Source organism: Neobacillus sp. BP17 (assembly GCF_059579525.1).
Genome location: NZ_CM184198.1, coordinates 407,672 through 638,357, shown reverse-complemented (window position 1 = coordinate 638,357; position 230,686 = coordinate 407,672). Strand labels below are relative to the sequence as shown.

Below are 230,686 nucleotides of genomic sequence, written 5' to 3'. Positions count from 1 at the left end.
TCCATGACCAGCTAGGGAATTGCCATACTTGTTAAAAAGTACAGGCGTTTTAGGCGGTTCCATATTTGATTCTTCTGCATGCTTCCGATAATTTAGGCCCACACAAATGATTTTTGCACTTTTCGGTACACATGGTCCATATTGAACCTGATTCTCTGCCAGGGTGAAAGCGCTGAAATCCTTGTTTGAGTGAACGAAATCTTGAAAAAGTTTTTTAGAGTTCTTATCCGCTTGCAACCACTCCTCTAAAGTAAGAGGAATTGAATAGGATTCATTAGCAGCTTTCCAAGCCTTGGCAATGTCGACAATGCCGGAATCTGTCTTCACACCAAATTTAGATGGATCATTCGAATTCACTTTATAATTTACTAGTTTCATATTGATTTAGTTTCCTTTCCATATTTCCCCTTTTACATTAGAATTATAAGGGTAAACTCCGTATTTCCATACATTTACTATATCATGGAGATTTTTGGCGAGCAAGGCTAGTGTTTTGAATTTTCAGACATATAAAATTTCACCCTTAGACAAAATGTGACAAAGTTCACACTATAAAATCTAGTAGAATAGTATTAAAATTTAAGTATAATATAATATATTGAAGTTTGGATGCAGAACCAAAGGCTTAAAAGTCGAAGGACGTCGAAAGCTGGGTTGTTAGGTAATTTGGGGGGAATATTTGTGGAAAATGTGGCAAAAGAATCAGTAGGAGAAATAGGTCAACGCCAGTCGAAATCAACGAAATGGTATAAGAACTGGAAGTTTATCACAACCGGTATAATCGTTATCATCGCAATCATATTTTCGGCAATCAGCTATTATCAGGCAAATTACTTTAATTCACATATTGAAATTAATGGCACGAATGTCGGAGGATTAACTCCTGATGAAGCACTCAACAAATTAAAATCGTCTGTCTTAACAAATAAGGTCTACGTTGGACAACAACAAATTTTAGATGGAAAAGATACGAAGATGGAATTTACAGAGGAAGATCTGCCAGGTGTTAAAAAGTTATTAAAAAGCCAGTGGTCAATTTTTCCCTCTTCAAAGGCGAAAGAATATTCCTTATTGCCGAGTAACATCGATCAGTATCGAAGCCAAGAAATGAAGAAACAAGTTGAAGAGAAGCTCGTAAAAATGAATAAGAGCTTAACTCCGCCTAAAGATGCAAAGGCCATTTTGAAAGAAGGTACAGTCATCATCTCAAAAAGTAAGAATGGTGAGCAGTATGATGTTGCCAGTCTTTTAAAAGACTTTGATAAGCATGGATATACTAGTGAAATCCATTTGAGCCCTGTATACATCCAGCCAATTAAAGAAGACAGTCAGATTGTCAAAAATGAAGAGAAAAAGCTGCAGGAACTTCTTCAACAAACCGTTGAGTACAAAGTCCAGGACAAGGTTTATTCTTTAAAAGGCAGCGAATTAATTAAAAACGCGACGGTTTCAAAAGACATGAAGGTTAAGATTGACAAAGGGGATCTTAAAAAGAAAATCGAAGAAATTAATGAGTCTCAATCCACATTAAATAAAAATTTTAAATTTAAAACCCATTCAGGTTCAGTCATTTCAGTTAAAGGACAAGGTTATGGCTGGGCATTAGACGTGGCTAAAGAAACCAAACAGGTAAAGTCCGCTTTTGAAAAAGGAACGACCTCCGTTTCTGCATCTAATACGGTCGGACATGGCTGGAGTGGTGAAGGCTACGGATACGATACCACAACAAACAATGGCATCGGTGATACATATGCGGAAGTTTCGATTGCCGAACAGCGTATTTGGATTTACAAAAAGGGTAAATTAGTCATCACAACGAATGTCGTGACTGGTAAACACAGCACTGGTAATGATACATCAAAAGGAGTGTGGTATATCCTCTATAAACGAACACCTGCCACACTAACAGGCAGAGAGCTCGGAGGAAAACCGAGTTATGAAGTACAAGTTGATTATTGGGCACCTTTTACGAATGATGGACAAGGATTTCATGATGCCGGCTTTCGATCAAACTGGGCAAGTAATGCCTACTTAAATGCAGGATCGCATGGCTGCGTTAATACACCGCCAAGTGCTATGAGTACCGTATATAATAACCTCAGTACTTACGAGCCGGTGGTCATCTATTAATAACCAACCAACTTAGAATCAGGAAATCACAAATGATTTCCTGATTTTTTTATTCAATCTTTTTCGTATGTTTATTCGTTGAAGGTTGATAGTTTAAAAATGAGGCTTTCCATGTTAGGAATGTGCTTGAAATTTTTTTCGTAAACTCCCTACCAGCCATAGTAAAAGAGGGATTCCTACCATATTGATCGGAAGAGCAAAATTGATCCAATACTTATTCAAATAAATGAGGCTATACGTTGGGTTGGGAAAGATGACCGATATCCCAAAAAAGGCAGGCACGGTAAACCAGAGCATTTTTCGCCAGTTTTTGATATGGAATAATTGTGCCGTTCCATAATTGGCTAAAAAAAAGTAAAGCGATAATTTAATAAAAATACTAAGGATCCAAACTAGAACAGCCAGGATTTCTAAGTTTTGAATAAAATCCATCACTGTAACATAGCTGACCGTATCAAATGCAGGGTGACGTAGCTTTGATGCAATTTCTGGTCCCAATATCAGCAATACTCCAATTACGACTGAACTAACAAGCCCTGAAGCTACAGCAATTCCCAAAACTGCGCTTTTTAAGCCCTTTTGTGGATGGTCCACAAATGAAAGGAGCATTAACATCATGACAGACTCTCCAAGAAAAGAGAGCGGAGTTAAGGTTCCTTTCATAATTGGAAGGAGTCCCGTCTCTGAAAAGATGGGCAGAAAATTGTGGTAATTAAAAATGGATACGGATAAAAACAACATAATGAGAACGGATAGGAATACGATGGGACCAAACACTTCGCTGCACCGTCCAATCCCTTCAATCCCTCCACTGTAAGTTACATAGATTAGTGTCAAAAGCATGGTTAACACTATTATCCACAATGGTGTAGTTGGAAGTAGTATGGTAATGGTAAAGTCTGCAAATTCCCTTAAGATATCACCAATTACAGAAAACCATTGAATAAGATAAACAGATACAATAAGCAATCCGAACCACTTGCCAAAAATAAGCTGACTATATTCAACAAGTGTTTTTCCTGGATAGAGAAGGGCAGCCTTTGAGGACACGTATACAATCATAATACCTAACATTCCGGCCAGGCAATAGCATATCCAGGCATCTTGCTTAGCAACCTGAAAACTTGGGGAAATGGTAATCAGTATCATATTTCCCGTTTCGAAAGTGAACATCAGCCAAAAAATTTGCAGTGCTGAGAGTTTCATTTTTTGACCTCACTTTCTTTATACATCAATGAGGACCCATTCATTCCAATGTCCGTAATCTTAACGTCGGCTTTTACTATAATCTTAGCCTCTGAAAATTTCTTATCCCATTCATTTTTCAAAGATTTCCACATTTTTGGTTTCTTTCGATGGATCACTTCGCCAAATCCAAAGATATCTAAGCCGTACTCATTTTGTACTTTTTTTATCGTTTGTTGAACTTGTTTTTGGGCATAAGTTTCGAATTCCTTTTCGCGCTGTTTAAGATTATAGTGATACTGAACATCCAAATTTGAATTATTTTCCGTTAGGGTCCCCTCGCCCTTCAATGTGACTATGAACTTAATTTGATTATGATGACTAATATGCGGTTTAATTTTACTGCTAATTCGGTTTAATTGGAGACTTGCATTACTATCCTTATTTGCAATACTGATCGTAAACTTTTTCAGAATTCCCATTACCCACAGCATATGTTTGTTTTCTTCCATATTTAAAAGTCCCCGCATTTTTAGGTTTTGATCGAATATTGCCACTCCGGCAACCCGTAGTAGAGGTGGATTAGCTGATCCCACTTTCCCTGCTTTATTTCCATTCTGAGAACTGCTGAACTCAAGAACAGGCATTGTGGAGCGTAAACCGTCACTATTAGATGCCGTCATAAAATTTAAGTAAGTGGTGTTCCCTCTTCCTCCCGATTTTTCATGTATACTTAAAGCCGCAGTAGCCGGTGGCTTTTCTAAAGGATTGGTTAGAGAAAGTGCTTCTTTAGCCGTCGCACCCTTGATGACAAATATATCCGTTCTTAAACTAACCTCGGGACTCCTTTGATTTGCATCCAGCATTTTCTTTAGTCCACGACGTGCAAATTGCTCGCCAAGAATAATGACACGTCGCTGACCGGCAAACAACTCCCTTGGAAGTTTTAACTGTATGTTATCCAAACAGTCGCTTGGATTTTTTCCCTTCGCAGAAATAGTAAAAAAACCCTTTTCTCCTCCTGTACCGCCTTGGGTTTGCATATTAGATGGAATGACAATTTGACCGCTTATTTCTACTCCATTATTTTTTGCACTATCATAGCCTGAAGCCAGCCATATCGCTCGTTCATTTAACTCTTTGCTATCCCAGCATCCAGAAATGAAAAAGAGGGAGAAACATAATACTAAATGAAGAATGTACTCTTTCTTCAATCATCTCTTCCCCCTTTTTTCGGACTTGGCTTTTGTCCAGGAGGAATTCGTGATTTATTGCTGCCGAAGGTAAAAATCGGACCAAACTGCATAGCCCATCGGGGTGACCTGAAAAATGCGCTCTTTAAATCCCGGGGAATCTGTGGGGCCACAGGTGTAAAATACGGAACCCCAAAAGAGCGGAGATTGACAAGATGAATGGTCAGCATAATAAAGCCCAGTGTGATACCGTATAAACCAAAGATTCCAGCTAAAATCAGCATGGCAAATCGAACGAGCCTCAGCGCAGTTCCAAGATTGTAACGTGGAATTGAAAACGAGGCAATTCCGGTTGTAGCTACGACAATGACCATGGGGGCAGAGACGATACCTGCTTGTACAGCTGCCTGTCCGACGACAAGAGCTCCAACAATACTGACCGCTGAACCGACCGCTCTTGGCAAGCGTATCCCAGCCTCCCGTAACCCTTCAAACACAAATTCCATAATCAAGGCTTCAATGATCGCTGGGAATGGGACACCCTCTCGAGCTGACGCTATACTAATAAGGAGTTTAGTGGGTATTAGTTTTGGATGATAGGTTGAAAGCGCGACATATAAAGATGGTAAAAAGAGAGTCATATTAAACAAAACATAACGAACAAACCGGATGAAATTGGTATAGAAAAAACGTTCATAGTAATCCTCAACCGACTGAAGTCCATCCCAAAATGTCATTGGAGCAATGAGGGCAAACGGAGTATTATCGACGAGAATCGCGACTTTTCCTTCCAGTAAGTTGGCCACAACAATATCTGGCCTTTCTGTATTTTGAATTTGCGGGAATGGTGAAAATGGCATGTCCTCAATAAATTCCTCTATGTACTCAGATTCCAGTATCGCGTCAATTTTAATACGACCCAACCTTTTACGTACCTCTTCCAATAGTGAATCCTGAGTAATTCCCTCAATGTAAGCAATAACAACATCGGTTTGAGAAAGTTCGCCAATCGAGAGGGACTCCAATTTCAGTCTAGTGCTTCGGATTCTTCTGCGAAGAAGAGTAGTATTTGTCCGGATTAATTCTGTAAATCCATCTCTCGGGCCTCTAATGGTGATTTCTGTTGCCGGTTCTTCCACATTCCGCATTTCAAATTCTGTTAAATTGACAAGTAAAGCTTGTGATTCACCTTCTAATAATATTCCGACATTCGCCTTCAAGACCCCATTAACCAGTTCATTCATCTGTGAAACAGTTTTAACAGGAGTGACAGATAATAGCTGTTTCTCCATGATTTGTACTATCGATCGAATTTCAACGCTATCATTGGGAAGCCCCTCAAATACCATCGGTTTGAACAGCATACTCTCCAGAGTTTTTGTGTCAGTTAATCCATCTAAATAAGCTAGAAGAATTTTAGGTTTGTCTGTTATATATATAGGACGAATGATAAAGTCAGCGCAATTTTGAAACATTTCTTTTAAAATTTGCTCGTTTTCCGAAAGATTCGTACTGAATGGTTCGATAGTTTCTTCTCCACGGGATAGTGAAATGATTTTCTTCAATTTATCTACCTTTTCTCGTTTACGGAACCGAACCATTCTTGTGCCCCCCCCTTTAATTCACTGTGTATTATTTTTCCAATGAGAGAGGTTTCTATACACTTTTGCTAAGGATAAGATGCAATATTTTACAATCATAAAAAAGTTGCTCACTACTCAAATTTGCCCTTAAATCTCACTACTTTGTGAAAGCATGTTTTTGCTAAGAACGGAATAAAATCAAAAAAAGGACAATTCACTGGAAAGGTGATCATAGTGGAAGAAATTACCTTTAAAGCATTTGCCGTGACTCATGAAATTGACTTGAACAAAATTGCGATCCATTGCGGAATTCCTAAAAAATTCACCTGGGAACAACCGTTAATCCTCAGAGGCGCTATTCTAGAATCAATTCTCCATAACCATGTTGACGATTCGCAAATGGTCCTGATCTTTTCCTTTGGAAGTATTGTCTTCATTAATCATTTATGTGTTGATGAGATCGAGAGTTTATTGCATTACATCCATTCCTTCGAACTAGATTTTGACATTAAACAAGCGGACAGATATAGCGACGATTACTGCCTTCATATTACAGAAACCGAGAACCTGGAGTTGACTGATGAATATGTAGTCGTCCCTGAATATGAGGAATTTTACCCTGAATTGATTTCTACAGTAATAGCAAAGTCCGTGGCGCTTGAAAAGACAGAGGAACAACTTGGGCAAATCCATGACAAACTCGAAACCATGATCGACAGACTAGAGAAAGGCAACCTGCGAATTGGCAACAAGGAGCTGGCCCGGACTACGGCAAAAATCGTCCGTCACGAGTACAATACCCTTGCGTATATCATGATTTTGGATAAGCCTGATATTACCTGGACGAGCAGCGCGGCCAGCGGTTTTTACGACAGAATGGTGGAGTTTTTTGAATTGAACGATCGCTATAAAATATTGAAGAGCAAAACGGAGATTTTATATAACATCATGGACGGTTTTTCCACCATCAGCCATTCAATTCGAGGATTATTCGTGGAATGGATCATCGTCACTCTTATTGTCATTGAGATTGTCCTGACGGTTTTGGAAATTGGCGGCTGGCTATAAATAAAAGGTGACACCCGGTGACTTCGGACCGGGTGCCTCTTTCCTTTGATTTAGTATTAGTATAAACCTCTAATTTAAGCTCGCTTTCATTTCTTCTACGGATTCTACCTCAAATCCTAAATCAAGTAACATTTTGTGATCTTCGGATTCTTCTTGTCCAGTGGTCGTTAAGTAATCACCGACAAAGATGGAATTGGCTGCGTAAAGACCCAATGCTTGTAACGAACGTAGGTTGACTTCTCTTCCACCTGAGATCCGAATTTCCTTTGTTGGATTGATAAAACGAAATAAAGCCAATACCCTTAAACAATATAGCGGGCTCAATTCTTTTACTCCTTCTAATGGAGTGCCATTAATCGCATGTAAGAAATTAACTGGAATGGAATCCGCATCAAGAGCTTTTAAGCTTTTAGCCATATCAACTACATCTTGCTTTGTCTCCCTCATCCCAACAATGACACCTGAACATGGAGACATTCCGGATTCCTTTACTGTTTCCACCGTATTAACTCGATCATCGTATGTATGGGAAGTTGTGATGTTTGCATGGTTGCTCGCTGATGTATTGATATTATGATTGTAACGATCTACTCCGGCTTCTTTCAGCTGCTTCGCTTGTTCTGGTTTTAACAGTCCAAGACAGGCACAAACTTTCAATCCATATGTTTCCTTTATTTCTTTAACTGCCTCCACTACGTGTGCAACATCTTTATTAGTTGGCCCTCTGCCACTAGCCACAATACAGTACGTCCCTATATTTAAATCATGTGCACGTTTTGCGCCTTCAAGTATCGTATCCTTATCTACCATTCTGTAAGAATTAATCGGTGCTGTCGAAATAGATGATTGAGAGCAATAGCCACAATTCTCGGGACAGAGTCCAGATTTCGCATTCAAGATCATATTAAGTTTTACCTTTTTTCCATAATATCGCTTTCTGATTTGAAAAGCAGCGTGCATTAGCAGAAGAACGTCATCATCTGGACATTCTAATATGGAAAGTGCCTCCTGATTGGTTATATCCATCCCATCTAACACTCGATCTGCAAGATTCATCCATTTATTCATCTTTATCCCTCCATTTTAAAATAAATACTATATATTCTTTTATTGTAAACTATAATAATAAATAGGTTAACAATAAAACGAAATAATCGTAAATAAAATTAGATTCACTCATTGAAACACTAGATTCGCTCGATGCAGTCTAAAATTCGCCCATTGGAACCCCATATTCGCCCATTAACCTGAAAAATCCGCCCGTTGATTGGACAAATCGGTGACAAGGCGCAAAAAAAAGCGGGAATATCTCCGCTTTTTTCGAGATTTATTGATACTATAGTCTGGTTTAACCTTACCCATAATGGTTATGCCTAACTGCTCTAACGGTTTCACTTCGTATGAAATGTCCGGCGATATAGCAATAATTCCTGAAATGCTGTCACTATAATCCAAGGCATAATCAAGAGTAATCAAGCCCCCAAGGCTATGCCCCACAATATACAAAGGCCTTTCAGGCTGATCTAGCGCAACAAGGTTTCGAAACTCATGTAAATCTCCTCTAAATTCATCCCATGATTGGATAAATCCCCTTTTACCAGAGCTTTTTCCATGACCGCATAAATCAAACGTATAAACTATATACCCACTTTTAACCAGTCTTTTGAATAGATTTTGCATTCCGCCGCTATGGTCGCCATGTCCATGAACTAAAATAACTGCTGCTTTTGGAGCTGTTAATGGTTCGATTACTCGAAAGAATAGTTCTGTTCCACCGACACCATTAAATGTCCCTGCTGTAATCATCTTTGATAATCCTCCTGTTGCAAACACGATTAAAAAATGGATTTGACCATAGAAAACTTATTAAATCCATTTTAGTATAAAACAAGGCAAAAGCAATTATATTCAGGTGCATTATAATACCTTTTATAAAAAGAAAAAAATAGACACCCCATCACTTCGGTAAGGGTGTCTGTTAAAGCTTTCATGGAATCATGCTTTTACATTCAAATTCCTAATCCTATTGCCAAGGTGGAATACTATCTCAATACTAGCCAGTTCTTAATTAAGAAAGCATTTCTTCTTTTTCTTTTCCGTATTTATTATTCCCCTTTTTCTCCTTTTCCTTTAAAACATAGCTGAGTAAGTCTAGTACAATACGGGCTGCTACTTGTCCGGTCATGCCTGTTGGATCATATGGCGGGGCAACTTCTACTAAATCAAAACCGATGACTTCTCCTCTTTTGGAAATTCCTTCAAGCAATTCATTAACCTCATCATAAAGGAGGCCCCCTGGAGAAGGTGTACCTGTTCCAGGAGCAATTGACGGATCGATTCCGTCAATATCAATTGTTACATAATATTTTTCTCCTGCAGGAATTAGCTCCAGCACTTCCTTAAGTCCCTTCTTTCTCATCTGACGAGGTGATAGGATCACACTGCCATACGCTCTTGCTGCTTCGACGTCTTCTTTTTTGCTGCTGCTAATCCCGCGAATGCCAAACTGAAATATCTTCTGAACGTAATCCAGCTCAGATAAGCGGCGAATGCAGTTTCCGTGACCATATCGCATTCCCGAGCGATGATCCGCCCAGTCTAAATGGGCATCAATTTGAATCACATGAAACGGACCTATGTCTTCTAGTCCTTTTCCGACTGCTGCTGTGATGGAATGATCGCCGCCTAGTACAACCGGCATAGCACCTTTGGAAATAATTTTTCGGATTGCTTCTTCTGTATTCTCATGGCACTGCATAATATCTCCGTGTACCATGTCTACATCACCGCAGTCGACTACTTTCCATTCAGGTCCTAGGTACATAATATCGTTTTCAATATCATAAGCACCCTCCAAACCGAAACTATATAATGTAGAGCCTTCGCGGATTCCTCTAGGGCCCATTCTTGCTCCTGATTTCCATTGTGTACCCATGTCATTAGGCACCCCAATGACCGCCACATCAGCGTCAAGCTGGTTCAGGTCCGCACATATTGGGTATTTCCCAAAAGTACAAATTCCTGTAAAAGGTAAATTTAAAAACTGTTTTTCATTACGATTAGACATTCATACTGCCTCCTTCTAGATTTTCATCCTCGCTTTTTGCTAATGCAAGGTTTTCTGCCAGCGGGCCAGTCTTAATAAAGGATTTTAAATTTTGCTCTATACTTTTTATACAATTAATTTTCAATTAAAGTAGTGGTTTTCACCTCATAAGTCTTTTGAAATAAGTTTAGATAGTCCTCTTTTGTCAGATCTCTTGAATTCGCCTGAGTACATAAATGTTTAAAGGCTCCTTCCACTAGAAAAGGGAAGTCTTCGGGATTTACATTGCCTAAATCTCGGAAGCTAGGAATCCCGATGTTATTTGCCAGCTTTTTTAACAGCACAACACCTTCGTACGCCGTTTCCTCAACTGTTTTTCCTTCAGGATTTGCCCCAAGCTTGATTGCTACCTGGGCGTGCTTTTCTGGATTTGAAGGAATATTAAATTCAAATACATGTGGAAGAAAAATTGAATTCGCCACTCCATGTGGAGTATCATAGAGTCCTCCAAGTGGTTCGGCCATCGCATGTACAGCCCCAAGATCCGTGTTATCAAAGGCGATGCCTGCAACTAAACTGCCCAAAAGCAAATTTTTCCTAGCCTCTAAATCATGACCATTTTCTACTGCTAATGGAAGGTATTTGGCTATTAATTCAATAGCATATAGCCCCAAAGCATCTGAAAGTGGTTGAGCAACTTTGCAGGTATAAGCTTCAATTGCATGTGTAAGTGCATCCATTCCTGTAGCTGCTGTAATCGATTTAGGCAAGGTTAACGTCAATTCAGGATCAACAAGTGCCAGTTTAGGAGCGATTTTCAAATCTAGTATCGCCTCCTTCTGTTTCGTCACGGTATCCGTAATGACAGACCCTCTTGTCACTTCACTACCGGTACCTGAAGTTGTCGGAATACAAATTAGTGGCGGGATTTCCCGTTCCAGTAAATTTACCCCGTAACGTTCTCTTAGCTCTCCTCCATGTGTAAGAAGTGTCCCAATTGCTTTAGCTGTATCCATTGAGCTTCCGCCGCCAAGACCAATTAAGAGATCGATATTCTGATTTTTAAACTGTTGATAAGCACTCTCGCAATCTACATCTTTTGGATTAGGTGATATTTCATCATAAACAATATAATTGACACCTTCTTGATCTAATGACTGTGTGATTTTTTCCAAAATTCCTGTTTGCGCAAGTCCTTTATCTGTAATAATAAGCGCTTTATTTCCACCTAATTCTTTAGCCCTTTTCCCAATATTCTTTACTTTCCCATTCCCAAACTCTATAGAAGTAGGCAGATTAAAATGAAAATCCCATAACATAATAAATTCCTCCTCTGTTTTTTGAATATTCCGAATTTAAATTTTATATTTTTAATTAATTGCTAAACCATTCAGTTGGCTTAACATCTAAATTAATATTGATTTGCTTTACCTCAGTAAACGTATCCAAGCCAAAGGTTCCTAACCCGCGGCCAATCCCGCTCTGCTTGTAACCTCCCCACGGTGCTTCATTATAGGCGAGGTTATAAGCATTAACATAAGTAATTCCGGCTCTTACTTTTTTAATAACCCTCAAAGCTTTGGCGCCATCTTGTGAAAAAACACCAGCTGCAAGCCCGTATGAAGTATCATTTGCCAGCTGGATTGCTTCCGCCTCATCTTTAAACTTTTGAACGACAAGAACTGGACCAAAGATTTCTTCCTGAACAATTCTCATGTCAGGTTTGGTGTCAACAAATATTGTTGGTTCAATGAAATAACCATTTTCAAGCCCGTTGCTTGTGATACGGTTGCCACCGCAAGCTAATGCAGCCCCTTCGTCTAAGCCAATTTGAATATATTCAAGGATCTTCTTCATATGGTCTTCACTTACAAGCGGGCCCATCTCGGTAGAGGAATCATCCCCAGGGCCAACCTGAATCTTTTTCGCTCTTTCTACCAATCTAGCAATGAACTTATCATGAATGCTCTCTTCTAACAGTAAACGGGATCCCGCATTACATACTTGGCCGGCATTGGTAAAAATTCCGTTCAAAGCATAATCGATGGCTGTCTCAAAATCTGCATCAGCGAAAACAATATTTGGCGACTTGCCGCCTAGTTCGAGTGAAATGTTTTTAATATTTCCTGTTGCTGAATTCATAATTTTTCTACCCGTTGCTGTACTACCTGTAAAAGAAATCAGATCCACCTTTTGGCTTTCTGCTATTTCATTTCCTACTGTTGAACCACCTCCCAAAACTAAGTTTGCAACACCAGCTGGTACCCCCACTTCTTCCATGATCTCAAATAATTTGTAAGTGGTGACTGGAGTGATTTCAGCTGGTTTAAATACAAGCGTATTTCCCGCAGCAAGCGCAGGGGCTATTTTCCAAGCTCCCGTCAACAATGGAAAATTCCATGCAGCGATAAGTCCGCATACACCGACAGGTTCCCGAATAACCATGGCTTGCACAGGATCGGCAACAGAATACGTTTGACCATTTGGCTTTGTCACTAACCCAGCATAGTATCGAAAGCAATTCACGGTATCAGCAATATCAAACTCGGATTCTTTAAGAGGTTTTCCCGTATTCTCTGTTTCAAGTTGGCTAAGCTCGTCTGCCTTTTCTTCAATCTTATCCGCTATTTTAAATAAGTAGGTTGCACGTTCAGATGCCGGTAAGTCTGACCAAATTCCAGAATCAAAAGCTGTTCGTGCTGCATTAATCGCCATTTGGGCTTCTTCTCTACTTCCCTGCGGGGCCTCAGCCATGATATTACCGTTTGCAGGATTCACAACATTACTCTTAGCTCCTCTTAATGAATCCATCCATTCACCATTAATAAACATTTTCAACTTCAGCATTTTTACAAACCTCCAGTATATTATTTTCACCTTACCTGTTGAGGGATAACCTCTCGATCAATGTCATGGACATTTTGTGGAATCAATTCTTTATCAAAATGAAACTCAGGAAGTGGTTGGCGGAACCATTTCGTCAAATAAATAAGATAAATCAAGCCGCATGCCATCCAGATGCCCCCGAGAATCAACGCATCCCTTTCTAAATGCGACCACAACCATACCGTAAACCCTGCGCCAACGAGTGGTAATAATAGGTACCGAATGCAATCCTTAAAAGAACGCTTATGATTTCTGATAAAATAATGGGCGATAACAGACAGATTTACAGATGTAAAGGCAATTAACGCTCCAAAATTGATAAACTTAATAACTTGTTCTAGGGTTAATGGAATTGCGAGTAAAGAAACTACGCCAATCACAATGATGCCAAGTGACGGTGTTTTAAATTTAGGATGAATGTATCCAAATATATTTTGGGGTAATACGGAATCTCGTCCCATCGCATATAACACTCGCGATGCACTTGTGATTGAAGCGATTCCTGAAGAAAAATTTCCAATAATCACTGCTGTAATAAAAATGGACTTAAATAAATTTCCTCCGATCAGCACTGCAATTTCAAGGGCTGCAGAATCAGCATGTTTGAATGAAATGCCAGGATGCACCAATTGTGCTAAGTAAGAAGAGCCAATATACAAAACTCCGATAAACAATAGCATGATGATAATGGCTCTTGGGATTGTTTTTTCGGGATTGATTGTTTCCTCTGATAAAGTAGTGAGTGAGTCAAAACCAAGAAAACTAAAGCAAAGAATGGTAGCTCCTGCCAAAATAACGGACATGGAAACATCTGCATCAAACAATGGCTTAATGGAGAAAAGACTACCCGCCCCTACTCCTTCTGATAAACTTTTGAAGGATAATATCCAAAAAAGGCAAACAAAAATGACTTGAGCAATAACAAAAATTTTACTCGTTATTGCTGAGATCTCCACACCCAGTATGCTAGGAAATACGATGCTTGCAGTCAACACAATTACCCACACATAATGCGGGATTCCAGGAAATACAGCACTTAAAAAGACAGTGGACATCAAGCAGGTGACCATAGGCGTTAATATATAATCAAGCATAATCGTCCAACCTACAATGAACCCAACCTCAGAATTAATAGATTTTTGCGTAAAGGAATAGGCTGACCCTGAGATCGGGTAGGCTTTCGCCATCTTGCCATAGCTGAGAGCTGTAAAAAGTATTGCTAGAAAAGCAATACTGTATGCAGTCGTAATAACACCTCTTGAGGTAACGGCAGCAATTCCATAGGTATTAAAAAACACCATGGGGTTATTCCATGCAATCCCTAAAAAAACAACCTGTGACAAAGTAAGTGTTCTCGCAAGCGCTTTCTGTTTCATAACTCAACTCCCTCCGTATTAGTAAATTTAATTCTTAGATGATTTAGAAGATTTCGTATTTTTATTGTAAACCTTGTTGTTACACAAAGGTCAATAGATGTATTATATTTTTTAGGGGGGTGAATTCCTTGAAAATAAAGGAAAAATTAACCATTGGTGAAATGGCGAGATTAAGAGGGGTAACAACGGAGACTTTACGCCACTATGATCGAATTGACCTATTCAAACCTCAATATGTAGATCCCGATTCGGGGTATCGCTACTATTCTATTTTTCAATATGAAGTTTTAGGGACCATTAAAGAGTTGCGGCAACTTGGGATGAGTACGGACGAAATAAAGGATTATTTTAATGAACGCAATTTTAATAAGTCCTTGGACATTCTGAAAACCAAGCATACGGAACTTGTGTCAAAGCTGAACGAGCTACATGACTTGGAGGAAAATATTCGGGGTAAAATTGGATACTTAGAGCATGTAGCGAAAGAAAAAGAACTTCAATCGGTGTTCTTCCGCGAAATAGGAAGAAGGAAGTTAATTACCTTAAATGAAAAAATAAATAATAATTTGGAACTCAGTTATGGTGTTATAAGGTTAGAAAATATGCTCACCGAGAAGACACCCATTCTAGCTAGTAATAGACTAGGCATTATCATCCAGGAAGCGGATCTTCGAGCGAAACGATTTGAAGAACCATCCATTATTTTTGTAGTGGCAAAAAATAAGGAAAAAATACCTAAACAGTGTCAGATGACGGTTCCTGCTGGGTTATTTGCGTGTATTCGTTATAACGGAGAATTATTATGGAATCGCAGCGAAAGCTTGAGTAAGATATTGGAATATCTTGATGAAACCGGATATCATATAACCGGCGATGCGCTGCAAATTATGCACGTCGATATTACAATCACCGATAAACCAAATGAGATTACATTCGAAATTCAAGTTCCCGTTCAAATAAAAAATTTTTCCCAATAAAAACACAGGGGTCAACTAACCCCTGTGTTGAATTACTTTTGATTGTCTAACGATAAATTCAATCCTTTTTGATAATATTGCTTCATCATTTCTTCAGGAACCATATTTCCACCAGTCCCCCAGATAATATGTGTAGCTTTACTCATTTTTTCCGTTAAATTATGCTTCAGTAAATAATTCGTTCCATCTTTAGATAATTTAATTGGTCCTATCATGCCTGCTAGTGCTGAAGGTTCTAAACGAATCCCCTCTGTATCAACTAGTTCCTTTAATAGCTTATACAACTGTTCATCGCTAACCGTATAATTACCACTTAGAAACGGTTCTATAGTTTTACCTACAAATCCAGATGGTCTTCCTACAGCAAGTCCATCAGCGTCTGTTACATTATCAAGACCAATATCTTGCACAGAAATTTTATCATGAAGTCCAGTCATTAAACCAAGTAACATACATGGAGAGTGGCTAGGTTCTGCAAAGAAACAGTGAACATGGTCTTGATATACTAACTTCAAACCAAAAGCTATTCCGCCAGGACCACCGCCTACTCCACATGGAAGGTAAACAAACAAAGGATGATTTTCATCAATTGTTATCTCTAACTCTTCTAATTGTTTTTGTAATCGAGATGCTGCTACTGCGTATCCTAAAAATAGGTCATAAGAATTTTCATCATCTACAAAATAACATGTAGGATCCCCATCTGCTTGGAGTCGACCTTCCTCTACTGCTTTACTATAATCCGATTCATATTCTATTACATTAACATTTTTGCTTCGAAGTAAGTCTTTTTTCCATTGTTTTGCATCAGCCGACATATGAACGGTCACATTAAAACCTAACTTTGCACTTATGATGCCTATACTAAGTCCTAAATTTCCAGTCGAGCCTACTGCGATTGAATATTGGGAGAAGAAGGCTCGAAACCTATCACTATCTAAAATGGAATAGTTATCTTCAATTGTCAACAATTGATGTTGAAGAGCTAATTCTTCGGCATGTTTGAGAACTTCATAAATCCCGCCTCTTGCTTTTATAGACCCTGATATAGGAAGGTGACTATCACACTTAAGCAATAATTCACCCAATATAGGTTGTTGATAATTCTGCTCTAAGGATTGTTTCATGGAAGGAATTCTCACCAATGGAGATTCTATTATCCCATTCTTCTTTTTTGTTTCTGGGAAAACTTTGGAAATATATGGAGCAAAACGTTTCAATCTTTCCTCTGCATCCTTTACATCGTCTTGAGTAAGGGGGGATTTTTTAATTCCTGTTTTAAACTTTTCAATTTTAGGATTTAACCACAATATTTCATTCAACGAAATGAGTTTGTTTAGTAAAGGATAGTTTTCTTTCCATGTTTGTAGATCACCGAATTCAATCTCTTTCACTTTGATAGTCCTCCTCATTAACTTGATTATAGTCATCAAAACATTGTAAAATATAATTTAACAAATGTTAAATGCAGTTTAACATAGATATTTTTGGTTGTTAAGTATTATTTAAAAACGTTAAATTTAAGTTAACGATTAATCAAGGAGTGCATAGTAATGGAAGATATAGATATTGGTAAGAAGGTTGAAAAATATAGAAAAGCTAAAGACTTAAGCATTAGAGAATTAGCAAAGTTAGCTGAAATAACGCCTTCAATGTTGAGTCAAATCGAACGCGGCTTAGCAAACCCTTCTATTCAGACTCTTAAAGTTTTAGCGAAATCCCTAGACGTTCCTACATTTAGTTTTTTCATTGAAGAAACAAACACGGCTGATTTAGTTGTTAGGTCTAGTCATCGAAAGAAAATGATCATTGAAAACTTATCCTATGAGCTAGTTTCACCTGATTTTACTGGAAACCTTGCAACAGCCATTATGAATTTTCCACCGAACACTGCTTCATCTAAGAAACAGTTGGAGCATAAAGGAGAAGAAGTTGCTTTTGTATTAGAAGGGAAAATTAAAGTGTTTTTAGATGATGAAGAATACATATTGGAATCTGGTGATAGTGTAAAAATACCAGCACAAATGAAGCATAAATGGGAAAATAATTTTAATGAACATGCTGCCATACTTTTTTCGGTGACTCCACCAATTTTTTAATTTTCTTATTAACAAACGGTCACAGAATACTTTTCCATTTAGGATTTGGAGCTCTTTTAAAAAGCATCTTTTTCAATTAGAAACGGGGCAGCATTCCAGTAAGAAATAAAGGCGAAAAAAAGGATTTGAAGAAATACACTTTAACAAGGGGATGCAGTGCAAACTGTGTCCCCTAATCATTTGCTGCACGCAGTATAGTCCGTTGTAGGTTTAGCTACAAAATAATCCGGGATTGAGTGGTTAAAGATTTATCGATTTAAATCTAAACGTCTTTAGTTATATCATACTTTAACAATTGTTGATGCATATAAAACTTCTCGAAAATAATACCCATTAAATAGAAAAATAACAAACCAAAAAAAATGTGAATGAGTGTAAATTTAACTCCAAATGAAGCAAATTCATATACAATAACCGGTAATTTTGCAGTTGTCCAAACTCCTAAAAAAAATACAATATAGCGTATGCTTGCTCCTTTTTTTAATAATAGTGCCGCAATTGGAAAAGCTACGTAGAGGGGACCAGCTGCAATTACTCCTAATAATAGAGAAAACAAAATTCCATAGATGCCGGATTTTTCTCCCATATATCTTATAAGTGTTTCTTTCTGCACCCATTTGTCAATCAAACCTACGAATATTAAGACAGGAGGGAGTAGAAACAGCATATCTAGAATGCTTTTTCCTGTTAATTGAAATGCGTTCCACCCCACCGATCGGTTTATAAAGGTAAGGATAATGAGCCCAATTAATAAAATGAAAAAGAAACAATACCTTTTTAATTCATTCATCCCATCACCACCCAAATAATATATGAAAATATTAGAGACATTACCACTGCAGATACGTTGCGAGAATAGGCAAAACTTCTCCCAAATATCTTTTGTTCCATAGGTAAAGTTGTGATTCCTACGGACATTAATGTAGACATTAATACTGCTACTTGAGGAAGTCCTGCACCATTTTGAACTAATGTGTGTCCAAGAGGAAATACAACAAAGCTTGGAACTAGTGCAATAGAACCAATTAATGCTGAATAAACAATACCTGTCAATCCAGATTTTTCTCCAATGATTGAAGAAATTAAGGAAGGAGTTAATATAGATAGGGATAGCCCAACGAAAAGCATAATTGATAAAATGTCAGGAATAATATTACGAAAGCTTTTCCATGACTTTAATAGAGCATCTGTTGTTTTATTTCGATCTTTTATAAAAGAAATACTGAGAAGAATGATAGCCATAGCGTAAAGTATAGCACCATTAATCATGATTAGACTCCTTCCATTCTTTGTATTTATTTAAGAAAAATGATAAGTTCTTCATTTTTTCTTCTATATCTATTTGAAAATCTTCTAATTTACTTTTTCCAACTGTAGTAATTTTGTACATTTTTATCAGCTTATCTTGATTAGATGTGTCCAAATAAGACTCAACAGCACCTTCTTTCTCTAATGTTTTTAATGTGCGATAAAGAATGGCACTATCAATTGGGTTGATGGGAAGCTCTTCTTCACATTTCTGCAGGAGTTTCCCTCCATAGCTATCTCCCTCTGTTAAAAACAGCAGAAGAAATGCACCTGTATGTCTCCCTGTATGTTTCATGAAATATATAACCTCCTAATTTAAATGTAAAATTTGTTTGGCAATAAATTACTGTTAATAACAGTATACTGTTATTAACAGTAATATGTCACTGACAGTATGTCCTTTTTAAAAAATTTTTTGTTCAATTTTTCTGTCAGCTTTCGCAGGGTTAGTTGGATGGTAGCTTAAGAATGGAATTACAGTTTCATCTCGTGTGATGGCAGAACAAGCGGGGATATTGTTTAAGAGAAATCCATAGTTATCACCTATGACTCCCTTATAACTTAGGAACCCTTAAAATATGAAAAGACGTGATTCTGATAAATCACGTCTGTAGCCGAGTAAAATTTGCACAATCTATTTAGCAATAAAAATTCCTATTTGTCTTTGTATTCCCAAATACCCAAGTGGCCCTTCGCCGGAATGTATTCCTCAAGTTTCTTCATATCCTCAACTTCCCAAGCGAAGCCTCCCACACGATAGTCACCTAAGAAATAGTCATTGCCTGAAACGATTCGTCCATCTTCAAGGACTGCCCATGTTTGGTTGTTCTCTATGACTTTCAAACAATTCACAAGTTGGCAGACGGCGATAATCATCCCAGTCGGAAGGTCCTCTTTTATGTATCCATGCTTACCAAGCAGCTTTTGGATGGCGATATGATTGCAGACCGCCTTATCTATTTTTTTGCTCGTGTGAATTGCCAACGGTCCTCGATATTTTGTTCTCCATGTTCTTGTTTCAAACTTGGCCTCTCTCAGGACAAAAAGGCTTGCCCATGGCTGAATCATTGATAGAACTTTCATACATACAGCCTCCAACTTTTATAAAGTTAATTTAACAACCAATTATAGGTATTTTTTTATTATGTGTATTTTCTTGGTATAATAGATAATGTTTTTAAAATTACATGTATGGTGATTAGCTGATTTAGAGTCAATTCACTATTTATATAGTAGGTAAAGATAAATTTTAGTAAGTTTTATCGTTACGAAAAGAGGAGGAACATATGAATAAACAGAGTATATACGGATTAACGATCGATCAATTAGCCGCCTGGCTTGAGGCCCACGGCGAGAAGAAGTCGAGAGCACAGAAAGTTTGGGAGTACCTTTATCGAAAGCGTGTCACAGCATTCTCGGAGATGACGGAAGTTAATCCAGAGTGTGTTCAACTATTAGCAGACAACTTCGTGATCCAAACCTTACAGGAACACATTAAACAAGAATCCGCTGATGGCACGATTAAGTTTTTGTTTAAATTGCAGGATGGCAATTTAATCGAAACGGTTTTAATGAGGCAGAAATACGGCCTTTCAGTTTGCGTGACAACACAAGTTGGCTGTAACATCGGCTGCAGCTTTTGTGCAAGTGGGTTATTAGCGAAAAGCCGCGATTTATCCAGTGGGGAAATTGTTGAGCAAATTATGAATGTGCAGCTGCATCTGGACAAAAAAGGCCTGGGAGAAACCGTCAGCCATGTGGTTGTGATGGGCATTGGGGAACCTTTTGATAATTTTGAAAACCTATTAGATTTTATCAAGGTAATAAAAGATGATAAAGGACTAGCCATCGCGGCTAGACGTATCACCGTCTCCACAAGCGGTCTTGCGGACAAGCTGATTGAGTTCACGGATAAAGGGCTGCAGGTAAACCTGGCAGTGTCATTACATGCGCCAAATAATGAACTTCGTACGCGTATTATGAAAATAAACCGGGCCATTCCGATTGAAAAATTAATGAAGGCTATGGAGTATTATGTAGACAAAACAAATCGACGGATTACGATTGAATATATTCTGCTGCGAGATGTAAATGACCATAAACAAGAAGCTGAGGAGCTTGTCGACCTGCTTCGTCCACTCGGGCAGAAAGTCTATGTAAACTTAATTCCATATAACCCGGTTGATGAACACAGTCAATATCAACGAAGTGAACAGGAATCGGTATTGTCCTTTTATGATACGTTGAAAAAGGGCGGGGTTAATTGTAAGATCCGCCAAGAGCATGGCACAGACATTGATGCCGCGTGCGGTCAATTACGGAGCAAACAAATAAGAAATGCTTAAGCATAGTTTTTTAATAAGAAAAGCGCAAGCGCCCTGGTCAGCGGCGTATGGCCTCCTCGAAAGAGCTAACGCTCTTTCTTCGTGCGATGCTTATGCTGCCGAAGCCTTCCTTGTGGAGCACTCCAACTGAGATAAAGGAAACACGAAGAGCCGGAGGCGCATTCGTGCTTGACTTATCGTAGGGCGGAGAGCGAAGGACACTAGCCGCTAGGGTGCTGGAGCTAGACAGTAATCTTATAAGACCGGGTAGCGATACCCGGTCTTTTTTTGTCGATGCGGATTTCGACACTTTCCCCTCCATTTCCCGGGAAAAAATTCAGTTGATACAAGTGTTTATACTAAAACTAATCAAACGTTTGGTTAGTTTTATTTTTGTCGGAAATAGTCCAAACCCATAGAAAAAAGGTATCTAAATAATCTTTAGACACCTTCTTTTTTTGCTATTCGCTATCGTTACTCGGTAAACTTTTTAAAAATTAATGTAGCATTATGTCCGCCGAATCCTAATGAGTTGGATAAAACAACTTGAACATCTTTCTTCTTTGCCTCATTTGGGACATAATCTAAATCCAGTTCTTCATCCGGCGTTTCATAGTTGATGGTTGGCGGAATGATTCCCTCATTGATGGCTAAAACAGAGAATATCGCTTCAATTGCGCCAGTGGCACCCAATAAGTGACCAGTCATTGATTTCGTGGAACTAACCGATAAATGGTAGGCATGTTCTTTGAAAACTTCTTTAATGGCTAACGTTTCATACAAATCATTATAATTAGTGGATGTCCCATGTGCATTAATATAGTCAACTTGTTCAGGGGAAATATCCGCATCGTCTAATGCCAATTTCATTGCCCTGCCAGCCCCTTCTCCGTCTGGTGCAGGCGTGGTAATATGATGGGCATCACCGGTTGCGCCATAGCCGATTAATTCTCCATAAATCTTAGCACCACGGGCAATTGCGTGTTCTAGTTCTTCTAGGACCACAACTCCTGCGCCTTCCCCAATTACAAAACCATCGCGATTCTTATCAAAAGGCCGACTTGCTGTGTTCGGATCAGGATTTTTAGAAAGAGCGGTCATATTCGAAAATCCAGCTACGGTCATTTCAGTAATCGTCGCTTCTGTTCCACCCGCAATCATCATCTCCACATCCCCTTTTTGAATGACGCGGAATGCATCACCGATGGAATTGGCCCCGGATGCACATGCAGTCACCGAACAATTGTTGATTCCTTTAGCACCCAGCGCAATGGAAACTTGTCCAGCTGCCATGTCTGGGATAAACATCGGAATGGTAAACGGGTTGACTCTTCTTTGTCCTTTTTCAATAAACTTCCTATGTTGTTCCTCGAATTCACCTAGTCCGCCAATTCCTGAACCAATCCAGACACCGACCCGTTCTGCTGGAATGTCTTCTCCGATCTGAATCCCCGAATCCTTTACGGCCATTTGACTTGCTGCTACCGCAAACTGGCTATAACGCCCCATCCTTCTTGCTTCCCTTTTATCCATAAACTCTTCTGGTGCAAAGCCTTTTACTTCCGCAGCAATTTTAATATCGACCTTTTCTACATCAAAGATAGTGGCTGGGCCAATACCCGATACACCATTTTTAATATTTTCCCATGTTGTTTGAGCATCATTCCCCAAAGGAGTGACTGCTCCAATACCTGTAATCACTACTCTTTTACTCATAATAATGCTCTCTCCCACCCAGTTATAAGTTACCTACACTCTATAGTGTATCGAATTCAGAGAGGATGGACAAATTGATTGCAAACGATTTTAGGATTTAGTTTATTCAGATGTAACCAACTGTTTTAGCAATATAAGAACTATTTCGGACAGAAGGTTGTTTTCAGTTTCATGAACATATACATTAATCGTGCATTTCTACCTTTTTGCGTATGAGGATTCATTTTTGTGCTGAGGCATTTTATGAATAGTTTGTCACAATAACATGAGGAATTCCCTTGGCTTAAACAGCGATCATGATGGTAACAGCAGTTATCTACATCATTAATGGGTCTTCCCGGCCCGCTGCATCCTGGACCGCACCAGCGATAATTTGGAAAAATACAGAGGGGCAGGCTGTTTTTTCTCCGTGTCAATATCTCCACCTCCTAGAAATTGATTACTATATTAATATGAAAAAATAAAAAACCTGATTAGACTCGTTTTATAAAAAGATGTTAATCACAGCTGCAGCCCACATTCCAATAGAAATTTATTTTTGCTTGCAGGTACATGGTTCTCTAACAAGCTATGTTGGAATATAAATAAACATATATATAAACTTCACTTGAAAGGGGAATCAATTCTTATGGATTTTTGTATTTCTTGTGGGAGTGAATTATCCAAGTATGAAAGGAATCGAAGTGAATGCTGGGAGTGCATGGATACCACCACGGAAGCTTATACAGAAGAGGAATAACAATTAAAGCATAAACGGCCCCTAGTCCAATAAGGATAGGGGCCATTGTATTTTTTCTAAAGTGATCATGTACTCAATTAAGGGTATTCTAACGCTCTCGCTTTGTTACCGATAATTCTTTTATTTTCTCAACCCAATCCTTGAACGTTCCAAATTCACTTGCATCGAATCCAAAGTGCCTCTTAATAATATGGACAAATTCGCTTTCATGATCGTGAAAAACTCCATCAGAATAAATAAGCTGAAAGATTTCGGTTAAGACGATATATTTAGAGCGTTCACTTTTAAATTCGGTTAAAATTTCTTCTATAGAGAGCCCCTCGAGCTCATAATCGTCCAGCTCCATTTCCCTTTGATACTTTTTTAGCAAGGAATTTTCATATATGGATAATTTGCCATCAATTCTGGCAATCATTGCAGCCAATTCAAGAAATGCGATTTTTTCCCTTTTCTCTAGTTCTTCTAAAAACATTACACGTACCTCTCCTTTTAACCTTTGTTATATTTATACGAACAAATCCCCATAAGGTTTCATCGCACTTTTGTATATGATTCCCTAATTAATTATTAATATAGAAAGATCCTTCTACCTATTTCAAAAAAACCCAAGAAGACAAGAGCAGTTCTGCCCTTGTCTTAACTTTAACATTTGATTATTATGCCTTATTCTGCAAGTTCCAGTTCAATTCCATTGGAAGTGAAAAAATAACTTATTTCTTCAGAAACAGGTTCATCCGTAATAAAAATGTCGATTTCATTAGGACGCGCAAACGTTGCAATGGAACTTTTGTCAACTTTACTATGATCCAGCAATCCAATGACTTTATTCGCAACGGAAACCATGACCTTTTTTAATTCTACTTCATATAAGCTAAAATCAGAGAGGCCATCGCGAATATTAAAAGCGTGGGCAGATGTGAATAAAATATCAATATTAATTTTCCGTAATAGCTCCTCCCCTAATAACCCTTCGATGGAATTAGAATTGTTCCTAACAATTCCGCCAATGATAATGACGGTTAAATATGGATTCTCTTTTAACATCGCCGCTGTTGCAATTCCACTTGTAACAACTGTTAATCTCTTTTTTGTGTCACACAAAAATTTGGCTAGTTCGAAACAGGTTGTACTCGCATCTAAAAGAATACATTGCCCCTCTTGTATATACTTAAGCGCACTCTTACCGATCCTTTGTTTTTCCGCGCGGAATTTCTTTTCGCGAATTTCATAGTTTTTTTCAAGTTGATCCGATTCTTTATTAGTTTCTTCCGCTTTCAGCATCGCCCCGCCATGTGTACGTAAAAGCAAGCCTTGTTTCTCCATTTGGTTTAAATCCGATCGTATGGTGGCTGCAGAAATATTAAGCAAACCGGTCAAATCATTTACAGTTACGACTCCCTTTTCTGTCAGTAATTCAATTATTAAATTTCTGCGTTGATCTGCGAACATAGTTCCACCCTTTCATTTATTTTCGAAAGTTTACTAAACATTCTACCGAAATAATATATTTACTCATATTATATAGCTAAATGGCTAAAAAGTCCTGTTTAATCACCGAATATGCTAAAATATTTATTTTTTTCATTTAAATCTACTTTCACTTTATTTTGTTTTATTTTGCTTTACCGCGGTAATTAAATATATTTGAAAATAAAGGAAAACAAAATTTCATACTTCTTAGTAAAATAACCAATAAAATCGGAAAAAAAAGTCCCCTCCGAAGTAGAGAGAAGACTTCGCTTCTCTTCCTACTAAAGAGGAGATTCAATCATAGGACTTGACTTGCTTCACTGTCTAGATGTAATTCAAGTTGCTTTAGAATGACTTGGAAACTGTCGATGTTCCAAGCAGCTCTGCCAATAAAGAGTCCATTCACATTTTCTAAATCGATATATTCAAGAAAATTATCATGATTCACACTGCCACCATACAAAATCGGTATTTCACGGCCAACTTCTTCAAAAAGCCCTTCTAATGTATGTCGAAGAAAGTCATGGATTTCAGAAACATACCCGGCATCTGCAGGAACGCCTTGCTCGCCAATCGCCCAGACAGGTTCATAAGCGACCAGAACCTCCTTTGCCTGTTCCCTGGATACTCCCTGCAGGCAAACCTTGAGCTGTGCTGCCAATGTTTCTTTCGAAATCTGCTGTTTCTTCTGCTCTATGTTTTCTCCAATGCAAATCAGAGGCTTCATTGAATAGCGTAAGGCAGCATGAACTTTTTTATTAATCGCTGCATCCGTTTCATTAAAATATTGTCTGCGTTCCGAATGGCCAAGCTCAATCATATCAATGCCAATTTCAGTTAGCATTCGCGGAGAAATCTCTCCTGTAAATGCACCACTATCTTCCCAATGCATGTTTTGGGCCCCCAAATAAATATCGGAACCAGCGGTTATCTCTTTAATAGGAAGAAGGGATGTATGAGAAGGAATAATAAATAATTGGAGATTCGAAGTGATCGCTTTTGAAATCTGTCTAAGTCCTTTCGTAAAGTCGATTCCTTCTGCGATGGTCTTTGTCATCTTCCAATTAGTCCCGATCCAAATCTTATTCATCTAGAAACCTACCTCCCTCGTCCAATCTTTTCTTGTTGATTCTATCATTATCTACTGGCTACTAAATTTAATGCTTTTTCTAAAATTGACCGGATGATTGTTTCATTCTCTTGGTAATTGTCCTTATCTTTCCCTCTTACTTCCACAGCGACACGGAGCCCATGTTCGGATTGGAGACTTAGTTCGTCAGCTTTTCTTAAAATATCACTGATTTTCTCAATAGTTAAGAAGCCTGGTTCTCCAATAGGCATATGGAAATCCCCATATAATTCACTGTTCGGATCGACCACCGCATTGGAAAAATGAATCTGATGAATCTGTGCTTTTGCTAGTTCTAATGCCTCCGAAATGTCTTCCTTATTTAAGGCAGCATGCGCGGTATCAAAAGCTAAACCAATATTGCTGTGCTTTTTAGCCACACTTGAAAGCAATTCAACTGTATCACTCATTGGACCAATCAGACGTTTTTTATGGGCAAAGCGATCCAAATGTTCGACCAACACATTCATTCGATATTTGCTGGCTTCCTCGCAAATATCACATAAAGCTTCATAAAAGCCTTCCATCGCTTCAAGTCGACGCTCTGGGCCTGGATCTGGACCTGGAACAAAGGCAATATTGCTTGCCCCGCACTCTGCAGCCAAATAGATATTCTCTTTAATCTGACGAACGGATTCAGAGCGCAATTGTGAATCCAACGAGGAAACATCCAGCTTGTTTTTATCTATTAAAAAGGTTAACCATTGTGTTAGTTGAAAGTTGTATTGTTCCTTTAAGGCCAGAATACGTTTTCTCTCTTGGTGGTTTTGCCCGTCTGCTATTTCATACGAACGATAAAAACCATCAACAGCCATTTTTTCTAGCAAATTGACAGTGAAATCCTTTTCTTGCTGCATTGGAAAATAAATCTCAGGGACAAGCAGGGATGGAATAAACCGGGTACTCATTTTACATTTCTCCTTTATCGATAGGTTATCAAATGCTTCACTTGTTATTCCTAGCAATCAGTTAAATGACTTAGCCATCCTATGTTTTAGGCTTGCAGCAGAGCAAAGCTAGATTGATAGCTTTGGTAAGCATCTGCGGGCGTTCCATTTTGATGAATAATTTTATTTAACCCCGCCACGACACCAATTGGATTTTCATCCAGGGTAATATTCCGACCAACAGCCACACCTTTTGCGCCAACATCCATACAATGTTTTACATAATTGAAGTAATCAAGGATATTCTCCGTTTTTGGTCCCCCTAACACAAGAATGGGACGTTTGGCGGCTTCGATGATTTTCACATCAGCAGGGTCTCCAGTTAATCTAGTCTTAATAATATCTGCCCCCAGCTCTGTCCCGATCCGTGCTGCTGCGGCAATCGTCTCGATTTGATTGGATTCAGGGCTTGTCACATGATAGCTATACGGCAGCGTCTCACACATATATGGAACATTCCAATTATCTGCCGCTTTGGCAAGTTCCCAGGCCATTTTGTGTGAGGCCGTTTCACCATCCGCACCGGGGAAAGTCATCGAAATAACACTGTCTGCCCCAAGCTTTAGTGCATCTTCAACCGAAAGAATGTCTGTAGTCTGGGGAATCCGAGCATCAAATACGCTGGTAGATAAGTCAGCACGGACAACCAACCCAACGTCCTTAAAGGACTCAGCGTATAATTTTGCCATTCCATATGTAACAATGACAGCATCAAGCCCGTTCTCAATCAGCTGTGGCAAAAGGGCAATCGTTTGATCAATTCCTGCTGTCTTGGTGGAGAAATAGTATCCATCCAATGCCAGCGTAATTGATTTACCATCATTTGAAAAAATGCGTGACATCCTTCTTGTTTTGGACATAACCGGCTCCCTTTCTTTGTTCACATCTCTAAACCTTGTAAAAAAGATCCCACGGTGGAGATCTTTTCTTCTAAATTATTTAACTGGTGCACTTTCTAATAGGTCAGCTTGAACGAGAATCTTTTTAAGCTCCTCAATCTTTTCAGCACTTAATGACCTTGCTGGTGCTAGAACGTTCGTGGAAATATCCAATCCCCTCAATTTCATGGCTTCCTTTACCACACTTACAAACGGTGAATCAAGTTTGTACATAGTTGGCAATACGGCCATTCGTTGGTGGAATGATACTGCTTCATCAATACGGTTCTCTTTGAACCCCTTGTAAACACCAAGCGCTAATTCCGGAGCGAAATTAACAGAAGCACTAATCGCACCATCACCGCCAAGAGTCAAGGTTTGTAGGAAATGATCGTCAAAACCAGAGAACACCACAAAATCCGGATGTTTCCCTTTCACGGTTAAAATCATGTCGCGAATATGTGAAACACTTTCAACTGTTTCCTTGATTCCAACGATATTCTCATGTGCATCAACCAATTTAAGGACAAATTCCGGAGTTAAATCCTGTCCTGTCATGGTTGGGAAATTGTAAAGTAAAATCGGTAAGTTAACAGAATTGGCAATTTCACTATAATGAGCAAATAAGTTTTCTTCAGTTAAATTCCAAAAGTAAGGGTTGATGACCACTACCGCATCTGCTCCTACTGATTCGGCATGTTGACTGAGCAGCACGACTTCACGTGTATTCGTGCTTCCTGTACCAATTAAAACTGGCACCCTGCCGTTTACATATTCGGTTGTGAACGAAGCTACTTCTTTGCGTTCTTCCACAGACATTTGTGAAAATTCGCCGCCTGTTCCTAAAAAGAACAGACCATCCACACCAGCTTTAATTAAGAAATCAATAACAGTTGCCATTCCTTTTTTATCAAGTCTGCCTTGTTCATCAACAATAATTGATACTGGTGGAATAACTCCCTGGAATTTTTTCGTTGTCATGACAACTCCTCCTGTTTATTCAACTCTGTTATACATGCCTGTTGATTTCCGTTCCAGGCACTTCGCTTTCCGCGGGCGGTCCGGGGAGCCTGTCCAGCTACAGCGCCTAGCCCCTCGAGGTCGCTTCGGTCCTGCCGCTGAAGTCAAAGAACGACTTCAACGTCAGGCCCTCCAGCGCTTGTCGGGGCTTAACAAGGCGCTTCCGCATTTCTTTCTCCTCGTCGCTGCGCTCCTGCGGGGTCTCCCCTGCCCCGTCCTCCCGCAGGAGTCTTCGTGCCTGGAACGAAGGTCACCAGGGTGCCAAAATTAACAATAAGCTTTAACACAGGCTTTTTATTAATACCAACTTTATTGTTGAACGGCGGCTTTCTCGACCCATTCTCTCATTGATTTGAACATGATCCAGACGGTTGTTGCTCCGGCATCTTGGTGACCGATTGCTCGTTCGCCAAGTGATTTTGCCCTGCCAAACTTCGCGACATATTGCTTCGACTTTTCTACACCGCCTGCTGCATGTTTTTCAGCAAGGGCAAGTCCTTCTAGTAAACTATGATTTGCTTCCACACTTAGTTTAAGTCCGTCCACGGCAGGCTCTAGTGCGTCAATCATCGTTTTATCTCCTAATTCAGCCTTCCCGCGTTCTTTAATAGATTTCACGGATCCTTCAAGAATTTGCGCTAATAGCGGCAGGGACAGTTCCTCTTGTGGTTCAAGACCTTTCACACCGCCAGTAAACAATGTTCCAAAAATAACACCAGAAGCCCCGCCCATATTCGCAATCATCGACATACCTATTGTTTTAAAGACGTCATTGATAGTTGTAAACTCTTTTTTGGTCAAATTTTCTTCTGCCTTTGTAAATCCAACTGCCATGCCAATTCCATGATCTCCATCACCAATAGCGCTATCAATTTTGGTTAAAAACGGTTTGTTCTCAATTACTTGCTCACCAACATACAAGAACATATTCTTAACTTGTTCAGCATTCAACTTAACCTCTTGGACACTATTTGGCATAAACGTTCCCTCCGATTTTTGCAGGTATTAATCCTTTTTTGTAATACGGTGAATCTGCAGGTGCATTATATAAATCTTTTAATTCATCATCCAACTTCAGTAAAGTGATTGAGAATCCAGCCATTTCTTGTGTTGTACAATAGCTATTTACATCCATGTCATACGCTTTAATCTCTTTTTCTTCTAAAATTTGTGCCACTCTGCGGTTTATGATTAATAGTTCCATTAGTGTTGTGGACCCGAGGCCATTCACTAATACAGCCACTTCATCGCCAGCCTCAATATTGCTTTCCTCAAGAAGCTTTGCCAATAACTTATCTGTTAACTCATCAGCAGGCATCATTTTCGTGCGTTCCATTCCCGGCTCCCCGTGGATGCCCATGCCAATCTCAATTTCATCGTCACCTAGTGTGTATGGCAGCTCTACCGCACCGGGAATCGATCCTGGAGCTAAGGCAACACCAATGGAGAACGTATGGTCATTCGCTTTCTGGGTTACTTGTGTAACTTCTTCTAATGACAATCCTTTTTCTGCCGCAGCCCCAGCAATCTTAACGACGAAAATATCTCCGGCAATCCCCCGGCGATCTCCTTTTCGTTCAACAGGAGCGGATGCTACGTCATCGGTTACGAGGACTGTCTTTGTCTGAATATCTTCCATTTCTAGTAATTCTTCTGCCATGCCGAAGTTTAATACATCGCCAGAATAGTTTCCGTAGATAAATAGAACTCCCTTGCCAGAATCCACTGCCTTCGCTACTTCAAATACATTCGTTGGCGGCGGAGCTGCAAAAACATTCCCCAATGTGACCCCATCAGCTAGTCCTTCTCCCATCAGCCCCAAAAACAATGGTTCGTGGCCGCTGCCGCCACCAGTAACGATCGCCACTTTATCCTTGAGATTCCGGCGAATGATTCCGTTTACATTTTCAACTTTTTGATAAGTACTTTTATAAGCTGCTAAAAATCCCTCAATTGTTTCTTCAACTACGCGTTCGGGTTGGTTAATAATCTTCTTCAAACTAAACTCCCCTTTCTATTAAAAACAAAACTTATTATATTTTCGTTTATTTTTATTTGTTTTCATTTATAATCATAACTCTCTATTTTTATTGTGTCAATTTTCATTTTATTAAAAATAGGTTAAATTTTCTATCTTATTTCGACAAAAATCCACATTTCTTCAAAGAATAAGAGGGCCACGGATTAGCAGCCCTCTTATTTTTCATCTATTATGCAGCCTTGGCTGGTTTAATTGGCTCTTTTACAACAAACCAATAGAAGAAGGCTGCAAATCCAGCTATAACCCCACCGGAAATAAAGGCTATGGAATAAGAACCTGTTGCATCTAAAATGATACCTGTTACTAATGGCGCAAATGCTCCACCGAAGTATCCACCGAAGTTCTGGATCGCACCGACAGATCCAACCATGGCAGGAGGTGCTACGTCACCAGACAATGCCCATGCACTGCCAGTAATCGCTGAAACCACACAAAGTGCTAAAGTCATCAAAGTAATCGTGATCCCTAACCCATGTACAAATGGAAGTGCAATAACAAACGCAGCAGCTAAAAGTGCACTGATCGCAATCAGACCACGTTTCGCGTTAATTGGAGAACAAATTCCTTTATCCGCTAACACCTTTGTGATGTAACCGCCGCCTAAGTTTCCGACAATCCCTCCGAAATATGGAATAGCCGCATAAATACCGAGTTCTTTAAAGGTAATATCTTGTGTTTTTAATAGATATAAAGGTAAGAACGTAAGGAAAATATTCCAAATCCAAATCGTACAGAAGAAGCCGCCGATCATTCCCCAGACACTTCTATACTTAAATAACTCTCTCCATTTGATATTGGTTGATTCAACGGTATCATTGCTTGCGCCGCCTTCAGCCTTAATATAATCATATTCCTCTTTAGAAAGAAGCTTACTCTTATCAGGTGTTTTGTAGAATTTCATAAATAAAAGGACAAAGACAATACCAACTGCACCAGTAATGAAGAATAATGCACGCCAGCCAAATGCAACCTGAATAGCCACTAAAATAGGTGGTGCAATAGCAGGACCAACCTTTGATGAGGCATCCCAAAACCCAGTTGCTAATCCCCGTTCACTCTTAGGGAACCATTGGGCAGTAATCTTAGCATTAGAAGGCATACATGGCGCTTCCCCGACTCCAAGTAAGAACCTTGCTCCAACTAAGGTAAGCAGCTTGTTACATGCTCCTGTTAAAGCAGTTGCAATACTCCACCATAGAACAGCAATCGAGTAAATTCGCTTTGCTCCGAATTTATCAATTAACCAGCCAGAAGGAAGCTGCATACAAGCATATGTCCAAGAAAAGATCGTTCCTAATAGACCGATATGCGTCATATTTAGGTTTAAATCTTCAACCATCGCCGGTGCTGCAATGGAAAGATTGGTTCGGTCTAAATAGTTAATAATTCCACCGATTAATAGCCAAATAACAACGGTCCAACGGAAATTCTTTTTTGGTTTCGCTGCCTTGACCGGGAAATCCGTCTGAAGCGCTTGTTCTGTTTTCATGTTATTCCTCCTATACCTATTTTTATTAGTGTTTATAAATAACTATAGATAGCGCTTACATAGATGGCTAAAAAATCTACCCCGTTCTTATCAGGAAGAAAGGGTAGTGATGCTAAAATAATACTTGCGGAGGGTCTTCATAAAAGTTTATTTACTTCCGACTAAGTTAATCGCACTCTCCAATGCGGCCCGGATCGTTCTCTCATTCGCAAAATAATCAATCTTATCTCTGCCTTGCACTTCTATTGCTACAGGTAAACCTTTTTCTGCCTGGATACCTAGTTCATCGGCTTTTTGCAAGATGCGCGACATCTTTTCAATCGTAAGAAAACCTGGTTCACCGATTGGCATATGGTTATCTCCATATAAAGGGCTTTCTGGGTCTAGGACGACATTCGCAAAATGCAGACGATCCATGGTTGTTTTTGCCAATTCTAATGAGGTAAAAATATCTTCACGATTAAGCGCCACATGGGCTGTATCAAAGACGAGACCCACATTCGAGTATTTTTCCCTCACCTTTGAAATGATAGGAACAGCTTCACTGGTAAGACCTAATACTCGCTTTTTATGTACTTCGCGATCCATCGCTTCTATCGAAACATGCATATTAAACGTGGCCGCTTCCTCGCAGATTTCACATAGACTTTCATAAAAAGCCTCTAGTCCCTGCTTGCGGAACTGAACACCTGGATCTGGACCAGGGACAAATGCAACCGTAGAAACACCGCACTCCGCTGCCAAATATAGGCTTTCTTTTATCTTTTTAACGGTTTTTTCTCTTAAGCTAGTATCTAGGGAGGACACATTGAGATCTGTCTGATATGTCAAGAATGTTAACCACTGCAAGATTGATAAGTTATTTTGTTCCTTAGCCCGCAAAATTCTTTTTCGATCCTCTTGGTCATAGCCATAACCAATTTCAAACGAACGATAGAAGCCTTGAGAACCTAGGTTTTCAACTACATTTGCAGCGAAACCTTTTTCATCTTTTACCGGGAAAAACACTTCCGTGACGAGCAGCGATGGGATAATTCGGTTACTCATTAAATTCTTACTCCGTTAACAATAGGCTTTAATTTTTCATCTACATATTTACTAATATCATAGATGCATTGATCAGCATTTGTTTTCGTTTCTTCTGTTTCTTCCTCAACCATAATCCAGCCGTCATATCCATAATCAACTAATGATTGAACAATGGCAGGAAAGTCGATATCACCGGTGCCCATCTTTTTCCACTCAAAGCTTTTTGAACAATCTTTAAAATGAACATGTTTGATAATTGGTAAATACTTTTTAACCACTTCGACTGGGTCCATTCCTCCAGCTGCAATGTGGCCAACATCTGGTGTGTACGCTACATATCTTGTATCTAATTCCTCAAAAAGAAGGTTGTAATCGCTTTCTGTTCTGAAATAAGAAGTTGCCGGAGAATGTGGATGAAACACCGCAACGATGCCATTTTCTACCGCACGTTTACTTACTGCATTCACACAGCTTATAATATCTCGTTGACGTTTTAATAGATTGTCGCGATTTGGCCCCACTCGTGCAGGTAAATTTAATTTTGCATTCGGGAAGTGTTTTAGATAGTTAATATAATAATCGGCCCGCTGCTTTTCTTCTTCCGATTCTGTGTCACTTTCCCAGCTGAACGGCAAGGTAATTGCTACTAATTCAAGATCCAAGCTATCTAGTTTTTCTTTTAGTTTTTCAGGTGCTTCATTATATTTCCCCAATAAAGCATATTGAACGTCAATCCCCTTGAATCCAGCTTTCTTCACTGTATCAATCATATGATCCAAGCAATCTACTTTTTCATCATAATCTAGTACCCATGTTGATCCGTGACATCCAAACTTAATCGTCATTTTCGATTTCCCCCTTAATTAAAATTAAACTACTTCATACTGCGAAATTTTTCATAACTCAGCAAATGTTTGCAAAAGGTAATAAGCAAACAAGTTGTTTGTCTATTTAGAATATTATCATTTGTTTTTGTTTTGTCAATTGTTTTTATAAAAATATTTTTTATTTGAAAACAAACGAAAGAAAAAATCTAAAAAAGTAGTAAAAATCCAACTAACTCCTGTTTATTTCATTTCTTTCATATAATACACCGATTTAGTAATCTGTCATGAAAGTAATTAACACAATCATTTGTTTTCATTATTTTTCGATTACCAAGAAAAACATTGACACAAACGAAAATAAATGAAAGAATATGACTAATAAATTAAATTGGAGTGATAATTATGAAAATTGGAATTGGTTCAGATCACAATGCTTTTCAAATGAAAGAAGAAATAAAGTCATATATTAGTAGTTTAGGGCATGAGGTTGTCGATTATGGATGCTATTCAGAAGATGAAGTCGATTATCCTGGCGTAGCCTTTAAGGTAGCAACTGATATCAAAGCCAACCAACTAGAACGAGGCATTCTCTTCTGTGGAACCGGGATTGGAATGTCCATTGCAGCTAATAAAGTTCCGGGAATTCGCTCTGCCCAATGCCATGATGTTTACTCAGCAGAACGCGCACAGCTTAGCAACAACGCACAAATCATGACCATCGGAGCAAAGGTTATCGGTGTAGAACTTGCTAAAAAAGTGGTCTCAGCTTACCTAAGTGTTTCCTTTCAAGGTGGTAATTCCGCAAGAAAAATTGATCAAATCATGGACCAAGAAAAGGAATACCTACTTAACGGTTCATGCAGCTAAGCTAGCTTCTCTTAGACTTGTGGACTCACTTATTACTAAGAGGAGGAAAACACGATGCAGACAAAAAGTCAGCCCTGTACGATTGGGCTAGTGATGGATTTCCTTGCAGTCTCACAACAAGCAGCGATTGCTGCATACCCTTGGATCGGTAAAAGGAATAAAATCATTGCGGATGGAGCTGGGACAACTGCAATGCGAGACCGCATGAACCTAATTGATATGCAAGGAACCATTGTTATCGGTGAAGGTGAAATGGATGAAGCCCCTATGTTATACATTGATGAAAAACTCGGAACTGGAACGGGGCCATTTGTTGATATCGCTGTCGATCCTATCGAGGGAACAACATTCCTGGCAAAGGGGCAAGAAAATTCACTTGCAGTCATTGCTGTTGCTAAGCGAGGAAGTCTGCTGCATGCCCCGGATATGTACATGAAAAAGATCGCTGTTGGTCCGAAAGCAAAAGGCTGCATTGATATCGAGTTACCGCTAACAGAAAATATCAAAGCTGTGGCGAACGCACTTGGAAAGGATGTAAAGGAATTAACTGTCATGATTCAGGACCGGCCGCGGCATGAAGAACTAATGAATGAAGTCATATCAGCTGGTGCCCGATTGAAGTTATTTTCAGATGTGGATATTACAGGGGCCATTGGAACCGCTTTAGATGAAGTTGATGTTGACCTATTAGTAGGAACGGGCGGTGCGCCAGAGGGAGTCATTGCTGCCACTGCCTTAAAATGCCTTGGAGGTGACTTCCAAGCGAAACTTCTTCCCCAAGATAAGGCTGAATGGAATCGATGTATGAATATGGGAATTTTACATCCCGAAAAGCCCTTAACCATAGATGAGATTGTCAAAACGGATGACTGTTTCTTCGTCGCCACAGGAATCACCAATGGGGTTCTGCTGAACGGGGTAAAGAAAAAGGATAACGGGACAATGCTCACCCACTCACTAGTTACCATTGGCGGTGAAACGAGAAACTCCCAATATATCAATGCGGCTTTTTATTAATGTGCACTAATTATCTTCAATAGAATTATGAAGATACATTCTCCAGCAGCTTATACATGAAAAATTATAGCTTTATTTTTTGATGGAATTTTTTAATGGATAAGTTAATAAGTATATTACGACAGTAGTATATTTATTAGGAGGGTCGTAATGCATAGTGGTGAAGGCTTACATCCTGATACAGGTGTTACATCCAGATTATTTGTTGAGCGATCATTAAATGAAATACGTTTTTGGGCCAGGATTATGAAAGAGCACTCTTTATTTCTTCGATTAGGTTTTAGAGCAGACGACACACAACTAATCCAGGAGGCCAATCAATTCTACCGAATATTTGAAAACATCGAACAAAGAGCACATTCCTTTAACAATCAAACCGATCCTGAACAAATAAGACGATTTAATACAGAAGTCCAGCAAGCGGCAGGCAATATTTTTGTATTTAAACGAAAGATCCTAGGATTAATTCTCACATGTAAAATGCCAGGAGCAAATAATTTCCCTCTATTAGTTGATCATACCAGTCGGGAAGCAAATTATTTTAGAAAGCGCTTAATTGAATTAAATGAAGGGAAATTACAATCGCTTCCAGATGCAATTATTAAAGAAAATGTTTTCTTCTTAAGGATTATGGCAGACCATGCCAAATTTATTGGTCATCTCCTTGATCCGTCAGAAAGGAAACTAGTTGATGTAGCGCGTGATTTCAGTAATGATTTTGATCAATTGCTGTATCAAGCAAGAGACTTAGATTCTATGAAGCCACAATCTCAAACCGTTCCTATGTTAGATCAATTCCTTGATCAAAATCGTGTGTCGGTTTCCTCTCTAAGGGACTTCAAGAAAACCGCTCGTGATTTAATTGAACAATGTAAAATAAAGAGTATCATTCATCCGCTATTAGCAGATCATGTTTACCGTGAAGCTGATAGATTCTTAGAAATAATTGATATGTTTGATGCTCATCTAACAAGCGTCAGAGGATAGAATAGAAGTGAATCATTTGGCCATTTTATTAGCCATTAATATTAATTAATATTTTATAAAAAAACAGTGCTAATTCATTGCGAATTTGCACTGTTTTTTCGCTTCAAAACTATTAAGTTCTAAAACACAATGTTTACAGATTTCCAAATACAACTTTTCCATTAAAAATAACTGCTTCGCGCTCGGGTGTTCTTGCAACGGCTTCAGCTGAACATGAGGCATTTACAAGAACAAGATTTGCTTTATCACCTGCCAGCGGCCAAGCTACTTCACCGTCTTTCGTTAATGGAGTAGGTCCCCCAGTAGCATACTTTAGTGTCTGAGCTAATGAACGTTCATCACTTTTCCGGTACAACTCACTATATCGAGTTACCTTTTCTAAAACATCCCCTGTACCATATGGCCCCCAGGAGTCATAAAAACCATCACATCCTAAATAAACATTAACTCCATTTTGATCGAGTAACTCAATTGGCGGCAAAGTACTTGTAATTGGAATCGTAGACATAAGCGACATTCCTAACTTGCTCATTTTTGCTGCGATTTCTTCTTGTTGTGGGACTGTCACTTCTCCTAGACTAAATGCATGGCTTACAGCCACGCGGTTGTGCCATTTCGCTGCATCTACCATTTCTGCCAATTTGTCTACTGTATAAAAGCCCACATTCCCTCTGTCATGTAAATGGATATCAATATCTGCATCAAATTCTGTCGCTAGATTCATTACCTCATAGAGTGATTTTTCGATATTACGATCAATTCCAGCTGGGTCTAACCCACCAACTAATTGAGCACCTGTTCTCATTGCCTCTTTCATGAGTGGAATAACATTTTCTGTTAATAAGCCATGCTGCGGGAAGGCAACAATTTCGTAGGTTAGCTTATCCGAGTAATCCTCCAACGCTGATTTTACACCCTCTAAGTTTTTCAAACCAATATAAGGGTCAATATTTACATGTGTCCGAATGTGTGTAGATCCACGTGAAAGCAGTAAGTCAATCATGGCACTAGCACGCTGTTTGGTTGTTGGCGCTAATTCCTCCAGCTCCATAGCCTCCATACGTAATCGGTCCTTCAAGTTTTTTGCAGGGATCGGAGACTTCCAATCAAGTGTAAGATAGGTTTTATCCAAATGATTGTGCATTTCTTTAAAAGCAGGTATTGCCAAACTACATTTACCGTCAACAGTATTCTCACCAGATGGAATGCTGAAACTCTGCGGTTGTTTTTCAATAATTTCCCCACCCTGAATTTTCAAATGGAAAAGTTCTGTCTTTGTTTCATAAACTCCTTTTTCATCCTGAATATAGCCAGTCTCTAACCGAATATTCGTCAACCAATATGAGGTAGTCATTCTTTCTCCTCCTTTATAAGTTTAAACACGCACTAGGTCTGTATCTTCTAGTTTACTCTCAACCTTTTTCCCTTTGAAAAACAATGCTTCTACCGTTGCCCTTCTTGCGACTGCTTCTGCTGAACAAGTTGCCTTTACCAGCATCATCGTTGCATCATCACCAACCTTTGGCCAGACACGCTCACCTTTTTCATTCAGTGGTGTTACACCGCCTGTTCCGTACTTAAGTGCAGTAGTTAAAGAATATTCGTCACTCAAGCGGAACCTTTCAGCAAGAACCCCAAGCTTTTGAATCGTGTTTCCAGTTCCAAAGGGAGACCAATGGTCTGTAATACTGTCATGTCCAACAGATACTCGAATTCCTTGTTTATCAAGAGTTGGTATCGGAATTGTCGCCCGATTTATAGGAACAGTAGTGGTAACATCCATTTCTTGCTCTTTTAGAATTGCAGTAATTTCATTAAGCTCCACACCATCCAGGTCACCTAATGCAATCCCATGGCTAATCGTTGCTCTACCCTTAAGTCCAGATTCCTTTGTATAATAAGCCATGCGTTCAAATGTAAATGCCCCTAATGTATTCGGATCGTGTAAATGAATATCTACACCCTTATTGTTTTCAACCGCAATATCAAAAATAGTGTTTAAGGATTTTTCAATGTTCCGATCCACCGTCGCAGGGTCGACACCTCCAACTAATGTCGCGCCATTCTTCATCGCATCACGAATGAGCTGAACTGAGTCACTTTTCAATAAACCATGCTGTGGAAAAGCAACAATCTCATAGGTAAGAACATCCTCATATTTCTTCAAGGCATTGACGGTTACCTCAAGATTTTTAAGTCCTATCACAGGGTCAACATTACAATGAGTGCGAATATGTGTGTGGCCGTTTTTAATCAATAATTCAATCATTTTCTCTGCGCGCTCCTGGGCAGTCGGCAGGAGCTTGGGCAACAATTCTTTTTCTTCTTCTAATCTAGTAAAAATACCTTTTGTGAGAGGAGTACATGCTTTCCATGGTCCGCCATAATAGGTTTTATCGATATGAATATGCATATCTCTTAAGGATGGCAGGAGTAGCTGACCATGAGCATCGTACTGATTAGCAATTGTATTTGGAATTTCATTTGTAATTTCAGTAATTTTATCTCCTTCAATTTTCAAGTGGCAAATTTCTGTCTCGGTTGCGACAATTCGATCCTTTTCATAAATGAAACCTTTTTCTAAACGGACATTTGTTAACCAATAAATTGTCATTCCTATTCCCTCCTAAGTTGAACTAGGAAAAGTACTTTTTATCAAAAGTACTTTTCCCCCATGAACTTTATTCATAAAGTTCCTTATTCAATTACCACATCATCAATCATTAGATAGTTGGCAGCATTTAACCAAAAACCACTTACATTTTTACTATAGGCAGCCAAATGTTCATAATTTCGAATGGGAACATATACGGCATCGTCAATCTCTTTTTGCATTACTTCTTCATATAGTTTTAATCGTTTTTGCTCATCTGTTTCTTTTCGTGCCGATTCAATCATTTTATCTACATCTGGATTACTATAGTAGAAATGGTTCCCTGCAGCTCCCTGTGATGCTGAATGGAATAAGTTATACTGGTTGTAATCCCCGTCGCCTGTTGCATTTCCCCATCCACCAATAGCCATATCGTGCTCACCTTTTTCAATCATGTCAATGTACGCACCATATTCCATTACCTGGATTTTTACATTTATTCCAATCCCTTTTAATTGTGATTGCATCACTTCAGCCATGTTAATCCGTTCTTTTCGGTCACTGGTTAATAAAGTGATATTTAATCCTTTTTCATAGCCAGCTTCTTTTAACAATTTCTTTGCTTCATTTAAATCATAATCATAGGCTTTAACCTTATCACTGTATCCAAGCACCTTTGGACTCATCGCCACATTAGCAAGAGTTCCAACGTTATTATAAACACCTTTAATAATGGCTTCTCTTTCAATGCCGTGGCTGATTGCCTTACGGACTCTTACATCATCAAACGGTTTTTTCTTTGTGTTAAATCCAAGATATTCAACGGCTAGTCCTTCTGTACGATAGAGTCCCATTTTGTCGGATGCTTCAATACGCTCAATCTCAGTTACAGGAACTTGATCATTAATATGTGCCTCACCTGTTTCAATCATCGCTAGGCGGGTTGCATCTTCAGGAACAACTTTGAATACTACCCTATCAATATTAGGTTTCTTCCCCCAGTAGTTTTCATTTCTCTTCAATGAAATTTCTTGTCCAGTCTTCCATGATTCAAATACGAATGGACCTGTACCAACTGGATGTTGTGATAAAGATTCCGGGTTTTCTTTAAGTGCTTTTGGACTAATAATACTACCTTCTTGGCTGGCCAAAATAGAAAGCAGTGGAGCATAAGGATACTCAAGTAATAATTGAACGGTATAATCATCGACAACTTTTATTTCCTTAATCATTGAGAACTTCTCGCGTTGCGGTGATTCCGTTTTCGGATCTAATATACGATCAAATGTGGTTTTAACAGCTTCAGCATTGAATGGTGCTCCATCATGGAATTTAATGCCTTCTTCTAATTTAAATTCCCATGTTGTGTCATTTAAGATATTCCATTCTTTCGCTAGCTGTGGCTGAATTTTGAAGTCCTTATCTGGCGCAATGAGTGTCTGATAAACTTTTTGATAAACGATATTCGCTGAAGGAATATCCGTAATAAAAGCTGGATCCAGTTTTGTAGCATCAGAAAGCCTTACAACGGTTAATTTACCGCCTCGTTTGGCTGCTTCCTTTTTGCTTGCTGAATCATTTGAAGAAGTTGATTTTGTTGAACAAGCTTGAGCAAATATTATCATTAAGCCGATTAGAATAAAAAGTAGACTCTTATTAATACTGCGTGCTTTTCTCTCCATTTTTACATGCTCCCCCATTATGTTATTTTGTAAATTCTGACCTTTCAATCGATTATCCACCATCCTTCCGCTGGTACATATCTGCATTATAAAAGACAATTCACAATAATATTTACAGAATATTTACTTAAATTTTAATTATATTGACACATTATTTAAAAAATATTTACTTTTTACTAAATTTTGATAATTTGTACATAATCTATAAAAAGTTTGAAAGTTTAGAAGGGGGTCCACATCTACCAGAAATGACAGCTTATCTTTCAAAAAAATTAAAATAAGGAGGGTTTTACATGTCAGTTGAAGTGAACACTGAAAATCCAATCGTAATTACACAAACAATTAATCTGCCGAAACAATCTAAATTGAAAGATTTCCTTTCTATTTTAATGGGTAATAAAGCTGCGATGGTCGGTGCAATTATTATTCTTTTTTACATTTTTATCGGATTAGTTGCACCGCTCCTAGCTCCATACGATCCCTATAAAATTATATTAGAAGATAAATTACTGCCGCCTAGTAGTGAACACTGGATGGGAACCGATGATAAAGGTAGAGATATTTTAAGCCGCATCCTATTTGGCTCAAGACTCTCGATGGGAGTGGGTTTTGCTGCTGTAGCTTTTGGCGCATTTTTCGGAATTATTTTCGGATTAGTTGCCGGATATTATGGGAAATGGGTTGATTCGTTCATTATGCGATTGATGGACGTCTTGCTCGCCTTCCCTGGAATCTTACTAGCTTTAGCCATCATCAGTGCACTAGGACCTGGCCTGATTAATGTTACGATTGCGGTTGGAGCATTTTCAGTTCCTCTATTTGCCAGAATTGTCCGCGGTTCTACGTTAGAAGTGAAACGTCTCGAATATATTGACGCCATTCGGTCGCTTGGCGCAAATGATTTTACCATTATTTTTAGACATATTTTACCAAATATTCTTTCTCCAATTATTGTCCAAGGAACTTTACGACTTGCGACGGCGATTTTATCAGCTGCCGGATTATCGTTCCTAGGTCTTGGTGCACAGCCCCCTTCTCCGGAGTGGGGAACGATGCTAAGTAATGGAAGGGATTTCTTATTCTCTGCACCATACATTGCGATTTTCCCAGGTTTAGCGATTTCTATCCTCGTTTTAGGTTTTAATATCTTTGGTGATGGATTACGCGATGCTTTTGACCCAAGAATGAAAAAGTAACCTTTAAAGGAGGTAAGTAGACAATGTTGATGTTTGTTTTGCGCCGTTTAATCCAAACGATCCCAGTCGTAATTGGGGTAACTTTTGTCGTATTTTTTATCATGCAATTAGTTCCTGGTGATCCTGCTGTTTTGCTTGCAGGGGAAGGAGCATCAAAAGAAACAGTTAATGCCATTCGCGAGCAATTAGGATTAAACCGACCATTAATGGTGCAATATTTTGACTACCTTTTGAATGTTTTTCAAGGAGACTTGGGAAGTTCACTTAAGAATAGCCAGCCCGTACTTGATGAAATAATGGTTAGACTGCCCATTACAATGGAGTTAGCGTTTTTTAGTATCCTTATCACCATCGTTTTAGGAATGGCAGCGGGAATAATTTCAGCGATTAAACCTTATTCACTTACAGATACAAGTGTTATGTTAGTTGCCCTACTTGGAATTTCCTTGCCGAGCTTTTGGTTTGGTTTAATGATGATGTATTTCTTCTCCGTAAAACTACAAATTCTTCCGGTTGCAGGCTGGGATAGTATCCTTCACGTCATCCTCCCTGCTCTAACATTAGGAGCAGGTGGTGCAGCAATAGTTGCTCGGATGACTCGTTCTAGTATGCTTGAAGTCATTAGGCAGGATTATATCCGTACTGCACGAGCAAAAGGACTCCGTGAACATGTCATTATATATAAGCACGCATTACGAAATGCCTTAATTCCAGTCATTACGGTTGTTGGACTACAGTTTGGTGCTCTTCTTGGCGGAACCGTATTAGTTGAATCCATCTTTGCGATTAATGGACTTGGCAGAATGATTGTTGATGCGATCCGCATGCGGGATTTACCAGTGGTTCAAGGGGGAGTTTTAGCCGCCTCACTTATCTTTGTGATTGTGAACTTATTCGTGGACGTATTCTACCGATTCTTTAATAAACGAATTGAACTAAATTAACGGGGGTGAATAATGATGAGCGAGAAAAATAGTCCAATTTTAGAGGTTAAGGGATTAAAAACACATTTCTCTACAAAACATGGTATTAGTAAAGCCGTTGACGGGATTGACTTTACCCTTCAAAAGGGAGAGACGTTAGGAATCGTCGGAGAATCGGGCTGTGGAAAAAGCATGACATCGCTTTCCATATTACGACTAATCCCCTCTCCTCCGGGGAAAATTGCCGGTGGGCAGGTTCTTTATAAAGGGAAAGATTTAGTCACACTTCCAGAGGATGAAATGCGGAAAATCCGCGGAAACGAAATCTCGATGATTTTTCAAGAGCCGATGACATCATTAAATCCTGTCATTCCTGTTGGAGAACAAATTGCTGAAGCATTAAGATTGCATCAAACAATGAGAAAAAAGGAAGCGTGGAATAAGGCAGTTGAAATGCTTAAACTTGTGGGAATACCTTCTCCTGAAAAAAGGGCAAAACAAGAACCTTTTCAATTAAGCGGCGGTATGCGCCAGCGTGTAATGATTGCGATGGCACTTGCCTGTACTCCGGAAGTGTTAATTGCCGATGAACCAACAACAGCCTTAGATGTAACCATTCAAGCTCAAATATTAGAGCTAATTAAAAATTTACAAAAAAAGATAGGTATGGGCGTTATTATGATTACACATGATTTAGGGGTTGTTTCTGAAACATGTGATAAGGTTGCCGTTATGTATGCCGGCAATATCATTGAACATGCGCCAACTGAAAAGATTTTTACAGATCCAAAGCATCCTTATACACAAGGATTGTTAAATTCTTTACCGAAGATCCATGAGGACCAAGAACAATTGCAAACGATCGAAGGGAGTGTACCAAGTCCGTATAATTTACCGGCAGGCTGCCGTTTTGCTTCAAGGTGCCCCTATCAAAAACCTTTGTGTCACTTGCAGAAGCCTGATTTAATAGAACAAAATGATGGGGTTAAAGTTCGTTGTTGGATGTACACTGACGAATGGACCAACCATGTGGAAAAAGAGGGGGTTGTTAACTAATGGTTATTGGTACTGAAAAAAAAGTATTGTTAAAAGTGGACCATTTGAAACAATACTTCCCTGTTAAATCAGACTCCATTTTTAAACCTAAAGCATTTGTAAAAGCAGTTGATGACGTTTCTTTTTACCTTTACGAAGGAGAAACACTAAGTATTGTTGGGGAATCAGGCTGCGGTAAATCAACTACAGGACGAGCGATTTTACGGCTCGATGAACCAACAGACGGGAATGTATATTACTCCGGCAAAGACATTCTAAGCCTCAATAATAAAGAGTTGCGAAAGCTAAGAGGAGACTTGCAAGTGATTTTCCAAGATCCCTTTGCCTCCCTTAACCCCCGGCAAACGGTAAAGCAGCTTCTAAATGAAGCAATGGCCATTCAAAATGTTGTCGAAACACCGAAAAGGATGGAAAGAATGCTGGAATTATTGGGATATGTCGGTTTACCGCAAGAAGCACTTGATCGCTATCCCCATGAATTTAGCGGAGGGCAGCGTCAGCGAATTGGGATTGCCCGTGCGCTTGCAGTCAATCCAAAATTAATTATTTGTGACGAAGCAGTTTCTGCATTGGATGTTTCCATCCAAGCCCAAATTCTTAATCTATTAAAAAAATTACAAAATCAGTTTGAGCTTACCTTTCTATTCATCTCACATGATTTGAGTGTAGTAAGGCATATCTCCGACCGAGTAATGGTTATGTATTTAGGAAAGATCGTTGAGATTGCTGACAAAAAGGAGCTATTCGATTCACCGCTTCATCCATATACAAAGGCATTGTTATCATCAATTCCGGTACCTAATCCAGTCCTAAAAAGGGAACGTATCATTTTAAAAGGAGATGTGCCTTCCCCTATTGACCCTCCCAGCGGATGTCGTTTCCATACCCGCTGTCCGTTTGCGACGGAGAAGTGTAAATTAGAGGAACCTGCCTTAAGAGAATTAGCAGTGAATCATTTTGTCAGCTGCCATTTTGCAGAGCAACTTTCGCAATAAAGTTATAATAGAAATAAAAAACTTTATAGAATATCATATTAATAAAGGGAGTATTTCTAGACTCCCTTTTTCCACATCTAAAGGAGAATCTCGTCTAATGCTTACTATTGAAGCTTTCTCCATCTACATTATGTTATGTGTCTTAGCTCCATTACTAGGTGCATTTACTTTGCTGTTTTTGTTTATATTTGAAAAACGAATTGATCTTTTAGAAAAGCAAACACGAGAAATTGCTCTTGAGAAAGAACTGCAAACAGCCCTTTATAATCAATTAAATCAGGAAATCCAACCGCATTTCCTCTTTAATACATTAAATTCCATTTTAAGCCTAGCAAGATTAGAAAGAAAAACAGAATTAATTCACTCGATTGAGACCCTTTCACGATTGCTTAAGTTTAAATATAAGACAAATACACCTTTAATAACTATTAATGATGAATTATCCTATGTTAATTATTATTTGGAAATACAAAAAATAAGGTTTCGAGACAGACTTCATTACGAAATATCCATGGATCCAACAGTAGGACAGGCTGTAATCATCCCTTTTTTAATTCAAACGCTTGTCGAGAACGCCTTTAAGCATGCATTTGACAGACATATTGGTGATGCTCTTTTAAAAATAATCATTGAAAAGAACGAGAAGGAAGTGTATGTAACTGTCTGGAACAATGCCTTAGAAGGACAGATGGTCCAATCTCATAAAGATGGACTTGGTTTGGATAATATCGCCAAAAGACTTGATCTTCTCTTTCCAGGAGATCAGACTTCAGTAAACTTAATACCTTCAGAAGACGGCACCAGTGTTTTAGCTGTTTTCCCATTTGTACTAGGATAGGAGGTCCCTCCAAATGAATATTCTTTTAGTTGATGATGAACCACTTGAATTAGAACTGCTCGAATACTTAATTCAAAAAAAGTTTCCAAACTGGAAGTTTTTTAAGGCTCTAGATGCTTCGCAAGCCATTCAAATCGTCAAACAACATGATATCTTTCTAGCATTTCTTGATATCCAACTTCCAGGTAAATCAGGTTTGGAATTAGCGATGGAACTCACTCGCTCTTATTCAATGGATATTATCATGGTTACTGCTTTTCAGAACTTTGAATATGCTCAAAGCTCGATAAGAATTGGGGTAGTTGATTATATTACGAAGCCTGTCATTGAAGAAGAGCTTTTGAACGTATTAAGCAGGTATGAGCGGTTGGGACGATATACGGAGCAAATCGTAAACGCCTTACAAATTATACATCAGGAATATAGTGAAAAATTAACATTAAATTATTTAGCTTCAAAGATTCACATTAACCCTGCCTATTTAAGCAGAAAATTTCACGAAGAAGTAGGGATGGGCTTCTCTGAATATTTAAATGATTATCGTTTAAAGGAAGCTCAAAAAATGTTAATTAATCATCCTGATTTAAGCATTAGCACGATTTCAGAAAGATGTGGATTCAATAGCCAGCATTACTTTAGTCAAATCTTTCGGAAATTGACTGGACAATCACCGAGTGACTATCGATTAAAGGAGACATACCGTTGAATAGAAGTTCTTATCAGTTATATATAAGCGGTGCGATTAAATTGGGGGTAAGCTTTGGGGTTGTTAGTCTATTAGCGAGGTGGATAACTGGCAATACGATCCTCTCTTCTCCAGAAACATTAATCAAATACGGATTAACTGGTGGAATTGGCTATTCTTTAATGGGGGCTTTGGCGCTCATCTTGTTTGGGTTTTTAGCCAAATTCATTAGAGAAAAATATCCTGATGAGCAAACGATTGGAGATGTACTGAGAAAAAAATTATCACCAAGCGGCTACTGGTATGTCATTACAATTCTTCTCATTACCAGCCTGCATTCCTTATTTATCCAAGCAATGGGAGCGGGAATCCTCATTCATATTCTGTTCCCTTTGCCTGTGTTTATAGGAATGCTATTGTTTTTAGGCTTTTGTTTTTTTGTAGGCGGTGTTGGCGGCATGCAGCGGCTGCACCAGTTATCAGGTGTGAATGTCTCATTGATCTTCGGCGCTGTTTTAGTCATTCCTGTCTATTTTTATATTCAGGAAGGTGTCCATCCTGTATATGAAGGGCTTAAACTGTTTCATCCTTATATTTTATTCTATAAAAATACAGATTCGATTTGGTTTATTTCCACAGCGATTTTGATTGGCTTTGGACAGGTCATAATTGATCGAGCAACATGGCAGAGATTATTTATCATCAAAAAGGAAAAAGTTCAAATGACCTTTACTCTAGCAGGAGTAATATGGGCTACAATCCCACTAGCTCTAACCTCCCTGCTAATGATTATTATGTTTGGCAGAAGCTATAAAGATATTTATTCGTTACTGTTTGAACTTGTTGATAAAATACAATCTACCATGCTAATTGTTTTATTTGTTTTATTTTGCTTTAGTGCGATTTCGTCGGCAATTAGTGCAGAACTTCATGCGACGACTACCTTGGTTGTAAAAAATATTATCGAATTATTTCGTCCTTTATCTGACCATGAAAGATGGAAATTCACTTATATTTTTTCAGGAAGTATTTGTATAGGTTTACTAATAATCGTGAGTATTTTTAAACCTGCTCCGCTACAATTATTGTTTTTCTCTGGGAATATTTATGCTGCCATCATTGTACCGATGTTATTTACGGTTCTAAGTAACAAATCGATTCCATCAATCATCCCCTTTTCCTCTTTGATTGGTGCCTTGGGGGGCTATATATTTATTCCGATGAATAATAACTTAACGATCATCTGGTTAAGCTTCATTATTTCTAGTGTTGTTTGTCTATTGGTTTTTATTTTCCAAACAGTATCCACTAGGATCATGCATTAATAGAAGATTGGAGGAAAACAGCATTGGGAGAAAAGCAAGTCATCCTTGATGATTCATTCTCGGATAACACAGATTTATTACCAACAAAGCTGGAAGCTAGAACATGGAAGTTTAGCCATTACTTCTCCATTTGGATAGGTTCGGTTCATAATGTTCCATCCTATGTTACCATTGGCGGTTTCTTTGCATTAGGATTATCCATATGGCAGGTATTTTGTATCATTATGATTTCATCGATAATACTCGCCGGAATGATGGCATTGAATGGTCATGCAGGGGGGAAATATGGAATCCCTTTCTCCATCTTGCTCCGAACCAGTTTTGGTCGCAAAGGAGCAATTATACCAGGGGTATTAAGGGGGATCATCGCAGCCATTATGTGGTTCGGTCTGCAAACCTATGCTGGAAGCCTTGCCGTAACTATTTTAATTGCAGAATTTTGGGAGCCCTATCCAACGTTAGGAGCAGATTGGAGTTTTTTAGGATTATCTTTAGCCAACCTTATATCCCTTCTCCTCTTTTGGATGATTCATGTCTTTTTTATTTTTGCAGGGGTAGATGCATTAGGAAAGTTAACAAAGCTACTCTCTCCATTGGTATTTGTTGTTTTTGGCGGAATGTCCATTTGGGCAATTAATTTAGCAGGCGGAATTATCCCAATCTTAAACTATAGCGGGAAAGGTGTAGAAGGAAATAGTATTTTGATCATCCTAAGCTGTATTTCAGCGATATTAGCAACATGGGTGGCACAAATACTAAGCGTTTCTGATGTTACCAGGTATTCGTGCACCAATAGAGGCCAGTCATGTGGTCAAGTTGTTGGACTTCTACTTACCTATTTATTGTTTGCTGTTGCAAGTATTACCATCATCGTTGGGTCTGAAATTGCTTTCGGAGTTCCAATCTGGAATGTTCTTGAAGTGATTAATCGATTTGATAGCAAATTTGCCATTGTCCTTTCCCTGCTTACTATTTGTTTAACGACATTATCTGTAAACATTGTAGGTAACATTATTCCTGCAGGGTATCAACTGGCCTCCTTATCCCCGAAAAGATTAAACTTTAAATCTGGTGCCTTCATTGGTACCATTATTGGATTACTCATTATGCCTTGGAAGCTGATGGAGAGTCCTACAAGCATTTTTACTTTTTTAAATATGGTCGGTGGAATGTTAAGCCCTGTAATTGGTGTGATGCTTGCGGATTATTTTATTATTAAGAAAAGAGAAATCAATTTACAAGAATTATACTTTCCAAATGGTAAGGGCTGTTTCTCAAACGGAGTAAACTGGCCTGCGCTGCTTACCACTCTATTCGCTGGGGGTATTAGCCTGATTGGTAGATTTATTGATATCCTTGAACCGATTTATAATATTTCGTGGTTTACGGGGATCATCGTTTCAGTCGTCCTATATTTACTATTTATTTATTTGAATAAACTGATACTCGCCAGTAGAACAAATAAGGATTTGGCAAGTATAGCAAAAGGGAGATGATGTTTTCATCCCCCTTTTCTATTAATATCTAGCTAATGGAACCTGAAACCAAGGTACCTTGATAAAAGACTGCCTTTCGGTTTGAACGTCTGGCAACGACTTCGGCAGAACAACTTGCTTCTACTAAAATCATATTGGCAGCATCCCCTTCTTTTGGCCATTGCTTTCTGCCATCTCTGTCTAAAGGCGTCAAACCACCAGAAATATATTTTAATGCTTGCGAGAGAGAAACTTCATCTGTCCATCGACTCCGTTCAATTAGTCGGCCTAGCCTTTCAAGAACGTCTCCATTTCCAGTCGGCCACCATGAATCAAAAATATTATCATTTCCAATGGCCACATTAACACCACATTCTGAGAGCAGGCTTACTGGAGGAATGTTTCTGCCAATTGGGAGGCTCGTCACAATCGAAATACCTGCCTCCCTTAATAATTCAGCCATATCTACGGCTTCTTCCCTCGATACATCTCCAAGTCCAAAGGCATGACTGATTGCTACTCTTCCTTCCCAGCCAGCTTGTTTCGTTAAATATGCAAGACGTTTCATCGTGAAAGTACCTAAGTGACCAGGATCATGTAAATGCAAATCAATATCGGCATCACCTTCAACTGCTAAATCCATTAACTGTACCAATGATGCTTCAATATTATTGTCGACCGTTGCTGGATCAACAGCTCCGACTATCCCTGCCCCCTTTCTCAAAGCTTCTCTTACAAGCTCTACTGTTCCTGGACGGAGCAAGCCATGCTGGGCAAACGCAACAATTTCAGAGCTTATTTTATTGGAATAAGCTTCTAGAGCTTGTTGAACACCTTCTAAGTTTTGCAATCTCACCTCAGGATATATATCAACATGTGTTCTGACATGGGTGGATCCGTATGATAGTAATACTTCAAGCAAGGATTCAGCACGTTTTTGTGTGCTAGATGCGATAGAAGCCAGGATATTCTTTTCAATATCACAGCGTTCAATTACACCTGAAGCAGGGATACAAGCACGCCATTGATCACCCATATAGGTTTTATCAAGGTGTACATGCTTTTCGATGAAAGAAGGAAGCAAAAGCATTCCTTTTGCATCAATTACAGGTAACCCAAATTCAAATGGCTCCGAAGGTTTTATTATTTTTGAAATTTTCCCATCCTCTATTAATAAATGACACCTCTCAGTCATAGTTCCTACAACTCTACCATTTTCTTCATTATACCCTGTTTCTATATGTGCATTCTTTAACCAATACTTGCTATTCATTTCCATTCATCCTTTCATTGTTAACTACCACGATAAAAGAGGTTACCTAAAATGGATATCCCTCTTTCAAGATGCATCTTAGTGAATTGACACATCATTTATTTCTAAATAGCCCGATGGACTAATAGAAAAACCTTTTACGCCTTTTCCAACAGCCGCTAAATTTTCAATCACTCGAACAGGAATATAAACAGCCTCTTTCATTTCTATTTCTTGTGACTTCGCGTATAGTTCTTTTCGTTTTTCTTGGTCTTTTTCACTGCGTGCAGCCTCTATTAAACGATCGACCTGTTTATTACTGTAAAAGAAGGTATTCCCCGCTCCACCCTGCGAGCTTGTATGGAAAAGGTTATACTGATTATAATCCGCATCACCTGTAGCATTTCTCCAGCTAAGGATAAACATTTCAGAGTCCCCCTTATTTACTTGGTCAACAAACGTACCGTATTCCAACACCTGAATTTTTAAATTGACACCAATACCTTTTAACTGTGATTGCAGAACTTCAGCCATGTTCACTCTTTCTTTGCTATCCATCGTTTTAAGTGTAACTTCAAAACCATTTGGATAACCTGCTTCAGCTAGTAATCTCTTTGCTTCATTTAAGTTATATTTATACGATTCCATATTAGGATGGTAACCGAAAACCTTTGAGCCTAATAAGGAATTAGCCCTTTTTCCCACATTATTATAGACACCTTTAATAATGGAATCCATTTCAACCGCATGGGCGATGGCCATTCGAACCTTTTCATTATTAAATGGTTTCTTTTGAACATTAAAGCCAATATACTCTGTTCCATATCCTTCACTACGGTAAACATCGATTGCTTGTGAAGCCTTTACGGTGTCCATCATTGGTACAGAAAGGGGTTCAGCTATTTGAGCTTCACCTGTTTCTAGCATGGAGATTCTAGTTGTTTCCTCGGGTACAACCTTAAATACGACTTTATCGATCTTCGCCTTATCTCCCCAATATCTATTGTTTTTTGTTAATTCAATTTCTTGTCCAGGTGTCCATGATTTGAATACAAATGGACCTGTCCCATTTGGTTCTTTAATAATGTTTTTCCCGTATTTCTCGATAGTTTTTGGACTAATAATCCCGCCTTCATGACTGGCCAAAATAGAGAGTAATGGAGCAAACGGCTCTGTTAATATAAATTGAACGGTGTAGTCATCAATTACCTTTACTTCTTTTACCATTTTAAAAACAATAGCTCTAGGTGATGCCACCTTTGGATCTAAAAGTCGATCAAAGGTAGCTTTTACAGCATTGGCATTAAAAGCGGACCCGTCATGAAATTGAACACCTTCTCGTAATTTAAACTCCCATCTCGTATCATCTAGTTGCTCCCATTTTTCCGCCAGCAATGGCTGGATTTCACCATTATGATCACGGCCAACTAACCCCTCATAGATTTTGCGATGGGTAACACTTGCAGCATTGATTGTTGACATAAACTGTTGATCTAGATTTTCAGCGTCTGACAATCGGGCAATAACTAATGTACCGCCATCCTTAGATTCTGTGCTTTTACCATTGTTTTTTGTGCTAGCATCTTTACTTGTCGAACAGCCGGTAATGACAAACACCGTCAATATTACTAAAAATAATCTTCCAAGCCCCTGCCTAGCTTTCATAATCACTACCCCCTGAATATTTTTATAAATTTTACATCCGTTTGTCTAATTATAAAAAATATTCAGATAATTTTATTTTGAAAATCTTTACTTTATTTATCAATTTCTTTACTTCTTTTTTTAAAATCAGATGGAATCCACTATTTTGAAGGAGGGGGGAAACAATTCTCTTTCAGTCAATTGCTGATAATCTCTTTCGAAATATCCTTTTCTCATTTTGTTAAAATATTGTTGTCCCTTGGTTTTCATTTCTTCTAAATCAAGATTAGGTATTTTTTGGTCCTTCATTACAATCCTTCCGTTTATTATGGACAGTTTCACATCTCTTCCTGTTCCGCTTACAATCATCGTTCGGATTGGGTCATCGAGAACTCCTAAATGATATCCATTTAAGTCAATGGCAATAATATCTGCTTTCGCCCCAACAGCTAAACGGCCAAGGTCATTTCTTCCAAGGAACGCAGCTGCTCCAAGTGTGGCCGCCCGAAAGAAATCGGCGTACGTGGAACCCTCGACTTCCTTTTCTATGAATCGGGAAAACATGCTGCCTGTTCGAATGTTTTGAAACATATCTGGCGGAAATGTATCTGTTCCTAGTGCTAAATTGATACCTGCCCGTTTATATCTAGCAAATGATTCTAATGCCGAAGTATGCCTGCCAATGATTAAAGGACAATGAATAACCGTTGTATTCGTTTCTTTCAGAAGGGCTAAATCATTACCCTCACCAAATTTCGCTTCACTATAACCAGCAATAAAGTGGGCATGCGGGATTCCTGTTTTTGGTCCTAAAAAACCAAGGTCATATAAATAACGAATAGGGGTTACACCGTGTTTTTCAACGATGGTATGATATTCAAAGTCTCCTTGTGCTGCATGAAGTTTAATTGGAACTCCTAATTTATCACTATAGTATTTTGTTTGTGTCAAACTTTCTGAGGTCTGACACTCAATTCGTTCGGGTGCCAGCATCCCTCTAACTAATCCATCATAAGCTCCGTCAAATTCTTCTACAAACCTTACAGCATCATATAATCCAGCCTTTCCTGCTTCTTCATCCCAGTACAGTTGGATCGTACCATCAGGTTTTACCATCCTGATTCCAGATTGGTAGCTTGGCCCAAGATAGATTCTTAATCCCAAACTTCCAGCATGGTCTGCTGCGGCAGTAAGCTCCTCGTACGTTTCTGCCCATTTTTTATAAAGTACCGATGTAATTGGCATCGCAGTAGTAACCCCATGGAGAATCAGTTGTGAGTAGGCATAAAGGGATTTGAAATCTTCTTCCTCAGCTGTCATAACTTCATGGTTTCCATTTTTTATATACTGCTCCGACCAAAGCAGGTTATTCTGTCTGTTTGTTCTTGCCTCTAAATGTAAAATATCATGGTCAATATCACCCAATGCATTTAAATCGATAAACCCCGGACTAATGATGGCTTTCCCCATATCGATTACCTTGTCCACTTTGCCAAGATAATTTTTGCCGACAAAGATGATCTTATCATTTTCAAAAACAACTTCTGCATTTTCAATTAAGACGTGGTCTACTCCATCGTAACCAATAACGTACCTTCCCATTAGTTTGGTTTTCAATACAATTAGCTCCTTTCATTAAGCAGAAGAAGGCTTATTTAGACTTCCATTAGTATCATTATAAAAAAATCTACTATTTTATTTTTTCGAAATCATTACCCTTTTTTATAATATTTCTACCTATTTCTAATCAGTTTCCTACAAAGAAGAAAAAGTAAATCAAAAAGGCAGACAGTGGGACTGTCCGCCTTTTTTGTTTACTTTTAGTGAAACTATGTTTTACCTATTTTTCACTGTACTCTTACGGTGCAGTACATGCTTTACAGCACCCACATACTCAGCAACGGCACGCTGACTAATAGAAGCGTTCGGATTTAGTCCTTCAAATCCATGATAACATCCAGGATAAAGGTGGAATTCCACATCAACGCCAGCCTGGCTGAGCTTTGTTACATAAGTAAGTGTCTCGTCACGGAATGGATCTAATTGCCCTACGCACGTATAGGTATATGGGAGCCCCGTCAGGTCGGTTGCTCGCGCCGGCGCCGCATATTCCGAAACATTTTCTGTACGATTTTCCCCATTGAGGTACATGGACCAGCCTTTTTCATTGAGGTCATGGTTCCAAATCATATTTCCAGTTATCTCCAAACTAGATGGAGAATTATTGTGATCATCAATCATCGGATATAGCGGCATTTGGAAACATAATTTAGGACCTTTTCGATCGCGGGCCAATAGTGCGAGTGCTGCCGTTAAGCCTCCGCCTGCACTAGCCCCCGCTGCTCCAATGCGGGACGAATCAATACTTAAGTCATCAGCATTTTCAGAAACCCATTTTAGGGCAGCATAGCAATCTTCCAAGCCTGCTGGAAATGGATCCTCAGGAGCTAATCGATAATCGACAGAAATGACCACACAATTCGCATCAATGACAAATTGTTGGCATAAAACATCATTTTCCTCAGGTGTTCCAAGGACATATCCGCCGCCGTGAATCCACAAAAGAGCAGGCAATCTCTCATCTTTTTCTTTTGGTTCATAAATTCGTACCCTAACTTCAAGGTTAGCCTCTGGACCAGGAATCCTCCGGTCATAAATAGCAACATGCTCGTCTATTGGTATTTCGATAGAATCTGCCGCCTCCGCCATAAACTGTCTAAATTCTTTTAGGTTGTCCAAATCAAGCGGTGGAAATAATTCGAGCGTCTCTCTCAATTCAGGGTCAATTCTATTCTTCATCGATAATCCCCTTTACTAGCAATCTTATTTTAGAAACTTCAACAATAATTTATACGCTTACAAAATAGTGGGTATGACTTTTTTTGAATAACTTTCAGTTATTCAGATATTAAAACTTACGGATACTCCCCCTTGTTTCACAACAATATAGAAAAATTCAGGGTTTAGGTTCTAGAATTCTATAAAACACTTGAAATTTTCCAATTATTTCGTTACCTTTTGAAAATAAGGGGGAGTTGCCGTGATTAGAAAACTTACGGACCAAGACCATCAACGGGTTTTTGCTTTTTTAAGTGAGGAACCATCTATAAATCTATTTATCATCGGGGATATTGAGGCATTCGGTTATTCTTCGGAGTCCCAAGAACTCTGGGCCGAATTTAATGAAGAGAATATAATAATAGCCGTACTTCTAAGGTTCCATCAATCTTTTATAGCTTATGCAAAAGAAGATTTCGATACAAGCGGCTTTGTATCGATTATGAAAAACTACAGCCAGCCCATTCTCTTATCTGGAAAATCGGATATTGTAGCAAAATTTGAAGCATATGATGAGCTTCAGCTTGGTAAAAAACAAGTGACTTATTTTGCCGAGTGTCGTACCAATAAATTCCTGTCTCCTGACGATATCGTATATAAAAAGGCTAGCATCGAAGACGTTGATCAAATTTTAGAACTCCGCAAATCTATTGAAGAATTTTATGTTAGAGATGATGCCCGGGATGTTTTGGTACAATCCATTGAGGCGAATACATCAAGAACCTATTTTACAGAGGAAAATGGGGTTATGACCGCTTGTGTTTCAACCGCAGCGGAAAATTCAATGTCTGCAATGATTGTAGGTGTCTGCACCAGAAAAGAGTATCGCCGAAAAGGCTTAGCCACTTCTATTATGAAAAAAGTGGTTCAGGATGTCCTAAATGAAGGCAAAACCCTTTGCCTATTTTATGATAATCCTGAAGCAGGCCGGATTTATAAGCGGCTGGGCTTTAAGGATATTGGAATGTGGACCATGCACCGCTGATCGTTCTGTTCAATGGCTCGAACACCAAAAGAGACTGATCATCGCTCATTGGGAAATTACTTCGAAGAGATTGGTTTCATTTTCACCTTAACTACTAACTGTTTAACATTTTCAATTTACCGATGAATTTAAACAAGACAGAGAGCATTTTGCCCACTGTCCTCTTTTCTGCTAACTATATGGACGTAACCATCCCGCCATCTACAAGTACAGAACTACCGGTTATATATGTACTTGCATCTGATACAAGAAAGGTTACAACTCTGGCGAATTCTTCGGGTGTGCCATACCTTCCTAAAGGTATGGCTCTTTTAGACTGAATCTCTGCTTCTTCTAAGGAAATCCCCTGCTTTTCAGCATTCAGTTGATCAAGATGAGTAGTCCTGTCTGTTTGGATTCTGCCTGGAGCAACTGTATTAACTAAGATATTATAAGGTGCAAGTTCTTCAGCAAGTGTTTTAGTCAGCCCTACAATTCCTAGACGGAATGTATTAGAAAGAATGAGGCCTGGAATTGGCTGTTTAATTGATGTGGAAGCAATATTAATAATTCTTCCTCCACCCTGCTTCATGTCAGGCAGCACTTCACGAATAATTCTAATGTAGCTAAAGAGATTCAATTCGAATGCTTTTTGCCAATCTTCATTAGAAATCTGTTCAAACGTCCCTCCAGGAGGACCCCCCGCATTGTTAATCAAAATATCGATTTTTCCAAACGTTTCGCGGGTGAACTGTACCAATGAATGGATATCATCTAGATTCGTAATATCGGCACGATGATAGGCGACCCTGCCTTTCCCGAGCTGATGTAATTCCTCCTGTACTTTTTGCAGCTTTCTCTCATCACGACTCGAAATCACCACGTTTACTCCTTCTTCTACTAATTGTGCGGCGATGGCTTTTCCAAGGCCCTGACTCGAGGCGATTACAATAGCGTTTTTCCCTTGTAAATTTAAATTCATATGTAAGCTCTCCTTATTTTTCATTTTTCAATTATCATTTTCAGCCCAGACTTTATGCAACGATTTATGGCGTCACCAAAGCTCATCCGGATACTTGATAAATAGAAGTCCCTCGTAAAAAAACGAGGGACTTCCTATTAACTTATGATTATGCTTTTACAAACACCGTTTTAATAGAAGTAAAGAACTCGATCGCAGCCTGCCCTTGTTCCCGCGAATGAGAACTGGACTGCTTCATTCCGCCAAATGGAGCTTGGAGTTCAACACCTGCTGTTTCCGCATTTACTCTTACAAGTCCCGCTTCCATTTCGTTAATGAAAGAGAACATGTTACTGATGTTTTTCGTATAAATAGATGCGCTCAAGCCAAACTCTGTATCATTTGATTGTTCTAATGCTTCCTCTAGGGTATCGACTTTAATTAATGCAAGAACCGGACCAAAAATCTCTTCACGTGCGATAATCATGTCATTTGTGACATTTTCGAACACCGTAGGCTGTACGAAGAAACCGTTTTCCGTTCCGTTTTCTGCTGGTCTTTCGCCGCCATAAAGGAGGGTCGCTCCTTCTTCCTTCCCTTTTTGAATGTATGATAGGACCGTATTTAATTGATTCTCACTAGCGCACGGTCCCATCCACGTTTCCCCTTGCATTCCGCATCCAACTTTTAGTGCACTAACCTTTTCCAAGAGCTTTTCCTTAAACTCATCATACACGTCAGTCTGTACGAAAACGCGGCTTGTTGCCGTACATTTCTGTCCGGTCGACCTTAGGCCCCCGCTAATCGTGCCTTCCACAGCAAGATCAAGATCCGCATCATTTGCAATAATAACAGGATTCTTACCACCCATTTCAAGCTGGTATTTTGCTCCGCGCGCAAGAGCTCCTTGTCCCACCATTTTACCTACAGTGTTGGAGCCTGTAAAAGTGATGCCATTTATATCAGGATGTTCAATAATCCTCTGACCAATAACGCTTCCCTGACCTGTGACCAAATTTACAACCCCTGCTGGGATACCTGCTTCGGCAAAACACTCGATTACTTTAGCAGCGGTAACAGCAGTCTCCTGAGCTGGTTTCAGCACAACCGTGTTTCCATAGATTAGAGCCGGGGCCATCTTCCAAATCGGAATAGCTACAGGAAAGTTCCAAGGTGAAATAACACCGACCACACCGAGAGGTACACGTGTGGTAAACATGAGCGCTTCACTATCCGTAGATGGAATAACGTCACCGATTTTTCTCATCCCCTCGCCAGCATAATAGCGAAGAATAGCTATCCCGCGTGCCGTTTCCCCTTTTGCCTCTGCGAATGTTTTTCCCATTTCTTTTGTCATTGTTTCTGCAATATCACTAAGACGTTCTTCCATTATATTGGCTGCTTTATATAAATAGTCGGCTCTTGCAGCTCCAGAAAGTTTTCGCCATGCTTTTTTCGCCTGCTTAGCCGCTGCTACTGCTGCATCCACATCCTCTTGAGAGGAAGACTGCACGTAGCCAACGATTTCATTTTTGTTTGCCGGGTTGATGCTGCCAGTCACTTTGTTTGCTGATGACTCAGTCCAATCTCCATTAATAAAGTTTTTATAGGTTAATACACTGTTTTCAACAATACTCACCATTATTAATCTCCTTCTCCTCGTTAATCGATTTGTACATCAGTTTGCCAAAAGTTAAATGTATCGACGGATTTTATAATCCTTATGCCAAAATTAATGTTTCTTCCTTATTATATATATCTTTTTGAAACTCTTCTAAATTACCATAGTAAGCATTTTCAATGATCTGTTTAATATCAGCAGGCCTTGTCAGTCTAGGGTTAATAAGAACGTTTCCGCTCCTCATTGAATCTTCTACTAATTTAGACAAATATTCCAATGAGACTCCCAACTCCTTAATATTTAAAGGAATTTTCATGGCTTGATTCATTTCAATAACAGATTCTATTGCTTTTCCAGCAGCCTCCTGTATGGATAATCCGCGAACATCCTTTCCTAAAGCGATCGCGATATCTTTATATTTATCGGCACATGCTGGTAAGTTAAATTTCATAACAAAAGGCAATAGCGCTGCATTTGCGATACCGTGCGGAATGTTAAAGACTCCGCCAAAGGTATGAGAGATAGCGTGAACATTCCCTAAGCGTGACTGGGAAAACGCAACGCCAGCCATCATAGAGGCTACCAGCATTTTTTCCCTGCTTTCGATATCAGTTCCTACGAAGTATGATTTGGTTAAATTTTCGCCAATCATTTTAATCGCCTGCATCGCGAATCCCTGGCTCACTGGGCTCGCTGCTTTGGATGTATAGGATTCTATTGCATGGGTTAAAGCATCCATACCCGTCGCGGCTGTGATTTCTTGTGGAAGATTCAAAGTAAGAGTCGGATCCAGTATGGCCAGAGTTGGAAACAACATCGGGCTAAGGACTGCTAATTTAAAGTGAGTTTCTCTGTTGGTTACAATAGTGGAATTCGTAGTTTCGCTCCCTGTTCCTGCCGTAGTCGGTATTGCGATAATTGGAAGTGGCGGCCTTTTAATTTTGCCCACCCCTTCATACTCCAAGATATGGCCGGGGTTGGTAGCCATCGCTGCTATTCCCTTTGCAGTGTCTATGCTGCTTCCACCACCTATAGCTAACACAGCACCATGATTAAGTTGCTTGAGATAATCAGTTCCTCTATGTATTGTTTCAGCTGATGGGTTTGGTTCTACTTCATCGTAAATGTCATAGCGCAAGTTCGCAGCCAGGAGCGATTTCTCAATTCCTTCTAAAAGATTCGCTGCCCTAACCCCTTTATCTGTAACGATTAGAACGCTAGTAACACCTAATTCCTTTACCATTTCTCCTGTTTTTTCTGATATCCCTTTACCGCACTCCACTCGGGTTGGCATAAAATACTTATAACTCATTGACATGTCCAGTTAACTTCCTCTCTACTTTTAGATTTAAGCCCATTTTGACAGTAATCAAGTGAATCATCCCATTTGGGAATAGAACTAACTTTGTACTAGCTTACTCATTGTTCGACGTGATGCAGCAAGGAAAGGACCTCACAAAAGTAAAAATGTTAAAAAATATTAATAATTCTTGCAATTTAGTGTTTACGCTTACAAATAGCATACAAGAAATGATATAATCGGTCTACACGAATATTCTGATTATTATCATCATTAAAACCGATTTAGGAGGTAGCCATGGAACTAAAACAGTTAATGATTTTTCAAACTGCAGCCCAAGAACTGAATTTTACACGTACCGCGGAAATTCTTTGTTTTGCCCAATCAAGCATCACTGCACAAATTAAGTCACTGGAAGACGAGCTTGGTGTTCCACTGTTCGAACGATTAGGAAAAAGGGTAATCTTAAGTCAAGCAGGTCACCGTTTTAAGTTATATGCGGATAAGATTCTTGGGGTTGCTGAAGAGGCAAAGATGATTATCGGGGAAAATGTTGAGCCAAGCGGGACACTGACCATATGTGCTTCGGAAACACAGTGCACATATCGTTTACCCTCATTGTTGAGACAATTTCAAAATAGTTTCCCTAAAGTACAACTTGTTTTTCGTCCTGGAATATCTGAAGCGGACTTCGGTGGCCTTCTTGCTAAGGGTGCTTTAGATGCAGTGTTAATATCTATGACTCCTATTGTTGCGGATAACCTAATTGTTGAACCGCTAGTTGCAGAGCCTATTGTGATTGTAAGTCATCCAGATCACTTTTTAGCCCAGAAGCAGAAAGTAACTGCTTTAGACTTAAATGGTCAGCCACTACTTGTGACAGAGGAATGCGATTACCGTCGTTTATTTGAAGATTCACTGACGGAGGCTGGTGTACAACCATTAAGCAAACTTGAACTTGGTGATGTAGAAGCCATTAAAAAATGTGTTATGGCAGGTATCGGAATAGCAGCTCTGCCGAAGATTGCAGTGGAGACAGAAGTGGCTCAGGGGCGACTTGCGGAACTCAAATGGGTTGGATCTGACTTTCCGATCGTCACTCAATTAGTTTGGCACAAAGACAAATGGATGTCACCCGCTTTAAGCGCATTTTTGGAAGTGACACGAGAGAACATACGAAAAGAGAATATCACCTTCCAATAAAAAAATTAAATATTGGCTGAAAACGACCATGTTGTAGGACAATTTCCCTTTTGGAAGTTGTCCTTTTTTCATAATTTGTATAGGTCATAACCCCTGCTACAATGGCATTTGTACAGTCTTTACTTTGAAAACTCCCATCGGGTAGTTATGCAAATAATCACAAATCTCAGAAAATACACTTGATTTTTTATTTTTTTTAATTTACGATTTACCCAGTGGAAAATGGGTAACGCCATTCACTAAAATAATTGTCGAGGAGGTGATATATGTGACGGAAAACAAGCGTGCATCCTATGGAAATGTTTCCCACGCATTAGATATCTTAATGTTTTTTATAAGACACGAGGATTGTAGTTTGGGAGAAATGGCTGAGAGACTTGACCTCAAAAAAAGTTATTTATCCAAATTGTTAGATGCTTTAAAAGACAAAGGGTTTATTGCTCAGGATAGCGATACAGGAAAGTATAAGCTAGGGTTATCCTGTTTAGAGTTGGCCACTGCATTTGAAAACAGACTGGATATTCGGAAAATAGCCCATCCACATCTTGTTGAATTATCATCTACCACTAAAGAACTGGTTCACTTAGGGGTAATGGATTCAAATGTTGTTGTTCTATTGGAACGAATCATGAATCAAGAGTCTGGCTTGAGATTGCAATTCCATTTATCTTTAACCTCACCTCCTCATTCGACAGGATTAGGTAAAGTGTTATTAGCTTACAGTGACCAAACAATGGTTGAAAACTATCTATCAACCGCAAAATTGGAACCTTCTTCTCCTCATACAACGGTTGATCCAAACAAAATTCGTGAGGAATTGGAACAGGTAAGGCTTAAAGGTTATTATTTGTCGTATGAAACATTTGAAAGTGGTGTATCGTGTGTAGCTGCTCCTGTTTTTTCGCGTCAGGGCAAAATTATTGCTGCCATTAGTATATGTGGACCAACAGTTAGGATTTTGTCTAAACAGAAAGAGTTGGTAAAACATCTACTTGCCACTACCTCTAGAGTAAATAGTGCATTAGGATACGACCTTCAACTTTCCCAATAGGCTATACATAATAGAATGTTGCTGGGTCAAAAAAGGCAGGAATGCCTTTGATTAGAATGTGAACGCTTACTTTTGTCTGATAAAACCTTTTAATCATGCGATTCTATTAAATTATTATTTAATAATAGGGAACACGACCATCATGACATTCCTCCAAGAGATTATTAATTACTACTTTTTTTCAGAGGGGAAGTTCTTTTCCTTTCAACACGAAAAAATATACGAAATATTTGTAGCTATCATGTCCTTTAACTATTTAACACTATTTTCATTGTAAAAATGTTAACAACATTTATAGAGGAGGAATGTACATGTCACAAGCTCGTGCGACCGAGGTTGTTCAGAGAGAAATTTCTAAAAAAGAAGTTTCTAAAAAGGGAACAAACAGAGCTTTATTAGCCAGTATGGTGGGAAGTTCAATTGAGTGGTTTGACTTTTTTCTTTATGGTTCAATGGCTTCTCTGGTATTTAATAAACTATTTTTTCCGAGTCACGATCCGGTAGTTGGGTTAATGCTTTCCTATCTATCGTTTGGCCTTTCATTTTTCATTCGCCCATTAGGTGGAGTTATTTTTAGCCATATTGGCGATAAAATTGGGAGAAAGAAAACGCTGATACTAACTTTATCCTTGATGGGTGGAGCTACCTTTTTGATTGGTTTATTACCAAATTACAATACTATTGGGATTTGGGCCCCAATTTTACTTATTACTCTGCGCTTGTGCCAAGGGCTTGGAATTGGCGGGGAGTGGGGCGGTTCTGTACTATTGGCGGTTGAATATTCAAAAAAAGGAAACCGCGGGTTTTATGGCAGTATCCCACAACTCGGAGTACCAGTCGGAATGCTGCTTGGAGTAATGTCCATCTCATTGCTAAATAAGCTGCCAGAAGAACAATTTCTAGCATGGGGATGGCGCCTGCCGTTTCTCCTAAGTACTATATTGATTTTCATTGGCCTTTGGATTCGTAACGGTATAGATGAAACGCCGAGTTTTAAAAAGGCAAAAGAAAGCGGTAACATTGCTAAACTCCCAATCGTGGATACTTTCCGTTATCATTGGAAGGCTGTGTTAATTACTGTAGGGGCTAAATTTGTAGAAACAGGACCATATTACATCTTCGCAACATTTATTATCGCTTACGCAACTGGATATCTTGGTTATGAAACGTCGACAGTGCTGAATGCAGTTGCAATTGCTAATTTAGTAACGATTTTCATGGTCCCTTTGATGGGGAAATTGTCAGACAAAGTGGGAAGAAAAGCTGTATATATGGGTGGAACAATTGGGTTGATTGTATTTGCCTTCCCGTACTATTATCTGTTAACTCTTAAGTCTGCCCTATGGTTAACGGTTGCCACCGTTATTGCGATCGGAATTATATGGGCTCCGATTGAGGCCGTAATGGGAACAATGTTCTCGGAAGTCTTTAGTACAAATGTACGTATGACTGGTATTTCTGTCGGAAATCAGATTGGTGCAGCTGTGTTTGGAGGTACCGCTCCTATGGTTGCACTTGCATTGTTAAATGTTTTTAACGATTCTTGGGTTCCTATAGCGTTTTATCTAGTGATTGCGGGTGTTATTTCTCTCATTTCTCTTTTCGCAATGCGCGATGGCAGAAATATAGAGTTGTAACAAGGATTATCGATAACCAATGAACGTTTTGGTAACAACTATCCTTCAATTAAATCTCTTATAATTATTGGTACAGGATTAGTCATTTTTGATTTGCACCGAATGCACGGGGGCATATCAGGTCGATTGGTCCAGAAATGAGACCGATCGAGCCATTATGATCCTGTGTAATTTGCTTGAATTTTTTCTTCATTCGGATATGAAATTTCGATAGTTGATGATCCCAAAAACAACTTATGGGGAAAGCAATTTCACGGTAACACCTTAACTTGCCGGAAGTCTATAAAATAAATGGAGGTAATGAAAGTATGGAGACAACTATGAAAAAGAGGTCATCCAAACCGGGCGTTGATTACGGAATTATTGATTGTGATGTCCATCAAACATTACACAGCTATGAGGATTTAAAGCCTTATATGCCTAGAGTATGGTGGGATCGACTAAAGGAGCCAGGCGGTACATTTCCATCACTTGTTTGGAGACCAATCCCTTTGGGACGCAGAGATGCATCACCTGGAAATGGAATGACTCCAGGGTCAGACCCAGAATATGCAAAAAAGGACTTCCTTGATCGATATAACATTACAAAAGGTATATTAACTGGTAGTCTTCTAACCATTTCCACACATAATAACCCGGATTATGCTGCTGCGATAGCTACAGCTTTTAATGATTGGACCATGGATAATTGGATCGCTAATGATGATCGCTGGTTAGCATCTATTGTTATCGCAACACAAGACCCGTTATTGGCAGCAAAAGAAATCGATCGCCTCGGATCGCACCCAAAAGTTTGTCAAGTAGTGATTAGTCCAGCATCAAGCCAGCCTTATGGTCAAAGATGGTTCTACCCTATATTCGAGGCAGCTGTACGAAATAATTTGGTAATCGCTCTCCATAGTGGAGGAGAGGGCGAAGGGATTAATACTCCGCCTATCTCAGCGGTAGGACAGCCGACAACAAATTTAGAGCGACACAACATATTGCCGATTCATCAAATGTCACAATTAAACAGTATTGTTTGTGAAGGTGTTTTTGAAAGATTCCCGACGTTGAAAGTGGTTGCAGTAGAAGGTGGATTAGGATGGTTACCTCATCTAATGTGGCGGATGGATAAGAACTATATTGCCATGCGAAAAGAGGTTCCTTGGTTGAAGCGTAAACCAAGTGAATATATCATGGATCATTACCGTTTTACGACACAGCCTATTGAAGAGCCGGAAAACTTTCAAGAAATGATCCAGATGCTTCAGTTAATGCGAGCTGAAAAAACAGTCATGTTTGCAACAGATTATCCGCATTGGGACAATGATGATCCAAAATTTGTACTTAATAAACTACCAGAAGAGATGCGTAGACGAGTAGCATACGAAAACGCAGCTGAATTGTATCATATTAATGCCAAATAAAGTGAACAGGGAGGTCAATCGACATGACGGAAGCTCTTCAAAAAGTAAAGCCTAAATATGTAGTAGCAGAAGTTGGGGATATTGAAGTTGGCAGTTGTAAAATTGTGACGGTTAATGGACGCAGTATTGGAATTTATTATGATGGCAGCGACTATCACGCCATTCGTAATGTATGTCCCCATGAACAAGCTGAATTATGCAAAGGTACATTTTCAGGAACGACATTGCCTTCAAAACCACATGAATACCTTTACGGCATGGAAGGTGAGGTATTACTCTGCCCTTGGCATGGATGGGAGTTTAACATCCATAATGGTGAATGTCTTGGGGATCCAAGGTACAAGGTAAAAATCTACCAAGTATCCGTTGAAAATGATAAAATTATGGTACAAATGTAGGCTGAGGAAGGTAATTTTCTCGGGTATGGTTCAATGTCTGGACATCCATTAATTCTTTTAAGCTGTTGGGTTGTTTTTCCTTAACAGCTTGTTTTTATGTTTGGAAAAATAATGAAATGGAGTAGTAGAAGAGAAAATCAGTAGAATCTAATAAAATATTCATACAATCTTGCCTGTATATAACCAGGAAAGGTAAAGGAGAATTCCATGACTTCAAAAGGCAACATCACTAAAAAACGCGCTTCCCTTCCCCTGGGAATTTGGGTACTCATCTTAGGAATCATATTTGCAGGTGCTAACCTTAGGGCTCCTCTTACAAGTGTAGGACCTATCATTGAAACGATTCGCCAAGATACAGGAATGTCTCATACATTAGCAGGTATGTTGACTACTTTACCATTGCTTGCGTTTGCTCTTTTTTCACCCCTTGCTCCAAAAATTTCTCGTCGTGTTGGATTAGAATATACACTATTTGGAGCCTTGCTTTTGCTAGTAGCAGGGATAATCATACGCTCTATACCTTACATAACTGCATTGTTTATCGGTACTGCAGTGCTTGGTATAGCAATCGCATTATGCAATGTGCTTTTACCCAGTTTGATTAAACGAGAGTTTCCCAATAAAGTCGGTATCATGACAGGTATATACGCCGTGTCTATGAATTTGTGGGCAGCTGTTGCCTCAGGAATTACTATACCCATCACCGAAGGGGTAGAATTTGGATGGCGAGGTGCTCTTGCTTGTTGGGTCCTTCTTTCTGTCGTTTCAATTGTTTTCTGGATTCCTCAAATACGTGTTCACCACCAGACAACAAGTTCTCTTGATACAGGAGGATCTTTATGGCATTCTCGTCTTGCATGGAACGTCACTTTGTTCATGGGTTTACAATCTACAGCCTTTTATGTTGTGGTAACTTGGCTCCCTTCGATTCTTCAACAACAAGGGATTAGCCCATCTGGAGCAGGATGGCTCCTATCATTAACACAATTTGCAAGCCTTCCAGCCACATTAATTGTGTCAATTCTTGCTGGTCGCTTTTCTAATCAACGATGGCTGGTGGGGCTCTCAGTAATCTTTTTACTCTTAGGTTACGCCGGACTTTTTAGTGGGATTACTTCTTTAGCACCGTTGTCCGTCATTTTAATTGGCGTTGGAATAGGGTCAGCGTTTGGTCTGGCTACTCTATTTTTTGTACTACGTACACATAACGCACATCAAGCTGCCGAATTATCAGGTATGGCTCAATCAGTTGGTTATTTATTAGCAGCAATAGGTCCGACTCTTTTTGGATTTATACACGATGTAACTCACAATTGGACTATCCTTCTTCTAATTTTGGGTTTTGGAGCCTGTCTTCTCTTTATTGTTGGTATGGAAGCCGGAAGTAGTAATTTTGTAACCACACATCAGGGCAATTACAGAGCCAGTACGATAAAAAAGAAGGCATAGCGAGTAAAAAAAATGGTATTGAAATGCCCTCGAGCTCAAATCAACTGGCAAGTTGGGACAGAGATTAAGTTTCAATTAATATTTACACGAGCAAGAGCTTTTTAGCTCACTCTCTCTATATTAGATAACAAGTCGATAAACAACAGATTCCGCTTTGAATAATTAAATTAATGCTACATATACTACTCTTTAGATTTAGGGGGGTGAGTATATGCCAAATCAACAAAACAACCAGCAAAAAGGGAAAACCAATCCTAATCAACAAGGGGCCGGGTCTCAGTATCACGAGGAGCATGCGAGTAATGTTCCGGATTATGGAGCAAACACGGTCGACCCCAATGCTTTTACAAATGCCGCTGAAAACAATGAACAATCTTGATTTTTTTAGACGCCCATTTGTGGCGTTTTTTTGCGGCAACTGTTAGGACTCAAGAATCTGTTTAATATTTTTTAAATCTTTCATGTTTGCTCGTTTCATCATCGGAGCCATAAACGGTGCAAATACTTTTGAAAAACCGGCTGGATTCCCTTTATTCCTTAACGTCATCCGTGTGCGATTTCCCTCGATAGATTCCCAAGTATAGATGGTCTCCATTGGAAACGGCCCCTGGGTTGTTTTCATCACTAGCTTTTTTTCTGGTATAAATTCAGTGATTTCATAGATATAGGCAAGTTCCCTTCCAAGAAAATGGGCTTTAAACGCCACTCTTGTACCCAACCTCAATGGTTTTTCCGTTTGCCATTCGGCAGATTGAATATTTACATACCATTTCGGGGCGTTGTCAGGATTAGCTGCATAGTTTGATACTTCTCCCACCAGTCGCTCGATTATTATCTCTGTAAAAACATCTACCATTGTTTATCCTCCACAGCCATAACTTTTATGAGTTATTTTTTTCTAGATAATTTTTCAATAACGTGCCAAGCAAGTACCCTTAAGTATGGGATGATTCCCAGTCATCCTGAAGGATACCTGACGCCGTATGAGAAAGTTGCAGCAAAGTGGCCCCATCTTTGTCAATTAATCGGTAGGTATACGCGCTGTTTACGGCTCCTTTCATCCCTAAGTGACCGTGGAGGCGAATAATTGTAGCTTAAAGCTAAGGACCTCAACTACTAATGAAATGAATGACCATGACCATGATACTATGTACCAAAATACCCTGACCCCTTTTACTCTCCATTTATCATAAAAATAAACAAAGGCATAGCCAAAGAGCAGGTAAAGAAACCAAGTAATAAAATCGAACCATTCATATTTTTCTATATCATTGATATCGTATAAAATCAAATTTTGTTCCGGCTAATATATAATCAATGACTTGGGCATATACCATGCTAAATAGAAGATTAAAATTGTTACGGAGAGTGGGAATCGCTTAGGAAGAATAAAAATAAATGTATATGTAACTACTATGGAGATGGTAAGAACCACTCATTGGTATCAAATTTCTCCGGTAAGACAAACATTATGACTAACATTATTGGTTCAACTCTTTCAAAACTAATTGCTATCAAGAAAAACGATAAGGAGCGTAATTAAAGCTATTTCAAGCGCATTTAAATTTTTAGGCATTACGGCAAAATAAATGACCACAAGGGAACATATCGTTGAAAAAATCACCAATGACATCTGTGTATCTTCCTTATTTGTTGTTTCCTATCTAGATATTAAATTCTAGTTTCTTCACATATCTGGGTAATTATGTTTGTATCCTAAAAATATATTTTTGGAATTATTCGATTTTTTAATCAAGAGAATGGCAGGAGGTGCTGTTTAAGTGTTATAGTTAGATAATTAAGTTCATTTCAATTTTAAATTTCTATAGTGCAAAAGCCTACTAATCAACAAGATAAAGTAGAGAATCGACAAGAGGTGTTAACCATGAAACAAGAAATTGGATTTATTCAAAGAGAAGTGTTAAAAGAAAAGCCTGATTTTGCATCACTTGGTTTTGGAAAGTATTTTAGTGATTATATGTTTGTCATGGATTATCAACATGAAGTCGGCTGGTATGATCCGAGAATTACTCCTTATGAACCCTTAACGCTAGAGCCGTCTGCCATGGTTTTTCACTATGGACAAGCCATCTTCGAGGGAATGAAAGCCTATAAGACGGCTGATGGCGCCATCCAGCTTTTCCGTCCAGAGAAAAACATGAAACGTTTGAATGAATCATGCGAAAGACTATGCATTCCGCAAATTGATGAGGAATTTCTATTAAAAGCCATTAAACAATTAGTTTTAACCGAAAAAGATTGGGTTCCTGATGGTGAAGGTACTTCTCTTTACATTCGTCCTTTTATATTCTCAACGGAACCATATCTTGGCGTCCGTCCTGCGAAACAATATAAATTGCTTGTGATTCTTTCTCCATCTGGAGCTTATTATGGAGACCAATTAAGCCCTGTTAGAATTTATGTAGAAGAACATTATGTTCGCGCGGTAATTGGCGGAGTGGGTCATGTGAAAACTGCTGGAAACTATGCAGCCAGTCTGAAAGCGCAAGAAAAAGCAGATGAAAATGGATTTGCTCAAATTCTCTGGCTTGATGCGAAAGAGAATAAGTATGTCGAAGAAGTTGGCAGCATGAATATCTTCTTCAAAATTAATGGCGAAGTGGTCACACCACGATTAAACGGAAGTATTTTACCAGGAGTAACACGTGATTCTGTGATTGAATTACTAAAATATTGGAATATTCCTGTACGGGAAGAGAAAATTTCCATTGAAGAGGTATTTGCAGCACATGCACGCGGAGAGCTTGAAGAAGTGTTTGGTGCAGGAACAGCTGCTGTTATTTCCCCTGTTGGCGAATTAACTTGGAATGACCAGGCGATTACCATAAATGACCGTCAAATCGGAGAACTCTCTCAGAGGATTTATGATGAAGTGACCGGCATTCAACTTGGTAAAAAAGAAGATCCGTTCAACTGGACAGTGAAGGTTGAACAGGTGGAAGTGTAAAAGGAATAACGAACCGGCAAATTGCTAACGGTTTCCTTTTCCTATCGCAAAATGTGAATTTACAGCTTAATTTTTAAGCTAAAAAAGCAAAACAAAAAGCACCGTATTTGCGGTGTTTTTTGTTTATGGCTGTGTTAAACTTTTTCTAATATTCCCTCACTGAAAAGTAACTTCCACTTTCCCTAACTCACTGAACTCAGCAGTAAACACATCCCCTTTTTGTGCAATTACTGCAGCGGATAAAGCACCAGATAAAATCACTTCTCCAGCTTTTAAATGGACATTATATTCAGATAATTTGTTCGCTAACCAGGCTACACATGTGGCCGGATGCCCTAATACATCTGCCCCTGTCCCTTTGTTCATAAGCTCGCCATTTTTATAAAGATTCATTTTGATTTTAGTCAGATCTAAACCATTGACAGTGAATTTTTCGTCTCCTAATACATAAAGCCCGCAGGAAGCATTATCGGCAATAGTGTCTTGGAGCTTGATTTTCCAATTCACAATTCGACTGTCCACAATCTCTAATGAAGGAATGATGAACTCTGTTGCAGCTAAAACATCTTCCGCTGTCACATTTGGACCTTTAAGATCCTTATTGAGAACAAATCCGATCTCCCCTTCAACCTTTGGTTCGAAAAGGGAGTCAACAGCAATGCTTCCTTTATTTGTAACACTCATGCTGTCCAATAAGTGACCGTAATCCGGCTGGTCGACTCCTAAAAGCTCTTGCATAGCAAAGGAAGTTAACCCAATCTTTTTCCCAACGATTTTCTGTCCAGCCTTGACCTTCTGATCAATCGCCTTTAACTGGACTTGATACGCTTCGTGAACAGTCAGGCTTGGGTACAGATCTGTTAAGGGAGTAACGGATTTTTTCGTCTGTTCTGCATGGAGCAAATGCTCGTATGCATCTTTTATTACAGATGTTTCTTGTATGCTCAAAGAAAAAACCTCTTTCTTTTATATAATAAAAAAACTTTGATAGGACAGGTTTCTACACTCGCACTATCAAAGTTGGGTGGAAATATCAAAACTTATTTCACGGGAATTTTACAAAAGAAGTCAATAATGACCTTGTTAAATTCTTCTGCCTTTTCCCATTGCGGCCAATGTCCAGCATCGTTAATGACGGTTAATTCACTGCCAGGAATCATCTCTTGGATAGGTTTTGCTTCTTCGACTGTAGAGGTTGGGTCATGATCCGTCCATGCTAATAAGGTTGGAACATCAATCTTTCCACACCAAGAAGGATCCCAGCTATAATGTTGTCGATATTCAATGTCTTGAAGGGCAACAATGTGCTGAACAGCTTCTTGGTAGGATGGCTGTGTATAAATTTTGTAACGGGCTTCAATAAGCTCATCTGTAACTTGACTCTTATCGTACATTAACCATTCAAGTCTGGTTTTTACATTTTCATAGTTTGCTTCCAGAACGGCTTTAACAGTGGACTCCTTCAGCTTTTTCATAACTTCAGCTTTGTTGTTAACATTTCCAGGAGTATTTAAAACTAATGCTTTAGCAATCCCAGGATGATGGGCAGCGAACCATGCTGCGACCCAACCGCCTAGGGATTCACCAGATAGATAGACCTCTTTCAAGTCTAAAGCTTGGATGACCCATAATAGATGATCACTATAGGAATCGATTCCGTAAGGCCGATCCGGTTTTTCTGTGTAACCATGCCCAAGCATATCAATGCAGATTACACGGAAATACTCACTCAATCCTCTAATGTTCCGGGCGTAAGCCTCAATATGACCGCCAGTACCATGAAGCAAAATAAGCGGTTCCCCAGTTCCTGCTTCTAGTACTCTCGTTTTGATTCCATTTGCATCCACATAATAATTCCTAAACTCTAAATCTGCTAAATCTGTCCAAACTGTCATCTCGTTCTCCTCCTCCGTTTTTTGAAAGTCTTATACTTTATGAAACTTGACAACGCCCATCCCCGTCACCCATTCTGGGATTGGCTCATAATAAGCCACCTCTGGTTCAAGCCCCTGAAGAATTCCTAGCAACACAAGCCAGTTATGAATTTCCTGACCGCCATTGCCGCCATTTTCCTCGATAAAATCAGGGCTCCATTGTCTTAGTGCCTGATAGTCTTTTTCTGTAATCAATCGTAAAAATTCGCGATCCCATTCTTCATTGACCGGTCCGGATTTCAAACTTGTCACACGTGTTTTGCGCGTGTTCAAATATTCGTCAAGCTGCCCAATTTCTTGACGGCCATTTGTAAGAACTTTAATTAGCTCCTGATCTTCAGGCTTTTCACTATCGATCTTTGGAATCGGAACCCAGTGAGAGATTCCTCCTGAAGCAACAATCGCTACTTTTTTATCGCTTTCCCATGATTCAATTGCTTTGCGGACGACCTCTCCAACTTGGAAACAGCGATCCATTGTAGGCAGCGGTGGTGCTGCTGTGTTCACAGCAATCGGCACTACTGGTAATTTTAAATCAGGGTTTAAAAAGTGGACGGCTTGAGTGTGGCCATGATCCACTTTCATTCTCATTGAAAAGGCAAAATCCACATTGTTCGCTAACCCTGTATCAAGAACATGCTTCGCTAATTCCTGCTCAACAGGAATTTTATATTCAGGAATATGCCAATCTCCCCATCCTTCACATCGATCAATCCCAATCGTGAACGAAGGCATATGATCATAAAAATAACTATTGAAATGATCATCCGAAATTAAGATGATTACATCTGCTCCAATATCCTCCAGCCATTTTTTCATGCCGGCCACTGTCTTTAGAAAGCGCTGCCCTTTTTCTCCACCGCCAGCTTGATTGGTCATGATCATTGGACTATGTGACATTGCTATTCCTGCTGCAATTTCAGCCATATCTTCCACCCCTCTATTTTGAATATATTTTTACAATTTTGGCGGGGATTACCCCGTTCTAATCTATTTATCAAAAATTCAAAGCCAAATGGTGTATTATTCACTACATTTTCAGGTCGCCCAGAATAATACCCGCTTGCAGTGCCAAGAAAAGCTGACTACTTGTCTGCAGATCATTGATATCAGCATCTAAAATTTCAGATATTTTTTGCAATCGATATCGTAATCCACCAATCGATAAATTCATTATTCTTGCCGCTTTACAGATATTCTGGCCACTTTTAATGTAATAATATAGAGTTTTGGTTAACTCTGATTCTTTCCCTCGATCGTATTCAAGTAATCTCGAAAGCATTTTGTTGCAGAAATGCCGGATATCTTCCATTTTTCCTGCTCGAAATAAAATCCCCACTGCTCCTAAATCATCAAAGTACATTATTTCTTTTTGCTGAGAGTTCATGTTCAATAAAATGAGAGCTTCATTGTATAGAATTGGTATATCTTCAAGTGACGTTGATCTTGAACTCATCCCGATTTTAAAAGGTATATTAGGGTATTTTTCTTTCAGAAAACAAAGTAATTTTCTGATAAATTCATCGACATTTATAAAGTATTTCGTAAGCAAATCAACAGGCAGCAACGCAGCTATAGTTTGAGAGTCTTCTGAGATTAAGATATTCAAATTTCGCTCCATAAAATATCTTGAAAAAACTTCAATCAAAGTCATACCGCCGATTGGATCTTTTTCATTTTGATTAAATTTTGGATCCCCTTTTAAAACTAAAAATTGATACTCTTTGCCCAAATCCACTCCAATATGTCTGGCCCTTTTGAATAATACGACTGGGTTTAAACGATTATGGATCATATCTTCTAACAATCCGCCTTTGAGGTTTAACTTCAGTTCTGTATCAAGGATTGTTTCGTTGTTATAATTACTCACAGATCCGATGAGACACATTTGTTTCATTTTCAACCAATCAACTGCAGAAAAAGAAGTGTTAATAAAGGAACAGTAACCTACAATCTTGCCTCGGGATACCATCGGAGCAATTAATCTCTTATGTTCATCTGATTGGTCCAGTTCGACAATTTGCTGCTTCTCAATAAGTTCAGTCAGTTTGACGTGATTATCTCCATCGAGATTATTTTTAGCAATTTCCTTTAAGTTACTGCTATATTGCCTAGCCAGTTCCGGATTTAAACCTATTGAATAAAGGTAGTTAAAGCCTAGATCCTCAAGTATGATGGGAATGTTTGTAAGCTGATAGCATACGTCAGCCAGTCTTGTTTCCCCAATGCCATTTAGAAACTGCCCAATGGCTTGGTTATTTAAATCCATAGCAGCCTGCAAGTTATTTTTTTCAGTTAAAACCGTATCAAGGCAGTTCAGAAGCATTTGTGGCAGTCCCGATTCGAACTCCTTCTCCGTGAAGTTATAGTTTCCAAAATGCGACGACATTTGAACAAACATTTCCATTGCCTTAGGATATTTGATCTTATTTTGCAATATATTCACCCACTTAAGAAAGGTACAAGCTTACTAGCTCCCCCTGAAAATTTGCATTTTAAGATTATTCTACTTCTCCTAAGTGTGCTTGTCGACTCGGTGCGGACATATCCTTCATGTTTCCAATTGCCATGATAGTTCATCTTTACCGAAACTACTCTAATTGGTGAAATGGAATTAATAGTAATTTTTCAATCTCTAATTCCTAATTTATCCAGCAATCCCTGACTTCCCGTTTTTCTGCGAAGACCCCGAATACCCCAGCCTCCATCGAAATTCAATACCGTACCTGTAGCTGGAATATTGTCATTTCGTGACGCAAAGAATACGTAAGATCCAGCATAATCTTCTCCGTACAATATCCGTCCGATCGGAGAGGCTGACTCTACATTCTCCTTACCAGGTTCCAAGTCGTCGTCCTTGTACCATTCTTGATACATGCTCGTTATAGACCGATTGTCCATTTCCAGTGCGGCCGGTCCCCTTAAATCCGTCATTGCCCCGCCAATGGCAATGCCGTTCACTCGGATATAAGGTGCTAATTCAAATGCCAATTGGCGAACCAAACCAACAACGGCGTGCTTGGTGGATGTGTAAAGCGGTCCGCCCCCGTTTGGGTAAAAGCCTGCATTAGAAACTGTAAAGATCATATTCCCCCGAGTTTCCGCCAATTGCGGCAGACACGCCTTGGCCGCAAGCAAGTAACCCTTGACATTGATTTGGAACAACTCATCAAATGCTTGGTCAATCTTGTCATCCGGAAGATCTACCAGCGACATGTTGTAATCCCAAATACCGACATTTGCAATCAACGTGTCAATTTTTCCAAAATGTTCGGTACACCGGCTAACCGCCGACTTGAGGTCACTGTACCGACGTACGTCTCCAACTATTCCAATGGCATTTTCACCATACTCTTGTACAAGCTGATGCAGACGATCTGCTGACTTGTCAAAAACTGCAACTTTGGCACCTTCAGCCACAAACCGTTCTACAATGGAACGGCCGACGCCGGATGCACCGCCTGTAATAAAAACCACTTCATTGGTCAATTTCATCATTGTACCTCCCCACTCGTATGATTTGTTACATGTAATATGATCATGGGAATGGGGTGGCTACTCTTTTTTTTCAAAGAATCCGTCTTCAAAAGCCACATATACATCGTCTCCATCAACCTGTACCGGATACTTTTTCAAAGGTTTAAAAGGGGGGGCCATCTTAACCGCTCCCGTATGTGCACAAAACTTTCCCATATGCAATGAGCACACGATGACATCTCCGTCTAGATAACCGCCTTCAGATAACGACCATTTGGCGTGAGAACATCGGTCTTGTGTTGCCAATACTTCTCCATTAACGTTAAACACCGCTACTGCCGTATCTCCTTCTACTACCTTTAACCCCTCATCAGTTGGTAGATCAGACAACGTGCAAACCTTTGTAAACTTCATAAGGCACTTCCTTTCAGCTGTAGTAATGATTAGAAAAAGACAGACAAGTTATTTGACAATATCGTACTTTGATCAATCAAAATGGTTCTGCGGGCAATTTTAAAGCCCAATCCTCCCTCTGAACGCCGTAATATATCCCGACGCTCGCCAGGAAAAATATCAGACTGACGCTCCGAACGGTTGCGATACACGATAAATGACGATGCCACCTCATACGTGTTCGGTTCCTCCAATTCCCGAATCATGACGTTGGAAATCAGGTGCCGTGTACGTGACACCGGATTCTCCGCCCAGTTCACTCCGGATACTCTCGCTCGAATACGTCCTCGCATCGTTTCATAGGTATCGTCGTAGTGCGATCCTTTTCCTTGAGCCGCATACTCTTGTGATACTTCTCTACCTACTCGGTTCATGCGAATCGGCATCCAATAATGAATATCCTTGTCCATCAGCTCGAACCACGCTTCAAACTCCGAGTGGTCTAACAGCTGCGCTTCCTTGTAGTAAAATTGCTCAATTTCATGTTGCAGCTCCAGACTTGAGCTACTTTCTTCCCATTTAAACGGTTTGATTAACTCCATTACTTCCATACCCTTTATCACCCCTTGTTTTAATCCTAAATCGTATGACATCCGATCCTTCATAAGTGTAGGCAACGTCCCCAAGCTTTAAGATTGGGGTTTCAATGTATCCCAACTTGGTTCGGACATCATGCGGGCCCAGTGGGAATAAAACCCTCTAGCTGCTTCTTCCGAAAATACATAGGAGGTTTTTCCTGGAAAATCCGGATTGTTTTTCCCCTGAACATTCAGCCCCATTTGCATGGCAAGGGGTGCCGTTCTGGATTTGTACCCACGAAGAGCGCTCTGAATTTCAACCCAGTTTTCCCCGTCATCCTGCTCGAACACCCCACTGGCACTGAACGTACGGACATTCTGTCGAGCCAGCTCATCCTTGATTTCCTGCGGTGCATCCTTATCAACGACGACGAAGGCCCACACCTCAATCTGATTCGGTCCCTTTGGATGCCACGTCCTTACTGTGTTCATCCCATACGGTAAGAATGAGCAATTAGGGAAGATTGTCATGTGGCTTGTCGCCATTCTGTCGTACGGTAAAAGAGGAGTCAAACGTTCTTTTGCCTTTTCATAAGCCGGGCCTTCACTATAATATTTGTCGACTATTGGTCCTACACGTACCGAACCTCTTGCTGTATCAATATAAAAGCCGCATCCATGACCGCCCCATTCAGATCGGAACTGATGTCCTTTCATATGCGGCTCATAATTGGACAAATCTTGCTCGGGCGGCAACCCTGCAACTACAGCAGCCAAATGAGATGACAAGGCATGGTACATGTCACTGGCAAATTGCTCCGCAGCAAACTTCCAGTTACAGTCAATCACCCACTTTTGCATGGCCCCGATGGCTTCTGTCCCTGCCTCGGAACGATCCAACATGGTGTCCATGTAAGGGGTTGCATCACTCAAATAAGTCAACAAATCCGGCGCTTCCGGATCCCAGTTGGCAAATACTAACCCCTTGTATATTTCCACCCTAGCCTGAATCGGTCCCCAATCTTCTTTCTTGAATCCGGAGAATGCTTCTTCTTCAAACGGTACATTGACTAGATCGCCTGCTGTGTTATACGCCCATCCATGGTAGGTACACGTGAACGCCTTGGCATTCCCGCAATCCGCCCGGCAAATCTTCATCCCGCGATGCCGGCATTGGTTATGGAACACCTTAATGCTCCCATTTCTCTGCCGTACCATCACAACAGGATCTTCTCCCATATAGGTGGTCAAATAATCTCCCGGTTTAGGAACGTGGCTCTCATGGCCAAGAAGCAGCCATGAACGACCAAAAACCCTCTCCAATTCCAACTCATAAAGTTCCTGATCCGTATAAATACGTGGATCTAACGCTCCATTTTCCGCATCTATAAGTGCACGAATTGTTTCCGGTGTCCATTTTTCTGAATTAAGGCTCATAGATTAAAACCTTCCTTTCTATTTAAACGTCGATTGAAATCGCTTTCTTGTTTAAATTTTAAATTTTTTTACAATTAAAAAATACAACAAAAAGTGCTTTTTATTTCAGTATTTTCTAAACATTCAATATAAATAATGTGTCAAAAATTACCATTTTATCAAACTCAGATTCCTGAAAATTCTCCTCTCTAATGAGTGAAAAAAATCTCGTTACACAAAATACTTAAGAGAGGAGACCTGCAATGGAATTTTTTCTGCTTATCCTTTTATTACTTGCTGTCATTGGATTATCTAGTTTCATCCATCACTTTTTTCCATACATACCAGTGCCGCTGGTTCAAATTGCATTTGGGGTGTTACTCGCTTCGCTGCCGTTAGGCATTCATATCCCCATGGAGCCGGAGTTGTTTTTCGTATTGTTTATCGCTCCCCTGCTTTTTCATGATGGAAAAAATGTTTCACGGCACGCACTATGGAAATTACGAAAACCGATCCTCCTACTTGCCCTCGGTCTAGTATTTGTTACCGTATTTACGATTGGATATTTAATTTATTGGCTGATTCCGTCCATTCCACTGCCAGCTGCTTTTGCTTTGGCTGCGATTCTCTCTCCGACCGATGTCGTTGCTGTGAGTGCCATTTCGAGCCGGGTGAAGATACCGGAAACAATTATGCATATCCTTGAAGGGGAGGGACTAATGAACGATGCCTCTGGATTGGTTGCATTTAAATTTGCGGTTGCTGCAACGGTTACAGGTGTTTTCTCATTAGCTCAGGCAAGCGGGAGTTTTATCGTAATTGCAATTGGCGGTCTAGCAGGCGGTGCACTTCTTGCCATTCTAATCATTCAACTGAAAATCTTTATTCGCCGGATGGGGATGGAGGATGTGACCATCCACATGTTGATTCAACTGCTTACCCCTTTCGTGATTTTCTATCTTGTGGAGCATGTTCATCTCTCGGGTATTTTATCTGTGGTTGCGGCAGGGATTGTACATACCATCTACCGCGAACGTGATCAATCTCCTGCGATGAAATTACAATTGGTTTCACAAAACACGTGGATGGTGCTTATCTATATCTTGAACGGATTGGTGTTCCTTCTATTAGGTCTGCAAGTTCCAAGTGTTATCAGTGAAATTTTCAAAGACCCGTTGTTTAATAATTGGGAAGTGAGTAAGTATATTTTCGTCCTATCCGCCGCCCTTCTCTTCTTGCGCTTTTTATGGATTGGTGCGGCATGGAAGTGGGAGTGGCTCAAAAAGGAAATCGAAATGCCTTCAATGAGAGCGATTGGCATTATCACTATTTCCGGTGTCAGAGGGGCGGTCACTCTAGCCGGAGCATTCACCATTCCCTATGTCCTAGCCGATGGAGCCCCCTTTCCTCAACGTTCTTTAATTATTTTTATAGCTGCTGGTGTTATTCTGGTCACACTCCTAACGGCCAGTATCTTCTTGCCAATTCTTGCTAGGACAGAAAAAGGAAACGCTAATGAACAGCGGGAAGTAATGGCACGAGAGGCGAAGCTGCGGACAATTGATTCCGCTATTCGGTCGATTCGTGAATTGATGAACGATGAGAATCGCGGGGCTGCGGTTTCGATTATTGCCTCATACAATCAAATTAGAAATCAGCTGAACATGGAGAATAATAAAAACCCCGAGCACTTAAAACTACTGGAAACTGAAGTTCGGATGATGGCCTTGGAAGCTGAAGCCCTTTATATTGAAACATTAAAATTAGAGGGGAAAATCGACCGAGAAACGTATTATTTGTCTGATGAACATATTCAGAGGATGAGGCTTGCTGTGACCAATCGGATGCGCTTTAGAAGATTATTTATTGGAACACTTGCTAAAAGAAGTGTCTTCAAACTAATTCAGTTAATCATTCCGAAAAGCCAGCAACAGCTTGAAACCCGCAAGGCACAATTGAAGAAAATGATTCAGTTAAAAGTGAATATGGCGAAAGCTGCCATTAAGTATTTAAATAACCAGATGACACCTGAAAATGAGCATGTGTATTTAGTGATTATCGGAGAATATAGCGAAATGCTCACGAAATTTAAATTGGCGAAAAAGAGGGCCGACTCTGCTCATTACAGGCATTTACAAAGAGAATTGCTCGTAAAGGCATTCCAGGCCGAACGAGATGAAATTCAGAAATTGTACGAAGAAGGAGAAATCACTGCCGATATCATCCGGAAAATTCGCAAGCAGATCAATATTCGGGAGGCCTATTGGATGGAAGAAAGCAGTCTCCATACTCATTAGTATTCCACCGCACAATCGTACAGAGAAGTGACAGCCGGGACAGACCATATGCGTCTTTTTCTTCTTTTCATGACATAGTTTATTTGCTCCAGTACATCCTAAAAAGAAGAACTCTGTGACGGAGGAGAAAATACATTGAACATTGATGATATCATCGTAGCGCGTGAGAAAATGAAGGGAATTGTTCATACCACTCCCCTCGATTATTCGAAGACTTTTAGTCAGCTCGCTCATAATGAAATTTTTTTAAAGCTGGAAAATCTCCAAAAAACAGGCTCCTTTAAAGTAAGGGGCTCTTACAATAAGCTAAATTCGCTCTCACAGGAAGAACTTTCAAAAGGTGTTGTCGCAGCATCTGCTGGAAACCATGCGCAAGGAGTAGCGTATTCGAGTCAAATGCTTGGCGTACCGTGCAAAATTGTAATGCCTAAAGGAGCTCCACTTAGTAAAATTCTAGCCACAAAACAATATGGTGCAGAAGTAATTTTAGAGGGTGCCACATTCGATGATGCTCTCTCCTATGCATTAAAACTTAAAGAGCAACTCGATGCCACCTTTATTCATGCTTTTGACGATGAGGCAATCATGACAGGGCAAGGTACGGTCGGGTTAGAAATCTTTGACCAGCTTCCTGATGTGGAGGCGGTTGTTTGTCCAATTGGCGGCGGCGGGTTGATTGCTGGTGTGGCCATGGCAATTAAGGAAAAAAATCCCGATATATCGGTTTACGGTATTCAAGCACTAGCTTGCCCAAGTATGAAGCAGTCCTTGTTTGAAAGTAAACCTGTGATGGTTGACTCCACTCCTACAATGGCGGATGGAATTGCCGTTAAAAAACCTGGGTTGAAGCCCTTTGAAATTGTTCAAAAATACGTGGATGATGTTTTTTGCGTCGATGAAATGGAAATTGCCAGGACCATGCTCATGTTGATGGAAAGAAATAAACTATTAGTGGAAGGATCAGGTGCCGTATCACTTGCTTCCCTACTTTATGAAAAGTTGAATATTAGGGATAAAAAAGTGGTGGCTGTTTTAAGCGGCGGCAACGTGGATATGAATTTTATTTCAAGAATTATAGAACGCGGTTTGGTTGAATCTGGAAGGTATGCGATTTTTACCATTACCTTAAAAGACAAACCAGGTGAACTGCAACGAGTCTTAAGCTCGATTACAGATTTGGATGCGAACGTTCAATCTGTTAATCTCCATCGAATTGGCAAAGATATTTATCCCGGCTATGCCCAAATTGAGATTTCAGTCGAGACAAAAAACCACGATCATATTGACCAGCTGCATAAAGTTCTTATCGAGAAAAACTATCGCGTGGAAATGGGTCATTGTTAGAGTTATTTAGAGCTTGGGCGTCCAAGCTCTTTAACATATTTATACTAGGTGCCCAATAATCTCCTCGTTTGTACATTGTAGAAAATCTGGGAGATCCTCACGATTGGAAGTAAGTTGAAAATAATATGTAACATCTTTGTCCTGATAAGATTGATAGCGTAATATGTTCTTTTCACAAGCAAGTTTACTTATGACCTGTTCATAAAATTGCCCCTGCGTCATACAATCCTTCGTGCCTAAATGAATGACCCCCTTTAGTTGATTTTCAATGATGAAGCGTAGTTGCTTTGCTAATTGAACATCCAAAAGATTGTTACACACCAAATTGTTATAGACATCGATTGTTTTATTATCTTTTATGCTTTCTTTTATTAAATGCAATCTAGGGGAATTCTTCCCCCAGATTGCAGGGATTCGGCTAACAATCACTCGCTCAGCCAAAATTTCTTTAAGTATATTTTCACATGCGATTTTGAACTTCCCATAATCTGATTCAGCATTAGGTATATCTGTTTCTGTGTGGGGCTTTGAAAAGTCGCCATCAAATACATTTGTGGTAGAAAAGTAATACACCTGGCTACTAGTATTTTGTAATGTCAGCGCCAATTCTTTATGAAACTTGAGCTGTTGGTCAAAATCTCCTCTTAGGCAAGAAATCACAATGTCAGGTTTAATGGATTGGATAATTTCCTTCAACTTGTCGATTTGATGAACTTCTAATTGAAACTGCTTCTCCTCAGGAAGACTCGTAACCGATGTGGAATAGGTTCCGTATAGATCAAATCCATCTTTTAATTCATCGAGTATCGCTCTTCCTACAAGTCCGCTTGCACCAAGAATAAGTACTTTTCCCATCACAATTCCCCACCCCTGCAACATTAGAATTTTTTTCTATGTAAAAAGCTAGGCATGCTACCTAGCTCTTTGATTCTACAACTTCTTTACAAATTCAGATTTTAAACTCATTGCTCCAAAACCATCAATTTTGCAATCAATATTGTGGTCTCCATCCACCAAACGGATGTTTTTAACCTTCGTACCTGCTTTTAAGACTGATGAGCTTCCTTTAACTTTCAGGTCTTTAATAACGGTGATCGAGTCCCCATCATTTAAGACATTTCCATTGGAATCCTTCACTACTTTTAGATCTTCTTGTTCTGCTTCTGATTCTAAATTCCATTCATGAGCGCATTCAGGACAAACAAAAAGACTTCCATCCTCGTACGTATATTCAGAATTACATTTTGGGCAGTTCGGTAAATTAGACATTTGTACAATACCTCCATTCATCCCTGTTATTCTAATACATCCGATGGGTTCTAGTCTATATCTGTTTAAGAGTGCAAAATATATTCAAAAATGGCCACACCCTCCACTTGCTTAAAACCTTCCTTAATGTATAAAGCTTGTGCCCGCTGACAGTGGCCTTATTAAATGGGTTTCAATGATGTTACCGGAACATGTAAAATTACTAAGGGAATACAATGAAAATTTAGATCAAGCTGAAAAACCGGTTTTGGATGAACAAAAATATGAAGAATTGAATGAAGTTATCCCTGGGGCTATGGAAGAGAACATAAAAAACACGCTACTTTCCAAATTTAGAACTTGTTGAAAAACTTCTTTTAGGAATAAACCAGATTGTAAGAAAGGGAATCCATTTAATTGGTTTCCCTCTTTCATTTTAAAAGAAGTTGATTGAAATGAATATGCGTTATATTTGTCCAAGCATATTAAATTTTTTTTCATATTTTAAAGGACAACTAGCGTAAAGGGGAAAAAAATGTAAGGAACAGAACAAGTGGCATTTTCATGCAAATACGATTGCCCCGGTAAGGGTTTAATCGGTAACAACATTTCTGGCACCAACAGACAAATGTCTTTATGACTAAATAGAGGTGATATTTTACAAGATGTTAGAAGAAAATTTAAAAAAGTTAAGTTTACCAATTCAACCGGAAGATGAAGCAAATCCAGCCATAATTGTTGAGCAAGCAATCAATTCTACAGATATACAATTATCAACAAATCCAAGACCTGATAACGAACCTACTGTGGCAGCCAACCCGAATAACCCCATGTCCATCGTAGCAGCTTCACACGCATACGGGTTGCCTAATGGATTTGCCCAATTTGGTGTATATCGTTCAACTAATGGAGGAAACACATTCACTTCGTCTTTACTTCCAGTACCGGCAGGATTTGACTTTACTTCAGATCCTGTAATAGACGCCGATTTACACAATCGATATTTATTAGCTGGTATAGCTGTTAAACAGGTAAACCCAGAAGAGGCGTCCATCATTGTGTATCGATCTGTGGACGATGGCCAAACTTTTTCGAATGCCATTATTGTTTCTGACTTAGTTGGGAATGGCATCTTTGATGACAAGGAATTTCTTGCTTTCGACAATACCCCGACAAGCCCATTTGAGGGGAATGCCTATATTAGCTATACCAGGTTTACCAATAATGAAAATAATTCACAGATATTGCTTCAAAGATCCACAGACGGAGGACTAACATGGTCAAACCCAGCAGTTCCTATTACACCGGTACTAGCAGGGCTTCCTTTTGTGCAGGGGTCAAATGTTCAGGTAGGTCCGAATGGAGAAGTGTATGTTGCTTGGGTTGAGGGGGATTTCAATAATGCTTTATTCCGAATTCGCCGGTCAGTTGATGGAGGTGTGACATTTGGGCCTACTGTTACTGTCAGTCCGATAGTTCGAGTTCCATTTTTTCTAACACCAAAAGTCCCGCAATGGGCCTTCCGTATTCCTACCTTTGCATTTCTTGCGGTAGATACTTCAGGATGTTTTGGTTCTGCAAATTTTGCAAGAGTATATGCTGTATGGCAGGATTTTCGTACTTCGAATGCTCATATCCTTATGTCTTTTTCCGATGATGGCGGAGTGACTTGGTCGAATCCTAGTCGTGTTGACGACAGTCCGGAGAATACCCAAAATTTTTTCCCATTTGTTACGGTTTCCGCGTGTAGTGGCACCTGCAGCGTGATTTACTATACAAACCGGGTATCAAGTCCGCTTTTGGATGTTTTTGCTGCAGTATCAAATGATGGAGGAACCACCTTTACAAATTCGCGAATAACAGACGTTTCATCCAATCCTAATGGTACTTTTGGTAATCCTGCCACTTTTATTGGTGACTATATCTTTGCAGCCATGATTCCACCGAGTTTGCCGACACCTGAAAAGCTAGTCTCTGTTTGGACCGACTTTCGAACTGGAAATCAGGATATATTTGCGAACATCAGTGATCTCACCCGCACTTCTCCTACCATTATCTGTACTGGAGATATTACAGTTGGCAATACTCCGGGACAATGTGGGGCTGTCGTTAACTATCCTCCCCCCCAAGTAGTGGACAGCTGTCCGGGTGCTATTGTTTCATGCTCACCACCATCTGGTTCTTTCTTTCCGGTAGGAGCTACAACGGTCACTTGCACGGCTACAGACCCGTGTGGAGGGGGATCGGCAATATGCTCGTTTACTGTAACTGTAAACGATATAGAACCACCGACAATCAGCTGTCCTACTAACATTACCGCTGCAAATGATCCAGGGCAATGCGGGGCTGTCGTGAATTATCCGCCACTCACTGTCAGTGACAACTGTCCCGGCGTTACGTCTTCTTGTTTACCAGCATCTGGTTCCTTTTTCCCTGTTGGAAGTACAACCGTTACATGCACTGCGACCGATGCTGCCGGAAATACTAGTACGTGTTCGTTTACTGTAACAGTAAACGATACTGAGGCACCAGTGATTCATTGTCCCGCCGATATCATAGTTGGTAATGATCCAGGTACAGATGGGGCAATCGTTCACTTTACTCCTACCGTAAGTGATAACTGTCCAAATCCTACATTTTTCTGTACCCCTTCATCCGGTTCCTTTTTTCCACTTGGGACAACACCCGTCACGTGTACTGCAACAGATGCTTCTGGAAATACTAGCACTTGTTCGTTCAAAGTCACAGTCATCACCGGACATCACGGAAGCAGCGGCAGTCATGGTAGCAGTGGCAGTCACGGAAGCAGTGGAAAGCCTAAACGTCCTGGAAAGGGAAAAAAAGGGAAAGGGAAACCTGGGAAGGGCGGTCGTTTTTAAAGACCATTCTTCTTAAGTAAAATCTGCTCCTTGCAGCAACAAGGAATTGAAACCAGGATTTTTTGGATTAAATCCATTACCTGTAGAAATCGAACCTTTTAAACTAAAAAAATAAATGACTCTATTCGGAGTTTTTTTGCTCAGTAGTATAATTTTTTATCAGATTGTCCAATCCCTTTCAAAATCAGCATAGTATGAAATAACATTAAAACTAAGAAGTGACCTTTATGATCCTGTTTTCATTGTGACAGATCAATTAGATGTTTTCGAGAAAATCATCTCCAATATTTCGGAAAAATAAAGCTGCCTATAAAAATGGGCAACTGTACTGACTGTCTTTTACGATAGTCACCGATCGTAACCTCAATATCTTCTGAAGCTCTTGCTCCTGTTTCAAATAATAATCGTGCTATAAGCTGGTCTCTTAACTTCCAATTGATTTTTTTCCACCATTCATAACCTGAGCTGGTAAGGAAATATCATCAATTATTTCAGGGACCCAATTATGCCTGCAATTTTGTAATAAGAATCAGTCGTTTTCCTGTACTTTCTAGGTTCTTCAGTACCTGCAATATCTGGCATCCTAGTACGTTTATTGAGTTGTAATTCAACTGATGATTCTAACTCTGTGTTTAACCTAATACTTGGGTCAATAAGTGGGTTCGGGAAACCATACATTTCTTTTAATATCATAGAATTATAAAACGATTTTAGTGCCGATAAAAAATGCCGTACTGTACTAGGGCTTTTATGAGTTAACTGAACCAACATTGAAACCACCTCCTTATTGGAATTTCTGTAACGAACAATCATATCGACCTAAACTGGAAACAGTTATGAAGATAAAAAAAGCTCTAAAACAACTTGGTAAAAATGTCCTCGATGATTATTTTGGAATGTGAGGCTTTTTGTAAATGAAATACTTGAGGCGAAATTAACAATTGGTAGAATTAAGGTCAAATGATTGACTTTGGGGGGAAATTGATTGCAGATGACTGATCCGAAAAGGAATATTCAATAAAAAGGTTCCTCACAATTGTGAAATATATATCGAAGAAAATGAAGTAAGGGTAAAGGAGATAACCGTTACCATACAAAATAACCTAATTTAGTTTTTTATGATAAAAATGGTGACTAGATTTTGGTGTTTACAACACCTGCGACCAATTTCAGGATTGGTTACTTTTTTTTGCATATAAAAAGCGCCTGACAGTAGCCACGACTACTCCTGTTACCTGGGCTTGATAATCATTTACCTAAGAAACTAACCCGTAACAAAAAAAATACATTTTTCGATTAGATTTTCCTAAATAGCTCGTTAATCAAACGTATGATTAGTTTCCCTGCGAATTCATTTAAATTTCTTCTATGGCATGTTGCCAACTTGGGTAGTAATACAGCACTCCGCATTAAATCAGGATAAAGTTGTTTTACCTCTTTTTTACGTAGAGAATTACCTTGGTTGTGTAACTTCTGGATCTGAGTAATGACTTCCATTGATGTGAATGGAACATCCATTTTTCATTTCTCCCTTTCCAAGTTATCTTTACTATTTTTCCCTTTGGCCAACAAAAGAATCATCTACCTCATTCCGATGTTTCTTACAATACTCAATAAAGCCAATCACCTTATCTGGTTTCAAAATCTCTACCCTCATTTAGACATAACCCCCGATTAAAAATACATTTTCAACTTATATATTCTTGAAAACCGCCTCGATTCCTTGTTTTCACTCTCTTACAAAAAAAGAGTGCCTGACACCAATTCGGTGAATACCGAATTGGTGTCAGGCACCATACATTTTTCCTATTCTAAATTGCTATGTCGGCCAAAAGCTAGTGTGTGGTCTACTTCATTGAGTTTGCTGTAAAGCAAACATAGGGTATCAAATAAAATGTGTGCACATTGGTCGAATAATGAACCTAGCGGCTGGATTGTTTTCAATTCGTTCTCACGTCGATACTTTGTTGCTGCTGGTACATGGAGAATTTCCGATGCCGCGGCTGCTAATGGGGACTCAGGATTGGTCGTCACAGCCATTACCGGACAGCCAAGTGAGTTCGTTTTTTCAGCAGTCCAAACCACATTTTTCGTTGTACCCGAACCTGAAATGGCCACTAAAAGGTCACCTTCTGCAATCGATGGTGTAATCGTTTCCCCTACAACATACACTGTTGCTCCCAGGTGCATTAAGCGCATCGCAAATGATTTTGCCATTAATCCGGAACGACCTTCACCGATGACAAAAATCCGTTTTGCCTTTTGCAATTGAACCGCTAACTCCTGAAGCTGAGCCTCTTCCACTTGGCTAAGAACCGTTTCTACTTCTTTTAAAATAGTAGGAATTACTAACATGTCGTTTTTTCCTCCGTTTGTGAAATAACTTGTTTAAATTGTGCCGCTGCCACGGATGGGTTTTCCGCTTTTGTAATCGCTGAACCGATAATGACCACCGCTGGATGTATTGATTTGATGAGATCCTCTATCGAATCCAGCTTAATCCCGCCTGCTGCTGCCACCTGAAACCCTGAGAAATCACTAGGCTTAGTTCCTTGATTTTGACTGCCTAATTCCTCTTGTTGATCCTTACTCACATGCTCGCAAAAAATGGCATCATTGTATTTCCGTAATGCTTGTTTTTGTTCATCCGATGTATTTAATAAATCAATCATGACTTTTTTTTGATAACGATTGGCCACTTCCATACATGTATCAATGGTCACTAGCGGAGAAACTCCCATGACTGTTGCCACATCTGCTCCCGCTTCAAAACAAAGTTCAAATTCATAACGGGCATTATCAATCGTTTTAATATCTGCAACAATTTGTTTATTTGGAAAGGCTTGTTTTATCTCTTTAATACTCTTTACGCCGAATTCCTTAATGAGCGAAGTCCCAACCTCAATCCAATCAATGGAATCCTCCACTTTTTTCGTTAATTCGATTGCTTCAGCTATATCCATTCGATCCAAAGCCAGTTGTATATTCATAATCAAACTCCTTTATATGGGTTTGTTGATAAACCGATTTACTAAATCGGTTTATGAAAAGATTATACTTCATTTGTAAGCGTTTTTCAATATGTGCCTGAACCTTTGTCATGGTGTCAGGCACCACTAAATCTTTTTACATCATTCTACTTTGAAAGACAAACACTTCGGGGTGTATGTTGCTTTTGTTAATCTGTTCAAATAATAGTTCAGCGGCCTTTTTTCCCATTTCCTTTGCTGGCTGTACGATGAAGGAAATCGGCGCCTCTAGCAAATGTGCAAATGGAATATTATCAAATACGACCAATTCAAGTTCTTTTCCAAGCTTAATACCCTTTTCCTTTAGAAATTCTAAGACCGCCAGTAAGACTCGATCATTTGCTGCAAAGATGGCCGTTGGCTTAACATCTAAAGAAAAAAGTTGTTCAATTTTGCTTTTCAATTCAGGGATACTCGCTTTAATAATGTAATCGGGATTTACCTCCATACCGGCATCGGCGACAGCCTTTGTATATCCTGCCAACCGATCGATACGGGTACTAACTGTCAGCGGCTGGACCACAAATGCAATATTCTGGTGACCCTTCTCAATCAAATGCTGCACAGCCTTATACGTAGAATCCGTATTATCGGTAATGATGGAAAACACATCAAGATTCTCTACTTTTCTATCAACAAAAACAACGGGATAGCCCTGTTTGACCATCCGTTTGTATAAATCATTATTTTTCCCTGTCGGAAAAATGATCAAACCATCTACCTGCTTAGCCCGTAACATTTCAATATATTTCTTTTCCTTTTCAGGATCATCATCGGCATTACAGACGATGGCGTGCAAATCATGTTTATGACAAAAATCCTCAATAGCACGGCTGATTTCCGTTGAAAAATAATGCGTAATATTAGCGACAATGATTCCCACCATCGAGGTTCGTTTTTGTTTCAAGCTTCTAGCAATAAAATTCGGCTGATAGCCAAGTTCTTCAATTGCTTCTTTAATTTTTAGTTTCGTTTTTTCCCCCATATATTCAAACCGATTATTTAAGTATTGAGAAACGGTACTTTTTGATACACCGGCTGCTTTTGCGACGTCGGCCATTGTTACTTTTTCCATGCCTATCTTCCTCTTTCCTCTTGGTCACTGACTTCATTTTAGCGGCAAATCTACTAACTTTCCAGTTATGACGAACGGATTGTTCTTAAAGATGAGAACCTCTATAAATAAGAAACAGCCTTGGAAAGATTCCAAAGCTGCTTCCACTTTTTTAAGCACTCATTTTAACACCTTTTGGCTTGCTTTTATCCTTTTTTGCCGATTTTACCGCTAAGATGGTTAAAATTGCAGAAAGGAATAGAGAACCTGCCATAAAGATATATGAAGTACCGAATCCACCAGTAGCATCATTTAAATATCCTACGATATAAGCACCAACAAATGAGCCTAACGCACCCATACTGTTAATAAGGGCCATCGCACCGCCAGCAACATTACGCGGAAGGATTTCAGGAATGATGGCAAAGAATGGACCGTATGGAGCATACATGGCACCGCCAGCAATCACGAGTAAGACAAATGAAATCCAGAAATGTTCTGTTCCAATCGCATAAGAAGCATAGAAAGCGATTGCACCAATCAATAGGAATGGCCAAACAAATGCGTTTCGATTCAATGTTTTATCAGAGAAATAAGAAGCCACAAACATAAGGATAATAGCTAAAATATAAGGAACTGAAGATAACCAGCCTGTTTCTACAATATCCATATTTGGTGCGGCTTTAATAATCGATGGAAGCCACATAACAAAACCATATACCCCGATGCTCCATAAGAAGTATTGTGCACTTAACAAAATAACTGGTTTTGATTTAAAGGCTTCGCTGTAATTTTTTACAGGCTTAATTCCTTCTTGCTCTTTTGCTAATTGTTGTTCAAAATCATGCTTTTCTTGTTCAGTTAACCATTTCGCATCTCTCGGTTTGTCATTGACAACTCTCCACCAAATAAATGCCCAAATCACAGCCGGAAGACCCTCAGCGATGAACATCCATCTCCAGCCCACAGAGTTAACTAAATAACCAGAAACAATTGACATCCATAATACCGTTGCAGGATTTCCTAAAATAAGGAATGTATTTGCACGAGAACGTTCTGCTTTCGTAAACCAGTTACTTAAGAGTACCAGCATGGACGGCATAACCGCACTTTCCACAACTCCAAGTAAAAAACGAATCACAAATAACAATTTAATATTCGAGATCATACCTGTAAAGGAAGCTAATAAACCCCATGCAATCAATGACCAGAAAATGAGAACCTTCGCACTCTTTTTCTCGGCAAATGCCGCACCAGGTACTTGGAAAAAGAAATACCCTAAGAAGAATAGAGAACCAAGTAAAGAAGAAGTACCAGCAGTAATGTGAAGATCCTCCGCTAATCCTGAAGCCGCACCGAATCCATAGTTGGCACGGTCAAGATAAGCTAAACTGTACGTGATAAAGGCAATTGGAATAAGACGTAACCATCGTTGTTTTGCAATCGTTTGTTTCATGTTATTTCACTCCCTCTAATTGATTTTCTATATATTTTTCTAACACTGCTTTGGTTGGATAGCCATCATTATCACCAGGTGATTGAACCGCTAACGCACCAATCGCATTGCCTCTTAAAACCGCATCCTGAACGTTTAAACCTTCGAGTAATCCACTGATCACCCCAACCGCAAAACCATCGCCGGCCCCAACGGTATCAACCACTTTTTCCACATTAAAGCCGCGAACGGTGCCTTCTTCTGTAGCTGTTTTATAAAAAGCTCCCTCAGCCCCAAGCTTAATGACTACCAGCTCTACGCCCTTTTCTAAATAGAAGGAAGCGATTTCACGGGGTTCCTTAAAGCCTGTTAAGATTTCACCTTCAGTAATACCAGGTAACACATAATCTGCTTGGAACGCCACCTCATTGATTTCCCTTACCATTTCTTCTTGTGATGCCCAGAGTGTTGGTCTTAAATTCGGGTCAAAGGAAACCTTTTTACCGTTCTTTTTCATAAAGGTTAGAGCGTGTTTTGCAAAGGCTCTTGTACTTTCCGAGAGGGCTAATGGAATCCCCGTCATATGCATGTGCTTTGCATGCTGAAAGTACTCTTCATTGAAATCATTGCAGTTTAAATGGCTTGCCGCAGATCCTTTGCGAAAATATTGAACCTCTGGGTCGCCCTCTAAAACCATCGATTTCAACTGGAACCCAGTCGGATAGTGTGGGTCAATCAAAACATGCCCAGTGTCAACGTTTTCATTTTTGATCCGTTCGATGACAAACTTTCCAAACGCATCGTTTCCGACTTTACTCGCCCAACCTGAGCGCAAGCCCAATCTAGCAAGTCCAATGGCCACATTTGTTTCTGCTCCAGCAAGTTCACGGGTAAATTGGCTGACTTCGTGTAAGGAACCTGGATGATTGGCCATAAACATTGCCATTGCTTCACCAAAAGTAATTGTATCTAAATGTTGCATGATATAACCTCACTTTCCATAATCATCTGAACAAACTCTCGTGTTCTCTCCTTCGGTTCAATGGGAAACTCAAGCGCCTTCACCATTTCAGCGGGAAAATGATTCATGACCTTCTCCCAACTGTGACTTTCATCTTTTTGCAGCGGCACCGTGATAAACTCTCCATTATCATCTTCTACCTGTTTTAAATGCAAATACATGACATATGGTGCAAGCTTGCTGACGGCTTCGTCTACTTCTTGACCAGAATAATACCAGTTTCCGGCATCAAAAGTCATTTTAACTGGTGTACTCTGTTCGGAGGCGCTTTCAAAAAAGGATGATAAATGATGGATATTCCCTCCATGAAGCGTTTGATCATTTTCAACCAACAATTGAACTTCCTGATGCTGATCCAAAAAGGTATTCAGTTCGATAAGATCAGATTGGCCTTTTTGAAAATAGCCAAGTGACACTTTAATCCATTTAGCACCGAGATCTTTTCCTTCTTCAAAAATCTCAATTAATTCCTTCTTGTTCAATTGGTGGTCCACTTTCCATAACTCAATCGGAGCCGAATATACTGTGAATAATTGATATTGTTCAATTTCTTGTTTAATTTGATGTAGTGGTGGATCTTCGACCGACAATAATTCGCGTCGAATCTCAATTCCAAAAGCACCTGAATCTGCAATGAGACTAATAAATGAAGTTTGCCCTTTCTTCAAGACTTCAAATCTATCAAATGCGTTTATCGGGACAATTACATTATTCATAACAAAATCCCCTTTTAAATAAATACTTGTGATTATAGGATAAACCGTTTTAGTAAATCGGTTTAGTAAATCGATTTATACATATTATAAACCTATTGAAAGCGCTTTTGCAATAAAAAATTAAATTTTTTTCTTTATCATGTATTTGGTGCCTTTTTTGGTGCCTGACACCAAGGATGACTCCAAAAGAAGAACCCCCAAAATTATGGAGGCTCCGTAAGTTTATATGAATGCTATGGTATTAATAATATTTTCCCTGTGCTTTGCCGGCTTTCTAAATAATGGTGTGCCTCTTGTCCATCGCTTAGTGCAAAGATAGTTGGTTCAGATACTTTAACCCTTCCTTCCGACATCCACCCGAACAGTTCGGTTGAACGAGCTATTCGTTCCTCTCGGTTGGTAAGGACATTCCATAAGTCTCCACCCGTCAATGTTTTGGACGTATCCATTAACATTCTTGGATCCACCAAAGCTGGGTCCCCTCCTGCCATTCCGTAAAATACTACCGTCCCGCCGATGCGAGTGACATCAAAACTGTCTTGAAGCGTTGAACCTACTGATTCATAAACCACATTGACACCTTTCCCATTTGTAGCTTCAAGTATTTGCCTTTTCCAATCATCCTTATACAAGAACACTTTATCCGCTCCTGCTTCCTCTGCCGCCTTCGCTTTTTCCAGGGACGAAGTTAAACCTATTACCGTTCCGCCCAGTAGTTTGACAATTTGAACCAGAAGCTGCCCGACCCCTCCCGCTGCCGCATGAACTAGTACGATATCATTCTTTTTTACGGAATAACTATCCTTTGTTAAATAATGAGCCGTTAATCCTTGTAATAGGACAGAAGCGCCTTCCGCAAACGAAATTGTTTCAGGCAGAGGGATCGCCTTTTCTACAGGGACTGCCACGAACTCTGCATTAGCATGTGGTACATCGGCAAAGGCAATAGGATCGCCAATGCGGATGCCTTGAACATTTGCTCCGACCTTTGCGACCATTCCTGCCCCTTCATATCCTAAAATAAATGGAGGCTCCCCCTCGAGATGGTAGTTACCTTTTCTTCTATATATATCAGCAAAATTTAGGCCAATTGCTTTCATATTAAGGAGTATTTCATCCGGACCAATAGCAGGTTCGTTGATTTCTGAATACTTCAGTACCTCTGGCCCGCCAAACGTATTAAACACTAATGCTCTCATATCGATAACCTCATTCAAACTAATTTTTGCACTACACTTTTATTAAATAGAATTATGCTGGGGATTGCAACTCGCTTAACTGGCAGGCCTCCCCCATGAAGAAGAACCTATCTCTCCTGCTCAGAATTACTTTTGATAAATTTCAATCCCTTACATTTTAACTTGCTTCACATCGCCGGGTAAGATACGCTTCATAAAGACCACATGAACAAGGAGATATAAATATATGGATAGAAATAAATTTTCAGCAATTGCCCACCGCGACCATGCCTTTAGTAATCCAATCAGTGAAGACAAGATCATGAAGATGCTTGGTATTATCTCTCCCAATGCAAAAGATAAAGTAATTGATATAGGAGCAGGAAAGTGCGAACTGTTAATCCGCTTGGTGGAAAATTACCAAGCAGACGCTACAGCTATCGAATTGTATGAAGGGTCCATCGAGGAAGCAAAGCAAAAGGCACACGGCAGAATTCCTGAAGGCAGCATCGAGTTTATTGTGGAAGATGCCGCCTCAGCAGTCGAAGGATGCGAGGAAGATGGGTATGATTTGGGGATTTGTATTGGTTCAACCCACGCATTAGGTGGATTGGAACCCACCTTACAGACATTAAAACGTCTAGTTAAGCACAATGGTTACATTCTGATTGGCGAGGGATATTGGAAACAGACTCCAAGTCCTGCGTATTTAGAAGCGCTCGGAGGCGCTGATGAGTCGGAATGTAAAACCCATGTGGATACTGTTAAGGCTGGCGACGAATTAGGATTAATCCCGCTTTGGTCTTATGTTGCCAACGATGATGATTGGGATGATTACGAGTGGCTGTATTCGATGTCCGTCGAGAACTATTGTCTTGAGAATCCAGATGATCCAGATTGTGATGCGATGTTGGAGCGGATTCGAACTTGGCGCCGGACCTATTTGACCTGGGGCAGGGATACGTTGGGATTCGGCCTGTATTTGTATCGGAATAACAAAAACAAATAATACCTTACAAGCCTTATATACCAAGGCTTCACCCCTATTTAATCAAACGTTTGATTAGTTTTTCAGCGGTATTTTCCGACCTTTTTTAATCAAACGTTTGATTAGTTTTTCCTCAAAAAAATTTCTCACACCAGAAAAACCCTTCAATACTAAGGCCTCGCCCCCATTTAATCAATCGTTTGATTAGTTTTTTCAAAAATACACAATACCCTCATAAATCTATATTTCTCAAGGCTTCAGCCCTTTTTAATCAAACGTTTGATTAGTAACCACAATTAGACTTATAAAACCACATCTGTTACACTAATATAGTTACCCAAGGTAATTATTACTCTAGCTAACTATTCGACTTATTCGAGGTGATTTAAATAAAGACTTCACAAAAATTCTTTCATCAATTATTGATGCTTTACCGTCCGTTTGAAAATAAATTGAATTTCCATTTGGCTGAGCATCAACTTCACAGAGCTCAATGGTCTATTTTTCACTGCTTATCCAATAATGGACCTGCTACACTTGTGGATCTTTCTCATTATTTATATGTAGAAAAACCCACAGTTACTAGGACTATTAATCGTTTAGAGGAACTGGGCTATGTCGAACAGGTTCCTAGCCATGATAAACGTGAAAAGCGGATACAGCTGACCGAACTAGGAAAAAAAGTATATATGGAAGTTCGTGTCACAATTGATCAGTTTGAAAATGACATCTTAAAAGGTATCTCAGAACACGAACAGCTTGAAACCATCCAGATTATGGGGATCATTCGAGATAATATTATTAAGTAAGGGGTTAAATAACGTGAATCAACCAAGAGCTAAACTTTGGACTAAAGATTTTACGATTGTTTCCGGGGTCAATTTTTTCGTCACTTTAGTCTTTTATTTATTAATTGTCATCATTGGTGTTTATGCAGTAGACGAATTTCATGCTTCCACAAGTCAAGCTGGTCTTGCCACAGGAATCTTTATTGTTGGTTCATTAATTGGCAGGTTTTTAATCGGTAGATTTATTGAGTCTATTGGAAGGAAGAGAACATTAATCATTGGTGCCATCCTTTTTATTTTCACCCTTCTTTTATATTTTCTGAATTTCGGGATTACCTTCCTGCTTATAACACGACTACTCCATGGGATTGCAGCCGGAATGGTTGGTACAGCAACAGGAACGATCGTGGCCCAGATTATCCCTGCTTCACGGAAAGCTGAAGGAATTGGCTATTTCAGCATGAGCGCAACATTGGCTACCGCAATTGGCCCATTCATTGGCCTATACATGACCCAGCATACGGACTTTCAAATGATATTTATTTTCTCCCTTGTAATAGGGATCATTAGTTTAGTCACAGCGTTCTTTGTAAATGTGCCTCAATTAGAAGGAACACCCCAACCAACTGAAACAAAAGGATTTAAACTTTCTAATTATATTGAGCCCAATGCATTGCCAATTGCAGTTATTACATTAGTAGTAGCTTTTTGTTATTCCAGCGTTCTTTCATTTATTAACTTCTATGCAATAGAAATTGACCTAGTAAGCGCGGCAAGTTTCTTTTTCTTAGTTTATTCTATTGCCGTATTGTTATCACGCCCCCTTACCGGCCGTATAATGGATTTAAAAGGGGCAAACTATATTATGTATCCATGTATTATTGCCTTTGCCGTTGGTTTGTTTCTGCTTAGCACCGCAAGCATCAGCATTATTTTATTAGCAGCAGGAGTATTAATCGGCCTTGGTTTCGGTAACTTGCAATCAAGTACCCAAGCCATAGCAGTAAAACTAACTCCTCCCCATCGGATGGGATTGGCCACTTCCACTTTCTTTATCTTTCTTGATGCGGGTCTGGGGTTCGGTCCATACATCCTCGGGTTTATTATACCGTTAACAGGCTATCGTACTTTGTATGTCATTTTAGGTGCAGTCGTTCTCGCATCAATGGTTCTTTACCACTTCCTGCACGGTAAGAAAGAACTTCCAAGAAGAACCAGGGTGAATGAACCAACACCTGGCACTCATTGATTTCTAGCACCACCCTTTAGGCGGCAGACATAAAACCCGTCTTAAGCAAATATGATTAACATAAGAATCCTAAATAAAGGGGTCGGTAAATTTGATGATTTTTAATAAAATTGCATTATCCTTCGTAGTTTTCTTTTCCATCAGTATGATCATAAATACTTATTTAGGAGAAAAGGAACAGATTCAATCGGATGTTATTTATTTTGTGATGAACGGGTTTGCATATATTGTATCTGCATTAGAAGTAGAAAAAGAAGAACAGGGGTTAGAAACTGCATAAACTTTACAAATATAGTTCCTTTTCCCCCTTGAAACAAAAGGAATATTCTGATATATTTACTATTAATTATATATTTTTCTTACTTCAATACTTTTGAAGTGAGGATAGAGGTGCAAAGACCATTAGTACACAACTGGAGGATAATGAGGTCCAACGATGGTTGTAGAAAGGGGAATTTGCCGAAGTTTCATTGATTCTCATTATCATGAAGCTGGTTCTGCTATTGAATAAATACAGAACTGTCATATAGGAGACTATATGGAGGGCTATCTTACGCACGGGAACTTAGTTTTATTTATGTTTCTACTGCAACAGTGAACCCTCACTGTTGCTTTTTTGCGTTGAATTTTGAATGGCCTTGCCCACCTCTAAATTTTATAAAAATTTATTAAAAGGGTGAGAAAAAATGAATTTTGGCCAAGTTTTAACCGCAATGGTTACACCATTTGATCAAAATGGCGAGGTTGATTTTAACGCAGTAAGAAGATTAGTAGATTATTTAATTGAAAATGGGACGGACGGTCTCGTCGTTGCTGGTACAACCGGTGAATCTCCAACTTTAACGACGGATGAAAAAATCGCTTTATTTAAAGCTGTTGTCGTCGCAGCGAGAGGAAGAGTCCCAGTTATCGCTGGCACTGGCTCGAATAATACACGGGCATCTATCAGTTTAACAAAGCAAGCCGAAGAAACAGGTGTAGACGGGATCATGCTCGTTGCTCCATACTATAACAAACCTTCCCAAGAAGGTATGTATCAACATTTCAAAGCAATCGCTGAATCTACATCATTACCGGTTATGCTTTATAATATCCCTGGTCGAAGTGTGGTCAATCTATCCGCAGAGACCATTGTTCGCCTATCCCAAATCGAGAATATTGTTGCTGTTAAGGAAGCAAGCGGCAACCTGGATGACATGGCTTCTATTATTAGCCAAGCCCCTAGTGATTTTACCCTTTATAGTGGGGATGACAGCTTAACATTGCCGGTTTTAGCGATTGGCGGTGCTGGAGTTGTATCTGTTGCTTCCCATGTAATTGGCAATGAAATGCAAGAAATGATAAATCATTTTAAAAATGGACGCGTCCAAGAAGCGGCTCACTCTCATCGCCAACTGCTTCCTCTTATGAAGGCATTATTTACGGCTCCTAATCCGGCCCCAGTAAAAGCAGCCCTGAACATGAGCGGGGTGCAGGTTGGTGGACTTCGATTACCATTGCTGCCTTTGAGTCACGATGAAGAAATGGCATTGCAAGTGGTTTTACCTGGACACCAAGTCAAAACATTAATTTAAATGCTGGTAGGCTGTCAACACATAGGGAATTTTGAATTCCGTACTGTTGACAGCCTTTTATTTTTCGGACCCTGACTGAAATTTTTCACTTTCCCTTTCCAATAAAGTCCAGTCAAAAGGGCATACTATTCATATTTACATGGAATAGGGAGGATATTTACTTGCAAACCAATAATCAGCAATTATCCATTTTTGCTTTAGGCGGTATCAATGAAATCGGAAAAAACATGTATGTGGTTCAATATGCAGACGATATTTTTATTATTGACTGCGGCGGGAAGTTTCCAGATGAGAGTTTATTAGGAATTGATTTAATTATCCCTGATATTACCTATTTGGTAGAAAATCAGGAGAAAATCCGTGCTTTGATTGTCACTCATGGACATGAGGACCATATTGGCGGGATTCCGTATATATTAAGAAAATTGAACGTTCCTATTTACGCTACCCGCTTTACTTTGGGCCTGATTGAATTAAAAATTGACGAACACAGGTTGAATGGCAACACGAAACTAGTGACGATTGATTCAGATTCCAAGCTTGAGTTTGGAGAAACAACCGTTTCCTTCTTCAGAGTAAGTCACAGTATCCCAGATTGTCTCGGCATTGTTTTTCATACTCCTGAGGGGAATGTCGTTCATACTGGGGACTTCAAATTTGATTTAACACCGGTGAATAATCAACATTCTGATATTCATAAGATGGCTGATATTGGTGAGCAAGGTGTCTTAGTTTTAATATCAGAAAGTACCAATGCCGAGCGTAAAGGGCTAACGCCATCCGAGCAAATGATTGGTGGCACTTTAGATGAAGCCTTCATGAAAGCAGAAGGAAAAATCTTTATATCTACGTTTGCCTCGAATGTAAATCGTGTCCAGCAGGTCGTCGCCTCTGCCATAAAATCTAATCGAAAGATCGCCCTGCTTGGCCGTAGTATGGTAAATGTCGTTTCTGTTGCGATAGAGCGCGGGTATTTAAACATGCCAGAGGGAATGCTTATCGAAGCACGGGATGTTGACCAACTGGCGCCGGAAAAGGTTGCCATCCTATGTACTGGAAGTCAGGGGGAACCTATGGCCGCCCTTGCGCGACTGGCAAGCGGAAACTACCGGGATGTTTCCATTTATCCTGGGGATACAGTTATCTTAGCTGCCTCCCCCATACCGGGCAATGAAAAATATGTGTCGAGAATCATCGACAACTTATTTCAACTAGGCGCTAAAGTGATCTATGGCTCGGGTAGTTCAACGGGCATGCACGTTTCAGGGCACGGTTATCAGGAAGATTTAAAGCTCATGCTTACCTTAATGAAACCAACCTATTTTATTCCGATTCATGGTGAATATCGAATGCTGCATCATCACCAGATGTTAGCAGAGTCTGTGGGCGTAGAAAAGGGAAATACATTTATTATTAAAAATGGTGATGTGGTTGATATCGAAAATTCAGTTGCACGTCAGACCCGGTCCATTCCAGCTGGGGATACGTATGTTGACGGGATGGGCGTTGGCGATGTTGGGGACATTGTGCTCAGGGACCGGAGGCAGCTTTCTGAAGATGGAATGCTCGTAATTGTGATTACCATTAGTAAAGGAGACCGGAAGATCATTTCTGGGCCTGACACGATTACCCGCGGGTTCGTCTATGCCCGTGACTCAGACCAGCTCCTCAAAGAGATTAACCGCCTTACTAAGAAAACCATTAATGACCTCCAAACTGAAAATATCCGCCAATGGAATGTCATGAAACAAAACATCAAGAAAAGCGTCGGACAATACGTATTCGCCCAAACAAAAAGAAAACCGATGATTCTCCCTATTATAATTGAAATATGAAAAAGGGTGTCAGGCACCATGTGAAAAAATTTCACATGGTGCCTGACACCCAATGTTTTAATTGTTTTAATTACCTTCATTTTTAACCTGTTGGTAATTTTATTTTATCTAGTATAGTGGTGAGATAGTTTTTGACTGTGTTGATTTTTGTATGTTCTTTGAGGTGGTGTTGGCGGATTACTTCCATATCTTGTTTTTGGTCAATGGAGTCTTCATCAATTAGTTCGGCGTTATAAATTTTATCCCCGTTATAAATGCTGCGAATGGAATTGGCTAGTTCATCACTAGGGCTATCCTTCAATAAAAACCCACTTACCTCCGCCCGTAATGCACGACGATAATATCCACTTCGCGCAAAGGTAGTTAGGATAATCACCTTGCAGCCAAATGACTTTAATGCTTCTGCTGCCTCTAGCCCACTCATTTCAGGCATCTCTATATCCATAATACAAACATCAGGCTGAAGTTGATGCACTAGTGAAAGCGCCTCTTCCCCATTGCTCGCCTGACCGACCACTTCCATATCTTCTTCCAAATTCAAGAGAGAACCCATTGCTCCAAGCAGCAGTTCCTGATCCTCTGCAATAACGATTCGAATCATGTAAGCTCTCTCCTTATCCGGCAGTTGTTATGTAAATAACAACTCCCCTTAATGAAAGGGAGCTAGCCTGTTATAATGGGACCCTTAGTTGTTAAATTTCCGGTTTCACTTGTTGGACAGTGAACTTTTTCTTTGCTAAAACTCTAACTTCTTTAAAGGTTACAAAGTTTTTTTGTTCTTCATCCCATAAACGGAAGCGAAGAGACTTTAAGCTTGTAGCAAGGGTAATTGTTGGAACCTTTTGTAATGGAGGCGTGTTTTTATGTGCCTCTTCCAATTTATAGTTAGGTACTCTTGGGCTTAAATGGTGCACATGATGAAAGCCAATATTTCCAGTTAACCATTGCAATACTTTTGGAAGTTTATAGAATGAACTTCCTTCTACTGCCGCTTTCACATATTCCCACTCTTTATCTTCTTCAAAGTAAGAATCCTCAAACGTATGCTGTACGTAGAACAGCCATACACCTAATGCGCCTGAAATCATGAAAATTGAGCCTTCAACTAAGAGAAATGACTGCCATCCGATAGCCAAACAAAGCAAACTGATTAAGGCTACAATGAGAATATTGATTAAATATGTGTTATTACGTTCTTTTCTTTTTGCACCTTTACGATTAAAACGATTCTTAAGAAGGAACACATAAATCGGACCCAACCCAAGCATTACCAAGGGATTGCGATAAAAGCGATAAGCCAAACGAAGTTTTAGTGGTGCTGCTAAATATTCATCTACTGTTAATGTCCAAATATCTCCTGTACCTCGTTTATCCAAGTTCCCACTTGTAGCGTGGTGAACGGCATGTTCATATCCCCATTTATCGAACGGGAAGATCGTTAGTACCCCCATCATCGTGCCAACGATTCGATTCGTGCGCCGGCTTTTAAAAAAGGAATAATGGGTGCAATCATGAAAGATGATAAATATCCTTGTGAGAAATCCTGCAGCAAGGATGATTGGTACGAGTGCTAACCAATAGGAAACGGATAGGCTCAAATAGCCAAGGTACCATAAGGCAATAAATGGTACGACCGTATTAATAATCTGCCATACGCTTTCTTTTGTCGTTGATTTTTCAAAGGGAGCCACTTGTTTTTTTAGAGTCTTCGTATTTTGTAAGGTCATTTTTTGAATTCCCTTCCTTCTTCGTGTCGTTATATCAAAGTATAGAGAAACAAGTTTGTCCTTGTTAGTAGCAGGTGTCATGTGCAGGATATGACAAATGTCACATTACAATAATATTTTTCAGCAAATTGGTGCCTGACACCAGATATACCAACACTTCTGGTGTCAGGCACTTTTTTTGAAATAATTTTAAAAATTATTTTGGTTGAATGGTGTATATCCAGTATAATGGAGCGTATTCAGTTTATGCATATGATATTTCTTCGCGAGAAATCCTAAAGGTAAGCCGGATAATACTAATAAATGAGGTTAATACATGAGTAAAGTAAGTTTTGCGGATTATCATTTAAGTGACGAAATCACAAGAGCACTGACCATTTTAAAATATGACACACCTACCGAGGTCCAAACCGAGGTCATTCCCTTGGCATTGAAGAATCAAGATCTGGTTGTAAAATCGCAAACGGGCAGCGGTAAGACGGCTTCCTTCGCGATCCCTGTTTGCAACATGATTAACTGGGAAGAAAGAAAGCCACAAGCATTAATTCTTACCCCAACGAGAGAACTTGCGGTTCAAGTACGCGAGGATATCACGAATATTGGCAGGTTTAAACGGATTAAGGCCATGGCCGTTTATGGGAAAGAACCATTTTCAAAGCAAAAAGAAGAACTGCAGCAGAAAACGCATGTCGTCGTCGGAACACCCGGACGTGTCATGGATCATATTGACAGAGAAACACTCATTTTAGACGATATTAAGTATCTAATTATCGATGAAGCAGATGAAATGCTTAATATGGGCTTTATTGACGAAGTCGAAGCGATCATAAAAGAACTTCCTTCCAACCGAGTCACCATGGTCTTCTCGGCTACCTTACCGGAGGATATTGAAAACCTCTGCCATAAATATATGAAAAATCCATTTAATATCGAAATTGCATCAACCGGGGTCACGACAGATACGATTGAACATCTGTTAATCGAGGTTAAAGAAGAAGACAAACTTTCTCTGCTAAAAGATGTAACAGTTGTCGAAAATCCAGATAGCTGTCTTATCTTTTGCAGGACAAAGGAACATGTCGATACCGTTTATTCCGAATTGGAAGAATCGAATTATTCTTGCGAACGACTTCATGGCGGATTAGAACAACAAGATCGATTTGCGGTAATGGATGGCTTCAAGATGGGAAATTTCCGCTACCTCATCGCCACAGATGTGGCCGCACGCGGAATTGATATTGATAATGTCACCCTCGTCATCAACTATGACGTCCCAATGGAAAAAGAAAGCTATGTCCACCGCACTGGAAGAACCGGTCGAGCCGGCAATAAAGGAAAAGCGATTACTTTTGCCACACCATTTGAAGGGAAATTTGTTCGGGCGATTGAGCGCTATATTGGCTTTGAGATTCCGAAAGTTGAGGCTCCAAAACCAACTGAAGTTGCAAAAGGAAGAGACGCATTTGTAGAAAAAAGCGGCGGCCGCCGTGTCGTCAGAAATAATAAAACGGCTCGGATTAACCAAGGTATCATGAAGCTTCATTTCAACGGTGGAAAAAAGAAGAAGATGCGCGCAGTCGATTTTGTTGGGACGATCGCAAAAATCCCTGGTGTCACAGCCGAGGATATTGGCATTATCACCATCCAGGATCAAATGACCTATGTTGATATTTTGAATGGCAAAGGCGCACTCGTCTTACAAGCAATGGAGAATGCCACCATTAAGGGTAAGAAAATTAAAGTTAGCAAAGCCCTAAAATAACATTTTACTTAGAGCGATTATCCATGATAATCGTTCTTTTCATTTGTACCCTAACATAAAATGCCCTCTGTTCTGGTATGCAGTAGTTGCTCCTAATTTAGTTGTTACTGGCTCTGTTGCGAGACAATATGATCGTATTTCTAGTAATTTGGATACCGCTATCGGACGGTATTCTTTTTCTCATCTTACATAAAAGGATAATTTTTGAAGAAAATAACGGTATTACTGTTCTTAGGAGGCAATATTTTGCTAGAAAAAGCTTTCATTAAGACACGGCTGATTTTTATTGTACTTTTTGTTGTATTCATCACCACTAGTGAACAAAGTAATGACGTATTAGCATTTACAAGTCAAGTGCTCCAAAGGGGTTCATCAGGAGAAGATGTTATTGAGTTGCAGTCACGACTCAAATATAACGGCTTTTATACAAGTAATATTGATGGTGTATTTGGCTGGAATACCTATTGGGCCGTACGGAATTTTCAAGACCAATTTGGTCTTCCAGTAGATGGAGTTGTAGGAGCTAAAACAAAGGCAGCAATTGTGAAAGCAACAAAGTATGAAAAAACTAATTCATCAGGTAACAATTCTGCTAATGTCACAGGTAATTTCTCACAAAATGATATTCAATTGATGTCAAATGCTGTTTACGGGGAATCACGTGGCGAGGAATACACAGGGCAAGTCGCTGTTGCAGCAGTTATCCTAAATCGGGTCAGCCACTCATCGTTTCCAGATACAGTTGCAGGTGTCATCTATCAACCAGGAGCGTTTACTGCCGTGGCAGATGGACAAATTAATTTAACACCCAATGAGACTGCGAAAAAAGCAGTTATGGATGCCATCAACGGCTGGGATCCTAGTGGCGGAGCCATATATTATTTTAATCCTGATACCGCGACAAGTGGTTGGATATGGAGTCGGCCACAAATCAAAAGGATTGGTAAACATATTTTTTGTAAATAGTGAATGTAAAAAAAACGACTTAGAAGTTGTAAGAAACTTCTAAGTCGTTTTTTTTGATGGGCCTAAATGGACTCGAACCATCGACCTCACGCTTATCAGGCGTGCGCTCTAACCAGCTGAGCTATAGGCCCATATTGGAGCGGGTGATGAGAATCGAACTCACAACATCAGCTTGGAAGGCTGAGGTTTTACCACTAAACTACACCCGCATTATCAAAAATAAGAAAAATGGCTGGGCTAGCTGGATTTGAACCAACGCATGTCGCAGTCAAAGTGCGATGCCTTACCGCTTGGCTATAGCCCAATATTATAAAATCAATGGGGCGACTGATGGGAATCGAACCCACGAATGTCGGAACCACAATCCGATGCGTTAACCACTTCGCCACAATCGCCAAAATAATCTATATATTAATAGTAGGAAACCTACTAGAAAAAAATGGCGGTCTGGACGGGACTCGAACCCGCGACCTCCTGCGTGACAGGCAGGCATTCTAACCAACTGAACTACCAGACCAGAGTTTTTTCAAGCAATGCTTGAAAATAACTTAATTGCGGGGACAGGATTTGAACCTGCGACCTTCGGGTTATGAGCCCGACGAGCTACCGGACTGCTCCACCCCGCGACGATAATATATTAAAAATAATGGAGGAGGAAGAGGGATTCGAACCCCCGCGCGGTATGACCCGCCTGTCGGTTTTCAAGACCGATCCCTTCAGCCAAACTTGGGTATTCCTCCAGATATTAATAAATAATTGATTGGTAGCGGCGGAGGGGATCGAACCCCCGACCTTACGGGTATGAACCGTACGCTCTAGCCAGCTGAGCTACACCGCCAAAGAACAAACATAATCATGGTGGAGGATGACGGGATCGAACCGCCGACCCTCTGCTTGTAAGGCAGATGCTCTCCCAGCTGAGCTAATCCTCTAAAATAATGAAAGTTATTTTCACTAGCATGAAAAACTTTGGTGACCCCTACGGGATTCGAACCCGTGTTACCTCCGTGAAAGGGAGGTGTCTTAACCACTTGACCAAGGGGCCATATTAAATATTGACGAAAAAAATAACCCAAAAGGGCTAGCCTGGCAACGTCCTACTCTCACAGGGACGCGTGTCCCAACTACCATCGGCGCTGAGAAGCTTAACTTCCGTGTTCGGTATGGGAACGGGTGTGACCTTCTCGCCATTACTGCCAGACTATATGAGGTTTTATTCCCTCAAAACTAGATAATTGACAATCATCATATATACTTTGTATTGTCCAGCTACGGCTCCTAACTTCTCGGCCGTTTCGATCTGTCCCTACAAATCCAAAACCGAGATTTGCAGTGCCAGTTCTCCAACGTCTGTCGAAGTTGAACAGTCGCCTTCGCTTTTCGTATTGGTTAAGTCCTCGAACGATTAGTATCAGTCAGCTCCACATGTTACCACGCTTCCACCTCTGACCTATCAACCTGATCATCTTTCAGGGTTCTTACTAGCTTGCGCTATGGGAAATCTCATCTTGAGGGGGGCTTCATGCTTAGATGCTTTCAGCACTTATCCCGTCCGCACATAGCTACCCAGCGATGCTCTTGGCAGAACAACTGGTACACCAGCGGTACGTCCATCCCGGTCCTCTCGTACTAAGGACAGCTCCTCTCAAATTTCCTGCGCCCACGACGGATAGGGACCGAACTGTCTCACGACGTTCTGAACCCAGCTCGCGTACCGCTTTAATGGGCGAACAGCCCAACCCTTGGGACCGACTACAGCCCCAGGATGCGATGAGCCGACATCGAGGTGCCAAACCTCCCCGTCGATGTGGACTCTTGGGGGAGATAAGCCTGTTATCCCCGGGGTAGCTTTTATCCGTTGAGCGATGGCCCTTCCATGCGGAACCACCGGATCACTAAGCCCGACTTTCGTCCCTGCTCGACTTGTAGGTCTCGCAGTCAAGCTCCCTTGTGCCTTTACACTCTGCGAATGATTTCCAACCATTCTGAGGGAACCTTTGGGCGCCTCCGTTACTTTTTAGGAGGCGACCGCCCCAGTCAAACTGCCCACCTGACACTGTCTCCCACCCCGATGAGGGGTGCGGGTTAGAATTTCAATACAGCCAGGGTAGTATCCCACCGACGCCTCCACCGAAGCTAGCGCTCCGGCTTCTCAGGCTCCTACCTATCCTGTACAAGCTGTACCAAAATTCAATATCAGGCTACAGTAAAGCTCCACGGGGTCTTTCCGTCCTGTCGCGGGTAACCTGCATCTTCACAGGTACTATAATTTCACCGAGTCTCTCGTTGAGACAGTGCCCAGATCGTTACGCCTTTCGTGCGGGTCGGAACTTACCCGACAAGGAATTTCGCTACCTTAGGACCGTTATAGTTACGGCCGCCGTTTACTGGGGCTTCGATTCAGAGCTTCGCGTGAGCTAACCCCTCCTCTTAACCTTCCAGCACCGGGCAGGCGTCAGCCCCTATACTTCGCCTTGCGGCTTCGCAGAGACCTGTGTTTTTGCTAAACAGTCGCCTGGGCCTATTCACTGCGGCTCTTCGAGGCTATTCACCTCAAAAAGCACCCCTTCTCCCGAAGTTACGGGGTCATTTTGCCGAGTTCCTTAACGAGAGTTCTCTCGCTCACCTTAGGATTCTCTCCTCGCCTACCTGTGTCGGTTTGCGGTACGGGCACCTTTTATCTCGCTAGAGGCTTTTCTTGGCAGTGTGGAATCAGGAACTTCGGTACTAAATTTCCCTCGCTGTCACAGCTCAGCCTTATATGAGAGGCGGATTTGCCTGCCTCTCAGCCTAACTGCTTAGACGCGCATATCCAACAGCGCGCTTACCCTATCCTCCTGCGTCCCCCCATTGCTCAAACGATAAAGAGGTGGTACAGGAATATCAACCTGTTATCCATCGCCTACGCCTTTCGGCCTCGGCTTAGGTCCCGACTAACCCTGAGCGGACGAGCCTTCCTCAGGAAACCTTAGGCATTCGGTGGATGAGATTCTCACTCATCTTTCGCTACTCATACCGGCATTCTCACTTCTAAGCGCTCCACCAGTCCTTACGGTCTAGCTTCAACGCCCTTAGAACGCTCTCCTACCACTGACATCATAGATGTCAATCCACAGCTTCGGTGATACGTTTAGCCCCGGTACATTTTCGGCGCAGAGTCACTCGACCAGTGAGCTATTACGCACTCTTTAAATGGTGGCTGCTTCTAAGCCAACATCCTGGTTGTCTAAGCAACTCCACATCCTTTTCCACTTAACGTATACTTTGGGACCTTAGCTGGTGGTCTGGGCTGTTTCCCTTTTGACTACGGATCTTATCACTCGCAGTCTGACTCCCACGGATAAGTCTTTGGCATTCGGAGTTTGTCTGAATTCGGTAACCCGATGAGGGCCCCTAGTCCAAACAGTGCTCTACCTCCAAGACTCTTACTACGTGAGGCTAGCCCTAAAGCTATTTCGGAGAGAACCAGCTATCTCCAAGTTCGATTGGAATTTCTCCGCTACCCACACCTCATCCCCGCACTTTTCAACGTGCGTGGGTTCGGGCCTCCATCCAGTGTTACCTGGACTTCACCCTGGACATGGGTAGATCACCTGGTTTCGGGTCTACGACCACATACTCATACGCCCTATTCAGACTCGCTTTCGCTGCGGCTCCGTCTCTTCAACTTAACCTTGCATGGGATCGTAACTCGCCGGTTCATTCTACAAAAGGCACGCCATCACCCATGAACGGGCTCTGACTACTTGTAGGCACACGGTTTCAGGAACTATTTCACTCCCCTTCCGGGGTGCTTTTCACCTTTCCCTCACGGTACTGGTTCACTATCGGTCACTAGGGAGTATTTAGCCTTGGGAGATGGTCCTCCCTGCTTCCGACCGGATTTCACGTGTCCGGCCGTACTCAGGATCCACTCAGGAGGGAACGAAGTTTCGACTACAGGGTTTTTACCTTCTCTGACGGACCTTTCCAGGTCGCTTCATCTACCCCGTTCCTTTGTAACTCCATGTTGAGTGTCCTACAACCCCAAGAGGCAAGCCTCTTGGTTTGGGCTATGTCCCGTTTCGCTCGCCGCTACTCAGGGAATCGCGTTTGCTTTCTCTTCCTCCGGGTACTTAGATGTTTCAGTTCCCCGGGTATGCCTTCCATACCCTATGTATTCAGGTAAAGATACTGTTCCATTACGAACAGTGGGTTTCCCCATTCGGAAATCTCCGGATCAAAGCTTACTTACAGCTCCCCGAAGCATATCGGTGTTAGTCCCGTCCTTCATCGGCTCCTAGTGCCAAGGCATTCACCGTGCGCCCTTTCTAACTTAACCTAAGTTAATATCAGAAGAACTTACTTGTTTATATGATGTCTTGTCAATTATTATCTAGTTTTCAAGGAACAAGTTTCGAGAGATAATTCTCTCAAAACTAAACAAATGCAGAAACGTCCTTTAATGAAGTATTTAGTACTTCATATTATCCTTAGAAAGGAGGTGATCCAGCCGCACCTTCCGATACGGCTACCTTGTTACGACTTCACCCCAATCATCTGTCCCACCTTAGGCGGCTGGCTCCTTACGGTTACCCCACCGACTTCGGGTGTTACAAACTCTCGTGGTGTGACGGGCGGTGTGTACAAGGCCCGGGAACGTATTCACCGCGGCATGCTGATCCGCGATTACTAGCGATTCCGGCTTCATGCAGGCGAGTTGCAGCCTGCAATCCGAACTGAGAATGGTTTTATGGGATTGGCTAAACCTCGCGGTCTTGCAGCCCTTTGTACCATCCATTGTAGCACGTGTGTAGCCCAGGTCATAAGGGGCATGATGATTTGACGTCATCCCCACCTTCCTCCGGTTTGTCACCGGCAGTCACCTTAGAGTGCCCAACTGAATGCTGGCAACTAAGATCAAGGGTTGCGCTCGTTGCGGGACTTAACCCAACATCTCACGACACGAGCTGACGACAACCATGCACCACCTGTCACTCTGTCCCCCGAAGGGGAAAGTCCTATCTCTAGGAGTGTCAGAGGATGTCAAGACCTGGTAAGGTTCTTCGCGTTGCTTCGAATTAAACCACATGCTCCACCGCTTGTGCGGGCCCCCGTCAATTCCTTTGAGTTTCAGCCTTGCGGCCGTACTCCCCAGGCGGAGTGCTTAATGCGTTAGCTGCAGCACTAAAGGGCGGAAACCCTCTAACACTTAGCACTCATCGTTTACGGCGTGGACTACCAGGGTATCTAATCCTGTTTGCTCCCCACGCTTTCGCGCCTCAGCGTCAGTTACAGACCAGAAAGCCGCCTTCGCCACTGGTGTTCCTCCACATCTCTACGCATTTCACCGCTACACGTGGAATTCCGCTTTCCTCTTCTGCACTCAAGTCCCCCAGTTTCCAATGACCCTCCACGGTTGAGCCGTGGGCTTTCACATCAGACTTAAAGGACCGCCTGCGCGCGCTTTACGCCCAATAATTCCGGACAACGCTTGCCACCTACGTATTACCGCGGCTGCTGGCACGTAGTTAGCCGTGGCTTTCTGGTTAGGTACCGTCAAGGTACCGGCAGTTACTCCGGTACTTGTTCTTCCCTAACAACAGAGCTTTACGACCCGAAGGCCTTCATCGCTCACGCGGCGTTGCTCCATCAGACTTTCGTCCATTGTGGAAGATTCCCTACTGCTGCCTCCCGTAGGAGTCTGGGCCGTGTCTCAGTCCCAGTGTGGCCGATCACCCTCTCAGGTCGGCTACGCATCGTCGCCTTGGTGAGCCGTTACCTCACCAACTAGCTAATGCGCCGCGGGCCCATCTGTAAGTGTCAGCCGAAACCGACTTTCAGCTTTTCCTCATGAGAGGAAAAGGATTATCCGGTATTAGCACCGGTTTCCCGGTGTTATCCCAGTCTTACAGGCAGGTTGCCCACGTGTTACTCACCCGTCCGCCGCTAGACTCCGAAGAGTCTCGCTCGACTTGCATGTATTAGGCACGCCGCCAGCGTTCGTCCTGAGCCAGGATCAAACTCTCCAAGAAAGTTGATTAGCTCAATTGTTACGTTGGCTTAGCTTCACTTTTTTTGAAAGATTCACTAATAAAATTTTGTTGACGTTTCTGCTTTGTTTAGTTTTCAAAGAACTATTTTGTGACAGGTTTATAGTTTATCATCTCATCACCAGAAAGTCAAACATTATTTTTAAATAATATTTTTTCTGAATCAGCGAGATCTATCATATCAACCACATTAACTTTTGTCAACTGGTGAAGGATTATATTTCTAAGAAACATCTAAGTTTCATATACTGTTCCCTCATCAGATTTACTATATTACTATCATGTATCTTTAAAGTCAACTATTATTCTACAAAATATATTATTTTCTTTTATAAGATAACTATTCCATCATTAAAACATTGACTCAGCTCTAGTGCACCGCTGATTCTTTAATACACTTCGGTTATAATATAACATTATAAATTGAACAGAAAACGCGGGATCGCCATGCAGTTTACATGGTGTCAGGCACCGCTTAGGAAGGTAATGGAATGACAAATATTAAAGATTTGGCAAAGATGGCAGGCGTTTCTGTAACCACTGTTTCTCGAGTGTTGAATAATCATCCTTATGTAAGTGACGAAAAAAGGAATGCCGTTTTAGAGGCGATTAGGCGTAGTAATTACCAACAAAATATTAATGCCGTCCATTTAAGTACGGGCAAGACTTTTCTTGTAGGTGTGGTAGTTCCTTTTATCGATCACCTTTACTTTGCCCTATTAATGAAAGGAATCGCAAACGAAGCGTTAAAGCACAATTACAATTTGGTTATATTTCAGACTAACTACGTGGAAAGCCGAGAATTAGATGCATTACAAACGTTAAAACAAAAGCAGATTGATGCGTTAATTATTTGCTCGAGAATATCCACATGGAGCCAAATTGAAACGTATTTGCCTTTTGGACCAATCATTTTATGCGAGGATACCAGAGGAAAAAAAGTATCCTCCACATTTGTGGATCACTATAAAAGTTTCCTATTTGCATTAGATTACCTCTATCAAAAAGGTCACGAAAAAATTGGTTATTGCATTGGGCGTAAATCAGGTACTAATAGTAAAAACAGAGAATTAGCGTATAAGGATTTTTTAGAAACCAATCGTTTATCCTATAATCCTTCCTATATTTTTGAGGATTGTCTCCAATTCGAGGATGGAGAAAAGGTAGTGGAGCAGATTAGAAAGATGCCCCATCCACCAACAGCCTTATTGGTGACAAGCGATGATGTTGCAGCTGGGATTGTTACCTGTGCACAAAATCTAGGTGTTACTATACCAGATAATCTTGCACTTATCGGGTTCAACAATCAACCTATCGCAAAAACGATGAGTATCACAACGATTGAAATTCCACTTGAGGAGATGGGCAGGAAACTATTTTTACAAGGAATCCACAAATATGAGGAGATTTCCCAAGACGAAATCCCCGTAACATTAATTGAACGGAATACCGTTTGATTCTCGCGAATTGATTGTTTCTATCTTCTTCACTCTCCGTACCTAATTAAAAAAAATAGAAATTATTTTTTCAATCCCCTTGACCTGAAACGCGTTTCATAAACTATTCTGTTTTTGCAAGAACTCACAACATTAGGTCGGCGTTATCAGTATTTTCTGAGCGTAACGACCTGTTGTGATTAAATGGAGGGATAGAAAATGAAACAACCTATGGTGTTTTTTGATATTGACGGTACATTACTTAACGAGGATAAAGTGATTCCTGATTCCACAAAAAAAGCCGTTCGTTTACTTCAGGAAAAAGGAGTGCACACGGTAATTGCCACTGGTCGTGTTCCGAAGATGTTTTCTTGGATTCAAAAAGAATTGAATATTAGTTCTTTCATTTCCATGAACGGACAATATGTTGTATATGAAGGACAAGAAATTTATGCCAATCCAATTAATCCTGAGCTGCTTCAGTCGATTTCCACTTTGACAGCAAACAAAGGCCATGCCCTTGCCTACTGCAGCCACGATGATTTTAAAGTCAGCAAAGAAAACCATCCCTTTATTGAATCGAGTTTCGATTCATTAATGATGCCTTATCCTATAGTTGACGATTCATTTTATATAAATCGGCCAATATTTCAGGGACATCTTTACTGCAACCACGAGGACAAATATCAATACGACGACCATTTTCCTGATTTAGACTTCGTCAAGTGGCATGATTATGCTTATGATTTCCTGCCAAAGGGGGCCTCAAAAGCGGTTGGTATTCGCAAACTGCTTGAATTCGTAGATATTAATCACGAGAACTGTTTTGCATTCGGCGACGGTTTAAATGATTCGGAGATGTTATCCATGATTGGTACGGGGATCGCTATGGGCAATGGGGTTCCTGAAGCAAAGGCCGCAGCCGATCTAATTACCACAACATCTTCTAAACATGGGATTCTCAATGGTCTCATCCAGGTCGGCCTTTTAGAAAAAGACGCAGCCGCGGAATATGTAAACGAAGCAATATAACCATTGAAGAAGGATGGTTCTTAAAATGTTAGACCTTCATTTAATCAACGTCTGTCAGACGCAAATCGTCCTCTACTAATAAAATTTTCATTCTATTATCTCCTTCACGATTGATTTTATAAGAATTAAAATCATCTCTAGGAACCCAATCTAGCATCACAATCTTAAAGTTTACTTAAAAAAGACAAAAAGGGTGTCAGGCACCATGTGAACATGGTGCCTGACACCCTTCATTCTACTTTTCATCCAGTTATATACTTCTTCAGCATTTCTTTTGTTTCGTAGTCGGCAAAGCTTGCTTCCACACTAGTTAGGTAAATTTGCTTATAGTCATTTTCGCTTATATTAAATTCTTTAAATATTATGTCAGATTCATTTGCCATGGTAGTATCTGAAACGGTTCGGTTGTCTGTATTAACAGTTACCTTGACTCCATCTTTATGAAATTGATAGATGGGATGATCGCTAAACTGGTTTACCGCTTTTGTTTGCACATTACTTGTTGGACACATTTCGAGCACAACTTGCTTTTCTTTCACGATGTTATACGCCTCATCACAGTCCTTTATAAATACACCATGGCCAATTCTCTCTGCTCCCAAAAGTTCAACTGCTTCTAATACGTTTTTCCCTACGCCCGTTTCACCTGCATGGATGGTTACTCGATAACCATATTCTCTAGCTAAGGCAATCGGTTCTACGAATTTCCCACAAAACCCTTCCTCTTCCGATGCACATAAATCAATGGCAACTACACCTTCGCCAAGGAATCTCCTTCCCTTCTCTACAACCTCAAAAGCACTGGAAGCAGACATTGTCCTCATGCAGGAAAGAATCAAGTTCCCCTTTATCTCATATTGCTTTTCAGCCTCCTTTATTCCAGTTAAGACCGCTTGGATGATCTCTTCAACGTCTAATCCCCCTGCTGTATGAAGTAATGGAGCAAATCTTACCTCCATGTATTTCACATTTTCGCGGGCCGCATCCTCAAAAAGTTCAAAGGTGATTCTTCTAAGATTTTCCACTGACTGCATAACTAAATTAGGTATAGAAAATTTCTCTAAATATTCATCAAGGGATTCGCATTCTAATGGAGCGATGAGTTCTTTTAGAATATCGTCCCTATTCATCGAAGGCAGACTGATTCCATCTCTCTTTGCAATATCAAGGATGGTTTCCGGTCTAAGACTGCCATCCAAATGGCAGTGAAGTTCTATTTTAGGTAAAGTTGCAAAATTCATTGATAATTACCTCCTAATTGTTATGAAAATAAAAAAAATTCCTGATTACGAAGAAAATACAAATTCATGTATCTTCTTCGTAATCAGGAATTTATAGGTTCCTGGTAGAGACCTCCAAACCATATCATTGGAGTTATACGAAAGTATTTATTAAATTACTATTGCTAAAGAATAATAAATTCTATTTTTATTGTCAACCCTTTATACCTTTGATTGAACTGGATATATTTTCCTTTCTATTCGGACGTACCTTATTTATTTTTATAAAAACGATCTCGTACTTTTTTCAACCGGGCGTGGTAATTTAAAATGTCCAGTCTAGCTTTTTCTGCTTCTGGTGCAATCGGTCTTAATTTTTCCAACTCCCAATAATCAACAATCACATCTAGAACTTGATCAAAATATTCCAATGGGCCGTAGTTTGCCTCTTTTGCAATAATCGCCATGCGATCTTCGAAATCAGGCATTACTGTACCAGGCATTTGAAAGTTCTTAATAACATGTCCTAAATGATAACAGTAATTAGGTTCCAATTGGAGATGAAATTTAATCACATCTCGATAAAAGGCATAATGCAACGTTTCATCCTTTGCAAGCCGGCGGAGCAGACTAGCTAAATCTTTATCATGTGAACCAGCTACTTTCGCAACGTTATAATAAAAAACCATCGTTGCCAGTTCTTGTAACGAGGTATATACCATGGTTTCAAAAGGCGTGTGATAATCGGGGTTCCAGCCATTCTCAACGGTTTGTTTGTGTAAGTGGTGGAGCCGCTTCGGGTCTACATTACGAGTAATTAATAAATACGTTTCAATCAGGTTTGAATGCTGGTCTTCCTCTGCTGTCCAAGTATGGACAAAATCTTTTATAACCGATAATGAACCCTTAAATGTTTGATCTAGATGCGAAGTAAACCACGGCAAGTTTACTTCGGTTAAAAGGGCGGTTTCAACCGCAGTTATAATCGACGCGGGCAGTGTGACCTGACTTTCATCCCAGGGAACACGCCTGAAATCCATTGCCTTATCCCACGGTAAGTAGTCATGATAACCCCAATCTATTTTTTCAGATCGCTTTTTATGTTCTTCATATAAATCTATAAGTTTAGGCTCCAATCGAAAGTCTAAATCATTTGTTAACATCATAATCCTCCGTAATTGTAAATTTCGTTAGTTTCCCATACAAACATTCTTAAAAGGCGAAAATGGTCCATTTATGCCCTTTTTAAAATTCACGAATTATTTGGCCGTCTATTAATGAATACCTGATATTAGCACCTGATGCTAAGTCAATTGTATCACAACTATTCTGAATCTAACCAATAAATAAAAAAAGTGAAACAGAAGGGATCGTCCTTCCATTTCACTTTTTGGTCTTACGGATTTACTTTTGTGTTAAATACTTGTTTACCATCTTTATATTCTAAGACAGTTGCTGATTTAACTGGATTGTGGTCTTTATCAATCGTAATCGTACCAGTAATCCTAGATAAATCTTTTGTTTTCTCTAATGCTTCTTTAATCTTAGTTGTATCTGTACCACCCGCACGCTCGATCGCATCAGCTAATAGATAGACAGTATCATAGCCAAGTGCATTAAATGCATTAGGAGATTCTCCATTGAACTTTTCTTTATATGTCGTTACAAACTTTTGGATTGTTTCATCTGGATCTCCAGATGTGTAATGGTTTGTGATAAATGTATTATTTAACGCGTCAGCTCCAGCTAACTCAACTAACTTCGGTGAATCCCAGCCATCTGCACCCATTAACGGAACAGTGATTCCTAATTCACGAGCTTGTTTTACAATTAATCCAACTTCTTCATAGTATCCAGGAATAAAGATGAATTGTGGATTTTTAGCCTTAATACGAGTTAATGTAGCACGGAAGTCTGTATCTTTTGCAACATAAGCTTCCTCAGCAACAACCTTGCCGCCTGCCTTTTCGTAAGTTTCTTTAAATGACGCTGCTAAACCTTTAGCATAATCGCTGGCACTATCTGCAAATATTGCCGCATTATTTAATTTCAATTCCTTTGAAGCAAAATTAGCAGCTACAATTCCTTGGAATGGATCAATAAATGATGTACGGAAAACGTATTCGTTTAATTTTCCATTATCCGCTACAGTTACGTTCGGGCTTGTCCCTGATGGAGTTAATAGAATTGTTTTCGTATCATTTGCGATTTGTGCCTGTGCTACGGTGTTACCGCTTGTTGCTGCACCAATAATCGCTGTTACTTTGTCTTGGCTCGTTAACTTAATCGCGCCGTTTGTAGCTTCAGCAGCCTCTGACTTGTTATCTACTTTAACAAGCTCAATCTTCTTGCCCTTTACTCCGCCCTTTTTGTTGATTTCATCAACTGCAATATCAATTCCGTTTTCAAGTGACTCCCCGTAAGAAGCAACCCCACCGGATAACTCTAGGTTTACACCAACTTTAATGGTTTTACTATCGCCGCCTGAATTTGAACTTTCTTTTGCTCCAGAACACCCTGCAAGCACTCCCGCCAATAAAGTGGAGGCCATAAACATTTTTGCCCAATTCTTTTTCATCATAAGGACCCCTTTTTTCTATTTTTTCTGACAAATCACATCGTAGATTGATAGATTATCTAACATGAACAACGATTGGATTGTCTAGGTGATTTATTAAATATTATTTTAGTACAATTAATCTCTTTCGTCTAGTATATTATTCTATTTATTTAAATATTTCTGAAACTTACGACTTATCAGATTATATGGTAACGCTTACAATACTGATTCTATGATATATCTATTTAAAAGAGCCATCTAATTATTGAAAGAATTATATTAAAAAAGAAAAGAGAATACCTCCCTAATTTCATTACAAAAACATTTTTTTCCTGGAAAATTATTTAAATCAGAGGATTTTCTAATCATTACAAATCCTTTACACTCATTTAACATTAAATTAAGAAAAAATCTTATCATTCCCATATACAATTAAGTAAAGCAAATGATTGGTTGATAATGAATACTTTATAAAGGGGAATGGGCATTGATGAGAATATTACAATTGTTTTATGGCTTCAAATGCCGATTATTTCAGCAGGTGAATCGTCATTTTGATAAAAGTGTATTAAATCTTTTTTTCCGCATGGTGACGCACCTTGGTGGGGCAAGATTTACGATTGCTGCAACTTTACTTCTCATCATGTTTTCGCCGCGGGAGGCTAGGTTGATTGCCATAGCCAGTGCACTTGCTTTATCCGCAAGTCACATACCTGTACACTTTGTAAAACTGCTGTTTCCCCGAAAAAGACCCTATTTAATCATAGAAAAAACAAAGGTCCCTGAAAATCCATTACAAGATCATTCTTTTCCATCGGGACATACCACTGCCATTTTTTCCGTTATCATTCCATATGTCTTATTCATACCTCACCTTTCCTTTACCTTGATCCCTTTAGGGCTTTTTGGGGCATATCCAGAATTTACTTAGGCCTTCACTATCCTTCTGATGTAATTGCTGGGGGGATACTCGGTTCACTTACGGGGAGCCTTTGCTTCTGTTTATTGTGGTTATGAGGATTACGATAAGGAGGGATTTTATGAAAATTGCCATTTTCACAGATACCTTTCATCCTGATATCAACGGGGTTGCCAGGACACTTAAACGGTTAACTAATTATTTAGAGGCCCAAGGCATTGCCTTTAAGATTTTTGCACCTCGCTCATATTCCAATGAATATCATTCTACTAATATCCATCTTTTTAAAAGCCTATCTTTTTTCTTATACCCAGAATGCCGCTTGGCTTTTCCAAACCTTCTTCATATTCAATCGGAATTAAAAGCTTTCTCTCCAGATCTAATTCATGTTGCCACTCCTTTTAATATCGGCCTTTGTGGTGTTTATTTTGCAAAGAAATTAAACATACCGCTTGTCGGTTCCTATCACACCAATTTTGAAGATTATTTACACCATTATCACCTTCATTTTCTTTCAAAGATTCATTGGAATTACATGCACTGGTTTCATCAAACCTGTAAAAAACTCTTCGTTCCCTCACTTGAAACCCACCTACAATTAAAGCACCATGGATTTTCAAATTTAGAAATTTGGCCAAGAGGCGTAGATTGTCAGCTTTTTCACCCTCATTATGATAAAAATGCAGTTCGTAACCTTTACTCTATAGAAGAAAGATATCTGCTTACATATGTAGGCAGATTAGCCCCTGAAAAGGATATAAGGACACTATTAACTATCGCTAAATCACTCCCAGCTGAAATAAAAGAGAAAATACATTGGTTAATTGTTGGGGACGGTCCATTACGAAAGGAATTGGAAGCACAAGCTGCAGGAAATATGACCTTTACTGGATTCTTAACTGGGAGATGCTTGGCAGAAGTCTATTCAGCATCTGATTTATTCGTTTTCCCTTCACCCACAGAGACATTTGGAAATGTTGTTTTAGAGTCCCTTGCTAGTGGAACACCTGTTATAGGTGCGAAAGCTGGGGGTGTTAAGAATATCATTAAAGCCGGAGTTACGGGGTATTTATGTAGACCTGGTAATGCACTGGAATTTAGCGATGCGATTATTAAGCTTTTGAGGAATGACGGACTACGTGAACAAATGGGAAGCGCAGGAAGGGATTATGCATTGACACAGAGATGGGATCAGATTTTTGAAGATCTTATTTGGCATTACACAAATGTTATCGATGAACAAAATCGACAGGAATTTATCTCATGAGAAAATCTCATACCAAGTTCTTATTACCAACGTAAAAAAATAAAATGGATTAAGATGTGCTAATTTTGAGTTTTGGAGGTGTTTCTGCTGAAAATATCACGGCTTGGGCATGCCATGTATGTTTTAAAAAGTAAAACAGAAAAAAAGTATCTCATTGATCCTTTTTTTGATTTAAATCCCGGCTTTCCACCGCATTTAGATACGGCTGATTTCTACCAATCCATTGATTGTGTATTTCTAACCCACGGCCATTTCGATCATACTAGCGGACTTACGAAGTTGGTTGAGCACAAACCCGATGTTATGATTGTGGCCCAATATGAGTTAGCACTTATCCTTCTGAAGCAAGGAATGAAGAATGTGCTTCCTATTAATCTGGGAGGTTCCGTTTCCTTTGAAGATGTATCTGTCACGATGGTCCAGGCGAAACATACCTCTTCCTATGGAGAAACCCAAGGTCCTCCCGTCTATGCCGGTGAGGCGGCAGGTTATATTTTTGATTTTAAGGATGATTATACGGTTTACCATTCAGGCGATACGGCATTGATGTACGATATGAAATTAATTCAAGATGTGTATGAGCCTGACATTGCAATCCTCTCCTCATCTGGCCATTTTACAATGGGGCCGAGAGAAGCATCATACGCTGTTAAAAAACTATTGAATGTTAAATATGTGATTCCTAGTCATACCTTTCCAACAAATGAAACAGCAGCCTCTCCTGAATCATTAACTCAATTGTTAAAGGCTTTTCCAGTTGTAGACTTTATGATTGATAAAGATAAGGAATTAAAAGAACTATTAAAGGATTATTCAAAAACAACCGTGATTACACTGGCATATGGAGAGGAAAAAGTTTTCGATCAGAGTCTTTGGTCTGAAGTCTTAGTGGATAAGGAATTCTCATGAGAAAGGCACCGTTTAAAACGGTGCCTTTCTACGGTGCCTGACACCCAATTTTACAATTTCACCATAAATTTCTGTTCACTTATACCCTCCATAGAGAAGACTCGCTCCACGTAGTGAATTTCTTTGTCCGACATCAACATGACGGTTGAACTCCTGGTCCCGTAGTTCTCACTTTTTATAAACAATGGCGAAAGCCTTCTTTCCCATTCTAATGAAACTCCAGTGTGTGGAAGAAGTTCGTCCGGTGCCTGGTCTGAATTTTGAAGCATATTCAAAAGTTCCGCTACTAGTCCATCCTCTTCTCCATTGATAATTTTGGCCAATCCTTCCTTTCCTTTTTGAACCTTTGGCCAGTCAGTATTTAGTAAGTGATTGCTGACACCATAAATCCCAGGAACAATCTTTTTCAGTTCATGCCCTTTATTTGAAAAATAAAATAGTTCATTTCCATCACCAGCCAATAAGTTATAGCCTGGATACAGGTCCTTTCGTCCTCCAAGGTCTTCCATATAAGCCTCTAGATTTCCCTTGTGTTTCAAGGCTTCAGTAACCAATTCACCCCGTGAGCGCTTTCCATCCGTTGCTTCCTTTGGGTCACGATAATTGGTCAACGCCGCAAACCGCCCACCTGTTGTAACCCCCATCCAGGTACCCATTTTTTCTAAATCCCTTCCAGCCAGGATGTCAGGCGGGTCTTCCCATAAATGTACCGGGGAAGTAGGTCTCCCAAGGAATTCATCTCGGTTTGCTGCCACAATGAGCTTGTAGATTGGATGGACTTGATAAGCAAAAAGTATTAAACACATTAGAAATCACAGCCTTCTATTCAATTATCCACGGCTTTTTTCAGCGATTACGTTTATTGAGCATTTTTCTGATCAGACGAATCTGGCCTCTATGACTCAGTTCATCTTCAAACACATGGAACCATTTAAAGAAATTATTCGCATGGCGATCATGCCAAAACGGCGTTTGTTCATATAACCATTCATCAGGAAGCGTTTTAAACATTTCGATGGTTGCATTCCGTGCTTCGCCCATTTGCTCCAAGTAATGATCAATGCTATTGCCTTTAATCATTTCTCTCCCAAGACTTCCTAAGTCTAGCGCGGGAAGTAAAATGCTTAGCTCTTTCTCATTTAGATCACGATTTTCAAACGTTTCAACTTGATAAGCCTTTTCGACCGCAGCCAAATGAGCCAACAGCATTCCGATTGAATTTGCCTCCTCATCAAAAAGGAAGTCTAACTCTTCCACAGTAAGTCCCTTTACCGTTTCAATCGTAGTGTACCTTGTATAATTCATCATCGACACCAATTTACTGAACTCCAACCCTAAACTATCTTTTTGATCGATTATATATAATGTATCCAAATCCATGTTATTACCTCCGTATAGGAAAATAAACCACTCATTCTAATTCGCCATCTTCTTAGTAATTCCTTTTAGCATAGAGGCAATCCTTTAATAGGCTGAAATTGCTAAAAAGAAAATGATCCTACTCACGAAGGTTATTCACAACTCTGGAAATAATAATAGCTAGAACCAAATACATTTGGAGGTATTGTTCTCATGTCTGAATTAGAACCATTCGAATACGAAACAGGGACAGCGATTCGCGAATATGACATTATTGAAATAACTCAAAACGCCTTAGGATATGAAGTACTCCTGGATATCGAACTAGACAGCGGCTATTCCTTAGTAAGAACAAAGTTAGAAGTAACCCATGAAGACTTAGCGGGATATGAAACAAGCAATATTGAAGAAGGAATTAAATACGCCTTAGGATTTTTCACTCATTAACAAACGAATATTTCAAGGGGAAATCTCGGGTGAACTGTGTTAAACTTGTTAATCTAACCAACACGGTTGGATGTACGTACATGAGTAATGGAGTGGTTAAATGGGTAGTGCAAAAGGGAAAGGCGGGACCGGTCGAGGAACCGGCAAAAAGGGCTGGACTCGTTGGCAGGCTGGAGTCAAAAAAGCCAAAAGCGCCAAACCATATGTCAGCAAGGGCGTAAAAAGAGCCAAAGAAGCAGACGAAAAACAGTAACAATAAATGGGTGTCAGGCACCACTCGTGGACAAATGTCCACGGGTGGTGCCTGACACCCATTACTGTTTTATAATATTAAACGGATTTGGTTTCCTGCAGGATCTTCGGTTACATAGTATTCGGCTTCTTTCGTAATTGGAGCACCTATTTGTTTTAGTTGGTTCAAGGCTTTCTCTCTTGCTGTCGTATCAGGGAAAACGAGCGTGTACCAATTTAACCCTACACTGTTTTTCGGGGAAGTGGCAGCACCTTCTCCTTGCCAAGTATTGATGGCAATATGATGATGGTATCTACCCGTTGATAGGAATGCCGCTTGTGGATAGTAACTAACTATCTCAAAACCCAGCCCTTTTGTATAAAACTCCTCGGCTTTTTGCAAATTGCTGACATGCAGGTGAATGTGACCCATGAGTGTACCTGCTGGTAAACCGCTCCATTCAGCCTCACTTTCTGCAATAATTCCATTGCCATCAAGCTCTTCGGTGGCCATTTCGACTAAACCGTTGTTCCATTTCCATTCTGAAGAAGGGCGGTCCCGGTACACTTCAATCCCATTGCCGTCAGGGTCATTAAGGTATAACGCCTCACTTACATAATGGTCTGCGGCACCGAGCGGATATCCAGTTTGGACCATGTGTCGTAAAAAGACTGCTAAATCTGCTCGTGATGGCAGTAAAATGGCAAAGTGATACAGGCCTGACGTACGACCTGTTTTCGCCACAACCTCCTTTGGCTGCTCTAGCGTTAGTAATGGCTTTTTTCCATCGGTCGTTAAGACCGCTTTCCGCTCTGATTTTTCCAACACTTGAAACCCCATAATATTTTGATAAAAAATAAGTGAGTAATCGAGATTTTTCACCTTAATATTGACCTCTCCGACATATATATTTGGAGCTTGATGAAATTGATCCATTTTCTCCTCATCCTTTCGTCAATCAGTTGTATAAGAAATTTCCTTTTATTTAAGTATGGTTATCATACATACCATTCATTCGAATCCAATCACCTATGATTACAGTGTACTTTGAATTTATCTTGAATTCAAGTATTTTAAATTAAAAATAAAGTGAAAACCAGTCCATTTCTATGCTACAAAAAAAGGACTCTTCCGCTATGCGAAAAAGCCCTAAAACCCGTTTTTTATGCTTCTACAATGTCCGGCTGTTTATAGACTTCGTTTTCAAATTCACCTGTTGCTTTACTCGTTAATATACCAGATGTCATTGCTCCGCTAACGTTTAATGCTGTCCTTCCCATGTCAATAAGCGGTTCCACTGAGATGAGCAAACCAACAATCGCAATTGGAAGGTTCATGACAGATAAAACGATTAATGCGGCGAAGGTGGCACCGCCGCCTACACCAGCAACACCAAAGGAACTAATCGCGACCACAAGTATGAGAGTTAAGATAAAGGATATACTCGTTGGATCCACTCCAGCGGCCGGTGCAACCATCACAGCTAACATTGCTGGATAAACACCTGCACATCCGTTTTGACCAATGGTCAGTCCAAACGAGCCAGCAAAGTTTGCAATCCCTTCTGACACACCAAAGTCTTTCGTTTGCGTTTTAATGGTCATTGGCAAAGTTCCTGCACTAGTCCGTGACGTAAAGGCAAAGGTCAAGGTCGGCAGTCCTTTTTTCACATAATTTACAGGACTTAGTTTTGCAAAGGATAATAGTAGTAAATGAACAATGAACACCAAAATGAGCGCCACATAGGAGGCAATCACAAACTTACCTAATTTCGCAATCGCCGCATAGTCACTTGTTGCTGTTACCCTTGTGATGATGGCAAGAATTCCATATGGCGTTAGACGTAAGATTAGTGTGACTACCCTCATGACAACGGAATAGATCGTATCAATGATTTTAGCAAAAAATTCTCCTGTTTCTGGGTCTTTGCGTTTAACTCCAAGATAAGCGATACCAATAAACACAGCAAAAATAACAACCGCAATCGTCGATGTCGCGCGCGCTCCCGTTAAATCCTGGAATGGATTGCTTGGGATTAACTCAATGATTTGTTGTGGGAGAGTCATATTTTCTATTCCAGTAACTCGTTCCTCTAACTGGGCATTACGAGCTGCTTCCGCTTCTCCTTCAGTTAACTGCACACCATCAAGACCAAATCCCAATGCAGAGCCAATTCCAATCGCCGCTGAAACGGCAGTCGTTGCAAGCAGGATGCCGATGACAAGGAAGCTAATTTTTCCAATATTTTTCGTTAACTTTAACTTTGTAAAGGCTCCGACAATGGAGACAAAGATTAGTGGCATAACTACCATTTGTAGAAGTTTCACATAGCCATTCCCGACAATGTTAAACCAATCGATGGAACCTGTCGTTACTTCATGTGTCGTGCCATAAATAAGATGAATGAGAAAACCAAAGATAATACCTAAACCTAACGCACTAAAAACACGCTTGGAAAAAGAAACATGCTTCTTTTGCATCGTAAATAATCCAAACATGAGTAATAACAGAACAGCTACATTGACGAGGATCAGCAAGAAATTCATACTATCCATCCTCCTTCAAATTCGGAAAAATTGTAATCCTAATATTCCAATGAATTAAGTCGGAATTATGGTCGTCACCATATACCTGCCACGAAATATAACAATCAAACGTTTGATATGGTAAATAATATGATAGGACTTTTCCTTATATTCCAAGCCCGTCACTTATTTAATCAAACGTTTGATTAGTTTTTCAATCCTCCAAAAATTAGGTTAACATCGGGAATGCACTGCGAGAATAACTCACATCATTCATTCGGAATCGGATGGATCGCATCCTTTAAGGCTGTTTCTAATTCTTCCTTGAATCGGGTCTTCTCCTCCACCGTCCATCCAAGCGCATCTTCCATATAGTCCAGAATGGCATCTTTCCATTCTACTACCCAGTGAATATCAAAAAATAAAGCTCCTGTTCGACGGATAAAAAAGTCGACTGGTTTTACTGTCATTTCATCCTCTAACGAATAAACAATTTGAACAAACACCTCAAGCGGCAAACCAAACTTGTTATTGGGGTCATACCTTTTCGCAATGTCAAAAATCCGATCAATATTGGAACCATAGCGATGAACTAATTTGCGATATTGTTCCTTTGTAAATCCTCTTAACTCCCCATCTTTTTCCTTTTTTTCAACAAAGGAAGCAAAGTTACTAGCCCCATCAACATGACCGCCGGATATAGGTAAATGTTTCGTTTGGCAAGCTTGAAAATGGCCGCTCTGTTTTGCGATCAAGTCCACCACTGTTTCCGCCATTTTTCTGTATCCCGTCAGCTTCCCGCCTGCGATGGTAATCAGCCCGGAATTCGAAACCCATATTTCATCTTTTCGCGAAATTTCAGAGGGATCCTTGCCTTCTTCATAAATAAGCGGTCTTACCCCTGCCCAGCTAGATTCAATATCCTCTGCCTTAATGGAAACGGTTGGAAACATATAATGAATGGCATTAAGAATGTAATCTCTGTCAGCTTCCGTCATTTTTGGATAAATCGGATCGTTGCCATAATAGGTGTCTGTTGTCCCCACATACGTTTTCCCATCCCTTGGAATGGCAAAAACCATGCGGCCATCAGCTGTATCAAAATACACAGCTTGTTTTAGGGGAAATCTCGACTGATCAATTACCAAATGGACCCCTTTGGTCAGCCGCAGTTTTTTTCCAGCTAACGACTTATCTTTGTCGCGGAGGGAATCAACCCAAGGGCCAGTGGCATTTATGATGCGTTTTGCGTAAATATCATGAACGGTACCAGTTAATAGATCCTCAACTTTAGCACCAATCACCTTACCATTTTGATAAATAAACTCGATTACTTTTGAATAATTTACTGCTTTGGCACCATGCTCCACCGCTTCTTTTATAACTTCGATGGTTAACCGGGCGTCATCAGTACGATATTCCACATAATAACCGCCGCCTTTTAAGCCCTCTCTTTTAATCAGCGGCTCTTTCTGAATGGTATCATCCGGAGATAGCATTTTTCTTCGTTCACTTTTTTTTACGTCTGCTAAAAAGTCATAGACTCGTAGTCCAATTGATGTACTGAATTTCCCAAACGTTCCACCTTTATGCATTGGCAGGAGCATCCATTCTGGTGTCGTTACATGCGGGCCATTTTCATAAACAATCGCCCGTTCCTTCCCCACTTCCGCGACCATCTTCACTTCGAATTGTTTTAAATACCTGAGACCACCGTGAACAAGTTTCGTTGATCGGCTAGATGTCCCAGCAGCAAAATCTTGCATTTCTACTAATGCCGTTTTCATACCCCTTGTTACGGCATCTAATGCGATTCCAGCGCCTGTTATTCCACCACCGATGACAAGTACATCAAATTCTTCTGCGGCCATTTCCTTTAGAATTGTGTTTCTATTTGAACTTGAAAATTTTAACATTTGCACAATGATTACCTCCAATGGGGATAAAAAAAAGAGGCCACAACAATCACAATGGTATTAAATCCATTGCTTTGTTGTGGCCTCTCGAGTTTCTCCCGCCAAAATATTAACTTAAGTATAGCTTACCATACATTACGATTATTTAAAAGCCCTAGCTGCGTTTACAGCCTTTTTCCAACCTGTATATAAATTGTTTCGATCCTCTTCAGCCATATCTGGTGTAAATGCTTTATCCATATTCCATTGAGCAGCGATTTCTTCTTGGCTTTCCCAATAACCCACCGCTAATCCTGCTAAATAAGCAGCTCCTAATGCTGTAGTTTCTCTTACTTCTGGACGCTCCACTGGTACATCTAATACATCGCTTTGGAATTGCATTAAGAAGTTATTGGCAACAGCGCCGCCGTCTACACGCAAAGTTTTAAGCGAAATACCTGAATCCGCCTCCATTGAAGTTAAGACATCCTTTGTTTGATAAGCAAGGGATTCTATCGTTGCGCGAACAAAGTGTTCTTTGGTGGTACCACGAGTTAAGCCAAAAACCGAACCACGTACATCACTATCCCAATAAGGTGTTCCCAACCCAACAAAGGCTGGAACTACATATACACCATCTGTTGATTTTACGCTCGCAGCAAATTTTTCGCTCTCTTCAGCATTTCTAAACATACGGAGCCCATCACGAAGCCATTGGATGGCGGACCCAGCAACAAAGATACTTCCTTCAAGTGCATATTCTACTTTTCCGTTAATACCCCATGCAATTGTTGTTAACAGACCGTTCTCTGATTTTACTGCTTGTTCTCCGGTATTCATTAACATAAAGCAGCCAGTTCCATAAGTATTTTTCGCCATTCCTTTATCATAGCATGCTTGACCGAATAACGCTGCTTGCTGGTCACCCGCAACTCCGGCAATTGGCACATTACAGCCAAAGAAATGGTAATCAACTGTTTCAGCGTATACTTCTGAAGATGGGCGTACTTCCGGAAGCATTGAAGCAGGAACTGACAAAATTTCTAATAACTCTTCATCCCATTTAAGGTCATGAATATTGTACATCAATGTTCTCGATGCATTGGAGTAATCTGTTACATGGGCTTTTCCACCAGATAGTTTCCAAATAAGCCATGTATCAATCGTTCCAAATAGCAGTTCTCCACGCTCTGCTTTTTCTCTTGCACCTTCTACATTTTCAAGAATCCATTTCACTTTTGTTCCAGAGAAATAAGCATCAATTAAAAGGCCTGTTTTATCCCTGAATAATTGATCATATCCTTTTGCTTTCAATTCTTCACAAATCGCTGCTGTTTGGCGGGATTGCCAAACAATGGCATGATATATCGGCTGGCCAGTTTTTTTATCCCAGACAACTGCTGTTTCCCGTTGGTTTGTAATACCGATTCCAGCCACTTGTTCTGGTTTTACATTAGCCCCGGCCAAACAAGAAGCCATTACCGCTAGAATCGAACCCCAAATTTCAATTGCATTATGTTCTACCCAGCCTGGTTGAGGGAAGAATTGTTGAAATTCCTGCTGAGCGACTTGGACAATCTTTCCTTCTTTATTAAAAAGAATAGCACGTGAACTTGTTGTACCTTGATCTAAGGATAAAATGTATTTTTCCATATATAAACTCTCCCTTTAATTAAAATTATGCACTGACTTTTTCTACTCGGACCGTTTCCTGAGGTTTCTTTCCCATTACAGAAGCGATTGCAAGAACAACTACAATTGCCCCTATTATAAACCAAAGACTCATTTCTGTTTTACCGAGAAAGGCAGCTTTATAAAATAATCCTCCCAAACTTCCTCCAAGGATTGGGCCTACAATGGGTATCCATGAATATCCCCAATTAGAACTTCCTTTTCCCGGAATTGGAAGAAGGGCATGTGCTAACCTTGGACCAAAGTCACGGGCGGGATTGATCGCATATCCTGTTGTTCCCCCAAGACTCAAACCGATACTAACAATAAGGAAGCCTACCACGAGTGGATTTAGTCCATCTGCAAATTTATTTGCACCGATTGCTAAGATTCCTAAAACAAGAATAAATGTACCAATAATTTCACTAATTAAGTTTGCAAAAGTATGAGGAATAGCAGGACCTGTTGCAAATGTTCCTAATTTTGCCCCTTGATCTTCTGTCACTTTCCAATGTGGAAGATATTGAAAATAAATAATTGTTGCTCCAATTATTGCTCCAATCACTTGACCGAAAATATAAGTTGGTACCTCTTTCCACGGAAGATCCCCGGTAAATGCTAACGCAACTGTTAATGCAGGATTTAGATTTGCACCACTAAATTTACCCACTGAGTAGGCAGCAACTGCTACCGCAAACCCCCATCCAAAGGTAATAACAATCCAACCACTGCCATTAGAGAGCGTTTTCTTCAGATTCACTCCTGCGCACACGCCAGCGCCTAATGTAATTAAAATTGCCGTGCCAATTAATTCACCCCAAAAAGCTGTCATAATTAACCTCCTCTTTTTAAAAAAACATCTTTACCTTGGAACTTGTTGTGAATAAAACGAAAAAAGACGCACAGAAAATCCCCCGTAAAAATGGGGTATTTCCGTGAGTCTCTAAAATCTTCTTCACATATTATCAACTTAGTTAATATTATAAAGGTAGATTGAAAGCGTTGTCAACTAGATTCATAAACAATACACATCTTTCTAGCATCCAGTATTTTTTTCATTCTTACCTTGATGACAATCAACAATCAAACTACTTAAAAAAACGTAAAGGCATACAAATAATGTCTTTACGCTTTTAAGCTTTATTTCTATGAATATACTAGGGCCAGTGAAACTGTTAGTTTCATCCTAATTTTTCGGTTCGAAATATTTCCATAATTCTTTATTGGATGTTGTTATCGTAATTGCTCCCGCTTCATAGGCTTGTTCTACTTCTTCAATGGTATCTATTAATCCTCCAGCAAAAACTTCTTTATTCGTACGATTCCGGATATCTTTAATTATTTTTGGCATAATTCCCGGTAAAACTTCTATATAATCCGGATTTGTCCGTTCGATTAACGCAAAACTCTTTTCGATCGAGCTAGTATCTAGTAGAAACATACGCTGAATCGATTTTACACCTTTTTGTCTCGCTTTAAGAATCACGCTTCCTTTAGTAGAAATCAGGCCAAATGGTTTAAATTCCTGACAGATATATTCTGTTGAGTATTCATCACTCTTCAATCCATGAACTAAATCCATGTGAATGATTAACTTTTTATGGTTGGCCTGAGCCATTTGAAAAATGGGTTTCAGTCTGGAAACATGTATGTCTAAAATTACAATATATTCATAGTTCCTTGACATCATTTTTTCGAAATCTTCTATTTTTCGAATTGCCGGTAACACCTTTTGTCCAAAAAAACTCATCCCATTGTTCACCTCTCACCTTCAGTCTCTTCTCACCATTTTATAATACTTTTTTACTTCTATACTAGTCTTTACAGAAAATACTAATCTAGACCCTCCCAGACTTCATTCTCAAGGGTTTAGTCATGCAAACAAAAAAGCCATAAAAACGCATAGGAATAGTAATGTATCATTCCCATTTGTTTTTATGGCTTTCTCCAAGTCTCTAAGCCTGGCTATGATATTTTCTATATTAAGCATACCAAATATATTCTTTTCCACAGGTATATAGATTGTCAAACTTGTTAATTTTAATTGAAATATGGACCTAAAAAGCTCGTATTTTTTATTTGATTACTTTTCAAACGCTTCAATGTGGTAAACACTCGAATAAAAATCTCTATTTATCAGTGGCAGCTGTAAGCCAATTTTCATTAACTCATCGCCCGCATATTCCTGTTCTCCCCTATTTACTCTATAAATCTCACACGGACGTAGCCCGCGCAACTTCAGCCGGAAAAATGGCGGATTTGGTGTTGCCAAAGTTTTATAGTAAAAAACTACAGCCCTTTCCTGGTTCGGTGACACATACATCCAAGCTGTATCCATTCCATCAAACGGACTTAACAGCCTGTATAAGTCCCCAAAACAGACAATATCCTTGATTTGATGATATCGTTTGATTTGCTCCATTACAACCTTCTTATCATCATTACTTAGTTTGTCGATATTTAATTCGAAGCCCAAATTTGCCGCCATTGCCACATGGCATCTCATTAAAAGCGGTGTAATTCTTCCCACTTGATGATTCGGCACATCTGATACATGTGCCCCCATGGTAATCGCAGGATAAATGAGGCTTGTTCCGTATTGAATCTTAAGCCGTTCAACAGCATCTGTATCATCACTCGTCCAGGTTTGCGGCATGAAACCATCCATCATCTAACACAAACAATTCGATACCCAACTCTTTTGCTGCATCCGCAAGGTCGAAAAGTTTTTTTTCATTAAAGTTGAAATAAGTGGCTTCCCAGTTATTAATGAGAACTGGACGTGTTTTGTCACGGTATACGCCACGGCAAACTCTTTCCCTCAGTATTTTATGAAAAGTCCTGGACATTCCTCCAAGCCCTTCCGAGGAATACACCATTAGAGCTTCAGGAGTCTGAAACGTTTCCCCCGGCTCCAGCACCCATGTAAAATCAAAAGGGTTTATGCCGATGCTGAGTCTAGAAGTTTGAAATGGATCGACTTCGATGGAAGCTTGAAAATTCCCGCTATAGACCAAACTGATCCCATACACATCTCCTTGCTCTTCGTTGGTGTCTTTTGAAAGGAGCGCAACAAACGGATTATGCTGATGGCTGCTTGCACCTCGAGCTGATGAAATCATTTGAATCCCGTGGTTAAGCGGCCGCCTTTCGATGTGACACTCACGCCCCCATGTTCCATAAAGGTGCAGCCAATCCCAATCTGACTGATGAATGTCCACTGACATACTCATACATTTATGTATTTCCACATCATGGGTCCCAAGGTGCTCAAAGGAGACCGACCTCGTTATCACATCAAAATCACTGTAAATTGTATAATGAAGATTCATCCCGACCCCAAGCATGGCATCTACCATTGTCAGCACTAATGTTTCAGCTTCAGATTTATCCTCGACATACGCAGCAGGCAATCCCTTAAGTGGATGTTTTCCTTGAAAAATTTCATGAGAATCATAGACAAATTCCGTTACTGTAGTCCCGTCAGCTGAGCGGATTTGATAAGCCGGAGAACGAAAATCCCCGTTCCCAAAAGCAGGGTATTCCTGTGGCAGCGTATCAAGTGAAAATTGCGGAAAATCAGGTTCCGTCGTCGGCGAAAAAGGCCTGCGTTTAAATGCTAGAATGGAAGACGGCTGGAGCGCATGAACCCTCTTGCCCCAATACAAATGGGCAGGATATTTACCGTGAACAATTTGAATCAAATAACTAATCTTGTTATTGTACAAATGAAAAATTTCAGCCTTTTCATCCCAATCAATTGGCACCCGCGCTCACTCCTCCATATTCGCTGAATAGCCAAAATTACTTATCTTACAATAAATATGATTTGCCATATGCCTAACAGAACAATTTATGAAAAAGAGATAGAAAAAAAGGTGTCAGGCACCGTTCGTGGACATTTGTCCACGAGCGGTGCCTGACACCCATTACTAACACTCATTACTAACACCCATTACTAACACCCATTATTAACACCCATTATTAACACTCATTATAATGTAATTGTAAAGGTGGTTCCCTTCCCCTCTTCGCTTTCAACAAAGATGGTTCCTTCGTGCATTTCGATGATTTTTTTGACGATGGAGAGCCCTAATCCACTGCCTCCTTTTGACCGGTCTCTTGCCTTATCGGCTTTGTAGAATCGTTCAAATACATGAATCTGGTCTTTTTTCGAGATGCCAATCCCCGTATCTGATATTTTCACGATCGTTTTGTCATCCACTTTTTCGAGATGAACACGAATCATCCCCTGGCTCGGTGTAAATTTAATACTATTGTGAAAGAGATTCGTCCAAACCTGGCTCATCAAATCTTCATCTGCAATGATGGCGGCCTTCTCCATTGAAACATCCAATTCCAGACCCTTTTCCAGCCAAAGCGGTTCACAGGCTAAAATAATCGTCCGTATTTGCTGATCTAATCGATAGCTATGACGATCAAAGGGATGATGCTTGGATTCTAACGAAGTTAATTTCATGAGATTATCGCTTAATTTCGAGAGCCTTCTACTTTCCGTTTCAATGATACTGAGATAATGGTTTCTCTCTTCTTTTGTTAGCTGATCGTATTGGAGGACTTGGGCAAAGCCCATTATTGACGTCAACGGTGACTGAATTTCATGAGAGACATTGGAAATAAACTCCTGCCGCATCACTTCCAACTGTTTTAATTGCTTAGCCATATGATTGATATGGTCAATCAGTTTGGTAAATTGATTTTCTCTTCCAACCTTTAAATCAAGGTATACATTAAAATCACCTTTGGCAATCCTGCTTAAGGCATCAAGTATTTCATGAAAGAGATTGTGACGCCTGGAGTTCGTGAATAAACCAATAAGAAGCCCCACAAACGCCATCGTTAATAAACTACTGACAACCTCCGCCATATGACGAAGATAATCGGATGTATGCAGATGGAATAAGCGATAGATTCCGGAGACTATGAAATAACCTGCGGAAAAGCCCAACGAAACAAATACAATGAAGAAACAGACCCCGAATAAATGCTGGAAAAACCGTTTGACCTTCATGGTTTTACCTCAAACCGGTAACCTAATCCCCGAATCGTCTGAATTCGAAACGGGAATTCTTCTTCTGAGAACCTCTCCCTTATCCTTTTAATATGCACATCGACCGTTCGCTCGTCTCCCTCATAGTCGTAACCCCAAATATCTTCAATTAATACCTCTCTTGAAAAGGTCTTTCCAGGATAGCTCGCTAATTTAAACAACAGTTCAAATTCTTTCAACGGAATGGTAATTTCTTTATTCTTAAAAGAAATTTCATGTGTTTTGCGATTCAGCATAAAGTCATTAATAGTTATCGTTTGTGAGACCGTTATTTTATACCGCTTCAATACAGCTTTGACTCGGGCCGTTAATTCGGCTGGATCAAAAGGTTTCACTAGATAATCATCGGCCCCAAGTTCAAATCCCTTTACCTTTTGTGAGGTTTCACCTTTGGCGGTTAACATTAAGATTGGAATATCACTAAACTCCCGAATCTCTCGGCACAATTCCCAGCCATCCATATTCGGCATCATAATATCAATGATCGCTAAATCAATTTTTAATTTTCCCATCAACTCTAACGCCTTCATCCCATCTGATGCTTCGTACAGTTCGAATCCCTCTTTTTTCAAAAAAAGAAGCACAAGTTCGCGAATATTAGCGTCATCGTCGACAATTAATAATTTTGTCATCGCTCCTCATCCTTTCCATCTATTGAGCAGGTTCGCTGATTCGTAATTGCTGTTCGGCAAATTCACGATATAAGGAGTGAGTTTGGACTAGTTGTTCATGCGTGCCGCTGCCGGTTATTTTCCCTTTATCCAAAAAGATAATTTGATCAGAGTCAATAACGGTCGACAAACGATGAGCAATCACGAGTGTAGTTCGTCCCTTCATTAAATTCTGTAATGCTTGTTGTACTACTTGTTCAGATTTGCTATCAAGACTAGAGGTCGCTTCATCTAACATCAATAGTTTCGGGTCCCTTAGAAAGGCTCGTGCAATCGCAATTCTCTGCCGTTGTCCTCCCGATAATTTGATCCCTCTTTCTCCTACTTCGGTGTCATATCCATTTGGCAGCTCGGCAATAAATTGATCGGCATAGGCCATTTTTGCAACCCTTATTAAATCATCCTCTTCCACTTGTTTATCCATTCCGTAACAAATATTATCACGAATGGTTCCTGCAACAATCGGGCTTTCCTGTGATACATAACCAATTTGGCTTCTCCAAGAAAACAGTGAGAATTCATTTATTGGCTCCTCCCCAAGTCGAATTGTTCCTTGCTGTGGTTGATAATACCGCTCCAATAATGAAAACAGTGTCGTTTTCCCGCTGCCACTTGGACCAACTATTGCGGTTACCTTGCCTGCCTCTACGGAAAAACTGATATTATTTAGTACGGATTCCCCATTATTATATGAATAATGCAGCCGCTCCACCGTTATGGGTTGATTCATATTTTGGACATCCCGCTTGGAATCATCTTGTTCCTCATTCATATCAATAATCGCGATAATTCGCTCGGTCGCACCGGTTGCCTTTTGAAATTGGGTAAAGAAGGCGGCTAATTGCCCCATCGGCATGACGATTTGAAAAAGATACATGATAAAAGCAACTAAATCACCCGCCATTAATGCACCTGAAGATACTCTCATTCCACCAAATCCTAGAATGACGACTAGTAATACCATGATTACTAAACCAATCAACGGAGAAATCAGTGCTTGAATTCTTGCTTCTTTCAACCCATATTGAAACAACTTCGTAATACCATTTTTACCATGCTGATATTCGACTTCCTCCGCATTCGAAGCTTTGACTAGGCGTATTTCAGATAATACTTGCTGAATGACGGAGGTAAACTGTGCTGTTTCGGTTTGCATCCCTTTGGACACCTGATGCATTCTTCTGCCAAGTGTCATTAAAATAACCGCCGCAAGCGGCAGGGCAATAAACATTAACAAAGCCATTTTCCAATCCAAGAGCAGTAAGACAATAATCGAACCAATGATGGAAATGGTCCCTGATAGAAAATTGGCGAGATGGTCGGTAATTAATCCTTTTACCACTGCTGTATCATTCGTCATTCGGCTGACCGTGTCTCCTGTTTGATTTTCATCATAAAATGGTATTGGTAAGAGGAGCAGTTTCTTCCATAAGCGGTCTCGAATCCCTGCCACAACCGATTGTCCGATTTGATTTAATATATAGATGGATATCCCGCTCGCAACGGCTTGAATGACGAGAGCGCAAACGAGAAGAATGATTCTTCCAGTGCTTAATGAGCTAAGAGAAAAATCATTGATAAGATTTTTAGTGAACAATGGGACAAACAGCCCCACCAAGGTGGTTCCTACACTTAATATAAGTGCGATACCCAAGAGCAATTTAGATGGCTTGGTATGTTGAACCAATCGAATAAACTGACGCCATCCCCTCTCGTTCTTCACATCTGACATATTTCTTTACATCCCCTCTATCGATCACATACTTCCTCTTTCATTCACTATTACAAACTAAATTATACAAAAATTATATGAATTGAATATGAACATTAAAAAGGTGTCAGGCACCACTCGTGGACATTTGTCCACAGGTGGTGCCTGACACCCCATTAACACCCCATGACACCCCATTCTTAACACCCAATTGTCTCAACTGGCCGACGGAAATTTTATTTCAACGTTGGTTCCTGCTTTTTCTTTACTGCTAAATGTAATGCTGCCATGGTGTTGTTTAATGATTTTATGGCTAATCATTAGGCCAAGGCCAGTTCCTTTTTCTTTTAATGTATAAAATGGTTCTCCTAATCGAGGAAGTAATTCTTCAGGGATCCCGCATCCCTGATCCTGAATAGAAATAATACATTCATCATCTGGCCCCTTGCGAAGGCGGACGAGAATTTCTCCCCCTTCCTTCATTGCTTCCATAGCATTCTTTAAGATATTTAGGAAGACCTGCTTTAATTGATTTTTCTCACAGGTAATATAGTAGGATGGTTCTTCAAAATCCAGCTTTATCTGGATATTACTCATCAATGCCTCAGGGGCTAGAAGTTCAAGCGTCTCTTTAATTAATTCAAGAATATTCGTCCGGTCTAATTGAACTGCTTGCGGTTTTCCTAAAGTTAGCAGTTGGCTGGTAATGGTTTCAATCCGATTTAATTCACTAAGAAGCAAATCATCAATCGAACTGCCCCCTCTTTTATAAAGTTGCATGAAGCCTTTTATGGTAGTAAGCGGATTTCTTATTTCATGGGCGACCCCTGCCGCTAACTCCCCGACAATCGATAGTTTCTCCGAGCGCAGTAGTATTTCTTCTGCCTGTTTACGTTCCGAAATATCTCTGCTTATAATGACGATATTTTCAACTGCTCCATCTTCTCCCAAGACGGGCACACAGCGTGACTCAACTTCAATCCATCTTCCATCCTTGTGCCTCATTCGAAATTCAATGGATTGGATCTCTTTATTATCCAACATCCATTTTATTGTATTTTTAAATAATTCAACTTCGTCCCTATGGATTAAATGGTACTTTTCCAATCTTTCTATCTCCCAGCCCTGATATCCTAAAACACTTTCATGTGAAGGAGACAAGTAAATCACTGACTGTTCATCATTCAAAACTAGGATAAGGTCTGATGTATTCTCAGCAATAAGACGGTACTTTGATTCACTTGCCTCTACTAGTTTATACATATCTGTTAACCTATTATTTAATCTATGCAGCTTTTCATAAGACTCAATGAGTAAAGCGCCAATGATCACCCCTAACATCACAAATAACAGATATTGTAAATGAAAGATAGGGTTATCAATAAATATCTTAAAAGTAAAGACCGTAATCCCATAAATCACACAATAGCCAGCAAAAAATATGATGATTTTTTTGATAACCGTGAAGTATTTAGTATAGAAGTATATAATTGAGAAACCCAACATCAACAATCCCCAGCCAGTTAGAACTGGATCCCATTGTCCGCCTGTCCACAGCCTTGCAAGTAATGAAAACAGTCCAGTTAATAATCCTGCGAGTGGCCCGAGATACACAAACATGAGTATAACAGGGGCATATCTGATATCGTATGAATAGCCTTGCTGCTGGAATGACAGTATAACGAGAAGTACGGAAACCACCCCCGCATATACAGACGTCCAGAAGCGAGCAAGTTTAAATGATTTATGCTTAAAGAATGAGGAAATGACTAAAGGTGTACTAACCAGAAGTGAAAAAATTGCAAGATTAAAAATATAGTCTAACAGGATCATTAAGCTTCCACCCAATCTAACTATTTTCGAATAATCCCTTTTATCTTAAACTAATATTATGACTATTACCATAGTAATAATACGCTTTCAAAAAAAGGGAATAATATCCTGTTTTTAACAGAGGATTTGATACTATTTAATAGCATACAATTTGCACTTTTCATAAAAACTAGTTTTTCCAATTTCAAGTAGTTTAGCAGCTTCTTGTTTATTGCCATTCGTTACGTTTAATGCATTGATCATTGCAGCCTTTTCCGCAACCGCAAGGGTTTCTCTTAATGAGGAAATCGGTAATGCTGATTTCCTAGCTGGCTGATTATTCTCGTCTGTAATATCATGATGTGTCTCCAACTCCATGTCACGCAAGTATAAAGGCAGATGGGCCACTTCAATTGTTTTTCCATCTAAGACATTGATCGACCGTTCCAATACATTCTCAAGTTCCCGGATGTTTCCTGGCCACGAATGCTGCATTAGTCTATCCTTTACGGAAGCAGACAACTCGATCCCTTTACGATAAAATTTTCCTTCTAATTTTTTCAATAAACTTTGGGAAATAAGCGGAATATCCTCTTTTCGTTCTCTTAGAGGTGGAATGTCTATTTTGATGACATTTAATCGATAGTATAAATCCTGACGAAAGGTTCCTTCCTCCACCAACTTCTCTAAATCACGGTGTGTAGCTGCGATAATACGAACATCTACAACTATCGACTTTTGACCACCCACCCGCTGCACCTCTTTTTCCTGCAAGACTCTTAAAAGCTTACTTTGCATCGAGAGTGGCATGTCTCCAATTTCATCTAGAAACAGTGTCCCATTATTAGCAATTTCAAACTTACCCTTCTTGCCGCCTTTCTTTGCCCCTGTAAATGCACCATCTTCATATCCAAACAGCTCCGATTCTAGTAAATTTTCTGGTATTGACGCACAATTAATTGCAATAAAAGGCAGGGAGACACGCATGCTGCTATTATGAATGGCATGTGCAAATAATTCCTTTCCAGTACCTGACTCTCCAATCAATAAAACGGATGAGTTGCTTTCAGAAATTCTTTCTGCTAGTTTTTTAGTTGCTGTAAAAGCAGCACTATTTCCAATTAAATGGTTGAAACGGTATTTACTTGTTAGCTCTTTTTCAGCTTTTGTTTTATAATATTTTAATTCTTCAACAAGTCCCTGTATTTTCGTTTTATACATTCGCCATTCTTCCGGGGTGCGAAACATGACCGTTCCGACCGCGCCGACTACTTTTCCAGCCTCAATTATAGGAAGACGATTAGCAATCATTTCACTGCCATTGATGGGATGAAGTGCAGCAAGTTCTTTTTGCCCTGTCTTGGCGACGATGTGCATTCGCGAGTTTTGAATGACATCCTGTACAGGCCGGTGGACGGCTTCTTTCACGGTTGTTCCTAAAAACTCGCAATATGCCTCATTTATATAAAGAATAATCCCTTCGTGATCTACCACGACAATTCGTTCCGCTATTAGATTAATAATTTGCTCGTACCAATTATTAGGAATCCCCTCAAAACCAGGATACATTCTTTCCCCACCTTTACCGTTTTGATAAAACCATTATACCAAACGGATTCTTCACTTTAGAGACTAGATTTTTTTCCCATATAATATGAAAATCCTATTCGAATATCCGAATAGGATTCTTCCATACCTTATTGAGCCGTGTAGCCTCCATCGAGAATGACCGCTTGGCCAGTAACACCTCTTCCTTTATCGCTTGCTAGAAAGACAGCATAGTCAGCAATTTCTGATACTGATAATAATCTCCTTTGTGGAACTAGCGGGAAGAGTACTTCCTCAATGACACGATCTAAGCTGACATTTCTAGTTTTAGCCAAATCCCCTAGTTGGTTTCTGACTAGCGGTGTATCGACATAACCAGGGCATAAAGCATTTACTGTGATTCCATTGGCTGCGCCTTCCAATGCAGCAACCTTTGTTAAACCAATGACACCGTGCTTGGCACTATTGTAGGCCGCCTTACCAGCAAACCCAATGACACCATTAATAGAAGCCATATTGATGACTCTTCCAAAGCCCTGTTTCTTCATGATTGGGAACACATGTTTAATCCCGATGAAGGGGGCCGTTAACATGATTTTGACCAGTAATTCAAATTTTTCTGTAGGAAACTCTTCAATGGGTGAAACATATTGCATCCCTGCATTATTGACTAAAATATCAATGCTTCCGAAAGTTTGATAAGCAGACTCAAGACTATTTTTAAATGCCTCTTCATCGGTTACATCACATGGGGCTGCTAGTGCTTCAAATCCTTGCTTCCTTAGTTCGGAAGCCACTTCTTCACTTTTACTAGCATTTAAATCAGAGATGACTACTTTTGCTCCTTCCACTGCAAAGGTTTTTGCAATCTCTAATCCAATCCCACTAGCGGACCCGGTAATAAATGCTGTTTTTCCTTTTAATGCCTTGCTCATTCGAGCATCCTCCTTAATAACAGAAAACTATGCTTCTAAATTTGATTCCTCATTAAATAATCCCAAATAAAGTGTAGAGACCAATAACAAAGAATACAGCCACGGTTTTTATGATCGTAACAGCGAAAATGTCGCGATATGATTGCTTGTGTGTTAATCCAGTAACAGCCAGTAATGTAATAACAGCACCGTTGTGTGGAAGTGTATCCATCCCGCCTGATGCCATGGCAACAACACGGTGCATTACTTCTGGCGGAATATTTGCCGCTGCAATTGCCTGATTGTATTTATCAGCCATCGCACCTAATGCTATTCCCATACCACCAGAGGCAGAACCAGTAATCCCTGCAAGGGAACTAGTTGTTACCGCACCGTTAACAAGCGGATTTGTAAAGGTACTGGAAATTCCATCACTGATTTTTGTAAATCCAGGAAGAGCAGCAATAACCCCTCCAAAACCGTATTCAGCACCTGTGTTCATGGTTGCAAGCAATGCACCAGCAATACTTAGGTTTAATCCTTCTTTAAAGTTTACCTTTACTCGCTTCCAATCAAAAGCAAGTGATGTAATAATCCCAACGACTAGAGCCATTTCAATTGCCCAAATCGCGGCAACAGTAGGAACATCTACTACATACGCTTTTAGACCAATGGCGGAAAAATCAAAACCGTTCGGATACCATTTTGGAATGTATGTGATGAACAATTTATTGGTAACCCCTACTAATATAAGCGGTACAAACGCCATTATTTGTTTTAAAACAGATTGCTGAGAAGTTAAATCTGGAACCGCGGTTTCCTTCTGATTGGCTTCAGCCAATGCTGCCGCATTCTCTGTTCCGAACCCAAAGTAACCTTCTCCTGCTTTTGCAGCCTTCTTCCTGCGTGTTTCAAGATATAAGAGCCCTAGACCTAAGACAAAAATAGCACCAATAATTCCAAGAGTTGGAGCGGCATAAATATTTGTTTTAAAGAATTGAATAGGGATTACGTTTTGAATTTGCGGTGTTCCCGGCAGAGCATCCATGGTAAATGTGAAAGCACCAAGCGCGATTGTCCCTGGGATTAAGCGCTTAGGGATATTCGCTTCCCTGAACATTTGAGCAGCAAACGGGTAAATAGCGAAAACAGCTACAAATAAACTGACACCGCTATATGTTAAAATGGCACCTAATAATACGATGGTTAGCATCGCACGTTTTGCACCAAGCCAGCGGACAATTGTCTTAGCGATGGATTCAGCAATCCCTGACATTTCAACCACTTTACCAAAAATCGCTCCTAATAAGAAGACCGGGAAGTAAGATTTAATAAATCCGACCATTTTTTCCATGAAGACGCCGGAAAAGAACGGTAATACATGGCTGGGGTCCACAAGTAAAACAGCTAAAAGTGCACAGATGGGAGCAAATAAGATAACAGAAAAACCCCGATAGGCAACAAACATTAATAGTCCAAGCGATAAAAGAATAATCAATAATTGCATTTAAATCCCCCTTTTTAAGTTTGAATTGAGCTTCAGCCCCTTTTAGTAAGCGCTTGCAAACTGAAGTTCACTTTAATATTTGCAAGTTCCATGCCAATTCTATTTGTTAATTTTTAAAAATATAAATTTTCAGTATTATCACACTATGATTATATTAAATTTAAACCGTGCTCTCAATAATCCACCATTGTACCAATTTCATATTCCGTAATTCCGGAAATTATTTACGCTTTCGATTCCGGAAAAGCGGATTTTTTCCGCATTTCTGGAATTTATTTTAAAACTCAATAACTGTGCAGCCAAAAACGTTTAAAGAAAACTGGAAATGGTAGTTACTAAAAAAGTACATTTATTCTCCCTTTTTACACTAAACTCCTACATAAAAAGACCCTTCCGCATTGCAAAAGGGTCTTCCTTAAAATCTATGATTTGTCATTTCTTATTTCGACAGCATGGTCAAAACTGTATCCAATAAAACATTAATCCCCTTTTCACAGTCTTCCCACGTCGTTAATTCCTCTTCACAATGGCTCTTGCCATTAATGCTTGGAACAAAGAGCATCGCAGTAGGCACGAAGCTGGCAATGAACTGGGCATCATGTCCTGCACCTGAAACCATTTTTCGGTTAGAATATCCGAGTGATTGTGCGGACTCTTCAAATAGTTGACAGATCTCTGGTTGGAACCAGACTGTGTCACGCTCCCATAATTTTGTTGTTTTTACCTCACAGCCTTCATGAAGTGAAGTTAAACTCGGAAGTGATTCGATAAAGTTTTTAACCGTACGGACAATTTCCATATCTTTATGGCGCGCTTCTAGAGTAAAGACAACCTTGTTCGGAATGACCGTATGAATGCTTGGGTACACACTCACCCTGCCAATCGTGAAGACTAAATCTTCATCCAATCCCCCTAACCGCCTGCGGATTTCATTGATTAAGTTATTGGCAGCAAACAGGGCATCCTTTCTCATATTCATTGGTGTAGTACCGGCATGGTCGGATTCTCCCGTTACTTCAATCTCATAGCAGGCCATTCCCACCACACATTCTACAACACCAATCGAGAGATCCTCTTTTTCAAGAATCGGGCCTTGTTCTATATGGAGCTCCAAAAGGGCCGTTGCCTCTTTCAACCGATTCCCTACTTCGCCTTCGTACCCGCTTGCCTTTAAAGCCTCACCAAAGGTAACTCCCTCTGAATCTACCTTTTTCAGCATTACTTCCTTATCAAATTTACCAGAGAGCACCCCTGATGCCATCATCGATGGTTCGAACCTTGCCCCTTCTTCGTTTGTAAAATTAACAATGGTAATTGGGATTTGTGGTTTTATTTGATTCTCGACCAACGTTCTGACTACTTCTAACCCAGCGACAACCCCCAGCACACCATCAAATCGGCCGCCTTTTTTTACCGAATCCAAGTGGGAGCCAATCAGAATGGGCGGCTTATCTTCAGTCCCAGCTAATGTCGCATACATACAGCCCATATCATCTACCGTGACTGTCAGCCCTAACTCCTCGCAGCAAGAACGAAAATAATCTCTTACCCGAATATCTTCTTTTGATAACGAAAGCCTTGTGACTCCATTGTTTTCTGTCCGGCCAAAGTTTGCAAATTGTTCTAATGTCGTTTTTAGTCTTTCTCCATTAATCAATAACTTTTGTCGTTGCATGATTAAACACTCCCTTTTTTTTTGAGTGAGATTACGAGAATGATTCATTGGTTAATAAATCTCATGGAGGATTAAAACGGAATTTTGCGGAATATGAACATTATGCAGCTCTTGGACCTAAATTTTGCTCATCTGAAGGCTGTGTTAAACTTGTCTGTTGATTTCCGTTCCAGGCACTTCTCTTTCCGCGGGCGTGCCGGGGAGCCTCCTCGTCGCTTTGCTCCTGCGGGGTCTCCCCTGCCCCGTACTCCCGCAGGAGTCTTCGTGCCTTCCACTCCAATCAACAGAGTGCTAAAATCAACATTAACCTTTAACACAGCCTAACTCTAAAATTTATGTAAATATTCAGTCAATACCTTTATTATACACCACGGCCAAGTCCTGTCATTAGACAAAACATCAAATACCACCTACAAAATATTTGATAGTTTGTATAAAAAAAGGTGTCAGGCACCGCTCGTGGACAACTGTCCACGAACGGTGCCTGACACCAAAACTGACGCCAAAACATTAAATTTATTTTTTCTTTGCGTGTTTGCGCATGTCGAAGGCTACTGCTACGACGATGATTAGTCCTTTTACGATGAATTGGATGTATGGACTTACGCCAAGGAAGGCTAGACCGTAGTTGATGATTTGGAATATTAATACCCCGGTTACTACGCCTGGTACCGATCCGATACCACCTGATAGTGAAACCCCACCGACTACGCAGGCTGCGATGGCATCTAATTCGTACATGTTTCCAGTATTGTTTGTCGCACTGCCCACACGCCCAGCTTCAAGTGTACCTGAGAAGCCATATAATAGGCCGGCAATCATATAGATAATAATCAGGTTTTTTGCAACATTAACACCTGAAACCTTTGCTGCTTCAGGGTTACCCCCGATTGCATACATGTTTTTACCTAATTGTGTCTTATTCCAAATTACCCAGATAACTGCAGTGGTTATAATTGCATAAATAACTAGATAAGGAAGTTCATAGGATCCAATTGGAATCCCGCGTTGGGCAAAGGTTGTAAATTTTTCACTTAATCCACCGATTGGCTGTGCACCATAAGGCGGGCGGTCAAAGTAAATCGAAGTGATCCCGTAAACACCGATCATCATACCTAATGTTGCGATAAACGGCGGTACATGTAACTTGGCAACAATCACACCATTTAGTGTAGAAATTAAACCCGTTGCAATCATAGCAATTAAGATTGGTACGATTAACGGTAATTCTGGAAGGTTCGGATACATTTTATAAGCATAATCACCAGCTTGCAGCATAGATGCAGACACAACAGCAGCGAGTCCGACCATCCGTCCTGCGGATAAGTCTGTTCCAGCGGTAATCAGAATTCCGGCCATCCCTAGGGCAATAATAATCCGGGAAGAAGACTGACTAAGGATATTGATAAGATTTGTTACTGATAGAAAGTCAGGAGAAGCGATTACGATTCCAATGACTAGCAGGATTAAAAATACATATATCACATTATCAAAGAGCAACTTGGTTATACTGCCTTTTTGTGCGGCTGATTTATTCATTTGCATCTCCTCCTAATACAAAGCTGCTAAGCTCATGATTTCTTCTTGGGATGTTGTTGCCGTTTCGACAATCCCAGCTGCTTTACCATTACTCATAACCAAAATTCGGTCAGAAACGCCCAGAAGCTCTGGCATTTCTGAAGAAATCATGATAATTCCTTTTCCTTCAGCAGCTAACTCATTAATTAACTGGTAAATTTCGAACTTCGCCCCAACGTCAATTCCACGTGTCGGTTCATCGAGCAATAAAATTTCCGGTTTGGTTAACAGCCAGCGTCCAATAATGACCTTTTGCTGGTTACCACCTGAAAGACTGCCGATAGATGTCTTTTGTGATGGGGTTTTTACTTTCATCGAATCAATCACCCATTGCGTATCGTCAGCAACTTTGCGGTCGGATAGGAACCCGCTTTTAGTTTTATATTGCTTCATGTTTGAAATGATCGAGTTAAAACTGATACTCAAATCAGGGAAGATCCCTGTTGATCTTCTTTCTTCCGTCACAAGGGCAAAGCCGTTTTTGATAGCATGCTGCGGCGAATGATTTTTGACCACCTTGCCATTTAATTCAATCGATCCTGATGTGATCGCCCTTATCCCAAACAGTGCTTCAACAACCTCTGTCCGCTTGGATCCAACTAAGCCGGCAATCCCTAATATTTCGCCTTTTCTTAGCTCAAAACTTACATTAGAAAAAGAAGGTTGTGTTTCTGCCGTCAGATCTGAGACTTTCAATATGACCTCCCCAGGCTTGTTAGCCTTAGCAGGGAAGCGCTGTGATAAGTCACGGCCAACCATTAGTTTGATGATTTCGTCTGTGGTGAGGTCTTTGGCACTTTTGGTTGCAATATACTGACCGTCACGCATGATGGTTACTTCATCAGAAATCTTCAAGATTTCCTCCATTTTGTGAGAAATATAGATAATCGCTACATTCTCACTTTGCAGTCTTTTAATGATTCTAAAAAGATGATTTACTTCGGTTTCTGTTAAGGATGAGGTAGGTTCGTCCATTACAATAATCTTTGAATGATAAGAAACCGCCTTTGCAATCTCTACCATCTGCATTTCGGAAACGGATAGCGTACTCACCTTACTGCGCGGATCAATATTGATGTCTAAACTTTTAAATATCGCTGCTGTATCTTCATACATTTTCTTTTCATCTATGAAAATACCTTTTTTCGGATACCGGCCGAGCCAGATATTATCCATAACATTCTGTTGACGGACCTGATTTAGTTCTTGGTGCACCATCGATACGCCATTTTCAAGTGCCTGCTTTGAATTGGCAAAGGAAACCTCTTTTCCATCAAAAAGGATTTTCCCTTCATCCATCGAATAAATCCCAAATAGGCATTTCATTAGTGTTGATTTTCCAGCACCATTTTCGCCCATTAAAGCATGGACCGATCCGGGCTTTACTTTAAGGGACACATTATTTAAAGCTAGCACCCCAGGGAATCGTTTCGTTATGTTTAGCATTTCAAGTAGATTGGTAGTTCTGGATTCTGACATGAGCGAACCTCCTTGTTAAACCATTTGAAGATATAAGACACTCATTAGGTGCCTTATATGAATTTTTTATTTAAATACGGTGTCCAGTTCCAATTTCGAAGGAGTCTTACTCCGAACGAAAGAAAAGCGTACCCTTTTCCTTCGTTCGAAGAGCGCCTTGGGGCTGTTTCAGCCCCTGGGGAAAAATGAACCCTTTTTTCCTGGACAAGGCGCTTCGACTGGATTTAGTTCTTATTTGTATGCGTCTTTACCCACTTGGATATTATCTTTTGTAATTTCAATGTAAGGAACACGTACGGCTTTATTATCATCAAGCTTCCATTCTGTTCCGTCTAATACGTCTTTACCGTTTGCTGCATTAGTTGCAAGCTCAATTGTTGCTTTACCTTGGTTTTTAGCATCGTTTAAAACAGTACCCACCATTTTGCCCTTTTCAATCATTTCAAGTGCTTCTGGAATCGCGTCAACACCTACTACTGGCATGAATTTATCGCCAGAGAAATAGCCTGCTTTTTCAAGAGAAGCAACTGCACCTAACGCCATGCCATCGTTGTTAGCAATAACAAACTCAATCTTGTCACTATACTTAGCTAACCAAGCATCCATTTTTTCAGTAGCTTTTGTTGCATCCCACATCGCAGTATCCATTGCTAATTCTTCTACTTGGATACCTTTTTCTTTTACAGTATCTACTGCAAATTTTGTACGTGCTTCTGCATCTGGGTGCCCTGGCTCACCTTTTAATAGCACGTATTGAAGTTTTCCATCTTTGTTTTTATCATATTTATCTTTGTTAGCTTCCCAAGCTTTAGCAATCAGTTGACCTTGAAGAACACCTGATTCTGAAGAGGTCGTTCCAACATAGTAAGCTTTATCATAGCCCTTTAGTACGCTTGCATCTGGCTCTTTGTTGAAGAAGATAACTGGAATATTTTTTGGCTTCGCTTTATCGATAATCGTTTGAGCCGCTTTTGGATCAACTAAGTTGATTGCTAGAGACTTAGCTCCTTTGGCAATAAGTGTATCCACTTGCTCAATTTGTTTTGCTTGGTCGTTTTGAGAGTCATTCAACATCAGCATTGCTTTGCCATCTGCGGAAGTCTCCATTGCTCGACGAACGTAGGACATAAAGTTGTCATCAAATTTGTAAATGGTTGCACCAACAGCTGGAAGACTGTTGTCCTTGCCTGATCCAGAATCCTTACCACTTGTCGAATCACTGCAGCCTGTTGCTAATAGAATACTAGATGCAACTGTTAAAGATAGAATTAACCCCTTTTTCTTTTTAAACATGTTGTCATTCTCCTTTTACTATTTAGTAAGACCCTGGTAAGCAGCACATCGCTTCGCTAACCTTAGTGTAAGCCCTTACACATATGTTAGCATGGAGGGATTCCCCTCAATAGGTCAAAAGTCTAGCACTAATTTGCGATTATCTAGACTTTTTTGCAAACGCTTTATTATAAAAAATTTCTTCTTTCCACTAAAAATTGACCAATCCACGAATGCAGATTGGTCTCATAAGCAAGAAATATTAGCCTACTGTTACTTTGCGAAATTCAGTTGGCGATAAGCCAGTGTGTTTCTTAAACACTCGGCTAAAATAGTTTGGGTCCTTATAGCCGATGGAGTAGCATATTTCCTTCAAGCTTTTTCCCGGATCAACCATTTCAGCCTTAGCATGTTTAATTCTTATTTCCGTTAAATAATCAATAAAGGTCATTCCGAACCGATCCTTAAATAATTTACTAAAATAGAAAGGACTAAGTTCCACATATTCCGCTACCTGTTCCAATGTAAGAGAATCAGCATAGTGAATTTCGATATATTCCTTTGCTTTATGCAGCATTCCCTTGGCATGATCATTTCTCCAAATCTGAACCTGATGAACCACCGCCAATAAATGGGCTTTCCCTTTTTCGAAAATCGCCATAATATCTTCAGACTCTTCTATTGCAGGTGTTCGTTCATAGCTAATCCCTAAATCATGAAGCATTCGTGAAACGAGAATAAACATCTCGTCAAAGGCTTTTTTTACTGAGGATCCTTTTATATTCTTATCCTCAGCCAGCATCTCTGCGAACGATTCAAAAATGAACAATACTTGATTGACGTCTCCCTGTCTGACAGCCTCTAATAGCTTTTTCTCAATCTCTAATACTTCTGAAGAGGAGGACAGTTCAGCCGAGCCTTGTTTCACTGCAAATAAATACTTACGCTCGGGGGTCTTTGCCATCTGCTGCAAAGCCATAAGTGCTTCAAGATAGGACTTATTTAGCTCATGGGCATGATTATATGGAAGTCCGACTCCAATCCTTAGCTCAGCATGATAACTCTTTTTTTCAAAAAGTCGGTTCAGGTTATCGATGACAGCCAGTGCATTAGTTTTAAAATGGACCTTTTCCGTTGCTTTTTTACAAAGGAATAAAACAGGTACTTGTGAATTTGTTAGCGGGCCAACCATCACTTCCTGTTTCATCATGACAGAATTCAGGGTATCCTTAAGCCATAAATACCAGTTCTGCTTTTGATCTGCGGATAATTCAGTCATTCCTTTCGGCCGCAGCGAGAAAAGCATAATATACCCTGAAGTAATTTCTACCCCCAAGAGCTGGCCCCATTCATCAAAAGTGATATCCTGAACTTGATTTACTAAAACCGTCGATACCCATTCTTTTTGCGCGATGGATACTGCACGATCCAGGTTATCTCGTAAACTTTGTTGTTCTTCTCGCTGTTTGCTTTCTTCAAGGATTTCAGCACAAACTCGCTCTAATGCCGCAAGTATATCTTGCTTTCTGCTTGGTTTTAAGATGTATTCCTTAACCCCCTGTTGCATTACTTCTTTCGCATATTCAAATGTATTAAAGGCGGAAACCATAATAAATCGAATCGAGGGATTGATTTTTTTTATAGCTTTGACCGCCTGTACACCATCAATCCCTGGCATTTTTATATCCATAAAAATAATATCTGGTCGGTGTTCCGTGGCCATTTCAATTGCGATTCTTCCATTGGGGGCTTCTCCAATGACCATTACGTCCTCCGAAGATCGGTTAATGATTTTCGTTAATGCCGTTCGCTCCAAAATTTCATCATCCACTATAAGTATTTTTAACAAGTACACTTCCCCCTTTGGCGACGCCCGGAATTGTTAGTCTAAAATTTGTTCCGTACAGAGGCTTGGATTCAATTTCTACTATGTCATTTCGCTTATAAAAGAGTTGCAGCCTTCTGATCACATTTTTTACACCAATACCATTTGATTGACCTTTTGATTTATCCGGCTCGAACCCCTCTTCCAGTTCAGTACCTTCTACGTAAGTAAGCAATCTTTTTTTAGTGCTCTCATCCATCCCTGCCCCATTATCAATGACCTCCACATGGATCCGATCATTATGTTGGTAAATACGGAGCCTGATTACCCCATTCTCTTCGTAGGATTCTACTCCATGCATGAAGGCGTTTTCTACTAATGGCTGCAGAATTAAACTAGGGATTTCAATATCCAGACAATCATCCTCGATCTCCGTTATAAATGAAATCCGTTCCCCGAACCGGGTTTGTTGGATATAAAAATACTCTTGGACAATTCTTACTTCTTCTCTTAATGTTGATGCTTTATCGAAATCAGTTAAGTTATACCGGAGTATCGCAGCCACGGCTTCTATTAATCTCGAAGTCTGTTCTGCTTCTTCCAAATACGCCATCTTTGAAACCGTATTCAACGTATTGAACAAAAAATGAGGATTAATTTGGTTTTGGAGGCTCCGTAACTCCAATTCTTTAAGAAGCTTATCCAATTCAGACTTTTGTTTAATTTCAGTGACTAGCTGACGTAAATTGGTTCTCATTTGATTGAAGGTTTCTGTTAAAGGCTTTAATTCATCTTTTGTCGTAACCTTAATATCCTCACCTGATAAATTCCCCTTTGAAATTTGCTTTGCAGCCGCAGATAACAGACTAATTGGTTTTGTAATCCCGCCAGAAATCCAGAGGGCAAGCAAGGTACTAAGGAAAAAAGCTGCTGCAAATAGTGAGATGGACAATAGTTTATAGTAATGGTTCTGCTTCTCCATTTGAGCATAAAATTTTTGATAGTCAGTCAGTTTATTATTTAATAGTGCCAGCGTTCTCTCTTGGAGAAAGGAGGCGATTTTCAAAACTCCATTAAAATGATTGGAATAACTGTTTATATCATCCTTCTCGAAAGCACCTACTGTTGCATCGCATTCATCTAAAAAGCTATCAATCATGTTTTTATAATTAATATATGTAATATCATGATTGTCCATTTCTTCATTAAGCCGCTTTTGGTCAGTAATTAACTTGAGCTTTTCCTTCTTATAATCACTTAGATAAGAAGTTTCCTTATCTAAAAGATAGCCACGCAGATTTTCGGTAATCAAATTTGTTCTCTTTGAGATATCATTGAGAAGCAGAAATCGTTCAAAACTATCGTCATATTCCATAACTAACTTCTCACTGCTTTTATAGAAAAAGAAGCCGACAGATGTTAACAACACTACTAGGACAATGAAGTATAGGAGTAATTTCGAGCGAATTTTAAATAATCTCATTTTCTCTCTCCCCTTCGGTCCAGATGACTTAAGGGCAAATCCCCAACTCTCAGAATCTTCGTATTCGTATGGACGATAGGGTTAACGGATTTTCCTTCAATATGATCGATCATCATTTTTACAGCCCGATACCCCATTTCATAGGGCTCCTGCACTACAGTTGCGTTTATGGTTCCTCTGCGGATGTATTCCAATGTTTCTGGCAAGGTATCGAATCCAACAATATACATTTTTCCAGGTTTAACGAATTTATCGACTACTTGGGCAATCCCAATACCGTCTAATGCACTTGTCCCGAAAAAGGCATTGACCTCTGGATGGTCCTTAATAATCTGATATGCCTTTTCTGCCGCTTGGACTCTGCTAATTTCGGATTCTACTACATCGATAATATGAATGCCTTTTTCCCCTTTAACCGCATCTTGAAAGCCTTTTACCCGCTGTTTCTGATGGTTCGCATAAAATCTTCCAGTAATAATTGCGACATTAGCCTTTCCTTTTGTATCTTGAATCAATGCCTTTCCAGCGAGAAATCCTGAATAATAATTATCCGTGCCAATATATGCAAGTCGTTTACTATTCGCAGCATCTGTATCGACAGTGATGACTGGAATCCCGCTAGAAACTACTCGGTTAATTAGTGGAGTAAATTGTTCATCACTTAATCCTTGTGTTAAGATTCCATCCACCTTAGAGGCCGCTGACATTTCAATCGTCTTTAAATGGTCTTCAATATTCCCTTGCTTAGGCCCTGCATATTCCAACAGGACACCATATTTATCTGCAGCCGCTTTTGCACCTTGCTCTACAAGTCTCCAATATTCATTATCTAGCTCTTCAGGGACTAGAACAAAATGATAGTTATACTCTTTAGATTGCTTTTTCTCTGCAGGCAAATCATGCGTAAGGACCTTCGACCCATAAAAAACCGCAAATGAGCAGCTTACCACGAAGAATACAGCTCCAAAAATATATGCCAGCACCGATAACCTGCTCATGAATCCGCTCCCATTCCTGTACCTATCTAGTTACAAACATTATACGGAACATCCTATATTTCGACAATGGCAAAAAAACTCATCAAATTTTTTGATGAGTTCTCTTCTTTAAAAACTGCTATTCCTAATAATCAACTCTGTGGCAATAATTATTTTCTTGACTGTTTTTCTGCCTGCTATTCTCTCCAAAAGGGTGTCAACAGCGGTTTCACCCATAATTTCAGTATATACCTTCACTGTGCTTAAGGATGGGAAGACATATTTAGAGATGCTGATATCATTGACACCTATGATGTTCACACGATCCGGAACGGAAATCCCTTCCTCCAACAGTGCCCTTAATGCGCCAACCGCTAGTGAGTCATTACCCGCAAAAAATGCGGTGGGTAATTGATCCCCTGGATGTTCATGTATCGCCTTCTTCATCAACGCATGACCATCATCAGCAGTGAAGTTACCTACAAACATATAATCTTCATTGGGCATTCCTTTTTCTGAAAAAAAGCGCTTGAAGGTCAATTCTCTAGGGTCCTCAATAAAAGAGGTTTTATCCTTAAAGACTTCTCTGCCGCCGATATACCCGATTCTCTCATGACCCTTTTGAATAAAATAATCAAGCACTTTTTTAGTGGCTCGTTCAAAATCAATAACAATGGAATCAAACATATCTTCATCTGGTGAGGTATCCACAAAGACAATATTTTTGGTAATCTTAACGAGATCATTCACTTGCTTCCTGCTAAATTTTCCAATCGCAATCAGCCCTTGAATATCATCTTCCTTCAAATCCCCATAGTTGTCTTGAAAATACTTATCCACTTGAATCCCATGCTGCCGGCATTGGTTTTCAACACCCAGCCGGATGGACATGTAATATAAATCGTCAAGTTCTTCCTTTTCGGTATACCATTGCAAAAGAGCAATTTTACCCGCCTCTTGCTTGCGCGCAGTCTTCTTTTTATAAGATAGCTCCTCTGCCACTTCGAATATCCTTTTCTTCGTTTCATCACTGACAGAAAGAGTGGTGTCATAATTTAAAACACGGGATACCGTTGCAATCGATACCCCTGCAATATGTGCAATATCTTTGATGGTAGCCATAAATCAGTCTCCTAATGTATTAGCAAAAAAACGATACACTGTTCTGGATTGGTATACTTCCTCTGGATTTAAAATGACAGAAGGAAACTCTGGATGATGGATGGCATCAGGAAATCCTTGCGTTTCCAGGCAAACACCCAAATAATTCTCCGCTCTGACACCTGAAATAGAATAAGGACCTTCTAGAAAATTCCCTGTATAAAGGACGACACATGGCTGATCGGTCGTAATAAGGAGCGAGCGGCCGCTTTCTTCGTCGCTTAGAATCATCCTATTTTCTCCCTCTTGTCTAAAAACAAGTGGGTGGTCGTAACCTTTTCCGACAAGTACGTTTTGCGGATAAGATGAATTCAGCCCAGAACTCAACCTTCTGCCATACTTAAAATCAAAGGGGGTATTTTTAGAATCAATCAACTTACCAGTAGGGATAAGATCGTCTCTCAACTCTAAAAATCGATCACTATCTACCTTAAGAATGTGTTCCGAACAATCTCTTTTTATATTCCCACTTAAATTAAAATACGAGTGATTCGTTAAGTTGACTAACGTTTTTTGATCAGTTTTACTTTCGTAAGAAATATCGAGTTCATTTTTATTATTTAGAATGTACGTAACAGTGGTGTCTAGATTGCCAGGATAGCCTTCTTCTCCATCTGGACTGTGATAGAAAAACTTCAGCCCGACAGCATTTTCTTTCTCAATAATTTCAGTTTTCCAAATCACAGAGTTAAAACCCTTCTTGCCTCCGTGCAGATGATTGGGGTAGTTATTGTCTGCAAGCTGATATTCTTTCCCGTCCAATTCGAAACTTGCACCGCCAATTCTGCCGGCAACCCGTCCGCAAACTGCACCGAAATAAGGTGACCATTCTGTGTAATCTTCGAAGTTATCAAAACCAAGTACTACATTTTCAAAGTTTCCATGGCGGTCAGGGACGATGATTTTCGTAATGACACAACCAAAATTCAGACAAGAGACCTCCATGCCATAATCGTTGACTAAAGTATATTCTGTAACGGACTCTCCCTCGTAACTGCCGAATATTCTATCTAATATTTTCATCGATATCACTCCATATTTTTCAGAAAGTAGTTAATTACAGTTTCCCCTACACTAAAATCCCCAAATTCGATTCATTCTTTTATAAAGAAGTGATAAAACGCTGGAATCCTGCGGTCCCTGCCTCATCCCGCTTAAACACACCTGCGTCTTCCAAGACTCTTAAGAATTTCTTTCCTACTTCTTCTCTTACAAGGCGTTCGATATTCGCTTTATTAGCAATAACTTGATAGCGTGCTTTTAGCGCTTCTGCCCAGGCTAAATGGTAATCTGCTACATCTGATGCTTTACTTAGGATATAATTTTCTACTTCTCCGAGTTCAGCCTTTAATCGTGCAGGTAAAACAGCCAGCCCCATTACTTCAATTAGGCCGATATTTTCCTTTTTAATATGATGGACATCGGCATGAGGGTGGAAAATACCCAGCGGATGCTCCTCACTTGTTCGATTATTACGAAGCACCAAGTCCAGTTCAAAAACACCTCCATTTTTCCGGGCAATCGGTGTCACTGTATTATGCGGCGTCTCTCCGGTCCTCGCCAAAATTTCAAGCGTCGCATCACTGTAATTTTTCCATTGCTCAAAAATATGTGAACCCGCTTCAACAAGCGCGCTTATTTCAGGAGAACGAAGGCGAATAACTGACATCGGCCATTTAACCACGGAACAATCTACGTCTGGATAACCAGCCATATTAAATGTCCAGTCATCATCGGCTTTCGCCATCGCAAATTGATAATTCCCACCTTGATAATGATCATGGGTTAAAATCGAACCGCCGACAATTGGCAGGTCCGCATTTGAGCCCACAAAGTAATGCGGAAATTGTTCAACAAAGCTCAATAACCGTAAAAAAGACGAGGCACTAACGACCATATCGGTATGTTTTTCTGATAGGACAATACAATGCTCATTGTAATACACATAGGGTGAATATTGGAAGTACCACGGCTGATCTAATAGATTGATGCGAATCATTCGGTGGTTGGAGCGGGCCGGGTGACCAACTCTGCCTGCGTATCCCTCATTTTCAACACAGAGCAGACATTTCGGATAATCCGTTTTTTGCACTGACAGCTCGAGTGCAATACTTCTAGGATCCTTTTCAGGCTTTGATAAATTAATCGTAATATCAAGTTCACCATATTCTGTGGCGGTTTTATACTCGATATTGTTACGAATACGCTTCATTTGAATGTAATTGTTATTTTTACTTAACTCATAAAAATACTCGGTTGCTTCCTTTGGATCTTGCGTATATTTTTCATAAAACACTTGATTGATAGTGGATGGGCGTGCAGTAAAACAGTTCATTATTTTACTTGAAAAAATCTCTTTTTCATCAAATAAATCTTCAATGACCCCTTGATTGCAGGCATAGTCCACGATTAATTCAAGTAAATCCGGGATTTCAAAGTGATTGCTCTCCGCTAGTTCCTCTTCCTTAAACTCGGTTAGCTTAAGCAATGCCAAAATTTGATTGCGCGCATAGATTTCATCTTCCCGCTCGATTAATTGAGTGGTAATAGCTTGATTAATTAATTGTTGTAAAAGTTGATAAATCATTATGATCCCCTCTATTTCTGATATCCATTAGGGTGATGCTGGTGCCAGTTCCAGGCATTACTGATAATTTGTTGAATCGATGTTCTTGAAGGATTCCACCCCAACACCTTTTGTGCTTTTTCCGAAGAGGCAATTAACGTACTCGGGTCACCCGATCGACGCTCACCGATTCTCACAGGAATATCAATACCCGTCACTTCTTTAGCTGTCTCAACAATTTCTTTTACCGAGAATCCTTTGCTTGAGCCAAGATTGAAAACATTACTCTGACCGCCATTTTGTAAATAACGGAGGGCTAATATGTGGGCATCAATTAAGTCCTCGACATGAATATAATCTCGGACACAAGTGCCATCTGCCGTATCATAATCCTCACCGAATATCGTCACTGCTGGTCTTTTCCCAAGTGCTGCCTCCAGAATAACTGGAATCAGGTGAGTTTCCGGGTTATGGTCCTCCCCAATTTGTCCGTCACTTCTTGCTGATGCCACGTTAAAATAGCGAAGCGAAACATAGTTAAGGTCAAAAGCCTTTTCACACCAAGCCATCATTTTCTCCATAGCTAGTTTGGTTTCGCCATACGTATTCGTTGGAACGGTTGCAGCCTCCTCTGTAATCGGGACAACTTTTTGCTCTCCATAAACCGCGGCTGTTGATGAAAAAACGATATGCTTAATGCCAAACTCTTTCATCATTTCAAGCACGATTTGTGTTCCGTAGACATTGTTATCAAAGTATTTTAACGGTTCAACCATCGACTCTCCGACAAGGGAATTCGCGGCGAAGTGCAAAATTGCTTCAATACTTTCTTTTTCAAAAACAGAACGCATAGACTCGCGGCTGCGGATATCTCCTCTATAAAAATTAGCCTTTGGATGAACTGCCTCCTCATGGCCCGTTTGCAAATTATCGATGACAACGACTGAATACCCTTGATCAATTAACTGGTATACAGCGTGTGAACCGACATAGCCTGCACCGCCTAACACAAGAATACTCATTTAAATTGTCTCCTCCAGTCGAATTTCCTTCGCCCCATCACCAATGCTTGCTGCATAAAATTCTGCCTCGTAGCCAATCTTGTCCAGATAAGCAGCTCCTACGTTCTCAATAAAGTTATTAACTTCCCCATTTCTAACAATCGCAATTGCACAGCCGCCGAATCCTGCACCGGTCATTCGCGCACCAAGCACACCTGTCTGTTTCCATGCCGCTTCAACTAAAGTGTCCAATTCCACTCCTGTCACTTCATAGTCATCTCTTAGTGATACATGTGATTGGTTAACTAATTGTCCAAATGCTTCTAGATTTCCTAATTTAAGCTCTTCAAGTGCCTTAATTGTTCTCATGTTTTCGTAAACAGCATGCTTGGCCCGTTTGCGAACTGTTTCATTGGTAATCAGATATTGATTTTCATCAAACTCCGCTTCCGATAATTGACCAAGTGCCTCAATTGGCAGCTTTTGCTGTAGCTGCGCAAGTGCCTCTTCACATTCTCCTCTTCTTTCATTGTATTTCGAATCAGCTAATTCCCTGCGTTTGTTCGTATTCATGATTAATATTTTGTAATCTTCAAGGTGAATCGGTGCATACTCATATTTCAACGTTTGGCAATCTAGTAAGATACCTGCATCTTTCTTTCCCATGCCAATCGCAAACTGATCCATGATTCCGCTGTTCACGCCAATAAATTCATTTTCTACCCTCTTGCCTATCTTGATGAGATCAAGGCGCGGAATTTCTAAATTAAATAGTCCATTTACGAGCACTCCGGTTAAAAGTTCAATGGATGCTGACGAAGAAAGTCCTGCACCATTGGGTATATTACCTTGAATTACGCAATCAAATCCGGCTGGAATTTCATATCCTGCCTCGAGAATATAACGGACCATGCCTTTTGGATAATTAGCCCAATTATGTTCCTTCTCATAGTCTAGTTCGCTTAAAGTAAATTCAATGATTCCTTTTTCAGGAAAATTGGTAGAGTGGAGGCGAATCACTTTGTCTTCCCGCTTCCTTGCTACAGCGTAGGTACCGTAGGTGATGGCACATGGAAACACATGACCTCCATTGTAATCTGTATGTTCGCCTATTAAATTAATCCTTCCAGGTGCAAAAAAGGCTTGCTTTGGCAATACTTGAAACATATCTAAAAATACTTTATTAAGTGTGATTACATTCATTTTAAATTCCTCCAGCAGTCTTGGTCTTGTTAGTTACCTTTTTATTATTAACATAATTTTACTACCCCTAGTAAAATCCTTCAAGTATTTTACTAAAATTTTTACTTAAATTTTATAAACAAACCATGAATAGAATCTTGCAGGAGGTATTTTTAACTTGGTATTTGTGTTAAAATTAGTAGGAATAAATAATACCTTTTTAAACAAATCCTTAAGGGTACTAATGATAATAAAGGCGTGATGTCATTTGAGTTTCGACCCCAAAACTGGAAGCTTCGAAAAAATGAAGTTACTTAATCAATCAACGGTTTTAAACATGATTCGATTAAAAGAGCCGATTTCAAGAGCGGAAATTGCCAAGTTAACAAAATTAACCCCGCCCACCATAAGTTCATTGGTTGCTGAGTTAATTGAGAAAAATCTTTTAATAGAGGAGCAATCAACAAGCGCAACGTCAGGCGGTAGAAAGCCAATTCTCCTCCGTATTAATTACTCCGCTTATTATATTATCGGAGTCTATGCCGCAGCGGAGGTTATACGCGTTATTCTTACCACAATGGACGGAAAGATTGTAACCGATTTCAGTAAAGATATTATTAAATTGCCAACTAAAACCGAATTTATGAATATGATGATCGAGTGCATTCATAATGTCCTTCAATCTAAACATTTCGAAAGAGAGTTAATCCTTGGAATCGGTATTGCCATGCATGGACTTGTTGATTCTGAACAAGGCTTGGCCATTTTTTCTCCACACTTACATTTGGAAAATATCCCTCTGAAGGAACGAATAGAAGAAGAATTTAATATCCCTGTTATTGTCGAGAATGATGTACGAGCATTAGCGATTGCTGAAAGCTGGTTTGGGCAAGGGAAAGGGGTCTCCGATTTTATCTGTCTTAGTGTGGGACGGGGGATTGGTTCTGGAATCTTTATAAATAGTGAAATTTATAAAAGCACGTTCTATACAGCAGGAGAAGTCGGACATACAATTTTAGATGTGAATGGTCCCCTATGCGAATGCGGTAATAATGGATGTTTAGAGGCCTATGCCTCAGAAATTGCTATCTTAAAAAAAGCGAAGGAAGAGATTAAACATCATCAGGATACCATTCTCACAGAGTGGTTGAAAGAAGGCAGTACTGAACTTTCCTTAAATATGGTCTATACAGCTGCTAAGCAAGGGGACCCATTTGCTATAACACTCTTAGAAAAGGCTGGTCAATCCCTTGGACTAGCCGCAGCAAATATGATTAACATTCTAAAGCCTTCGAAAATAATCCTAGAAGGGAGTATTTTCAAGGTAGGAGATTTTGTTTTGTCTCAACTAAAAAAAAGAATAGAGAAATATACTTTTAAAAGTTCACATGAAGAAATTAAAGTGGTTTGTTCGGAATTAGGAAAAACTGGTATGGTATTGGGAGCTGTAACATTAGTTTTAAAGAAATTATTTAAAACATAAGGAACATAAAAAGAGTTGGATCATAAGATTCAACTCTTTTTTTGTTCAATTTGTAAATATGTATTTAGTAACGGAATAGTATCCCTGATCCTTTTCTAAAATGGCTGATGGGAAATGCGGATGATTGAGCGAGTCTGGAAGACCCTGTGTTTCTAAACATAAACCAAGGTATTTTCTGGAGTTGATACCTCGAATAGAAAAATCATCAGCTAGTTGGTTACCCGTATAAAGAACCACGGCAGGCTGATTTGTTTCAATGATTAATCCTCTTCCGCTCTCATCATCAAACAGATAGATTTCCTTATTGTGATTATCCGTTAATAGTAAAGGATGATCATATCCATTTCCTGCAATTATATTTTGTCTGTCATTTGTGTCTGTTCCTTCAATAATCTTCCGGCCGGACCGAAAGTCAAATGATGTATTCTCTACAGGAAGAATCTCCCCTGTCGGTATTAATTCTTCATCCAACTCAAGGAATCGATTAGTTTTTAGGGTCAACTTATGATTAAGAACGTCTCTTTTTAAATTGCCGCTTAAATTAAAATAAGAATGATTGGTAACATTAACCACCGTTTTTTGATCAGACACACCTTCATAGGATATTTGAAGCTCATTATCGTTATTTAAGGTATAGGATATTTTCATCTTTAAATTTCCAGGATACCCTTCTTCTCCATCCTTACTTAAATAAGTGAATACAAGGGTCAAAGAATCTTTTTCTTCTACTACCTCTGTATTCCAGATCACCTTATCGAGGCCTTTTATCCCGCCATGGAGGTGATTGCCATTGTTATTTTTTGCGAGATGGTACGTGGTACCTTCTAAGGTAAATTCCGCATTAGCAATTCTACCCGCATGCCTGCCGACTACAGCACCGAAATAGGGGGAATGCTGCTGATATTCTTCGATTGTATCAAAGCCTAAAACTACATTTTCAAGGGTTCCGTTGCGGTCAGGAACGACAATCCTGGTAATCGTGCATCCATAATCGATGGTACTTACTTCCATGCCCTGATCATTAACCATTGTAAAAGTAGTTATTGTCTGCCCATCAAGTTCTGCAAATTTTTCTTGTAACAACTTCATTATATGACTCCCTCCGGTCTACAGTTATATAAGAAAACTCGCCGACTGGCGAGCCCTCTTGTAATAATATGGTTGTGTTAAACTTGTCTGTTGACTTCCGTTCCAGGCACTTCGCTTCACAGCCAATTTTATAAAAGCAAGCAGAATAACCTAACTTAAGATTTTACAATATTGGAATGCCACATGTCATTTATTTCCTTTATTTTTGCTAATTCACATTTTGGTTTTCTGTTATAAGATACTAATCCGTTGATTTCCTGCTCTACGTCTGTTAACTGTGTGTAACAATATCCATGTAGACCCTTTGAAGCATAGACCGCTTCCATTACTCTGCGGTAATCTGCAATAAATTCGTGCTCATCCTTCACAGATGTATAGCCCCAGCCACTGTCTTCACCGACTTTGAAACCAATTCCTCCAAATTCTGTCAACAAGATAGGTTCACCTTTATGTTCAAATCCATCTGCATAAATTCCTCGGCCAGCTGGTTTTGAGCTTAAGAGATTTTCTTTTGTGAGTAAGGATTCTTTAAAGTTTTCATATTTTGCCTTTTCATCGCTGGATCCATGATTATAATTGTGAATCGCACAGATATCGGTTTCTGTAAGTTCCCAGCCATCATTTGAGATGACTAATCGTGTTGTATCTAATGAATGAATAAGGTGGTACATCGCTAAAGAATGGTGCTGCTGTTGTTTGTTCGCTTTAATAAAAGGCACTCCCCAGCTTTCATTGACAGGCACCCAGGCGACGATGGACGGATGATTATAATCCCGTTCAATGATTTCAATCCACTCTTTGGTTAATCGAGATGCAGCGTCCTCACTATAGGACGGGAAGGCTGCACATTCTCCCCATACCAAGAATCCTAATTTGTCTGCCCAGTAAAGGAAGCGAGGATCCTCCACTTTTTGATGCTTTCTGCAGCCATTAAAGCCCATTTCTAAGGCTATTTCAATATCCCTTTTTAAAGCCTCATCTGTAGGAGCGGTTAACAACCCTTCCGGCCAGTAGCCCTGATCGAGAACTAATTTTTGATAATAAGGCTTGTTATTTAAATAAACCATGCCATTTTCAATATGGACCTTTCTCATACCAAAATAGGATTCTATCTCATCTAAAATCGCCTGATTATCCCCATCTTTTAATGTGAATTTGATATCAAATAAATTAGGGTTTTCTGGTGACCAATTCCATCCAGTATGGTGGAAGGCAGTTCTGAAGATTTGGCGATTATATAAATTAACCGAACGCTTATTATACGGTTCAAATACCTCAATCGTATCCTTTGCTACCTTTTCACCCTGAAAACTAATTTCGATGTCTGCTTGTTTGTTAATACATTCACCAGAGACCTCAAATTCTACAATTATATCTCCACGGTCAACGTCGGGTGTTAATCTTAATTTAGAAACATGGACAGGATGAACCGGTTCCAGCCAAACGGTTTGCCATATCCCAGTCGTTCTTGTGTACCAGATGGAATCCGATTGTTCAATCCAGAATTGCTTTCCTCTGGGAATCGTTTCATCTGTGGATGGATCTTCGACTCTGACAACCACCTTTTCATTGCCCCAAGTTAAATGATCAGTAATATCGAACGAAAAGGAAACATTGCCGCCTTCATGGAAACCAACATACTCCCCATTTACATAAATCCATGCACGGTAATCTACTGCCCCAAAATGCAGGATGATCCGCTGATTATTCCAATCCTTAGATACAGTGAATTCTCGTGAATACCATACAAAATCATGGAATGAAGGTTCATTAATACCACTTAGTTGGGTCTGATAAGCAAAGGGAACATTAATTTTCCGATCAAGGGCGTCCCCATTTTGAAACCACTTTTCCTTTAAACCAACATTATTATCATCAAAAGCGAAGTCCCATTCGCCATTTAAATTAACCCATTCTTTTCTGACCAATTGCGGTCTTGGATACTCATTACGAGGTATTGACATGTTGTTCTCCATCCTTCCTGAAAAAATAATCCTATTTAATACCCGATTGATTCACGCCTTTAATAAAGGAACGTTGACCAATGATAAACAATAATACAGCAGGTATGGTTGCAATCGATGTTAAAGCCATTAACCTGCCCGGTGATGAAACAAAGCTTCCCTGCTGCATGATGGCAATACCTGTTGTAATAGTTCTCATTTCTGGAGAATTTGTCGTTACAAGCGGCCATAAGAAATCATTATATATACCCATAAATGTAAAAATAGCTAATGTCCAAATAACAGGTCGTGCTGATGGCAGAACGATTTTTACAAAAACTTGCCATTTATTTGCACCATCTAGAAATGCTGCTTCTTCCAGTTCTTTTGGAAAGCTGCGAAAATATTGATATAGAAGAAAGACACCAAATGCATTTGAAGAATATGGAAGAATCAATACTGCATAAGTATCTAATAGACCAAACTTATTAAACTCCATATATAGTGGTAAAAACGTAATTACCCAAGGAATCGTCATCGACCCAATAAAGATGCTAATTAACAATTTTTTAAATGGGACATCCAAACGGGCTAGACCATATGCTGCAAGTGTGTCAACAACTAGAACAATTAATGTCCCAATAATCCCAACAAAAAGGGAGTTGCCCATCCATTGTAGGACTGGAGTATCTGAATTTCCTGCTAGGCTATACTGATAATTTTCAAGAGTAAAGACTTTCGGAATCCACTTTAGCCCTGCTGTGAAGGCTTCCTGATCCGTTTTAAAAGAAGTAGCCAGCATCCATAAAATTGGAACGATAAAAATCAGGCCAACAATAATCGCAAGAATAACTATGAAAACTTTAAACGGTGTTTTTTGCACGCTGACCTACTCCTTTCGATTTGTGATTCGGAATTGCAAGATTGAGATAACGATCATAATCAAAGCCATAAGTAATGACATGGCAGCTGCATTCCCTAATTGACGCTGCTTAAAGGCTTCATCAACAATATTCATTAATAAAACCTTTGTTGAAGTCCCTGGACCTCCACGTGTCATTAAATAAGGCTGCCCGTAAATATTAAATGAGGCAATCGTTGATGTAATAACAACAAAAAGCATTGTAGGTTTAATACTAGGGATCGTGATATGAATAAACTGCTGCCAGCGGTTGGCGCCATCAAGAGAACCGGCTTCATATAGTTCTTCAGAAACATCATTTAGTGCGTTGATAAAAATAACCATGTTAAAACCAATTGTCCACCATAAAGTCGCGATAGAAAGTGAAATCCAGGCCCAAGGCATGTCTGTTAACCATGGAATTAATGGCAGATTCATCTTTTGTAAATATTGATTAATTAACCCGCTGTTTGTATCTAGGATCCATAACCAAATAATTGCAACCACTGAAACAGAAACAGAATAGGGAATAAAGTAAACTGTACGAAAAAAACCTTTGAATTTACCAGGTAGAGCATTTACTAACAATGCTAAACATAATCCAACCACAACCAATAAAGGAACACTATATACAACGAATTGGAAGGTGTTTTTAAGACCCTCGAAAAACAGTTCATTAAGGTAAGAATCAGTGTCAAAGATCTTTGTATAGTTCTTAAATCCTACAAATTCATGGACAGGGTTTAATAGATCCCAGTTATGCAAGCTTATCCATGCCCCATATCCAATTGGAATTAAAAGAAAAATAACAAATAAAATCAAGTAAGGGAGTACAAAAAGACTTGAAGTCAATTGTGATTTCCAGCTTGTACTTCTCATTTACCTTCCTCCTTTCGGTTTCCTACTAGTGGAAAAACAAGAGACGAACGGGTTTCAACCTCCGTCCGCCTCCTTTAATGATTACTTATTCAAAACTTGTTCCGCCTTTTTATTGGCATCATCTAATGCTTTTTGCGGATCCTTCTTGCCTAAAAGAGCAAGGTTCACTTCAGCCCATAGCGGGTCAGACAATTGACCCCAGTTGGCAACGGCAGGAGCAAACTTAGCATATTTAAATTCTGAAGCTACGATTGGCTGTTGCTTCATCTTTTTAAATTCTTCACTTTGTTCATAAATTGCCTTTGAAGCTGGTGCTTGTCCTGATTTAGCCCACTCCATTGTGTTTCCAGCAACATATTTTAAGAAATCAGTAATACCATTTAATTTTTTTGAATCTGTAACAGTAGCAGGTACCACGAAATTGTGCCCATTTGCATAAACTGCTTGTTGTTTTGTTCCTAATTGCGGCACTGGAGCAACTCCATAGTTAATTCCGGCTTTATCCCATTGTTCCATCATCCATGGACCATTTAGATGCATCGCGTTTTTACCTTGTAAGAATAATGTTACTTCACCATCTTGTTGAACATTTTCAGGTGACACCTTTTCTTTATGAATCAAATCACGATAGAACGTTAACGCTTCAACCGCTTCTGGGCTATTGTAGTTTGGCTTACCATCCTTCATTAATTCGCCGCCATTTTGGAATAAAATAGTTGGGAAAATGAATTGGTTTGGCCAAAGAGTTGGTACTACAAAACCATATTGATTCTTACTAGAGTCTGTTAGTTTTTTAGCAGCGGCTAGGAACTCCTCACGATTTGTCGGTGCCTTTTCTGGATCTAAACCGGCCGCTTTAAATAAATCTTTATTATAGTACATAATTAATGGATGAATATCTAAAGGAATGGTATAGTGCTTACCGCCAATATCGCCGGCCTTCCAAGCAGTTTCAGCATAATCTTCTGCTTTAACGCCTGCTTTTTCGACAGTGTCAGTTAAATCCTTTAATAAATTCTTATCTGCATAATTTTTCAGCTGATCAGTATGCATAATTAATAAATCTGGAGCATTTTTTTGACCAGAAAAAGCAAGGTCAACCGTCTTATAATAGTCAGACTGGGGAACAACTTGGAAATCTACTTGATACTTAGATTGTGACTTATTGTAGTTTTCAACAATCGTCTTCATACGCGGACCATCTGCGCCAGAGAATGGCGCCCAATAAGTAATTTTCTCCCCATTTCCGCCTTCTGAAGTATCTTTGTCCTTCGCACTTGAGCATCCCGCTAAAGATCCGAGAGCTAGCGCAGCAGTTAAAGCTATACCAAGCCATTTCTTTTTCTTAGCCATTTTTATCCCCCTTATTTAGGTAAAAATTTTGTCTTCTTCTAGCATGAGGAAATATTTATAAACTATTCGTTCCTCATTAGTTAATTAAATTAATTTACTTTCTGGTATTATCATAATCTTGGAAGCGCTTTTTGTCAAAACATATTTATTATTTTGTGAATAAAATTAAAATGGCCTCGGTACAGTCCGAGGCCATCTAGCAATTCACCCTGTTAAATTTATTTATCGTCTGTACTTTTTAAATAAAAGACTTGTGATTGGAAGTCTCCCCCGCGTTCAAAATTGCCGCCATTGACACCATTAAACTCTGTGGGAAGCTGCAATCCCACAGACATTAGCTCATCACCATAATAAGTTCTCTCGATCCCGGCAATCCTGTAGTCTTTTGACACGTCTAATCCACTAAGTCGCAGCATTTGCTGTTTCTTAGGATTCGGAGTCGCTAATACTTTATACCAGCCAACTAATGCCTCCGACTGATCTTGGCTTACCACCATCCATGCCGTTTCGTTATTTGAAAATGGATTCAACAAGCGATAAAATTGACCATCACGAATCAACTGTCGATGCGCTTTATAGAAGGCAACCTGTTGTTTAATTTCCTCACGTTCTTCTTCGGTCAATTTGAGTGGGTCCAATTCATATCCAAATGTTCCAAAGTAGGCCGTGTTTGCCCTTGTTTGTAATGGTGTGGACCGTAATGTCTGATGATTCGGAACATCCGAAACATGAGATCCCATACTATAAACTGGATAGGCAAAGGATGTACCATACTGGATTTTAAGCCTTTCAATCGCATCTGTATCATCACTCGTCCAAGCCTGCGGTGCATAATACAACATCCCAGGGTCAAACCGTCCGCCCCCGCCCGCACACGATTCAAACAACACTTGTGGGAACTCGCTTGTTAATCGCTCATAGAGATTATAAACTCCTAAAATATAACGGTGGAAAAATTCACCCTGCTGATGAACGGGTAGGTTATTCGAAAAAGCTTCGGTGATGTTTCGATTCATGTCCCATTTAATATAGGCCAGCTTTGTTTGTTTAATAATCGTGGACATTTTATCATATAAATAATCCACGATTTCCTGTCTTGAAAAATCTAGGACCAGCTGATTACGTCCCAATGTATAGTGCTGACCTGGGATACCTACGGCCCAATCTGGATGCTCGTTAAATAATTCACTATTCGGACTGATCATTTCTGGTTCAAACCAAAGTCCAAACTTCATTCCGGTCTCATTAATTTTCTTTGAAAGGCTCTCCAGTCCATTGGGAAGCTTATTTAAGTCAACATGCCAATCACCAAGGGAGGAGGTATCATCGTTCCGTTTTCCAAACCAGCCGTCATCAAGGACAAGCAATTCTATTCCTAGTTCACTTGCAGATTTAGCAATATTCACTAGTTTTTCCTCATCGAAATCAAAGTAAGTGGCTTCCCAGTTATTAATTAGAATGGGACGTACGGCCTTCTTCCATTGACCTTGAATCAAATGCTCACGGTAAAGAGAATGGAAAGCCTGACTCATCCCGTTTAATCCGTGATCAGAATAAACCATGATGACTTCTGGGGTTTGAAATGAAGCTTGCGGTCTTAAATTCCACTTGAAGCCAAACGGATGAATCCCAACCGTAAGTCTTGCCATATCGTAATGGTCGACTTCTACTTGCATCAAGAAATTACTGCTATAGATAAAATTAAAGCCATATACTTCGCCTGTATGCTCCGTTGCCTCAGGACGCTTTAGTGCCAAGAACGGATTATGGTGATGAGAACTGGCCCCACGCAGACTGGAAATAGACTGAATGCCTGTTTCGAGTCTTCTTTCCTTTACATGCCGTTCACGTGACCATGTCCCTGCTAAATGAGTTAATACAAAATCTTTATCCGGAAGGTCGAGCGATGCCCCCATGAATCGATCAATAACCAGCTCTTCGGAACCCGCATTTCTTATCGAAGCACTTCTCGTGATGACAGGTTTGTCACGGAAAATAGTATAATTTAACTGCAATTCCGCTTGCAGGAACTCATCTTTTAAGAAAATTTGAAGTGTACTTGCATCTTGGTTGTCCTCTGTATAAGTTGCTGGGAGACCGGCAAGACGAGGTTTTCCTTCAAGGATCTGATACGATTCATATGTGAAATTTGGAATATGATTAGCCGTAGTTTTACTAACGCCGATTGCTGGTTCACGAAAATCTGAATTTCCGTAGGCAGGGAATTCCTGACGCAGCGTCTCTAATCCAAATGCTGAGTCGTCAGCATATACATGCGTGGTTGCTCCTGTTGGAATATCATACACTTGCAGATGGGAAAAATCGTCTCTGTGGCGTAACGCCTTACCGTAGTAAAGATGGCCTAATTGCCCATTTTTCATGACGTGAAAAATATAACTTACTTGGCCATTTGTTAAATGAAACTGCTTGTCCTCTTGATTCACATGAATAAGCATAACCTTCTCCTTCTGTTAAACATAGTAGTTGATTTCCGCTCCAGGCACTTCGCTTTCCGCGGGCGGTCCGGGGAGCCTCCTCGGTGCTTTCAGCGCTTGCGGGGTCTCCCCTGCCCCGTCCTCCCGCAGGAGTCTACGTGCCTTCCGCTACAATCAACTTGGCTATAAAATTTTCAATACTTACTTATAAGGAAAGAGCCTGTCAATATCAGGCTCTTTTCTTATTTGATTTATTCATAATTAAATTCTATTGATCACAAACTCAAATTCTATGTCTTTGTCAGCATGGATCAGATGTTCATCATGTACTGGTGCACCCCAGCTGTCGTCTCCGCCGACGCCCATCTGTTTGCCGGCGACCGTCACAACGGTGTAATGAACATTTGGCAACTCATAATGATGTTGAGCATTCTCAAGTTCAAAGGCTGTATATGGCGAAAAATTGCACTCTAATGGTTCAGCCGCTGCTGATATTCTGATCCCCTGTCCCTGCTTATTCGTTACATTAACCCGGCGGACCCCTGTTCGGTTGCCCGACTCTTGCGGCATCACGTATCCGGATAAATTATCTGATACTTTGTTCTTAAAAATACCCAGTCTTGCCCCCATAGCACGGTCCGAATAATTTTCTTCCGGTCCCATCGCATACCATTCTAATTGGTCATAATCGGCAGGAACCTTAAAGGAAAGGGCAAAAATCGGCAGTTGCGGAAGATTTTCTGCCCCATGATAAACTGACTTCACTCGGACACTGCCATCGGCAAGAACGGTATAACTTACTTTCACATCTACTTCTGCACTTATTGCTAGTTTATAAGTAAACGCGATCGATACCTGACCTTTGCCTTCTTCGACCTCTATCCCCGCACATTTGCGTGTTAGACTAGCCGCATACCAAAGACCCGAATGAAACCCTTGTGAATAACCGCGGTCATTATCTGTGGTCGCGCGCCAGAATAACGGGGCCGGTGGAAGAGCAATCATTTCTTTCCACGCATAGTTAAGCGAGACAAGACTGCCCACTTGCTTAGAGAAGATGATGGTAAAGTCACGGCCGTGAACACCGATATTAACGTCGCCAGTGACAACCCTTAATTCCCCGTTTACCTGAACCGGTTCCTCAGAAGATTCCACCTGATACACAAATTGTCCAAACGCGACCTCATAGCCTGCGTCCGCCCAAAGCTTATTTTCCTTCAGCCTAAAAGCAGTTTGAATACAATACTCGCCAGCAGCGCTTTTGTTTTCGGCCGGTAAGTTAAATTCAACGCGCCCTTCACTCTGAGGTGCCACCATCACTTCAAGTTGATTTCGATACACTTCCTTACCTTCATGGTAGAGAACATATTCCAAATGATAATCGGACGTATCTTCGAAAAGACCTTCATTGTGAATGGTCACTCCGGATTGATCCGGTACCAATTTGATGTTTTGATATATATACTTTACTTCCTGCATCTTCGGTGAAAGTTCCCGATTGGCGTACACAATCCCATTGGTACAGAAACCGTAATCAGTAGGACGGTCATCAAAATCGCCGCCGTAGGCTAAGAATTCTTTTCCATAACGGTCCTTTTTGATAATGGATTGATCAATATAATCCCAGATAAAACCGCCTTGATACATTGGATACTTCTTCTCTAAATCTGTATATTTGTACATTCCGCCAAGTGAATTTCCCATAGCATGCATATACTCACAGCTAATGTATGGCTTCTCGGGATTTGCATTCAAATACTCCTCAATATCAGCCGGCTTGGCATACATGCGGCTCTCCATATCACTAGTATCATTATATTCGCGGGCATGAAATACACCTTCGTAATGAACCAAGCGGCTTGGGTCCACTTTTTTGAAATATTTAGACACGTTAAGAATGACTTCACCTGCATAGGATTCATTCCCACACGACCATATCAGGATGGACGGATGATTTTTATCCCGTTCAACCATAGAAACAGCCCGATCCATTACAATATTCTCCCATTCCGGCTTATTCCCGGGAATGTTCCAGGACGGCTCGACTGCCCCCATCTTTTGCCATGATCCGTGCGTTTCCAGGTTCATTTCATCGATAACATAGACACCGTATTCATCACATAAATCGTACCAAAAACTCTGATTCGGATAATGAGACGTACGGACTGCGTTAATGTTATTTTGTTTCAGTGTTTTAATGTCCCAGAGCATGTCTTCCTTGGTAATCGCACGGCCGGTCCGGCAATTAAATTCATGGCGATTTACACCCTTGAATACAATCCGTTCACCGTTAAGGTGCATAATTTTATCGATAAGTTCAAATCTACGGAAGCCCACTTTCTGTGGAATTACTTCTACTAAATTGCCTTTTTCGTTATAAACCTGTATATAAAGCTTGTATAAATTCGGTCTTTCTGCGCTCCATAATTTTGGACCCTCAACATCCATTGCTGTTGACCATTTTCCGTCACCAGATTCAATCGTACAAGTAGATACTAGGCTGCCTTCTCGATCGTACAACTCTGTTACAATTTTTGAAGGTGAAGAGCTGCCAGACAATAGCTTGAGGTCTACTTTAAGCGTCCCTTTCGTAAAAGCTGCATTCAATTCTGCACGAACATCTGCATCAAAAACATGAATCTCTGGTACGGTATAAAGATAGACATCACGGAATATTCCTGAAAAACGCCAGAAATCTTGATCTTCCAGCCAGCTTCCTGTGCTTCGCTGGTAAACTTCGACCGCTAATTTATTTTCACCTTTAGTTACAAATGGGGTAAGGTCAAACTCAGCTGGCGTGAAGGAGTCCTCGCTATAGCCGACGAACTTTCCGTTTAGCCACACATAAAACGCTGATTCTACTCCCTGAAAAGAAATATACACCGGCTTATTGTTCATGTTTTCTGGTACAGTAAACATCTTCACATAACTGCCCACCGGATTATGGTCTTGTGGAATTTCTGGCGGACGAATCTCGTTTAGGCCGTCCCATGGGTACATGGTATTCACATATTGAGGTTTTCCATACCCCTGAAGCTGGATATGCCCAGGAACGGTGATGTCCCCCCAGCCAGAGCAATTAAAGTTCTCCTGGTAAAAATTCGCCGGACGATTGTTCGGATTAACGCTATAGCTAAATTTCCAATTTCCGTTTAGGTCATAGCGCAAAGCCATTGGACCTTCAAGTTTTGCTTGTTCCAGCGTTTCGTAATATATGTGATCGGAATGTGCAGGCAGTCGATTCACAGCAAACACATTCACATCCGTAAGCCAATCTAGTTTTGGAATTGTTGACATCATGATCACTCTTTTCTATTTCTATTTTTCCAAGTACCTACTATTTAACAGATCCCATCATACCGGCAACGAAATGCTTTTGCATGATAAAGAAGATTAGTGCTGCTGGTAAGGTTGCTATTACAATTGCTGTCATAATCATTCCAAAGTCAGGTGAGTAGCTTGAACCTAAGTTTGAAATTAATAGTGGGATCGTCTGGTTTTCAGGTGACTGCAATACAACCAGCGGCCATAAATAACTGTTCCAGCTTGCCATAAAGGTTATGATCGCCGCAGCAGCGTAAGTGGTTTTCATGGTAGGAACATAAATCTTAAAGAAACATCCTAATTCCGAGAGGCCATCAATTCTTCCAGCTTCAAGAATTTCTTTTGGAAACATTTTCGTGCTTTGTCTAAAGAAAAAGATCAGGTAGGCGGTTGTAACGGTCGGCAAAATGACAGCTGCGATTGTATCAATCCCAATGATCGAGAAGGATTGTGAGATGGAAGCAAACATTCTAAAGAGCGGTACCATCAAAGCCGCAAAAGGAATCATCATTGAAACTAGTAATATATTAAACACAAAATCCTTTGATTTACTTTTATAAATTTCAAATCCATATCCCGCCAAAGATGCAATCAGCATCGCAAGGATGGTTGTTAATACCGAGATTTTAGTTGAATTGATTAATGCAGGCACAAGATCAACAGTGTCCAGAAGATTGCGAAGGTTCTCCATAAAGTGACTGCCGGGAAGCATCCTTCCTTGCGTTACATCAACAGACTTGTTTGTCGAGCTTACAATCATCCATAAAAATGGAAACACAGAGACAATCGCTGCGATGGCTAGAACGGTATAACTGAATGTATTTTTTAGCTTACTCATTTTTATCACCTGCCGCTTTAAACTGAATGATCGAGAAGATAACAATCATAATTACGATTGCATAAGAGACGGTGGCTGCATACCCAAAGTCCGGAGTATATTTAAACGATAAGTTATAGATATACTGAGAAATAGTCATTGTTGCATTACCCGGACCACCCTTAGTAATATTCATGACCTCGTCAAATAACTGCAGTGTACCAATCGTTGAAGTGATTGATGTAAATAGAATAATCGGCTTCAACATTGGAATGGTTATTTTGAAAAACTGTTGAACTGGCGAAGCGCCATCGATTCTAGCTGCTTCATAGATGGACTCATCAACGTTTTGAAGAGCAGATAAATAGAAAATCATGTTGTAACCGGTCCAACGCCAAGTAATCGCCACAATAATCGCGATTTTCGCCCAAAAAGGATCGGTAAGCCATTGGATAGGTTCTGAAATGATTGCAACTTTCATTAACATCATATTAATAATTCCATCTTGTCCAAACAAATATTTAAAGATGACCGAATAGGCAACAAGTGAGGTTACACATGGTAAGAAGATGGCTGTACGAAAAAAGCCCTTAAACTTTAACGCTTTATTATTTAGTAGAACCGAAAGAAATAAAGCTAGTAAAATCATAACCGGTACTTGAATGATTAGATAAATGACTGTATTTTTTACCGTGGTTAGGAATGTTGGGTCTTTAAATAACCGCGTATAATTATCGATACCTGTAAAGGTTAGATTTGCACCAACACCTGTTTGAAAGGATAAAATAAGAGCCTGAATCATTGGGTAGAAGTAAAATAAAAGAATCATTACGGCAGCGATAATAACAAATGACCAGCCAATGATATTATTTTTCAGCCGAGTTTTGCGGCCGCCGGAATTTGATTTTAGAAGGGCTTGAGTGTGGTTTTCTTTCGCTGTTATCAATTCTAGTCAACTCCTTACATTGTGAGTTCAAGAAAAGAAAACGCCTCAGAAAGTCGCCTGATGGATCAGTTAGCTCCAATACATGAAAGGCAGAGCCGGCGAAATTCTAAGGCATAATCTCTTTAAAAGTAGATTGTTACTTTCTAGCTTGTGTGTTATTTAATTTGTTCTTCTGCTTGCTTTTGAGCATCCTCTAATACTTTATCTAGATCTTTACCTTTAAGGTAATCTTGCATTCCAACAGCTAAAATGTCTTCAATGGCATATGTGTGCATACCATAGTTAACTTGAGGAATTTTCTCTGTCCAAGCAGCAAAGTCAGAAACTACTTTTTGTCCTCCGAAGAAATCATCCGCAGCTTTATAAGCTTCGCCTTCAGCAGCTGGCTTGTAAGTACCAATAGCGCCCATTTCTTTATTTAATGTCTGATAAAAATCAGCATTAGATCCAAATGTTTTTCCTAAGAAGCCCGCAGCCTTTTCTTTACCATCGATGTTTAACACGTACCAAGAGCTTCCGCCTAAGTTAGAAGCATTCACGGAAGTTGCAATTCCAGATTGCTTTGGCATCGGAAGAACTGCCCATTTGCCGGCTTGTGATGCTTCAGCCTTGATGGATGGAGTAATCCAGTTACCAGTTGGAACAGTTGCCACGTCACCGCTGTTAAATCCTGCAACAAATTGACCCCAATCAGAAACCGGTTTTACTAAATCTGCGTCTAAGATCGCTTTATATGTTTGGAATGCTTCCTTTAAAGCTGCGTTTCCTGCTAAGTCAGGTGTAACGCCGTCGTTCTTTAAGTACCAAGAACCGCTTGTTTGAATCATCATACGAATAAGACCAAGGTCTTTTGGATCCTGTGTAAGCATTGCTTTCCCAGTTGATTCTTTAACCTTCTTACCTACTTCAATGTATTTATTCCAGTCCATGTTTTGTAAATCTGCGACTTTGTATCCCGCTTTTTCCAAATAGTCAGTTCTTACATATAGTCCCGTTACACCTGTATCAAATGGAAGGCCATAATTTTTGCCATCCAAGCTGGTAGGGGCAATTTTATACTGTGCGAAATCATCCGCTTTAAAAGAACCCGTTAACTCATGGAACATATCTGGATACGCTTTAAGGAAGCTTTGCGCCCGATAATCTTCAATTAATACAATATTCGGTAATCCCTTTGTAGTCCCAGAACTTAAGCTGGTATTCAACTTTTGAATAATGTCATCTTGCGCATGTTCAATTACTTTAATGTTTACATCTGGATTCTCAGACTTATAAGCTTCTTTTGCTATATTCATTGCTTTAATGTTGAAATTTGGATCCCATGCCCAAACCGTTACTTCATTTGTATCTTTGCCTTTGTCGGAAGTCTCTTTATTTGATCCCGAAGAACAAGCAGTTAGCATCAGTATACTAACTAAAAAGAGTGCTAGTACTTTTTTCATTGATATTCCCCCAACATCCTATTTTATGTAAGCGTTATCTCACTTACAAATATAATGTTATCACCTAAAAGGACTAAATCGTTAGGACGATATTTTTATTGGATGGTAATATTTTTGTAACATGAACACGCTTCCATTTAATTTATTTGGATTATTTTTAGATTTTATGACTATTTTTACTTTATGGAAATCGGAAGCTCCAGTCGTACCTTTGTCCCTTCACCTAATTCGCTGGATATCGTGACCCCATACTGTTCCCCGTAAATAAGTTGGATCCGCTCATGAACATTCCGGACGCCAATTCCGGAAAACATTTGTTGTTTGCGCTTCGTATTAGGGAGTTTATTTTCAGAAGAAACCTCCATACCATCTCCATTATCAACAACTTCACAGATTAATACTTTTCCCTCCTGCCAGACAAGAACATTGATGTACCCGCCAGGCTTATGATTGAAGCCGTGGAAGAATGAATTTTCCATAAAAGGCTGCAAAATCAGCTTGGGTACATGATACTCTATACAATCTGGCGCGATAAAATAGTTCACTTTAATCCGATTACCGTACCGTTTTTGATTAATTAGGACATAATTTTTTAAATTATCAACTTCTTGTCCAATCGTATTTGTCTCACTGACATTGCCAATTGTATTTTGAAGCAAAGAGATCAATGCATTAATGGTCGCTTCGGTTTCTTCTTTACTACCCTGCTGCACCATAAATTTTATGGAAGTCAGCGTATTGTACAAAAAATGTGGATTGATTTGCTGTTGCAGTGCTGCTAATTCCGCATTACGCTTCTGCTTTTGAGATTCTACCAGCTGGTCGACATACTGATGAAGCTCATCCAGCATGGAATTAAAGGCATTGCCAATTTTCATGGTTTCATAGGTGCCGCTTGCAGAGACATATTGATGGAAATTATGTTTTGAGGCATCTTCAATCTGCTTCACCAGACTCGATAATGAATTGGTCAATCTCCTTGTGGCGAGCAGGACAATGATTAATGCCACAAAGACAATTCCCATCGAAATGAGCACAATAGCTTTTTTATCAATTAGGTCTCCGACTGCTTTTTTCTTGTCAATGATATTAAACAAGTACATATCAAAAGAAGGAAGGTACTCCATTGAGATAATTTGATCCTTTCCCATAAAGGAATCAATAATATAACGATCGGAGCTCTTTTCAATTTTAGTTGCATAGCTCAGAAATCCCTTTGGTGCTTGTCCAATGAGCTTTGACAGATTGCTCGACACAATGACACCCTGCTTGTCTACAACAAACACATTATTGCCGGGACCTGTATAGCTTGTGTAGAACCTTCTAAATTCACGTTCATCAAACGCAAAAAACATTGAACCATAAACCGTACCGTTGATTCGCTCCATTAGCACCTTTGATGCGACAATGAACTGGCGATTCGTTCCATCATTCCGCATGTCCAATTGGTAGATCAGCTTCTTCGGCTGCTTAAACGTATTACTAGTAAGGACACTAGTCCTTAACTCTTCATCCGTAATGGGCCAGTACGTACGATCCGTTGCAAAGCTGAACCCGTTTCGGCCCATAACAAAAATGCTTTCCTCATAAGCATCTAAATTGGTTTCGATCCGCTTTAACTGTTGACCTGTATTAAAATAGGCATTTAACTTCTCTTTATTGCTGAATTCCTCCGACATCAGAACTTTTTTAATTGTAGTGCTTTGAAGGAGATTGTTCGATGCAAGAACGACTGAATAATTAAAGGATTCGAAGCTCTCCTTTACCTGATTCATTACTTTTGAGTTCGTCACGCTAAACTTTTTAATAAAAAATTGCTCCGACATCCGAATTGTTGTCCATGTAATCGTGATCGAAACTGTGATAATCATCAAAACAGTAATGAAAAACATAACGATAAATAAACCGTTATGTTTAAAACGTTCGGGAATCAATCTCATAATTCACCATCTCTTATCTTAGTTTTTGCTGTCTTTTGTATTGGCTTGGAGACAATCCCTTGATTTTCTTAAAAACTTTACAGAAATAGCTATGATCCGAGTAACCTACCATTCCACTAATTTCGGAGATCGATTCGGTTCCCTCCATAAGCAGCTTCGTCGCTTCCTCAATCCGGATTCGATTTAGATATTCGATGAATCCTTCCCTGCTATGTGTTGAAAAATAGTTAGAAAGGTATGATGGATTAAAATGAAAATGCTTTGCCACGCCTGTTAAGGTAAGCGGCTCGGCATAGTGTTCTCCAATATACTCCATTAATTTTTTCATATTGATATCTTCCGGCTCGCTTTGCACCGAAAAAATGCATTTTTTCGCTTCTTCAATAAAATGATTCATTAATTCAACTGTAGCCGTTGCTGAAGGCGCTTCATCAATAGATCGAAAATAGGAATACTTCGCATTTTCCAGATCTGATACATCATATTTCATATTACTTAGGAGAATGGTAATGTTGAAAATAATGTTGCCAAAGAAAGCTTTATATTCAAGGACGTCCATCGTATAACAAGAAGACATGACTTGGATATGTTCTTGTAAATACTGAAAGGCTGAGTCAAAATGTTTTCGCTTTAACTCCTCGGTAAACCAATCCAAATTAAATTTTTCAGGTTTAGAAGGCAGGTTAGGGAGATCCTGCACCATTAACAATGGTTGATTGAAAAAATAAAAGCGATAATCTAACAATTTTATAAGACTTTCCTTGTACATGTTCCCTACTAATGAAAGGTCGGTAAACGCCTCCGTCAAAACAAGACTAATTCCCGGAATGTTTTGATCAAGTTGGCGTGCCATTTTAATGACCTCGGGAAAATTCTCTATATTCATATTCATTAAGTATCCAATGATGTTTTCTTCCAAACTTAAGGGCTCGAGAACAGCTTGGCTTTTGTTATGCTGAAATGCCTCTTCGATTTCCCTCTTGATACTAGTTTTGAATTCTGTACTTTTTTTAGATTGATGGTGGTTTCTTAAATCTACTCCGATTAAACAAAAGTGGCTAAACGGAAAAGCCTGAGATACTAAATCTGGATTATAATTTACTTCATAACCTGAAATAAGTTTATCGATAATCTGCCCAATCGGGAGATTTCCTGTTAATCTTTGGTCCATTTTTTGAAAGGCAGGAATTCGATTAGCGGCCGTTTTCAGTGCCTTTAAAAGGCCTTCTGCGTTAAGCTTCGGCTTTAATATATAATCAACAACACCGCTTTGAAAGGTGGAACGGACATAATCGAATTCGCCAAAACTGCTTAAAATAATGATTTCTTTATGAGGATATCTTTCCTTCACAATTCTGGTTAATTCCTCCCCATCCATGATGGGCATCACGATATCTGTAATGATAATATGCGGATCGGTAGCTTCGATTAATTCAAGGGCCTCTTGACCGTTCGAAGCCTCGCCAACAATCATAAAACCCTCTTGTTCCCAATTGATATAGTGCTTAATCCCTTGTCTGATTAACATTTCATCGTCTACAATAAGTGTTCGGCATAGTTCCCCGACTGTCAACGGAATCCCCCCAGAAGATGACCTGTACAATTCGATTTCAATATTTTAATTATACTATAAACAAACTCAATCCCTTTTCATAAAAATTGAACCAATTAGTTGCACTTTAATTAAACGTTTGATTAGTTTACAACAAAAAAAGATAGCCTAAACGGCTACCCAATTTACTCTACAAACTGAATATTCACTTCAGATTGGCTATTCAATTCCAGATCTTTCGGAATTCGCAAATAGAGAATGCTTTGACCCTCATAAAAACTAGATTGATGTTGAAATAACGAAGGCTCACCCGTAAATTGGGTAACCGGAAAGATCTGATTAAAGATGGAGAAATTAAGTTTAGCTTTCTTTGAATTGTGTAAAGTTAATATATCCCCTGCTAATGTCAGACGGATTGGGTTTATCACCTTACTGATATCCATGTCATTTACACTTGATCTCGTTCTATAGTACACAGCTTCAATCTTATCATCATTCGTTTTCTTTCTTTCTACAAAAATCTGTGTCGCGAAAAACTCTTCGGTTCCAACTGATAGATTAAGTTTTGGCTCACGATACTCGAAATCCCATTTTTTCTCTATGGAGTTTCTATCGATGGTATTAATTTTTCCTGCAGCAGCTGCATCGAATAAAGTCGTCCCTTCTTTTTCTATAGCGTCGATAGGTGCTTTTTTTAAATCAGCCATATCTTTTCCGTTGATAAACGGAACCACAATTGTACAAATGAGTAATAGTGATATATATCCTCCAAAAATCCTTCGGGCCCAAGAGCTGGAAACAGACTTCCCCTTGTTATTGACTGTCCTCCTTATACCTTTGGCTGTGAAGATGGAGATAATAACGAGAATAAATAAAATGGGTAATAGACTCCCTATGTTCATCATGGTTATTGTTTAACCTCCAATCGGGTTGACAATACAAGGGCACTGGCAAAGACCAGCGTGCAACTAATAATGATTTTGGTCATAAATAATAGGATAGAAGATTCTGTAAAGATAAATCCGAAGAAGTTGCTCACGATCCTTGTATTCCCGCTAACCCCGCCAAGAAACAGGGCACCGAAAAATAACGCCGGCACTAGGACAACGAATACTTTATGAATCTGGACAAGCGTTCCGATCAAATATCCGAGCGCACAAAATAGGAAAATATAAAGGCTTGTTGTGCAGATGCCTAATATAAATTCATTAAGTGAACCCGCTGGACTTGTACTAGCAACCATAAGTTGACGATCAAAGATATACATTATCACCTTCAGTAAATTGGGTGACAGCATGGCTGTCAGCCCGCCAATGATGCTTGCTGTCAGCAAAAACAGTATATTAGAAAGGTTATGGCTTAGTCGGTTAGTGACAAAGGTGAAGTCATCATTCCGATACGCTTTTGTCGTAATGATGATCGCTATGATAAACCCCCATAGCATTGTGAAGAAAGCCACCAAATCAGCCGAATAATAATGAACCTCCACCTCAAGTGTTTCACTGCTTGCTCCCGACATGCCCACGCCGTTTAGTGAAAAAAGGATTGCCAGCAGTTGGAGAAAAACAAGGTTCCAAAATACCTGAACATAGGCTTTCAGTTTATAGGAATATTGTTTTTTCACAATAGAAGTTAGACTAACCGTGGTTAAAGACATCATCAATTCCCCCTTCGGTTTTACTAGTTAGATAGACACACAAGTCACTAGCAGAAACTGGTGAAAGCTCAATCCCAGCGATACGAGCCCTCTGTACTTCTTGCCCAGAAAACTGATTCCTCACGACAACATACGATTGGTCAAGACCGATGGACTTTGTGTGAATGATTTCTTTATCTACTGTCCATTCATTGATGATAGCTGTCTTTCCTTGCATTCCAATCGACCACTCCTTAAAGTCTTCTGACGGGAGATGAAGATGCTCTTTTCCTTCTTTAATTAAAAGGATATCTTCAAGTAAATCCTCAACTTCATTTAAATGATGGCTTGAAATAATAATAGAGCGTGGATAGGAGATATAGTCTTTGAGCATAGCACGGTAAAAATCATGTCTGACTCCTGCATCCATCCCTGTGGTCGGTTCATCAAAAAGTGTTAATGGGCACCGGGCAGACAATCCTAAGATGCTATTGAAGGTACTTTTCATTCCCTTTGAGAGGTCTTGATAATAGTGTGATGGGTTAAAAGAGAAATAGTCAAAAAGACGATTAGCTAACTCTGAATTCCAATTTTCATAAAAGTTTGCCGCGACAACTAGGATTTCCTTAAGATTTAATGCTGCAGGCAGATTCATTTGGTCATGAGTAAAGATAATGTTGGCCGAAACCATTAGATTATTAAATGGCTTTTCGGAGAACACCTTTATCTCGCCAGATGTCTCCTTTAGATGGCCTGCAATGATTTTTAGAAGTGTTGTTTTCCCTGATCCATTTCTTCCAATCAGACCGGTAATTTTATTTTCTTCGATACTAAATGACAGGTTATTTAATGCTTTATTTCTTCCGTACTTTTTGGTCAATCCATTGCATGTAATAACACTCATTTCTCTTCCCCCCTTAAGTCTGCCGCTTTAATCATTTCAATTAATTCTCCTTTACTTACGCTTAATCGTTCCGCTTCAAGAACAATTTCCTGAACTAACTTTTTTAACGTTTCATTCTTCCGTTTGGTCAGGATCATTTCTTTGGCAGCGCTGGTTACAAACATGCCCAAACCGCGTTTTTTATAAAGGATATTTTCATCTGCTAATATGTTGAGCCCTTTTGCAGCGGTCGCTGGATTAATATTAAAAATTTCTGCCAGTTGGTATTGAGAGTATATCTTTTGATCACTTTCAAAATTACCATTCAGAATCTCACGCTCAAGCCACTCCGATATCTGTAGATAAATCGGCTTCGTCCCATCCAAATTAAGATTCAAGCTATCACCCCTCTCCCAACATAGTGCATTAGTGTTGTAATGTAGTATATAATAATTGGAAATAAAAAACAATGGGCTAATTACCAATATTTTCATTTAGTGTAATCATTTAGTGTAATCATTTGGTGTCATCATTTGGTGTCAGGCACCATAAAAAGACATTTGTCAATGAGTGGTGCCTGACACCCTTTTCTGTTACTATTTTTGATAGTATTATATTTTCAGATTGTACGATTTGAGTAGAGGATTGAGGGAAACTGTGTATGTTACGGAATAAGAATGTTTGGATTTTGTTAACAGGGGAATTTATTGCTGGTCTTGGTTTGTGGCTCGGTGTGATTGGTAATTTGGAATTTATGCAAGAGAAGCTCCCATCAGACTTCTTAAAATCGCTTCTTCTTGCTGCAGGCTTGCTTGCCGGTGTTGCGTTTGGCCCCTATGCAGGCAGACTTACCGACCAAGTAAGTAAGAAAACGGTTATGCTTCTGGCTGGATTTGTAAGGGCTGTCAGTGTTGTCTTCATGTTAATTGCGATTGCAACAGGTTCGATCTGGTGGATGGTTGTGTTTCTCGTCTTGCTGCAAATTTCTGCAGCATTTTATTTTCCAGCACTACAAGCAGCCCTGCCGCTTATCGTGTCCGAAAAGGATTTGCTTCAACTAAACGGTATCCATATGAATGTTTCAACACTTTCCCGTATTATCGGCACAGCGGTAGCTGGAATTTTGTTGGTTATTCTGCCTTTATCGATGCTTTATGTTGGTTCTCTGGTAGGGTATATTGGTTTATTTATCCTAACTTGGTTCTTAAATATTGATGAATCAAAGGAACTTCTGATAGCAAAGAAAAGCAGCACTGAAAAAACAAGCTTTAAAGATGTTTTTCCAATTATTAAAGGTCTGCCAATTGTCTTGATGACGCTTATCATGACTCTAGTCCCCGTCCTCTTTCTTGGTGGATTTAACCTTGTGGTTATTAACATTAGTGAACTCCAAGACAGTTCAGCCATAAAAGGCTGGATTTACACAACAGAGGGAATCTCTTTTATGCTTGGCGCTTTTCTCATTAAGTTGATAAGCTTCCGGACATCCCCCTACATCATCTTATTTGCCTGTTCGTTTTTGATTGGGGGTTCCCAGCTGCTTCTCTATTTAGCTGATGTACCGGTATTATCTGTCGTGGCTTTTGCCTTTTTTGGATTTTCTGTCGGCTGTTTTTTCCCGACAGCTGCGACCATTTTTCAAACAAAGATACCAAAAGAGTTCCATGGCCGCTTTTTTTCATTTAGAAACATGCTAGACCGTGTTACCTTTCAGATTGTCCTGCTCATTAGCGGCTTTCTCCTAGACCTAATCGGCCTACAGCTTATGTGCGTACTGTTTGGCGGCATATCTATAATCATGACCACACTCTTTTATACCAGGCATAAATACCTTCAATCCCGCCCAGTCAAACAAAACACATAACAACAAACAGGCAACATCCGACATATTGGATGTTGCCTGCTTTATAGCTAAACATCCTCCCTGAGAGGACAAATGTCCACGCGTGGTGCCTGACACCACTAATGTAACACCACTAATGACTCCACTAATGACTCCACTTATATCAGCCGTTTAAAAATGGGTGGTGGAATAGATGGGCTTTAGTTCTTTTTCGGGTTCTATGTATGCTTTCGCGCTATTGACGGCGGTGGGGCCTTCAGAGAATCCGCCCGCTATCAGGTGTAGTTTGTTTTGGTAGTTTGCGACGTCTCCAGCTGCAAAAATACCCTCGATATTGGTTTGCATCCTACTGTCCACCTTGATGTTTCCGTATTCGAATTCTAATCCCCATCCCTTGATAGGGCCTAGGTCAATACAGAAACCATGATTGACGAGAACTTCGTCCACGTCAATGATCTGAGTGTTGTTTGTTTCAATATCCTTTACGGTAACACTCTCAATTCGACCGTCCTCCCCATGTAACGCATCCAAAACATGCGGTGTCAAGATGGTCGCAGTTGATTTCCGCAAGTTACTGATGTTTCTCTCAAGTCCAGAAAACTCATGCCTTCGATGCACCACGGTAATATGACGTGCAATCGGGAGCAGCTCGTTCGCCCAATCAACAGCCGAATTACCACCACCAGAAATAAGCACATGTTTGTCTTTGTAGTCATTGAGCTTTTCGACTGCATAACGCAGGTTACGTCCTTCATATTGATCAGCATGTTCTACGTCAAGTTTGGCACTTTTTAATGTACCGAATCCAGTCGCTAAGATAATAGACCTGGTATGGTGTTTCTCACCATTGTGACCCTGTTAAGAGGAACGTCCCATCTGCTAACCTTTCTAACCCGACTACTTGTTGATTTAAAACAATTGTCGGATCAAAGGTTTGCGCCTGTTCTACTAGCTGTTTAATTAAGTTTTCTCCTGAAACAGCCGGTATCCCGCCAATATCGCGGATCACCTTTTCTGGATAGAAGTAGGAAACCTTTCCCCCTAAGTATGGGAGAAACTCAATTATTTTTGTTTCCATCTCTCTCATTCCACAATAAAAAGCGGTAAATAAGCCAACTGGGCCACCACCGATAATGGTAACATCGTATAATTTCATTTCATCCCCCATCCCATCTATCCCATTTCACTAGAAATTCATGATTTTTCGATTGTCTAACTCCGGCGCTTTTTCAATTAAATCATAGCAAAGACAGACTGGTTTCTTCGTCCGTGGATCTTTAACAATTTCAGCATCGATTTGAAAGACCATTTTTAATACATCAGGTGTCATGACTTCGTCTGCGGTTCCCTCTTTGATAATTGTTCCCTTACTTAATGCAACCATATGATGGGAAAACCGTGACGCATGGTTCAAATCGTGAATGACCATTACAATTGTCCGGCTTTGTTCCTTATTTAATTTTTCTAGCAGCTGTAAAATCTCTAGCTGGTGCGCCATATCAAGGTAAGTGGTTGGCTCATCAAGCAGCAAGAGATCCGTTTCTTGGGCAATGGCCATGGCGATCCAAGCGCGCTGCCGCTGGCCGCCGGAAAGAGCATCAACTGGATGGTCAGCAAATTGACCAAGTCCGGTAACCTCTAGCGCCCATTCAATCACCTGTCTGTCGTTATCTGTTAGTCTGCCAAATCCACTTTGATGTGGGGAACGTCCAAATGAAATCAATTCATAGACTGTTAATCCATTAGGTGCCTCAGGGCTTTGCGGAAGAACAGCCATTTTCCTAGCGATTTCTTTTGTTGGGACCTTGTGAATCATCTTTCCATCTAAATAGACGATTCCAGATTTGGCTGCATGGACACGTGCTAATGTTTTTAATATGGTAGATTTCCCACAGCCATTGGCGCCAATAATCGTGGTAATCTCCCCTTTTTTTATGTGTAAATTCAAGTTTTCAACGATTATCTTGTCTCCATAACCAATCTGAAGATTCTCGGTAGAAAGTGAAACCACAATCCGTTCCCCCTTTTTTTATTTGGCTTTCATAAGTAAGAAAATAAAATATGGTGCACTAAATATTGCCACTACAATTCCAACCGGTATTTGGGTTGGGGCAAGCAGGTTTTTGCCTATGGTGTCTGCCAATAAAAGCACAAACGACCCTAAAACGGCAGTAAGCGGCAAAAATAACTGGTGCTTTGGCCCAATTAATCGTTTCGCAATATGCGGAGCAACTAAGCCTAGAAAAGCAATTCCTCCCCCAGCCGCGACACTAAATCCTGCTAGCGCCACTGCTGCTAGAAGCAAGATTCTTCTTTCTTTTTCTACATGAATGCCTAAGCCCGTCGCGACCTGGTCACCTAAATTCATAATATTTAGGATGTGTGCTTTATATAAAGAAAAAGGAATAAGCAGCAAAATTAACGGAGCGAGAATGGCGACAAATTTCCAATTCGTTCCCCAAATATCACCAGAAAGCCAGACAGCTGCCTGCATGAAGTCTTGTGGATTCATTTTGAGCTGAAAAATTACAATGGCAGCACCAAATCCTGAATTCACACCAATTCCGACTAAAATTAACCGAACGGGATCAATTCCCTTTTTCCATGCCAATACGTAAATTAGAAAAGCCGCAAGTACGGCTCCTGCTAAGGCGAACAATGGCATTAAGAAAATGCCGAGTGTGCTCACACTGTTCATAGAGCCTTGAAAAAAGTAGATAAATAAGATGACCATGAATCCGGCTCCTGTATTTATCCCTAATATTCCAGGATCCGCCAGTTCATTTTTGGTCACACCTTGTAAAATAGCGCCAGAGACTGCTAGTCCTGCACCAATTAATAGAGCCAAAACCATTCTAGGTAACCTAAAATCAATTAAAACGAGTTGGTCACGGGCCGTTCCCTGCCCCATTAATGTCTTGAAAACATCGATGGGTGCAATCCGTACGACTCCAAGGTTTAAACTTATGATAAAAGTGATAATAGTTAAGATAAATAAAAGACTAATTAGGACGATAAATTTTTTCTGTTTTGCTTTCGATTGGTGCATTACAGCCCTCTCCTTTCCCCACGAGCCAGGTATAAGAAGAAAGGAACACCGATGATCGCCGTTACGGCTCCTACTGGAGTCTCAAACGGGGCATTCACCATTCTTGCTGCAATATCCGCAAGAACAAGTAACAATCCTCCAAGTACAGCGGAAATCGGAATAATCCAACGGTAATCTGAACCAATAATGAATCGGGTAATGTGTGGAATCACCAGTCCGATAAAACCTATAGCACCGGCTATCGATACAGCAGCACCGGTTAGTATTAATACAACAATCACGCCAAGTGATTTTACTAAAAGTGTATCTTGTCCAAGCCCTTTAGAAACTTCTTCTCCTAGGCTTAGGATGGTGATTGATCTTGAGATATAAAGGGCGAGTAATAATCCAAATCCTCCTGTGATCAATAGAATCTTAACGGATTCCCAAGTAACCGTTGTTAATCCTCCTGCATACCAAAAGCTCATGTCCTTTGCCACTTGTGTATGGAGAGCAATGGCGCTTGAGAATGCACTTAGCATCGAACCCACTGCCACCCCGGCCAGGGCGAGTTTTACTGGGGTCAATCCTCCCTTTGAAAAAGCTCCAATCGTAAAAACGAGGATTACGCCAAGACCTGCCCCTACAAAGGATGAAAAGGTCAACCCCATCATTGTGGCAGTTGGAATAAAGGCAAGGGTGATGACCAATGCAAAAGCTGCCCCATCTGTCACACCCATGATGGAAGGAGAGGCGAGAGGATTACGTGTTAAACCTTGCATTACCGCACCCGAAACAGCAAGGAATGCCCCAACTAATACAGCACCGATCGCTCTTGGCATCCGAATTTCTTGAATAATTTGATGTGTGGTCATGTCAGGATTAAAATGGGAGACAGCCTCCCAAACAGTAGCCATTTTTATATCCGCTGCACCGTAAGCAATAGATAATCCCATTGAAATTAGGATTAGTATCATTCCGGCGATTAATACGAAGGTCCCTTTAATGGATGTTCTTAAACTTTTATGATGAAGAGCTAACGAATCGCCTTCGTGCTGCTTTGCTTTTCCAGTCAAAAACTAACACCTCTATCTGATAAAAAACGAAAAATTGGGTATATTATTAAATCGGTAATAAAAATAGCAAAAGAATTGATAATCATTATCATTAAGTATAGAGAGTAACCACTTATTTTTCAATACGTTTACAGTATAAAAGCAACTCCCAGATTTATCCTTCAAACATTTTTCACAAATTTACCTATATTAAAGAGGTTTGTTGATTGACACTTCAAATGAAAATGATTATCATTACCATTATAATAGGTATTCACGATCATAGGAGGTTTATTCATGCTTAAAAAGCGCTTTTATTTATCTTTTACGCTATTACTGATGTTAATTTTGGTAAGTGCTTGCAGTAATTCTGATAATACAAAAACAGAAAAGACTACAGAAAAGGGAAATGCAGAGGTGACATTAACGGATGCGAAGGGTGAAGTGACAATCCCTGCTAATCCAAAACGAATCATCGCTCCTTATTTAGAGGATTCACTCGTGGCATTAGGGGTAAGACCTGCTGCACAATGGTCAATAGGTGATACGGTCTTAGATTATTTACAGCCAGAGTTAAAGGAAGTGCCCAAAATCGGCTGGGATCTCCCTCTAGAACAAGTAATCAACTACAACCCAGATTTAATTATCTTCAGTTCTCCAACTGCCATTCAAAAAGGACAATATGAAGAGTATAAAAAAATCGCTCCAACCTACGTGTATAAAGACGAGGTAAATGCTGATTGGCGTAAACAACTCACGCAAATGGGTGAAATTCTAAGTAAACAGAAAGAAGCAAAGGAGGCTTTAGCCAATTACGATACGAAAGTAGCAGATGCGAAAACAAAAGTTCATGATGCTATTGGCGATGAATCAGCCGCTATCCTTTGGGTTATGGCCGATAAGTTTTATTTAATGGAAAACAATCGTTTCAGTGCCAATGTCCTTTATGGGGATTTAGGCATTAAACAACCTGCATTCGTTAAAAGTCTTGGCGGAGCTGCTATCCAGTGGGATCCAATTGCTCTGGAAAAATTACCAGAAATCAAAGCAGACCACATCTTCCTTCTCAGTAAAAAAGGCGAAGCTGGTTTAGATATTTTAGCAAAAAGTTCCATTTGGAACGGCCTTGATGCCGTAAAAAATGGACATGTATATGAAATGAATGACCCTAGCAACTGGACTATCAACGGTCTAAAAGCAAGTGAAAAAACGATTGATGAAGTAGTAAATGCCCTTAAAAAGTAATAGTCAAAATGCCAGAAAGGCGTCATCCAATGTTAGGATGACGCCTTTTACCTTCTATCAATCCTCCAATACATTGAGCTTCATCAATGACAACGGAACGAAAATCCAAATCCAAAGCAGCTGAAATTTAACCCTGAGTATTTCAGCGGGTGTCAGGCACCACAAAAATACAAACGTCCACACTTGGTGGACGTTTGTGAATTGGGCCAATGCATCTTAGGAAACATGCTTTAAATGTTTAAATTGCCCTTTGGATAATACTGATTTTTCGAGCCGGTGAGCCATGATTCCTGCTAAGACTGCTAAGATGATGTCCTTTGGCAGAGGCACTATCATCCATAACCAAGCCATTTTGTAAGTAAATCCTTCTGGTGCAGCTGCCCACAGCTTGTAGGCAAAATACATCCAATTGGTACCGAAGAGGTAGTTCACAGCCATTCCGATTAGGGACGCAATAATAAAGGCTGGCACAGTTTTCTTCTTTTCAACGATTTTACCAATAATAAACGCTGTGAAAATATACGATAAAATAAAGCCGAAGGTGGGACTGAAAAATGTGGAAGGTCCTGCACCAAATCTAGAAAAAACAGGAACGCCCACAAGTCCTACTAGCATATAAACAATCATAGCTATTGATCCTAAGCGGCTCCCCAAAATAGCACCTGCTAAAATAGCAAAGAAAGTTTGCAGTGTAATTGGAACTCCGCCCACCACCATAAAGGGGACCAAAGAGGTGATGTTAGCCCCTATTGCCATAAGCGCCACAAACATTCCCACTAGCGTTAAATCCAACGCTCTTAATTTACGATTCATACTCCCACCCCAATAAATTGTTATAACTTTAAAATAAAGGGTGACGCCCTATATTGTCAACTGTTTTTAATTTAGGGTTAACAATAAAAAGTGTCAGGCACCAAAGAGGCTCCCTATCCTCTCCACACGGACAAAATGTTAGATTTGTCCACGCATGGTGCCTGACACCCACTTCCAACACTTATTTACTTCGTTGTAATATCCTTCAGGATGGCGTAGCCATTGTTTACTTTTAGTTTCGCAAGTATTTCTCCTTTTGCTGAGGCTTTTTCCCATTCTGTGCCTGTGTTGTCCTCAAGGTAGTAGTTATCCAAACCGTATCGGATAATGGCAATTTCTTGGCCTTGGTTGTCTTTATCGATATAGCTGATCGTTCCATTGAGGAACTCTCCCTTATTCGGTTTAGTAAGGGTGACTTTAATAGGTGTGTGGACCCCATTCTTTTTCTTCATTAGAACGTATACCTCAAACTCTCCACCACGGTCCTGCAATCTTGTGAGCACTGGTTGTTCCACCAATTTTATCGGCACCTCTTCTGCTTCATACCTTAGAGTCACATAATCGCCTCTAAATACATCAGATGGATCCAACGGTTTCGTTTGAAGAATCATTTCTTCACCCGTTAACAGGGTATAAAGGGGCTTGACGCACATGCCTAAAAGAATGAGCACAGGCACGCAACAAGCTAATACTAACTGTTTTGCCCGCTTATTCATGCACATTCACCCCTTTTTTCCTTTGTTTTTCAAAATAAAATCCGAAACCTAGCAACAGGATTCCTCCAATGATAAAGACAAACGATTTTGGTAAAAACTCAAGGGATAAATCAAGGTAAAAACGGAAAATCATTACGCAAAGTATGATGATACTGAGCAGGCTTCCTCTATTGATTAAATACAATACATAAATCAGGTAGAGGATAGAAAAAGGAATATACAGCCAATCGAGCGGCCAGCTATCTTCAAAAGATAACAACAGTGCGGCCGCACCATGGACGAGGTATCCTAATACAACGTAAGTATCTTTAACTTTCCCTTTCGAAAGGACAAGTGCGACTCCAATGATCAAATAGATTAGACCGTACACGTAGGCAAAATCATCATAATTATCATACGGATTGATAAAGTAACTAATAATCGTGCCGATAAGTGCCAGCGACAGTAAGCCATTGACAAAACCAGTCAACTTTGAAAAACCTATTTTTTCATTAAGTATATATATTGCAGCAATCCACAGCAGTGCCCAATAAGGAATATTTATACCTTGAAGATATTGCCCATCAAGCATGTATTTGAGGACGAAAAGGGAAGATGCTAGAAGAATCCATTTATCCCGCAGTACCCATGACAATGGCAAGATCCCCAGCGACCACCATAAAAAGGCATTTTGAGAATTGGTTCCGAGATGAAACATTTGCTCGACAAGAAAAATTCCCGCACCAAATACCAGACAGCCTAAATAATAAAGGCTCCTTGACGTCTTTGGAAAGTTCTTCTCCATCTTATAACCTGCAAGATTACTGGCCGCAAACAAAACGATAATTAAAAGAAGTTTCACTGTTCTTCCTATTTCATCCCAATTGCTTGCGATAAAACTGAGCACTCCAGCTCCAATTAAAACCGTTCCGACATACAAAAGCGTTTTCGTAAATGAAAGTTTATGAACCTCGTAAATTTCTTCTATCTCATGGGCCTTGCTTGCTGGCAGAATCTCTGAATCTTCTAGGTACTTAAGCTCACGCTTTAAAAAATTCAACTCATTTTGTTTTATAATACGCTTCGTCAACCATCCCACCCCTTTTCTCGTCCATTAAAGATCCCACTCACATCCACTTCTAACTAGATGCTTTTCAGTTAAGTTTATTCGACAAATAGAACGAATATCCTTTTAATTAAATAGTTCATAACACCCACATCCCTCCTAGGATTTGAAAGTAAAAAGGGATGCTGCCTTTGACGTTAGAAAAAGGTGTCAGGCACCCCAAAAAGACAAATGTCCACGAGTGGTGCCTGACACCATTAGTTTGTTAATATTTTTTATCACGGCAAAATTTGCAAACTTTGATGGTTTGGTTTGTTTCTGTTTGATGTGGATATAGTAGTTTGATTCTAGTTCTTTCACATATCGGGCATGTTCCGCGCCCATTTGAAGGCAGGTAGCTTATTGTTTTTCCTCTGTTTCTCTTTGCCATCTCCATCCATCCCTATTCTTAATAGATTCTTTTCTTTATCTAATGATGGACTGGCATAAATATTGTTAGGCATATAATTGTTTTTAGAAAAAAGATTGTTCGAATATTCTTTTTGGTAAAAGTAAGGCTTTTGTCCACGAGCGGTGCCTGACACCCTTACAAGACACCCCTACATCACTAAAAGAATCCACCAAATTGAATCATTCTATATCATTGCTCACTGACGCCTTAGACAACCATTAGGCATTTTTACTTGCCTTTCTACATACATTTCTAAGAAGATCATTTATTTCAATGGCTGCACGACTATGTAACACTTTCCATAAGATAGGAATAAGAGGCGGGACTAAACTTTTTCAAATGGAAAGGAAAGATGTGGTGCTTCAATATGAAAAAAAACGGAGCTTATCACGATTCGTTTCAAAATCTCCAAGAAAATGGGATGTCATTCGAGCAGGTTTTTGAACGAATTGTATCATTCATGAAGGTAGATCCTAATGGAAACTATAAACTAATGGTCGGCACAGATTCTCAAGTCCATAGATCTACGACTGTCTTTATTACCGGGATTGTCATTCAGAATAAGGGGAAAGGTGTTTGGGCGTGCATAAGGAAGGTAGTCATCCCAAGAAAAATGACACACTTGCATGAGCGGATATCTCTTGAACTATCGTTAACCGAGGAAATTGTTACAATGTTTACCGATGAAAGGAAAAATGAGTTAATCAATCTTGTCCTTCCCTATATATACCAAGGAGCAACCTTCACCATGGAGGGGCATATTGATATTGGTGAAGGAAAGCGGAACAAGACGAGTGAGTTTGTGAAAGAAATGGTCACCAGAATCGAATCGATGGGCGTTGAACCAAAAATCAAACCAAACGCCTTTGTTGCTTCCAGCTACGCAAATCGATACACAAAATAAGGGTATCAGACATCACAAAACAATGTGGTGCCTGACACCCTTTTTTATTTATATTTTTAATAACATTCCAGTTCTACTTTCACTGTCGTGCCTTTGCCTATTTTACTTTCGATATTCATGGTACCATTATGTTCCTGGATGATTTTATTGCTAACGGTTAGGCCCAGTCCGATTCCCTTGTCCTTTGTGGTATAGAACGGTGTTCCCAAAAAGCGCATAAGTTCGTTATCAATTCCAATCCCTTCATCTGAAAAGCGTATCTGCACACGATTGTCTGCAACTTTTTGGACTTGGATATTAACATTCCCTCCAAATGGCATCGATTCAATCGCATTCTTTAAAAAATTAACAAAAACCTGTTTTAATTGATTGGGATTACAATTTGAAAAAATATCCTTTTTCAGGTAATTGTTTTTTATCTGAACATTATGCAACAATGCTTGTGGATGTAAAATATTTACGGTACTCTCTAAGATCGTATGTAGACATTCTTTTTCAAACTGAATCGCCTGTGGCTTCGCCAACGACATAAATTCATTAACGATGATATCAATACGATCTAGTTCGTTCATGATGATTGATAAATATTCATCTTGTTTAGTTTTTGTGATGGTCTCTTTCAACAGCTTTGAAAATCCCTTTAATGAAGTCAAAGGATTCCGGATTTCATGAGCAACTCCTGCAGCTAATTGGCCGATAATTGAAAGCCGATCTAAATTTCGAAGGGCATCATCATTTTTAACTCGGTCCGTAATATTTCTTCCAACCGTGACATACGAATCAACTTCTCCTTCTTCATTAAAGATGGGAGAAATCATTGTCTCTGAATAGATTACGTCATTATCACCAGTTCGGACCTGCGTTTGAAGCAATTGAGGTTCCTTTGTTTCTATCAGGCGCTGACACACTTTTGCAAAATGGTCAATTTCCTCTGGTACGATAAGGTCATAGACGTTTTTACCTAATAATTGGTCAGGAGTGTACCCAATCCCTTTTTCATGGGATGGAGAGGCATATATGACCTTTCCTTCTATTGTATACACCTTTATCATATCCGTAGTATTTTCAGTAATTAACTTGTACAACTCACGTGTTCTTTTTAATTGTCTTTCAATATTAATATGCTCCGTAATATCCCGAAAGATTGCCAGGACGGCAATAATTTCCCCACAACGATTTCGAAAGGGAGAATACGAAACGGCGATATCAAGAATGGTTCCGTCTTTATGGTATTGTTGAGTAACCATATCGGAAAATGCTTCACCACGCTTAACTAGCTCTATCGTTTCATTCACTATGTCCGGATTAGGAAATTCATCAATTTTCCTACCTATTACGTCATCCTCTGTATAGCCAAATATTTTCGTATATACATGGTTCACACGAATAAACCGATTCTCCATATCAACCATACAAATCCCGTCTGCCGTACACTCTAAAAATAAGTCAATTAAATCATCCGGATTATACACCACAGAATCCTTCTCATTCCTAAAAATCGGGAAAAACTTTGACATAGAGATCTCTCCAAACACATCAATTATACTCTTAATCTCCATTTTACAGAGTTTTTCAATAAAGAAAAGAAGAATTTTTTGGTGTCATTTATGGTGTCAGGCACTATCAAAAGACACTTTGTTCATTTCGTCCTCCAGACATGGACAACTACAAGGAGGTGGTGATACACAAAAGAACGCTTGGCCCACTGGGGGGTGGTAGTGTCTTTTACTTTTTATGAAAGACTGTTTTGAATTGGATTAATCGACTGGGCGGTCCCCAAATTCATAGTCAAATATCTAAGCAAGCCGGTCTTGCATGCCCACAATTCGCTTATTTCCGAGGAAACTATACATATTTCGCATTACTCTTTCCAAAGATCGGATAAATCCTCATTATTTTACGTAAAATGACAAAATCCTAACAAAGAATAAGCACACAGTTTAGACAGATTTTTCTATCTATCAAACTGCGTGCTTACATTCTATTAGCTTTCTTTCAAAACAATTATAAGGCACTCTCGATTTCTTTAGCCATAGATTTGACAGATTTTAAGCCTCCACCGCTTAGGTACCAGGTGTCTGCATCAAGATAGACAATCTTATCATTCTTAAAGGCCGTTGTTTTTTTAACTAATTCATTTTCAATAATTTGTTTTGCACCAATTTCACCGCCAACTGCTGTCGCACGGTCGATCACAAATAATACGTCAGGATTCTTCTCCATAATGTACTCAAATGTAATGCTCTGTCCATGTGTGGATACCTCGATATCTTTATCGGCTGCTCCAAACCCAAAGACGTCGTGGACTACGCCGAAACGAGAACTTGGTCCGTATGCACTGACTTTGCCTTCATTTGCTAGCAGAATAAGACCTTTCTTATTAGAAGCCGAAGCTTGTTGATTTAACTTTTCTATACTAGTACTAATATCTTTTAATTCGCTTGCTACCTTGTCTTCTTTCCCAAATAACTCACCAATGAGATTCATGTTTTTCTCAAAGGATTCCATGTAATTGGCATAATCGATGCCAACATAGACTGTTGGTGCAATCTCAGCAAACTGATCGTATAATTCTGCTTGGCGTCCTGAAATAAAAATGACATCTGGCTGCATCTCATGAATAGCTTCGAAGTCCGGCTCTTTTAAACTGCCGACATTCGTATATTTCTTATCCTCATATTTTTTCAAATACCCTGGAATCGCAGTTTGTGGTACTCCTGTGACATCGATACCTAACTCACCTAGGGTATCTAGGACACCAAAATCAAACACGACTACTTTTTCAGGGTCCTTCTTCACTTCTGCCTCTCCATATTGATGCTTAATCGTTATTTTCTCTGCTGGTCCCTTGCTGGCAGATGCCGTTTCAGTTTGCCCCTTTTCCTTTGATCCACCACATGCTGCTAACACAAGAATCATTGCAAACACTAGCGTAAATAAACTCCATTTTTTCATTTTTAAAACTCTCCTTTATTATGAATTAAAATAAACACAGATTCTGCAGTTATTCATTTCCTGAATCGGAATTTCCATATCGTAAATCTCACTTAATGCCTGTGATTGAATAATCTCCTCGGTTGGCCCATCCTTCACGACCATACCATCCTTCATGGCGACAATCCGGTCAGAATAGACCGATGCAAAGTTTATATCATGGAGAACAATAACGACGGTTTTGCCAAGTTCATCGACCAATCTCCGTAAGATTTTCATAATCTGAACAGAGTGCTTCATATCCAAATTATTTAACGGCTCATCGAGAAGAATATACTCTGTATCTTGGGCAATCACCATCGCAATAAAGGCACGCTGGCGCTGACCACCAGATAATTCATCTAAAAAGCTATCCTGCATTTCAGTTAAATGCATATACTCAAGCGATTGGTTGACAATTCGTTCATCGTCCTCCGTTAACCTCCCCTTTGAATAAGGGAATCTTCCAAAGGAAACAAGTTCTCTGATCGTGAGGCGGACGTTCATGTAATTCGACTGCTTTAAAATTGAGACCCGCTTGGCAAAATCACTCGATTTCATCCGGCGAACATCGGATTGATCAATCAGCACTTCACCCGTATCGGCATCGAGCAAACGGCTGACCATCGACAAGAGTGTGGATTTCCCCGCGCCATTAGGACCAATAAATGATGTTATTTTTCCAGGTTGAATATTGATCGTTACATCTTTTACCACCGGTTTTTTGCCGTAAAACTTTGACAATGACCTCACTGTTATCATGCAGTTTTCCTCTCCTTTAGCAGTAAATAGATAAAATAGACACCACCGATAAAGTTGATAATGACACTTAACGTCGTCGAAAAAGTAAAGACCCGTTCAACAAACCACTGTCCCCCGACAAGTGCGATGATACTCATGAGAACCGCACCGCTTATCAAAGTTTTGTGCTTGTATGTATGAAAAAGTTGATAGGACAAGTTGGCAACAATTAATCCAAAAAATGTTATCGGTCCCACTAATGCGGTCGAGATTGAAATAAAGATGGCAACAATCACAAGCATTTGTTTCACAAGGGAATCATAGGGAACCCCTAGATTAATTGCCGTCTCCCGCCCCAGTGATAAAACATCGAGATACTTCATATACCGCCATGCATAAATCAGCACAAGTACTACGATAACAATCGCCAGCCACACTAAGTCTGAGTTGATATTATTGAAACTAGCAAACATCCGATCTTGGACAATCTGAAACTCATTCGGATCAATCAGCACTTGTAAAAATGTGGAGATACTCGAAAAGAATGTCCCAACAATAATTCCAATCAGCAATAAAAAGTAGATTGGCTGGCTGCCCTTTTTAAACAAGAAACGATATAAGAAAAGGGCAAACACAATCATCACGGCAACGGAAAGTAAAAAGTTTATTTGTTTATTGACGACAATCAGATGGGATGAACCAAGGAAGAAAATAATCACCGTTTGTAATAATAGGTACAAGGCATCTAGTCCCATGATGCTCGGTGTTAAAATTCGGTTATGTGTAATTGTTTGAAAAACCACGGTGGCATAGGCGATGGTAAAGCCCGTTAACAGCATTGCAAGAACTTTTGTTACCCTCCTTGGCAGCGCATAATCAAAACTTCCATTTAAATCATGAATTAGGTATATGGCACAGCATCCCGCAGCAATCAATACGAGACAGGCCATTCTCAACGGATTACGCATAGGCCTTCCTCCGAGATAGCAGATATAAGAATGTGCCGCTGCCGATCACACCAACCATGAGACTGATTGAAATCTCATATGGATAAATGAGCAACCGGCCTAAAATATCACAAACTAGAAGGAAAATCGCCCCTAGAATGGCTGTATGCGGCAGCGTTTTTTGTAAATGGTCTCCTTTAAAAATAGAGATGATATTAGGAATAATTAAGCCGAGAAATGGAATTATCCCAACGGTCAGGACAACGGAAGCTGTAATTAGAGCAACGAGTATCAGCCCGATATTTACTACACTTCGGTAGGCAAGGCCTAGATTTTTCGAAAAGTCTTCACCCATACCGGCCACGGTAAAGCGGTTGGCATAAAAATAGGCAATGACTAAAATTGGGATACTTATGTAGAGGAGCTCATATCGACCTTTCATAATCATTGAAAAATCCCCTTGGAGCCAGGCCGACATATTTTGAATAACGTCTGCTCGGTAAGCAAAAAATGTGGTAACCGAAGACAAAATATTACCGAACATTAAGCCAATCAGCGGAATATAAATCGCATCTTTAAACTTGATTCGGTCGAGAATCTGCATAAATAAAAAGGTTCCCCCAAGTGCAAAGACAAAGGCTACTGCCATTTTTTCCAGCATAGTAGCATTTGCAAATAACAACATAGAGACAAGAATTCCAAGTCGAGTTGCATCCAAGGTTCCAGCTGTGGTCGGTGAAACAAATTTGTTTCGACTCAACTGCTGCATAATTAATCCAGCTATACTCATTCCTGCCCCCGCGAGTAGGATTGCAGCGAGTCTCGGCACCCTGCTCACCAAGAAAATTTGCGTCTCCTCTGTTTGAAAGTCCAGCAGGTCTAATGGCGATAGACTGCTCACACCAACAAATAGCGAGATTGCGGATAAGATTATTAATGCTAATAATAAATATCGTTTCTTCATAACTATCCCCATCATTTCTATCATTCTAGCGATCTCTCGTTAACTACAATGATAATGAAAATCATTATCACCTATTCTTGAAGTTGATTATAACATTCAGAAATTTTAAGTCAACACTAATTGAGAACTTTTTTCAATTAAAATGCCAAAATCATACATTGTCCCAGATTTTAATTCCTAAACCTTCATACCTACCGAATAATAAAATTATCGGTTCCATACTCATATTGGACTTCCTGACCCTCATAAATTGGGCATTAGGAGGTGAGTGAAGTGAAAAAATGGCTGGTGGCAATATTTTTGCCCATTTTGATTCTTTTGTCTGGATGTTCCAGCGATCCTGTTCAGGATGATTTACTTAATTATGTAAATAAAGAAATGAAGGAAGCGGCGAAATTAGAAAAAACTGCCGTTTCGGCCTATGAAGGGGTTTCGGGTACAAACTATCAGGATGACCAGACCATGTACGATGTCTTAAATCGTGATGTCATTCCCAATTACAACGAATTTATTAAAGAATTAGAGTCTGTTAAGATTGAGACCGATGAGGTAAGAGAAATTCATGAAATATATATTGAAGGGGCAGATATACAATTTAATGCCTTTGCTATCATTAAACAGGCGATAGAAGAACAGGATGCTAACCTGATTCAAAAAGCTAATGACATGTTGGCGGATGCACGAAAACATCTTCGAGAATATCAAACTAAATTGAATAAATTAGCTAAGGAGCATGATGTAGAAATTGGAAAATAACCATCCTCTCCGATATATTCCATAAACAAAAATAAGGGCAGTCCTTTAGCATTTATTCAACACTAGAGGACTGACCTATTCTGATGACGGAACTTTTCGCATGAGAGGTAATTCGAAATAAGTTAAAAAGCGCCATACCCATTCCAATGGCCCGAATCTAAAGAACCGAAGCCACATTGTACTAAAAATAAGCTGGACGACATAAATCGCCACACATAGATAGAGAGATTGGATATACGTCACTTGATTGGATAACTCAAAAACTTCACCTGCGAGCAAGATTAATGCTGTTTGTGATACATAATTGGTCAGTGCCATCCGTCCGTAACTTTTTAAGGGTGAGAGAATCGACTGGATGACGGGAAAGTTCAGAAGAACAAGCAACAGTCCAACATAAAAGGCAGATACAATCGGACCGATCATGATTCCAATCCTTAAGAACTGCTGCGTTTCTTGTGACTCACCACCTGTTCCGACGGGATGCGGTCCAAGCTGATATTGATAAATAAGCACTGCCACACTTAAAACAAACATCACTCCTGTAAAAAAAGTGGTCGCTTTCCAGTGATTTGTCATCCGTTCAAATAAACGAAACTGCCCTGCAGCAATTCCCAGCATCATCAACGGAACTACCATAAATATTTTTTCACCATACAAACTTATGACGAGCAACATAGCCAGTCCAAAAACAAGGTTCACAACCTTGTTCACTCTATAAAAAGGTAAAATAATCAGTCCGCACACAGCATAGATCGCTAATGCTTCCCCAGGCTGGAAATGCAAATGGACGGCACCTAGTAAAAATAACACGACCATTCTTCGCAAAAACAACACATACCCATTTTTCCCCTTCGCCATTGCTCTCGAGATAAAAATATAGAACCCCACACCAAACAAAAAAGTAAAAATCGTATAAAAGCGCCCTTCCACAAATAAGTATAAAAACCTCCAATACGTTGCATCGCTGGCACTGAAAAGGGGTAATCTCACTGACAATAGTGGAATAATATTAACCAACATAATTCCCATGAGGGCAAAGCCACGTAAATAATCAAGTGCATCAATCCGCTGGTTGATTTCCTTCGAATTCATCTATATCAACTCCACCATCATTATAACTGTTTATCCTCCTTTCACCTATTGAAATTAGATAAAGGCTGACACAAAACAATGTGTCAGCCTTACTATTTTTCGCATGTTGACTTTATTTTATTTTACTCCCACCCAAATAACCTATACCAAACATATTCCTTTTTCATACCTTAATAAATAAGCAGAAAATGTTAGAAAGGAAACTGGAGGTATACAGAGTTATGTTGGAGCTAAGGCAATCTCAACATGGGCGAGGGATTTTTGCTACACGTGATATCAAGAAAGATGAGTTATTAGAGGTATCACCTGTTATCATTTTCCCGAAGGAAGAGTTTAAGTATTTAGAGAAAACAACTTTAATCGACTATGTCTTCTGGTGGGGGAAAGATTTTGATGAATGTGCATTAGCACTTGGAATTGGTTCGCTTTTTAACCATTCCAGCCAACCGAACGCTATCTTTAAAAGAAAGCTAAAAAAAAGCACCATTAACTTTTATGCCTACACCGACATAGCAGCTGGCGAGGAGATTCGCATTAATTACAATGGTGACCCGGAAGACAAAACGCGATTATGGTTTGAGGAAAAATAAAACACACTTTTCAGATATCGAGAGCGAGTCCAGTTCCTAATTAAAAAAGGGATTGGACTCATTTATTTAGGACATATTTCCCCCTTTTAAATTGACATTCATTTTGAATTATATTATTCTAGTAAAGCTATTTATATAAAACCTATAAAAATACTAGGAGATGTAAGAAACATGAAGAAATTCGCACTACTTTTTTTAGCCCTCCTTCTTACCGTTGCTTTAGGCGCTTGTAGCAGCAAAGAGGAAAAGGTAAGTTCTGCTAAGAGTAAAAACCTTTATGAGCAGATTAAAGCAAAAGGTGAAATTACGATTGGCACAGAAGGTACGTATGCTCCTTTTACTTTTCATGATGACTCTCAAAAGCTAACAGGCTTTGATATAGAAATTGCTGAAGAAGTATTTAAAAGATTAGATATTAAACCCGTTTTCGTTGAAACAAAGTGGGATGGCATGATCGCTGGTCTTGATGCTAAGCGTTATGACATGGTTGCAAATGAAGTGGCTGTTCGTCCTGACCGTTTAGAGAAATACGATATGTCAGAACCGTATATTGTCTCAAAAGCTGTTCTTGTTGTTCATGAGAACAATAACGATATTAAGACACTTGATGACTTAAAGGGTAAAAAAGTTGGACAATCATTAGACAGTAACTACCGTAAAATTGCTGAAGCACATGGTGCAACCAATACAGTTGTTGAAGGATTTAATCAATCCATCGACCTAATCACTTCAAAACGTATTGATGCAACAATTAACGATAGCCTTTCATACCTAGACTTAAAGAAACAGCGTCCAGATCTTCCTATTAAAAAGGTTTATGAAGAAGCTGACGCAACAAGCAATGCCTTTCTTTTCCGTAAAGGAAATAAAGAACTAGTTGATGCGATAAATGGCGCTCTTGCAGATATGAAAAAAGATGGTACGTACCTAGCAATCTCTAAAAAATGGTTTAATGAGGACGTATCTAAGTAAAGGAATGGAACAATATGTTTGCAGACCAAGAACGAATAGATCGAATTATAGGAATCCTTAGTGATTCCTTTTTTCCTATTTTAAAAGCGGGAATTCAGTTTACGATACCATTAACAATTATCACCTTTATTCTAGGGCTGATTTTAGCCTTTTTTATTGCACTTGCACGGCTATCCAATCTAAAAGGCTTAAACGCTGTCGCCAAATTTTATGTTTGGATCTTTCGCGGTACTCCTTTACTCGTACAAATCTTTATTCTATTTTACGGATTACCTAGTATGGGAATAACACTTGATCCATTTCCGGCTGCAGTCATTGCTTTTACGTTAAATAAAGGTGCTTACAGTTCAGAAATTATCCGGGCAGCGATACTTTCCATTCCAAAGGGGCAATGGGAAGCCGCTTTTTCAATTGGAATGACCAAATCTCAGGCGATGAGACGAATTATTATTCCTCAGGCCATTCGTGTATCATTGCCGCCGCTCGGTAACTCTTTTATTAGTTTAGTAAAAGACACCTCCTTAGCAGCAACCATTACGGTTACTGAACTATTCCAAAAAGGTCAACAAATCGCGGCTGCTACCTATGAACCACTGTGGATTTACATTGAAGTTGCCTTTATCTATTTGATCTTCAGTACCGTTCTTTCTTATTTCCAGACTAAGATGGAGATTAGATTTGAGCGAAGTGTCGCTAAATAATGGAGGTGTTCCAATGATTCACATAGACAATTTGCATAAAAGTTTTGGTCAGCTTGAGGTATTAAAAGGGATTGATTTGACCATCCCAACAGGAAAAACAGCCGTGATTATTGGTCCTTCCGGTTCTGGAAAAACAACGTTACTGCGTTGCCTTAACCTGTTGGAAGTGCCTAATCAAGGTTCGATTAAACTTGGGGAACAATCGATAAATTTTGAGCAAAACCACAAAATGAAGGCAAAGGAACTTGTTTCTTTTCGTAAAAATACGGGTATGGTCTTTCAAAACTACAATCTTTTTCCACATTTGACCGCTCTTGAAAATGTAATGGAAGGTCAGACCACTGTTCTTAAAAGGTCAAAAGCAGAAGCAGAAACGAAAGCAAGAACCCTTCTGGATAAAGTTGGTCTGAAAGAACGTGCCGAGATGTATCCTCATCAATTATCTGGCGGACAGCAACAACGTGTGGGGATCGCCAGAGCTATGGCTATGGAACCTAAAGTTCTGCTTTTTGATGAACCTACTTCTGCATTAGATCCAGAGTTAGTTGGTGAAGTTTTAAAGGTTATGAAAGATTTATCCAAGGAAAATATGACAATGGTCATTGTAACCCATGAAATGAACTTTGCTAAAGATGTGGCCGACCAAGTCATTTTCATGGACCAGGGAGTTATCGTAGAAAAAGGAACTCCTGAAGAGGTATTTGAGAACACCCAAAATCAACGGACTTTACAGTTCTTGAATAAGGTCGCTTCACGATCATAGCAGAAATACGGTTGCTAATCCTTTACACAAGAGGCTCTCCCTAATGAAAATTAGGAAGAGCCTTTTTATTTACATATCCTTATGATCCAAGCATGAAGGCCATTAATGATTTATCTGCTTTAAAATTCCAATCAATAAAGATGTCTCGTACTGATTTTTTAAAAATGTCCTCAAATCTGCCTTCACGGTGGAAATATACTTTTTCTAACTCATCTTTTGTGAATCTAAGTTCTTTTTCAAACCCTTTTTCAATAAGTGCCTTTTCAATAGGGACAAGTATACCGCTTCTTTCAACTAAATAAACGGTTGGTGAAATGGGATAGGTATGGATATGATCAGGTACTTTTTCAACTAAGCAGCTTAGCCGCCCAACCTCCGATTCTAACCTTTGCATATCTATATCCGCTTGACTAACCTGACCTATCATTTCTTCTAATACAAAAATAAGAATGCCCGTATTATTTGGGAAGTTCCAATCATGATAGTATTCTTCTACATTGACTTCCAGAGTCACTTTTACTACCCCTGTTATTTCATCCAAGACATGGTTAATAATAGCTGCTCTTATATCGTCAACATACCTATTCTGTCCCTGTTGTAACAAGATTTCTTCCATTGGGGTTAAAAACCCGCGAATATACGTGACGAGGTGATTTTTAGACAGGGTGGTCCGACACGTCTGCGGGCCTTTTCCAAAATTTTTTCTTAACAACTTACTAATATAACTACTAATAAATTCTTCCTTGTTTTGGTTAATCATCCATTTCTACTCCTTAAGCAGATACAAATCAATTCATCATTTATTATGTACCAAGGCTCAACTTGTTAAAAAAAAACATGCGGCAAGCAGGAAAATCCTTTTGCCACATGTTTTCGATTCATTGATATTCTTTGTAAAAAACAAAAATGAGATAGTTTCGGTTCTTTTCATAATCCCAAACAATGAATATATCTTCAATGATGCGATTAAACAGATCCTCAAATATACTCTTATTTTTCAAATAACCGCTTTTGATTTCCCTTGCTTGATGAAGCAGCAGATCGAGATTTCCTTGTTCATATGCTAAGCTCTCTAGTTGCAAGAGGACATCTCTCGCTTCAATCGCACAAATATTTTGTGTAAACTTTACTACCTTTAAACCAACCGGTCGTTTATGATAACGGGTCCCTACAAAATCAATCAAGTTAAACAGAGTCTTCTCAAAGTCTTCTTCCATTTTAACTTCATCACTAGATGGAACATTTTCTAACAGAATAATTCCTGTATTCGAATCATAATTCCAATCATGGAAAAAATGATCAATTCCCCCTCCAAATACTTTCGAAACTTCATGTTTAAACTCATTGATGACCGCATTGATTACGGCTGAACGAAAATTATGGACCAACATCAACTGATCATTTTCCAACAAGACTTCCTCTGCCGGCGTAATAAAGTTTCGCATGTATATATATAATCGGTTTCCTTTTGACATCATCGTACAAGTTTCTGGACCCTTACCAAATCTGCGCTTGAGGAGCTTACTAAATGTACTGCTAAGATATAGCAAATTCTCTTGTGTAGATTTACTCATTAACTTCTCCTTTCAGGAAAATAAAAAGACCTAACTTCTAGGAAAAGAAGTTAGGTCACGGCTAAGACGACTATTTTTATAGTTTCTTCCATTTACCATACAAGTGATTAGGATATATTTGTGCTGGTTATATATAACTGCCATAACTAATGACTGCAAGACATTAGACCCTAACATTTTAACACGATATTTCCCCAACTAGCAATCATTTAATTTAAGACAACATTGGTAAACTTACTTCGATACAGGTTCCCTTATTGCTGCTGGTAATATGAATTTTCCCCTTATGCTCCTCAATAATTTGAAAACTTACCGGCATTCCGAGCCCCGTCCCATGTTCCTTCGTTGTATAAAATGGTTCATTTATTCGGTTAATCATTTCGGGAGGGATGCCGCATCCTTGGTCGATGATTCGAATCTGAACACGCTTCCCCTTGGTAATGGACCCTTCTATTAAAATCCTGCCGCCATCTGGCATAGCCTCAATTGCATTCTTAATATAATTGATAAATACTTGTTTTAATTGATTTCCATCCCCTAAAATGGATTCTTCGAGGAAGCAGAACTTTTTTTCAACTTGAATATTATTTAATAACATTTGTGATTCCATTAATGATAGGACTTGATCCAATAAGGACTTAATCGGCAATTTTTCATACTTTTTTTTGATCGGTGTTGCCAGTACCATTAGTTCCTTGAGAATTACTTCAATACGCGTAACCTCTGACTCTACAATATCAAAATACATAGACTCCCCATGATAATCCCTAGCCATTAAATGTAAAAATCCTTTTATCGCTGTGATCGGATTTCGTATCTCGTGGGCAATTCCTGCCGCTAATTGGCCTGCAACCGCTTGCTTTTCCGATAGTAATTGTCTTTCTTTTTTAATTAGAGTGATATCTTTTAAAACCACATAAGACCCCACCACTTCCTTATTAAAGAGGATTGGAAATGTAGTAACATTTACATCCATTAATAATTCGGGTCTCATATTAATCTTTGCATCAAAATTTGTTAGTTTTTCCCGGCTCTTTTCGAAGAAGAACGTTTGTGATTCATTCAAACATTTGGAGAGGAATATATGACTCAACCTCATCTGTAATAATTCAGGTATGGAGCAACCTAAGAGAGTTTCGCAAACATCATTCACATACACCAATCGCCCATCCATATTTAGTATAAAGAATGGGTCTGCATTTTTTGATAAAACAGAGAAATCCTTATCCACATTGACATCGATATATATTTGAAGCAGAAAGTTTAGACGTTTTATCTCATCCCTCTCCATTTTCCCCCACCTCTCTTTAATTCTCATATAAAAAATCAAAAAGCCAAAATAAGCGTATAGTTTCTACGGCTTATTTTGGCTTAAATTCTAGCATCAATAGGTCTAGAGATTCATTGCCTATAAAAAGAGTTCACTGACCTTTTTCTAACACTCACAAGTAGACTAGAGCATATATCCCTATATCCACCTTTAATACTATACCCATTTGTAAAAATATTCAATTAATTTTTTCTGTTTAGTCTATTTGCTTTTTTATTAACCCAAATATTTATGGTATAGAGCCTTTGCTTTGGAAATATCCTTCGTTCCATGCACTAAAACCCTTCCGTCTCTAAAAACTACTAATCGGTGAGGATTCACAGTATACGATAAAAGGTAGGGATTTCTCTCCACGGCTCCTCCTCGAATCGCAAATAATTTTTCTAAAGCCTCCAAATCACGAACCATTGGAATCGCAGGACGAATCTGAACTGAATCTCTTCCACATAGGACGGCTGTCTTTGTTTGATTTTCGAATGATAAATAAGGGTAAGTACGTTCTTCCCCGCAAGAAGGACAATCCCTCTTTTTCAACTTATCTACTTGTATGGAACTATATTGGTTTTTCCATAAATCAAAAGAAACAAGTTTATTTCGCAATGAATCCAAGTCACTCACCAAGATTTTCAATGCTTCACTTATTTGAAAAGAAACGACCATGTTCACAGCTGGACTAATAATTCCAGCTGTATCACAGGTTAATCCTCCTAGAGGAACGGTCTCTACTAAACAAGAAAGGCAAGGTGTTTTCTCAGGAATGATCGTGTAGGAGATTCCATAACTTCCAACGCAAGCACCGTAAATCCAGGGGACACCATACATTTGGGATACATCGTTAATGATCATTCTTGTTTCGAAATTATCCGTTGCATCCATAATAAGATCAACGTTTTTGGCCCAGTCTTCCAGCTCTGACACAGAGGCATCTGCAATGATTGCCTCTATTTTCACAGAAGAGTTAATCGCTGTTAAGCGGTTTTTGGCCGCTATTACTTTAGGAACTCGATTTTTGGCATCTTCCTCTGTATATAACTGCTGCCGCTGTAAATTGGACCATTCTACATAATCACGATCAACAATGGTTAGTTTACCAATCCCAGCGCGGGCAAGTGCTTCGGCACATGCTGATCCGAGTGCTCCCATTCCAATTATGAGTACATGTTTATCGGAAATTCGCTGCTGCCCGTCTTTTCCAATGGGTGAAAAAAGTTCTTGTCGTGAGTACCGATTAATCACCCGATACTCATTCCTTCCTTTGGACTGCTTGCTGAAGCATATCTCTTTTTCTCGATTCGGCCAGCCTCATAGCCTAAACGTCCAGCTTCAATTGCTAGTCTCATTGCTTTTGCCATTTTTACCGGATCCTTAGCCGCTGACACAGCCGTATTTAATAAGACGCCGTCGGCTCCTAATTCCATCGCTAAAGCCGCATCGGCTGGTGAGCCAATCCCAGCATCCACAATAACAGGAACGACAGCCTGTTCGATAATAAAGCTAAGGTTTACGGGATTGATGATACCTTGACCAGATCCAATTGGCGAGGCCCCTGGCATGACAGCATGACAGCCTGCTTCTTGAAGTTTCCTAGCTAAAACAACATCATCTGAGGTATAAGGGAGGACAATAAATCCTTCCTTTACTAATTCTTCTGTCGCCTTTAGGGTTTCAATCGGGTCAGGAAGTAATGTTTGATCACAGCCAATCACTTCCACCTTAATCATATCGCAGAGGCCAGATGCTTTTGCTAATTTTGCGATACGGACGGCCTCTGCCGCTGTTTTCGCACCTGCTGTATTTGGCAGCAGCGTATATTTATTGGTGTCTAGCTGTTCTAAAAAATTGGGCTGACTTGATTCAAAAATATTCATTCGTCTTACCGCGAACGTGAGGATTTCTGCTTTGGAAACTTCCACTGCTTCCTTTTGGATGTCGTAGCTTGGATACTTTCCTGTTCCTAGAAACAAACGAGATTGAAAGGATAATGAACCTATTTTTAACATGTCAACCGCCTCCTACAAAATGGACTATTTCAATTCGATCTTTATCTGCTAATCTAGTACTTTGGTGATCTATTTTGGTTAAGATTTCACCATTTACTTCCACAACAATGACCTTATCCTGGATTTCATAATGTTTGAGAACATCTGAAACAAATTCAACTTCATCTGGCAATTGGATTAACTCGCCATTTAATACTACCTCCATGTTTGACCTCCTAACCTACCGTTTCTTTGTGTCTTTCTAGGTGAAATGCTGAAAGAAGAGTCGTATCTAGCGGTCTGTCAGCTAACAGGTCAGCTACTAGCTTCCCTGTAATAGGGCTTAATAAAATCCCATTTCGAAAATGCCCTGCTGCAACGAACAATCTCTTCCATCTTGGATGCTCGCCAATATAAGGGATTCCATCGCCTGTCTGCGGTCTGAATCCTGACCACACCCGCTCCCATGCTGCTTCCTTAATCTGAGGGACTAGTTGAGTCGCTCTTTCTATTAATGAAGCAATCCCTTCGGGGGTAACCTTGTTATCAAAGGTATTTTCAATCATGGTAGCACCAATATAAATTTCCCCATTGCGTTTTGGTACCAGATAACAGCGTTTGTCGGAAAAAATAGTCGTGTTAATAATCGGCTCCTCCGTTCGAACGGAAAAGCATTCTCCTTTAACAGGATACACGCTAATGTCCAGCCCCGATTCACGCATTAATTTCGCTGCCCAAGCTCCGGTGGCCACGACAACTTGTTCACTATGTATGACACCATTGGTCGTTTTAACCCCTTTAACCTGACCGTTTTCAAAAATAAATGAAAGAACCTCCGTATTTTGACGAATTTCCGCTCCGAAATAAACAGCCGCATTTGCAAACGCTTTTGTTAACTTTGCTGGCTGCACATGTCCATCGTTAGGGAGATACATACCTCCAACAACACTTGGTGCCAAATACGGTTCCATTTCTAGTAATTCCGTTGAATCCAGCCATTTTATCATTGGATCCCAATTCCTTTGATAGTTGACCTGTTTTTTTACTTCTATTGCTATTTCTTCCGTTTCTGCAATCTTCAGCATTCCTTTATTCACAAACTCGATATCAATTCCTGTATATTCATATAACTCACTTGATAGTGTAGAAAACATTGCTTGACTCTTTAATGCCAATTGGAATAAAGGACCATCTTGTTCAATCTCCGCTTGTGCTGCCAGCATACCAGCCGCCGCACTGGAAGCTTGGCAAGCCAATCTATCCTTCTCAATTATGATTACTTTTTTGCCCATTTTTGATAGTTGATAGGCAATAGAGGATCCGTTAATCCCCCCTCCGATAATGGCAACATCAAATGAATTTCCCACTTGTTCCATCTCCATCTCTTAATACATTTAAATAAGCCTTTACTGCTACTAATGGATCGCGAGCTTCTAATACTCCTGACATGACAGCGATTCCTTTTGCCCCAGCATCTAGTACCCGCCCTGTATTCTCGGGAGTTATGCCTCCAATGGCAATAACCGGAACCTCTAATTGTGTAATCCTTGATAATTCATCAAGACCTCTAGGGGGCATTCCTGGTTTTGATTGCGAAGGGAAGACATGACCGAAAAGGACGTAATCAGCACCCTTTTCTTTTGCTTTTTGTCCCTCCACGTAGGAATGGATGGAACTTCCTACCCTAAGCTGAGGAAAATTCCCTTTGACAATGGCTGCATCTAAACTATGAAAAGCTAATTGAACCCCGCCAGCCTTTGTAACTAAGGCAACATCCACACGATCATTGATGATAATCTTTAATAACGGCAGGTTTGTCATTGTTAGAAGTTCCACTGCTTGAAAAAGTTCCCTCGCTGTTTTTTGTTTTTCGCGTAAGTGAATCGCGGTTACATACGGATGAATATCCATGACAATTTCACATAGCTGCTCGATCGGCATTTGACCATTGGATATAATATGTAACTCTTTAACACTAGTTAAAATACAAGTCACCCCCTATAATCCAGAATCTGAAGCTCAATGAAATAAAGTGAAAAACAAAAAACCACTTCCTTTTGATAAGAAAGTGGTTGATAATTTGAAATATAAACATGATCCTTCAAATATCCATGTTTCCACTTCCCTACGCTGGTATAACCCAGATCAGGTTCATAGAGTCCCGAAGTATCACTTCAATCTCAGCCCTTTAAAAAGGCACCTCTAGCGGATTGTTATCTATTCATTTTTAAAAATTCCCTTGCATGGATAATGTTAACACGTCGATTAGAAATGTCAAATAAATTCTTTTTATACCTTTCATATATTCTGATCTCTCACCTATGCATGGAAAAGGATTATTTTACTATGGTTAGTTTTTGGCCAATGTAGATTGGTTGATTAGGATCGAGGTTATTGGCTTTAACGATGGAGTCAATCGTAACCCCATTCTTCTGGGCAATCTTCCAGAGAGAATCGCCCGCAACAACGGTGTAAACAACAGTTGATACCGTTGGGAGGGTTACAGTAAATTTTGCTACATACCCAGAATCCAAAGTACTGCTGTCTTTCTTGTATTCGATTGAATACCAGTCTCCGATTGCGGAATAAATTTTTATATCTGTATTCATCGGAAGCACAATCTTTGTATCATACTGAGTTCCAGGATTGGTTCTAACATTGACGTTTGTCCTTGTCCTCGCCTTTTCGATTGCTTGAATCTCCTGATTGGATGGAACTTTAATTAATGGTTTGGAGACATATCCTTTCAGAACCGCACTGATAATCCTGTACTCAATTTGATACCAATCACCCGTTTCTCCAGTTATCACCACTTCTGAACCAGCAGGGATTGTTGTTAGGATGGTGCTTTGAGTGGTGGCTGCCGAGCGTAAGTTGGAATTTTTCAAGGTTAAACCGAAACCTTCTGTAATCAGAATGGATTTGTCACGTGCTGTATATTCATTCTTATTCCCAGCAAGATCGGTGAGTTTTACAATTGGATAGTAATTTCCACGGATTACATTAAAGCCACGGCTGTTTTTTCCATCCCAATAAAAATTCGCTGTCCCCTTCAAGTAGCGTCCTAACCAAGTCTGAACTACCCAGCCGCTTTCATCAACAATGGTTACCTCCATATCTGCCGTTTCACTTATGGTGATGGGAATTTTAATTTGGTTCTTTCCATCCTGCATAGAAAGCTGACTGACTGCTGGCAAATCGATCGTTGCCGTTGGCTTTTCTGTATCTAACTGGGATGTTTTTGGCACAGCGTACGTATATAGAAATTGATTCGTCTCTGTTACAAAAATGGTGTCCTTGATGACGCCGATTGGGCGCAAGCCAGACGCGCCTGTAGTAGGTGTTAGTTGAAGAGTGGAATAAATAAGCTGACCATTTGCGCTATTAAAGAATTTAATTTTGTTGTAATTTCCCAAAATAATTCTATCGGAGGCTACGACCATTCCACTTGCCCCTTTAATGGTCTGAAGTCCACCAGCAACAAATTGTTCTGCATACAAGGTCTTCCATTTCTGTACTCCGGTATTTTTGTCTACCGCGATAATATTGGCCTCATCAAGAACAATTAAGGAATCACTCACTACAGAAAGAGGCTGTGTAAACATACCCGTAGGGCTAAACTTCCATAATGTTCTTCCACTTGCAGCATCTAATGCCCAAATATTTCTTGTTGCCGCCGGTTTCGTTTCGAAGTAAAGCTTTCCATCTTTATAGACTGGGGCCCCATAAATAGGGAGGCTTGAATCCAGATCAAATGTCCAAAGCACCGTGCCCGTCGATGCATCGAATGCATACATTTTGGATGTCATTTGAACTGGATTCCGTATATTTGCAAACAGTCGATTATCACCAGCAGCGAAAACCCCTTCCAACCGCTCTTGGAATTTAAGGGGATAACTCCATCTCTTTTTACCCGTAGTTACATCTACCGTACCAATTGCATCGAAACCTTCGGTAGTTCTCGTTAAATAATATAAGGTATTCTGGTCAATTAAGAGACGATTCGCAAAGCTATCAACGGTCCAAAGTGTCTGTGGAGAGGTACCGTTATCCTGTATCGCATAAATTTTAGTCATCGTTGAAGTGTAAATCACTCCGTCTCTTGCTATCAAGTCAAGAAACCCATTCTGCTCTTCTATTGAAAAATTCCATCTCTCTTTATAGGTATCTAAGTCAGTGGCAGAGAGTACTTTTTTTGAAATCCGTTCCGCCGAATACAGCTGATTGCGATTTACACTAAACAACGCAGAAGCGTTATTAAAGGGATCTTTCTTTAACGTCAATAACGTCAAATCAGCAGGCAAGGCGGCACTAGAATAATTGGTATTTCCTTGGTCAGCTAAATGCATTTCCCAGTTTTGGTCATCTGCCCTTAGGTTCTGATTCCTTAGAAGTCCCTTTAATTCTTTTATTCTTTTTCTTAATTGTTCATTTTGAGCCTGTAATTGCTTGTATTGTCTATAAATATCTGAAGAATTATTTCTATAATCATGATGGAACATCATTTGGGAACATCACACCTCCATTATTGTGCTTGCATCATTTTATGCACATTTGCCTAGGTGGTGATGTTTAATTAAACAACCCAAAGAGCCTTTCCCAAAAATGGAAAAGGCACTTACAGTTTAAATCGTTTGACACTGCTGTTGGCGGAGTTTCCGGGCTGCTGTCACCAAATTTTTAAGCGATGCAATGGTTTCTTCTTCATGACGTGTTTTTAAACCACAATCAGGATTCACCCAGAACTGTTCTTTTGAAATAACCTCGACACTATCTTTTAATATCGCACTAATCTCTTCTACACTGGGCACTCGTGGACTATGAATATCGTACACTCCTAAACCAATCCCAAGTTCGTATGGATTATGCTTAAGAGATTGAATCAACTCTCCATGACTTCTAGACGTTTCGATGGAAATAACATCTGCATCAAGGGCACGAATAGGCTCAATAAAGTCATTAAACTCGCAATAACACATATGGGTATGAATTTGCGTTTCATTTTTCACACTGGAGGTGGCTAACTTAAAGGCATTAACCGCCCACGCCAAATATTCCGACCATTTTTCTTTACGTAATGGCAATCCTTCACGCAATGCAGGTTCATCTACTTGAATTATCGCAATGCCTGCATCTTCTAACGCTTGAATCTCTTCTCTCAGCGCTAAGGCGAGTTGGCTGGCTACTTGTTCACGTGAAATATCATCACGGACAAAAGACCAATTTAAGATGGTGACAGGACCTGTTAACATCCCTTTCACATACTTAGACGTTAATTGCTGGGCCGCTTCTACCTCCTTCACGGTCATTGGAGCGACCCACTCGACATCACCAAAAATAATTGGTGGTTTTACGCAGCGTGAACCATAGGATACCACCCATGCCTTTTCTGTAAAAGCAAACCCTTCTAGTTTTTCTCCAAAATATCCAACCATATCCGTTCGCTCAAATTCACCATGGACGAAAACATCCAGTCCAATCTCTTCTTGAATTTGAATCCAACGAGCTGTTTCACCCTTCAAGAACGCTGCGTATTCAGCGTCGGTGAGTTCCTTTTTCCGCCAGGTTGTGCGTGTACGTTTTACTTGATCCGACTGAGGGAAACTGCCAATCGTTGTGGTTGGAAAATCTGGTAAATTTAATGCCACCTTCTGTAGAGGCTGGCGTTCATTAAATGTCAATGGACGGGCAAAATGTTCGGGTTTTACTTGTAATTCAAGCCCCTTCACCCGTGCATTTTTCCTCGCCTCATGCTGCACTAATGCTTGGGTTGCTTTCATACTTTGTGACACACTCTTATTTCCTGCCCACGCCTCGTCACACACATAGGCTGTTAACTGTGTCAGCTCTACAATTTTCTCATCAGCAAATGATAGAGCATTTTTTAAAGTGGCATCTAAGCGAGTTTCTGCCTTCGTTGTCACAGGTACATGCTGTAAACTACATGAAGACTGAATCCAAGCTTCTTTTACACCGCTTAATAATAAAATAGCTTTTATATTAAATGCTTTTTCAGCCAAATTCGCCCGCCAAATATCCCGTCCATTTACGATGCCAATTCCTAATACTTTGTCTTGTGGGAAGCCGTGTTTTCGAAGTGAAGCCATATTCTCTTCAGAACCATGGATGAAATCAAGTCCAATCCCCGCAACCGGTAAATGAGATAGCTCTTCATACACTGATAGTCCTTCAAAATAGGTTTGTAACATGATTCGGGCAGCTGGTACTTGTTCTGCTAATTGTTTGTAAATCTCCTGGACTAGTTTTACATCATCTGCTGTAAGTGAAAGGACCAAAGCGGGTTCTTCCACTTGAATCCACTGAGCACCTGCATTTACAAGTTGCTGCAATACTTGTGCATAGAGCGGCAGGAGTTTTAAAATAAACAATGCTTTCGATTTGGCATCGTATCCTTTCGCTAATTTCACAAAAGTAAAAGGACCGATTAAAGTAGGCTTTGTCATTAGACCTAATTCCTGTTTGGCTTCTAAGAAATAATCTAAGATGTAATTCTTCGTTAATCTTAATGACTGGCCTTCATACTCAGGAACGATGTAGTGATAGTTGGTGTTAAACCACTTTGTCATTTCACATGCTACTACATTCTTTCCCCCGCGTGCCATTGCGTAATAGGTTGATAGATTTACTTCATTGCCTGTCCACTGATAACGATTTGGAACCATTCCGAACATTGCCGCATGGTCTAGCATCCGGTCATAAAAGCTAAAATCCCCAACAGTTAGTAAATCCAAGCCTAATGAATGCTGTCGCTTCAAATTATTTAAGCGGATTGTTTTCATCTCTAAGCTAAATTGCTCCTCTGAGATCGCAGACTTCCAATAAGATTCTACACACCGTTTCCATTCCCGGTTATCACCAATGTATGGGTAACCAATTGCTGTACTGACTAAATTCATTTTCCTTCCTCCTTTTTATAGTTACAAAATTCCCAAATACAAAAAAGCCATCTCCGCAAAATGGAAATGGCTCTACAATCAAGTTAAAGTTATGTTTAAAAGACATGCAAAAACATTGATACTCATAACTCGCTTGTCGTACAAATGAAGGTCACCACCTATTTCCACGTAGGTATTTGGTGTGTACTGGAATTTGGCAGGTCTCCTGGCTTATCATCATCGTTCCTCACACCTTCCCGTCGTACAGACAGTGGTATTTGTGATTCACTCCGATTTACAGTTGCGGGACAGCGACGGAATTACACCGTTCTTCCCTTTTAAGCCAAGCCTTAGCTTGGCACCAATTCTTACACGATATGGAATTTTCACTTACTATAACATATTAATAATTTGAAGTACATAATTTTCCGAAAAATAACCAATATGATGCTATTTAAGAAAACTCTATATCTTCCTTTAATAGAGCTCGGTCCTATAATCTTCTTGAAGTACCTTTTCCAAATCCTTTTCTGACATATCGGGAATTTTGGTATGGTCTAAGAGGATTTTGGCTGCATTTGGAAGTGAATCCTTTTCACTCCATGTTTCTGGTTCCCAAAGGCCTGAACGTTTCATCGCTTTTGCACAATGAATAAAGCATTCCTCCACTTCAATGCAGATCCCTACTAAAGGTTTCTTCCCATGATGTGCCATTCGTTCAAGGAGGATGTCATCTTTCACCAGATACGCTTTTCCATTCACTCTTAACGTCTCTCCTAATCCAGGTATTAAAAAAAGAAGACCTGCCCTTGGATTGGATAAAATGTTACGCATTGTATCTATTCTTTTATTCCCTGGTCTTTCTGGAATAACGATATGCTTATCATCAAGTACAAGTGCAAACCCAGGCATGTCTCCACGAGGAGAAACATCACAATATCCGGAAGCATCAGAAGTAGAAATGACTAGAAAAGGTGAACGTGAAATAAAATCCTTACAATGATTGTCTATATAGGAAATCACCTTTTTTCTAACTAGTTCACTAGGTGCCCCCATAATTGAACGTAATTCATCCTCTGTTTCAATTTTATCTTTATGTGTAAGCATAGGTAGCGGCATTACTACACTCCCCTCTATCATTTTAGGTCTTTTACAGACAATACAACAAGGTTCTTCCGTGTTTATCTTTATCGATTTTCACGAATATAATTTGCCACTATTAGTCCGCTCTCCACCTGTATTCGCACAAGCTTTTGAATCGGAATCGCTGTATAATCAAGCTCATATTCAAGGTTTTCACAATATTCATTTAAAAATTGCTCACCTTTCTCGTAAGTTTCCATAAGTTTGCTCATTGCTGTCTTATCACTATTTTTTTGCCGGCCAAGCTGCTCGATTTCATATTCACAAGTCCGAACTGTCAACCCTAAGTACAAGCCATTGTAAAACTTGGCAACTTGTAAATTATCAAAAATCTCTGCAATGGAAGCCATTTTTTCAAATTCAGGATTACTTTCAGCCCAATTAATCTTGGCTTCACTGCCTTCTCTAATATACTGAATCACTTCTTCTACAAATTTTACAAATGGATTCTGTTCACTAATATAAGGGCGAACCTCAGTTAACAACTTATCTAAGTAAGTAAAATGAGTTTGTGATTGTTTTACATTCTGGAAAATGGCCTCTTTCCGTGTGATATCCCCCTCACTCAAATCCTCAATCCTCGAATCAAAGAAATAAGGCAGTTCAGTCAGAAGAGTTACACAGTCCGATACGCTTGAAGCATAGTCTGAACTTGAAGTGCCATTTTTTATTTTTGGCTTTTCTCCACTAAATTTTTCAATGAAATCATACGCTTCAGCAATTGTCATATTTTTAAAGACAGCCGGAGAAAATTTCGTTATGAAAGGTTCCTCTGGCTCTCCTAAGTTCAATGGAATGCCTTGTTTTAAAGCTGAATTCCTCAAGCCTTCATACAGCTCTGGCAGATCATGTGTGATGTACCAATAAGCTCCCCCAAATCCTGCATTATGGAGCGAATACATAAACTCCGGCTTGATCTCTTGTATTAATTTCATTAAAGCTTGGGTTTCAGGAAGCGGATTATGAAAATGCAGTTCTTTGTAGTCAATCGGAAAAGTCCATTCTACCTGTTCATAGCCGATTGGCCGATAATAGTTTTTCGTGTAGGTATAGACATTAAACGGTCCTTTGAACCAGTTTTCATTTAGATGAACACCATCTGGATCGATACATTTAATCATGTACCATGTAAAGCCTAACCCTTCTCGTAACTCATCACTCTCAGCCAAAGCACGAGAAAAGTACTCTAGTGTCATGGCTCCAATCGGTTCATTAGGGTGAGGACAGGCAAAGCATAAAGCGTTCTTTGGTCCATCCCCAATTTTCAAACATAAAATGGAATGTCCCTTTCGTGATTTTCCAATTTCAAAAACAGTAACGATATCAGGAAACTCATTAGCAAGCTTCCTGCAGCTGTCATCCATTTCATCAACCGTCAGAAAAGCTTTGTAATCAGGAACATTTGCAACAACAGATTGAAAATTCATGGAAACGTTTCCTCTCAGTAAAGTTTTGTGGAGATCTTTATTTATTCATAAGCTGTGCTTCCAATAATCTTCTTTATATTATATCATTTTTATAATACAAAAAATTTAGATAATTCCCATAAAAAAAACATCTACAATTTTTTGTAGATGCCATAAATTTAACGTTTCATTTCAGCGCGAAATTGGAAAATTTAGCGAACAGACTTAAAGCATTAGCCAAAATACACTTTTACACTACCTTCTATTTTTGCTGTTGCTAAACAATTTTGGATAAAATTCAAGATTTGTTTTTGGTCCCATGGCAGGGAATCACTTTCTGACAGGGACTCACCAGTGTTAAAAAATTGCTTGTAGGCATTCACAACCTTTACTATTTGTTGTTTCGAGAAGGTAGAACTGCCCCCTGACCCGCTAACTCCCGCATAGTACTTATATGCATCAAGTAAATCATACAAAATGATAGCATTATAATTCCCCATGCTAAAACGAGCATAAGCAATTTCTTGCCCTGCTTTATTGTATCCTGATATATCGTGACCCATTAAATTATCCTCCTTCAGATAACATTTACGTACCAGAAATCATAGTCTAGGAATCTTTTAAATGATATATGTTTACAAAACAGACCTATCCCTTCAGGTCTATTTTTATAAAACAAATTATCCGAAAAAATATGAAAAGAATGGATGTTAAAGCAGAAAAAAGTGTGGATTCAATATGTGGTTATTAGAAAACGTTTGCAAAATTTACTAGTTGGATGTATTCTTCGAGGTTTTCTTAAAATCATTGTTATGATGGGGAAAGTGATAGAGGACATAAACGTCCAAATGAAAAAGTAATTATTTTTTTGTCATGCTTCCATTTTGTTACCTCCTACAGATAAAATAATATCACATTAGAAGTCATATAAATTTACTCTTTTCAAAAGCTTTTCTACAATTATGTGAACAAATTTGTCAATCATTAAAAAACCTTGGAAAGGCAATTCCCAAAGGGTTAGTTGCCTGAATAAGTCCCCAAAGTCCTTAGAAATTCATCTTGAAATTTCTCCTATTTTCCCCCAATTATAAACCTTAACTTTTTCGTATTGTATTTGAGCTGCATTAATCATGGCATTGGCAATTTCTCTCCCTTTAAATTTCTTCATTTTCCTAATAAACAATGGGTTAATTATTCTTATTGATAATATTCTGCTTTAACGTAAGGATTTACCAATTAGTTTCTCAAATAGTCTTTCAATAAAACCCATTTTTCACACTGCCTATATAAAAAGTTTATTTATCTGTTTCTCTTCTTTCGCATTCTCCTTTTCTAATTTTATTTATCATCTGCAATTTGCCCAAAACTTGAAAAAACATGGTTGAAAAATTTTTAAAATGATATATAATACAAAACAGAACGTATCGTTTTATAATTAAAATGTGCGTTATTATACTTCATATAAAGAAAGGGATAGATTATGAAAAATATAAAATTAGATACAAGTATTGGTTCACTTCAATGGTTTATTTTTTTAATAGCTAATTCGCTTACGATTCCTATTATCATAGGCCAGGTCTTTCAACTCTCTCCATTAGAGATTTCTGGATTGATGCAAAGAACCTTTTTAGTTGTTGGGGTATCATCTTTATTATCGGGCTGGTTAGGACACCGTTTGCCTATACCTGACGGCCCAGCTGGAATATGGCTTGGGGTATTTACATTAATGGGCCAAATGGCTGTCGTACAAGGGGTAGACAAAGCTGGCGGATCACTACAATTATTGGAAGGTGCCATGCTTTTAACGGGGGTTTTTCTCATTATCGTTGGTGTAACAGGATGGATGAACAAATTACTGAAACTGTTTACCCCACTTGTTAACGGAGTTTACTTGACCATTCTCGGCTTTCAGTTAAGCGGAATGTTCCTTAAAGGAATGATTGGGGTCAGTGATAAGTCAACGAAGATTCAGCCTGGAATTGTCATTCTTTCTTTTGCAATCTTCATTCTTGTACTTGCTCTTTCTGTTTGGGGAAAGGGTTGGTTAAAAAGTTATGCAGTTCTTATTGGTATGGTTGTAGGTTCAATCGCTTTTATTCTATTTTTCGGTTCACAACCTATGCCTAAAACGTCCTCTTTTATTTCATTACCTGATGTTTTCGCATGGGGGATGCCTAAGCTTGATGCGGGTATGTTTGTTTCATCCATTATGGTGACATTTGTATTAATTTCCAGCATTATTGCCAGTGTAGCGGCCATGAAACAAGTGTTCAGTGAAAAAGCAAATGAAAGTACTCACGACAATGCATTGCGAAAAGAGGGTTCACTTAAGAGTTCTGGTATTATCAGTGGAATAGGTACAATTTTGTCCTCTGTCTTCTCGACAGTCGGAGTTGTTCCATTTTCTGTGGCGGCAGGGTTTGTACGGATGACGGGTCAAAGCCGTCTGCTGCCATTCTTTATCGCCAGTATATCTCTAGCAGTTATTTCCTTTTTCCCAAAGGTGTATTCGCTTTTTGCTATGCTCCCAGGTCCGATTGCCTATGCCGCTATGCTTGCCTCATTTACTTCAATGGCAGGAATAGGTATTAGTTCTGTTCTTAAAGAACCTCTTGACCAAAGACGGTTGACCATTCTTAGTACTGCTCTTTCACTAGGAACAGGGGTTATGTTCTTACCAAATGCTGTCTTTTCAGCCTTACCAACTGTCTTGCAATATGTGTTTAGCAATGGTGTAATGGTCGGAATGTTAGTGGCTCTAATATTTGAGCAAATTTGGCGTCCAAAGAAAGTAGAAATGAAGATAAAAAATAAGGACAATGAAATTGCTGTGTAACGGTTTATTTTCCTTGGATAAATGTTGTTAAATTGATTAAAATCATGATATGCGAATATCACTATTACACCTACACCGATTTAAGTGAGGAATGAACATGTCAGAAAAAAAACAATCTAAACAACACTCAGTAGGAAGACCTCGAAGTGAGGCATCTAAAACTGCTATTCTTAACGCGACCATTGAATTACTAGAGGAATCTGGGTATTCAACATTGACCATTGAAGCCATTGCTGCTCGTGCAGGTGTCGGAAAAGCCACCATCTATCGTTGGTGGCCTAACAAATCAATTCTCGTGCTTGATGCCTTTCTTATGTCAACTGAATCCCGTTTGTATTTCCAAGAAAACACTTCGATTCGTGAAAATTTCTGTCAACAGCTTCACACTCTTGCAAATGTTTTTAACAGTATCCTTGGAAGAACGGTGGTAGCCCTTGTTGCAGAAAGCGGAGAGGATTCGGAGATAGCAAAAGCCTTCTACACCAATTATCTTAAACCTCGCCGCGAGGATGCTATATTAATTCTTGAGCGTGCCATTGCTCAGGGTGAAATTCAAGCAGGAATTAATTTAGATGTTGTGTCAGATATGTTATACGGCCCTATATACTTTCGTATCCTTATATATAAGAAAAAGGTAGACTTAAAATTTATTGATACATTAGTAGGTCAGGTAATGAAGGGGATTGGTGCTCCTTAATTTAGGATTATGAATGATAATATGCAGCTATAAAGAAGAAACAACTAAGTAATCTCAAACCAAGAAACGTAAAAAGGCAACACCCAAACGGGTTAGTTGCCTTACTTTAAAATAAGTTGAGCTACACACTCGACGTGTGTGGACATAGGAAACATATCAACTGGCTGCACTTCCACCGTTTTGTATCCTCCGTCCTCCAAAATCCGCAAATCCCTTGCTAGGGTAGCTGGATTACAAGATACATAAACGACTTTTTTCGGTTTCATCTCGATGATTGTTTGAAGCAAAGCTTCATCGCAGCCTTTACGCGGAGGATCAACGACCAAGACATCCGCGGCATTTCCTTCTTTATACCACTTTGGAATCACAACCTCGGCTTCCCCAGCAGCAAACTCGGTATTTTCCATTCCGTTTAATGCGGCATTCCGCTTCGCATCCTCAATCGCCTCTGGAACTACCTCTACACCAAATACCTTCCGTGCTTTTTGTGCTAAAAATAAAGAAATCGTTCCGATCCCACAGTAGGCATCAATCACGCTTTCTTCTCCGCTAAGGTCCGCGTATTCAAGCGCCTTATCATATAAAACCTTTGTTTGAACAGGATTAACCTGATAAAAGGACAGGGCGGAAATTGCAAATTTCACATCGCCAATATAGTCATAAATGACTTCGTTGCCCCATAAAACGTTCGTTGTCGCCCCCATAATCACGTTCGTCCGTTTGGAATTCACATTATGGATAATCGACTTGATCTTTGGGAGCCGCGCAACGATTTGCTCCACTAGCTTGTCTTTTTGGGGAAGGTCTGTCGTCCTTGTGATAATGACCACCATGAGTTCGCCTGTTTGCTGACCATAACGGGCCATAATATGTCTGAGTACACCTTTATGTGATTCCTCATGATAGGCAGGAATCCCTAACTCACTGCAAATTTCCTTCACCGTCTGAACTGCTTCATTTATTTCAGGCAGTTGAATGACACTTTCGTTCGTATCAACAATTTCATGGCTCCTTGGTTTAAAAAAGCCCGCAATCAATTTACCATCCTTTTCCCCCACCGGCACCTGTGCCTTGTTGCGGTAATGAAAGGGCTGATCCATTCCTAATATGGGATGTACAACGACATCCTCTAATTTACCAATCCGTGTAAGTACCTGACGAACTTGGTTTACCTTATACCTTAGCTGACCTTCATAACTAAGGTGCTCGAGCTGACAGCCTCCATATTTATGGAAATCTCGGCTGTCAATCTCGACTCGATCAGGGCTTTTTTCATAAAACTCCACCAACCGACCAAAGCCATACCCTTTGCCCGTCTTAATAACCTTCACTTTTGCCTTTTCGCCCGGCAGTCCGTTGGGAACAAATAACGGGTACCCATCAACCTTGGCCACACCCGCCCCATCATGGGTTAGATCTTCAAACACTACATCTATAAAATCATTTTTATTAACCGGTAAGATTCTGCTCATTCGTTTCTTCCTTTTCACATTTTGACTGCTAAGATTGTAACACAAAGCATGGTTGATTGCGAAACTTGGCCGTGGCAAGCGCCTTTTTTTCAAAAAAACCAAGAAAATTGTCAGAATGTTTTTATTTTCAAATATAATAAAAGTGTATATGATTAAAACAATCTCATTATTGGAAGGAGTGGATATTGATGAAGATGAAAAATAACCTTACCATTCCGTTGCTCCTTGCCTTCCTTGCTTTCACCTTTCTTCACTTTTCATATTCACTTTCCCACTCTCATACCCATTTCAAGGCCATCATCAACATAGATGATGCCAAGGTGAAAGGGCAATGGGACGATGACAAGAAGCTGCCCATGGACTTACCCATTCTTCTTGTCCTGCCGGTCATCCTAGCTGCAGTTGCCGCTCCCCTTGTTTATCTATCCATCATTTTTATCAGAAGCTTTATTTTTCTAATACCGAAATTTCATCAATCTAACTATGTGATCTATGCTCCCGAATCATTTTGATATCAATCAATGATAAGGGAGGAAATTATAATGTGGATTCGCTTTATTATTATTGGCCTTTTTTCCATATCAGCCGCAAGCATGCTTACCTACCAAGGGATTGAAATTTTTCATGCCTTTACGGATTTCTTTAAGCAAAAATAACTAAAGGGCAGACTCCAGCGGGGATTCATTAATCCCCCTTGGGAGTCTGCCCTTCTTAATTTTATTTAAAAGCTCTCTTCTTGATCGCCTTTCATGGCCGCAACTTTATCTTTGACCTCTTCTATATTCCTCATTTTGTTATCCCAGCATTTTTGACTTAAGTCAACTGGATACTCTGCCGGATTGGTAATCCGCTTATACTCGTCCCAAAGGGCAACGAGGTTTTGCTTTAAATAATCACGGGATTCTTCCAAGCAAGGTACTTCATAAACAAGTTCCCCATCAGAAAAAATTCTCACATGTAATTCTTTGGCAGTAAAGTTGGTCACCACTTTGTTCATGAACGTATGGGTTGGATGGAACATTCGCAACCTTTTTTCAGGGAGCTTTTCATCGGCTAGTGCAATATAATCCCCTTCGGCGTGGTTGTTTGTATTATTGATAATTCGATAAATCCTCTTTAATCCCGGTGTTGTCACCTTTTCTGGATTGGATGAGATTTTAATCGTATCTTCCATTTTTCCGTTATTGTCCTCAATGGATACAATTTTATAAACCGCCCCGAGCGCAGCTTGATCGTAAGCTGTAATCAGTTTGGTCCCTACCCCCCAGCTGTCAATTTTGGCACCCTGTGATTTCAAACTCATAATCGTATACTCATCTAAATCACTGGAGGCAACAATCTTTGCATCAGTAAATCCAGCCTCATCGAGCAATTTGCGTGCTTCTTTCGAAAGGTAGGCAAGGTCACCGCTGTCAAGGCGGATTCCGATAAAATTAATTTTATCTCCAAGCTCCTTAGCCACTTTGATTGCATTTGGAACACCGAGACGGAGTGTATCATATGTATCTACTAGAAAGACACAATCCTTATGTGTTTGGGCATATTTAATGAAGGCCGTATATTCATCTTTATATGCTTGGACCATCGAATGGGCATGTGTTCCCGATACAGGAATACCGAACAGCTTTCCCGCTCTGACATTACTTGTTGATTCAAAACCGGCAAGATAGGCTGCTCGGGTTCCCCAAATCGCCGCATCCATTTCCTGTGCCCGTCTTGTGCCAAATTCCGCCGCTACTTCATCGCCTACAACTTGCTTGATACGCGATGCCTTGGTCGCAATTAATGTTTGGTAATTCACAATATTAAGCAAGGCTGTTTCAATCAATTGAGCTTCTGCAAGGGGGGCTTCCACCCTGATGATCGGCTCATTGCCGAAAACAAGCTCGCCTTCTTCCATGGCACATATAGTTCCTGTAAATCGGATATCTTTAAGATATTGAATGAAATCCTCCTGATAACCTACTTCATTTTTCAAATATTCAAGATCTTCCTCGCTAAAGCGGAAGCCTTTAATAAACTGAATCACTTTCTCCAATCCAGCAAATACAGCATAACCGTTCCCGAACGGAAGCTTACGGAAAAATAGTTCGAAGACCGCTCGTTTATTATGTATTCCATCTCTCCAATACGTTTCCACCATATTGATCTGATATAGATCCGTATGCAGAGTTAAACTATCATCTTGGTAAAAGTGTTTCATCATCTGACCTCCGAAGTACTATTTCAGCTTTTTCATCATTATAACCAATAATGCACCTGGAAGTCTATTTAACTTGGGCTCCTAGCGATTGTTCAAAATGTCCGAGCGTCCATGAACTGCCTGATTTTTTTGGATTAGATTCACAATCCCATACGAGAAAAGGACCAGTAAATTTTTTAATTTACTAATCCTCTTTTCGCTTTTTTTATTTATTAATGAATCAATCTTCAGAAATTGAGGGAAGTACTAGCGAAACTATCCCCAACCGATATAAGGGAATTTTCGATTTATAAGTGGAAAGTATTTCCTGCCCCTGCTTTCCTTTCCTCTATATTCCTCTTACCTTTTGAATTACTTTCTTTTAATTTCTCCTCCCAAAAATCAGCACCTTTAATGCCGAGTTTAACAGGATCGAAGACTGGTTCAATTCCCGCTTTCCTTTGTTTTTCATAATCTTTAAATACTTTTAAGGCCGTTTTCGTTAGCATTAAAATAGCCACTAAGTTTAGCCAAGCCATGCTTCCGAAGCCAAAGTCACCAAGTCCCCATAATAGGGATGCGTTTTCGACACTTCCAATATAGATCATTCCTAAGAAAAGAATCATTAAGCCTGCTTTAAACCCTTTTAAATTTCTATTTCTTCCAAGGTAAAAGAGGGTTGTTTCAGAAATATAGTAGTAAGCCATTAGCGTTGTAAAGGCAAAGAAGAAGATCGCAATCGCAACAAACAATCCACCAAATCCAGGGATAACGCTTTCTACAGCAGCTTGTGTCCACATCGGACCAGCCTCCACACCTGGGATGTTGTCAACAATCGAAGACTGTCCTTCTGGAGTAATGTTGTACATGCCGGTGATTAAAATCATAAGTGCTGTAGCTGTACAAACAACGATCGTATCAATATAAACAGAGAATGCTTGAACAAGGCCTTGTTTTGCCGGATGAGATACAGCAGCGGCGGCTGAACTATAAGTTCCTTCCCCTACACCAGCAACGTTGGAAAATACAGCTCTCTTAACACCCCATGCAATCGCTGCACCGAACATACCGCCAAACATTTCATTTGCTCCAAATGCACTTGAAATGATTAATCCAAACATTGCTGGAATTTCTGATGCATTAGCAATTAAAAGAACGAACGTGACAATCACATATCCTAAAGCCATGAAAGGTACAACTTTATCTGCAACAGACGCGATTCGCTTAACACCGCCAAAAATAATGATGCCAAGTAATGCCACAAGAATGATACCAGTGATGCTTTTATTGAGACCGATTGTGTTCTCAAATCCAACAGCAATCGTGTTAGCCTGAATACCTGGAACTAATATTCCGTAACACAGTGTAACAACAATCGCAACCAACACCCCGAACCACTTCATTTTTAAACCTTTTTCAATAAAATAAGGAGTTCCGCCTCGGTATTGGTTACCATCTTTTACTTTATAGACCTGAGCAAGAGTAGATTCAACAAAAGCACTTGCTCCTCCCAATAAAGCCATGATCCACATCCAGAAAACTGCTCCCGGACCGCCAAATGCAATCGCAGTAGCAACTCCAGCGATATTTCCAATACCGACCCGACCAGCTAAAGCCATACAAAACGCCTGGAAAGAGGACACACCAGATTCCGGTTCACCCTTATCAAAAAGAAGCTTAATCATTTCCTTAAAATATCTAATTTGCACAAAACGCGTAATAATAGAAAAGAATAATCCAGCACCAAGTGCAAATGCTACCAACCCCAGACTCCAAACCATACCCGACGCTTTATTCACCAATTCTTCCATCTTACCCCTCCTATGTAAGCGATTCAAAAAAATAGTTGTATTACTTTTTAGTTTTTATAACATTAATAATTTTCAGACAGAAAAAGTTGTGGAAATGGACATGGGACAGACTTGCTGTCCCGCTCCCATTCATTTATACACTTGTCCCATTGTTTCTTAAATTGATCCATCCTGTTTGATGCTAACAAATACACTTTTCACTTCTGTATAGTTTTGTAAGCCATACTCTCCACCCATTTCGCGGCCGATTCCTGATTGTTTGTAGCCACCGAAAGGCATAGTTTCCCATTCAAGACCAAAATCATTAATCCAGACTGTTCCTGATTGCAGCTTGTTTGCAATATAATGGCCCTTTTTCATACTTTCTGTCCAGACACTTGCAGCTAAGCCATAGTCACTATCGTTTGCCCGTTTAATTACCTCTTCAATCGTGTCGAAAACGAAAATTGACATGACTGGACCAAAGATTTCTTCACGAGCAATCACCATATGATCTTCCACATCAGCGAAAATGGTTGGCTGTACAAAATATCCTTTTTCAAAAACTTTTTCACCGCCAGCCACAAGGCGCGCCCCTTCTTTTTTCCCTTGTTCAATATAATTAAGAACGGTTTTTTGCTGTTTAGCTGAAACGAGCGGCCCCATTTCTGTTTCAGGATCCATACCTGGTCCAATCTTCAGGGATTTTGCTCGCTCTGATAAAGCTTCTACAACACGATCATAAATGTTTCGCTGTACAAATACTCGTGTACAAGCACTGCAGTTTTGCCCATGATTGTACATCGTTCCGTTAAATGCCCCTTCAATCGCTTCCTCAAGATTGGCATCTTCTAAAATAATCGCTGGGGATTTACCGCCAAGCTCAAGTGTAACGCCTTTAATTTGATCCGCAGCCTTTTTCATAACTTCTCTTCCGACAGCCGTTGAACCAGTGAAGGCTACTTTATTGACATCTTTATGTGTGATAATCGCTTCTCCCGCAATTCTTCCTGATCCAGGCACAATATTCACAACACCATCCGGAAAACCAGCCTCTTTAAATAACTTTCCTACGTATAGAAGAGATAGCGGTGTTTCACTTGCTGGCTTAATAACAACCGTACAGCCTACAGCCAGTGCGGATCCAAGCTTCCAAGCAGCCATAGCAAGCGGGAAGTTCCATGGAATAATTTGGCCTACAACCCCAACCGGCTCATGTACAGTATAGGTTACATAATCCTTTGAAATAGGAGTTGTCTTACCTAATAGTTTCGTTGCCCAGCCGGCATAATATCTAAAATGCTGGATCGTTCCGTCGACGTCATCTGACAGAGCGACTGTATATGGTTTTCCGTTATCCAATGATTCTAGCTGTGCAAGCTCTTCACGGTTTTCTTCTAAGAGATCCGCAAATTTATAGATTAGATGAGAGCGTTCCGCGGCATCCATTTTTGTCCATTCGCCTTCATCAAAGGCATGTCTTGCTGCAGCCACCGCTACATTAATATCTTCCTCTTGCGCTTCACTTACTTGTGCAATAACCTCTTCACTGGCAGGATTAACAACGGAGAACGTTTTACCACTAATTGCCGGTACATATTCACCGTTAATATATAATCCTTTCACACCTTCCAAGAATTCTTGAACTTTCAGTTTCAAATTGTAGTTTGTCGCTTGCATATTCTCTCTCCTTTTCTGTTTTAGATATTTACTGTTTCTAAATTGGCAAGTAGTTCTTTTAGCAGTTGATCTTCCTCAGGTAATAGACCTAAACGAGGGTAACGTGCAGGACCTCCAGCTTGTCCATTTAATTCCATCGCCCGCTTCACTATTTGCACGTACTTTCCAGATCCTTCAAGGAATGCACAAAACGGCAAAATACGATCATTGATTGCCCACGCTTGTTCAAGCTCCCCGTTTTGGAAATGGTTATACATATCTGTAACAAGCTTTGGTACGATGTTTCCAGCAACAGAAATCCAGCCAGTTGCACCAACTAAGTAAGACTCCATCACAAGTTCTTCAGCACCACAGAATACTTCAAAGTCTCCCTTGCCTTTTCTTGCAAGATCTCTTACCTTGCCAATTTCACCGCTGGATTCCTTAATGTGAGTGACATTTTCACATTCCTTACCAATCTGTAACATTAAATCTGTACTCATATTAACGCCAGAAGTAAATGGATTGTTATAAAGCATGATTGGTAGATTAACAGCACGAGATACTTCTTTGAAATGATAGTAGATTTCATTTTCCTTCGGCTTCATGTAATATGGATTAATGATGAGAGCAGCATCCGCTCCGTGAGCTTCAGCCTGCTTTGTATTCTCGATTGTCTCTTTTGTTGTTTCACCTGAAGTACCCACAATTACAGGGATGCGTCCGTTTACTTCCTTCATTACCGTTTCGACCATTTGATATTTTTCTTCTTTTGATAGACTGACAAATTCCCCAGTACTTCCATTGATGACAATACCTGCCACATCTTGATCGATGAAGTAATTAACATTATTCTTTACTCCGCCCCAATCGATTTCTTGCTCCTTTGTCATTGGTGTAATTAATACTGGAAAAGCTCCTCTAATTTTAGTCATTTAATTTTCCTCCTAATTAGTTAATAGTTTTTTATTTTAATAAAAACCCTGCGAATAATGGATCTGTCGGGTCTAATACATATGTCTGCATACCCGAAATAAATCCACGGGCTGAAAACCTAAACTTGTAACCGGTTTCAATTCGTTCTGAGAGTTCTGCTGTCAATTTTCCATTAAAAATGCTTTCATTTTCAATTGGGTTATCTGCAGATATATCGCCATTTCCTAATAAATAGGTGCTGCAGGCAGCTACAGTGCCAAATCCTGGCGAACGCACAATATAACGATCCGGACGGAATGTGACCGTTTTGATTTTGCCTTCACTTTTTTGCGAATGATCCAGCAGGATCACCCGGCTGACAGCATGTTGGTCTTCTAAGGCTTTAATCGCCTTTTGTCCCCATTGATTAATGTCAGTAAGGTTCTCCATTTCAATCGTAAAAGGCAGCTCTGCTTTATCAAAAATCGCATAAAGCTGATCAGCTTGAACAAGAGCAACTTCTGTCTGTAAATCTAAATAAGACACTGCCAAATGGGTCTGTACAACCTGGCATGGCTCGCTTTTTAACTCAACTAATTTCACTTCATCATCTTTCAAAACAGCAGTAACAGTAACAACACCACAGGCTGTTTCAATACTGTATTCATTTGAAGGCTTTGCCTTTAATTGGCCGCACTCCAGCAATGTAGTTATGACAGCAACAATTCCACCATATTGCATGGGAACGGTTCCGTTATGATCGAAAAAGACAACCGCTGCATCGGCACCGCTTTTAAAAGGCGGAACGACCAAACAACCATTCAAGCCTGCAAATCCGCGGGGCTCATTTAATAGAAGTTTAATTTCTTCCTCATAGACGAGCGGAAATTGCTCATTCAACTCTTGTAAACTTTGATAATGAACAAATGGCGCATCCTTAATAATTCTAAAAGCCTCGCCCGCTACATGTACATCAGTTGCTGTGTAAGCCTTTTGAATATTCATTTCACATCCTCCATTTCATGCTCCATTGGGGGAATGAGTAAAAAGCCTTCTTTAAGCGGATCTTCCTCGTTATAAAAGAACCGGTGCATTCCCATTAACCATGCTGAACCAGCGATTCTAGTTATGACAGCCTCCACACCCTGAACATCTGTTGTTTCAAGGACTCTTCCACGGAATAAGGAGCCGACAATACTTTCATGCACAAATTCCTCGTCGATGCTGATCTCCTTTTTGGAATAAAGTAAAGATAATTTGGCGGATGTACCTGTACCGCATGGTGAACGATCGATCCCGCCTGGAGGAACGATCACTGCATTTTTCACATCTGCTTCCTCATGAGTTGGCTCAGTAAAAAACTCAATATGAGTCAAGCCTCGTATAAATGGATACTGTGGATGAACGATATCCGTTGTTTCGTTAATCGTATTTCTAATTTTGATGGCTTTTTCAATGATTTTTGACGCATTCTCCGGAATCAGCTCTAATCCAACAGATGCAGCATTAATAATTCCATAGAAATTACCGCCATAGGCAATGTCTGCTTCAACGATTCCAATTCCCTCGACCTTAACTGACACATTCTTTAACAGGAAGGCAGGGACATTACAGAAGGAAACTTCTTTTGCCTTTCCGTTCTCTACCTTAATCTCAGCCTCCACAAGGCCTGCTGGTGTATCAAGTTTGATTGAAGTCACTGGTTCTTGAACAGGGATTAGTCCCGCTTCAACTAATGCTGTACAGACACCGATCGTGTCATGACCGCACATTGGCAAGTATCCACCTGTTTCGATATAGATCACACCGATATCTGCTTCCGGGTGACATGGATCTGTCAACAACGCACCTGACATCACATCATGTCCTCTTGGTTCATTCATCAGCAGCTTACGAATCCAGTCATATTCCATTTGCATATGTAGCATTTTTTCGGACATTGTTGCTCCTTTTAGCTCTGGGAGTC

195 protein-coding genes, 9 tRNA genes, 3 rRNA genes, 2 pseudogenes and 4 riboswitches (2 of these 213 cut by a window edge) are annotated in these 230,686 nt (G+C 39.8%); of the genes and pseudogenes, 57 read left to right on the top strand and 152 right to left on the bottom strand.

The features are described from left to right. Positions 1–378, bottom strand: the beginning of a protein-coding gene (locus tag AC4QJR_RS03085) for a fumarylacetoacetate hydrolase family protein (RefSeq protein ID WP_496525243.1). Its footprint begins 555 nt before the window's first position; only the first 378 of its 933 coding nucleotides appear in the window; its start codon is at positions 376–378; its stop codon lies beyond the left edge, outside the window. A 303-nt stretch (positions 379–681) separates the two neighbouring features. Between AC4QJR_RS03085 and AC4QJR_RS03080 the strand changes: the two genes are divergently transcribed. Then, positions 682–2,130, top strand: coding sequence for a L,D-transpeptidase family protein (locus AC4QJR_RS03080; RefSeq protein ID WP_496525242.1), 1,449 nt, complete (start codon positions 682–684; stop codon positions 2,128–2,130). A gap of 114 nt (positions 2,131–2,244) precedes the next feature. Here AC4QJR_RS03080 and AC4QJR_RS03075 read toward each other — a convergent pair whose 3' ends face one another. The 3 genes from AC4QJR_RS03075 to AC4QJR_RS03065 are packed head-to-tail and all read right to left on the bottom strand — an operon-like array spanning position 2,245 to position 6,109. Further along, positions 2,245–3,336 carry a GerAB/ArcD/ProY family transporter gene (locus AC4QJR_RS03075; RefSeq protein WP_496525241.1) on the bottom strand — a complete coding sequence of 364 codons (1,092 nt, stop codon included), beginning with the start codon at positions 3,334–3,336 and terminating at the stop codon, positions 2,245–2,247. Continuing rightward, a complete protein-coding gene (locus AC4QJR_RS03070) occupies positions 3,333–4,529 on the bottom strand; it encodes a Ger(x)C family spore germination protein (protein ID WP_496525240.1) in 1,197 nt (398 codons plus the stop codon). Before AC4QJR_RS03070 ends, AC4QJR_RS03075 begins: the two co-directional genes overlap by 4 nt. Next, a complete protein-coding gene (locus AC4QJR_RS03065; RefSeq protein WP_496525239.1) occupies positions 4,526–6,109 on the bottom strand; it encodes a spore germination protein in 1,584 nt (527 codons plus the stop codon). The genes AC4QJR_RS03070 and AC4QJR_RS03065 overlap by 4 nt, the downstream gene beginning before the upstream one ends. Positions 6,110–6,325: 216 nt before the next feature. Between AC4QJR_RS03065 and AC4QJR_RS03060 the strand changes: the two genes are divergently transcribed. After that, positions 6,326–7,159: an RMD1 family protein gene (locus AC4QJR_RS03060; protein ID WP_496525238.1), complete on the top strand. Its 834-nt coding sequence runs from the start codon at positions 6,326–6,328 to the stop codon at positions 7,157–7,159. Between the two features lie 69 nt (positions 7,160–7,228). Here AC4QJR_RS03060 and bioB read toward each other — a convergent pair whose 3' ends face one another. The 6 genes from bioB to AC4QJR_RS03030 form a co-directional block, all read right to left on the bottom strand. Beyond that, positions 7,229–8,227, bottom strand: a complete 999-nt coding sequence (gene bioB, locus AC4QJR_RS03055; RefSeq protein ID WP_496525237.1) for a biotin synthase BioB — start codon at positions 8,225–8,227, stop codon at positions 7,229–7,231. Positions 8,228–8,401: 174 nt separating this feature from the next. Next, complete coding sequence (locus AC4QJR_RS03050) at positions 8,402–8,965, bottom strand: alpha/beta fold hydrolase (protein WP_496525236.1); 564 nt, start codon at positions 8,963–8,965, stop codon at positions 8,402–8,404. A gap of 262 nt (positions 8,966–9,227) precedes the next feature. Beyond that, positions 9,228–10,226 carry an agmatinase gene (gene speB, locus AC4QJR_RS03045; RefSeq protein ID WP_496525235.1) on the bottom strand — a complete coding sequence of 333 codons (999 nt, stop codon included), beginning with the start codon at positions 10,224–10,226 and terminating at the stop codon, positions 9,228–9,230. Positions 10,227–10,339: 113 nt separating this feature from the next. Continuing rightward, the gene (locus AC4QJR_RS03040; protein WP_496525234.1) at positions 10,340–11,524 is read right to left on the bottom strand and encodes an iron-containing alcohol dehydrogenase; all 1,185 of its coding nucleotides are present in this window, start codon (positions 11,522–11,524) and stop codon (positions 10,340–10,342) included. A gap of 55 nt (positions 11,525–11,579) precedes the next feature. After that, on the bottom strand, positions 11,580–13,052 hold the full coding sequence (locus AC4QJR_RS03035; RefSeq protein ID WP_496525233.1) for an aldehyde dehydrogenase family protein: 1,473 nt from the start codon (positions 13,050–13,052) through the stop codon (positions 11,580–11,582). Positions 13,053–13,078: 26 nt separating this feature from the next. Beyond that, a complete protein-coding gene (locus tag AC4QJR_RS03030) occupies positions 13,079–14,467 on the bottom strand; it encodes an APC family permease (RefSeq protein ID WP_496525232.1) in 1,389 nt (462 codons plus the stop codon). 128 nt (positions 14,468–14,595) lie between these two features. Between AC4QJR_RS03030 and AC4QJR_RS03025 the strand changes: the two genes are divergently transcribed. Further along, positions 14,596–15,444: a MerR family transcriptional regulator gene (locus AC4QJR_RS03025; RefSeq protein WP_496525231.1), complete on the top strand. Its 849-nt coding sequence runs from the start codon at positions 14,596–14,598 to the stop codon at positions 15,442–15,444. Positions 15,445–15,476: 32 nt separating this feature from the next. On the opposite strand, the gene dsdA is transcribed toward AC4QJR_RS03025, so the two are convergent. Beyond that, entirely contained in the window at positions 15,477–16,838 is a 1,362-nt protein-coding gene (gene dsdA, locus AC4QJR_RS03020) for a D-serine ammonia-lyase (RefSeq protein ID WP_496525230.1), read from the bottom strand. A gap of 159 nt (positions 16,839–16,997) precedes the next feature. Here dsdA and AC4QJR_RS03015 point away from each other — a divergent pair, with 159 nt between their 5' ends. After that, positions 16,998–17,543, top strand: coding sequence for a cupin domain-containing protein (locus tag AC4QJR_RS03015; RefSeq protein ID WP_496525229.1), 546 nt, complete (start codon positions 16,998–17,000; stop codon positions 17,541–17,543). 262 nt (positions 17,544–17,805) lie between these two features. Here the strand turns inward: AC4QJR_RS03015 and AC4QJR_RS03010 are convergent, their stop codons facing one another. From AC4QJR_RS03010 to AC4QJR_RS02995, 4 genes are all read right to left on the bottom strand, one after another. Continuing rightward, positions 17,806–18,333, bottom strand: coding sequence for a permease (locus AC4QJR_RS03010; RefSeq protein WP_496525228.1), 528 nt, complete (start codon positions 18,331–18,333; stop codon positions 17,806–17,808). Further along, entirely contained in the window at positions 18,330–18,812 is a 483-nt protein-coding gene (locus tag AC4QJR_RS03005; protein WP_496525227.1) for a hypothetical protein, read from the bottom strand. The genes AC4QJR_RS03010 and AC4QJR_RS03005 overlap by 4 nt, the downstream gene beginning before the upstream one ends. After that, positions 18,805–19,146, bottom strand: a complete 342-nt coding sequence (locus tag AC4QJR_RS03000; protein ID WP_496525226.1) for a PadR family transcriptional regulator — start codon at positions 19,144–19,146, stop codon at positions 18,805–18,807. Before AC4QJR_RS03000 ends, AC4QJR_RS03005 begins: the two co-directional genes overlap by 8 nt. A 359-nt stretch (positions 19,147–19,505) precedes the next feature. Beyond that, a complete protein-coding gene (locus AC4QJR_RS02995; protein WP_496525225.1) occupies positions 19,506–19,934 on the bottom strand; it encodes an ASCH domain-containing protein in 429 nt (142 codons plus the stop codon). A gap of 203 nt (positions 19,935–20,137) precedes the next feature. On the opposite strand from AC4QJR_RS02995, the gene rlmN reads away from it, so the two are divergent. Further along, entirely contained in the window at positions 20,138–21,196 is a 1,059-nt protein-coding gene (gene rlmN / locus AC4QJR_RS02990; protein ID WP_496525224.1) for a dual-specificity RNA methyltransferase RlmN, read from the top strand. 453 nt (positions 21,197–21,649) lie between these two features. Here rlmN and fabF read toward each other — a convergent pair whose 3' ends face one another. From fabF to AC4QJR_RS02930, 12 genes are all read right to left on the bottom strand, one after another. Continuing rightward, complete coding sequence (fabF, locus tag AC4QJR_RS02985) at positions 21,650–22,891, bottom strand: beta-ketoacyl-ACP synthase II (RefSeq protein WP_496525223.1); 1,242 nt, start codon at positions 22,889–22,891, stop codon at positions 21,650–21,652. A gap of 827 nt (positions 22,892–23,718) precedes the next feature. Next, on the bottom strand, positions 23,719–24,102 hold the full coding sequence (locus AC4QJR_RS02980) for a hypothetical protein (protein ID WP_098576088.1): 384 nt from the start codon (positions 24,100–24,102) through the stop codon (positions 23,719–23,721). Between the two features lie 191 nt (positions 24,103–24,293). Next, entirely contained in the window at positions 24,294–25,079 is a 786-nt protein-coding gene (locus tag AC4QJR_RS02975; protein ID WP_496525222.1) for a DeoR/GlpR family DNA-binding transcription regulator, read from the bottom strand. 319 nt (positions 25,080–25,398) lie between these two features. Further along, a complete protein-coding gene (locus AC4QJR_RS02970) occupies positions 25,399–26,190 on the bottom strand; it encodes a triose-phosphate isomerase (RefSeq protein ID WP_496525221.1) in 792 nt (263 codons plus the stop codon). 47 nt (positions 26,191–26,237) lie between these two features. Next, entirely contained in the window at positions 26,238–27,137 is a 900-nt protein-coding gene (locus tag AC4QJR_RS02965; RefSeq protein WP_496525220.1) for a sugar phosphate isomerase/epimerase family protein, read from the bottom strand. 86 nt (positions 27,138–27,223) lie between these two features. Then, positions 27,224–28,036, bottom strand: a complete 813-nt coding sequence (locus AC4QJR_RS02960) for a class I fructose-bisphosphate aldolase (protein ID WP_496525219.1) — start codon at positions 28,034–28,036, stop codon at positions 27,224–27,226. 75 nt (positions 28,037–28,111) lie between these two features. After that, on the bottom strand, positions 28,112–29,035 hold the full coding sequence (locus AC4QJR_RS02955; RefSeq protein WP_496525218.1) for a dihydrodipicolinate synthase family protein: 924 nt from the start codon (positions 29,033–29,035) through the stop codon (positions 28,112–28,114). A 348-nt stretch (positions 29,036–29,383) separates the two neighbouring features. Further along, positions 29,384–30,052 (bottom strand): dihydroxyacetone kinase subunit DhaL, encoded by a 669-nt coding sequence (gene dhaL, locus AC4QJR_RS02950; RefSeq protein WP_098576094.1) that lies wholly within the window; start codon positions 30,050–30,052, stop codon positions 29,384–29,386. Continuing rightward, entirely contained in the window at positions 30,042–31,073 is a 1,032-nt protein-coding gene (locus AC4QJR_RS02945; RefSeq protein WP_098576095.1) for a dihydroxyacetone kinase subunit DhaK, read from the bottom strand. Before AC4QJR_RS02945 ends, dhaL begins: the two co-directional genes overlap by 11 nt. A 211-nt stretch (positions 31,074–31,284) precedes the next feature. Further along, positions 31,285–32,604, bottom strand: coding sequence for an MFS transporter (locus tag AC4QJR_RS02940; RefSeq protein WP_098576096.1), 1,320 nt, complete (start codon positions 32,602–32,604; stop codon positions 31,285–31,287). A gap of 147 nt (positions 32,605–32,751) precedes the next feature. Further along, on the bottom strand, positions 32,752–33,651 hold the full coding sequence (locus tag AC4QJR_RS02935; protein ID WP_496525217.1) for a sugar phosphate isomerase/epimerase family protein: 900 nt from the start codon (positions 33,649–33,651) through the stop codon (positions 32,752–32,754). After that, on the bottom strand, positions 33,651–34,478 hold the full coding sequence (locus tag AC4QJR_RS02930; RefSeq protein WP_496525216.1) for a sugar phosphate isomerase/epimerase family protein: 828 nt from the start codon (positions 34,476–34,478) through the stop codon (positions 33,651–33,653). Before AC4QJR_RS02930 ends, AC4QJR_RS02935 begins: the two co-directional genes overlap by 1 nt. 384 nt (positions 34,479–34,862) lie before the next feature. Between AC4QJR_RS02930 and rpiB the strand changes: the two genes are divergently transcribed. The 3 genes from rpiB to AC4QJR_RS02915 all read left to right on the top strand — a co-directional run bounded on the left by rpiB (position 34,863) and on the right by AC4QJR_RS02915 (position 37,331). Then, positions 34,863–35,327 carry a ribose 5-phosphate isomerase B gene (gene rpiB / locus AC4QJR_RS02925; RefSeq protein WP_496525215.1) on the top strand — a complete coding sequence of 155 codons (465 nt, stop codon included), beginning with the start codon at positions 34,863–34,865 and terminating at the stop codon, positions 35,325–35,327. 54 nt (positions 35,328–35,381) lie between these two features. Continuing rightward, on the top strand, positions 35,382–36,344 hold the full coding sequence (gene glpX, locus AC4QJR_RS02920; protein ID WP_496525214.1) for a class II fructose-bisphosphatase: 963 nt from the start codon (positions 35,382–35,384) through the stop codon (positions 36,342–36,344). 150 nt (positions 36,345–36,494) lie between these two features. Continuing rightward, complete coding sequence (locus AC4QJR_RS02915; protein WP_496525213.1) at positions 36,495–37,331, top strand: DUF2935 domain-containing protein; 837 nt, start codon at positions 36,495–36,497, stop codon at positions 37,329–37,331. Positions 37,332–37,464: 133 nt separating this feature from the next. On the opposite strand, the gene AC4QJR_RS02910 is transcribed toward AC4QJR_RS02915, so the two are convergent. The 3 genes from AC4QJR_RS02910 to AC4QJR_RS02900 all read right to left on the bottom strand — a co-directional run bounded on the left by AC4QJR_RS02910 (position 37,465) and on the right by AC4QJR_RS02900 (position 41,606). Beyond that, positions 37,465–38,685 (bottom strand): amidohydrolase, encoded by a 1,221-nt coding sequence (locus AC4QJR_RS02910; protein ID WP_496525212.1) that lies wholly within the window; start codon positions 38,683–38,685, stop codon positions 37,465–37,467. Positions 38,686–38,706: 21 nt separating this feature from the next. Next, positions 38,707–39,945 (bottom strand): amidohydrolase family protein, encoded by a 1,239-nt coding sequence (locus tag AC4QJR_RS02905; protein WP_496525211.1) that lies wholly within the window; start codon positions 39,943–39,945, stop codon positions 38,707–38,709. Between the two features lie 83 nt (positions 39,946–40,028). Continuing rightward, positions 40,029–41,606, bottom strand: coding sequence for a glutathione ABC transporter substrate-binding protein (locus AC4QJR_RS02900; protein WP_496525210.1), 1,578 nt, complete (start codon positions 41,604–41,606; stop codon positions 40,029–40,031). Between the two features lie 293 nt (positions 41,607–41,899). Here AC4QJR_RS02900 and AC4QJR_RS02895 point away from each other — a divergent pair, with 293 nt between their 5' ends. From AC4QJR_RS02895 to AC4QJR_RS02860, 8 genes are all read left to right on the top strand, one after another. Then, on the top strand, positions 41,900–42,802 hold the full coding sequence (locus AC4QJR_RS02895; protein WP_496525209.1) for an ABC transporter permease: 903 nt from the start codon (positions 41,900–41,902) through the stop codon (positions 42,800–42,802). Between the two features lie 23 nt (positions 42,803–42,825). After that, a complete protein-coding gene (gene nikB, locus AC4QJR_RS02890; protein ID WP_496525208.1) occupies positions 42,826–43,746 on the top strand; it encodes a nickel ABC transporter permease in 921 nt (306 codons plus the stop codon). A 15-nt stretch (positions 43,747–43,761) separates the two neighbouring features. After that, positions 43,762–44,781: an ABC transporter ATP-binding protein gene (locus AC4QJR_RS02885; RefSeq protein ID WP_496526603.1), complete on the top strand. Its 1,020-nt coding sequence runs from the start codon at positions 43,762–43,764 to the stop codon at positions 44,779–44,781. After that, positions 44,781–45,776: an ABC transporter ATP-binding protein gene (locus AC4QJR_RS02880; RefSeq protein WP_496525207.1), complete on the top strand. Its 996-nt coding sequence runs from the start codon at positions 44,781–44,783 to the stop codon at positions 45,774–45,776. Before AC4QJR_RS02885 ends, AC4QJR_RS02880 begins: the two co-directional genes overlap by 1 nt. Positions 45,777–45,873: 97 nt before the next feature. Next, a complete protein-coding gene (locus AC4QJR_RS02875) occupies positions 45,874–46,614 on the top strand; it encodes a sensor histidine kinase (protein ID WP_496525206.1) in 741 nt (246 codons plus the stop codon). Positions 46,615–46,627: 13 nt separating this feature from the next. Next, a complete protein-coding gene (locus AC4QJR_RS02870; RefSeq protein ID WP_496525205.1) occupies positions 46,628–47,320 on the top strand; it encodes a response regulator transcription factor in 693 nt (230 codons plus the stop codon). Beyond that, a complete protein-coding gene (locus AC4QJR_RS02865) occupies positions 47,317–48,624 on the top strand; it encodes an SLC5/6 family protein (protein ID WP_496525204.1) in 1,308 nt (435 codons plus the stop codon). The genes AC4QJR_RS02870 and AC4QJR_RS02865 overlap by 4 nt, the downstream gene beginning before the upstream one ends. Positions 48,625–48,647: 23 nt before the next feature. Then, entirely contained in the window at positions 48,648–50,120 is a 1,473-nt protein-coding gene (locus AC4QJR_RS02860; RefSeq protein ID WP_496525203.1) for an NCS1 family nucleobase:cation symporter-1, read from the top strand. Positions 50,121–50,148: 28 nt separating this feature from the next. Here AC4QJR_RS02860 and AC4QJR_RS02855 read toward each other — a convergent pair whose 3' ends face one another. The 4 genes from AC4QJR_RS02855 to AC4QJR_RS02840 all read right to left on the bottom strand — a co-directional run bounded on the left by AC4QJR_RS02855 (position 50,149) and on the right by AC4QJR_RS02840 (position 55,794). Beyond that, positions 50,149–51,372: an amidohydrolase gene (locus tag AC4QJR_RS02855; RefSeq protein WP_496525202.1), complete on the bottom strand. Its 1,224-nt coding sequence runs from the start codon at positions 51,370–51,372 to the stop codon at positions 50,149–50,151. Between the two features lie 78 nt (positions 51,373–51,450). Next, complete coding sequence (locus tag AC4QJR_RS02850; RefSeq protein WP_496525201.1) at positions 51,451–53,016, bottom strand: glutathione ABC transporter substrate-binding protein; 1,566 nt, start codon at positions 53,014–53,016, stop codon at positions 51,451–51,453. Positions 53,017–53,142: 126 nt separating this feature from the next. Continuing rightward, positions 53,143–54,612, bottom strand: coding sequence for an amidohydrolase family protein (locus tag AC4QJR_RS02845; RefSeq protein ID WP_496525200.1), 1,470 nt, complete (start codon positions 54,610–54,612; stop codon positions 53,143–53,145). A 219-nt stretch (positions 54,613–54,831) separates the two neighbouring features. After that, positions 54,832–55,794: an alpha/beta hydrolase gene (locus tag AC4QJR_RS02840; protein WP_496525199.1), complete on the bottom strand. Its 963-nt coding sequence runs from the start codon at positions 55,792–55,794 to the stop codon at positions 54,832–54,834. A gap of 241 nt (positions 55,795–56,035) precedes the next feature. On the opposite strand from AC4QJR_RS02840, the gene AC4QJR_RS02835 reads away from it, so the two are divergent. After that, positions 56,036–56,818: a GNAT family N-acetyltransferase gene (locus AC4QJR_RS02835; RefSeq protein WP_496525198.1), complete on the top strand. Its 783-nt coding sequence runs from the start codon at positions 56,036–56,038 to the stop codon at positions 56,816–56,818. A 175-nt stretch (positions 56,819–56,993) separates the two neighbouring features. Here AC4QJR_RS02835 and AC4QJR_RS02830 read toward each other — a convergent pair whose 3' ends face one another. The 3 genes from AC4QJR_RS02830 to AC4QJR_RS02820 all read right to left on the bottom strand — a co-directional run bounded on the left by AC4QJR_RS02830 (position 56,994) and on the right by AC4QJR_RS02820 (position 60,697). Beyond that, positions 56,994–57,779: an SDR family oxidoreductase gene (locus AC4QJR_RS02830; RefSeq protein WP_375374268.1), complete on the bottom strand. Its 786-nt coding sequence runs from the start codon at positions 57,777–57,779 to the stop codon at positions 56,994–56,996. Positions 57,780–57,927: 148 nt separating this feature from the next. Further along, a complete protein-coding gene (gene gucD / locus AC4QJR_RS02825) occupies positions 57,928–59,400 on the bottom strand; it encodes an alpha-ketoglutaric semialdehyde dehydrogenase GucD (protein ID WP_496525197.1) in 1,473 nt (490 codons plus the stop codon). Positions 59,401–59,479: 79 nt separating this feature from the next. Beyond that, complete coding sequence (locus AC4QJR_RS02820) at positions 59,480–60,697, bottom strand: iron-containing alcohol dehydrogenase (RefSeq protein WP_251463320.1); 1,218 nt, start codon at positions 60,695–60,697, stop codon at positions 59,480–59,482. A 279-nt stretch (positions 60,698–60,976) separates the two neighbouring features. Between AC4QJR_RS02820 and AC4QJR_RS02815 the strand changes: the two genes are divergently transcribed. From AC4QJR_RS02815 to AC4QJR_RS02785, 7 genes are all read left to right on the top strand, one after another. Then, the gene (locus AC4QJR_RS02815) at positions 60,977–61,882 is read left to right on the top strand and encodes a LysR family transcriptional regulator (RefSeq protein ID WP_251463321.1); all 906 of its coding nucleotides are present in this window, start codon (positions 60,977–60,979) and stop codon (positions 61,880–61,882) included. 268 nt (positions 61,883–62,150) lie between these two features. Beyond that, on the top strand, positions 62,151–62,933 hold the full coding sequence (locus tag AC4QJR_RS02810; protein WP_496525196.1) for an IclR family transcriptional regulator: 783 nt from the start codon (positions 62,151–62,153) through the stop codon (positions 62,931–62,933). 404 nt (positions 62,934–63,337) lie between these two features. After that, positions 63,338–64,570: an MFS transporter gene (locus tag AC4QJR_RS02805; protein WP_496526602.1), complete on the top strand. Its 1,233-nt coding sequence runs from the start codon at positions 63,338–63,340 to the stop codon at positions 64,568–64,570. A 308-nt stretch (positions 64,571–64,878) separates the two neighbouring features. After that, positions 64,879–65,979 (top strand): amidohydrolase family protein, encoded by a 1,101-nt coding sequence (locus AC4QJR_RS02800; RefSeq protein ID WP_496525195.1) that lies wholly within the window; start codon positions 64,879–64,881, stop codon positions 65,977–65,979. A 23-nt stretch (positions 65,980–66,002) separates the two neighbouring features. After that, positions 66,003–66,377 carry a Rieske (2Fe-2S) protein gene (locus AC4QJR_RS02795; RefSeq protein ID WP_496525194.1) on the top strand — a complete coding sequence of 125 codons (375 nt, stop codon included), beginning with the start codon at positions 66,003–66,005 and terminating at the stop codon, positions 66,375–66,377. Between the two features lie 207 nt (positions 66,378–66,584). Beyond that, entirely contained in the window at positions 66,585–67,826 is a 1,242-nt protein-coding gene (locus AC4QJR_RS02790) for a CynX/NimT family MFS transporter (protein WP_496525193.1), read from the top strand. A 211-nt stretch (positions 67,827–68,037) separates the two neighbouring features. Further along, positions 68,038–68,205 (top strand): hypothetical protein, encoded by a 168-nt coding sequence (locus AC4QJR_RS02785; RefSeq protein WP_155928503.1) that lies wholly within the window; start codon positions 68,038–68,040, stop codon positions 68,203–68,205. A 42-nt stretch (positions 68,206–68,247) separates the two neighbouring features. Here the strand turns inward: AC4QJR_RS02785 and AC4QJR_RS02780 are convergent, their stop codons facing one another. Then, positions 68,248–68,682, bottom strand: a complete 435-nt coding sequence (locus AC4QJR_RS02780) for an SRPBCC family protein (RefSeq protein ID WP_496525192.1) — start codon at positions 68,680–68,682, stop codon at positions 68,248–68,250. Between the two features lie 1,029 nt (positions 68,683–69,711). Here AC4QJR_RS02780 and AC4QJR_RS02775 point away from each other — a divergent pair. Further along, positions 69,712–70,794, top strand: a complete 1,083-nt coding sequence (locus tag AC4QJR_RS02775) for a branched-chain amino acid aminotransferase (protein WP_496525191.1) — start codon at positions 69,712–69,714, stop codon at positions 70,792–70,794. A gap of 156 nt (positions 70,795–70,950) precedes the next feature. On the opposite strand, the gene AC4QJR_RS02770 is transcribed toward AC4QJR_RS02775, so the two are convergent. The 8 genes from AC4QJR_RS02770 to AC4QJR_RS02735 all read right to left on the bottom strand — a co-directional run bounded on the left by AC4QJR_RS02770 (position 70,951) and on the right by AC4QJR_RS02735 (position 78,613). Next, on the bottom strand, positions 70,951–71,742 hold the full coding sequence (locus tag AC4QJR_RS02770; protein ID WP_496525190.1) for a 2-keto-4-pentenoate hydratase: 792 nt from the start codon (positions 71,740–71,742) through the stop codon (positions 70,951–70,953). 92 nt (positions 71,743–71,834) lie between these two features. After that, a complete protein-coding gene (locus tag AC4QJR_RS02765; RefSeq protein WP_496525189.1) occupies positions 71,835–72,689 on the bottom strand; it encodes an alpha/beta fold hydrolase in 855 nt (284 codons plus the stop codon). Positions 72,690–72,719: 30 nt separating this feature from the next. Next, complete coding sequence (locus AC4QJR_RS02760; protein WP_496525188.1) at positions 72,720–73,655, bottom strand: DODA-type extradiol aromatic ring-opening family dioxygenase; 936 nt, start codon at positions 73,653–73,655, stop codon at positions 72,720–72,722. A 103-nt stretch (positions 73,656–73,758) separates the two neighbouring features. Beyond that, positions 73,759–75,165 carry a PucR family transcriptional regulator gene (locus AC4QJR_RS02755; RefSeq protein ID WP_496525187.1) on the bottom strand — a complete coding sequence of 469 codons (1,407 nt, stop codon included), beginning with the start codon at positions 75,163–75,165 and terminating at the stop codon, positions 73,759–73,761. A gap of 191 nt (positions 75,166–75,356) precedes the next feature. Further along, positions 75,357–76,226, bottom strand: coding sequence for a 3-(cis-5,6-dihydroxycyclohexa-1,3-dien-1-yl)propanoate dehydrogenase (gene hcaB, locus AC4QJR_RS02750; RefSeq protein WP_496525186.1), 870 nt, complete (start codon positions 76,224–76,226; stop codon positions 75,357–75,359). A gap of 57 nt (positions 76,227–76,283) precedes the next feature. After that, entirely contained in the window at positions 76,284–76,619 is a 336-nt protein-coding gene (locus AC4QJR_RS02745; RefSeq protein WP_496525185.1) for a non-heme iron oxygenase ferredoxin subunit, read from the bottom strand. Positions 76,620–76,648: 29 nt separating this feature from the next. Further along, positions 76,649–77,251 (bottom strand): aromatic-ring-hydroxylating dioxygenase subunit beta, encoded by a 603-nt coding sequence (locus tag AC4QJR_RS02740; RefSeq protein WP_496525184.1) that lies wholly within the window; start codon positions 77,249–77,251, stop codon positions 76,649–76,651. Positions 77,252–77,287: 36 nt separating this feature from the next. Next, positions 77,288–78,613 (bottom strand): aromatic ring-hydroxylating dioxygenase subunit alpha, encoded by a 1,326-nt coding sequence (locus AC4QJR_RS02735; RefSeq protein WP_496525183.1) that lies wholly within the window; start codon positions 78,611–78,613, stop codon positions 77,288–77,290. A 242-nt stretch (positions 78,614–78,855) separates the two neighbouring features. Here AC4QJR_RS02735 and AC4QJR_RS02730 point away from each other — a divergent pair, with 242 nt between their 5' ends. Next, positions 78,856–80,889, top strand: a complete 2,034-nt coding sequence (locus AC4QJR_RS02730) for a Na+/H+ antiporter (RefSeq protein ID WP_496525182.1) — start codon at positions 78,856–78,858, stop codon at positions 80,887–80,889. 171 nt (positions 80,890–81,060) lie between these two features. Further along, the gene (gene ilvA, locus AC4QJR_RS02725) at positions 81,061–82,233 is read left to right on the top strand and encodes a threonine ammonia-lyase (RefSeq protein ID WP_496526601.1); all 1,173 of its coding nucleotides are present in this window, start codon (positions 81,061–81,063) and stop codon (positions 82,231–82,233) included. Between the two features lie 39 nt (positions 82,234–82,272). Here ilvA and AC4QJR_RS02720 read toward each other — a convergent pair whose 3' ends face one another. Next, positions 82,273–83,088 (bottom strand): sugar nucleotide-binding protein, encoded by an 816-nt coding sequence (locus AC4QJR_RS02720; RefSeq protein WP_496525181.1) that lies wholly within the window; start codon positions 83,086–83,088, stop codon positions 82,273–82,275. 75 nt (positions 83,089–83,163) lie between these two features. Then, positions 83,164–83,502, bottom strand: a complete 339-nt coding sequence (locus AC4QJR_RS02715) for a zinc ribbon domain-containing protein YjdM (protein WP_375374260.1) — start codon at positions 83,500–83,502, stop codon at positions 83,164–83,166. Between the two features lie 175 nt (positions 83,503–83,677). Here AC4QJR_RS02715 and AC4QJR_RS02710 point away from each other — a divergent pair, with 175 nt between their 5' ends. Further along, entirely contained in the window at positions 83,678–83,848 is a 171-nt protein-coding gene (locus AC4QJR_RS02710; protein ID WP_496525180.1) for a YolD-like family protein, read from the top strand. Positions 83,849–84,146: 298 nt separating this feature from the next. Continuing rightward, positions 84,147–86,360, top strand: coding sequence for an HYR domain-containing protein (locus AC4QJR_RS02705; RefSeq protein ID WP_496525179.1), 2,214 nt, complete (start codon positions 84,147–84,149; stop codon positions 86,358–86,360). 486 nt (positions 86,361–86,846) lie between these two features. Here AC4QJR_RS02705 and AC4QJR_RS02700 read toward each other — a convergent pair whose 3' ends face one another. The 9 genes from AC4QJR_RS02700 to AC4QJR_RS02660 form a co-directional block, all read right to left on the bottom strand. Beyond that, positions 86,847–87,131: a hypothetical protein gene (locus AC4QJR_RS02700; protein ID WP_496525178.1), complete on the bottom strand. Its 285-nt coding sequence runs from the start codon at positions 87,129–87,131 to the stop codon at positions 86,847–86,849. A gap of 1,035 nt (positions 87,132–88,166) precedes the next feature. Further along, positions 88,167–88,715 (bottom strand): 6-phospho-3-hexuloisomerase, encoded by a 549-nt coding sequence (gene hxlB / locus AC4QJR_RS02695; protein WP_496525177.1) that lies wholly within the window; start codon positions 88,713–88,715, stop codon positions 88,167–88,169. After that, positions 88,709–89,350 (bottom strand): 3-hexulose-6-phosphate synthase, encoded by a 642-nt coding sequence (gene hxlA, locus AC4QJR_RS02690; protein WP_496525176.1) that lies wholly within the window; start codon positions 89,348–89,350, stop codon positions 88,709–88,711. The genes hxlB and hxlA overlap by 7 nt, the downstream gene beginning before the upstream one ends. Positions 89,351–89,486: 136 nt before the next feature. Then, entirely contained in the window at positions 89,487–90,464 is a 978-nt protein-coding gene (locus AC4QJR_RS02685; protein WP_496525175.1) for a LacI family DNA-binding transcriptional regulator, read from the bottom strand. Positions 90,465–90,497: 33 nt separating this feature from the next. Then, a complete protein-coding gene (locus AC4QJR_RS02680) occupies positions 90,498–90,623 on the bottom strand; it encodes a hypothetical protein (protein ID WP_257148606.1) in 126 nt (41 codons plus the stop codon). After that, positions 90,616–91,899 (bottom strand): MFS transporter, encoded by a 1,284-nt coding sequence (locus AC4QJR_RS02675; RefSeq protein WP_496525174.1) that lies wholly within the window; start codon positions 91,897–91,899, stop codon positions 90,616–90,618. Before AC4QJR_RS02675 ends, AC4QJR_RS02680 begins: the two co-directional genes overlap by 8 nt. 1 nt (position 91,900) lies before the next feature. After that, positions 91,901–92,860 (bottom strand): sugar kinase, encoded by a 960-nt coding sequence (locus AC4QJR_RS02670; protein ID WP_496525173.1) that lies wholly within the window; start codon positions 92,858–92,860, stop codon positions 91,901–91,903. After that, on the bottom strand, positions 92,848–93,615 hold the full coding sequence (locus tag AC4QJR_RS02665) for a sugar phosphate isomerase/epimerase family protein (RefSeq protein WP_496525172.1): 768 nt from the start codon (positions 93,613–93,615) through the stop codon (positions 92,848–92,850). Before AC4QJR_RS02665 ends, AC4QJR_RS02670 begins: the two co-directional genes overlap by 13 nt. Before the next feature lie 233 nt (positions 93,616–93,848). Beyond that, on the bottom strand, positions 93,849–94,814 hold the full coding sequence (locus tag AC4QJR_RS02660) for a quinone oxidoreductase family protein (RefSeq protein WP_496525171.1): 966 nt from the start codon (positions 94,812–94,814) through the stop codon (positions 93,849–93,851). 226 nt (positions 94,815–95,040) lie between these two features. Between AC4QJR_RS02660 and AC4QJR_RS02655 the strand changes: the two genes are divergently transcribed. From AC4QJR_RS02655 to AC4QJR_RS02630, 6 genes are all read left to right on the top strand, one after another. Next, entirely contained in the window at positions 95,041–95,802 is a 762-nt protein-coding gene (locus tag AC4QJR_RS02655) for an SAM-dependent methyltransferase (protein WP_496525170.1), read from the top strand. A 368-nt stretch (positions 95,803–96,170) separates the two neighbouring features. Further along, on the top strand, positions 96,171–96,590 hold the full coding sequence (locus AC4QJR_RS02650; protein ID WP_496526600.1) for a MarR family winged helix-turn-helix transcriptional regulator: 420 nt from the start codon (positions 96,171–96,173) through the stop codon (positions 96,588–96,590). A gap of 13 nt (positions 96,591–96,603) precedes the next feature. Then, positions 96,604–97,818: an MFS transporter gene (locus AC4QJR_RS02645; RefSeq protein ID WP_375374248.1), complete on the top strand. Its 1,215-nt coding sequence runs from the start codon at positions 96,604–96,606 to the stop codon at positions 97,816–97,818. A gap of 94 nt (positions 97,819–97,912) precedes the next feature. Next, positions 97,913–98,098 (top strand): hypothetical protein, encoded by a 186-nt coding sequence (locus AC4QJR_RS02640; protein WP_251463336.1) that lies wholly within the window; start codon positions 97,913–97,915, stop codon positions 98,096–98,098. A 97-nt stretch (positions 98,099–98,195) separates the two neighbouring features. Then, a riboswitch (Lysine riboswitch) is annotated at positions 98,196–98,375 on the top strand. 129 nt (positions 98,376–98,504) lie between these two features. Then, entirely contained in the window at positions 98,505–99,392 is an 888-nt protein-coding gene (gene dapA / locus AC4QJR_RS02635) for a 4-hydroxy-tetrahydrodipicolinate synthase (protein ID WP_098576127.1), read from the top strand. A 161-nt stretch (positions 99,393–99,553) separates the two neighbouring features. Beyond that, positions 99,554–101,227: a ribonuclease J gene (locus AC4QJR_RS02630; RefSeq protein WP_496525169.1), complete on the top strand. Its 1,674-nt coding sequence runs from the start codon at positions 99,554–99,556 to the stop codon at positions 101,225–101,227. Positions 101,228–101,309: 82 nt separating this feature from the next. Here the strand turns inward: AC4QJR_RS02630 and AC4QJR_RS02625 are convergent, their stop codons facing one another. Together AC4QJR_RS02625 and desA are read right to left on the bottom strand one after the other, a co-directional pair. Further along, positions 101,310–101,828 (bottom strand): response regulator, encoded by a 519-nt coding sequence (locus AC4QJR_RS02625; protein WP_496525168.1) that lies wholly within the window; start codon positions 101,826–101,828, stop codon positions 101,310–101,312. A gap of 91 nt (positions 101,829–101,919) precedes the next feature. Next, positions 101,920–102,954, bottom strand: coding sequence for a Delta(5) desaturase DesA (gene desA, locus AC4QJR_RS02620; RefSeq protein ID WP_496525167.1), 1,035 nt, complete (start codon positions 102,952–102,954; stop codon positions 101,920–101,922). 316 nt (positions 102,955–103,270) lie between these two features. Between desA and AC4QJR_RS02615 the strand changes: the two genes are divergently transcribed. Next, positions 103,271–104,716 (top strand): DEAD/DEAH box helicase, encoded by a 1,446-nt coding sequence (locus AC4QJR_RS02615; protein WP_496525166.1) that lies wholly within the window; start codon positions 103,271–103,273, stop codon positions 104,714–104,716. A gap of 246 nt (positions 104,717–104,962) precedes the next feature. Next, positions 104,963–105,682, top strand: a complete 720-nt coding sequence (gene sleB / locus AC4QJR_RS02610) for a spore cortex-lytic enzyme (RefSeq protein ID WP_098576132.1) — start codon at positions 104,963–104,965, stop codon at positions 105,680–105,682. A gap of 57 nt (positions 105,683–105,739) precedes the next feature. On the opposite strand, the gene AC4QJR_RS02605 is transcribed toward sleB, so the two are convergent. From AC4QJR_RS02605 to AC4QJR_RS02550, 12 genes are all read right to left on the bottom strand, one after another. Then, positions 105,740–105,813: transfer RNA gene (locus AC4QJR_RS02605), tRNA-Ile, on the bottom strand. Positions 105,814–105,817: 4 nt separating this feature from the next. Beyond that, a tRNA-Gly gene (locus tag AC4QJR_RS02600) sits at positions 105,818–105,891 on the bottom strand. 20 nt (positions 105,892–105,911) lie between these two features. Beyond that, positions 105,912–105,986 (bottom strand) — tRNA-Gln (locus AC4QJR_RS02595). Positions 105,987–106,001: 15 nt separating this feature from the next. Continuing rightward, positions 106,002–106,077 (bottom strand) — tRNA-His (locus tag AC4QJR_RS02590). A 45-nt stretch (positions 106,078–106,122) separates the two neighbouring features. Then, a tRNA-Asp gene (locus tag AC4QJR_RS02585) sits at positions 106,123–106,199 on the bottom strand. A gap of 35 nt (positions 106,200–106,234) precedes the next feature. Continuing rightward, positions 106,235–106,308, bottom strand: a tRNA-Met gene (locus tag AC4QJR_RS02580). Positions 106,309–106,329: 21 nt separating this feature from the next. Beyond that, positions 106,330–106,422: transfer RNA gene (locus AC4QJR_RS02575), tRNA-Ser, on the bottom strand. Positions 106,423–106,443: 21 nt separating this feature from the next. Next, positions 106,444–106,520 (bottom strand) — tRNA-Met (locus AC4QJR_RS02570). Between the two features lie 132 nt (positions 106,521–106,652). Beyond that, positions 106,653–106,727 (bottom strand) — tRNA-Glu (locus AC4QJR_RS02565). Between the two features lie 39 nt (positions 106,728–106,766). Then, a 5S ribosomal RNA gene (gene rrf, locus AC4QJR_RS02560) occupies positions 106,767–106,883 on the bottom strand. Positions 106,884–107,067: 184 nt separating this feature from the next. Beyond that, positions 107,068–110,003 (bottom strand): 23S ribosomal RNA (locus AC4QJR_RS02555). Positions 110,004–110,158: 155 nt separating this feature from the next. Next, positions 110,159–111,696: ribosomal RNA gene (locus tag AC4QJR_RS02550) — 16S ribosomal RNA — on the bottom strand. Together the 16S, 23S and 5S rRNA genes with 9 tRNA genes alongside form the textbook arrangement of a ribosomal RNA operon. Before the next feature lie 509 nt (positions 111,697–112,205). Here AC4QJR_RS02550 and AC4QJR_RS02545 point away from each other — a divergent pair. Both AC4QJR_RS02545 and AC4QJR_RS02540 read left to right on the top strand, forming a co-directional pair. Further along, positions 112,206–113,171 (top strand): LacI family DNA-binding transcriptional regulator, encoded by a 966-nt coding sequence (locus tag AC4QJR_RS02545; RefSeq protein ID WP_496525165.1) that lies wholly within the window; start codon positions 112,206–112,208, stop codon positions 113,169–113,171. Between the two features lie 198 nt (positions 113,172–113,369). Beyond that, entirely contained in the window at positions 113,370–114,182 is an 813-nt protein-coding gene (locus tag AC4QJR_RS02540) for a Cof-type HAD-IIB family hydrolase (RefSeq protein WP_375377735.1), read from the top strand. Positions 114,183–114,424: 242 nt separating this feature from the next. Here AC4QJR_RS02540 and add read toward each other — a convergent pair whose 3' ends face one another. The 3 genes from add to AC4QJR_RS02525 form a co-directional block, all read right to left on the bottom strand. Continuing rightward, the gene (gene add / locus AC4QJR_RS02535; protein ID WP_496525164.1) at positions 114,425–115,423 is read right to left on the bottom strand and encodes an adenosine deaminase; all 999 of its coding nucleotides are present in this window, start codon (positions 115,421–115,423) and stop codon (positions 114,425–114,427) included. Positions 115,424–115,483: 60 nt separating this feature from the next. Then, a riboswitch (purine riboswitch) is annotated at positions 115,484–115,584 on the bottom strand. Between the two features lie 90 nt (positions 115,585–115,674). Beyond that, positions 115,675–116,565: an acyl-ACP desaturase gene (locus AC4QJR_RS02530; RefSeq protein ID WP_496526599.1), complete on the bottom strand. Its 891-nt coding sequence runs from the start codon at positions 116,563–116,565 to the stop codon at positions 115,675–115,677. A gap of 233 nt (positions 116,566–116,798) precedes the next feature. Further along, positions 116,799–117,983 (bottom strand): ABC transporter substrate-binding protein, encoded by a 1,185-nt coding sequence (locus AC4QJR_RS02525; RefSeq protein WP_375377733.1) that lies wholly within the window; start codon positions 117,981–117,983, stop codon positions 116,799–116,801. A gap of 469 nt (positions 117,984–118,452) precedes the next feature. Here AC4QJR_RS02525 and AC4QJR_RS02520 point away from each other — a divergent pair, with 469 nt between their 5' ends. The 4 genes from AC4QJR_RS02520 (at position 118,453) to AC4QJR_RS02505 (ending at position 121,057) form a co-directional block, all read left to right on the top strand. Then, positions 118,453–118,893 carry a phosphatase PAP2 family protein gene (locus AC4QJR_RS02520; protein WP_496526598.1) on the top strand — a complete coding sequence of 147 codons (441 nt, stop codon included), beginning with the start codon at positions 118,453–118,455 and terminating at the stop codon, positions 118,891–118,893. Further along, positions 118,815–118,979, top strand: coding sequence for a phosphatase PAP2 family protein (locus AC4QJR_RS02515; protein ID WP_496526597.1), 165 nt, complete (start codon positions 118,815–118,817; stop codon positions 118,977–118,979). The genes AC4QJR_RS02520 and AC4QJR_RS02515 overlap by 79 nt, the downstream gene beginning before the upstream one ends. 23 nt (positions 118,980–119,002) lie before the next feature. Then, positions 119,003–120,148, top strand: a complete 1,146-nt coding sequence (locus AC4QJR_RS02510) for a glycosyltransferase family 4 protein (protein ID WP_098570958.1) — start codon at positions 119,003–119,005, stop codon at positions 120,146–120,148. Between the two features lie 78 nt (positions 120,149–120,226). Continuing rightward, on the top strand, positions 120,227–121,057 hold the full coding sequence (locus tag AC4QJR_RS02505) for a metal-dependent hydrolase (protein WP_251461394.1): 831 nt from the start codon (positions 120,227–120,229) through the stop codon (positions 121,055–121,057). 50 nt (positions 121,058–121,107) lie between these two features. On the opposite strand, the gene AC4QJR_RS02500 is transcribed toward AC4QJR_RS02505, so the two are convergent. Further along, a complete protein-coding gene (locus tag AC4QJR_RS02500) occupies positions 121,108–121,863 on the bottom strand; it encodes an NRDE family protein (RefSeq protein WP_496525163.1) in 756 nt (251 codons plus the stop codon). Positions 121,864–121,903: 40 nt separating this feature from the next. Beyond that, positions 121,904–122,437 (bottom strand): DinB family protein, encoded by a 534-nt coding sequence (locus AC4QJR_RS02495; protein ID WP_496525162.1) that lies wholly within the window; start codon positions 122,435–122,437, stop codon positions 121,904–121,906. 192 nt (positions 122,438–122,629) lie between these two features. Here AC4QJR_RS02495 and AC4QJR_RS02490 point away from each other — a divergent pair, with 192 nt between their 5' ends. Together AC4QJR_RS02490 and AC4QJR_RS02485 are read left to right on the top strand one after the other, a co-directional pair. Beyond that, positions 122,630–122,863, top strand: a complete 234-nt coding sequence (locus AC4QJR_RS02490; RefSeq protein WP_098570962.1) for a hypothetical protein — start codon at positions 122,630–122,632, stop codon at positions 122,861–122,863. Positions 122,864–122,963: 100 nt separating this feature from the next. After that, positions 122,964–123,116: a DUF3934 family protein gene (locus AC4QJR_RS02485; RefSeq protein ID WP_098570963.1), complete on the top strand. Its 153-nt coding sequence runs from the start codon at positions 122,964–122,966 to the stop codon at positions 123,114–123,116. Positions 123,117–123,185: 69 nt separating this feature from the next. On the opposite strand, the gene AC4QJR_RS02480 is transcribed toward AC4QJR_RS02485, so the two are convergent. The 26 genes and pseudogenes from AC4QJR_RS02480 to AC4QJR_RS02355 all read right to left on the bottom strand — a co-directional run bounded on the left by AC4QJR_RS02480 (position 123,186) and on the right by AC4QJR_RS02355 (position 158,640). Continuing rightward, positions 123,186–124,031, bottom strand: a complete 846-nt coding sequence (locus tag AC4QJR_RS02480) for a VOC family protein (protein ID WP_496525161.1) — start codon at positions 124,029–124,031, stop codon at positions 123,186–123,188. A gap of 227 nt (positions 124,032–124,258) precedes the next feature. Next, on the bottom strand, positions 124,259–125,641 hold the full coding sequence (locus AC4QJR_RS02475) for an L-cystine transporter (protein ID WP_496525160.1): 1,383 nt from the start codon (positions 125,639–125,641) through the stop codon (positions 124,259–124,261). 248 nt (positions 125,642–125,889) lie between these two features. Next, entirely contained in the window at positions 125,890–127,536 is a 1,647-nt protein-coding gene (locus AC4QJR_RS02470; RefSeq protein ID WP_496526596.1) for a glycerol-3-phosphate dehydrogenase/oxidase, read from the bottom strand. Positions 127,537–127,677: 141 nt separating this feature from the next. Next, positions 127,678–129,168 (bottom strand): glycerol kinase GlpK, encoded by a 1,491-nt coding sequence (gene glpK / locus AC4QJR_RS02465; RefSeq protein WP_496525159.1) that lies wholly within the window; start codon positions 129,166–129,168, stop codon positions 127,678–127,680. Between the two features lie 25 nt (positions 129,169–129,193). Further along, on the bottom strand, positions 129,194–130,018 hold the full coding sequence (locus tag AC4QJR_RS02460; protein WP_496525158.1) for an MIP/aquaporin family protein: 825 nt from the start codon (positions 130,016–130,018) through the stop codon (positions 129,194–129,196). Between the two features lie 354 nt (positions 130,019–130,372). Beyond that, complete coding sequence (locus AC4QJR_RS02455) at positions 130,373–130,936, bottom strand: glycerol-3-phosphate responsive antiterminator (protein ID WP_098570968.1); 564 nt, start codon at positions 130,934–130,936, stop codon at positions 130,373–130,375. A gap of 411 nt (positions 130,937–131,347) precedes the next feature. After that, positions 131,348–132,953, bottom strand: a pseudogene (locus tag AC4QJR_RS02450) (alpha-galactosidase); the annotation flags it as partial. 227 nt (positions 132,954–133,180) lie between these two features. Next, on the bottom strand, positions 133,181–134,218 hold the full coding sequence (locus tag AC4QJR_RS02445) for a sensor histidine kinase (RefSeq protein WP_496525157.1): 1,038 nt from the start codon (positions 134,216–134,218) through the stop codon (positions 133,181–133,183). Continuing rightward, positions 134,215–134,889 carry a response regulator transcription factor gene (locus tag AC4QJR_RS02440; RefSeq protein ID WP_098570971.1) on the bottom strand — a complete coding sequence of 225 codons (675 nt, stop codon included), beginning with the start codon at positions 134,887–134,889 and terminating at the stop codon, positions 134,215–134,217. The genes AC4QJR_RS02445 and AC4QJR_RS02440 overlap by 4 nt, the downstream gene beginning before the upstream one ends. A 19-nt stretch (positions 134,890–134,908) precedes the next feature. After that, positions 134,909–136,660 (bottom strand): ABC transporter ATP-binding protein, encoded by a 1,752-nt coding sequence (locus AC4QJR_RS02435; RefSeq protein WP_496525156.1) that lies wholly within the window; start codon positions 136,658–136,660, stop codon positions 134,909–134,911. A gap of 195 nt (positions 136,661–136,855) precedes the next feature. After that, complete coding sequence (locus tag AC4QJR_RS02430) at positions 136,856–138,472, bottom strand: ATP-binding protein (RefSeq protein ID WP_496525155.1); 1,617 nt, start codon at positions 138,470–138,472, stop codon at positions 136,856–136,858. 132 nt (positions 138,473–138,604) lie between these two features. Continuing rightward, positions 138,605–140,020, bottom strand: coding sequence for a sigma-54 interaction domain-containing protein (locus tag AC4QJR_RS02425; protein WP_496525154.1), 1,416 nt, complete (start codon positions 140,018–140,020; stop codon positions 138,605–138,607). A 128-nt stretch (positions 140,021–140,148) separates the two neighbouring features. Continuing rightward, complete coding sequence (locus tag AC4QJR_RS02420; protein WP_496525153.1) at positions 140,149–140,934, bottom strand: 3-hydroxybutyrate dehydrogenase; 786 nt, start codon at positions 140,932–140,934, stop codon at positions 140,149–140,151. Between the two features lie 52 nt (positions 140,935–140,986). Then, positions 140,987–142,420 carry a GntP family permease gene (locus AC4QJR_RS02415; protein WP_496525152.1) on the bottom strand — a complete coding sequence of 478 codons (1,434 nt, stop codon included), beginning with the start codon at positions 142,418–142,420 and terminating at the stop codon, positions 140,987–140,989. A 439-nt stretch (positions 142,421–142,859) separates the two neighbouring features. Then, positions 142,860–144,095 (bottom strand): Zn-dependent hydrolase, encoded by a 1,236-nt coding sequence (locus AC4QJR_RS02410; protein ID WP_496525151.1) that lies wholly within the window; start codon positions 144,093–144,095, stop codon positions 142,860–142,862. Between the two features lie 516 nt (positions 144,096–144,611). Continuing rightward, positions 144,612–145,634: a galactose/methyl galactoside ABC transporter permease MglC gene (gene mglC, locus AC4QJR_RS02405; RefSeq protein WP_098570979.1), complete on the bottom strand. Its 1,023-nt coding sequence runs from the start codon at positions 145,632–145,634 to the stop codon at positions 144,612–144,614. 12 nt (positions 145,635–145,646) lie between these two features. Further along, positions 145,647–147,152 carry a galactose/methyl galactoside ABC transporter ATP-binding protein MglA gene (mglA, locus tag AC4QJR_RS02400; RefSeq protein ID WP_098570980.1) on the bottom strand — a complete coding sequence of 502 codons (1,506 nt, stop codon included), beginning with the start codon at positions 147,150–147,152 and terminating at the stop codon, positions 145,647–145,649. Positions 147,153–147,383: 231 nt separating this feature from the next. Next, a complete protein-coding gene (gene mglB, locus AC4QJR_RS02395; RefSeq protein WP_496525150.1) occupies positions 147,384–148,445 on the bottom strand; it encodes a galactose/glucose ABC transporter substrate-binding protein MglB in 1,062 nt (353 codons plus the stop codon). 241 nt (positions 148,446–148,686) lie between these two features. After that, complete coding sequence (locus AC4QJR_RS02390; protein ID WP_496525149.1) at positions 148,687–150,273, bottom strand: response regulator; 1,587 nt, start codon at positions 150,271–150,273, stop codon at positions 148,687–148,689. After that, the gene (locus AC4QJR_RS02385) at positions 150,248–151,732 is read right to left on the bottom strand and encodes a sensor histidine kinase (protein ID WP_496525148.1); all 1,485 of its coding nucleotides are present in this window, start codon (positions 151,730–151,732) and stop codon (positions 150,248–150,250) included. Before AC4QJR_RS02385 ends, AC4QJR_RS02390 begins: the two co-directional genes overlap by 26 nt. After that, complete coding sequence (locus AC4QJR_RS02380; protein ID WP_496525147.1) at positions 151,729–152,730, bottom strand: sugar-binding protein; 1,002 nt, start codon at positions 152,728–152,730, stop codon at positions 151,729–151,731. The genes AC4QJR_RS02385 and AC4QJR_RS02380 overlap by 4 nt, the downstream gene beginning before the upstream one ends. 108 nt (positions 152,731–152,838) lie before the next feature. After that, positions 152,839–153,831, bottom strand: coding sequence for a LacI family DNA-binding transcriptional regulator (locus AC4QJR_RS02375; RefSeq protein ID WP_496525146.1), 993 nt, complete (start codon positions 153,829–153,831; stop codon positions 152,839–152,841). Between the two features lie 3 nt (positions 153,832–153,834). Beyond that, a complete protein-coding gene (locus AC4QJR_RS02370) occupies positions 153,835–154,893 on the bottom strand; it encodes an aldose epimerase family protein (RefSeq protein ID WP_496525145.1) in 1,059 nt (352 codons plus the stop codon). Between the two features lie 79 nt (positions 154,894–154,972). Continuing rightward, positions 154,973–156,457: a UDP-glucose--hexose-1-phosphate uridylyltransferase gene (gene galT / locus AC4QJR_RS02365; RefSeq protein WP_496525144.1), complete on the bottom strand. Its 1,485-nt coding sequence runs from the start codon at positions 156,455–156,457 to the stop codon at positions 154,973–154,975. Between the two features lie 11 nt (positions 156,458–156,468). After that, a complete protein-coding gene (gene galE / locus AC4QJR_RS02360) occupies positions 156,469–157,458 on the bottom strand; it encodes a UDP-glucose 4-epimerase GalE (RefSeq protein WP_496525143.1) in 990 nt (329 codons plus the stop codon). Further along, positions 157,459–158,640: a galactokinase gene (locus AC4QJR_RS02355; protein ID WP_496525142.1), complete on the bottom strand. Its 1,182-nt coding sequence runs from the start codon at positions 158,638–158,640 to the stop codon at positions 157,459–157,461. Between the two features lie 283 nt (positions 158,641–158,923). Between AC4QJR_RS02355 and AC4QJR_RS02350 the strand changes: the two genes are divergently transcribed. Beyond that, positions 158,924–160,102, top strand: coding sequence for an ROK family transcriptional regulator (locus AC4QJR_RS02350; RefSeq protein WP_496525141.1), 1,179 nt, complete (start codon positions 158,924–158,926; stop codon positions 160,100–160,102). A 45-nt stretch (positions 160,103–160,147) separates the two neighbouring features. On the opposite strand, the gene AC4QJR_RS02345 is transcribed toward AC4QJR_RS02350, so the two are convergent. From AC4QJR_RS02345 to AC4QJR_RS02270, 16 genes are all read right to left on the bottom strand, one after another. Beyond that, positions 160,148–161,191 carry an aldose epimerase family protein gene (locus AC4QJR_RS02345; RefSeq protein ID WP_496525140.1) on the bottom strand — a complete coding sequence of 348 codons (1,044 nt, stop codon included), beginning with the start codon at positions 161,189–161,191 and terminating at the stop codon, positions 160,148–160,150. A 155-nt stretch (positions 161,192–161,346) separates the two neighbouring features. Then, positions 161,347–163,155, bottom strand: a complete 1,809-nt coding sequence (locus AC4QJR_RS02340; protein ID WP_496525139.1) for a glycoside hydrolase family 2 protein — start codon at positions 163,153–163,155, stop codon at positions 161,347–161,349. Between the two features lie 31 nt (positions 163,156–163,186). Then, positions 163,187–164,017: a carbohydrate ABC transporter permease gene (locus AC4QJR_RS02335; protein WP_251461358.1), complete on the bottom strand. Its 831-nt coding sequence runs from the start codon at positions 164,015–164,017 to the stop codon at positions 163,187–163,189. 6 nt (positions 164,018–164,023) lie between these two features. Beyond that, a complete protein-coding gene (locus AC4QJR_RS02330) occupies positions 164,024–164,914 on the bottom strand; it encodes a carbohydrate ABC transporter permease (protein WP_496525138.1) in 891 nt (296 codons plus the stop codon). 81 nt (positions 164,915–164,995) lie between these two features. Then, positions 164,996–166,267 (bottom strand): ABC transporter substrate-binding protein, encoded by a 1,272-nt coding sequence (locus tag AC4QJR_RS02325; protein ID WP_496525137.1) that lies wholly within the window; start codon positions 166,265–166,267, stop codon positions 164,996–164,998. Between the two features lie 218 nt (positions 166,268–166,485). After that, complete coding sequence (locus AC4QJR_RS02320) at positions 166,486–168,723, bottom strand: alpha-galactosidase (protein ID WP_496525136.1); 2,238 nt, start codon at positions 168,721–168,723, stop codon at positions 166,486–166,488. Between the two features lie 240 nt (positions 168,724–168,963). Then, a complete protein-coding gene (gene lacZ, locus AC4QJR_RS02315; protein WP_496526595.1) occupies positions 168,964–171,999 on the bottom strand; it encodes a beta-galactosidase, LacZ type in 3,036 nt (1,011 codons plus the stop codon). 40 nt (positions 172,000–172,039) lie between these two features. Continuing rightward, positions 172,040–172,864 carry a carbohydrate ABC transporter permease gene (locus AC4QJR_RS02310; RefSeq protein WP_251461352.1) on the bottom strand — a complete coding sequence of 275 codons (825 nt, stop codon included), beginning with the start codon at positions 172,862–172,864 and terminating at the stop codon, positions 172,040–172,042. After that, positions 172,857–173,720: a carbohydrate ABC transporter permease gene (locus AC4QJR_RS02305; protein WP_285851361.1), complete on the bottom strand. Its 864-nt coding sequence runs from the start codon at positions 173,718–173,720 to the stop codon at positions 172,857–172,859. The genes AC4QJR_RS02310 and AC4QJR_RS02305 overlap by 8 nt, the downstream gene beginning before the upstream one ends. A 224-nt stretch (positions 173,721–173,944) precedes the next feature. Next, positions 173,945–175,231: an ABC transporter substrate-binding protein gene (locus tag AC4QJR_RS02300; RefSeq protein ID WP_496525135.1), complete on the bottom strand. Its 1,287-nt coding sequence runs from the start codon at positions 175,229–175,231 to the stop codon at positions 173,945–173,947. A 176-nt stretch (positions 175,232–175,407) separates the two neighbouring features. After that, positions 175,408–177,171 (bottom strand): sensor histidine kinase, encoded by a 1,764-nt coding sequence (locus tag AC4QJR_RS02295; RefSeq protein ID WP_496525134.1) that lies wholly within the window; start codon positions 177,169–177,171, stop codon positions 175,408–175,410. Between the two features lie 13 nt (positions 177,172–177,184). Then, complete coding sequence (locus AC4QJR_RS02290; protein ID WP_496525133.1) at positions 177,185–178,744, bottom strand: response regulator transcription factor; 1,560 nt, start codon at positions 178,742–178,744, stop codon at positions 177,185–177,187. A gap of 164 nt (positions 178,745–178,908) precedes the next feature. Continuing rightward, positions 178,909–179,628, bottom strand: coding sequence for a hypothetical protein (locus tag AC4QJR_RS02285; RefSeq protein WP_496525132.1), 720 nt, complete (start codon positions 179,626–179,628; stop codon positions 178,909–178,911). 2 nt (positions 179,629–179,630) lie between these two features. Further along, entirely contained in the window at positions 179,631–180,383 is a 753-nt protein-coding gene (locus AC4QJR_RS02280; RefSeq protein WP_496525131.1) for a hypothetical protein, read from the bottom strand. Then, the gene (locus tag AC4QJR_RS02275; RefSeq protein WP_496525130.1) at positions 180,361–181,263 is read right to left on the bottom strand and encodes an ATP-binding cassette domain-containing protein; all 903 of its coding nucleotides are present in this window, start codon (positions 181,261–181,263) and stop codon (positions 180,361–180,363) included. The genes AC4QJR_RS02280 and AC4QJR_RS02275 overlap by 23 nt, the downstream gene beginning before the upstream one ends. After that, positions 181,260–181,640, bottom strand: coding sequence for a GntR family transcriptional regulator (locus AC4QJR_RS02270; protein WP_375376322.1), 381 nt, complete (start codon positions 181,638–181,640; stop codon positions 181,260–181,262). The genes AC4QJR_RS02275 and AC4QJR_RS02270 overlap by 4 nt, the downstream gene beginning before the upstream one ends. A 263-nt stretch (positions 181,641–181,903) precedes the next feature. Here AC4QJR_RS02270 and AC4QJR_RS02265 point away from each other — a divergent pair, with 263 nt between their 5' ends. Continuing rightward, a complete protein-coding gene (locus AC4QJR_RS02265) occupies positions 181,904–183,106 on the top strand; it encodes an MFS transporter (RefSeq protein WP_496525129.1) in 1,203 nt (400 codons plus the stop codon). A gap of 150 nt (positions 183,107–183,256) precedes the next feature. Here the strand turns inward: AC4QJR_RS02265 and AC4QJR_RS02260 are convergent. The 4 genes and pseudogenes from AC4QJR_RS02260 to AC4QJR_RS02245 all read right to left on the bottom strand — a co-directional run bounded on the left by AC4QJR_RS02260 (position 183,257) and on the right by AC4QJR_RS02245 (position 187,090). Then, positions 183,257–184,253, bottom strand: a pseudogene (locus tag AC4QJR_RS02260) (NAD(P)/FAD-dependent oxidoreductase). Between the two features lie 18 nt (positions 184,254–184,271). After that, entirely contained in the window at positions 184,272–185,096 is an 825-nt protein-coding gene (locus AC4QJR_RS02255; RefSeq protein ID WP_098571006.1) for an ABC transporter ATP-binding protein, read from the bottom strand. A gap of 18 nt (positions 185,097–185,114) precedes the next feature. Then, the gene (locus tag AC4QJR_RS02250; RefSeq protein ID WP_496525128.1) at positions 185,115–186,134 is read right to left on the bottom strand and encodes a FecCD family ABC transporter permease; all 1,020 of its coding nucleotides are present in this window, start codon (positions 186,132–186,134) and stop codon (positions 185,115–185,117) included. Continuing rightward, positions 186,134–187,090 carry a FecCD family ABC transporter permease gene (locus tag AC4QJR_RS02245; protein WP_496526594.1) on the bottom strand — a complete coding sequence of 319 codons (957 nt, stop codon included), beginning with the start codon at positions 187,088–187,090 and terminating at the stop codon, positions 186,134–186,136. The genes AC4QJR_RS02250 and AC4QJR_RS02245 overlap by 1 nt, the downstream gene beginning before the upstream one ends. A gap of 375 nt (positions 187,091–187,465) precedes the next feature. Here AC4QJR_RS02245 and AC4QJR_RS02240 point away from each other — a divergent pair, with 375 nt between their 5' ends. Then, a complete protein-coding gene (locus AC4QJR_RS02240) occupies positions 187,466–188,413 on the top strand; it encodes an iron-hydroxamate ABC transporter substrate-binding protein (protein WP_496525127.1) in 948 nt (315 codons plus the stop codon). Positions 188,414–188,629: 216 nt separating this feature from the next. Here AC4QJR_RS02240 and AC4QJR_RS02235 read toward each other — a convergent pair whose 3' ends face one another. The 4 genes from AC4QJR_RS02235 to AC4QJR_RS02220 all read right to left on the bottom strand — a co-directional run bounded on the left by AC4QJR_RS02235 (position 188,630) and on the right by AC4QJR_RS02220 (position 191,417). After that, positions 188,630–189,226, bottom strand: a complete 597-nt coding sequence (locus AC4QJR_RS02235) for a biotin transporter BioY (protein WP_496525126.1) — start codon at positions 189,224–189,226, stop codon at positions 188,630–188,632. Between the two features lie 185 nt (positions 189,227–189,411). Then, the gene (locus tag AC4QJR_RS02230) at positions 189,412–189,942 is read right to left on the bottom strand and encodes a GDYXXLXY domain-containing protein (protein WP_496525125.1); all 531 of its coding nucleotides are present in this window, start codon (positions 189,940–189,942) and stop codon (positions 189,412–189,414) included. After that, positions 189,935–191,011, bottom strand: coding sequence for a DUF2157 domain-containing protein (locus AC4QJR_RS02225; RefSeq protein ID WP_496525124.1), 1,077 nt, complete (start codon positions 191,009–191,011; stop codon positions 189,935–189,937). The genes AC4QJR_RS02230 and AC4QJR_RS02225 overlap by 8 nt, the downstream gene beginning before the upstream one ends. Positions 191,012–191,252: 241 nt before the next feature. After that, on the bottom strand, positions 191,253–191,417 hold the full coding sequence (locus tag AC4QJR_RS02220) for a hypothetical protein (RefSeq protein WP_375376315.1): 165 nt from the start codon (positions 191,415–191,417) through the stop codon (positions 191,253–191,255). A 388-nt stretch (positions 191,418–191,805) separates the two neighbouring features. Here AC4QJR_RS02220 and AC4QJR_RS02215 point away from each other — a divergent pair, with 388 nt between their 5' ends. Next, positions 191,806–192,342, top strand: coding sequence for a ribonuclease H-like YkuK family protein (locus tag AC4QJR_RS02215; protein ID WP_251461322.1), 537 nt, complete (start codon positions 191,806–191,808; stop codon positions 192,340–192,342). Between the two features lie 56 nt (positions 192,343–192,398). Here the strand turns inward: AC4QJR_RS02215 and AC4QJR_RS02210 are convergent, their stop codons facing one another. From AC4QJR_RS02210 to AC4QJR_RS02190, 5 genes are all read right to left on the bottom strand, one after another. Continuing rightward, a complete protein-coding gene (locus AC4QJR_RS02210) occupies positions 192,399–193,859 on the bottom strand; it encodes a PAS domain-containing sensor histidine kinase (protein WP_496525123.1) in 1,461 nt (486 codons plus the stop codon). Between the two features lie 487 nt (positions 193,860–194,346). After that, positions 194,347–195,297 carry a siderophore ABC transporter substrate-binding protein gene (locus AC4QJR_RS02205; protein WP_496525122.1) on the bottom strand — a complete coding sequence of 317 codons (951 nt, stop codon included), beginning with the start codon at positions 195,295–195,297 and terminating at the stop codon, positions 194,347–194,349. 18 nt (positions 195,298–195,315) lie between these two features. After that, a complete protein-coding gene (locus AC4QJR_RS02200; protein WP_496525121.1) occupies positions 195,316–196,077 on the bottom strand; it encodes an iron ABC transporter ATP-binding protein in 762 nt (253 codons plus the stop codon). Then, the gene (locus AC4QJR_RS02195) at positions 196,074–197,024 is read right to left on the bottom strand and encodes an iron chelate uptake ABC transporter family permease subunit (protein WP_251461316.1); all 951 of its coding nucleotides are present in this window, start codon (positions 197,022–197,024) and stop codon (positions 196,074–196,076) included. Before AC4QJR_RS02195 ends, AC4QJR_RS02200 begins: the two co-directional genes overlap by 4 nt. Next, positions 197,017–197,967 (bottom strand): ABC transporter permease, encoded by a 951-nt coding sequence (locus AC4QJR_RS02190; protein ID WP_496525120.1) that lies wholly within the window; start codon positions 197,965–197,967, stop codon positions 197,017–197,019. The genes AC4QJR_RS02195 and AC4QJR_RS02190 overlap by 8 nt, the downstream gene beginning before the upstream one ends. 273 nt (positions 197,968–198,240) lie before the next feature. On the opposite strand from AC4QJR_RS02190, the gene AC4QJR_RS02185 reads away from it, so the two are divergent. Next, positions 198,241–198,723 (top strand): hypothetical protein, encoded by a 483-nt coding sequence (locus tag AC4QJR_RS02185; RefSeq protein ID WP_098571017.1) that lies wholly within the window; start codon positions 198,241–198,243, stop codon positions 198,721–198,723. 75 nt (positions 198,724–198,798) lie between these two features. On the opposite strand, the gene AC4QJR_RS02180 is transcribed toward AC4QJR_RS02185, so the two are convergent. Next, on the bottom strand, positions 198,799–199,815 hold the full coding sequence (locus tag AC4QJR_RS02180) for a DUF418 domain-containing protein (protein ID WP_496525119.1): 1,017 nt from the start codon (positions 199,813–199,815) through the stop codon (positions 198,799–198,801). A 221-nt stretch (positions 199,816–200,036) separates the two neighbouring features. Here AC4QJR_RS02180 and AC4QJR_RS02175 point away from each other — a divergent pair, with 221 nt between their 5' ends. From AC4QJR_RS02175 to AC4QJR_RS02160, 4 genes are all read left to right on the top strand, one after another. Then, positions 200,037–200,405 (top strand): SET domain-containing protein, encoded by a 369-nt coding sequence (locus AC4QJR_RS02175; protein ID WP_098571019.1) that lies wholly within the window; start codon positions 200,037–200,039, stop codon positions 200,403–200,405. 171 nt (positions 200,406–200,576) lie between these two features. Continuing rightward, complete coding sequence (locus tag AC4QJR_RS02170; RefSeq protein ID WP_496525118.1) at positions 200,577–201,377, top strand: amino acid ABC transporter substrate-binding protein; 801 nt, start codon at positions 200,577–200,579, stop codon at positions 201,375–201,377. A 14-nt stretch (positions 201,378–201,391) separates the two neighbouring features. Next, positions 201,392–202,078 (top strand): amino acid ABC transporter permease, encoded by a 687-nt coding sequence (locus AC4QJR_RS02165; RefSeq protein WP_098571021.1) that lies wholly within the window; start codon positions 201,392–201,394, stop codon positions 202,076–202,078. A 13-nt stretch (positions 202,079–202,091) separates the two neighbouring features. Next, positions 202,092–202,841: an amino acid ABC transporter ATP-binding protein gene (locus AC4QJR_RS02160; RefSeq protein WP_098571022.1), complete on the top strand. Its 750-nt coding sequence runs from the start codon at positions 202,092–202,094 to the stop codon at positions 202,839–202,841. A gap of 79 nt (positions 202,842–202,920) precedes the next feature. Here AC4QJR_RS02160 and AC4QJR_RS02155 read toward each other — a convergent pair whose 3' ends face one another. From AC4QJR_RS02155 to AC4QJR_RS02095, 13 genes are all read right to left on the bottom strand, one after another. After that, a complete protein-coding gene (locus AC4QJR_RS02155; protein ID WP_496525117.1) occupies positions 202,921–203,601 on the bottom strand; it encodes a Na-translocating system protein MpsC family protein in 681 nt (226 codons plus the stop codon). Positions 203,602–203,719: 118 nt separating this feature from the next. Further along, positions 203,720–204,415 (bottom strand): Na-translocating system protein MpsC family protein, encoded by a 696-nt coding sequence (locus AC4QJR_RS02150; protein ID WP_251461308.1) that lies wholly within the window; start codon positions 204,413–204,415, stop codon positions 203,720–203,722. A 214-nt stretch (positions 204,416–204,629) separates the two neighbouring features. Next, a complete protein-coding gene (locus AC4QJR_RS02145) occupies positions 204,630–205,706 on the bottom strand; it encodes an ATP-binding protein (protein ID WP_180229933.1) in 1,077 nt (358 codons plus the stop codon). A 255-nt stretch (positions 205,707–205,961) separates the two neighbouring features. Beyond that, on the bottom strand, positions 205,962–206,981 hold the full coding sequence (locus AC4QJR_RS02140) for a thiazole biosynthesis adenylyltransferase ThiF (protein ID WP_496525116.1): 1,020 nt from the start codon (positions 206,979–206,981) through the stop codon (positions 205,962–205,964). Then, on the bottom strand, positions 206,978–207,745 hold the full coding sequence (locus tag AC4QJR_RS02135; protein ID WP_098571027.1) for a thiazole synthase: 768 nt from the start codon (positions 207,743–207,745) through the stop codon (positions 206,978–206,980). Before AC4QJR_RS02135 ends, AC4QJR_RS02140 begins: the two co-directional genes overlap by 4 nt. Before the next feature lies 1 nt (position 207,746). Further along, positions 207,747–207,950 carry a sulfur carrier protein ThiS gene (gene thiS, locus AC4QJR_RS02130; protein ID WP_496525115.1) on the bottom strand — a complete coding sequence of 68 codons (204 nt, stop codon included), beginning with the start codon at positions 207,948–207,950 and terminating at the stop codon, positions 207,747–207,749. 10 nt (positions 207,951–207,960) lie between these two features. Further along, positions 207,961–209,100 carry a glycine oxidase ThiO gene (gene thiO / locus AC4QJR_RS02125; RefSeq protein WP_496525114.1) on the bottom strand — a complete coding sequence of 380 codons (1,140 nt, stop codon included), beginning with the start codon at positions 209,098–209,100 and terminating at the stop codon, positions 207,961–207,963. Next, complete coding sequence (gene tenI / locus AC4QJR_RS02120) at positions 209,075–209,719, bottom strand: thiazole tautomerase TenI (RefSeq protein ID WP_257148359.1); 645 nt, start codon at positions 209,717–209,719, stop codon at positions 209,075–209,077. Before tenI ends, thiO begins: the two co-directional genes overlap by 26 nt. Positions 209,720–209,829: 110 nt before the next feature. Continuing rightward, positions 209,830–209,938, bottom strand: a riboswitch (TPP riboswitch). Positions 209,939–210,060: 122 nt separating this feature from the next. Beyond that, positions 210,061–212,229, bottom strand: a complete 2,169-nt coding sequence (locus tag AC4QJR_RS02115) for an outer membrane protein assembly factor BamB family protein (RefSeq protein ID WP_496525113.1) — start codon at positions 212,227–212,229, stop codon at positions 210,061–210,063. A 120-nt stretch (positions 212,230–212,349) separates the two neighbouring features. Continuing rightward, positions 212,350–214,641 carry a 5-methyltetrahydropteroyltriglutamate--homocysteine S-methyltransferase gene (gene metE, locus AC4QJR_RS02110; RefSeq protein WP_496525112.1) on the bottom strand — a complete coding sequence of 764 codons (2,292 nt, stop codon included), beginning with the start codon at positions 214,639–214,641 and terminating at the stop codon, positions 212,350–212,352. A 178-nt stretch (positions 214,642–214,819) separates the two neighbouring features. After that, positions 214,820–215,001: riboswitch (cobalamin riboswitch) on the bottom strand. Positions 215,002–215,097: 96 nt separating this feature from the next. Next, complete coding sequence (locus AC4QJR_RS02105) at positions 215,098–215,739, bottom strand: pyridoxamine 5'-phosphate oxidase family protein (protein ID WP_496525111.1); 642 nt, start codon at positions 215,737–215,739, stop codon at positions 215,098–215,100. Between the two features lie 68 nt (positions 215,740–215,807). Continuing rightward, positions 215,808–217,190: a M14 family zinc carboxypeptidase gene (locus tag AC4QJR_RS02100; protein WP_496525110.1), complete on the bottom strand. Its 1,383-nt coding sequence runs from the start codon at positions 217,188–217,190 to the stop codon at positions 215,808–215,810. A gap of 212 nt (positions 217,191–217,402) precedes the next feature. Next, the gene (locus tag AC4QJR_RS02095; RefSeq protein WP_496525109.1) at positions 217,403–217,732 is read right to left on the bottom strand and encodes a hypothetical protein; all 330 of its coding nucleotides are present in this window, start codon (positions 217,730–217,732) and stop codon (positions 217,403–217,405) included. Between the two features lie 917 nt (positions 217,733–218,649). On the opposite strand from AC4QJR_RS02095, the gene AC4QJR_RS02090 reads away from it, so the two are divergent. Both AC4QJR_RS02090 and AC4QJR_RS02085 read left to right on the top strand, forming a co-directional pair. Further along, a complete protein-coding gene (locus tag AC4QJR_RS02090) occupies positions 218,650–220,005 on the top strand; it encodes a purine/pyrimidine permease (protein WP_496525108.1) in 1,356 nt (451 codons plus the stop codon). 97 nt (positions 220,006–220,102) lie between these two features. Next, complete coding sequence (locus tag AC4QJR_RS02085; protein WP_496525107.1) at positions 220,103–220,702, top strand: TetR/AcrR family transcriptional regulator; 600 nt, start codon at positions 220,103–220,105, stop codon at positions 220,700–220,702. A gap of 101 nt (positions 220,703–220,803) precedes the next feature. On the opposite strand, the gene rlmD is transcribed toward AC4QJR_RS02085, so the two are convergent. After that, positions 220,804–222,174, bottom strand: a complete 1,371-nt coding sequence (gene rlmD / locus AC4QJR_RS02080; RefSeq protein WP_496525106.1) for a 23S rRNA (uracil(1939)-C(5))-methyltransferase RlmD — start codon at positions 222,172–222,174, stop codon at positions 220,804–220,806. 188 nt (positions 222,175–222,362) lie between these two features. Between rlmD and AC4QJR_RS02075 the strand changes: the two genes are divergently transcribed. Beyond that, positions 222,363–222,686: a hypothetical protein gene (locus tag AC4QJR_RS02075; RefSeq protein ID WP_496525105.1), complete on the top strand. Its 324-nt coding sequence runs from the start codon at positions 222,363–222,365 to the stop codon at positions 222,684–222,686. A gap of 209 nt (positions 222,687–222,895) precedes the next feature. Here AC4QJR_RS02075 and AC4QJR_RS02070 read toward each other — a convergent pair whose 3' ends face one another. The 6 genes from AC4QJR_RS02070 to AC4QJR_RS02045 all read right to left on the bottom strand — a co-directional run. Further along, positions 222,896–224,377 (bottom strand): nicotinate phosphoribosyltransferase, encoded by a 1,482-nt coding sequence (locus AC4QJR_RS02070; protein WP_496526593.1) that lies wholly within the window; start codon positions 224,375–224,377, stop codon positions 222,896–222,898. 287 nt (positions 224,378–224,664) lie between these two features. Beyond that, a complete protein-coding gene (locus AC4QJR_RS02065; RefSeq protein ID WP_496525104.1) occupies positions 224,665–226,167 on the bottom strand; it encodes an alanine/glycine:cation symporter family protein in 1,503 nt (500 codons plus the stop codon). A gap of 156 nt (positions 226,168–226,323) precedes the next feature. Continuing rightward, entirely contained in the window at positions 226,324–227,826 is a 1,503-nt protein-coding gene (locus AC4QJR_RS02060; RefSeq protein WP_496525103.1) for an aldehyde dehydrogenase family protein, read from the bottom strand. Positions 227,827–227,846: 20 nt separating this feature from the next. Further along, positions 227,847–228,740, bottom strand: a complete 894-nt coding sequence (gene dapA / locus AC4QJR_RS02055) for a 4-hydroxy-tetrahydrodipicolinate synthase (RefSeq protein WP_496525102.1) — start codon at positions 228,738–228,740, stop codon at positions 227,847–227,849. A gap of 31 nt (positions 228,741–228,771) precedes the next feature. Next, entirely contained in the window at positions 228,772–229,725 is a 954-nt protein-coding gene (locus AC4QJR_RS02050; protein ID WP_496525101.1) for a proline racemase family protein, read from the bottom strand. After that, positions 229,722–230,686, bottom strand: the 3' portion of a protein-coding gene (locus tag AC4QJR_RS02045) for a proline racemase family protein (protein ID WP_496525100.1). 73 nt of this gene lie beyond the right edge of the window; the window shows 965 of its 1,038 coding nt (coding positions 74–1,038); its start codon lies beyond the right edge, outside the window — the gene reads right to left on this strand; its stop codon occupies positions 229,722–229,724. The genes AC4QJR_RS02050 and AC4QJR_RS02045 overlap by 4 nt, the downstream gene beginning before the upstream one ends.

Excerpts from the sequence above, each read along its gene's own strand:
- AC4QJR_RS02880 (WP_496525207.1), top strand. The coding sequence starts at position 44,781 with ATGGTTATTGGTACTGAAAAAAAAGTATTGTTAAAAGTGGACCATTTG.
- AC4QJR_RS03010 (WP_496525228.1), bottom strand. The coding sequence starts at position 18,333 with ATGAATGAATTAAAAAGGTATTGTTTCTTTTTCATTTTATTAATTGGG.
- AC4QJR_RS02980 (WP_098576088.1), bottom strand. The coding sequence starts at position 24,102 with ATGTTTTTAGAAGAACTAGAGAAAAGGGAAAAAATCGCATTTCTTGAA.
- AC4QJR_RS02730 (WP_496525182.1), top strand. The coding sequence starts at position 78,856 with ATGGAATTTTTTCTGCTTATCCTTTTATTACTTGCTGTCATTGGATTA.
- AC4QJR_RS03050 (WP_496525236.1), bottom strand. The coding sequence starts at position 8,965 with ATGATTACAGCAGGGACATTTAATGGTGTCGGTGGAACAGAACTATTC.
- AC4QJR_RS02895 (WP_496525209.1), top strand. The coding sequence starts at position 41,900 with ATGTCAGTTGAAGTGAACACTGAAAATCCAATCGTAATTACACAAACA.
- AC4QJR_RS02250 (WP_496525128.1), bottom strand. The coding sequence starts at position 186,134 with ATGCACCAATCGAAAGCAAAACAGAAAAAATTTATCGTCCTAATTAGT.
- AC4QJR_RS02795 (WP_496525194.1), top strand. The coding sequence starts at position 66,003 with ATGACGGAAGCTCTTCAAAAAGTAAAGCCTAAATATGTAGTAGCAGAA.
- AC4QJR_RS02050 (WP_496525101.1), bottom strand. The coding sequence starts at position 229,725 with ATGAATATTCAAAAGGCTTACACAGCAACTGATGTACATGTAGCGGGC.
- AC4QJR_RS02700 (WP_496525178.1), bottom strand. The coding sequence starts at position 87,131 with ATGTTGGTTCAGTTAACTCATAAAAGCCCTAGTACAGTACGGCATTTT.
- AC4QJR_RS02785 (WP_155928503.1), top strand. The coding sequence starts at position 68,038 with ATGCCAAATCAACAAAACAACCAGCAAAAAGGGAAAACCAATCCTAAT.
- AC4QJR_RS02460 (WP_496525158.1), bottom strand. The coding sequence starts at position 130,018 with ATGACAGCTTTTTGGGGTGAATTAATTGGCACGGCAATTTTAATTACA.
- AC4QJR_RS02410 (WP_496525151.1), bottom strand. The coding sequence starts at position 144,095 with ATGCAACGACAAAAGTTATTGATTAATGGAGAAAGACTAAAAACGACA.
- rpiB (WP_496525215.1), top strand. The coding sequence starts at position 34,863 with ATGAAAATTGGAATTGGTTCAGATCACAATGCTTTTCAAATGAAAGAA.
- dhaL (WP_098576094.1), bottom strand. The coding sequence starts at position 30,052 with ATGCCAAATAGTGTCCAAGAGGTTAAGTTGAATGCTGAACAAGTTAAG.
- AC4QJR_RS02235 (WP_496525126.1), bottom strand. The coding sequence starts at position 189,226 with ATGAATCGTAAATTAAGAGCGTTGGATTTAACGCTAGTGGGAATGTTT.
- AC4QJR_RS02660 (WP_496525171.1), bottom strand. The coding sequence starts at position 94,814 with ATGAGAGCATTAGTGTTTAATACGTTTGGCGGGCCAGAGGTACTGAAG.
- AC4QJR_RS02765 (WP_496525189.1), bottom strand. The coding sequence starts at position 72,689 with ATGACAGTTTGGACAGATTTAGCAGATTTAGAGTTTAGGAATTATTAT.
- fabF (WP_496525223.1), bottom strand. The coding sequence starts at position 22,891 with ATGAGTAAAAGAGTAGTGATTACAGGTATTGGAGCAGTCACTCCTTTG.
- ilvA (WP_496526601.1), top strand. The coding sequence starts at position 81,061 with ATGAAGGGAATTGTTCATACCACTCCCCTCGATTATTCGAAGACTTTT.
- rlmN (WP_496525224.1), top strand. The coding sequence starts at position 20,138 with ATGAATAAACAGAGTATATACGGATTAACGATCGATCAATTAGCCGCC.
- AC4QJR_RS02545 (WP_496525165.1), top strand. The coding sequence starts at position 112,206 with ATGACAAATATTAAAGATTTGGCAAAGATGGCAGGCGTTTCTGTAACC.
- AC4QJR_RS02375 (WP_496525146.1), bottom strand. The coding sequence starts at position 153,831 with ATGGCTACCATCAAAGATATTGCACATATTGCAGGGGTATCGATTGCA.
- mglC (WP_098570979.1), bottom strand. The coding sequence starts at position 145,634 with ATGAATAAATCAGCCGCACAAAAAGGCAGTATAACCAAGTTGCTCTTT.
- AC4QJR_RS03035 (WP_496525233.1), bottom strand. The coding sequence starts at position 13,052 with ATGCTGAAGTTGAAAATGTTTATTAATGGTGAATGGATGGATTCATTA.
- AC4QJR_RS02805 (WP_496526602.1), top strand. The coding sequence starts at position 63,338 with ATGGTGGGAAGTTCAATTGAGTGGTTTGACTTTTTTCTTTATGGTTCA.
- AC4QJR_RS03015 (WP_496525229.1), top strand. The coding sequence starts at position 16,998 with ATGGAAGATATAGATATTGGTAAGAAGGTTGAAAAATATAGAAAAGCT.
- AC4QJR_RS02965 (WP_496525220.1), bottom strand. The coding sequence starts at position 27,137 with ATGAGTACCCGGTTTATTCCATCCCTGCTTGTCCCTGAGATTTATTTT.
- AC4QJR_RS03030 (WP_496525232.1), bottom strand. The coding sequence starts at position 14,467 with ATGAAACAGAAAGCGCTTGCGAGAACACTTACTTTGTCACAGGTTGTT.
- AC4QJR_RS02475 (WP_496525160.1), bottom strand. The coding sequence starts at position 125,641 with ATGAATTTCTTGCTGATCCTCGTCAATGTAGCTGTTCTGTTATTACTC.
- AC4QJR_RS02425 (WP_496525154.1), bottom strand. The coding sequence starts at position 140,020 with ATGTATCCTGGTTTTGAGGGGATTCCTAATAATTGGTACGAGCAAATT.
- AC4QJR_RS02190 (WP_496525120.1), bottom strand. The coding sequence starts at position 197,967 with ATGAAGAAACGATATTTATTATTAGCATTAATAATCTTATCCGCAATC.
- AC4QJR_RS02615 (WP_496525166.1), top strand. The coding sequence starts at position 103,271 with ATGAGTAAAGTAAGTTTTGCGGATTATCATTTAAGTGACGAAATCACA.
- AC4QJR_RS02830 (WP_375374268.1), bottom strand. The coding sequence starts at position 57,779 with ATGAATTTAAATTTACAAGGGAAAAACGCTATTGTAATCGCCTCGAGT.
- AC4QJR_RS02490 (WP_098570962.1), top strand. The coding sequence starts at position 122,630 with ATGTCTGAATTAGAACCATTCGAATACGAAACAGGGACAGCGATTCGC.
- AC4QJR_RS02850 (WP_496525201.1), bottom strand. The coding sequence starts at position 53,016 with ATGAAAGCTAGGCAGGGGCTTGGAAGATTATTTTTAGTAATATTGACG.
- AC4QJR_RS03000 (WP_496525226.1), bottom strand. The coding sequence starts at position 19,146 with ATGAAACATACAGGGAGACATACAGGTGCATTTCTTCTGCTGTTTTTA.
- AC4QJR_RS02670 (WP_496525173.1), bottom strand. The coding sequence starts at position 92,860 with ATGCAACATTTAGATACAATTACTTTTGGTGAAGCAATGGCAATGTTT.
- AC4QJR_RS02445 (WP_496525157.1), bottom strand. The coding sequence starts at position 134,218 with ATGAAGGTCAAACGGTTTTTCCAGCATTTATTCGGGGTCTGTTTCTTC.
- AC4QJR_RS02150 (WP_251461308.1), bottom strand. The coding sequence starts at position 204,415 with ATGAGTAAATCTACACAAGAGAATTTGCTATATCTTAGCAGTACATTT.
- AC4QJR_RS02885 (WP_496526603.1), top strand. The coding sequence starts at position 43,762 with ATGAGCGAGAAAAATAGTCCAATTTTAGAGGTTAAGGGATTAAAAACA.
- rlmD (WP_496525106.1), bottom strand. The coding sequence starts at position 222,174 with ATGAGCAGAATCTTACCGGTTAATAAAAATGATTTTATAGATGTAGTG.
- AC4QJR_RS02875 (WP_496525206.1), top strand. The coding sequence starts at position 45,874 with ATGCTTACTATTGAAGCTTTCTCCATCTACATTATGTTATGTGTCTTA.
- AC4QJR_RS02655 (WP_496525170.1), top strand. The coding sequence starts at position 95,041 with ATGGATAGAAATAAATTTTCAGCAATTGCCCACCGCGACCATGCCTTT.
- mglB (WP_496525150.1), bottom strand. The coding sequence starts at position 148,445 with ATGTTTAAAAAGAAAAAGGGGTTAATTCTATCTTTAACAGTTGCATCT.
- AC4QJR_RS02100 (WP_496525110.1), bottom strand. The coding sequence starts at position 217,190 with ATGAATTTTCAATCTGTTGTTGCAAATGTTCCTGATTACAAAGCTTTT.
- AC4QJR_RS02955 (WP_496525218.1), bottom strand. The coding sequence starts at position 29,035 with ATGACAACGAAAAAATTCCAGGGAGTTATTCCACCAGTATCAATTATT.
- thiS (WP_496525115.1), bottom strand. The coding sequence starts at position 207,950 with ATGGAGGTAGTATTAAATGGCGAGTTAATCCAATTGCCAGATGAAGTT.
- AC4QJR_RS02870 (WP_496525205.1), top strand. The coding sequence starts at position 46,628 with ATGAATATTCTTTTAGTTGATGATGAACCACTTGAATTAGAACTGCTC.
- AC4QJR_RS02530 (WP_496526599.1), bottom strand. The coding sequence starts at position 116,565 with ATGTTAACAAATGATTTAGACTTTCGATTGGAGCCTAAACTTATAGAT.
- AC4QJR_RS02215 (WP_251461322.1), top strand. The coding sequence starts at position 191,806 with ATGAAAAAAAACGGAGCTTATCACGATTCGTTTCAAAATCTCCAAGAA.
- AC4QJR_RS02855 (WP_496525202.1), bottom strand. The coding sequence starts at position 51,372 with ATGAATAGCAAGTATTGGTTAAAGAATGCACATATAGAAACAGGGTAT.
- AC4QJR_RS02900 (WP_496525210.1), bottom strand. The coding sequence starts at position 41,606 with ATGGAGAGAAAAGCACGCAGTATTAATAAGAGTCTACTTTTTATTCTA.
- add (WP_496525164.1), bottom strand. The coding sequence starts at position 115,423 with ATGAATTTTGCAACTTTACCTAAAATAGAACTTCACTGCCATTTGGAT.
- AC4QJR_RS02685 (WP_496525175.1), bottom strand. The coding sequence starts at position 90,464 with ATGGAAAAAGTAACAATGGCCGACGTCGCAAAAGCAGCCGGTGTATCA.
- AC4QJR_RS02175 (WP_098571019.1), top strand. The coding sequence starts at position 200,037 with ATGTTGGAGCTAAGGCAATCTCAACATGGGCGAGGGATTTTTGCTACA.
- AC4QJR_RS02665 (WP_496525172.1), bottom strand. The coding sequence starts at position 93,615 with ATGAATAATGTAATTGTCCCGATAAACGCATTTGATAGATTTGAAGTC.
- AC4QJR_RS02435 (WP_496525156.1), bottom strand. The coding sequence starts at position 136,660 with ATGTCAGATGTGAAGAACGAGAGGGGATGGCGTCAGTTTATTCGATTG.
- AC4QJR_RS02455 (WP_098570968.1), bottom strand. The coding sequence starts at position 130,936 with ATGAGTTTTTTTGGACAAAAGGTGTTACCGGCAATTCGAAAAATAGAA.
- AC4QJR_RS02350 (WP_496525141.1), top strand. The coding sequence starts at position 158,924 with ATGAAGTTACTTAATCAATCAACGGTTTTAAACATGATTCGATTAAAA.
- AC4QJR_RS03065 (WP_496525239.1), bottom strand. The coding sequence starts at position 6,109 with ATGGTTCGGTTCCGTAAACGAGAAAAGGTAGATAAATTGAAGAAAATC.
- AC4QJR_RS02485 (WP_098570963.1), top strand. The coding sequence starts at position 122,964 with ATGGGTAGTGCAAAAGGGAAAGGCGGGACCGGTCGAGGAACCGGCAAA.
- AC4QJR_RS02240 (WP_496525127.1), top strand. The coding sequence starts at position 187,466 with ATGCTTAAAAAGCGCTTTTATTTATCTTTTACGCTATTACTGATGTTA.
- speB (WP_496525235.1), bottom strand. The coding sequence starts at position 10,226 with ATGTCTAATCGTAATGAAAAACAGTTTTTAAATTTACCTTTTACAGGA.
- AC4QJR_RS02155 (WP_496525117.1), bottom strand. The coding sequence starts at position 203,601 with ATGATTAACCAAAACAAGGAAGAATTTATTAGTAGTTATATTAGTAAG.
- AC4QJR_RS02710 (WP_496525180.1), top strand. The coding sequence starts at position 83,678 with ATGATGTTACCGGAACATGTAAAATTACTAAGGGAATACAATGAAAAT.
- AC4QJR_RS02075 (WP_496525105.1), top strand. The coding sequence starts at position 222,363 with ATGAAGATGAAAAATAACCTTACCATTCCGTTGCTCCTTGCCTTCCTT.
- AC4QJR_RS02135 (WP_098571027.1), bottom strand. The coding sequence starts at position 207,745 with ATGTTAAAAATAGGTTCATTATCCTTTCAATCTCGTTTGTTTCTAGGA.
- AC4QJR_RS02320 (WP_496525136.1), bottom strand. The coding sequence starts at position 168,723 with ATGCTTATTCATGTGAATCAAGAGGACAAGCAGTTTCATTTAACAAAT.
- nikB (WP_496525208.1), top strand. The coding sequence starts at position 42,826 with ATGTTGATGTTTGTTTTGCGCCGTTTAATCCAAACGATCCCAGTCGTA.
- AC4QJR_RS02790 (WP_496525193.1), top strand. The coding sequence starts at position 66,585 with ATGACTTCAAAAGGCAACATCACTAAAAAACGCGCTTCCCTTCCCCTG.
- glpK (WP_496525159.1), bottom strand. The coding sequence starts at position 129,168 with ATGGAAAAATACATTTTATCCTTAGATCAAGGTACAACAAGTTCACGT.
- AC4QJR_RS02095 (WP_496525109.1), bottom strand. The coding sequence starts at position 217,732 with ATGGGTCACGATATATCAGGATACAATAAAGCAGGGCAAGAAATTGCT.
- AC4QJR_RS02525 (WP_375377733.1), bottom strand. The coding sequence starts at position 117,983 with ATGATGAAAAAGAATTGGGCAAAAATGTTTATGGCCTCCACTTTATTG.
- AC4QJR_RS02840 (WP_496525199.1), bottom strand. The coding sequence starts at position 55,794 with ATGAAGAATAGAATTGACCCTGAATTGAGAGAGACGCTCGAATTATTT.
- AC4QJR_RS02230 (WP_496525125.1), bottom strand. The coding sequence starts at position 189,942 with ATGAATAAGCGGGCAAAACAGTTAGTATTAGCTTGTTGCGTGCCTGTG.
- glpX (WP_496525214.1), top strand. The coding sequence starts at position 35,382 with ATGCAGACAAAAAGTCAGCCCTGTACGATTGGGCTAGTGATGGATTTC.
- AC4QJR_RS02500 (WP_496525163.1), bottom strand. The coding sequence starts at position 121,863 with ATGTGTTTAATACTTTTTGCTTATCAAGTCCATCCAATCTACAAGCTC.
- AC4QJR_RS02220 (WP_375376315.1), bottom strand. The coding sequence starts at position 191,417 with ATGGCAAAGAGAAACAGAGGAAAAACAATAAGCTACCTGCCTTCAAAT.
- AC4QJR_RS02820 (WP_251463320.1), bottom strand. The coding sequence starts at position 60,697 with ATGTCAATGAGTTATAAGTATTTTATGCCAACCCGAGTGGAGTGCGGT.
- AC4QJR_RS03075 (WP_496525241.1), bottom strand. The coding sequence starts at position 3,336 with ATGAAACTCTCAGCACTGCAAATTTTTTGGCTGATGTTCACTTTCGAA.
- AC4QJR_RS02285 (WP_496525132.1), bottom strand. The coding sequence starts at position 179,628 with ATGATGAACATAGGGAGTCTATTACCCATTTTATTTATTCTCGTTATT.
- AC4QJR_RS02495 (WP_496525162.1), bottom strand. The coding sequence starts at position 122,437 with ATGGATTTGGATACATTATATATAATCGATCAAAAAGATAGTTTAGGG.
- AC4QJR_RS02380 (WP_496525147.1), bottom strand. The coding sequence starts at position 152,730 with ATGAGCAGGTTATCGGTGCTGGCATATATTTTTGGAGCTGTATTCTTC.
- AC4QJR_RS02165 (WP_098571021.1), top strand. The coding sequence starts at position 201,392 with ATGTTTGCAGACCAAGAACGAATAGATCGAATTATAGGAATCCTTAGT.
- AC4QJR_RS02480 (WP_496525161.1), bottom strand. The coding sequence starts at position 124,031 with ATGGATCAATTTCATCAAGCTCCAAATATATATGTCGGAGAGGTCAAT.
- hcaB (WP_496525186.1), bottom strand. The coding sequence starts at position 76,226 with ATGATGAAATTGACCAATGAAGTGGTTTTTATTACAGGCGGTGCATCC.
- AC4QJR_RS02370 (WP_496525145.1), bottom strand. The coding sequence starts at position 154,893 with ATGAAAATATTAGATAGAATATTCGGCAGTTACGAGGGAGAGTCCGTT.
- AC4QJR_RS02935 (WP_496525217.1), bottom strand. The coding sequence starts at position 33,651 with ATGAGTAACCGAATTATCCCATCGCTGCTCGTCACGGAAGTGTTTTTC.
- AC4QJR_RS02520 (WP_496526598.1), top strand. The coding sequence starts at position 118,453 with ATGAGAATATTACAATTGTTTTATGGCTTCAAATGCCGATTATTTCAG.
- AC4QJR_RS02705 (WP_496525179.1), top strand. The coding sequence starts at position 84,147 with ATGTTAGAAGAAAATTTAAAAAAGTTAAGTTTACCAATTCAACCGGAA.
- AC4QJR_RS02265 (WP_496525129.1), top strand. The coding sequence starts at position 181,904 with ATGTTACGGAATAAGAATGTTTGGATTTTGTTAACAGGGGAATTTATT.
- AC4QJR_RS02775 (WP_496525191.1), top strand. The coding sequence starts at position 69,712 with ATGAAACAAGAAATTGGATTTATTCAAAGAGAAGTGTTAAAAGAAAAG.
- AC4QJR_RS02325 (WP_496525137.1), bottom strand. The coding sequence starts at position 166,267 with ATGGCTAAGAAAAAGAAATGGCTTGGTATAGCTTTAACTGCTGCGCTA.
- AC4QJR_RS02245 (WP_496526594.1), bottom strand. The coding sequence starts at position 187,090 with ATGATACTAATCCTAATTTCAATGGGATTATCTATTGCTTACGGTGCA.
- AC4QJR_RS02070 (WP_496526593.1), bottom strand. The coding sequence starts at position 224,377 with ATGAAACACTTTTACCAAGATGATAGTTTAACTCTGCATACGGATCTA.
- AC4QJR_RS02180 (WP_496525119.1), bottom strand. The coding sequence starts at position 199,815 with ATGAATTCGAAGGAAATCAACCAGCGGATTGATGCACTTGATTATTTA.
- AC4QJR_RS02940 (WP_098576096.1), bottom strand. The coding sequence starts at position 32,604 with ATGAAAACAGAACAAGCGCTTCAGACGGATTTCCCGGTCAAGGCAGCG.
- galE (WP_496525143.1), bottom strand. The coding sequence starts at position 157,458 with ATGAGTATTCTTGTGTTAGGCGGTGCAGGCTATGTCGGTTCACACGCT.
- AC4QJR_RS03040 (WP_496525234.1), bottom strand. The coding sequence starts at position 11,524 with ATGTTATGGGATTTTCATTTTAATCTGCCTACTTCTATAGAGTTTGGG.
- AC4QJR_RS02960 (WP_496525219.1), bottom strand. The coding sequence starts at position 28,036 with ATGTCCAAAACAAGAAGGATGTCACGCATTTTTTCAAATGATGGTAAA.
- AC4QJR_RS02210 (WP_496525123.1), bottom strand. The coding sequence starts at position 193,859 with ATGTCAAAGTTTTTCCCGATTTTTAGGAATGAGAAGGATTCTGTGGTG.
- AC4QJR_RS02200 (WP_496525121.1), bottom strand. The coding sequence starts at position 196,077 with ATGATAACAGTGAGGTCATTGTCAAAGTTTTACGGCAAAAAACCGGTG.
- AC4QJR_RS02780 (WP_496525192.1), bottom strand. The coding sequence starts at position 68,682 with ATGGTAGATGTTTTTACAGAGATAATAATCGAGCGACTGGTGGGAGAA.
- AC4QJR_RS02760 (WP_496525188.1), bottom strand. The coding sequence starts at position 73,655 with ATGGCTGAAATTGCAGCAGGAATAGCAATGTCACATAGTCCAATGATC.
- gucD (WP_496525197.1), bottom strand. The coding sequence starts at position 59,400 with ATGGTGAGTATTGTTGAAAACAGTGTATTAACCTATAAAAACTTTATT.
- AC4QJR_RS02105 (WP_496525111.1), bottom strand. The coding sequence starts at position 215,739 with ATGCCGCTACCTATGCTTACACATAAAGATAAAATTGAAACAGAGGAT.
- hxlB (WP_496525177.1), bottom strand. The coding sequence starts at position 88,715 with ATGTTAGTAATTCCTACTATTTTAAAAGAAGTAGAAACGGTTCTTAGC.
- AC4QJR_RS02330 (WP_496525138.1), bottom strand. The coding sequence starts at position 164,914 with ATGAGAAGTACAAGCTGGAAATCACAATTGACTTCAAGTCTTTTTGTA.
- AC4QJR_RS02930 (WP_496525216.1), bottom strand. The coding sequence starts at position 34,478 with ATGACGATTAAGTTTGGATGTCACGGATCAACATGGGTACTAGATTAT.
- AC4QJR_RS02510 (WP_098570958.1), top strand. The coding sequence starts at position 119,003 with ATGAAAATTGCCATTTTCACAGATACCTTTCATCCTGATATCAACGGG.
- AC4QJR_RS02300 (WP_496525135.1), bottom strand. The coding sequence starts at position 175,231 with ATGAAAAAAGTACTAGCACTCTTTTTAGTTAGTATACTGATGCTAACT.
- AC4QJR_RS02115 (WP_496525113.1), bottom strand. The coding sequence starts at position 212,229 with ATGATGTTCCATCATGATTATAGAAATAATTCTTCAGATATTTATAGA.
- AC4QJR_RS03005 (WP_496525227.1), bottom strand. The coding sequence starts at position 18,812 with ATGATTAATGGTGCTATACTTTACGCTATGGCTATCATTCTTCTCAGT.
- metE (WP_496525112.1), bottom strand. The coding sequence starts at position 214,641 with ATGAATTTAGTCAGTACAGCAATTGGTTACCCATACATTGGTGATAAC.
- AC4QJR_RS02800 (WP_496525195.1), top strand. The coding sequence starts at position 64,879 with ATGGAGACAACTATGAAAAAGAGGTCATCCAAACCGGGCGTTGATTAC.
- AC4QJR_RS02060 (WP_496525103.1), bottom strand. The coding sequence starts at position 227,826 with ATGCAAGCGACAAACTACAATTTGAAACTGAAAGTTCAAGAATTCTTG.
- bioB (WP_496525237.1), bottom strand. The coding sequence starts at position 8,227 with ATGAATAAATGGATGAATCTTGCAGATCGAGTGTTAGATGGGATGGAT.
- AC4QJR_RS02275 (WP_496525130.1), bottom strand. The coding sequence starts at position 181,263 with ATGAGTGTTATTACATGCAATGGATTGACCAAAAAGTACGGAAGAAAT.
- AC4QJR_RS02170 (WP_496525118.1), top strand. The coding sequence starts at position 200,577 with ATGAAGAAATTCGCACTACTTTTTTTAGCCCTCCTTCTTACCGTTGCT.
- AC4QJR_RS02905 (WP_496525211.1), bottom strand. The coding sequence starts at position 39,945 with ATGACAATTTATTGGTTAACAAATGTCCGTTTAGAAAAAGGTTTCATT.
- lacZ (WP_496526595.1), bottom strand. The coding sequence starts at position 171,999 with ATGTCAACAATTCCAAAACTAGATTGGCTTACGGATGTGAATGTGTTT.
- AC4QJR_RS02440 (WP_098570971.1), bottom strand. The coding sequence starts at position 134,889 with ATGACAAAATTATTAATTGTCGACGATGACGCTAATATTCGCGAACTT.
- AC4QJR_RS02280 (WP_496525131.1), bottom strand. The coding sequence starts at position 180,383 with ATGATGTCTTTAACCACGGTTAGTCTAACTTCTATTGTGAAAAAACAA.
- AC4QJR_RS02420 (WP_496525153.1), bottom strand. The coding sequence starts at position 140,934 with ATGAGCAAGGCATTAAAAGGAAAAACAGCATTTATTACCGGGTCCGCT.
- desA (WP_496525167.1), bottom strand. The coding sequence starts at position 102,954 with ATGACCTTACAAAATACGAAGACTCTAAAAAAACAAGTGGCTCCCTTT.
- AC4QJR_RS02815 (WP_251463321.1), top strand. The coding sequence starts at position 60,977 with ATGGAACTAAAACAGTTAATGATTTTTCAAACTGCAGCCCAAGAACTG.
- AC4QJR_RS02085 (WP_496525107.1), top strand. The coding sequence starts at position 220,103 with ATGTCAGAAAAAAAACAATCTAAACAACACTCAGTAGGAAGACCTCGA.
- AC4QJR_RS02715 (WP_375374260.1), bottom strand. The coding sequence starts at position 83,502 with ATGTCTAATTTACCGAACTGCCCAAAATGTAATTCTGAATATACGTAC.
- AC4QJR_RS02415 (WP_496525152.1), bottom strand. The coding sequence starts at position 142,420 with ATGCAATTATTGATTATTCTTTTATCGCTTGGACTATTAATGTTTGTT.
- mglA (WP_098570980.1), bottom strand. The coding sequence starts at position 147,152 with ATGTCAGAATCCAGAACTACCAATCTACTTGAAATGCTAAACATAACG.
- AC4QJR_RS02065 (WP_496525104.1), bottom strand. The coding sequence starts at position 226,167 with ATGGAAGAATTGGTGAATAAAGCGTCGGGTATGGTTTGGAGTCTGGGG.
- hxlA (WP_496525176.1), bottom strand. The coding sequence starts at position 89,350 with ATGAATATACAACTGGCTTTGGATCGAATGGATATAGCTGAAGCAATC.
- AC4QJR_RS02910 (WP_496525212.1), bottom strand. The coding sequence starts at position 38,685 with ATGACTACCTCATATTGGTTGACGAATATTCGGTTAGAGACTGGCTAT.
- AC4QJR_RS02915 (WP_496525213.1), top strand. The coding sequence starts at position 36,495 with ATGCATAGTGGTGAAGGCTTACATCCTGATACAGGTGTTACATCCAGA.
- thiO (WP_496525114.1), bottom strand. The coding sequence starts at position 209,100 with ATGGAACAAGTGGGAAATTCATTTGATGTTGCCATTATCGGAGGGGGG.
- AC4QJR_RS02470 (WP_496526596.1), bottom strand. The coding sequence starts at position 127,536 with ATGTTAAAATTTTCAAGTTCAAATAGAAACACAATTCTAAAGGAAATG.
- AC4QJR_RS02345 (WP_496525140.1), bottom strand. The coding sequence starts at position 161,191 with ATGAAGTTGTTACAAGAAAAATTTGCAGAACTTGATGGGCAGACAATA.
- AC4QJR_RS02430 (WP_496525155.1), bottom strand. The coding sequence starts at position 138,472 with ATGATCCTGTTAGACTATATTTTTAATCTTGCAATTTTTTCACTTCTG.
- AC4QJR_RS02205 (WP_496525122.1), bottom strand. The coding sequence starts at position 195,297 with ATGAAAAAATGGAGTTTATTTACGCTAGTGTTTGCAATGATTCTTGTG.
- AC4QJR_RS02970 (WP_496525221.1), bottom strand. The coding sequence starts at position 26,190 with ATGAATAAGATTTGGATCGGGACTAATTGGAAGATGACAAAGACCATC.
- AC4QJR_RS02355 (WP_496525142.1), bottom strand. The coding sequence starts at position 158,640 with ATGAATGTAATCACACTTAATAAAGTATTTTTAGATATGTTTCAAGTA.
- AC4QJR_RS02640 (WP_251463336.1), top strand. The coding sequence starts at position 97,913 with ATGATTTTTAATAAAATTGCATTATCCTTCGTAGTTTTCTTTTCCATC.
- dapA (WP_496525102.1), bottom strand. The coding sequence starts at position 228,740 with ATGACTAAAATTAGAGGAGCTTTTCCAGTATTAATTACACCAATGACA.
- AC4QJR_RS02740 (WP_496525184.1), bottom strand. The coding sequence starts at position 77,251 with ATGTCATACGATTTAGGATTAAAACAAGGGGTGATAAAGGGTATGGAA.
- AC4QJR_RS02340 (WP_496525139.1), bottom strand. The coding sequence starts at position 163,155 with ATGTCAATACCTCGTAATGAGTATCCAAGACCGCAATTGGTCAGAAAA.
- AC4QJR_RS02625 (WP_496525168.1), bottom strand. The coding sequence starts at position 101,828 with ATGATTCGAATCGTTATTGCAGAGGATCAGGAACTGCTGCTTGGAGCA.
- AC4QJR_RS02090 (WP_496525108.1), top strand. The coding sequence starts at position 218,650 with ATGAAAAATATAAAATTAGATACAAGTATTGGTTCACTTCAATGGTTT.
- AC4QJR_RS02720 (WP_496525181.1), bottom strand. The coding sequence starts at position 83,088 with ATGGGAAAAGTACTTATTCTTGGTGCAAGCGGACTTGTAGGAAGAGCG.
- AC4QJR_RS02195 (WP_251461316.1), bottom strand. The coding sequence starts at position 197,024 with ATGCGTAATCCGTTGAGAATGGCCTGTCTCGTATTGATTGCTGCGGGA.
- AC4QJR_RS02995 (WP_496525225.1), bottom strand. The coding sequence starts at position 19,934 with ATGAAAGTTCTATCAATGATTCAGCCATGGGCAAGCCTTTTTGTCCTG.
- galT (WP_496525144.1), bottom strand. The coding sequence starts at position 156,457 with ATGATTTATCAACTTTTACAACAATTAATTAATCAAGCTATTACCACT.
- AC4QJR_RS02745 (WP_496525185.1), bottom strand. The coding sequence starts at position 76,619 with ATGAAGTTTACAAAGGTTTGCACGTTGTCTGATCTACCAACTGATGAG.
- dapA (WP_098576127.1), top strand. The coding sequence starts at position 98,505 with ATGAATTTTGGCCAAGTTTTAACCGCAATGGTTACACCATTTGATCAA.
- AC4QJR_RS02675 (WP_496525174.1), bottom strand. The coding sequence starts at position 91,899 with ATGAAACAAACGATTGCAAAACAACGATGGTTACGTCTTATTCCAATT.
- AC4QJR_RS02735 (WP_496525183.1), bottom strand. The coding sequence starts at position 78,613 with ATGAGCCTTAATTCAGAAAAATGGACACCGGAAACAATTCGTGCACTT.
- AC4QJR_RS02975 (WP_496525222.1), bottom strand. The coding sequence starts at position 25,079 with ATGTTCGCAGATCAACGCAGAAATTTAATAATTGAATTACTGACAGAA.
- AC4QJR_RS02160 (WP_098571022.1), top strand. The coding sequence starts at position 202,092 with ATGATTCACATAGACAATTTGCATAAAAGTTTTGGTCAGCTTGAGGTA.
- AC4QJR_RS02145 (WP_180229933.1), bottom strand. The coding sequence starts at position 205,706 with ATGGAGAGGGATGAGATAAAACGTCTAAACTTTCTGCTTCAAATATAT.
- AC4QJR_RS02540 (WP_375377735.1), top strand. The coding sequence starts at position 113,370 with ATGAAACAACCTATGGTGTTTTTTGATATTGACGGTACATTACTTAAC.
- AC4QJR_RS02310 (WP_251461352.1), bottom strand. The coding sequence starts at position 172,864 with ATGAGTAAGCTAAAAAATACATTCAGTTATACCGTTCTAGCCATCGCA.
- AC4QJR_RS02295 (WP_496525134.1), bottom strand. The coding sequence starts at position 177,171 with ATGAGATTGATTCCCGAACGTTTTAAACATAACGGTTTATTTATCGTT.
- AC4QJR_RS02385 (WP_496525148.1), bottom strand. The coding sequence starts at position 151,732 with ATGAGATTATTTAAAATTCGCTCGAAATTACTCCTATACTTCATTGTC.